186 protein-coding genes, 5 tRNA genes, 3 rRNA genes, 1 other RNA gene and 8 pseudogenes (2 of these 203 cut by a window edge) are annotated in these 230,686 nt (G+C 59.4%); 87 read left to right on the top strand and 116 right to left on the bottom strand.

Annotation, left to right across the window (positions count from 1 at the left end; genetic code table 11):
* From ACEN8E_RS03505 to ACEN8E_RS03475, 7 genes are all read right to left on the bottom strand, one after another.
* Nucleotides 1-366, bottom strand: partial view of an MFS transporter gene (locus ACEN8E_RS03505; protein ID WP_495591447.1) — the start only. The gene continues 1,008 nt to the left of window position 1, outside the view; the window shows 366 of its 1,374 coding nt (coding positions 1-366); it begins with the start codon at nt 364-366; its stop codon lies beyond the left edge, outside the window.
* 195 nt (nt 367-561) lie between these two features.
* Nucleotides 562-2,001, bottom strand: a complete 1,440-nt coding sequence (locus ACEN8E_RS03500; RefSeq protein ID WP_495591446.1) for an aldehyde dehydrogenase family protein — start codon at nt 1,999-2,001, stop codon at nt 562-564.
* Nucleotides 2,002-2,060: 59 nt separating this feature from the next.
* Nucleotides 2,061-2,972 carry a 5-dehydro-4-deoxyglucarate dehydratase gene (kdgD, locus tag ACEN8E_RS03495; RefSeq protein WP_115986718.1) on the bottom strand — a complete coding sequence of 304 codons (912 nt, stop codon included), beginning with the start codon at nt 2,970-2,972 and terminating at the stop codon, nt 2,061-2,063.
* A 442-nt stretch (nt 2,973-3,414) separates the two neighbouring features.
* Nucleotides 3,415-4,164, bottom strand: a complete 750-nt coding sequence (locus ACEN8E_RS03490) for a FadR/GntR family transcriptional regulator (protein ID WP_008018739.1) — start codon at nt 4,162-4,164, stop codon at nt 3,415-3,417.
* A 179-nt stretch (nt 4,165-4,343) separates the two neighbouring features.
* On the bottom strand, nt 4,344-6,071 hold the full coding sequence (locus ACEN8E_RS03485) for an ABC transporter ATP-binding protein/permease (protein ID WP_495591445.1): 1,728 nt from the start codon (nt 6,069-6,071) through the stop codon (nt 4,344-4,346).
* Nucleotides 6,072-6,168: 97 nt separating this feature from the next.
* Nucleotides 6,169-6,729: a response regulator transcription factor gene (locus ACEN8E_RS03480; protein WP_495591444.1), complete on the bottom strand. Its 561-nt coding sequence runs from the start codon at nt 6,727-6,729 to the stop codon at nt 6,169-6,171.
* Nucleotides 6,722-7,984 carry an ATP-binding protein gene (locus ACEN8E_RS03475; protein WP_495591443.1) on the bottom strand — a complete coding sequence of 421 codons (1,263 nt, stop codon included), beginning with the start codon at nt 7,982-7,984 and terminating at the stop codon, nt 6,722-6,724. The genes ACEN8E_RS03480 and ACEN8E_RS03475 overlap by 8 nt, the downstream gene beginning before the upstream one ends.
* A 318-nt stretch (nt 7,985-8,302) precedes the next feature.
* Between ACEN8E_RS03475 and ACEN8E_RS03470 the strand changes: the two genes are divergently transcribed.
* The 9 genes from ACEN8E_RS03470 to ACEN8E_RS03430 all read left to right on the top strand — a co-directional run bounded on the left by ACEN8E_RS03470 (nt 8,303) and on the right by ACEN8E_RS03430 (nt 20,269).
* On the top strand, nt 8,303-9,019 hold the full coding sequence (locus ACEN8E_RS03470; protein WP_495591442.1) for an SIMPL domain-containing protein: 717 nt from the start codon (nt 8,303-8,305) through the stop codon (nt 9,017-9,019).
* A gap of 473 nt (nt 9,020-9,492) precedes the next feature.
* The gene (locus tag ACEN8E_RS03465) at nt 9,493-11,118 is read left to right on the top strand and encodes an ABC transporter substrate-binding protein (RefSeq protein ID WP_495591441.1); all 1,626 of its coding nucleotides are present in this window, start codon (nt 9,493-9,495) and stop codon (nt 11,116-11,118) included.
* A gap of 303 nt (nt 11,119-11,421) precedes the next feature.
* On the top strand, nt 11,422-13,023 hold the full coding sequence (locus ACEN8E_RS03460; RefSeq protein WP_495591440.1) for an ABC transporter substrate-binding protein: 1,602 nt from the start codon (nt 11,422-11,424) through the stop codon (nt 13,021-13,023).
* Between the two features lie 173 nt (nt 13,024-13,196).
* Nucleotides 13,197-14,630, top strand: coding sequence for an OprD family porin (locus ACEN8E_RS03455; RefSeq protein WP_495591439.1), 1,434 nt, complete (start codon nt 13,197-13,199; stop codon nt 14,628-14,630).
* A 78-nt stretch (nt 14,631-14,708) separates the two neighbouring features.
* Nucleotides 14,709-16,304: an ABC transporter substrate-binding protein gene (locus tag ACEN8E_RS03450; protein ID WP_495591438.1), complete on the top strand. Its 1,596-nt coding sequence runs from the start codon at nt 14,709-14,711 to the stop codon at nt 16,302-16,304.
* A gap of 73 nt (nt 16,305-16,377) precedes the next feature.
* Complete coding sequence (locus ACEN8E_RS03445; protein WP_495591437.1) at nt 16,378-17,388, top strand: ABC transporter permease subunit; 1,011 nt, start codon at nt 16,378-16,380, stop codon at nt 17,386-17,388.
* A gap of 10 nt (nt 17,389-17,398) precedes the next feature.
* Nucleotides 17,399-18,310, top strand: a complete 912-nt coding sequence (locus ACEN8E_RS03440; RefSeq protein WP_495591436.1) for an ABC transporter permease subunit — start codon at nt 17,399-17,401, stop codon at nt 18,308-18,310.
* A 10-nt stretch (nt 18,311-18,320) separates the two neighbouring features.
* Nucleotides 18,321-19,289, top strand: a complete 969-nt coding sequence (locus tag ACEN8E_RS03435) for an ABC transporter ATP-binding protein (protein WP_495591435.1) — start codon at nt 18,321-18,323, stop codon at nt 19,287-19,289.
* A complete protein-coding gene (locus ACEN8E_RS03430) occupies nt 19,289-20,269 on the top strand; it encodes a peptide ABC transporter ATP-binding protein (RefSeq protein WP_495591434.1) in 981 nt (326 codons plus the stop codon). Before ACEN8E_RS03435 ends, ACEN8E_RS03430 begins: the two co-directional genes overlap by 1 nt.
* A gap of 120 nt (nt 20,270-20,389) precedes the next feature.
* On the opposite strand, the gene ACEN8E_RS03425 is transcribed toward ACEN8E_RS03430, so the two are convergent.
* The 3 genes from ACEN8E_RS03425 to ACEN8E_RS03415 all read right to left on the bottom strand — a co-directional run bounded on the left by ACEN8E_RS03425 (nt 20,390) and on the right by ACEN8E_RS03415 (nt 23,842).
* Nucleotides 20,390-20,650: a hypothetical protein gene (locus tag ACEN8E_RS03425; RefSeq protein ID WP_413426915.1), complete on the bottom strand. Its 261-nt coding sequence runs from the start codon at nt 20,648-20,650 to the stop codon at nt 20,390-20,392.
* 155 nt (nt 20,651-20,805) lie between these two features.
* On the bottom strand, nt 20,806-22,041 hold the full coding sequence (locus tag ACEN8E_RS03420) for an MFS transporter (protein WP_495591433.1): 1,236 nt from the start codon (nt 22,039-22,041) through the stop codon (nt 20,806-20,808).
* Nucleotides 22,042-22,258: 217 nt separating this feature from the next.
* Complete coding sequence (locus ACEN8E_RS03415; protein WP_008018754.1) at nt 22,259-23,842, bottom strand: peptide chain release factor 3; 1,584 nt, start codon at nt 23,840-23,842, stop codon at nt 22,259-22,261.
* Between the two features lie 467 nt (nt 23,843-24,309).
* Between ACEN8E_RS03415 and ACEN8E_RS03410 the strand changes: the two genes are divergently transcribed.
* The 5 genes from ACEN8E_RS03410 to ACEN8E_RS03390 all read left to right on the top strand — a co-directional run bounded on the left by ACEN8E_RS03410 (nt 24,310) and on the right by ACEN8E_RS03390 (nt 29,532).
* Nucleotides 24,310-24,999: an ABC transporter permease gene (locus ACEN8E_RS03410; RefSeq protein WP_495593270.1), complete on the top strand. Its 690-nt coding sequence runs from the start codon at nt 24,310-24,312 to the stop codon at nt 24,997-24,999.
* Between the two features lie 21 nt (nt 25,000-25,020).
* A complete protein-coding gene (locus tag ACEN8E_RS03405) occupies nt 25,021-25,914 on the top strand; it encodes a glycine betaine ABC transporter substrate-binding protein (protein WP_495591432.1) in 894 nt (297 codons plus the stop codon).
* A gap of 12 nt (nt 25,915-25,926) precedes the next feature.
* Nucleotides 25,927-26,580 (top strand): ABC transporter permease, encoded by a 654-nt coding sequence (locus ACEN8E_RS03400; protein ID WP_495591431.1) that lies wholly within the window; start codon nt 25,927-25,929, stop codon nt 26,578-26,580.
* Nucleotides 26,577-27,734 (top strand): osmoprotectant ABC transporter ATP-binding protein OsmV, encoded by a 1,158-nt coding sequence (locus ACEN8E_RS03395; RefSeq protein WP_495591430.1) that lies wholly within the window; start codon nt 26,577-26,579, stop codon nt 27,732-27,734. Before ACEN8E_RS03400 ends, ACEN8E_RS03395 begins: the two co-directional genes overlap by 4 nt.
* A 634-nt stretch (nt 27,735-28,368) precedes the next feature.
* Nucleotides 28,369-29,532 (top strand): type III PLP-dependent enzyme, encoded by a 1,164-nt coding sequence (locus ACEN8E_RS03390; protein WP_495591429.1) that lies wholly within the window; start codon nt 28,369-28,371, stop codon nt 29,530-29,532.
* A gap of 158 nt (nt 29,533-29,690) precedes the next feature.
* Here the strand turns inward: ACEN8E_RS03390 and ACEN8E_RS03385 are convergent, their stop codons facing one another.
* Nucleotides 29,691-30,452 carry a tetratricopeptide repeat protein gene (locus tag ACEN8E_RS03385; RefSeq protein ID WP_495591428.1) on the bottom strand — a complete coding sequence of 254 codons (762 nt, stop codon included), beginning with the start codon at nt 30,450-30,452 and terminating at the stop codon, nt 29,691-29,693.
* Complete coding sequence (locus tag ACEN8E_RS03380; RefSeq protein WP_495591427.1) at nt 30,453-31,133, bottom strand: Fe2+-dependent dioxygenase; 681 nt, start codon at nt 31,131-31,133, stop codon at nt 30,453-30,455.
* A 207-nt stretch (nt 31,134-31,340) separates the two neighbouring features.
* Between ACEN8E_RS03380 and ACEN8E_RS03375 the strand changes: the two genes are divergently transcribed.
* Both ACEN8E_RS03375 and ACEN8E_RS03370 read left to right on the top strand, forming a co-directional pair.
* The gene (locus ACEN8E_RS03375) at nt 31,341-33,665 is read left to right on the top strand and encodes a TonB-dependent receptor (protein ID WP_495591426.1); all 2,325 of its coding nucleotides are present in this window, start codon (nt 31,341-31,343) and stop codon (nt 33,663-33,665) included.
* A gap of 255 nt (nt 33,666-33,920) precedes the next feature.
* Nucleotides 33,921-36,449 (top strand): PepSY domain-containing protein, encoded by a 2,529-nt coding sequence (locus ACEN8E_RS03370; protein WP_495591425.1) that lies wholly within the window; start codon nt 33,921-33,923, stop codon nt 36,447-36,449.
* A 120-nt stretch (nt 36,450-36,569) separates the two neighbouring features.
* On the opposite strand, the gene ACEN8E_RS03365 is transcribed toward ACEN8E_RS03370, so the two are convergent.
* The 4 genes from ACEN8E_RS03365 to ptsP all read right to left on the bottom strand — a co-directional run bounded on the left by ACEN8E_RS03365 (nt 36,570) and on the right by ptsP (nt 43,838).
* Nucleotides 36,570-38,111 (bottom strand): alkaline phosphatase D family protein, encoded by a 1,542-nt coding sequence (locus tag ACEN8E_RS03365; protein WP_495591424.1) that lies wholly within the window; start codon nt 38,109-38,111, stop codon nt 36,570-36,572.
* Between the two features lie 173 nt (nt 38,112-38,284).
* Complete coding sequence (locus ACEN8E_RS03360) at nt 38,285-40,024, bottom strand: PTS fructose-like transporter subunit IIB (protein ID WP_495591423.1); 1,740 nt, start codon at nt 40,022-40,024, stop codon at nt 38,285-38,287.
* 11 nt (nt 40,025-40,035) lie between these two features.
* Nucleotides 40,036-40,977, bottom strand: a complete 942-nt coding sequence (pfkB, locus tag ACEN8E_RS03355; RefSeq protein WP_495591422.1) for a 1-phosphofructokinase — start codon at nt 40,975-40,977, stop codon at nt 40,036-40,038.
* A complete protein-coding gene (gene ptsP, locus ACEN8E_RS03350) occupies nt 40,977-43,838 on the bottom strand; it encodes a phosphoenolpyruvate--protein phosphotransferase (RefSeq protein ID WP_495591421.1) in 2,862 nt (953 codons plus the stop codon). Before ptsP ends, pfkB begins: the two co-directional genes overlap by 1 nt.
* Nucleotides 43,839-44,126: 288 nt before the next feature.
* Here ptsP and cra point away from each other — a divergent pair, with 288 nt between their 5' ends.
* Nucleotides 44,127-45,122: a catabolite repressor/activator gene (gene cra, locus ACEN8E_RS03345; RefSeq protein ID WP_495591420.1), complete on the top strand. Its 996-nt coding sequence runs from the start codon at nt 44,127-44,129 to the stop codon at nt 45,120-45,122.
* Nucleotides 45,123-45,125: 3 nt separating this feature from the next.
* Entirely contained in the window at nt 45,126-45,902 is a 777-nt protein-coding gene (locus ACEN8E_RS03340) for a TatD family hydrolase (RefSeq protein ID WP_495591419.1), read from the top strand.
* On the opposite strand, the gene ACEN8E_RS03335 is transcribed toward ACEN8E_RS03340, so the two are convergent.
* The 4 genes from ACEN8E_RS03335 to ampD form a co-directional block, all read right to left on the bottom strand.
* Nucleotides 45,903-46,292, bottom strand: a complete 390-nt coding sequence (locus ACEN8E_RS03335; protein ID WP_495591418.1) for a hypothetical protein — start codon at nt 46,290-46,292, stop codon at nt 45,903-45,905.
* A 176-nt stretch (nt 46,293-46,468) separates the two neighbouring features.
* Nucleotides 46,469-47,173: a methyl-accepting chemotaxis protein gene (locus tag ACEN8E_RS03330; protein WP_495593268.1), complete on the bottom strand. Its 705-nt coding sequence runs from the start codon at nt 47,171-47,173 to the stop codon at nt 46,469-46,471.
* 1,516 nt (nt 47,174-48,689) lie between these two features.
* Nucleotides 48,690-49,526, bottom strand: coding sequence for a regulatory signaling modulator protein AmpE (ampE, locus tag ACEN8E_RS03325; RefSeq protein ID WP_495591417.1), 837 nt, complete (start codon nt 49,524-49,526; stop codon nt 48,690-48,692).
* The gene (gene ampD / locus ACEN8E_RS03320) at nt 49,523-50,083 is read right to left on the bottom strand and encodes a 1,6-anhydro-N-acetylmuramyl-L-alanine amidase AmpD (protein WP_495591416.1); all 561 of its coding nucleotides are present in this window, start codon (nt 50,081-50,083) and stop codon (nt 49,523-49,525) included. The genes ampE and ampD overlap by 4 nt, the downstream gene beginning before the upstream one ends.
* 252 nt (nt 50,084-50,335) lie before the next feature.
* Here ampD and nadC point away from each other — a divergent pair, with 252 nt between their 5' ends.
* On the top strand, nt 50,336-51,184 hold the full coding sequence (nadC, locus tag ACEN8E_RS03315) for a carboxylating nicotinate-nucleotide diphosphorylase (RefSeq protein ID WP_495591415.1): 849 nt from the start codon (nt 50,336-50,338) through the stop codon (nt 51,182-51,184).
* A 130-nt stretch (nt 51,185-51,314) separates the two neighbouring features.
* Here nadC and ACEN8E_RS03310 read toward each other — a convergent pair whose 3' ends face one another.
* The 17 genes from ACEN8E_RS03310 to rlmE form a co-directional block, all read right to left on the bottom strand.
* On the bottom strand, nt 51,315-51,620 hold the full coding sequence (locus tag ACEN8E_RS03310) for a DUF6388 family protein (RefSeq protein WP_495591414.1): 306 nt from the start codon (nt 51,618-51,620) through the stop codon (nt 51,315-51,317).
* A gap of 434 nt (nt 51,621-52,054) precedes the next feature.
* Nucleotides 52,055-52,130 (bottom strand) — tRNA-Thr (locus tag ACEN8E_RS03305).
* Between the two features lie 139 nt (nt 52,131-52,269).
* Nucleotides 52,270-54,375 (bottom strand): polyribonucleotide nucleotidyltransferase, encoded by a 2,106-nt coding sequence (pnp, locus tag ACEN8E_RS03300; RefSeq protein ID WP_008018779.1) that lies wholly within the window; start codon nt 54,373-54,375, stop codon nt 52,270-52,272.
* A 206-nt stretch (nt 54,376-54,581) separates the two neighbouring features.
* On the bottom strand, nt 54,582-54,851 hold the full coding sequence (gene rpsO / locus ACEN8E_RS03295) for a 30S ribosomal protein S15 (protein ID WP_011332409.1): 270 nt from the start codon (nt 54,849-54,851) through the stop codon (nt 54,582-54,584).
* A 143-nt stretch (nt 54,852-54,994) separates the two neighbouring features.
* Entirely contained in the window at nt 54,995-55,912 is a 918-nt protein-coding gene (gene truB / locus ACEN8E_RS03290) for a tRNA pseudouridine(55) synthase TruB (protein ID WP_495591413.1), read from the bottom strand.
* A 3-nt stretch (nt 55,913-55,915) separates the two neighbouring features.
* A complete protein-coding gene (gene rbfA / locus ACEN8E_RS03285; protein WP_007973108.1) occupies nt 55,916-56,317 on the bottom strand; it encodes a 30S ribosome-binding factor RbfA in 402 nt (133 codons plus the stop codon).
* Nucleotides 56,318-56,476: 159 nt separating this feature from the next.
* Nucleotides 56,477-59,002 carry a translation initiation factor IF-2 gene (gene infB / locus ACEN8E_RS03280; protein ID WP_495591412.1) on the bottom strand — a complete coding sequence of 842 codons (2,526 nt, stop codon included), beginning with the start codon at nt 59,000-59,002 and terminating at the stop codon, nt 56,477-56,479.
* Nucleotides 59,003-59,029: 27 nt separating this feature from the next.
* Nucleotides 59,030-60,511, bottom strand: coding sequence for a transcription termination factor NusA (gene nusA / locus ACEN8E_RS03275; RefSeq protein ID WP_007988680.1), 1,482 nt, complete (start codon nt 60,509-60,511; stop codon nt 59,030-59,032).
* 59 nt (nt 60,512-60,570) lie between these two features.
* Nucleotides 60,571-61,029 (bottom strand): ribosome maturation factor RimP, encoded by a 459-nt coding sequence (gene rimP, locus ACEN8E_RS03270; protein ID WP_007973115.1) that lies wholly within the window; start codon nt 61,027-61,029, stop codon nt 60,571-60,573.
* Between the two features lie 138 nt (nt 61,030-61,167).
* Nucleotides 61,168-61,244: transfer RNA gene (locus tag ACEN8E_RS03265), tRNA-Met, on the bottom strand.
* A gap of 97 nt (nt 61,245-61,341) precedes the next feature.
* A tRNA-Leu gene (locus ACEN8E_RS03260) sits at nt 61,342-61,427 on the bottom strand.
* A 22-nt stretch (nt 61,428-61,449) separates the two neighbouring features.
* On the bottom strand, nt 61,450-61,833 hold the full coding sequence (secG, locus tag ACEN8E_RS03255) for a preprotein translocase subunit SecG (protein WP_057398830.1): 384 nt from the start codon (nt 61,831-61,833) through the stop codon (nt 61,450-61,452).
* A 4-nt stretch (nt 61,834-61,837) separates the two neighbouring features.
* Nucleotides 61,838-62,593, bottom strand: a complete 756-nt coding sequence (gene tpiA, locus ACEN8E_RS03250; RefSeq protein WP_008018782.1) for a triose-phosphate isomerase — start codon at nt 62,591-62,593, stop codon at nt 61,838-61,840.
* A 66-nt stretch (nt 62,594-62,659) separates the two neighbouring features.
* Nucleotides 62,660-63,997 carry a phosphoglucosamine mutase gene (gene glmM, locus ACEN8E_RS03245; protein ID WP_495591411.1) on the bottom strand — a complete coding sequence of 446 codons (1,338 nt, stop codon included), beginning with the start codon at nt 63,995-63,997 and terminating at the stop codon, nt 62,660-62,662.
* 16 nt (nt 63,998-64,013) lie between these two features.
* Nucleotides 64,014-64,865, bottom strand: coding sequence for a dihydropteroate synthase (gene folP, locus ACEN8E_RS03240; protein ID WP_495591410.1), 852 nt, complete (start codon nt 64,863-64,865; stop codon nt 64,014-64,016).
* A gap of 8 nt (nt 64,866-64,873) precedes the next feature.
* Entirely contained in the window at nt 64,874-66,784 is a 1,911-nt protein-coding gene (gene ftsH / locus ACEN8E_RS03235; protein ID WP_033047686.1) for an ATP-dependent zinc metalloprotease FtsH, read from the bottom strand.
* Nucleotides 66,785-66,983: 199 nt separating this feature from the next.
* The gene (gene rlmE / locus ACEN8E_RS03230) at nt 66,984-67,616 is read right to left on the bottom strand and encodes a 23S rRNA (uridine(2552)-2'-O)-methyltransferase RlmE (protein ID WP_495591409.1); all 633 of its coding nucleotides are present in this window, start codon (nt 67,614-67,616) and stop codon (nt 66,984-66,986) included.
* Nucleotides 67,617-67,721: 105 nt separating this feature from the next.
* Here rlmE and ACEN8E_RS03225 point away from each other — a divergent pair, with 105 nt between their 5' ends.
* Complete coding sequence (locus tag ACEN8E_RS03225) at nt 67,722-68,030, top strand: YhbY family RNA-binding protein (protein ID WP_007942889.1); 309 nt, start codon at nt 67,722-67,724, stop codon at nt 68,028-68,030.
* Nucleotides 68,031-68,039: 9 nt separating this feature from the next.
* On the opposite strand, the gene ACEN8E_RS03220 is transcribed toward ACEN8E_RS03225, so the two are convergent.
* From ACEN8E_RS03220 to grpE, 8 genes are all read right to left on the bottom strand, one after another.
* Entirely contained in the window at nt 68,040-68,444 is a 405-nt protein-coding gene (locus ACEN8E_RS03220) for an MFS transporter (RefSeq protein ID WP_495593267.1), read from the bottom strand.
* Nucleotides 68,445-68,472: 28 nt separating this feature from the next.
* Nucleotides 68,473-68,949 carry a transcription elongation factor GreA gene (greA, locus tag ACEN8E_RS03215; protein ID WP_495593266.1) on the bottom strand — a complete coding sequence of 159 codons (477 nt, stop codon included), beginning with the start codon at nt 68,947-68,949 and terminating at the stop codon, nt 68,473-68,475.
* Between the two features lie 2 nt (nt 68,950-68,951).
* Entirely contained in the window at nt 68,952-72,173 is a 3,222-nt protein-coding gene (carB, locus tag ACEN8E_RS03210) for a carbamoyl-phosphate synthase large subunit (RefSeq protein WP_495591408.1), read from the bottom strand.
* A gap of 116 nt (nt 72,174-72,289) precedes the next feature.
* On the bottom strand, nt 72,290-73,426 hold the full coding sequence (gene carA / locus ACEN8E_RS03205; RefSeq protein WP_495591407.1) for a glutamine-hydrolyzing carbamoyl-phosphate synthase small subunit: 1,137 nt from the start codon (nt 73,424-73,426) through the stop codon (nt 72,290-72,292).
* A 259-nt stretch (nt 73,427-73,685) separates the two neighbouring features.
* On the bottom strand, nt 73,686-74,492 hold the full coding sequence (gene dapB / locus ACEN8E_RS03200) for a 4-hydroxy-tetrahydrodipicolinate reductase (protein ID WP_495591406.1): 807 nt from the start codon (nt 74,490-74,492) through the stop codon (nt 73,686-73,688).
* A 9-nt stretch (nt 74,493-74,501) separates the two neighbouring features.
* A complete protein-coding gene (gene dnaJ / locus ACEN8E_RS03195; protein WP_495591405.1) occupies nt 74,502-75,626 on the bottom strand; it encodes a molecular chaperone DnaJ in 1,125 nt (374 codons plus the stop codon).
* Between the two features lie 296 nt (nt 75,627-75,922).
* Nucleotides 75,923-77,839, bottom strand: coding sequence for a molecular chaperone DnaK (dnaK, locus tag ACEN8E_RS03190; RefSeq protein ID WP_008018792.1), 1,917 nt, complete (start codon nt 77,837-77,839; stop codon nt 75,923-75,925).
* Between the two features lie 102 nt (nt 77,840-77,941).
* On the bottom strand, nt 77,942-78,508 hold the full coding sequence (gene grpE, locus ACEN8E_RS03185) for a nucleotide exchange factor GrpE (protein WP_007988694.1): 567 nt from the start codon (nt 78,506-78,508) through the stop codon (nt 77,942-77,944).
* Nucleotides 78,509-78,749: 241 nt separating this feature from the next.
* Here grpE and recN point away from each other — a divergent pair, with 241 nt between their 5' ends.
* Nucleotides 78,750-80,423: a DNA repair protein RecN gene (gene recN / locus ACEN8E_RS03180; protein WP_495591404.1), complete on the top strand. Its 1,674-nt coding sequence runs from the start codon at nt 78,750-78,752 to the stop codon at nt 80,421-80,423.
* A gap of 79 nt (nt 80,424-80,502) precedes the next feature.
* On the opposite strand, the gene fur is transcribed toward recN, so the two are convergent.
* A complete protein-coding gene (gene fur / locus ACEN8E_RS03175) occupies nt 80,503-80,907 on the bottom strand; it encodes a ferric iron uptake transcriptional regulator (RefSeq protein WP_003197684.1) in 405 nt (134 codons plus the stop codon).
* Nucleotides 80,908-81,004: 97 nt separating this feature from the next.
* Here fur and ACEN8E_RS03170 point away from each other — a divergent pair, with 97 nt between their 5' ends.
* Nucleotides 81,005-81,532, top strand: coding sequence for an outer membrane protein assembly factor BamE (locus tag ACEN8E_RS03170; RefSeq protein WP_007993578.1), 528 nt, complete (start codon nt 81,005-81,007; stop codon nt 81,530-81,532).
* 60 nt (nt 81,533-81,592) lie between these two features.
* Here the strand turns inward: ACEN8E_RS03170 and ACEN8E_RS03165 are convergent, their stop codons facing one another.
* From ACEN8E_RS03165 to ACEN8E_RS03155, 3 genes are read right to left on the bottom strand one after another with little or no spacing between them, the layout of a single operon-like run.
* The gene (locus tag ACEN8E_RS03165) at nt 81,593-81,907 is read right to left on the bottom strand and encodes an RnfH family protein (protein ID WP_495591403.1); all 315 of its coding nucleotides are present in this window, start codon (nt 81,905-81,907) and stop codon (nt 81,593-81,595) included.
* Nucleotides 81,900-82,334, bottom strand: a complete 435-nt coding sequence (locus ACEN8E_RS03160) for a type II toxin-antitoxin system RatA family toxin (RefSeq protein ID WP_413421623.1) — start codon at nt 82,332-82,334, stop codon at nt 81,900-81,902. Before ACEN8E_RS03160 ends, ACEN8E_RS03165 begins: the two co-directional genes overlap by 8 nt.
* A 7-nt stretch (nt 82,335-82,341) precedes the next feature.
* Complete coding sequence (locus ACEN8E_RS03155; RefSeq protein ID WP_495591402.1) at nt 82,342-83,745, bottom strand: sodium-dependent transporter; 1,404 nt, start codon at nt 83,743-83,745, stop codon at nt 82,342-82,344.
* Nucleotides 83,746-83,862: 117 nt separating this feature from the next.
* Here ACEN8E_RS03155 and smpB point away from each other — a divergent pair, with 117 nt between their 5' ends.
* Complete coding sequence (smpB, locus tag ACEN8E_RS03150; RefSeq protein WP_007988707.1) at nt 83,863-84,345, top strand: SsrA-binding protein SmpB; 483 nt, start codon at nt 83,863-83,865, stop codon at nt 84,343-84,345.
* Nucleotides 84,346-84,445: 100 nt separating this feature from the next.
* On the opposite strand, the gene ACEN8E_RS03145 is transcribed toward smpB, so the two are convergent.
* A complete protein-coding gene (locus ACEN8E_RS03145; RefSeq protein ID WP_495591401.1) occupies nt 84,446-85,213 on the bottom strand; it encodes a GntR family transcriptional regulator in 768 nt (255 codons plus the stop codon).
* Between the two features lie 261 nt (nt 85,214-85,474).
* On the opposite strand from ACEN8E_RS03145, the gene ACEN8E_RS03140 reads away from it, so the two are divergent.
* The 8 genes from ACEN8E_RS03140 to ssrA all read left to right on the top strand — a co-directional run bounded on the left by ACEN8E_RS03140 (nt 85,475) and on the right by ssrA (nt 94,636).
* On the top strand, nt 85,475-87,169 hold the full coding sequence (locus tag ACEN8E_RS03140) for a lactate permease LctP family transporter (RefSeq protein WP_495591400.1): 1,695 nt from the start codon (nt 85,475-85,477) through the stop codon (nt 87,167-87,169).
* Nucleotides 87,170-87,331: 162 nt separating this feature from the next.
* The gene (locus tag ACEN8E_RS03135; protein ID WP_495591399.1) at nt 87,332-88,156 is read left to right on the top strand and encodes a (Fe-S)-binding protein; all 825 of its coding nucleotides are present in this window, start codon (nt 87,332-87,334) and stop codon (nt 88,154-88,156) included.
* Nucleotides 88,153-89,607: a LutB/LldF family L-lactate oxidation iron-sulfur protein gene (locus ACEN8E_RS03130; RefSeq protein WP_495591398.1), complete on the top strand. Its 1,455-nt coding sequence runs from the start codon at nt 88,153-88,155 to the stop codon at nt 89,605-89,607. Before ACEN8E_RS03135 ends, ACEN8E_RS03130 begins: the two co-directional genes overlap by 4 nt.
* Nucleotides 89,607-90,278 carry a LutC/YkgG family protein gene (locus tag ACEN8E_RS03125; RefSeq protein WP_495591397.1) on the top strand — a complete coding sequence of 224 codons (672 nt, stop codon included), beginning with the start codon at nt 89,607-89,609 and terminating at the stop codon, nt 90,276-90,278. The genes ACEN8E_RS03130 and ACEN8E_RS03125 overlap by 1 nt, the downstream gene beginning before the upstream one ends.
* A complete protein-coding gene (locus ACEN8E_RS03120; protein ID WP_495591396.1) occupies nt 90,275-93,085 on the top strand; it encodes an FAD-binding and (Fe-S)-binding domain-containing protein in 2,811 nt (936 codons plus the stop codon). Before ACEN8E_RS03125 ends, ACEN8E_RS03120 begins: the two co-directional genes overlap by 4 nt.
* 199 nt (nt 93,086-93,284) lie before the next feature.
* Complete coding sequence (locus ACEN8E_RS03115) at nt 93,285-93,560, top strand: PA2433 domain-containing protein (RefSeq protein ID WP_495591395.1); 276 nt, start codon at nt 93,285-93,287, stop codon at nt 93,558-93,560.
* Between the two features lie 306 nt (nt 93,561-93,866).
* The gene (locus ACEN8E_RS03110) at nt 93,867-94,145 is read left to right on the top strand and encodes a PA2433 domain-containing protein (RefSeq protein ID WP_495591394.1); all 279 of its coding nucleotides are present in this window, start codon (nt 93,867-93,869) and stop codon (nt 94,143-94,145) included.
* Between the two features lie 94 nt (nt 94,146-94,239).
* Nucleotides 94,240-94,636: a transfer-messenger RNA gene (gene ssrA, locus ACEN8E_RS03105) on the top strand.
* A 96-nt stretch (nt 94,637-94,732) separates the two neighbouring features.
* Here the strand turns inward: ssrA and ACEN8E_RS03100 are convergent.
* Nucleotides 94,733-94,996, bottom strand: a complete 264-nt coding sequence (locus tag ACEN8E_RS03100) for a hypothetical protein (protein ID WP_495591393.1) — start codon at nt 94,994-94,996, stop codon at nt 94,733-94,735.
* A gap of 295 nt (nt 94,997-95,291) precedes the next feature.
* Between ACEN8E_RS03100 and ACEN8E_RS03095 the strand changes: the two genes are divergently transcribed.
* The 3 genes and pseudogenes from ACEN8E_RS03095 to ACEN8E_RS03085 all read left to right on the top strand — a co-directional run bounded on the left by ACEN8E_RS03095 (nt 95,292) and on the right by ACEN8E_RS03085 (nt 96,666).
* On the top strand, nt 95,292-95,753 hold the full coding sequence (locus ACEN8E_RS03095) for a cysteine hydrolase family protein (RefSeq protein ID WP_495591392.1): 462 nt from the start codon (nt 95,292-95,294) through the stop codon (nt 95,751-95,753).
* 329 nt (nt 95,754-96,082) lie between these two features.
* Nucleotides 96,083-96,433 (top strand): DUF6124 family protein, encoded by a 351-nt coding sequence (locus tag ACEN8E_RS03090; RefSeq protein WP_495591391.1) that lies wholly within the window; start codon nt 96,083-96,085, stop codon nt 96,431-96,433.
* Nucleotide 96,434: 1 nt separating this feature from the next.
* Nucleotides 96,435-96,666: pseudogene (locus ACEN8E_RS03085) on the top strand (hypothetical protein).
* A gap of 63 nt (nt 96,667-96,729) precedes the next feature.
* Here ACEN8E_RS03085 and ACEN8E_RS03080 read toward each other — a convergent pair.
* From ACEN8E_RS03080 to ACEN8E_RS03070, 3 genes are read right to left on the bottom strand one after another with little or no spacing between them, the layout of a single operon-like run.
* Nucleotides 96,730-97,929: a type II toxin-antitoxin system HipA family toxin gene (locus ACEN8E_RS03080; protein ID WP_495591390.1), complete on the bottom strand. Its 1,200-nt coding sequence runs from the start codon at nt 97,927-97,929 to the stop codon at nt 96,730-96,732.
* A complete protein-coding gene (locus tag ACEN8E_RS03075) occupies nt 97,926-98,177 on the bottom strand; it encodes a helix-turn-helix domain-containing protein (RefSeq protein WP_495591389.1) in 252 nt (83 codons plus the stop codon). Before ACEN8E_RS03075 ends, ACEN8E_RS03080 begins: the two co-directional genes overlap by 4 nt.
* 47 nt (nt 98,178-98,224) lie before the next feature.
* A complete protein-coding gene (locus tag ACEN8E_RS03070; protein ID WP_495591388.1) occupies nt 98,225-99,145 on the bottom strand; it encodes a YeeE/YedE thiosulfate transporter family protein in 921 nt (306 codons plus the stop codon).
* A 142-nt stretch (nt 99,146-99,287) separates the two neighbouring features.
* On the opposite strand from ACEN8E_RS03070, the gene ACEN8E_RS03065 reads away from it, so the two are divergent.
* A complete protein-coding gene (locus ACEN8E_RS03065; RefSeq protein WP_495591387.1) occupies nt 99,288-100,694 on the top strand; it encodes a DUF2252 domain-containing protein in 1,407 nt (468 codons plus the stop codon).
* Between the two features lie 189 nt (nt 100,695-100,883).
* Here the strand turns inward: ACEN8E_RS03065 and ACEN8E_RS03060 are convergent, their stop codons facing one another.
* Entirely contained in the window at nt 100,884-101,864 is a 981-nt protein-coding gene (locus ACEN8E_RS03060) for a metallophosphoesterase (protein WP_495591386.1), read from the bottom strand.
* 217 nt (nt 101,865-102,081) lie between these two features.
* Between ACEN8E_RS03060 and ACEN8E_RS03055 the strand changes: the two genes are divergently transcribed.
* Nucleotides 102,082-103,521 (top strand): ArnT family glycosyltransferase, encoded by a 1,440-nt coding sequence (locus ACEN8E_RS03055; protein ID WP_495591385.1) that lies wholly within the window; start codon nt 102,082-102,084, stop codon nt 103,519-103,521.
* Nucleotides 103,522-103,602: 81 nt separating this feature from the next.
* Here ACEN8E_RS03055 and ACEN8E_RS03050 read toward each other — a convergent pair whose 3' ends face one another.
* The gene (locus ACEN8E_RS03050; RefSeq protein ID WP_495591384.1) at nt 103,603-104,436 is read right to left on the bottom strand and encodes a phosphatase PAP2 family protein; all 834 of its coding nucleotides are present in this window, start codon (nt 104,434-104,436) and stop codon (nt 103,603-103,605) included.
* A gap of 34 nt (nt 104,437-104,470) precedes the next feature.
* Nucleotides 104,471-105,142 (bottom strand): lipopolysaccharide core heptose(II)-phosphate phosphatase PmrG, encoded by a 672-nt coding sequence (gene pmrG, locus ACEN8E_RS03045; RefSeq protein WP_495591383.1) that lies wholly within the window; start codon nt 105,140-105,142, stop codon nt 104,471-104,473.
* A 259-nt stretch (nt 105,143-105,401) separates the two neighbouring features.
* On the opposite strand from pmrG, the pseudogene ACEN8E_RS03040 reads away from it, so the two are divergent.
* Together ACEN8E_RS03040 and ACEN8E_RS03035 are read left to right on the top strand one after the other, a co-directional pair.
* A pseudogene (locus tag ACEN8E_RS03040) lies at nt 105,402-106,463 on the top strand (methyl-accepting chemotaxis protein); the annotation flags it as partial.
* On the top strand, nt 106,458-107,321 hold the full coding sequence (locus tag ACEN8E_RS03035) for a methyl-accepting chemotaxis protein (protein ID WP_429368183.1): 864 nt from the start codon (nt 106,458-106,460) through the stop codon (nt 107,319-107,321). The pseudogene ACEN8E_RS03040 and the gene ACEN8E_RS03035, both read left to right, overlap by 6 nt.
* Nucleotides 107,322-107,479: 158 nt before the next feature.
* Here the strand turns inward: ACEN8E_RS03035 and ACEN8E_RS03030 are convergent, their stop codons facing one another.
* The 6 genes from ACEN8E_RS03030 to ACEN8E_RS03005 all read right to left on the bottom strand — a co-directional run bounded on the left by ACEN8E_RS03030 (nt 107,480) and on the right by ACEN8E_RS03005 (nt 117,336).
* Entirely contained in the window at nt 107,480-108,853 is a 1,374-nt protein-coding gene (locus tag ACEN8E_RS03030; protein ID WP_495591382.1) for a DUF1329 domain-containing protein, read from the bottom strand.
* Between the two features lie 166 nt (nt 108,854-109,019).
* Nucleotides 109,020-110,975: a DUF1302 domain-containing protein gene (locus ACEN8E_RS03025; protein WP_495591381.1), complete on the bottom strand. Its 1,956-nt coding sequence runs from the start codon at nt 110,973-110,975 to the stop codon at nt 109,020-109,022.
* Between the two features lie 41 nt (nt 110,976-111,016).
* Nucleotides 111,017-112,318, bottom strand: coding sequence for a phospholipase (locus ACEN8E_RS03020; protein ID WP_495591380.1), 1,302 nt, complete (start codon nt 112,316-112,318; stop codon nt 111,017-111,019).
* Nucleotides 112,319-112,556: 238 nt separating this feature from the next.
* Nucleotides 112,557-114,125, bottom strand: a complete 1,569-nt coding sequence (locus tag ACEN8E_RS03015; RefSeq protein ID WP_495591379.1) for an FGGY-family carbohydrate kinase — start codon at nt 114,123-114,125, stop codon at nt 112,557-112,559.
* 20 nt (nt 114,126-114,145) lie between these two features.
* Nucleotides 114,146-115,735, bottom strand: a complete 1,590-nt coding sequence (locus ACEN8E_RS03010) for a glycerol-3-phosphate dehydrogenase/oxidase (protein ID WP_495591378.1) — start codon at nt 115,733-115,735, stop codon at nt 114,146-114,148.
* 5 nt (nt 115,736-115,740) lie between these two features.
* Nucleotides 115,741-117,336, bottom strand: coding sequence for an FAD-binding oxidoreductase (locus tag ACEN8E_RS03005; RefSeq protein ID WP_495591377.1), 1,596 nt, complete (start codon nt 117,334-117,336; stop codon nt 115,741-115,743).
* 209 nt (nt 117,337-117,545) lie between these two features.
* Here ACEN8E_RS03005 and gliR point away from each other — a divergent pair, with 209 nt between their 5' ends.
* Complete coding sequence (gliR, locus tag ACEN8E_RS03000) at nt 117,546-118,574, top strand: AraC family transcriptional regulator GliR (protein ID WP_495591376.1); 1,029 nt, start codon at nt 117,546-117,548, stop codon at nt 118,572-118,574.
* A gap of 4 nt (nt 118,575-118,578) precedes the next feature.
* Here gliR and ACEN8E_RS02995 read toward each other — a convergent pair whose 3' ends face one another.
* The 8 genes from ACEN8E_RS02995 to mdaB all read right to left on the bottom strand — a co-directional run bounded on the left by ACEN8E_RS02995 (nt 118,579) and on the right by mdaB (nt 127,309).
* On the bottom strand, nt 118,579-118,947 hold the full coding sequence (locus ACEN8E_RS02995) for a glyoxalase superfamily protein (RefSeq protein ID WP_495591375.1): 369 nt from the start codon (nt 118,945-118,947) through the stop codon (nt 118,579-118,581).
* 239 nt (nt 118,948-119,186) lie between these two features.
* Nucleotides 119,187-120,641 carry an N-acyl-D-amino-acid deacylase family protein gene (locus ACEN8E_RS02990; protein ID WP_495591374.1) on the bottom strand — a complete coding sequence of 485 codons (1,455 nt, stop codon included), beginning with the start codon at nt 120,639-120,641 and terminating at the stop codon, nt 119,187-119,189.
* A gap of 1 nt (nt 120,642) precedes the next feature.
* On the bottom strand, nt 120,643-121,503 hold the full coding sequence (locus tag ACEN8E_RS02985; protein WP_429368139.1) for a MurR/RpiR family transcriptional regulator: 861 nt from the start codon (nt 121,501-121,503) through the stop codon (nt 120,643-120,645).
* A gap of 14 nt (nt 121,504-121,517) precedes the next feature.
* Entirely contained in the window at nt 121,518-122,867 is a 1,350-nt protein-coding gene (locus ACEN8E_RS02980; protein ID WP_495591373.1) for a GntP family permease, read from the bottom strand.
* 221 nt (nt 122,868-123,088) lie between these two features.
* Entirely contained in the window at nt 123,089-124,534 is a 1,446-nt protein-coding gene (locus ACEN8E_RS02975) for a SulP family inorganic anion transporter (RefSeq protein ID WP_495591372.1), read from the bottom strand.
* 209 nt (nt 124,535-124,743) lie between these two features.
* Nucleotides 124,744-125,637 (bottom strand): NAD-dependent epimerase/dehydratase family protein, encoded by an 894-nt coding sequence (locus tag ACEN8E_RS02970; protein WP_495591371.1) that lies wholly within the window; start codon nt 125,635-125,637, stop codon nt 124,744-124,746.
* A gap of 103 nt (nt 125,638-125,740) precedes the next feature.
* Nucleotides 125,741-126,652: a LysR family transcriptional regulator gene (locus tag ACEN8E_RS02965; protein WP_495591370.1), complete on the bottom strand. Its 912-nt coding sequence runs from the start codon at nt 126,650-126,652 to the stop codon at nt 125,741-125,743.
* 66 nt (nt 126,653-126,718) lie between these two features.
* On the bottom strand, nt 126,719-127,309 hold the full coding sequence (mdaB, locus tag ACEN8E_RS02960) for an NADPH:quinone oxidoreductase MdaB (protein ID WP_495591369.1): 591 nt from the start codon (nt 127,307-127,309) through the stop codon (nt 126,719-126,721).
* 163 nt (nt 127,310-127,472) lie between these two features.
* On the opposite strand from mdaB, the gene ACEN8E_RS02955 reads away from it, so the two are divergent.
* A complete protein-coding gene (locus tag ACEN8E_RS02955) occupies nt 127,473-127,787 on the top strand; it encodes a putative quinol monooxygenase (RefSeq protein ID WP_495591368.1) in 315 nt (104 codons plus the stop codon).
* Here ACEN8E_RS02955 and ACEN8E_RS02950 read toward each other — a convergent pair.
* Complete coding sequence (locus ACEN8E_RS02950; RefSeq protein WP_495591367.1) at nt 127,777-128,541, bottom strand: sulfite exporter TauE/SafE family protein; 765 nt, start codon at nt 128,539-128,541, stop codon at nt 127,777-127,779. The two genes, ACEN8E_RS02955 and ACEN8E_RS02950, sit on opposite strands and share 11 nt — an antisense overlap.
* A 217-nt stretch (nt 128,542-128,758) precedes the next feature.
* Here ACEN8E_RS02950 and ACEN8E_RS02945 point away from each other — a divergent pair, with 217 nt between their 5' ends.
* The 4 genes from ACEN8E_RS02945 to gabP all read left to right on the top strand — a co-directional run bounded on the left by ACEN8E_RS02945 (nt 128,759) and on the right by gabP (nt 133,543).
* Nucleotides 128,759-129,652: a LysR family transcriptional regulator gene (locus ACEN8E_RS02945; protein WP_495591366.1), complete on the top strand. Its 894-nt coding sequence runs from the start codon at nt 128,759-128,761 to the stop codon at nt 129,650-129,652.
* A 114-nt stretch (nt 129,653-129,766) separates the two neighbouring features.
* A complete protein-coding gene (locus ACEN8E_RS02940; protein ID WP_495591365.1) occupies nt 129,767-131,170 on the top strand; it encodes an amino acid permease in 1,404 nt (467 codons plus the stop codon).
* 166 nt (nt 131,171-131,336) lie between these two features.
* Nucleotides 131,337-131,681, top strand: a complete 345-nt coding sequence (locus tag ACEN8E_RS02935) for a cupin domain-containing protein (RefSeq protein WP_007900627.1) — start codon at nt 131,337-131,339, stop codon at nt 131,679-131,681.
* 461 nt (nt 131,682-132,142) lie between these two features.
* Nucleotides 132,143-133,543, top strand: a complete 1,401-nt coding sequence (gene gabP / locus ACEN8E_RS02930; protein ID WP_495591364.1) for a GABA permease — start codon at nt 132,143-132,145, stop codon at nt 133,541-133,543.
* A gap of 246 nt (nt 133,544-133,789) precedes the next feature.
* Here gabP and mmsB read toward each other — a convergent pair whose 3' ends face one another.
* Both mmsB and ACEN8E_RS02920 read right to left on the bottom strand, forming a co-directional pair.
* Nucleotides 133,790-134,677, bottom strand: a complete 888-nt coding sequence (mmsB, locus tag ACEN8E_RS02925; protein ID WP_495591363.1) for a 3-hydroxyisobutyrate dehydrogenase — start codon at nt 134,675-134,677, stop codon at nt 133,790-133,792.
* Between the two features lie 10 nt (nt 134,678-134,687).
* A complete protein-coding gene (locus ACEN8E_RS02920; protein ID WP_495591362.1) occupies nt 134,688-136,214 on the bottom strand; it encodes a CoA-acylating methylmalonate-semialdehyde dehydrogenase in 1,527 nt (508 codons plus the stop codon).
* A 149-nt stretch (nt 136,215-136,363) separates the two neighbouring features.
* Between ACEN8E_RS02920 and ACEN8E_RS02915 the strand changes: the two genes are divergently transcribed.
* The 6 genes from ACEN8E_RS02915 (at nt 136,364) to ACEN8E_RS02890 (ending at nt 142,902) form a co-directional block, all read left to right on the top strand.
* Nucleotides 136,364-137,311 (top strand): LysR family transcriptional regulator, encoded by a 948-nt coding sequence (locus ACEN8E_RS02915; protein ID WP_495591361.1) that lies wholly within the window; start codon nt 136,364-136,366, stop codon nt 137,309-137,311.
* A 626-nt stretch (nt 137,312-137,937) separates the two neighbouring features.
* Nucleotides 137,938-139,200: a hypothetical protein gene (locus tag ACEN8E_RS02910; protein ID WP_495591360.1), complete on the top strand. Its 1,263-nt coding sequence runs from the start codon at nt 137,938-137,940 to the stop codon at nt 139,198-139,200.
* 219 nt (nt 139,201-139,419) lie between these two features.
* A complete protein-coding gene (locus ACEN8E_RS02905; RefSeq protein ID WP_495591359.1) occupies nt 139,420-140,073 on the top strand; it encodes a hypothetical protein in 654 nt (217 codons plus the stop codon).
* 216 nt (nt 140,074-140,289) lie between these two features.
* Entirely contained in the window at nt 140,290-141,066 is a 777-nt protein-coding gene (locus ACEN8E_RS02900) for a hypothetical protein (RefSeq protein ID WP_495591358.1), read from the top strand.
* Nucleotides 141,063-142,148 carry a sensor histidine kinase gene (locus tag ACEN8E_RS02895; protein ID WP_495591357.1) on the top strand — a complete coding sequence of 362 codons (1,086 nt, stop codon included), beginning with the start codon at nt 141,063-141,065 and terminating at the stop codon, nt 142,146-142,148. Before ACEN8E_RS02900 ends, ACEN8E_RS02895 begins: the two co-directional genes overlap by 4 nt.
* 217 nt (nt 142,149-142,365) lie before the next feature.
* Nucleotides 142,366-142,902: a hypothetical protein gene (locus tag ACEN8E_RS02890; protein WP_495591356.1), complete on the top strand. Its 537-nt coding sequence runs from the start codon at nt 142,366-142,368 to the stop codon at nt 142,900-142,902.
* Nucleotides 142,903-143,446: 544 nt separating this feature from the next.
* On the opposite strand, the pseudogene ACEN8E_RS02885 reads toward ACEN8E_RS02890, so the two are convergent.
* A pseudogene (locus ACEN8E_RS02885) lies at nt 143,447-144,052 on the bottom strand (recombinase family protein); the annotation flags it as partial.
* Between the two features lie 150 nt (nt 144,053-144,202).
* Nucleotides 144,203-144,583, bottom strand: a complete 381-nt coding sequence (locus ACEN8E_RS02880; RefSeq protein ID WP_495591355.1) for a hypothetical protein — start codon at nt 144,581-144,583, stop codon at nt 144,203-144,205.
* Nucleotides 144,584-144,900: 317 nt separating this feature from the next.
* On the opposite strand from ACEN8E_RS02880, the gene ACEN8E_RS02875 reads away from it, so the two are divergent.
* Nucleotides 144,901-145,272, top strand: coding sequence for a hypothetical protein (locus ACEN8E_RS02875; RefSeq protein ID WP_495591354.1), 372 nt, complete (start codon nt 144,901-144,903; stop codon nt 145,270-145,272).
* A gap of 907 nt (nt 145,273-146,179) precedes the next feature.
* Here ACEN8E_RS02875 and ACEN8E_RS02870 read toward each other — a convergent pair.
* From ACEN8E_RS02870 to ACEN8E_RS02845, 6 genes are all read right to left on the bottom strand, one after another.
* Nucleotides 146,180-146,770, bottom strand: a complete 591-nt coding sequence (locus ACEN8E_RS02870) for a hypothetical protein (protein WP_495591353.1) — start codon at nt 146,768-146,770, stop codon at nt 146,180-146,182.
* A gap of 431 nt (nt 146,771-147,201) precedes the next feature.
* On the bottom strand, nt 147,202-147,675 hold the full coding sequence (locus tag ACEN8E_RS02865; protein ID WP_495591352.1) for a hypothetical protein: 474 nt from the start codon (nt 147,673-147,675) through the stop codon (nt 147,202-147,204).
* A complete protein-coding gene (locus ACEN8E_RS02860) occupies nt 147,672-148,097 on the bottom strand; it encodes a hypothetical protein (RefSeq protein WP_495591351.1) in 426 nt (141 codons plus the stop codon). The genes ACEN8E_RS02865 and ACEN8E_RS02860 overlap by 4 nt, the downstream gene beginning before the upstream one ends.
* Nucleotides 148,094-148,267 carry a hypothetical protein gene (locus ACEN8E_RS02855; protein WP_495591350.1) on the bottom strand — a complete coding sequence of 58 codons (174 nt, stop codon included), beginning with the start codon at nt 148,265-148,267 and terminating at the stop codon, nt 148,094-148,096. Before ACEN8E_RS02855 ends, ACEN8E_RS02860 begins: the two co-directional genes overlap by 4 nt.
* 166 nt (nt 148,268-148,433) lie before the next feature.
* Nucleotides 148,434-148,700, bottom strand: a complete 267-nt coding sequence (locus ACEN8E_RS02850) for a hypothetical protein (protein ID WP_495591349.1) — start codon at nt 148,698-148,700, stop codon at nt 148,434-148,436.
* Nucleotides 148,701-149,531: 831 nt separating this feature from the next.
* Nucleotides 149,532-150,914: a tyrosine-type recombinase/integrase gene (locus ACEN8E_RS02845; protein WP_495591348.1), complete on the bottom strand. Its 1,383-nt coding sequence runs from the start codon at nt 150,912-150,914 to the stop codon at nt 149,532-149,534.
* Nucleotides 150,915-150,957: 43 nt separating this feature from the next.
* Between ACEN8E_RS02845 and ACEN8E_RS02840 the strand changes: the two are divergent.
* Nucleotides 150,958-151,095: pseudogene (locus ACEN8E_RS02840) on the top strand (LysR family transcriptional regulator); the annotation flags it as partial.
* Nucleotides 151,096-151,118: 23 nt separating this feature from the next.
* On the opposite strand, the gene recD reads toward ACEN8E_RS02840, so the two are convergent.
* The 10 genes from recD to aptA all read right to left on the bottom strand — a co-directional run bounded on the left by recD (nt 151,119) and on the right by aptA (nt 169,271).
* A complete protein-coding gene (recD, locus tag ACEN8E_RS02835; protein WP_495591347.1) occupies nt 151,119-153,215 on the bottom strand; it encodes an exodeoxyribonuclease V subunit alpha in 2,097 nt (698 codons plus the stop codon).
* On the bottom strand, nt 153,212-156,901 hold the full coding sequence (recB, locus tag ACEN8E_RS02830) for an exodeoxyribonuclease V subunit beta (protein ID WP_495591346.1): 3,690 nt from the start codon (nt 156,899-156,901) through the stop codon (nt 153,212-153,214). Before recB ends, recD begins: the two co-directional genes overlap by 4 nt.
* The gene (gene recC, locus ACEN8E_RS02825; protein WP_495591345.1) at nt 156,901-160,350 is read right to left on the bottom strand and encodes an exodeoxyribonuclease V subunit gamma; all 3,450 of its coding nucleotides are present in this window, start codon (nt 160,348-160,350) and stop codon (nt 156,901-156,903) included. The genes recB and recC overlap by 1 nt, the downstream gene beginning before the upstream one ends.
* A 221-nt stretch (nt 160,351-160,571) precedes the next feature.
* A 5S ribosomal RNA gene (gene rrf / locus ACEN8E_RS02820) occupies nt 160,572-160,687 on the bottom strand.
* Nucleotides 160,688-160,845: 158 nt separating this feature from the next.
* A 23S ribosomal RNA gene (locus ACEN8E_RS02815) occupies nt 160,846-163,737 on the bottom strand.
* A 245-nt stretch (nt 163,738-163,982) separates the two neighbouring features.
* Nucleotides 163,983-164,058 (bottom strand) — tRNA-Ala (locus ACEN8E_RS02810).
* A 30-nt stretch (nt 164,059-164,088) separates the two neighbouring features.
* Nucleotides 164,089-164,165: transfer RNA gene (locus ACEN8E_RS02805), tRNA-Ile, on the bottom strand.
* 81 nt (nt 164,166-164,246) lie between these two features.
* Nucleotides 164,247-165,783, bottom strand: a 16S ribosomal RNA gene (locus ACEN8E_RS02800).
* The 16S, 23S and 5S rRNA genes sit together here with 2 tRNA genes alongside, the layout of an rRNA operon.
* Before the next feature lie 570 nt (nt 165,784-166,353).
* Complete coding sequence (locus ACEN8E_RS02795; protein ID WP_008021905.1) at nt 166,354-167,847, bottom strand: CoA-acylating methylmalonate-semialdehyde dehydrogenase; 1,494 nt, start codon at nt 167,845-167,847, stop codon at nt 166,354-166,356.
* A gap of 74 nt (nt 167,848-167,921) precedes the next feature.
* Complete coding sequence (aptA, locus tag ACEN8E_RS02790; RefSeq protein ID WP_495591344.1) at nt 167,922-169,271, bottom strand: omega-aminotransferase AptA; 1,350 nt, start codon at nt 169,269-169,271, stop codon at nt 167,922-167,924.
* 139 nt (nt 169,272-169,410) lie between these two features.
* On the opposite strand from aptA, the gene ACEN8E_RS02785 reads away from it, so the two are divergent.
* From ACEN8E_RS02785 to ACEN8E_RS02775, 3 genes are all read left to right on the top strand, one after another.
* On the top strand, nt 169,411-170,331 hold the full coding sequence (locus ACEN8E_RS02785; RefSeq protein WP_007971880.1) for a LysR family transcriptional regulator: 921 nt from the start codon (nt 169,411-169,413) through the stop codon (nt 170,329-170,331).
* Nucleotides 170,332-170,421: 90 nt separating this feature from the next.
* Complete coding sequence (locus tag ACEN8E_RS02780; RefSeq protein WP_495591343.1) at nt 170,422-171,072, top strand: TetR/AcrR family transcriptional regulator; 651 nt, start codon at nt 170,422-170,424, stop codon at nt 171,070-171,072.
* A gap of 6 nt (nt 171,073-171,078) precedes the next feature.
* Nucleotides 171,079-171,660, top strand: coding sequence for an IMPACT family protein (locus ACEN8E_RS02775; RefSeq protein ID WP_495591342.1), 582 nt, complete (start codon nt 171,079-171,081; stop codon nt 171,658-171,660).
* 349 nt (nt 171,661-172,009) lie between these two features.
* On the opposite strand, the gene ACEN8E_RS02770 is transcribed toward ACEN8E_RS02775, so the two are convergent.
* Complete coding sequence (locus tag ACEN8E_RS02770; RefSeq protein WP_495591341.1) at nt 172,010-172,582, bottom strand: hypothetical protein; 573 nt, start codon at nt 172,580-172,582, stop codon at nt 172,010-172,012.
* A gap of 82 nt (nt 172,583-172,664) precedes the next feature.
* Here ACEN8E_RS02770 and ACEN8E_RS02765 point away from each other — a divergent pair, with 82 nt between their 5' ends.
* The 5 genes and pseudogenes from ACEN8E_RS02765 to ACEN8E_RS02745 all read left to right on the top strand — a co-directional run bounded on the left by ACEN8E_RS02765 (nt 172,665) and on the right by ACEN8E_RS02745 (nt 177,032).
* The gene (locus ACEN8E_RS02765) at nt 172,665-173,021 is read left to right on the top strand and encodes a MerR family transcriptional regulator (protein ID WP_429366459.1); all 357 of its coding nucleotides are present in this window, start codon (nt 172,665-172,667) and stop codon (nt 173,019-173,021) included.
* Between the two features lie 19 nt (nt 173,022-173,040).
* Nucleotides 173,041-173,730 carry an SDR family oxidoreductase gene (locus ACEN8E_RS02760; protein WP_495591340.1) on the top strand — a complete coding sequence of 230 codons (690 nt, stop codon included), beginning with the start codon at nt 173,041-173,043 and terminating at the stop codon, nt 173,728-173,730.
* A 259-nt stretch (nt 173,731-173,989) separates the two neighbouring features.
* Nucleotides 173,990-175,348: an 8-oxoguanine deaminase gene (locus ACEN8E_RS02755; protein ID WP_495591339.1), complete on the top strand. Its 1,359-nt coding sequence runs from the start codon at nt 173,990-173,992 to the stop codon at nt 175,346-175,348.
* Between the two features lie 423 nt (nt 175,349-175,771).
* Nucleotides 175,772-175,963 (top strand): annotated as a pseudogene (locus tag ACEN8E_RS02750) (BMP family ABC transporter substrate-binding protein); the annotation flags it as partial.
* 115 nt (nt 175,964-176,078) lie between these two features.
* Nucleotides 176,079-177,032 carry an adenosine deaminase gene (locus ACEN8E_RS02745; protein ID WP_015093335.1) on the top strand — a complete coding sequence of 318 codons (954 nt, stop codon included), beginning with the start codon at nt 176,079-176,081 and terminating at the stop codon, nt 177,030-177,032.
* A gap of 101 nt (nt 177,033-177,133) precedes the next feature.
* Here ACEN8E_RS02745 and ACEN8E_RS02740 read toward each other — a convergent pair whose 3' ends face one another.
* Nucleotides 177,134-177,868 (bottom strand): ArsR/SmtB family transcription factor, encoded by a 735-nt coding sequence (locus tag ACEN8E_RS02740; protein ID WP_495591338.1) that lies wholly within the window; start codon nt 177,866-177,868, stop codon nt 177,134-177,136.
* A 316-nt stretch (nt 177,869-178,184) separates the two neighbouring features.
* On the bottom strand, nt 178,185-179,114 hold the full coding sequence (vimR, locus tag ACEN8E_RS02735) for a transcription regulator VimR (protein WP_495591337.1): 930 nt from the start codon (nt 179,112-179,114) through the stop codon (nt 178,185-178,187).
* Nucleotides 179,115-179,239: 125 nt separating this feature from the next.
* Between vimR and ACEN8E_RS02730 the strand changes: the two genes are divergently transcribed.
* Entirely contained in the window at nt 179,240-180,253 is a 1,014-nt protein-coding gene (locus tag ACEN8E_RS02730; protein WP_495591336.1) for a zinc-binding alcohol dehydrogenase family protein, read from the top strand.
* A 250-nt stretch (nt 180,254-180,503) separates the two neighbouring features.
* Nucleotides 180,504-180,677, top strand: a complete 174-nt coding sequence (locus tag ACEN8E_RS02725) for a hypothetical protein (protein ID WP_495591335.1) — start codon at nt 180,504-180,506, stop codon at nt 180,675-180,677.
* Between the two features lie 8 nt (nt 180,678-180,685).
* Here the strand turns inward: ACEN8E_RS02725 and ACEN8E_RS02720 are convergent, their stop codons facing one another.
* Nucleotides 180,686-181,882, bottom strand: coding sequence for a multidrug effflux MFS transporter (locus ACEN8E_RS02720; RefSeq protein WP_495591334.1), 1,197 nt, complete (start codon nt 181,880-181,882; stop codon nt 180,686-180,688).
* 90 nt (nt 181,883-181,972) lie between these two features.
* The gene (locus ACEN8E_RS02715) at nt 181,973-182,170 is read right to left on the bottom strand and encodes a cation transporter (RefSeq protein ID WP_046043755.1); all 198 of its coding nucleotides are present in this window, start codon (nt 182,168-182,170) and stop codon (nt 181,973-181,975) included.
* A 147-nt stretch (nt 182,171-182,317) separates the two neighbouring features.
* On the opposite strand from ACEN8E_RS02715, the gene ACEN8E_RS02710 reads away from it, so the two are divergent.
* The 3 genes from ACEN8E_RS02710 (at nt 182,318) to cueR (ending at nt 185,590) form a co-directional block, all read left to right on the top strand.
* Nucleotides 182,318-182,701 (top strand): hypothetical protein, encoded by a 384-nt coding sequence (locus ACEN8E_RS02710; RefSeq protein ID WP_495591333.1) that lies wholly within the window; start codon nt 182,318-182,320, stop codon nt 182,699-182,701.
* Nucleotides 182,702-182,786: 85 nt separating this feature from the next.
* Entirely contained in the window at nt 182,787-185,180 is a 2,394-nt protein-coding gene (locus tag ACEN8E_RS02705) for a heavy metal translocating P-type ATPase (RefSeq protein ID WP_495591332.1), read from the top strand.
* The gene (cueR, locus tag ACEN8E_RS02700; protein ID WP_495591331.1) at nt 185,177-185,590 is read left to right on the top strand and encodes a Cu(I)-responsive transcriptional regulator; all 414 of its coding nucleotides are present in this window, start codon (nt 185,177-185,179) and stop codon (nt 185,588-185,590) included. Before ACEN8E_RS02705 ends, cueR begins: the two co-directional genes overlap by 4 nt.
* Before the next feature lie 71 nt (nt 185,591-185,661).
* On the opposite strand, the gene ACEN8E_RS02695 is transcribed toward cueR, so the two are convergent.
* Nucleotides 185,662-186,555: a PA4780 family RIO1-like protein kinase gene (locus ACEN8E_RS02695; protein ID WP_429366225.1), complete on the bottom strand. Its 894-nt coding sequence runs from the start codon at nt 186,553-186,555 to the stop codon at nt 185,662-185,664.
* Between the two features lie 263 nt (nt 186,556-186,818).
* On the opposite strand from ACEN8E_RS02695, the pseudogene ACEN8E_RS02690 reads away from it, so the two are divergent.
* Together ACEN8E_RS02690 and ACEN8E_RS02685 are read left to right on the top strand one after the other, a co-directional pair.
* A pseudogene (locus ACEN8E_RS02690) lies at nt 186,819-188,090 on the top strand (cache domain-containing protein); the annotation flags it as partial.
* Between the two features lie 90 nt (nt 188,091-188,180).
* A complete protein-coding gene (locus ACEN8E_RS02685) occupies nt 188,181-188,948 on the top strand; it encodes a methyl-accepting chemotaxis protein (RefSeq protein WP_371319548.1) in 768 nt (255 codons plus the stop codon).
* Between the two features lie 122 nt (nt 188,949-189,070).
* On the opposite strand, the gene ACEN8E_RS02680 is transcribed toward ACEN8E_RS02685, so the two are convergent.
* Nucleotides 189,071-190,348 carry an acetyl-CoA C-acetyltransferase gene (locus ACEN8E_RS02680; RefSeq protein WP_495591330.1) on the bottom strand — a complete coding sequence of 426 codons (1,278 nt, stop codon included), beginning with the start codon at nt 190,346-190,348 and terminating at the stop codon, nt 189,071-189,073.
* A 211-nt stretch (nt 190,349-190,559) separates the two neighbouring features.
* On the opposite strand from ACEN8E_RS02680, the gene ACEN8E_RS02675 reads away from it, so the two are divergent.
* Nucleotides 190,560-191,912, top strand: a complete 1,353-nt coding sequence (locus ACEN8E_RS02675) for a 3-oxoacyl-ACP reductase (RefSeq protein WP_495591329.1) — start codon at nt 190,560-190,562, stop codon at nt 191,910-191,912.
* A gap of 2 nt (nt 191,913-191,914) precedes the next feature.
* Nucleotides 191,915-192,769 carry a MaoC family dehydratase gene (locus ACEN8E_RS02670; protein ID WP_495591328.1) on the top strand — a complete coding sequence of 285 codons (855 nt, stop codon included), beginning with the start codon at nt 191,915-191,917 and terminating at the stop codon, nt 192,767-192,769.
* Between the two features lie 22 nt (nt 192,770-192,791).
* Here ACEN8E_RS02670 and ACEN8E_RS02665 read toward each other — a convergent pair.
* Nucleotides 192,792-192,962: pseudogene (locus ACEN8E_RS02665) on the bottom strand (DUF6124 family protein); the annotation flags it as partial.
* A gap of 956 nt (nt 192,963-193,918) precedes the next feature.
* Between ACEN8E_RS02665 and ACEN8E_RS02660 the strand changes: the two are divergent.
* Together ACEN8E_RS02660 and ACEN8E_RS02655 are read left to right on the top strand one after the other, a co-directional pair.
* Nucleotides 193,919-194,041, top strand: coding sequence for a hypothetical protein (locus ACEN8E_RS02660; RefSeq protein ID WP_495593414.1), 123 nt, complete (start codon nt 193,919-193,921; stop codon nt 194,039-194,041).
* A pseudogene (locus ACEN8E_RS02655) lies at nt 194,038-195,294 on the top strand (PAS domain-containing protein); the annotation flags it as partial. The gene ACEN8E_RS02660 and the pseudogene ACEN8E_RS02655, both read left to right, overlap by 4 nt.
* Before the next feature lie 110 nt (nt 195,295-195,404).
* Here ACEN8E_RS02655 and ACEN8E_RS02650 read toward each other — a convergent pair.
* The 4 genes from ACEN8E_RS02650 to ACEN8E_RS02635 are packed head-to-tail and all read right to left on the bottom strand — an operon-like array spanning nt 195,405 to nt 197,690.
* Nucleotides 195,405-195,968 carry a DUF4136 domain-containing protein gene (locus tag ACEN8E_RS02650; protein ID WP_495591327.1) on the bottom strand — a complete coding sequence of 188 codons (564 nt, stop codon included), beginning with the start codon at nt 195,966-195,968 and terminating at the stop codon, nt 195,405-195,407.
* A gap of 55 nt (nt 195,969-196,023) precedes the next feature.
* Nucleotides 196,024-196,626 (bottom strand): DUF4136 domain-containing protein, encoded by a 603-nt coding sequence (locus ACEN8E_RS02645; protein WP_495591326.1) that lies wholly within the window; start codon nt 196,624-196,626, stop codon nt 196,024-196,026.
* 12 nt (nt 196,627-196,638) lie between these two features.
* Nucleotides 196,639-197,388, bottom strand: a complete 750-nt coding sequence (locus ACEN8E_RS02640) for a methyltransferase domain-containing protein (protein ID WP_495591325.1) — start codon at nt 197,386-197,388, stop codon at nt 196,639-196,641.
* Nucleotides 197,388-197,690 carry a MazG-like family protein gene (locus ACEN8E_RS02635; protein WP_007971343.1) on the bottom strand — a complete coding sequence of 101 codons (303 nt, stop codon included), beginning with the start codon at nt 197,688-197,690 and terminating at the stop codon, nt 197,388-197,390. The genes ACEN8E_RS02640 and ACEN8E_RS02635 overlap by 1 nt, the downstream gene beginning before the upstream one ends.
* Nucleotides 197,691-197,847: 157 nt before the next feature.
* On the opposite strand from ACEN8E_RS02635, the gene ACEN8E_RS02630 reads away from it, so the two are divergent.
* Both ACEN8E_RS02630 and ACEN8E_RS02625 read left to right on the top strand, forming a co-directional pair.
* On the top strand, nt 197,848-198,141 hold the full coding sequence (locus ACEN8E_RS02630; RefSeq protein WP_495591324.1) for a hypothetical protein: 294 nt from the start codon (nt 197,848-197,850) through the stop codon (nt 198,139-198,141).
* A gap of 161 nt (nt 198,142-198,302) precedes the next feature.
* On the top strand, nt 198,303-199,652 hold the full coding sequence (locus ACEN8E_RS02625) for an MATE family efflux transporter (protein WP_495591323.1): 1,350 nt from the start codon (nt 198,303-198,305) through the stop codon (nt 199,650-199,652).
* Nucleotides 199,653-199,695: 43 nt separating this feature from the next.
* Here the strand turns inward: ACEN8E_RS02625 and ACEN8E_RS02620 are convergent, their stop codons facing one another.
* The 6 genes from ACEN8E_RS02620 to ACEN8E_RS02595 form a co-directional block, all read right to left on the bottom strand.
* Nucleotides 199,696-200,490 carry a DUF4123 domain-containing protein gene (locus ACEN8E_RS02620; protein WP_495591322.1) on the bottom strand — a complete coding sequence of 265 codons (795 nt, stop codon included), beginning with the start codon at nt 200,488-200,490 and terminating at the stop codon, nt 199,696-199,698.
* The gene (locus ACEN8E_RS02615) at nt 200,487-201,806 is read right to left on the bottom strand and encodes a type VI secretion system Vgr family protein (RefSeq protein WP_495591321.1); all 1,320 of its coding nucleotides are present in this window, start codon (nt 201,804-201,806) and stop codon (nt 200,487-200,489) included. The genes ACEN8E_RS02620 and ACEN8E_RS02615 overlap by 4 nt, the downstream gene beginning before the upstream one ends.
* 232 nt (nt 201,807-202,038) lie before the next feature.
* Nucleotides 202,039-203,952: an arginine decarboxylase gene (speA, locus tag ACEN8E_RS02610; RefSeq protein ID WP_495591320.1), complete on the bottom strand. Its 1,914-nt coding sequence runs from the start codon at nt 203,950-203,952 to the stop codon at nt 202,039-202,041.
* Between the two features lie 218 nt (nt 203,953-204,170).
* Nucleotides 204,171-204,542, bottom strand: a complete 372-nt coding sequence (locus ACEN8E_RS02605; protein ID WP_008016777.1) for a translation initiation factor Sui1 — start codon at nt 204,540-204,542, stop codon at nt 204,171-204,173.
* A gap of 281 nt (nt 204,543-204,823) precedes the next feature.
* Nucleotides 204,824-205,393 carry an NUDIX hydrolase gene (locus ACEN8E_RS02600; RefSeq protein ID WP_495591319.1) on the bottom strand — a complete coding sequence of 190 codons (570 nt, stop codon included), beginning with the start codon at nt 205,391-205,393 and terminating at the stop codon, nt 204,824-204,826.
* A gap of 3 nt (nt 205,394-205,396) precedes the next feature.
* Nucleotides 205,397-206,464, bottom strand: a complete 1,068-nt coding sequence (locus ACEN8E_RS02595; RefSeq protein ID WP_495591318.1) for a DUF2333 family protein — start codon at nt 206,462-206,464, stop codon at nt 205,397-205,399.
* A gap of 484 nt (nt 206,465-206,948) precedes the next feature.
* On the opposite strand from ACEN8E_RS02595, the gene gcbA reads away from it, so the two are divergent.
* The 14 genes from gcbA to ACEN8E_RS02525 all read left to right on the top strand — a co-directional run bounded on the left by gcbA (nt 206,949) and on the right by ACEN8E_RS02525 (nt 225,502).
* The gene (gene gcbA, locus ACEN8E_RS02590) at nt 206,949-208,619 is read left to right on the top strand and encodes a diguanylate cyclase GcbA (protein ID WP_495591317.1); all 1,671 of its coding nucleotides are present in this window, start codon (nt 206,949-206,951) and stop codon (nt 208,617-208,619) included.
* Nucleotides 208,620-208,671: 52 nt separating this feature from the next.
* A complete protein-coding gene (locus tag ACEN8E_RS02585; protein WP_495591316.1) occupies nt 208,672-210,618 on the top strand; it encodes a methyl-accepting chemotaxis protein in 1,947 nt (648 codons plus the stop codon).
* 188 nt (nt 210,619-210,806) lie between these two features.
* Nucleotides 210,807-212,552 (top strand): protein-disulfide reductase DsbD, encoded by a 1,746-nt coding sequence (locus ACEN8E_RS02580; protein WP_495591315.1) that lies wholly within the window; start codon nt 210,807-210,809, stop codon nt 212,550-212,552.
* Between the two features lie 132 nt (nt 212,553-212,684).
* Nucleotides 212,685-213,140, top strand: a complete 456-nt coding sequence (gene aroQ, locus ACEN8E_RS02575) for a type II 3-dehydroquinate dehydratase (RefSeq protein ID WP_007971361.1) — start codon at nt 212,685-212,687, stop codon at nt 213,138-213,140.
* Nucleotides 213,141-213,164: 24 nt separating this feature from the next.
* A complete protein-coding gene (gene accB / locus ACEN8E_RS02570) occupies nt 213,165-213,623 on the top strand; it encodes an acetyl-CoA carboxylase biotin carboxyl carrier protein (protein WP_495591314.1) in 459 nt (152 codons plus the stop codon).
* A gap of 17 nt (nt 213,624-213,640) precedes the next feature.
* A complete protein-coding gene (accC, locus tag ACEN8E_RS02565; RefSeq protein ID WP_429366255.1) occupies nt 213,641-214,999 on the top strand; it encodes an acetyl-CoA carboxylase biotin carboxylase subunit in 1,359 nt (452 codons plus the stop codon).
* Nucleotides 215,000-215,167: 168 nt separating this feature from the next.
* Complete coding sequence (gene prmA / locus ACEN8E_RS02560) at nt 215,168-216,046, top strand: 50S ribosomal protein L11 methyltransferase (RefSeq protein ID WP_495591313.1); 879 nt, start codon at nt 215,168-215,170, stop codon at nt 216,044-216,046.
* Between the two features lie 30 nt (nt 216,047-216,076).
* Nucleotides 216,077-217,315, top strand: coding sequence for a DUF3426 domain-containing protein (locus tag ACEN8E_RS02555; protein WP_495591312.1), 1,239 nt, complete (start codon nt 216,077-216,079; stop codon nt 217,313-217,315).
* Between the two features lie 184 nt (nt 217,316-217,499).
* Nucleotides 217,500-218,510, top strand: coding sequence for a tRNA dihydrouridine synthase DusB (gene dusB / locus ACEN8E_RS02550; RefSeq protein WP_495591311.1), 1,011 nt, complete (start codon nt 217,500-217,502; stop codon nt 218,508-218,510).
* Entirely contained in the window at nt 218,507-218,827 is a 321-nt protein-coding gene (fis, locus tag ACEN8E_RS02545) for a DNA-binding transcriptional regulator Fis (RefSeq protein WP_007907419.1), read from the top strand. Before dusB ends, fis begins: the two co-directional genes overlap by 4 nt.
* A gap of 82 nt (nt 218,828-218,909) precedes the next feature.
* Nucleotides 218,910-220,517: a bifunctional phosphoribosylaminoimidazolecarboxamide formyltransferase/IMP cyclohydrolase gene (purH, locus tag ACEN8E_RS02540; RefSeq protein ID WP_495591310.1), complete on the top strand. Its 1,608-nt coding sequence runs from the start codon at nt 218,910-218,912 to the stop codon at nt 220,515-220,517.
* Nucleotides 220,518-220,665: 148 nt separating this feature from the next.
* Nucleotides 220,666-221,961: a phosphoribosylamine--glycine ligase gene (gene purD / locus ACEN8E_RS02535; protein ID WP_495591309.1), complete on the top strand. Its 1,296-nt coding sequence runs from the start codon at nt 220,666-220,668 to the stop codon at nt 221,959-221,961.
* Nucleotides 221,962-222,061: 100 nt separating this feature from the next.
* Nucleotides 222,062-224,839, top strand: coding sequence for a hybrid sensor histidine kinase/response regulator (locus ACEN8E_RS02530; protein WP_495591308.1), 2,778 nt, complete (start codon nt 222,062-222,064; stop codon nt 224,837-224,839).
* A gap of 66 nt (nt 224,840-224,905) precedes the next feature.
* Entirely contained in the window at nt 224,906-225,502 is a 597-nt protein-coding gene (locus ACEN8E_RS02525; RefSeq protein ID WP_111284385.1) for a MarC family protein, read from the top strand.
* A gap of 14 nt (nt 225,503-225,516) precedes the next feature.
* Here ACEN8E_RS02525 and ACEN8E_RS02520 read toward each other — a convergent pair whose 3' ends face one another.
* The 6 genes from ACEN8E_RS02520 to cobG all read right to left on the bottom strand — a co-directional run.
* Complete coding sequence (locus tag ACEN8E_RS02520; protein WP_495591307.1) at nt 225,517-226,179, bottom strand: hypothetical protein; 663 nt, start codon at nt 226,177-226,179, stop codon at nt 225,517-225,519.
* A gap of 54 nt (nt 226,180-226,233) precedes the next feature.
* The gene (locus tag ACEN8E_RS02515; RefSeq protein ID WP_495591306.1) at nt 226,234-227,049 is read right to left on the bottom strand and encodes a hypothetical protein; all 816 of its coding nucleotides are present in this window, start codon (nt 227,047-227,049) and stop codon (nt 226,234-226,236) included.
* A 161-nt stretch (nt 227,050-227,210) separates the two neighbouring features.
* The gene (gene cobJ / locus ACEN8E_RS02510; RefSeq protein WP_495591305.1) at nt 227,211-228,914 is read right to left on the bottom strand and encodes a precorrin-3B C(17)-methyltransferase; all 1,704 of its coding nucleotides are present in this window, start codon (nt 228,912-228,914) and stop codon (nt 227,211-227,213) included.
* Nucleotides 228,914-229,645: a precorrin-2 C(20)-methyltransferase gene (locus tag ACEN8E_RS02505; RefSeq protein ID WP_495593265.1), complete on the bottom strand. Its 732-nt coding sequence runs from the start codon at nt 229,643-229,645 to the stop codon at nt 228,914-228,916. Before ACEN8E_RS02505 ends, cobJ begins: the two co-directional genes overlap by 1 nt.
* Nucleotides 229,645-230,271, bottom strand: a complete 627-nt coding sequence (locus tag ACEN8E_RS02500) for a precorrin-8X methylmutase (RefSeq protein ID WP_007979603.1) — start codon at nt 230,269-230,271, stop codon at nt 229,645-229,647. The genes ACEN8E_RS02505 and ACEN8E_RS02500 overlap by 1 nt, the downstream gene beginning before the upstream one ends.
* A protein-coding gene (cobG, locus tag ACEN8E_RS02495) for a precorrin-3B synthase (RefSeq protein WP_495591304.1) crosses the window boundary here: on the bottom strand, nt 230,264-230,686 show its 3' end. Its footprint extends 900 nt past the window's final position; 423 of the gene's 1,323 nt are visible here — the last part of the coding sequence; its start codon lies beyond the right edge, outside the window; the stop codon is at nt 230,264-230,266. The genes ACEN8E_RS02500 and cobG overlap by 8 nt, the downstream gene beginning before the upstream one ends.

Genomic DNA, 230,686 nt, shown 5'->3' with positions numbered 1-230,686 from the left:
TGGCGCTTCGGCAAGGCCCACCAGGAAGCGCAGCATGAACAGCGCAACGATGGCCGTGGACATGCCGAACTCGCCGACATAACCCTGCAGCACGGTAAATAGCGACCAGGTGAAGATGCTCAGTGCGTAGACTTTTTTCGAACCAAAGCGGTCGAGCAGCCAGCCGCCGGGGATTTGCCCGGCCACATAGGCCCAACCGAATGCGGAAAAGATGTAGCCGAGGGTAACGGCGTCAATGCCCAGGTCTTTCTGCAGGCTGGAGCCGGCGATTGCGATGGTAGCGCGGTCGGCGTAGTTGATCGTGGTCACCAGAAACAGCATGAGCAGGATCAGATAGCGGACGTGAGTCGGCTTGGTCGATTGCATGTAGATGTACTCCCACTGATTATTTTTATGCGCGGGTGAATCTTTGTTTCCCCTGTAGGAGCGAGCCCTGCTCGCGATGGTGGTCAACGATGACGCGGGGCATCAGGCTGAACTTCGCGACCTCGAGACCATCGCGAGCAGGGCTCGCTCCTACAGGGGGGCGCGGTATCGTTGCCAATACCGCGGTGTTTCTTGTTACGAGCCGATGTAGCTGGTCTTCACGACCGTGTAGAACTCTTGCGCATAGCGACCTTGCTCACGTGATCCATAGGATGAACCTTTACGCCCACCGAACGGAACGTGGTAATCCACACCGGCGGTCGGCAGGTTGACCATTACCATCCCGGCCTGGGAGTGGCGTTTGAAGTGGTTGGCGTACTTCAACGAGGTGGTGGCAATGCCCGCCGACAGGCCGAACTCGGTGTCGTTGGCCATGGCCAGCGCAGCCTCGTAATCGGCCACGCGCACCACGTTGGCCACCGGGCCGAAGATCTCCTCACGGCTGATGCGCATCGCAGCTGTGCTGTCGGCAAACAGGGTCGGCGCAAGGAAGTAGCCTTCGGTATCGCAGGTCACCAGGCCACCGCCACTGACCAGGCGTGCACCTTCGGACTGGCCGATATCGATGTACTTCATGTCCTGTTCAAGCTGAGCTTGCGAGACCACCGGACCGATGTCGGTGCCAGCCTTCAAGGCATGGCCGACCTTGATCGACTTCATACGCTCGGCCATGGCCTCGACGAATTTGTCGTGGATGCCGGCGGTGACGATGAAGCGGCTCGATGCGGTGCAGCGCTGGCCAGTGGAATAGAACGCACTCTGCACCGACAACTCGACCGCTTGCTTGAGGTCGGCGTCGTCGAGAATGATCTGCGGGTTCTTGCCGCCCATTTCCAGCTGGACCTTGGCCTGGCGCGATACGCAGTTGACCGCGATCTGGCGACCCACGCCCACGGAACCGGTGAAGCTGATGCCATCGACTTCCGGGCTGTTGACCAGTGCATCGCCGACTACGCGACCGCTGCCCATCACCAGATTGAACACACCGGCCGGGAAGCCGGCGCGGGAGATGATTTCGGCCAGGGCCCAGGCGCAACCCGGTACCAGGTCGGCAGGCTTGAGCACGACGCAGTTGCCGTAGGCCAGGGCCGGGGCGATTTTCCATGCCGGGATGGCAATCGGAAAGTTCCACGGGGTGATCAGACCGACCACGCCCAAGGCTTCGCGAGTGACTTCAACGTTGACGCCCGGACGCACCGACGGCAGATAGTCGCCGGACAGACGCAGGCACTCGCCGGCGAAGAATTTGAAGATGTTGCCGGCGCGGGTCACTTCACCGATGGCTTCCGGCAGGGTCTTGCCCTCTTCCCTGGCCAGCAGAGTGCCGAGCTCTTCGCGACGGGCGAGGATCTCGGTACCGACTTTATCCAGGGAATCGTGACGGGCCTGAATGCCCGAAACCGACCACGCCGGAAATGCGCCACGGGCGGCGCCGATGGCGGCGTGGACCTGCGCCAGGTCAGCCTTGGCGTAATCGCCGATGGCGTCGCTCAGTTCGGACGGGTTGATGTTGACCGAGTAATCGGTACCGGCGACCCATTCACCGTTGATGTAGTTGTCGTAGCGCTTTGTCACGAGTCGTTCTCCTCACGCAAAAAGCCGCTGATCGCTCAGCGGCCCCGGTTTGATCGTTGTTATTGCGCACCCTGCTTGTCGATCAGCGCGGCGAGCATTTCGTACTCTTCGCCGGTCAGATCGGTCAGCGGCGCACGCACGGGACCTGCGTCGTAGCCGGCAATTCTTGCCCCGGCCTTGACGATGCTCACGGCATAACCGGCCTTGCGGTTACGGATGTCCAGGTACGGCAGGAAGAAGTCGTCGATAATCTTGCCAACGGTGGCGTGATCTTCACGAGCGATGGCGTGGTAGAAGTCCATCGCGGTTTTCGGGATGAAGTTGAACACCGCCGAGGAGTAGACCGGTACGCCCAGGGCCTTGTAGGCCGCGGCGTAGACTTCGGCGGTCGGCAAGCCACCCAGGTAGCTGAAGCGATCACCGAGGCGGCGACGGATCGACACCATCAACTCGATATCACCCAGGCCATCCTTGTAGCCGATCAGGTTCGGGCAGCGCTCGGCCAGACGTTCCAGCAGCGGCGCAGTCAGGCGGCAGACGTTACGGTTGTAGACCACCACGCCGATGTTGACCGATTTGCACACCGCTTCAACGTGGGCGGCAACGCCGTCCTGGCTGGCTTCGGTCAGGTAGTGCGGCAGCAGCAGCAAGCCTTTGGCGCCGAGACGCTCGGCCTCCTGTGCGTATTCGATAGCCTGGCGGGTCGAGCCGCCCACGCCGGCCAGAATCGGCACGCTGGTTGCGCAAGTATCGACGGCAGTCTTGATGATTTCCGAATATTCGCTGGCCGCCAGAGAGAAGAATTCACCGGTGCCGCCCGCGGCGAACAGCGCCGAGGCGCCGTATGGGGCCAGCCATTCGAGACGCTTGATGTAACCCGCGCGATTGAAGTCGCCCTGAGCATTGAAATCGGTGACCGGGAAAGACAGCAGACCGGCAGAGAGGATGGACTTCAGTTCTTGTGGATTCATTATTCGAACACCCTGGATAGCGACGTTGTGTGAGAAAACCGTTCAGCCTGCGCTGAAGTTGTAGGTCATCGTACAACTTAAAATACAACCGTCAACTGCATTTCATCGCTGCGGGGGGAAATTGTTCGACAAGAATACGTTGAGCCTTTGTTTTAGAGGACTTGCGCGCAGGGAACAGGGGGAATAACACCTCGATAAACGGTGCTCAGGAGATACGTTGTCGGAAGATCACAGGAGTGGGGGCCGTTTTCAGGGCAGGAATAAGGTTTGTGATATGGCGGCGGCCCCTTCGTCGGAACGCCGCCCGGAGCAGGCTCGCTCCCACACGGGATCGGGAGCGAACCCTGGGCCCGGGAATATCCACAATCACACAATCAACGGTGGGAGCGAGCCTGCTCGCGAAGGCGGAAGATCAGACGATGAATCGCTTGAAGCAGAAAGCCTAACCGCGCTGCGCCTCAGCCTCTTCATGGGCATGACGCAACCGTTCGCGGCTATTGGTCAGGTGCAGGCGCATCGCCGCACGGGCCGCATCGGAATCCTGACGGGCAATGGCGTCGTAGATTTCCTCGTGCTCACGGCTCAGGCGACTCATGTAGTGCTGCTGGTCGTCATGGGCCAGGCGCGCGGAATTCAGCCGTGTGCGCGGAATGATGCTGGTACCCAGGTGGGTCATGATGTCGGTGAAGTAGCGATTGCCGGTGGACAGCGCGATTTCGAGGTGGAAGGCGAAGTCCGACGCCACGGCATCACTGGCGTGGGCGGCGCTTTCATTCAACGCATCGAGGGCGGCGCGCATGTTGGCCAGTTGTTCCGGACTGCGACGTTGCGCCGCCAGCCCGGCCGACTCCACTTCGAGACTGATGCGCAGTTCCAGGATCGCCAGCACGTCGCGCAAGGTCACCACGGTGGCCGGGTCGATACGAAAGCCGCTCGGGCTCGGCGTGTCGAGCACGAAGGTGCCGATACCGTGGCGGGTTTCCACCTGGCCGGCCGCCTGTAAACGGGATATTGCTTCGCGTACCACCGTGCGACTGACACCATGGGCATCCATGATGGCCGACTCGGTGGGCAGCTTGTCGCCACGCTTGAGATGACCATCGCGGATCTGCTCGGACAGCACCGTCACCAGTTCCTGAGCGAGGCTGCGGCGCTTGCGTGGGAGGCGTGGTGCGTCGTTCGGGTTTTCCATGGTGAACATCTGTCTCGAAAAGTTCGGCGGCTGTAACGCGCATCATAGCGCAACGCGGTTGTACGATCACCTCGCCCCTTGCTCGCGATGGAGTTTGAAGATAACGCGTGTTTGCTGGATCAACGCGGCGTTTTCAAGTCCATCGCGAGCGGGCTCGCTCCTACAAGGTGTGGTGGTGTTCAGGCGGTTACGGACTGGTCCACCAGATGGCCATTGTCGATACGAATGTGCCGCGGATGGAAGCGCTTCAGACTGCTGCGATGGCCGACGCTGACAATGCTCAGCCCCGGCAATTCATCGATCAGCGCCTGATACAGCGTGGCCTCGTCTTCTTCGTCCATCGCCGAGGTCGCTTCGTCCATATACAGCCATTGCGGTGCATAAAGCAGCGCACGGGCAAAGGCCAGGCGCTGCTGCTCACCCGGCGACAACATGCGTTGCCAGTGGTTGGCTTCGTCGAGACGGGCAATCAGGTGCGGCAGGCGACAGGTTTCCAGCACATGCACGTAGCGCTCCTTCGGATAGGTATCGCCAGGCTGTGGATAACTGAGGGCATCACGCAGGGTGCCAATCGGCAAATACGGTTTTTGCGGCAGGAACAGGTAACGCGCCGATGGCAGGCGAATACTGCCGTGGCCGGTCGGCCACAAATGCCCCATCGCCCGCAGCAAAGTCGACTTGCCGCTGCCGGAACGACCGCTGAGCATCACACGATCACCCTCTTCCACGGTCATGTCGGCGTTGCTCAGCAGGTGGCGACCTTCAGCCAGGTCGAGGCCGAGGTTGTGCACCTTCAGAACGGAGCCCGAATTCTGTACGTCGATGGCCGGCGCACGCTCTTCGTTGTCGCTCATGGCCTGGTGGAAGCTCAGCAGACGATCACAGGTCGCGCGCCAGGAGGCGAGGTTCTGATACGCACTGATAAACCAGCTGAAGCTTTCCTGCACATTGCCGAACGCCGAGCTGATCTGCATCAGTTCGCCGAGCTCGATCTTGCCGGCAAGGTAGCGCGGCGAGGCAACGATGAACGGGAAGATGATGGCAGCCTGGCTGTAACCGGCGGTGAAGAACGTCAGTCGTTTGGACACCTTCATGATGTCCCAGAAATTATGCCAGACCATCCCGAAGCGATTGCTCAACCGGCGATTTTCGTTGGGTTCGCCGTTGTACAACGCAATGCTTTCGGCATTCTCGCGAATTCGCACCATGGAAAAACGCAGGTCAGCTTCGAAGCGTTGTTGTTGGTTGTTCAGACCGATCAGGCGACGACCGATCAAATGGGTCAGCCAACTACCGACCACAGCGTAAACCAGCACGCACCAGAACATGTAGCCGGGAATGGTGATGCCAAATACTTCAATGCTGCCCGACACGCCCCACAGAATGATCGAGAACGACACCAGGCTGACGATATTGCGCAGCAAGCCGATACCCAGTTCAAGAGTGTTGGAGGTGAAGTTGTTGAGGTCTTCGGAAATCCGCTGGTCCGGGTTATCGGTGTAACCGCCCTGCTCCAGCTGGTAGTAGTTTTTCTCACCCAGCCAGCGGGTGAAATGCTTTTCGGTGAGCCATGCCCGCCAGCGGATCGTCAGCATCTGCGTCAGGTAGAGCCGATACACCGCGCCGACGATCGCCACCGCCGCAATCGCGCAGAAATACAGGATCAGTTGCCAGAACGCTGCCTCGTCCTTCTTTTGCAGGGCATTGTAGAAATCCTTGTACCAGGTGTTGAACCACACCGAGATGCCCACGCTGATCAACGACAGCGCAATCACCGCGATCAGCAGTGTCCAGGCCTTGACCTTCTCTTCACTGCGCCAGTAAGGCGTGATCATCGACCACACTTTGCGAAAAAACTGCCCGCGCACGGCGTCGTTGACCGCGGAATACTCAGCGTTCTGATTCATGGATAAGGCTCGATAAAGAAAAGAACACGCACGAACCGATCATAGATGATCGGTTCGGTTTGTCGCGAGAGACGGCCCGCATTCGTTCAGCACCGGTTCAGCGGCGAACGGGACGCTTCTGCAGTTTGCGCTGCAGGGTGCGGCGGTGCATGCCCAGGGCGCGGGCCGTGGCGGAGATATTGCCTTCGTGCTCGGTCAGCACGCGCTGGATGTGCTCCCACTGCAGGCGGTCCACCGACATCGGGTTTTCCGGCACCAGGCTGTCGAGGTCGGCGTGTTCGGACAACAGCGCCGCCAGCACGTCGTCGGCATCCGCCGGTTTGCACAGGTAGTTGCAGGCACCGCGCTTGATCGCCTCGACGGCAGTGGCAATGCTCGAATAGCCGGTGAGGATCACCACGCGCATTTCCGGGTCCATTTCCAGCAACCTGGGCAGCAGCACCAGGCCTGAATCGCCGTCCATCTTCAGGTCCAGGGCGGCGTAATCCGGCAGATCGGCCTTGGCCAGTTCCAGGCCTTCTTCGGCGGAACCGGCAGTGCTGACGCGAAAACCGCGGCGGGCCATGGCGCGAGCCATGACGCGGGTGAATGTGGCGTCGTCATCGACCAGCAACAAATGCGGCAGTTCTTCGCCTTCGACTTGGATCTCGTCACTCATGTTCGTCTCCTCGGGCGACACGGGGCAGGCGCAGCTCAGTGAGCGTACCGCCTTCCTCATGACTGTAGAGTTTCACTGAGCCGCCGGCGCGTGTCACGCTGGCCTTGCTCAAAAACAGGCCCAGGCCGAAGCCTTTGCCCTTGGTGGTAAAAAACGGTTTGCCGATTTGCTCGGCGATGGCCAGCGGCACGCCGGCACCATGGTCACGAATGCTGATGGTGAGGTTTTCCCAATCCCAGTCCAGCGTCACTTGCAGTCCTTCGGGACAGGCATCGGCAGCGTTGTTCAACAGATTCAGCAACGCCTGGGTCAAGTCCGGCGGCGGGGCCATGCGCGGTACTGCGCCCTGGCCGAGGCGCTGGAAGCGATAACTGGCTTCCGGGCGCATCAGGTGCCAGCGATTGAGGGCTTCATCCAGCCAATCGGTGACGTCCTGCATCTCCACCGCCAATCGGCGATTGGCCTCCGCGGCGCGCACCAGATGTTGCAAGGTTTCTTTGCACAGCTTGACCTGATCCTGCAATACGCTCAGGTCGTCCTGCAACATCGGATCATGGTGGTCCTGACGCATTTCCTTGAGCAGCACACTCATGGTCGCCAGCGGCGTGCCCAGCTCATGGGCCGCACCGGCGGCCTGGGTGGCGACGGCCAACAATTGCTGGTCGCGCAGGCCTTCTTCGCGACGAATGGCGCGCAGTTCTTCCTGACGACGCAGCTCTTCGGCCATGCGCGCAGCGAAGAACGTGATCACGGCGGCGGCGAGGGCGAAGCTCAACCACATCCCGTATACCTGCAGGTTTTCCCGAGCGATCGGGAAGGTTTGCAGCGGGTAGAACTGTGCCAGCAACAGCGTGTACATCGTCAGCGCGATACCCGACAGGATCACCGAATAACGCCACGGCAACGTCACTGCGGCAATGGTCAGCGGCACCAGGTAATAAGAAACGAAGGGGTTGGTCGAGCCACCGGAGAAATACAGCAACGCGCTGTGGATAAACAGGTCGCAGGCCAGTTGCACGGCGTATTCGAGCTCGGTCACCGGCCACGAGGTGCGCAGGCGGATTGCCGTGAACACACACAAAAGCATCGAGCAACCGAGGGTCGCGGCCAGTTGGAACCAGGGCAGCGGCAGCAATTCGAACCAGTAGGCCAGGCCCACTGAACCGGCCTGGGCGGCCAGCACCAACGTGCGGATGAACGTCAGGCGCCAGAGGTTCTGGCGAGTGGCGGAAGTAATTTGAACGGGGGCGAGCATGAGCTCTCCTGATGAGCGCTCCAGGCGGATCGCTGGGAGTATAACCAAGCGCGGGGGCCGACAGGCAAAACTGCGGCAAACGGCCACATGGCTGCGGGTTCTGCAGCGACTGTATCGCCGCCTTCGCGAGCAGGTTCGCTCCCACCTTTGGAATGCGCGCTCCTGTAGGAGCGAGCCTGCTCGCGATTGGCCGCGAAGCGGCCACCTCGTGCCATCTGTATAGAAGTTGTAACTGTGCGAACCAGAGCATAAAAGCTAGAGTCTGATGGTTTCACGCAGGCCCGGAACACACCCCTGCGCACCATTCAAGGAGCCTTCATGCACACATTCCGCCGCAGCGCCGCCCTCCTCGCCCTGAGCGTTGGCACCGTCGCCAGCCTCCCGGCCCTGGCCGCCGACGAGCTTCATTACAACCAGATTTCCCTGCGCGCCGAAGTCAGTCAGGAAGTAGCCCGCGACCTGATGATCGTGACGCTCTACACCGAAGAACAGAACAGCGACCCGGCCAAACTCGCCGCCGACGTCAGCACCACCATGAACAAGGCGCTGGCACAGGCCAAGCAAGTCAAGGACGTCACACTGCGCCAGGGCAGTCGCAACAGTTATCCGATCTACGACACCAAGGGCCAGAAAATCACTGGCTGGCGCGAGCGCGCCGAATTGCGCCTGGAAAGCCCGGACTTCGCCGCGCTGTCGAAGCTGACCGGCGAACTGCTCACCGACCTGAAAATGGGCGGCATGGACTTCGCCATCGCCACCCCGACCCGCAAGGCCAGCGAAGACGCCCTGCTCAAGGACGCCGTAAGTGCCTTCAAGGCTCGCGCCCAGCTCGCGACTGATGCTCTGGGCGGCAAGGGCTACAAGATCGTCAACCTGAACCTCAACAGCAACGGTTATCCACAGCCTTACCTGCGCGCGCCGATGATGATGAAAGCCGCCGCCATGGACGCCGCACCGGTGACGCCGGATGTCGAAGCCGGCACCAGCCAGGTCAGCATGACCGCCGATGGCTCGATTGAAGTGCTGATGCCTTGAATCGATAGCCCGTAATCAAAAAAAACGGCGATCACTCACATGATCGCCGTTTTTTTTGGGCAGTTTTCAGGCATGAGCTATAACTGGATAGTCCACTGAGAAAAGCTGGCAGTTGCACCAGGTGCAACTGAGATTAATTAGCCACTATCGGTGCAACAATAACCACTCTTATTCACGCCATACCCACCGCACAAAACGGGGTATAAATAAGTAACACCCCGCCCTGATCGGGAGCATCCAGCGTTTAAGACGCACCCTGAAAGTGCGTCGTTTGCACCGTAAAAAAGCTGCGCAAACGGTCAAATGCGTCAGGAGTTATACAAATGCGACATTAAGGTACGTTCGTGCCACCGTTTAAGGCTTGTAGTCACTCTGGATCTTGCATTGGGTATGGCCCCTGCATAAGTATCCGCAGGCACGACTCACGAGGTCGTCCTCTAATTCCAAAAATGACAACAAATCATGAGGCCACCATGCTTAAACACGCGGTCATTCCGTTTTTAGTTGGCGCAAGCTTGTTAGCCAGCGCACCGTTCGCCCAAGCAGCGACTAACCTGGTGTTCTGCTCCGAAGGGAGCCCGGCCGGTTTCGATCCAGGTCAATACACCACCGGAACCGACTTCGACGCCTCTGCAGAAACCATGTTCAACCGCCTCACCCAGTTCGAGCGCGGTGGCACTGCCGTTGTTCCTGGTCTGGCGACCAAGTGGGACATCTCCGATGACGGCCTGACCTACACCTTCCACCTGCGTGAAGGCGTCAAGTTCCACACTACTCCGTACTTCAAGCCGACTCGTGAGTTCAACGCCGACGACGTGCTGTTCACCTTCAATCGCATGATCAACAAGGATGACCCGTTCCGTAAGGCGTACCCGACCGAATTCCCGTACTTCACCGACATGGGGATGGACACCAACATCACCAAGATCGATAAAGTCGACGACCACACGGTCAAGTTCACCCTCAAGGAAGTTGACGCCGCGTTCATCCAGAACATGGCCATGAGTTTCGCTTCGGTACAGTCTGCCGAGTACGCTGCCCAGTTGCTCAAGGAAGGCAAAGCCTCCGACATCAACCAGAAGCCGGTCGGCACTGGTCCGTTCGTGTTCAAGAGCTATCAGAAAGACTCCAACATCCGCTACACCGGGAACAAGGACTACTGGAAGCCTGACGACGTGAAGATCGACAACCTGATCTTCGCCATCACCACCGACCCGTCGGTACGTATCCAGAAGCTGAAGAAGAACGAGTGCCAGATCACTCTGTTCCCGCGTCCGGCCGACCTGAAGGCGCTCAAGGAAGACAAAACCCTGAAAGTGCCTGATCAGGCTGGTTTCAACCTGGGTTACATCGCCTACAACGTGATGGACAAGATCAAGGGTGACGACAAGCCGAACCCGATGGCCCAGCTGAAAGTGCGTCAGGCACTGGACATGGCCGTCAACAAGCAACAGATCATCGACTCGGTTTACCAGGGCGCCGGCCAACTGGCCGTCAACGCCATGCCGCCGACCCAGTGGTCCTACGACACCACTATCAAGGATGCACCGTACAACCCTGAGAAAGCCAAAGAGCTGCTCAAGGAAGCTGGTGTGAAGGAAGGTACCGAAATCGTTCTGTGGGCGATGCCGGTACAGCGTCCGTACAACCCGAACGCCAAGCTGATGGCAGAAATGCTGCAGTCCGACTGGGCGAAGATCGGTATCAAGGCCAAAATCCAGAGCTACGAATGGGGCGAGTACATCAAGCGCTCCAAAGGCGGCGAGAACGGCGCGATGCTGATTGGCTGGAGCGGCGACAACGGTGACCCGGACAACTGGCTGAACGTGCTGTTCGGCTGCGACTCCCTGCAAGGCAACAACTTCTCCAAGTGGTGCGACAAGAAGTTCGACGGCATCGTGAAAGAAGCCAAGCGCACGACCGATCAGGCCAAGCGCACCGAACTGTACAAGCAGGCGCAACACGTCCTCAAAGATGCTGTTCCGATGACACCTATCGCTCACTCGACGGTGTTCCAACCCATGCGTGCCGAAGTGCAGGACTTCAAGATCAGCCCATTTGGCTTGAACTCCTTCTACGGCGTCAGCGTCAGCAAATAAGGTTTTGCAACGGCGACGTTTCTGACGTCGCCGTTGCTTTATCTACCGAGAAAGCAGGAATTCGCCTACATCCAAATCCGCAGCTGACTACAGCGTCGGGTGAGGACGCGTCGCCATTTCCTACGAGTCTTTAGGACTCTACGCATTTACTGCCGGACCCGTGGCTCATACCGTCGGGATCCGACCAGTGCATGCGTGGGTCATCGGTTACTGCTGCGTGCATGGCTTGAAATCAGTGATGCCTCCACGTCTGCGGACGGGACGGCGGCTCATTGACAACACTTTGAGAGAAAGGGGAGCGTTATGCGCCATACCTTGGTTTTATCCGCATTGCTGGGCACCGGCCTGTTGGCCGCCACTTCCATCAGCCAGGCTGCCAACAACAGCCTGGTATTCTGCTCCGAAGGCAGCCCCGCCGGTTTCGATACGGCGCAGTACACCACTGCGACCGACAACGATGCCGCCGAGCCGCTGTACAACCGGTTGGCAGAGTTTGAGAAAGGCGCGACCAACGTCGTACCGGGCCTGGCCACGAGCTGGGATATTTCCGAGGACGGCCTCAAGTACACCTTCCACCTGCGCGAAGGGGTGAAGTTTCATACCACCAAATACTTCACGCCGACCCGTGATTTCAATGCCGATGACGTGCTGTTCACGTTCAATCGCATGCTCGACCCGCAACAACCTTTCCGTAAGGCTTATCCGACAGAGTTTCCATACTTCAACGGCATGAGCCTGAACAAGAATATCGCCAAGGTCGAAAAGACCGGGCCGCTGACCGTGGTCATGACGCTCAACAGCGTGGACGCCGCGTTCATCCAGAACATCGCCATGAGTTTTGCCGCCATCCTTTCGGCCGAATACGCCGACAAGCTGCTGGCGCAAGGCAAACCGAGCGACATCAACCAGAAACCGATCGGCACCGGGCCGTTCGTGTTCAAGAGCTACCAGAAAGACTCGAACATCCGTTACACCGGCAACAAGCAGTACTGGGATCCGAGCCGGGTCAAGCTCGACAACCTGATTTTCGCCATCAACACCGACGCCTCGGTGCGTGTGCAGAAACTCAAGGCCAATGAATGCCAGATCACCCTGCACCCGCGCCCTGCCGATGTGACCGCGCTGAAGAACGACCCGGCCCTGCAACTGATCGAGAAGCCTGGTTTCAATCTCGGCTACATCGCCTACAACGTGCGCCACAAACCGTTCGACCAACTCGAAGTGCGTCAGGCGCTGGACATGGCGGTGAACAAGCAAGGCATTCTCAATGCCGTTTACCAAGGCGCGGGACAACTGGCGGTCAACGCCATGCCGCCGACCCAATGGTCCTACGACGACACCATCAAGGACGCCGCCTACAACCCGGAAAAAGCCAGGGAATTGCTCAAGGCTGCCGGCGTCAAGGAAGGCACTGAAATCACCCTCTGGGCCATGCCGGTCCAGCGTCCTTACAATCCCAACGCCAAGTTGATGGCCGAGATGCTCCAGGCTGACTGGGCGAAGATCGGCCTCAAGGTCAAGATCGTCAGCTATGAGTGGGGCGAGTACATCAAGCGCACCAAGAATGGCGAGCACGACATCAGCCTGATCGGCTGGACCGGTGACAATGGTGATCCGGACAACTGGCTGGGCACGCTCTACAGCTGCGACGCCATTGGCGGCAACAACTACTCGATGTGGTGTGATCCGGCTTACGACAAGCTGGTCAAGCAGGCCAAGGTCGTCACCGACCGTGACCTGCGCACCCTGCTCTACAAACAGGCGCAGCAGTTGCTCAAACAGCAAGTACCGATCACGCCAGTCGCCCACTCAACGGTCAACCAGCCGCTGAGCGCCAAAATCGAAGGGTTCAAGGTGAGCCCGTTCGGCCGCAATGTGTTCTCGGGTGTCAGCATAGAAAAATAACCGATTAGCCAGAAATGCCAGGGGGCGGATTTTCCGCCCTCACGCAGACGCTTTGCCGTTTTTCGCCAACCCGGCCGACAGCAAACGTTTGCGAAGCCGTGAATGAGTTCTAAACCAATAGCCGGATCACAAAAATAGACCGGCATAAAAAAAGAAAGTAAGGAGCTTTACCCATGAAACTGAGCAGCACCGCGTTATTGGCCCTGGCCATCAGCAGCGTAACCGCCACGGCTTACGCAGAAACCCAAAGCCAGGCTTTCACTCCGGTTACCGTGAACGAAAAAAGCGCCCAGAGCGAAGCCACCGGCTTTGTCGAAGGCCAGTCGATCACCGGCACCACGCGTAACTGGTACGCCAACGAGCAACTGCAACGCGGCGCCAAGTTCGCCTACAAGAAGGACGGCGTTTCGACCCCGACCGATCGCCGGATCAACTGGGTCCAGGGCACCATCCTCAAGTACAACTCGGGCTTCACCGAAGGCACTGTCGGTTTCAGCACTGAAGTGGCGGCCTATAACGCTGTCGCCCTGGATCGCGACCGCAAGGACCTGGCATCCAACAACGGTGGCGCACCGGGCACTCGCCCAGGCGCGGGTAACAACCGTACCCTGACCAAGGAAGGCGGCGACGCTCAAGGCCAGTGGAGCAAACTGGGCCTGGCCAACGTCAAGGCCCGTGTCTCCAACACCACCCTGACTGCCGGCCGCATGAACTTCAGCAGCCCGATGGTCGACGTGATCGGCAACCGTGCATTGCCTTCGAGCTTCGAAGGCGTGGCCATCCACAGCGAAGAGCTGAACAACCTGGCCTTCGACCTCGCCACCTTCGACCGCAACTCACCGCGTACCGAAGAAAGCCAGCGCAAATTCCGCACCGAATACGCCAACGGCATCGTTGAAACCGACCACGTCTACACCGGCGGTATCACCTACAACCCGCTCGCCAGCCTGACCACCAGCCTCTGGGCGACCCAGGCTGAAGACATCTGGAACCAGTACTACTTCGGCGCCTCCCACGTTCTGGGCGATAGCCAGGTACTGAGCCTGACCACCGGCCTGAACTACTACAAAACCAAGGAAACCGGTAAGGCCCTGATCGGCGCCATCGACAACGACACCTATTCCCTGTCGTTTGGCCTGACCCACCAGGCTCACAGCCTGACCTTCTCGTACCAGGAAGTGAACGGTAACGAGTACTTCGACTACCTGCACGAAACCAACGGCATCTACCTGGCCAACTCCCTGCTGTCGGACTTCAACGGCCCGAACGAAAAATCGTTCCAGGTTGCCTACGGTCTGAACATGGCTGAATACGGCGTACCGGGCCTGAAGTTCAACATCTACCAGGCTCGCGGCTGGGGCATCGACGGTACTCACTACACCGGCAACGGTGGCGTGGCAGGCAAGGGTTACGACGGCATCCAGGCCCAGGATGGCGAAACCCATTATGAATACGGCATCGGCGCGACCTACGCCGTGCAGAGCGGCCCGCTCAAGGCCACCACGATCCGCGGCACCTACACCGCTCACCGTGCCAGCGAAAACCAGGCTGACGGCAGCATCAACGAGTTCCGTCTCGTGACCACGGTTCCGTTCAACATCCTGTAATACCGCTGCCGAACGGTGGGTTCAGCGATGAATCGACCGTTCGGCTTTTGTCCTTTAACTGATTGCAGAGGGTTCTTGATGAAAATGCTTCCCCTACGTGCAGCCATCGCGGCTGCTTTGCTCAGTGTCGCTGTCGGCGTCTCGGCCAAACCCCTGGTGGTTTGCACCGAAAACAGCCCCGAAGGCTTCGACATGGTCCAGTACACGACTGCAGTCACCGCCGACGCCGTGGCCGAAACCATCTTCAATCGCCTGGCGGACTTCAAGCCCGGTACCACCGATGTGATTCCGGCACTGGCCGAATCCTGGGACATCAGCGAGGACGGTCTGACGTACACGTTCCACCTGCGTAAAGGCGTCAAGTTCCACACCACCGACTACTTCAAGCCGACCCGCGACATGAATGCCGACGACGTGGTCTGGAGCTTCCAGCGTCAGCTGGACCCGAATCACCCGTGGCACAAGCTGTCGAGCGTGGGCTTCCCGTACTTTGAAAGCATGGGCTTCAAGGAACTGCTGAAAAACGTCGAGAAAGTCGACGACAACACGGTCAAATTCACCCTGACCCGCCGCGAAGCGCCGTTCCTGGCCGACATCGCCATGGCATTTTCTTCGATCTATTCCGCCGAATACGCCGACCAGTTGCTCAAGGCTGGCAAGACCGGCGATCTGAACAACAAGCCGGTCGGCACTGGTCCGTTCGTCTTCCAGCGCTACAACAAGGATGCCCAGGTTCGTTTCAAGGCCAACCCGGACTACTTCCGTGGCAAGGCACCGGCTGACTCATTGATCTTCGCCATCGCCACCGACAACAACGTGCGCCTGCAGAAGCTCAAGGCCAACGAATGCCAGGTCGCGCTGTATCCGAAACCTGACGACATCCCGAGCATCAGGAAAGACACCAAGCTCAAAGTCGACGAGCTGAACGCGATGACCGTTGCGTACATCGCCATCAACACCACGCACAAGTACCTGAGCGACGTGCGTGTGCGTAAAGCCATCGACATCGCCTTCGACAAGGAAGCGGCCGTCAACGCGCTATTCGGCAAAGGCAATGCGACCGCGGCGATCAACCCGTTCCCGGACACTCTGCTGGGCTACAACCACGCCCTGAAGAACCCGACCCGCGACCTGGACAAGGCTCGCGCCCTGCTCAAGGAAGCCGGCGTACCGGAAGGCACGGTATTCACCCTGTTCACCCGTAACGGCGGTGGCGCCACCAACCCGAACCCGATGCTCGGCGCGCAGATGATGCAGGCCGACCTGGCCAAGATCGGGATCAAGATCGACATTCGCGTGATGGAATGGGGCGAAATGCTCAAACGCGCGAAAAACGGCGAGCACGACATGGTTTCCGCCGGATGGGCGGGCGATAACGGCGACCCGGATAACTTCCTTACGCCTATGCTCAGTTGCGAAGCGGCCAAGAACGGCGAAAACTACGCACGCTGGTGCAATGACAAATTCCAGGCCCTGATCGACCAGGCCCGGGAAAAAACCGACCCGGCCGAACGTGCAGCACTGTACGAACAGGCACAGGTTATTTTCAACCAGGACCAGCCATGGATCAGCCTGGCACACACTAGAATGTTTACTGCAATGCGCAACAACGTAGAGGGCTACCACATTAGCCCCCTCACCACGAATAACTTCGCCACCACCCAGGTGAAGTAGATAAGAAAACTCCCGGCATGCCTGACCCAGGCATGCCGGGCACGCCTAACCGGCTGATGAGGTACACCTTACGATGTTTAGTTTTATTGCCCGCCGACTGGGGTTACTGATCCCCACGTTTTTCGGCATCACCTTGCTGACATTCGCGCTGATTCGCATGATCCCTGGCGACCCCGTGGAAGTCATGATGGGCGAACGCAGAGTCGACCCGCAAATGCACGCTCAGGCAATGGAACGCCTAGGTCTGAACAAACCCCTGTATGCCCAGTACCTGGATTACATCGGTAAACTGGCCCACGGCGATCTCGGTGAATCCCTGCGAACCCGTGAAAGCGTCTGGAGCGAGTTCAGCTCTCTATTCCCCGCGACCCTGGAACTGGCCACGGCCGCCATGTTGTTCGCCGGCATCCTGGGCCTGCTGGCCGGGGTGATCGCGGCACTCAAGCGAGGGTCCCTGTTCGACCATGGGGTCATGGGGGTCTCCCTCGCGGGATACTCGATGCCGATCTTCTGGTGGGGCCTGATCCTGATCATGTTCTTCTCGGTGAGCCTGGGCTGGACCCCGGTGTCCGGGCGGATCGACCTGCTCTACGACATCGAGCCGCGCACCGGCTTCATGCTGATCGACACGCTGCTGGCCGATGACGTCAGCGCGTTCCTCGATGCCCTGCACCACCTGATCCTGCCGGCCATCGTGCTCGGCACCATCCCGCTGGCGGTGATCGCGCGGATGACCCGCTCGTCGATGCTCGAAGTGTTGCGCGAAGACTACATTCGCACCGCCAAAGCCAAGGGCCTGTCGCCGTCGCGCGTGGTGTTCGTGCACGGCCTGCGCAACGCGCTGATTCCGGTACTGACGGTGGTCGGCCTGCAAGTCGGCACCCTGCTCGCCGGTGCGGTCCTGACCGAAACCATCTTCTCCTGGCCCGGCATCGGCAAATGGCTGATCGAAGCCATTGGCGCCCGGGACTATCCCGTCGTGCAAAACGGCATCCTGTTAATCGCCTGCCTGGTGATTGTGGTCAACTTCGTCGTGGACATCCTCTACGGCTTTGCCAACCCACGCATCCGTCATCAGCGCTGAGATCATGACCATGACCACTCCAATTCCATCGGTAGCAGTCGATCAAAGCCTGCTGTACCCGTCGCCGTACAAAGAATTCTGGCAAGCGTTCTCCAAGAACAAAGGTGCCGTCGCCGGCCTGATGTTCATGCTGCTGGTGATTTTCTGCGCCATTTTCGCGCCGTGGGTTGTTCCTCACGACCCGAGCGAGCAATACCGTGACTTCCTGCTGACCCCGCCGGCCTGGCTGGAAGGCGGGCAGCTCCAGTTCCTGCTCGGCACCGACGAACTGGGTCGCGACCTGCTGTCGCGCCTGATCACCGGCTCGCGCCTGTCCTTGATGATCGGCTTGTCGTCGGTGGTCATGTCGCTGATCCCGGGGATCCTGCTGGGGCTGTTCGCCGGGTTCTTCCCGCGCGTGGTCGGCCCGACCATCATGCGTCTGATGGACATCATGCTGGCCCTGCCGTCCCTGCTGCTGGCCGTGGCGATCGTCGCCATCCTCGGCCCTGGCCTGATCAACACCGTGATCGCCATCGCCGTGGTGTCCCTGCCGTCCTACGTTCGCCTGACCCGTGCTGCGGTCATGGGTGAACTGAACCGCGACTACGTGACCGCCGCGCGCCTGGCCGGTGCCGGCCTGCCGCGCCTGATGTTCGTCACCGTGCTGCCCAACTGCATGGCACCGCTGATCGTGCAGGCGACCCTGAGCTTCTCTTCGGCGATCCTCGATGCCGCCGCCCTGGGCTTCCTCGGCCTTGGCGTACAACCGCCAACCCCTGAGTGGGGCACCATGCTGGCTTCGGCCCGCGACTACATCGAACGCGCCTGGTGGGTGGTGAGCCTGCCGGGTTTGACCATTTTGCTCAGCGTGCTGGCAATCAACCTGATGGGCGACGGCCTGCGCGATGCGCTGGACCCGAAACTCAAGAACGCCGCCTGAGGAGATTCCCATGTCACTGTTAGAAATCAAGAATCTCAACGTGCGCTTCGGCGACAAAAACGCCACGCCAGTCGTCGATGGCCTCGACCTGAAAGTGGACAAGGGCGAAGTGCTGGCCATCGTTGGCGAGTCCGGTTCCGGCAAATCCGTGACCATGATGGCGCTGATGGGGCTGATCGAGCATCCAGGCATCGTCACCGCCGACTCGCTCAGCTTTGACGGCAAGGACATGCTCAAGCTCAACAATCGCCAGCGTCGGCAAATCGTCGGCAAAGACCTGTCCATGGTCTTCCAGGACCCGATGACCGCGCTGAACCCGAGCTACACCGTCGGCTTCCAGATCGAAGAAGTCCTGCGCCTGCACCTGAAAATGTCCGGCAAGGCGGCGCGCAAGCGCGCCATCGAACTGCTGGAAAAGGTTGAAATCCCGGGTGCCGCCAGCCGTATGGACGCCTACCCGCATCAACTGTCCGGCGGTATGAGCCAGCGTGTCGCGATCGCCATGGCGATTGCCGGCGAGCCGAAACTGCTGATCGCCGACGAACCGACCACGGCCCTCGACGTGACCATTCAGGCGCAGATCATGGACCTGCTGCTGGCGTTGCAGAAAGAGCAGAACATGGGCCTGGTGCTGATCACCCACGACCTCGCCGTCGTCGCCGAAACCGCCCAGCGCGTGTGCGTGATGTACGCCGGCCAAGCGGTCGAAGTCGGTCAGGTGCCGCAACTGTTCGACATTCCGGCACACCCGTACAGCGAAGCGCTGCTCAAGGCGATTCCGGAACACAGCCTGGGCGCCTCGCGCCTGTCGACCCTGCCGGGCATCGTTCCCGGTCGCTACGACCGTCCGCAGGGTTGCCTGCTGTCGCCACGCTGCCCCTACGTGAAAGACAACTGCCGTCAACAACGTCCGGCACTTGACCCGAAAAGCAACAGCCTCGCGCGCTGCTTCTACCCGCTGAACCAGGAGGTGGCGTAATGGCCGTCGTTCTTACCGCCCGCGACCTGACCCGTCACTACGAGGTGTCCCGAGGCCTGTTCAAGGGACACGCCACCGTGCGCGCCCTCAACGGCGTATCGTTCGAACTGGAAGCTGGCAAGACCCTCGCCGTCGTGGGTGAATCGGGCTGCGGCAAATCCACCCTGGCGCGTGCCCTGACCCTGATCGAGGAGCCGTCCTCCGGCTCGCTGAAAATTGCCGGGCAGGAAGTCGCCGGTGCCGACAAGGCCCAGCGCAAGCAACTGCGCAAAGACGTGCAGATGGTGTTCCAGAGCCCTTACGCCTCGTTGAACCCACGGCAGAAAGTCGGTGATCAGCTTGCAGAGCCATTATTGATCAACACCAACCTGAGCGCCGCGGAACGCCGTGAGAAAGTCCAGGCGATGATGAAACAGGTGGGCTTGCGTCCCGAGCACTACCAGCGTTACCCGCACATGTTCTCCGGCGGTCAGCGCCAGCGGATCGCCCTGGCCCGCGCCATGATGCTGCAACCGAAAGTGCTGGTGGCGGACGAACCGACATCGGCACTGGACGTGTCGATCCAGGCACAGGTGCTCAACCTGTTCATGGATCTGCAGCAAGAGTTCAACACCGCCTACGTGTTCATTTCCCACAACCTGGCGGTGGTGCAGCACGTGGCCGATGACGTGATGGTGATGTACCTCGGGCGCCCGGTGGAAATGGGGCCGAAGAACGACATCTACGAACGTCCCCTGCACCCTTACACCCAGGCACTGCTGTCGGCCACGCCGACGATTCACCCGGACCCGAACAAGCCGAAGATCAAGATCGTCGGCGAGTTGCCCAACCCGCTGAACCCGCCGTCCGGCTGCGCCTTCCACAAGCGCTGCCCGTACGCCACCGAACGCTGCAGCACTGAAGAACCGGCCCTGCGCCCGCTCGACAGGCGCCAGGTGGCTTGCCACTACGCTGAGCAGTTCCTCGACGGCGCGGCATAAAAAACGGCAGGAGCGAGCTTGCTCGCTCCTGCCGGGATTCACGAATCAACCCAACCCCTTCCACTTCGATTGCGCATCAGTCGAGGCAGAAGGGGTTTTCTTTTGCCTGCCATTCATCGATCAGGTCTGGCTGTCGCCTTCTTCTTCATCATCGGAGTCCGGCTCGTCAGTGGTCGAGTCATCGCCATTGTCAGCCCCACCCTGCCCCTGATCGCCCGGCTCGGACTCGGACTTGGCGAGCATCAATCCGCTATGTCCCACCTGCCCGCTGAATGCCTGAGTATCGTGATTCTCACACTCGGCCCAAGCCGTCGCGGTGCCAAGGGACAGCATCACCATCACTTTCAACAGCAGTAAAACGCGTAGCAACCTGTTTTTCATGATCGATTCCATCCTCTTTCAGGTGAACCCAAGTGCCTGGCTGGCGCTCTGTGAAATCTAGTTCCGATCAGCCGGGTTCACCAGATAGGACGCTAACGAGCGGCCAGAAATGCCGTGGATGGAAAGACTGGTTTCGAATAAGTCCGATTACCAGATCAACTAAGCGAGTCTGCTTTGCGCGTTTGCTCGCAATGCGCACCCGGCGCACGCGAACGGGTAGCCTTATAAATCAGCGGTATGGACATCAGCGCCAGCGTCGCGCCAAGCAACCACACACTGTGCCCGCCAAAGTGGCCGTATAACTGACCGCCAAGCACTGGCGACAACAGTGCGCTCGCGCTCCAGCTCATAAAGAACAGGCCAAGGTACTGCCCGCTTTTTCCGCTTTGCGCGTGCTGCATGACCAACATATTCAACGGCGGCATGAACAGCGCCTCGCCCAGCGTCCAGATCACCGTCGACAGGCAGGCGTAAAACAGCCCGGTACCCAACGGCAACATGGCGAGCCCACAGGCCAGCAATAGGCTGCCCGCCACCAGCTGCCGACGCATCCCCCAGCGTTCGCCCCAGTGCGACAACGGAATCTGCAACGACACCACCAGCAGCGCATTGAGCCCGAACTGCCAGCCGATCGCCTCGGTGCTCAAGCGGTAGTAATCACGCAGATAGTTGCCCAGCGTGCTGTAGACCATGTCGAACGCCATACCGAGCAGAACCGTCGTCGCCAGTAGCCAGAGGAATGGTTTGTCGCGATACGGCTGGCCTGAGCTTGGGGCGCTATCGGGTCTCGCGTCAGGGATCAGCACTGGTCGACGCCACGTGGTGTGGACAAACCACAGCAAGGCCAGCAACGTCATCGCCGCGCTGGCGAAGAAAACCCAACGGAAATCCGTCTGCGCCAAAACGCCGCCCGCCACCCCGGCAGCGGCCATCCCGAGGTTGCGAGCCACCCGGCTCAAGGCCTGTGCCCGGGAACGCTGCGCAACGTCGCAATACTCCATGATCAGCCGTTGATGCAGCGTACGGATCGCCCCATCGACTGCCCCGCTGAGCAAGAGCAACCCGGCCAGCAGCGGCACCTGCGTGACCACCCCCAGCAAGATCAGCACCCACACCGAGACCAGGAACAGCGCCGCGGTCAGCCGCGCCGTGGGCACATGATCGCTGAGCAACCCGCCGAGCATCGAACCGATCAGCAGACCGGCACCGTAGGCCGACAGCAGCCAGCCGACAGTTTCAATCGCCAGCCCCAGCTCCTGACGCAGGTACAGCGCCATGAACAGCTTGACCATGCTGCTTAGCCGATTGATGAACAACAGCGCCGCGAGCACCCAGGCCATCACGCAGAAATAGCCATCCAGGCGCAGCAGATGGGTCAGCCGACGCGTCATTCCCTTGATCATCAAAAGGCCACTGTTTGCGAAATGTCCTTTGGACACTAAACGCCAACGACTGGCTTGTCGCGGGCCAAACTCCCCATAAATAAAAAGCAGAGGCAAGCTACAAGTGCGCAGGAAAATACCTACGCAAGCACCTCGATCACAAAATCAATCCACAAAAAAAGCCCACTGCTTTCACAGTGGGCTTTGCGGTGTTGCCATTCAGCGCTTAGTGATGCTCACGGGTCGCGCGGAATTTCACGTCCGGCCAACGCTCTTCCATCAACGCCAGGTTGACCCGCGTCGGCGCGAGGTAGGTCAGGTGACCGCCGCCGTCCAGTGCCAGGTTTTCCACCGCCTTGTTGGAGAATTCCTCAAGCTTCTTCTTGTCGCTGCATTCGATCCAGCGCGCGGAATAAACGGTGATCGGCTCATAGGAGCACTCGACCTTGTATTCCTCTTTCAAGCGGCTGGCGACCACATCGAACTGCAGCACACCGACGGCGCCGAGGATGATGTCGTTGCTGCGCTCCGGGAAGAACACCTGGGTCGCGCCTTCTTCGGCCAGTTGTTGCAGGCCCTGGCGCAGTTGCTTGGATTTCAGCGGATCGCGCAGGCGTACGCGACGGAACAGTTCCGGGGCGAAGTGCGGGATGCCGGTGAAGCCCAGGACTTCGCCTTCGCTGAAGGTATCGCCGATCTGGATGGTGCCGTGGTTGTGCAGGCCGATGATGTCGCCGGCGAAGGCTTCTTCCAGTTGCTCACGCTCGGAGGAGAAGAAGGTCAGGGCGTCGCCGATGCGCACGTCCTTGCCGGTGCGCACGTGGCGCATCTTCATGCCTTTTTCGTATTTGCCGGAGCAAATGCGCATGAAGGCGATCCGGTCGCGGTGTTTCGGGTCCATGTTCGCCTGGATCTTGAAGATGAAGCCCGAGAATTTCTCTTCCACCGGCTCCACGGTGCGTTCGTTGGCGACACGCGCCAGCGGGCGCGGCGCCCAATCGACGACAGCGTCAAGAACATGGTCGACACCAAAGTTGCCCAGTGCCGTACCGAAGAACACCGGGGTCAGTTGACCGTCGAGGAACTCCTGCTGGTTGAATTCGTGGCAAGCGCCTTGAACCAGTTCCAGCTGTTCGAGGAAACGCTCGTACTCATCGCCAAGGTGCGCGCGCGCCTCGTCGGAGTCGAGTTTCTCGATGATTTTGGTTTCGGTGCGTTCGTGACCGTGACCGGCGGTGTAGACGATGATGTAGTCGTCAGCCAGGTGGTACACGCCCTTGAAATCGCGGTAGCAACCGATCGGCCAGGTGATCGGCGCAGCCTTGATCTTCAGAACGGCTTCGATCTCGTCGAGCAGTTCGATCGGATCACGGATGTCACGGTCGAGTTTGTTGATGAAGCTGACGATCGGCGTGTCACGCAGACGGCAGACATCCATCAGCGCGATGGTACGCGGCTCGACACCTTTACCGCCGTCGAGGACCATCAAGGCCGAGTCCACCGCAGTCAATGTGCGGTAGGTGTCTTCGGAGAAGTCTTCGTGGCCCGGGGTGTCGAGCAGGTTGATCATGTGTTCGCGATACGGGAACTGCATGACCGACGTAGTAATGGAAATACCCCGTTGTTTCTCCATCTCCATCCAGTCGGACGTCGCATGGCGGTCGGATTTACGGGATTTCACCGTACCGGCTACCGCAATCGCCTTGCCCATCAGCAGGAGCTTCTCGGTGATGGTGGTTTTACCGGCATCGGGGTGGGAAATAATGGCGAAAGTGCGGCGTTTCGCGACTTCGGCGGCCTGGTTGGTCATGGGAAATCGCCTGGCAGGTGATTCAAAAAAGGGCGCAGATTATAGCCCAAGTTGATTGAAGAACCGAACCGTTGAGCACATTAAGGGTGGCCAAATGCTGCCCCGGATGGGAACCTTTTAAAGCACGGAGACGTCCACTCCCCCGTAACGACCACTCGTCGGGGGCCTGAAACACCTGCAATTCAGCCTGACGAGGCTGTGCTCATGGCTCGATAAGCCGTACGGATTCACCTCTGTAGGAGCGAGCTCGCTCGCGAGAAATGTCCAGACAACGTGTTCATCCAGACAGCACGCGTCATCGTTGACGTCCATCGCGAGCAAGCTCGCTCCTACAGAGAAATGCGTTCGGCCGAGCTGCTTCTCGCGATCACTTTTCGGCAGCCAGGAATGGCGTTGCCACACGAAAAAGCGTTCGCCGACTGAAAAAAAGGAGTCCGCCTGTGGCTATCCGCTATGGCAAAGGGCTGATGGGAGGTGCGCTGGTAATCGCTCTCCTGGCCCTGCTGATCCAATGGATCGGCATCAACACGATCGAACACTACCGCGACGATTTGTTGTTTTACCTGCAAGCTCATCTGATTCTCGTCCTCGCTTCAATGCTGGCCGCCCTTGTCGTGGGCCTCCCCGCCGGCATCTTCCTGAGCCGCCCGACCATGGTCGGCCGCGCCGAACGCTTCATGCAGATCTTCAACATCGGCAACACCGTGCCACCGCTGGCCGTACTCGCGATTGCCCTGGGTATCCTCGGCATCGGCAGTGGGCCGGCGATCTTCGCTTTATTCCTCGCTTCATTGCTGCCGATTGTGCGCAACACCTATGAAGGCCTGAAAAACGTCCAGGGTTCGTTGAAAGAAGCCGCCGTCGGCATCGGCATGACCCCGCGCCAGGTGCTGTGGAAAGTCGAGTTGCCCAATGCCGTGCCGATCATCGTCGGCGGCGTGCGCGTGGCACTGGCGATCAATGTCGGCACGGCGCCACTCGCGTTCCTGATTGGCGCCAACAGCCTCGGCAGCCTGATTTTCCCCGGCATCGCCCTGAACAATCAGCCGCAACTGTTGCTCGGTGCCGCGTGCACCGCGCTGCTGGCCCTGCTGCTCGATGGCGTGGTCACCCTCGCCAGCCGTCTCTGGCTGGAACGCGGTTTGCGCCCGTCTTAAGGCTTCAGCAAAGGAATATTCATGAATGCATCAAGCTTTTTACTAGGCTGCGTCCTGCTGTTCGCAGGATTTGCCCAAGCCGCAGAAAAACCCCTGCTGCGCATCGGCGCCCGGGTGTTCACCGAACAGACCCTGCTGGCGGAAATCACTTCCCAATACCTGCGCACCAAGGGCTACGACGTGCAAGTCACTGGCGGGCTGGGCAGCAACCTCGCCCGCAGCGCCCACGAAAGCGGGCAACTGGACATGCTCTGGGAATACACCGGCGTGTCGCTGGTGGCCTACAACCATGTCAGCGAAAAACTCGACAGCGAACAGTCCTACACCCGGGTCAAAGAACTCGACGCGAAAAAAGGCCTGGTCTGGCTGACTCCGTCGAAATTCAGCAACACCTACGCCCTCGCGTTGCCGAAAAACGTTGCCGAGAAATATCCGCAAATCACCAACATCAGTCAGTTGAACGAGGTGCTGCGCGCTGAAGCCAGGACCAATCATCTTGTAGCGCTGGACACCGAGTTCGCCAACCGCTCCGACGGTCTCGACGGCATGGTCAAGCAGTACGACATGAACCTGACCCGCACCAACATCCGGCAGATGGACGCAGGCCTCGTCTATACGGCGCTGCGCAACAGCCAGGTATTCGCCGGTCTGGTCTACACCACCGACGGTCGCCTCAGCGCGTTTGGCCTGAAGCTGCTGGAAGACGACAAGCACTACTTCCCCGACTACACCGCCGCGCCAGTGGTGCGTCAGGCGTACCTGGATGTCCATCCGAAACTCGCCGAACAACTCAAACCACTGGCCGAACTGTTCGACGACGAAACCATGCGCCAACTCAACGCCCGGGTCGATGTCGATCACCAAAGCCCTTCCGCCGTGGCCGCGGATTTCCTGCGCCAGCATCCACTCAACTAAGGAGGAAAAGTCATGGAATTACTGAACGCCTTTTCCCACCTCGACTGGCAGCAGGTACTGCACCTGACCTGGCAGCACATCACCCTGGTCGGCATTGCCGTCAGCCTGGCGATCCTCACCGGTGTGCCGCTGGGCATCCTGATGACACGCTTCCCGAGCCTCGCCGGTCCCTTGCAGGCCAGCGCCACGGTGCTGCTGACCGTGCCGTCGATTGCGCTGTTCGGCCTGCTGTTGCCGTTCTATTCGAAATTCGGCCAGGGCCTCGGACCAATGCCGGCGATCACCGCCGTGTTCCTTTATTCACTGTTGCCGATCATGCGCAACACCTATCTGGCCCTGACCGGCGTCGAGCCTGGCATCCGTGAAGCCGCGCGCGGCATTGGCATGACCTTCGGCCAACGCCTGCGCATGGTCGAACTGCCCATCGCCGTGCCGGTAATCCTCGCCGGGGTGCGCACCGCCGTGGTGATGAACATCGGCGTCATGACCATCGCCGCGACCATCGGCGCTGGCGGCCTCGGCGTACTCATCCTCGCGTCCATCAGTCGCAGCGACATGTCGATGCAGATCGTCGGCGCGCTGCTGGTCAGTCTTCTGGCGATCTTCGCCGACCTGTTTTTGCAATGGCTGCAACGCTCGTTGACTCCAAAAGGACTCCTGAAATGATCGAACTTCAAAACCTCGGCAAGACCTTCCAAAGCAACGGCAAAGACGTCAAGGCCGTGGACTCGGTAAGCCTGACCGTCAATGAAGGCGAAATCTGCGTGTTCCTCGGGCCGTCGGGTTGTGGCAAAAGCACCACGCTGAAGATGATCAACCGCCTGATCAAACCCACCTCGGGCAAGATCCTGATCAATGGCGAAGACACCACCGGCCTCGACGCAGTAACGCTGCGGCGCAACATCGGCTACGTGATCCAGCAGATCGGCCTGTTCCCGAACATGACCATCGAAGAAAACATAGTGGTGGTGCCGAAGCTGCTCGGCTGGGACAAGCAGAAATGCCACGACCGCGCCCGCGAGTTGATGAGCATGATCAAGCTCGAACCGAAGCAGTATCTGCATCGTTACCCACGGGAATTGTCCGGTGGTCAGCAACAGCGAATCGGCGTGATTCGCGCACTGGCGGCGGATGCGCCGCTGTTGCTGATGGACGAACCGTTCGGTGCGGTCGACCCGATCAACCGCGAGATGATCCAGAACGAGTTTTTCGAGATGCAACGAGCGCTGAACAAGACCGTGATCATGGTCAGCCATGACATCGACGAAGCGATCAAGCTTGGCGACAAGATCGCGATTTTCCGCGCCGGCAAGCTATTGCAGATCGATCACCCGGACACGCTGCTCGCGCATCCGGTGGACGAGTTTGTCAGCAACTTCGTCGGCCAGGACAGCACGCTCAAGCGTTTGCTGCTGGTAAAAGCCGAAGACGCGGCGGACAACGCACCCTCCGTCAGCCCGCAAACCCCGGTGGCCGAAGCGCTGGAATTGATGGACGAGCATGACCGGCGTTATGTGGTGGTCACCTGCGCCGAGAACAAAGCCCTGGGATACGTACGCCGCCGCGACCTGCACCGTCAGACCGGCACATGCGGCCAATACCTGCGCGAGTTCAACGCCACGGCGGCGTACGACGAGCATTTGCGCATCCTGCTGTCGCGCATGTATGAGTTCAATCGTGCGTGGTTGCCGGTGATGGATGCCGAGCGGGTGTTCCTCGGCGAAGTCACTCAGGAGTCGATTGCGGCTTACTTGAGCTCCGGTCGCTCGCGAGGGATGAAGACCAATATCGTCTCGCCTGCCGACGCTGTAGTGGCGTAAAAATGCAAAACCTGTGGGAGCAAGCCTGCTCGCGAATGCGCAATATCAGTCAACAATGATGTTGATTGTGAAAATGCCTTCGCGAGCAGGCTCGCTCCCACAGGATCTGAGTGTTTTTTTCATCTGTTACAAAGCGGAAAAGAATATCAACACCTGACTGCCTGAAACACCGTCAAAAATAGCCCGCATAACAAGCTAAACCTCTTTCAGACCACCTTCTCGCGGCCAACGTCGCCGATGTTGAAGCCATCGTACTTATCGACGACTTGGCACACAAAAGCGTCGAACGTGCAGGTATTTTTAACACCTTAAAATTATCAGGGAACATCTGCCCGTCATCTCGGTCGGCTACAAAGAGTGATGTCCGCAACGCACGTCAGAAGAGTGCAAAAACGCGACATTTTTAGTTGATCTCAGGCCCCTCACGCCCTAAAGTTCGCGCCGAACGTCCATGCTGGAAACGATCCATCCGGCTCAAGTACTGACGACGAGACAGCAAGGCCAAGGGCTGCGACCCATGGCCTTTTTGCTTTCGGCGACATGCCTTGGGAAGTAGGCGAACCAAAGTGGGGATACGGAGGACGTTCATTTGCACCCATTGATTACTAATGTTTGCCACTAGGAGCTCCCAAGTATGTCGATCCAGGTCGAAGACTATTTCGCGCGCGAAACCTTTCAGAAGATGAAGGCGTTCGCCGACAAGCAGGAAACCCCGTTCGTGGTGATCGACACCGCGATGATCAGCCAGGCCTATGACGACCTGCGCGCCGGTTTCGAATTCGCCAAGGTCTACTACGCGGTCAAGGCCAACCCGGCCGTCGAGATCATCGACCTGCTCAAGGAGAAAGGCTCGAGCTTCGACATCGCCTCCATCTATGAGCTGGACAAAGTGCTCGATCGCGGCGTCAGCCCGGACCGGATCAGCTACGGCAACACCATCAAGAAATCCAAGGACATCCGCTACTTCTACGAGAAGGGCGTGCGCCTGTTCGCCACCGACTCCGAAGCTGACCTGCGCAACATCGCCAAGGCTGCACCGGGTGCAAAAGTCTACGTACGCATCCTGACCGAAGGCTCGACCACTGCCGACTGGCCACTGTCGCGCAAATTCGGCTGCCAGACCGACATGGCCATGGACCTGCTGATCCTCGCCCGCGACCTGGGCCTGGTGCCTTACGGCATTTCGTTCCACGTTGGCTCGCAGCAGCGCGACATCAGCGTCTGGGACGCGGCCATCGCCAAGGTCAAGGTGATCTTCGAACGCCTGAAGGAAGAAGACGGCATTCACCTCAAGCTGATCAACATGGGCGGCGGCTTCCCGGCCAACTACATCACCCGCACCAACAGCCTGGAAACCTACGCCGAGGAAATCATCCGCTTCCTGAAAGAAGACTTCGGTGATGACTTGCCGGAAATCATCCTGGAACCGGGCCGTTCGTTGATCGCCAACGCCGGCATCCTGGTCAGTGAAGTAGTATTGGTCGCGCGTAAATCCCGTACCGCGGTAGAGCGTTGGGTGTACACGGATGTGGGCAAGTTCTCCGGCCTGATCGAAACCATGGACGAAGCCATCAAGTTCCCGATCTGGACCGAGAAAAAAGGCGAGATGGAAGAAGTGGTCATCGCCGGCCCGACCTGCGACAGCGCCGACATCATGTACGAAAACTACAAGTACGGCCTGCCGCTGAACCTGGCCATCGGTGATCGCCTGTACTGGCTGTCGACCGGTGCGTACACCACCAGCTACAGCGCCGTCGAGTTCAATGGCTTCCCGCCGCTGAAGTCGTTCTACGTGTAAATACATCACGCAGAAAGCAAAAAGCCCATGACGCGTCATGGGCTTTTTGCTTTACGCAATCTCTGTGGGAGCGAGCCTGCTCGCGAAGACGCCTGCAGACTCAACATCAATATTGACGGCTCCAACGCCATCGCGAGCAGGCTCGCTCCCACAAAGGCTCAGGGGGCTAGGCTTAATTCCGCAGCACGATGCCGGTATTCGTGGGCCAGTGCCTGTATCCGCGGATCCGTTGCACTTGCCAGCGTCTGGCTTGCCACCTGCAAAAACTTCAGATTCCCGTCAACCAGCGCCTTTCGCAGCCAACTCAATGCTTCGTCGATTTGACCGGTGTGGGCCAATACCGCGGCATGGCTGAACTGCCCGCGAAAATCCCCACCCTCGGCCGAACGCCGGTACCAGTCGCGCGCCGCGCGCAAATCCATGGGACACACCCGCCCTTCTTCCAGGTATCGCCCCAGCAGGTTCATCGACTTGGCATGGCCCAAGTGTGCCGCGCGTTGATAGTAGGTGAACGCCAGCGCCTGATCCTTACTGACTCCCCGACCGGTCGCGAGCAGGTTGGCATAGTTGTACATCGCCCAATCCAGCCCTGACTCTGCGGCGATTCGATAATGCCGTGCCGCGAGCGAAGCATCCGCACTGCAACCCCAGCCATGCTCATGACAGCGGCCAAGCATGTTGCGCGCCATCAGATGCCCTTGTCGGGCGGCGATCCCGAACCAGCGCAGCGCCAGAGGTTGGTCCCGGGCAATGCCCTGCCCATCCAGCAGGATCTGCCCGAGCAAGGCTTGCGCCTCGATTTCGCCTTCGCGGGCAGCCATCAGGATTGCCTGGGCCGCACGGGCCGGGCTTTCATCGAGCATGGATTTGAGACGTTCGCCGTCGAGGACTTCCTCACGGCGTAGACGAAAATCCGCCACTTACACCTCGACCCAGCGACGCAACAGGTTGTGATAAGTGCCAGTCAGGCGGATCAGCGATGGATGATCCGGCATGTCGCGGGTCAGTTGCTGGATGGCCCCGTCCATCTCGAACAACAGGGCGCGCTGGCTGTCTTCACGCACCAGGCTTTGGGTCCAGAAAAACGAGGCGAGTCGGGTTCCGCGTGTCACCGCATTGACCTTGTGCAGGCTGGTGCCGGGATACAGCACCATGTCGCCGGCAGGCAACTTCACTCGCTGAGTGCCGAAGGTGTCCTGGATTTCCAGCTCCCCGCCGTCGTAATCCTCGGGCTCGCTGAAGAACAGCGTGGCGGACAAATCCGTGCGCACCCGCTCGATACTGCCTTTGGGCTGGCGCACCGCGTTGTCGATATGGAAGTCGAAACTGCCGCCGGCGGTGTAACAGTTCACCAACGGGGGAAAGACTTTGTGCGGCAGTGCAGCCGACATGAACAGCGGGGTTTTCCACAGCCGCTCCAGCATCGCCGCGCCGATCTCCTTGGCCAGCGGATGCCCTTCGGGCAGCTGCAGGTTGTGCTTGGCCTTGGCCGACTGGTAGCCGGCGGTGATCTTGCCATCGGCCCAATCGGCTTGTTCCAGAGCCTCGCGAATGCGCTGCACCTCGTCTTTTTCGAACAGGCCGGGAATGTGCAGCAGCATGACAAAGGCACCTGAAAACAAAGGGGCGCCAATGGTATTGATTCTTATTGCCTGTGTAAAACACATCTGACGAATGAGTCAGCAAAAACCGTAAGGTCAAATTGTAAAGAATGTAAATTCAGTGCGAATAGCAATGTTTCGCAATTGTTACGAATACGTATTTACCCTATATTCCGCCGCCTCAAATCCTTGGGGAGGGGAATCCAAATGTCACGTCAACAACCACAAGTACCGGTCAGTTCACCACGTTTGCTCGCATCGGCCATCGGCATGGCGATTACTGCCGGCTCCGCGGGCCACATGGTTTTCGCGGCGGAAAAAGCCGACGCAAAAGCACCGGACAATGTGATTTCTCTGGGCGCCACCGCCATCACCGGCGAAGCCCATGACGAGACGACCTACAATGTCGAGAAAGCCTCCTCGCCCAAGTACACCGCGCCACTGATCGACACGCCGCGCTCGGTGACCGTTGTTCCGCAACAAGTCCTGAAAGACACCGGTTCGCTCAACCTGCAGGATGCGTTGCGCACCGTTCCGGGCATCACCTTCGGTGCCGGTGAAGGCGGCAACCCGCAGGGCGACCGTCCGTTCATCCGCGGCTTCGATGCCCAGGGCGACACCTACCTGGACGGTGTACGCGATACCGGTTCCCAGAGCCGCGAGATATTCGCCGTCGAATCGATCGAGGTCAGCAAAGGCCCGAACTCCGCCATCGGCGGCCGTGGCGCTGCCGGTGGCAGCATCAACCTGGTCAGCAAGAAAGCGCACTTGGGCGACTCGCTCGACGGTGGTTTCACCTGGGGCTCCGACCAGACCCAGCGCTACACCTTCGACGGCAACTACCAGTTCACCGATACCGCTGCCGGCCGTTTGAACCTGTTGAGCCACGAGAGCAACGTCGCCGGGCGCGACAGCGTCAACTACGACCGTTGGGGTGTTGCACCGTCCCTGGCCTTCGGCCTGGGCACCGACACCCGCGTCAACCTCGACTACTACCATCTCGAAAGCAACGACCTGCCGGACTCGGGTATTCCGTACAGCATCCCGACCGCAGGCTCGGCGGCACGTACCAAGGCCAACCCGGACAAGCCGAATGACGGCGGCGACAGCAGCAACTTCTATGGCCTGACCGACCGCGACTTCCGCAAGACCCGTACCGACACGGCGACCTTCGCCATCGAGCACGACCTGAGCGACTCGCTGACCCTCAAGAACACCCTGCGCCATGGCACCAGCATGCAGGATTACATCCTGACCCAGCCGGACGACAGTAAAGGCAACGTCAACAACGGCAGCGTCTGGCGCCGCGCGAACACCCGCGTGAGCAATACCGAGACCACCACCAACCAGACCGACCTGTTTGGTGATGTCTACATTGCCGGGTTCAAGAACAGCTTCTCCACCGGTGTCGAATACACCCACGAAGAAAGCGAAAAGTCCTCGTACAACGTCAACACGGACACCACTCCGGGAACGGCAGCAGTGACCACCAACTGCTCGCCGGCACTGATCGGCGCGCCAAGCGGCTACAACTGCACCTCGCTGTCCAACCCGAACCCGAATGATCCGTGGAGCGGCGCCATCTCGCGCAACTATGCCGGCACCGACACCAAGGCCAACACCTATGCGCTGTATGTGTTCGACACCCTGGAGTTGTCCGAGCAGTGGCTGGTGAACATGGGCCTGCGTTACGACCATTTCGATACCAAATACAAAACCTTCGACGGTTCCAGCGTGACCACGTCCAAGGGCGATGACACCAGCGAATTCGTCACCGGTCAGTTCGGTGTGGTGTACAAACCAGCGGAAAACGGCAGCATCTATGCCTCCTACGCGACGTCTGCCACTCCGCCGGGCAACACCCTGGGCGAAGGTTCGGAAGGCAACCCGTTGGGTGGCACGCCGGATCGCAACGGCAACCTGCTCAAAAGCGACATGGAGCCGGAAACCACCAAGAACTACGAAATCGGTACCAAGTGGGATCTGCTGAACGATCGTCTGTCCCTGACTGCCGATATCTTCCGCACCGAGAAAGACAACGCTCGTGTGCAAACCAACACCACCACCTTTGAAAACATCGGTAAAACCCGCGTTCAAGGTATCGAACTGTCGGCCAGCGGCAAGCTCACCGACAAATGGCAAGTGTTCGCCGGTTACGCCTACATGGACAGCGAGCAAATCGATGGTGGCGACCTGCCGGCAAACAAGATCAACAACGGCAACCAATTGCCTAACACGCCGAAAAACAGCGCCAGCCTGTGGACGACCTATCAGGTCACGCCGAAGCTGACCATCGGTGGCGGTGCGTTCTATGTCGATGACGTGTTCGGCAACGTCGCCAACACCACCATGGTTGATTCCTACGTTCGTTACGACGCGATGGCGGCCTACAAGCTGAGCAAGAACGTCGACCTGCAGCTGAACGTGCAGAACCTGACCGACGAAACCTACTACGACAAGGCGTTCTCGACTCACTTCGCCAACCAGGCGGCCGGTCGTACCGCTTTGCTGAGCACCAACTTCCACTTCTGATGGAAATTTGACCAACAACCTTCTGTAGGAGCGAGCTTGCTCGCGAGAAACTCGAGAACGGCGCGGTGAATCAGGTTTACCGCGTCATCGTTGACGACCATCGCCAGCAAGCTGGCTCCTACATTGTTGGCATTGGGCCCGGCCTCGTTCATCCACATGAACGGGGCCTTTGTGCGTAAAAAAGAATGCTTCTCGACAACCCCACGGCATAATGCGCGCCGTGATGAATCAACTTGAACGAACAAGGCGAGCGACGTGTTGAAGAAAACCCTGTTCCAGTTGCACTGGTTTTTCGGCATCAGCGCCGGGCTCGTCCTGGCTCTGATGGGTATCACCGGGGCGACGGTGTCGTTCCAGGATGAAATCCTGAACGCACTCAACCCGTCCGTGTTGCAGGTCGAAAAACAGCTCGCCGGTGTGCTGCCGCCTGCCGAACTGGTGGAGCGAATCGAAGCCGCGTCGGGCAAGAAAGTCTCGATGCTCACCGTGGAAACTGACAGTGGCAACGCCGCCAAAGTGTGGTTCACCCCACCGCCGGGTGAACGCCGTGGCGAGATGCGCTACTTCGATCCGTACACAGGAGAGTTCCTGGGCGATGCCACCGGCCAGGACTTCTTCGGCCTGATGCTGCAACTGCACCGCTTCCTCGCCATGGGCGACACGGGTCGGCAGATCACCGGTGCATGCACGCTGATCCTGGTGTTCTTCTGCCTGTCCGGCCTGTACCTGCGCTGGCCTCGCCAGTGGCAAAGCTGGCGTGCCTGGCTGACCCTGGACTGGAAGAAAAAGGGCCGCAGCTTCAACTGGGACCTGCATTCGGTGGCCGGTACCTGGTGCCTGGTGTTTTACCTCCTGGCGGCGCTGACCGGCTTGTCCTGGTCCTATGAGTGGTACAACAAGGGCCTGACCCGATTGCTCTCCGATGCACCGCAGAACGAACGCGTTCGTGGCGGACGTGGCCCGGCGCCGGCAGGCCCGGCACCGACAGCCGATTACGCGGCGATGTGGAGCAGCATCTACAGTGCGGCCGGCCCGCAACTCAGCTCCTACAACGTGCGCATGCCGCCAGTGGCCGGCCAACCAGCGACCGTTAACTTCCTGTTGAAAACCTCGCCCCACGACCGGGCGCTGAACCAGATCACCCTCGACCCGGCTACCGGCGTGGTCAAACGGGTTGACCGCTACAGCGACAAGAGCCTCAAGGCGCAACTGCTGACCAGCATTTATGCACTGCATGTCGGCAGTTACTTCGGCATCGTCGGGCGCATTATCCTGACCCTCACTGCGCTGAGCATGCCGCTGTTCTTCGTCACCGGCTGGTTGCTGTACCTGGATCGTCGACGCAAGAAACGCCAGATCAGGGACGCGCGCCAAGGCCTTGTACAGCCAGGCAAAGATGCGTCTGCCTGGCTGATCGGTTTCGCCAGCCAGAGCGGGTTCGCCGAGCAACTGGCCTGGCAGACCGCCGGGCAATTGCAGGCCGCAGGGCTACCGGTGAAGGTCCAGCCGCTGGCGGATGTCAGCGAGCAGGATTTGCAGGGCTCGAACAACGCATTGTTCGTTGTCAGCACCTTCGGCGACGGCGAAGCGCCGGACAGCGCCAGGGGTTTCGAACGCAAGGTACTGGCCCGCACGCCGAGCCTTGAGCGCCTGAACTACGCAGTCCTCGGCCTCGGTGACCGGCAGTATCAACACTTCTGCGGATTCGCCAAGCGCCTGCACACCTGGCTCGGCGAACACGGCGGCAAGACTTTGTTCGCCCCGGTGGAAGTCGACAGCGGCGATCCTTACGCCTTGCGCCACTGGCAACAGCAACTGGGCCTGCTGACCGGTCACGCGCCCGTCGACACCTGGCAAGCACCCAGCTACGACAGCTGGACCCTGGCCCGTCGTGAACTGCTGAATCCGGACAGCAGCGGGTCCCCTGTGTACTTGCTGGGCCTCAGTGCACCAGACACCAGCAGTTGGCTGGCCGGTGATCTGGTGGAAGTGTTGCCACGCAATTGCTCGTGGGTCATCGAGCATTTCCTCGATGGCCTGGGGATCCACGGTGCGACCAAGGTGCAGCTCAACGGCCTGGAGGAAACCCTCGAACAGGCCCTGGCCAGCCGCCAACTGCCGCAGAACCGCGCCCATCTGGTCGGCCTGCACGCGCAAGCGCTGGCAGAAGCCCTGGTGCCGCTGGCCATGCGCGAGTATTCCATTGCGTCGATCCCGGCCGATGGCATGCTCGAACTGATCGTGCGCCAGGAAGTGCATGCCGATGGCAACCTCGGCGTCGGTTCCGGCTGGTTGACCGAACACGCGCCTGTGGGCAGTTCCATCAGCCTGCGCGTGCGACGCAACAGTGGTTTCCATCTGCCGGCCCAACCTTTGCCGATGATCCTGTTGGGCAATGGCACGGGGCTGGCCGGGTTGCGCAGCCTGCTCAAGGCACGGATTGCCGAGGGTCAGCAACGTCACTGGCTGCTGTTTGGCGAGCGCAACCGCGAGCACGACTACCTGTGCAGACAGGAGCTGGAGGAGTGGCTGATCAATGGTGATCTGGCGCGCCTCGACCTGGCGTTTTCCCGCGACCAGGCCGAAAAGATCTACGTACAGGATCGCCTGCGCGAGTCGGCCGCCGAGCTCGAGAAGTGGCTGGCGGACGGTGCGGTGATCTACATCTGCGGCAGCCTTCAAGGCATGGCTTCGGGCGTGGATCAGGTGCTCCACGAGGTGCTGGGCGCCGCCGAAGTCGAGCGCCTGATCGAACAGGGCCGCTACCGCCGAGACGTTTACTGATTCACTGAGTTCCCTGTGGGAGCGAGCCTGCTCGCGATGACTGTTTTACATTCAACAAATCTGTTGGCTGTCCGACCGCTATCGCGAGCAGGCTCGCTCCCACAGTGGCTCGGGTGTGAATCAAACCGGCTGCAGCTTCTGCTCAAACACAGACACCCCATCCAGATCACGCAACACCACACTCAATTCCCCGCTCTGCCCATCGATATTCACCTCGCCAAAAAACTGAAACCCGGCAAACGGCGAGACGTTCTGCGCAGGCGGCGCCTTCTCGAACACCGCCTCAGGACCAAAGGTTCTGTCCAGCGGATTAGGCCCGAAGCTGCCGGCATTCAATGGCCCGGCGACGAACTCCCAGAACGGCTCGAAATCCTGGAACGCCGCTCGATCCGGGTGGTAGTGATGGGCTGCGCAGTAATGCACATCCGCGGTCAGGAACAGGAAATTGCGCACCTGCCGCGCCCGCAGAAAACCGAGCAATTCGGCGATTTCCAGTTCGCGCCCCCGGGCCGGGCCGGGGTCACCGTTGGCCACCGCCTCCCACCGCGTGACACCGGGGCTGACTTCACCGTCGGGTACGCCGAGGCCGATGGGCATGTCGGCGGCGATCACTTTCCATTGCGCGTTCGAGGCCTGCATTTCGCGCTTGAGCCAGTCCAGTTGCTCACGACCGAGGAACGGCTTGGCCTCACCCAGATTATCGTCATTGGCCCCACGATAACTGCGCATGTCCAGCACGAATACATCAAGCAGCGGCCCGTAGCCGAGCTTGCGATAGATCCGCCCACCGCCATCGGCGCTCTGCAAGCGCATCGGTGCGTATTCGAGCCAGGCCTGGCGTGCGCGGTCCACCAGGCTGTGGATATCCTTACTCTGGTAGCGCGCATCCAGCTGCTTGCCGGGCGACCAGTTGTTCACCACTTCGTGGTCGTCCCACTGCCAGATCTGCGGGACTTCGGCGTTGAAACGGCGGATGTTTTCGTCCATCAGGTTGTAACGGTAATTGCCACGGTACTCATCGAGGGTCTCGGCGACTTTGCTCTTGGCCTCGGTGGTGATGTTGCGCCACACCCGGCCACCTTCGGTGGTGAGCTGCGCCGGGATCGGGCTGTCGGCGTAAATGGTGTCGCCGCTGTGGATAAAGAAATCCGGCAGGCGTCGACGCATCGCCTCGTAGATGCGCATGCCGCCAATGTCCGGGTTGATGCCGAAGCCCTGGCCAGCGGTGTCGCCGCTCCAGACAAAACGCAGGTCGCGCCGGGTCTGCGGCACGCTGCGCAGGTGACCGAACCAGGGTTCGCTGGCAACGCCACTCTGGGCGTCTTCAAACTGCACTCGATAGAAAATCGCCTGGTCGGCGGGCAGCCCGGTGAGTTCGACCCTCGCGGTGAAATCTGTGCGCGCATCGGCCAGGGGCGAGACGAATCGCCGCGGGTTGGGAAACAGGCTGCGGGTATCCCACTCCACCACCATCCGTGCCGGGCGATCGCAGCGGCTCCAGACGATCGCCCGGTCGCCCAGCAGGTCGCCGGACTGCACGCCGTCGGTGAGTTGCGGCCGGTCCTTGACCGAAGCGATCACCGCCGGTGCCAGCCCTGGCAACAGCAAGCCGGCGCCGACCGCTTGCATGACACGACGGCGTCCGAGGTTGAAATCGCTCATGGTGTTCTCCCGGAAAAAGGAAAAACTTAAGCATGGCTGGATGAAGCCGGCATGACATCCCCCACCTTGCAGGAGCGAGCCCGCTCGCGAAAAACCAATAGGCGCCGCTGGGCATCTGGTTTGACGCGTTATCGTTCGCGACCATCGCGAGCTCGCTCCTACAGGAATCGGTGTCAGGCGGTGACGGGTTCTACCGCCAACTCCACCACCTCTGGCCGTTTTACCAGCGCATATGCCACAGCTGTCAACAGGCTTCCCGCCACAATCGCCAGCAAATAAAGCAGCGCATGGTTGATCGCATTCGGGATCGCCAGCACGAACAATCCTCCGTGGGGCGCCATCAGTTTGCAGCCAAAATACATCGACAGCGCACCGGTCAGCGCACCGCCGGCGATGCTCGCCGGAATCACCCGCAACGGATCTTTCGCGGCAAACGGAATCGCCCCTTCGGAGATAAAGCACAGCCCCAGCACCAGTGCTGCCTTGCCCGCTTCGCGCTCCGTCTGGGCAAACTTGCGCCGCGCAATGAACGTGGCGATACCCAGGCCAATCGGCGGCACCATGCCCGCAGCCATGGTCGCTGCCATCGGCGCGTAACTCTGCGACGCCAGCAAGCCGACCGAGAACGCATAGGCCGCCTTGTTGATCGGCCCGCCGAGGTCGACGCACATCATGCCGCCCAGCAGCACACCCAACAGGATCGCGTTGGTGGTGCCCATGCTGTCGAGAAAATGCGTGAGCCCGGAAAGCATCCCGGCCACCGGTTTGCCAACCACGTAGATCATCACCAGACCGGTGAACAGGCTCGCCAGCAACGGGATGATCAGGATCGGCTTCAGCGCCTCGAGACTTTGCGGCAAACGCGCATAACGGTTGATCGCCTTGGCCGCATAGCCGGCGAGGAAGCCGGCAATGATCCCGCCGATGAAACCGGCGCCCAGGGTACTTGCCAGCAGACCGCCGATCATCCCTGGAGCGAGGCCCGGACGGTCGGCGATGGAGTAGGCGATATAACCTGCCAGCAGCGGCACCATCAGTTTGAATGCTGTGTCGCCACCGATCTGCATCAACGCCGCCGCCAGTGTGCCCTGTTCCTTGAACGCGGTGATGCCGAACACGAACGACAAGGCGATCATCAGGCCGCCGGCCACCACCATCGGCAGCATGAACGACACGCCAGTCAGCAGGTGTTTGTAGACACCGGTCTTTTCCTGTTTGGCCGTTGTCTTGGCTGCGCCCGCAGCGCTTTCCTGCTGACCTTCGGCCAAGGCCTTGTTCAAGGTCGCTTCCGCTTGCTTGAGGGCAATACCAGTGCCACAGCGATAGATTTTCTTGCCGGCGAAACGCTCGGTGGCGACTTCGATATCGGCTGCCAGCAGCACCACATCGGCCTCGGCAATCGCTTGCGCGCTCAATGGATTGCGCGCACCGACCGAGCCCTGGGTCTCCACCTGCAGGTCATAGCCCAGGCGCTTGGCCGCTTGCTGCAAGGCTTCAGCGGCCATGAACGTGTGGGCTACGCCCGTCGGGCACGCGGTGACGGCCACCAGTCGCGGCGAGTCCTGGGCAACCGCCACAGGTTCGACGACCGCTTCTTCAGCGGCGTAAACCTGAGCGTCCTGCGCACCACGCCGCAGCACGGCTTCCACATCTTGCAGGGCCTGGGCCGGGGTGCTCTGGAACAGCCGCTTACCGACAAACCGCGACATATCCACGGGTGCGCTGGTCACCAGCAGCACCCACTCGGCCGCGTCGAGGGTGGCCGCCGACAGTTGTTTTTCGGGATGTGCGGCATCGCTGATTTCGACACTGGTGCTCCAGCCCTGACGCTGGGCCGCGGCGTCTAGCAACCGGGCACACAGCACACTGGTGACCATGCCGTTCGGGCAGGCCGTAACGATGGCTAACTTCATGACAAACCCTCTTATTGTTCTGTCAGGGGACGCACGCGCACACCCTGTTCAAGCTGCGCCAGTTGCGCTGCATCGCCAATGCCGAAACCGATCTGGGTCACTGCCATCGCAGCAATCGCCGTGGCAGTGCGCAAGGTTTGCTCCGGCGTATCGGCACTGAGCAAACCGTGGAGCATCCCCGCCAGCAACGAATCGCCCGCCCCCACCGTGCTGGCGACGCTGACCCTGGGTGGCGTGGCATGCAATGCCGAGCCGACACTGAACCAGTTCACGCCTTCGGCACCGTGGGAGATCACCACATGCTCGATGCCCTGGGCGTGCAAACGCTCTGCCGCTATGGCCTGGGCGCTGACCGACACGACCTCGCAGCCCAGCACCTCGGCCAGCTCCTCGGTGTTGGGTTTGATCAGCCACGGTCCCGCGTTCAGCGCTGCACGCAACGCTTCCCCGCTGGTATCGAGGGCGACGTTCAGCCCCAGGTTCTTCAAGCGCACGATCAACGCCTGCAACCACTGCGCGCTGACGCCCAACGGCAAACTGCCGGCGACCACCACCGCATCGTGTCCCGGCGCGATCTGCTCCAGCCGCTCCAGCAAGGCCTGCTGCGCCGCCTCACTGACCTGCGGCCCCGGCCCGTTGATGTCGGTGATGCGGCCGTCGCTTTCCGCCAGTTTGATGTTGCTGCGCGTCTCACCTGGAACACGGATGAAGGCATCGACAAAACCGCGCCTGGCGAACAGCGTTTCAAACGCTTGCAGATTGTCCTCGCCAAGAAAGCCACTGACGGTCAACTGATGCCCGAGGTCCGCCAGCACTTGCGCCACGTTGACGCCTTTACCGGCGGCGTGGGTGTGCATCGCATCGCTGCGGTTGACCTGGCCGGCTTCAAGGCGCGGTAACTGGACGGTCAGGTCCAGCGCAGGGTTGAGGGTCAGGGTGAGAATCCGGGCCATTACAGGGCCTCCACGAGTGCGCGCACTTCATTGGCGCTGCCCACGGCCAGGGCCTGTCGGGCAAGGGTTTGAGTCTGAGTGAAGCCCAGTTCGCGAACTCGCGCCTTGACCTCGGCAATGCTGCGCGCCCCGACGCTGAGTTCGTCCACGCCAAGGCCGACCAGTACCGGCACCGCCAGCGGGTCGGCCGCCAGTTCGCCGCACACACCGACCCATTTGCCGTGGGCATGGGCCGCGCGCACGGTGATGTCAATCAGTTGCAGCACCGCCGGATGCAAGCCGTCGGCCTGGGCCGAAAGCGTCGGATGGCCACGGTCGATGGCCAGGGTGTATTGCGTCAGGTCGTTGGTGCCGACGCTGAAAAAGTCGACCTCCCTGGCCAGCACCGGCGCCAGCAATGCCGCCGACGGCACTTCAATCATGATCCCCAGTTGCAGATCGGCAACCGGAATTTCCTGACGCAGACGTTCGGTCATGTCACGGGCCTGGCGCCACTCGTCAACGCTGCCCACCATCGGGAACATGATCCGCAGTGGCCGGTTGTCGGCCGCGCGCAGCAAGGCGCGCAACTGCGCTTCCATGATCTGCGGGCGCTGCAGGGTCAGGCGGATACCGCGCACGCCGAGGAACGGGTTTTCTTCCTTCGCGATCGGCCAATAAGGCAGCGGCTTGTCGCCACCGACATCAAGGGTGCGCACCACCAGCGGTCGCCCGGCCAGACCGTCGAGGACACGGCGGTACTCGGCTTCCTGGGTGGCCTCGTCGGGCGCTTGCGGGTGGGCCATGAAGATCAGTTCTGTGCGCAACAGGCCAATGCCTTCGGCGCCCTGCTCCACCGCGCCCGCCACGCCGGCGCTTTCACCGAGATTGGCGAACACTTCGACGGCGTGACCATCGGTGGTCAATGCCGGTTGGTGACGCTGTTCGGCGGCTGCCTTCAAGCGCTCCTCACGGGTATCACGTTCGGCCGTGGCACGCTGCAAGGTTGCCGCGTCAGCGTCCACATGCAGACGACCACGCTGGCCATCGAGCAGCAACGGCGTACCCGCTGCCAGCAGCAACACGCCGGGACCGGCGCCGACCAGTGCCGGGATGCCCAGCGCCCGGGCAACAATCGCACTGTGCGCCGTAGCGCCACCCCGGGCGGTGAGAATCCCCGCCACGCGAGCCGGATCAAGACGCGCGACATCGGACGGGCCGACCTCGTCCATCACCAGAATGTACGGTTGATCCGGCTCGCTCGGGGTTTCGATGCCGCTGAGCTGCATCAACACCCGACGCCCGATGTCGCGCAAGTCGGCTGCGCGCTCGGCGAGCAAGGCATCCTGCAACGCTTCCTGCTGTCGGGCCGCCGCTTCAATCACAGCCATCCACGCCGCCTCGGCGCTTTCGCCCTGCTTGAGGCGCGTATCGACCTCATCGGTCAGTTCGGGGTCGTCGAGCATCTCTTGGTGGGTGATGAAGATTTCGCGAATGGCTTTGCTTTTGCTGCGCTCGATCAAGCCCTGAATGTCGCCGCGTACCTGCGCCAGAGCGTGCTGCAGACGTTCACGCTCCATGGCGGCGGACTCACCGCGCAACGGGTAGTCGATGGATTGCAGCACCTGAATATGGGCCGGCCCGATGGCGATCCCCGGCGCAGCGGCAATCGCCTGAACCACGCTACCCGACACCGGAGCGAGGACCACTTCGGCCACATCGGCAATGACTTCGCGCACCTGGCTTACCGGTGGCAGCGGTTCGATTTCCTCACCGAGGCCTTCCTCGATGGCGGCCAACAAGGCCGGCAATGCATCGGCGGCAATGCCTGGCTCGGCGATGAACTCCAGGACCTGTCCCCGACGGGCGCCGAGGCTGAGCAACTTGCTCAAGCTCTTTACCGACACCGCGCTGTCGTGACCATCGACGATCCGCACGCGGATGTCTCCTTCAAAACTCTTTGCCAATTGCGCGAGGATTTTCGCCGGCCGCGCATGCAAACCATGGGCGTTGGCCAGTGCAATTCGCGCGCTGGGCCAGTCGGCGGGCACTTCACCACCGAGCACTTCGAGGACTTTGCGGCTGCTGGTGGCGCGCCCCAACTCATGGCCGCGCCCTTCGATCAACAACGCGCACAGGCGCTCGAGCAGGGCTTGGTGGGCCTCACCGAGGCTGGCCAGGCAAAACAGGCCATTGAGCGGCTGGCCGAGATAACGCAGCGGTTTGTCCGGAGTAACGAAGGCCAGGCCGGGGCGCTTCACCGTTTGTTCGCTGTGAAGCCACCACAGGCCATCGCCCAACGGCAACGCTTCAACCTGTTGCAGCACGGCGGAGAAACCATTGCTCACACAGTCGGCCTGGCGCAACAAACGTGCACCGCGCCAGACCAGCTCCTCGAAATCTTCGGCCGCTACACCGAGGCCGATCATCTGCGCATCCAGCGCCAGCTCCTGGGGCGCGCCTTGCAGCAACTTCAGCAATGCCTCGGCGGAACCGGCGCGACGCAGGGCCTGGCCCAGATCAGTCTCGCCGAGAGCGCGGGTCAGCAATTGCAACAGGCGCAGATGCTCATCGGATTTGGCGGCGATACCGATCGCCAGGTAAACGATATGACCGTCGCCCCAGTCCACACCGTCAGGGAACTGCATCAGGCGCACACCGGTGGTGAACACCAGGTCGCGGGTTTCGGGCGTACCGTGGGGGATGGCAATACCTTGACCGAGAAAGGTCGAGCCCTGGGCTTCCCGCGCCTGCAAGCCGGCGAGATACCCCTCGGCCACCAGGCCATCGGCAACCAGATGCCGGGCCAGCAATTGCAGGGCTGCGGATTTATCCACGGCCGACTGGCCCATGGAAATCTGCTCTACAGTGAGCTCGAGCATGCTTTCTCCTTTTGGCGCATTGAGGCGCCAGGTATTGTTTTGATTGAACCAGCTCAGGTGCTTGGTCGTCATTTTGGCGGTTTCACGGCAGAACCGGCCAAAGGCACCTATAACGTAGAAAATACGCCTGCTGAAACGTTTAATCTAGATTGAATGGCACGTTACTCGATAATGTCCCATCCTTGAAGCTCAACTTGTCGGATGCGTTGCAACAATGGTCGCCTGCCTTAATCGGTTAGGATTGACGAAAATGTCGAGGCAATCTCGAAAAAACAAGGAAACAGCGGGTTGAAACTCAGTGATATCGCCCAGTTGGCCGGTGTGTCTGTCACCACCGCCAGCTATGTCATCAATGGCAAGGCCGAACAACAGCGCATCAGCAGCGCCACCGTCGAACGCGTGCGCGCGGTCGTCGAACAACATGGCTTCACGCCCAATCCACAGGCCGCCGGTTTGCGCAGCCGACACACGCGCACATTGGGGTTCATTCTGCCGGATCTGGAAAACCCCAGTTACGCGCGAATCGCCAAGTTGCTGGAGCAAGGCGCGCGAGCCCGGGGTTATCAGTTGCTGATCGCCAGCTCCGACGATGCACCGGACAGCGAACGGCAATTGCTGCAACTGTTCCGCGCCCGGCGCTGCGACGCACTGATCGTTGCCAGCTGCCTGCCGGCCGGCGACGACAGCTATCGCCAATTGCAGGCCAAGGGCATCCCGATCATCGCCATCGACCGGGTCATGGAGCCCGAGCACTTCTGTTCGGTGATCAGCGACGACCGCGAGGCCAGCCTGCAACTGACCCGCAGCCTGCTGGAGCCGCTGCCCAGGCAGATCGCGCTGATCGGCGCCCGCCCGGAGCTGAGCATCAGCCGGGAACGTGCCGCTGGCTTCAAAGAGGCCCTCACCGGGTTCAACGGTGAGGTGCTGATCGAAGAAGGTGATTCCTTCAGCCGCGAGTGCGGTAAACAATTGATGGAAGAGTTGCTGCAGCGTCTTGGCCATTTGCCCGAAGCCCTGGTAACCACATCCTACGTGCTGCTTCAGGGCGTGTTCGATGCGCTGCACGACTTCCCGCTGAAAAACCGTCCACTACGCCTCGGCACGTTCGGCGACACCCAGTTACTGGACTTCCTGCCGCTACCGGTCAACGCCATGGCCCAGCAACACCAGCTGATCGCCGACAAGGCCCTGGCGCTGGCCCTGGCCGCCATCGAGCAGTCGGATTACCGGCCCGGCGTGCAGGCCATCGCACGGACGTTCAAGCAGCGTATTCGCCAGGATTGAACCGTGGAGCTGATCGACACCCACACCCATCTGGATTTTCCGGACTTCGACGCCGACCGCCAGGCACTGCTGGCCGACAGCCGCGCCCTCGGGGTGCGGCGGATCGTGGTGCTGGGGGTTTATCAGGCCAATTGGCAGCGAGTCTGGGAGCTGGTGCAAAGTGACCCCGACCTGCACGCCGCGTTCGGTTTGCATCCGGTGTACCTGGACGATCATCGCCCGCAACACCTGAGCGAACTCGGTGACTGGCTGACACGCCTGGCCGGCCATCGGCAACTGTGCGCGGTGGGCGAGATCGGCCTGGACTACTTCATCGAAACCCTGGACCGCGACCGTCAGCAGGCGTTGTTCGAAGCGCAATTGCAACTGGCGGCGGATTTCGTTCTGCCACCATTGATCCATGTGCGCCGCAGCCATGCCGCGGTGATTGCCACGCTCAAACGGTTTCGCCTGAAACGGGCCGGCATCATCCACGCCTTCGCCGGCAGCCAGGAAGAGGCCCGCGAATACATCAAGCTCGGTTTCAAGCTCGGCCTTGGCGGCGCCCCGACCTGGCCCCAGGCCCTGCGCATGCACCGCGTGCTGGCGCAGTTGCCGCTGGATTCGGTGGTGCTGGAAACCGATTCGCCGGACATGGCACCCGCCATGTTCCCCGGCCAGCGCAACAGCCCGGCACACTTGCCGGCGATCTGCGCGGCACTGGCGCAATGGATGGCAATCAGCCCGGAACAACTGGCGGCTGCCAGCACCGTCAACAGCTGCGAAGTGTTCGGCTGGTAATCAGTCGGCGTGAGCCCTGGCGGCTTCCAGGATCAGCGTCAGGTGCTGGCGCCTGCGGAAGTAACGGATCGCCGCGAAATACACGAATATGGCAATCAGCGAAGCATTCAGCTGTTCGATGACGCTGAGCATCCCCAGCCACTCCATCACCAGCGCCACCAGCAAGGCGGTGCAGACCATCATCCGCAGGCTGGCGCGCAACAGCGAAAAAGAGTCGAGCGACTTGAAGCGCTTGATCTGTTCCGGGCAACGTAACTGAACGTGTTTCTGGCAGTGGGCACAGGCAAACGCTTCATTGATCGCAATGGCATTGAGTTGCCAGGGTTGCAGCAGCAATGTGCGTTGACAATGCGCGCAACGCCCCTGGACTCCTGTTGTCGCAACAGACATAAGCGGGCTTCCTCCTTGCAGTTAGCCGGGTAAATCTTCCTTGATTGAAATGCAAATACCAGCGCACGGAGAGAATCAGGAAAATCCCCACCTGAAAAGGAAAAAAGTATTACGAAACTTTCCGACAGTACATCAACCCTGCAGGACTTGGTCCTACAGGGTTTGCGAGCAGTTTTTCAGACGCGAAATGCACCGATCAACTGTTTCAACTCCACGACCTGAGCCGACAATGCCCGGCTGGCATCTTCGGTCTGATGTGCGCCTTCAGCGGTGCGCTCGCCGGCGCGATTGATCTCGACAATGTTCTGGTCGATATCGTGGGCCACGGCCGTTTGCTGCTCCACTGCGGCGGCAATCTGCTGGTTCTGGTCGACGATCATGCCGACCGCTCCCAGAATGTTTTCCAGCGCCCGCTGGACCTTCTCCGACTGCCCCACCGTGCCATTGGCCATTTCATGGCTGGTACCCATGGCCTTGACCGCCGCACCGACACCGCCATGGAGCTTGGCGATCATCTGCTCGATTTCTTCGGTCGATTGCTGGGTTCGTTTGGCCAGGGTCCGGACTTCATCGGCCACTACGGCAAATCCACGGCCCTGCTCGCCGGCCCGCGCTGCCTCGATGGCGGCATTGAGCGCCAGCAGGTTGGTCTGCTCGGCGATGCTCTTGATCACTTCGAGCACGCGGCTGATGGACTGGCTGTCGCTGGCCAGTTGATTGATCACCAGCACCGATTGATCGATCTCGCTGGCCAGCGCGGCAATGCTGCCTTGCTGCGACTCCACCAGACCGCGACCACTGATGGTCTCATCGTTGACACTGTGGGCACTGCTCACCGCCGCCGCGGCACTGCGCGCCACTTCCTGGGAAGTGGCCGACATCTGGTTCATGGCCGTGGCCACCTGTTCGATCTGCGTGCGCTGCCCGGCAACGGCCTGGTTGCTTTGCGCGGAAACGTTTTGCACTTGCCCGGCCTGACGCTCGACTTCACTGACGGTCTGCCCCACCCGCTCGATCAGGTCATGGATTTTTTTCACCGTGCCATTGAACACCTCGCCCAACTCGCCCAGCTCATCGCGGCTGTGGGCGCTGAAGGTCACCGTCATGTCCCCCGCTGCGACCTTATCCATCACCGCCCCCAGGCGCTTGAGCGTGGTGCGGGTCGAGGCATAGAAAGCGCCGTAGAGATAAAAGATCAACACGAACACCACTGATAACGCCACCGCCTGCAAGACCATGTGTGTGCGGTTCTGTTCCAGGCGTTGCTGCAACTGCGGGCCCAGATACTTCAGGGTTGCTTCGTTAAGCTGGTAAGTCTGGTCCATCAGGGTGCTGACCTGGTCGTAAAAACCCTGCCACGGCGCATCGAGGGTGTCGGCCATGACCACTTGTTCTTCGAACAGCTCGCTGGCCTTCTTCAAGGATGCCCGACTGCTATCGGCCTGAACGGCCAAGGAATCGCGTGCGGCTTTGCTGGAACCCAGGGCATCCTGCAACTTCAGGCCATATTCGGCCTGGAGCTTTTCAATCTGCGCCAGCAATTCATCGAAACGGGTGCTCGACGCCGAGTTGATGAACCCCTGCCCCAATGAGTAAGAACCCATTGCCCGCCCCTCGCCCAGGAGTTGGGTGACTCGTGGCGTGACGAGGGTGACGAGTTCGCTCAACTGGCGCATGTCGCTCTGGTTGTCGCGACTGAGGCCGGCCTGGCTGGTGATGAGCTGGCTGAAAACCTGCGCGCTACCCACCAGCTTGCCGATCAAGGCGCTTTTGCTTTGCAGGGAGGTTTCCGATTGCTGGGCCTTGAAGGCGGCGACCATTTCATCGCGCTTGCCATCAAACACCGCGACCTGCTCCGGGTCGCTGGTCATCGCCGTCAGCCCTTGCAGACGAGTCAGAATACTTTGCTCAAGGGTGCTGATTTTCGATTCGACATTGCCGGCCTTGCCGGATTGACCGAGGCTGACATTGATCTGCACCAGATTGTTCAAGGTTTCCAGATCGCGCCGTAACGTCAGGCTGCTGCCCAACAGGTCGAGACTTTGCAGTTCGATTTGCGTGCCCTGGAATTCACGGTAGGAGTCACGCACCAGATAGAAGTTGGTCACCAGCATCGGCACCAGGAACAATACGCTGATCAGACTGAACTTCATGCCGAAGCTCAGGCGGTTCATCAGTGCGACAGCGGGATAGAGCAAGCTCTTCACTGGATGTCTCCCTTCGATTTCTTATTTTTTTTATTGGCAGGCGCAGACCGAGAGCAGATAGCCACTATTCGGCGCTATCTCTGTATAACTTAAATCGGCAGGAGGTTTTGTAACTTAAGGTTAACGACAGGGCGACGCACTTCGGAAAAGTGATCGCCCTGTGGTGAGGGGGCATGCTCTGACTACTGCGCTAAGACAGGACCGTCCACAGCGCAAACCCGGCATACCAGAGCACCGCGGCACGCAGCAGCAGCTCCCAGATGCGGTCCAGGTTGTTGATACCTTCTGCGCCGGCCACCGGTGCCGGGATTTCTCCGGCCACCAGCCCGACTTTCTCGATCAATTGCGCGGCGCTGATGTTCCAGTTCAGCAGCTCATGCAACATGACCCGACTGACCGCGACAAAATTGCCGACCAACGCCAGGCTCGCCGCCAGCAGACGCACCGGCACCCAGTCGAAAGCGTGACGCAGTTGCCCGGCGCGCTCGACCACCGCCGGGGTTTTCCCGTGCTCCTCGGCCAGCGCCAGCAGACGATAGCTCAGCGCCGCGACCGGCCCCAGCAGGAAGTACCAGAAAATCACCGCGAAGAAGCTCTGGTACGCCTCCCACAGCAAATGCCCTTCGACCCGCTCCAGCAGTTGTTCGCCACTGTCTGCGCAGATATCCAGGTCGCGCTTGGCGACATGGGCTGCGGCTTGCAGGTCCTCCCGACGCCAGGCATCGCGGAACGGTCCGAGATCGCCCAGCAGATCGCCGCGCCCCAGACTATAGATCACGACCAGCAAATGGATCGGCAATGCCAGCAACCCGTAGGCTACCGGCTCGATGACGACCAGCAGCAAACCCAGCAACGTCACCGGCAACAAGACCAGTACCGACAACACCAGCCATGGCCGGTCCGAAAGCCGCGGGCTGACCTCAAGCCTGTTCAGCTTGTGTGTCCATCCACTGTCGCGCTGAACGCGATGGCGCAGGGCCGAGAACTTCTCGATCCATACCGCCAACAGCAACACCAGAAAACTCATTTCCCTTCCTCTTGTGCCAGTGCGGCCCGATAGCGTGCCCAGTCGAACGCCGGCCCCGGATCGGTTTTGCGCCCGGGTGCAATGTCGCTATGCCCGCAGATGCGCTCTGTGGTGATCGCCGTGAACGCCTGCTGCAACTGGCGGGTCAGGGCCGTCAACGCGCCGTATTGCGCGTCGGTGAACGGCAGATCATCCGTGCCTTCGAGCTCGATGCCCACGGAAAAATCGTTACAGGTTTCCCGCCCCTCGAAACACGAGACGCCGGCGTGCCAGGCGCGCTCAAGACAAGAGACAAACTGAGTGACGGTACCGTCACGTTCTATCAGAAAGTGCGCAGACACCCGCAGGTCGGCGATCCCTTCAAAGTAGGGATGTTCCGTGACATCCAGACGATTCTGGAAAAACTCCTGCACCTTGCCGGTCAGAAATTGCGCGGGCGGCAGACTGATGTTGTGGATCACCAGCAGGGAAATCTCGCCCTCGGGGCGCGCATTGAAGTTGGGCGAAGGGCATAAACGCACACCCTGACACCAACCGCTCGCGGGGTCCAACTGCATACCGACTCCTTCAACGTCGACTGTGTTGACACAGTATGCCGCGATAATCCATCGGGGCGCGATCACTTGCCGCGATTGAGGCGCTGGAGGTTGCCGATCTCAAACTGGCGTTTGTGCGGAATCGACGGCCAACGCCGACAATGTCAGAGATTCGACCAAATGCAGACACCAGCGCCATCGTAACGCGCTGATGCCTTGGGTTGGTCGCTGACATGGTTCTATAATCGAGCCACTTTGTTTGTGGAGTCCGTTATGCCGAATCTACGTCTCGCCGATCTGACCGCCGAAATCGAAGCCAACGTGCGCCGTGCGTTGCGTGAAGACATCGGCAGCGGCGACATCACCGCGCAGTTGATCCCGGCCGAACGTCTGGCCAAAGCCACCATCATTACCCGCGACGCAGCCGTGATCAGCGGCACCGCCTGGGTAGATACCGTGTTTCGGCAACTGGACCCACGGGTGGCGGTGCACTGGCAAGTTGCCGACGGTGAACGGGTGACGCCCAATCAGGTGCTGTTCCACCTCGAAGGCCCTGCGCGCTCACTGCTGACCGGCGAACGCAGCGCCCTGAACTTCCTGCAATTGCTCTCCGGCGTGGCGACCCGCGCGCAATACCTGGCAGACTTCGTGGCCGAAACCCAGGTCAAGCTGCTCGACACCCGCAAAACGCTGCCGGGGCTGCGCCTGGCGCAAAAGTACGCAGTGACCTGCGGCGGTTGCCACAACCACCGCATCGGCCTGTATGACGCCTTCCTGATCAAGGAAAACCACATCGCCGCCAGCGGCGGCATCGCGCAGGCGATTGCCGCCGCACACAAGATCGCCCCGGGCAAACCGGTCGAGATTGAAGTGGAAAGCCTGGATGAACTGAAAGAAGCACTGGCAGCCGGTGCCGACATCATCATGCTCGACGAACTGAGCCTGGACGATATGCGCGAAGCCGTGCGCCTGAATGCCGGCAAGGCCAAACTGGAGGCCAGCGGCGGGATCAACGAAAGCACATTGCTGCCGATTGCACAGACCGGAGTGGATTACATTTCGATCGGAGCAATGACCAAGGATGTGAAGGCGGTCGATCTGTCGATGCGCCTGAATCTCTGATCACACGTATGTGAGTTGCCAAACTGTAGGAGCGAGCTTGCTCGCGATGGTCGTTAACGATGACGCGTGTTTCCTGGATGCACGCGTCGTTCTTTAGTCCATCGCGAGCAAGCTCACTCCTACATGAGTGTCAAACCACCAGATTGTTCATCTCGCAGTACTCTTCCCACTCGACGCCCAGCACTTCGGCTGCTTCTTTATGCAGCTTCAGGCGCTCAGTCTCGTACTCTTCCGGGGTGGAGGTGTACTTGAGTGTCAATTCCCACGGCTGCAAGCCCTGGGCTTCGGCTTCATCCTCGAACGCCCACTGGATCTGGTCCTTCTGATCATCGGGACTCAAGTCCTTGATCTCGTCCATCAGTTCGGGAGCATCCAGCACGTACTTCTTGAGGGCTTCTTCGTGCCGCGCTTCCTGGGTTATCTCTTTAGCGGTCATGTTGTTCTCGCTGATCTGGGGAATGGAAGATGGATCTGGATCATCAAGGATCTCTCTGACGCAGAAGAACCGCTTGTAGTCCGGTCTGTCTGGCCTTCAGAACCATTCGGGATCATCTGAAAACTGCTGGGCGAAGCTCATGCAGGCTCCGAATATAGGATGTTTGTCGGACGATTTACACGACTCTTTGCATCTCCCTGCAAAAAGTTGTGCACACGATGTGTTGATGGCGCCTGGAACATAAATTCATATCCCGAGTCATCATGAGCAACAGCGACTCGTCCTCCGGAGACAAACTCACCGTCATCCACAATGACTACGGCAGAGGCGTGCTGGTCAGAAGCGAGTTCAGCGTCGGTGAGCTGAAACGCAGCAGCGGTTCCGGCTCAAGCCGTCGAGGACTTGAGCAGAAAGGTGAAATAACCGAGGGGATCTGGTGCCCGAGACAGGAATCGAACCTGCGACCTTCGCGTTACGAGTGCGCTGCTCTACCGGCTGAGCTACACGGGCTGTGGGCTAAACCTAGCACTGAGTTTCGGCTCCGGCAATGTCGCCAATCAACTCTGTTATCCACAGACAAAAAAATGCCCCACCGTTTTCACGGCAGGGCATTTTTTACAACGTTGAAGCAGTCAGGCGTGGGGCGTGATTAAACGCCCGAAGCCTTGGCCGCTGCCACGTCCTTGATGGACAGCTTGATACGGCCGCGGTTGTCCACGTCCAGTACCAGTACTTCCACTTCCTGGCCTTCTTTCAGGATATCGGTCACTTTCTCAACGCGAGCATCGCTCAGCATCGAGATGTGAACCAGACCGTCCTTGCCTGGCAGGATGTTGACGAATGCGCCGAAGTCGACGATGCGCTCAACCTTGCCCACGTAGATCTTGCCGATTTCGGCTTCAGCGGTGATACCCAGAACGCGCTGGCGTGCTGCTTCAGCCGCTTCCTTGGTTTCGCCGAAGATCTTGATCGAACCGTCGTCTTCGATGTCGATCGAAGCCTTGGTCTCTTCGCAGATCGCACGAATGGTCGCGCCGCCTTTACCGATGACATCACGGATTTTGTCGGTGTCGATTTTCATCGCGATCATGGTCGGAGCGTTGGCCGACAGTTCGGTACGCGACTGGCCAATGATCTGGTTCATCTGGCCGAGGATGTTCAGGCGCGCTTCCAGGGCTTGGCCCAGAGCGATTTCCATGATCTCTTCGGTGATGCCCTTGATCTTGATGTCCATCTGCAGCGCGGTGACGCCTTTGGCGGTACCGGCTACCTTGAAGTCCATGTCGCCCAGGTGGTCTTCGTCACCCAGGATGTCGGTCAGGACGGCGAATTTCTCGCCTTCTTTAACCAGGCCCATGGCGATACCGGCAACGGGTGCCTTCATCGGTACACCAGCGTCCATCAGGGCCAGGGAAGCACCGCAAACGGAAGCCATCGAGCTCGAACCGTTGGATTCGGTGATTTCCGACACGACACGGATGGTGTACGGGAACACGTCAGCGGCAGGCAGCATGGCCTGAACCGAACGACGGGCCAGACGGCCGTGACCGATTTCGCGACGACCGGCGCCACCCATGCGACCACACTCGCCCACCGAGAACGGAGGGAAGTTGTAGTGCAGCATGAACGGGTCTTTTTTCTCGCCTTCCAGGGTGTCCAGCAGCTGTGCGTCACGGGCGGTGCCCAGCGTCGCGACTACCAGAGCCTGGGTTTCGCCACGGGTGAACAGGGCCGAACCGTGGGTTTTTGGCAGAACACCGACTTCGATGTTCAGCGGACGCACGGTGCGAGTGTCGCGACCGTCGATACGTGGCTTGCCGTTTACGATGTTTTCGCGAACGGTGCGGTATTCGATTTCGCCGAAGGCCGCTTTGACGTCAGCAGCGGAAGGCTGGCCTTCTTCACCGGACAGCTTGGCAACGACCTGATCCTTCAACTCACCCAGGCGAGCGTAACGGTCGGCCTTGACGGTGATGGTGTAAGCCTGGGAGATCGCTTCGCCGAACTCGGCACGGATGGCGCCCAGCAGTTCGGTGGCTTCGGCTTGTGGAGCCCAGGTCCAGGTTGGCTTGGCAGCTTCTGCAGCCAGCTCCTTGACGGCCTGGATCACGGCCTGGAACTCGTCGTGGGCGAACAGTACGGCGCCCAGCATCTGGTCTTCGGTCAGCTCTTTGGCTTCCGATTCAACCATCAGAACGGCTTCCGAAGTACCGGCAACGACCATGTCCAGGCTCGAAGCAGCCAGTTGCTCGTAAGTCGGGTTCAGCAGGTAGCCGGTGCTTTCGTGGAACGCAACACGGGCAGCGCCGATCGGGCCATCGAAAGGAATGCCGGAGATGGCCAGGGCAGCCGAGGTACCGATCATCGCAGCGATGTCCGGATCGGTCTTCTTGCTGGTGGACACGACGGTGCAGACAACCTGCACTTCGTTCATGAAGCCTTCAGGGAACAGCGGACGGATCGGACGGTCGATCAGTCGGGAAGTCAGGGTTTCTTTCTCGGAAGGACGGCCTTCGCGCTTGAAGAAACCGCCAGGGATCTTGCCGGCAGCGTAAGTCTTTTCCTGGTAGTGAACAGACAGAGGGAAGAAGCCCTTGCCTGGATCGGCTTGCTTGGCACCGACTACGGTCACCAATACGCTGACGTCGTCGTCAACGGTGACCAATACTGCGCCGGAGGCCTGACGGGCGATACGGCCAGTCTCGAGGGTAACGGTCGACTGACCGAACTGGAATTTTTTGATTACCGGGTTCACGGTGTCCTACCTTCTTTGTGGCTCTTGGGGGAACTGGTTTCTTGCGAAATTCTTGGGCAACGCCGGGAATCGGCCCGACCGGTTGTCCGGGGTGTACACACAGGTAAAGCAGGTATCCAGATAAAACTTGAGGCTGGAAGCCTGCCATGCGCTGGCGGAAACCCGCTGACGCACGACAGACAACCAACCTCTAGCGCAATCGCTTATTAGCGACGCAGACCCAGGCGAGCGATCAGAGCGCTGTAACGGCTCACGTCCTTGCCTTTCAGGTAGTCCAGCAGCTTACGACGCTGGTTAACCATGCGGATCAGACCACGACGGGAGTGGTGGTCTTTACCGTTGGCCTTGAAGTGACCTTGCAGTTTGTTGATGTTGGCGGTCAGCAGTGCAACTTGCACTTCTGGCGAACCAGTGTCACCAACGGCTTGCTGGTAGTCAGCAACGATTTGAGCTTTTTCTTGAACGTCGAGAGCCATGAGGCAATCCTTTTATCAGGAAACTGTTTCAGAAAAACAGTTTCAACAGGCCAGGGACAAATCCCTGTATCTAAAAATGAGTAGTGACCGTGCCTGCTAACAGCCACACTCGCCGATCTGCTGTTACACAGACCGGTGTCCGGTCATTCTGACCGAATCAGTCGACGTGGCGCGATACGCCCGTCTTCGCTCACTTCACCGATACCGATGAAGCGACCATTGTGATCCTGTACCCGCACCATGCCGAACTTTGGAGCGTCCGGGGCACGTACCGGCTGGCCGTTGAGCCAGTAGAACGCGCTCGCTTCCGAGAACTGCAACAGTGGCCAATCCAGCAGGCCGCTGTCCGATGGCATCAGGAAGCGATCGACCGCTTCGTTGCCGCCTTCGGCATGTACCGCTTCCAGCTCTTCCAGGGTAACCGTCTGCGCCAGGGTGAATGGCCCGGCCTGGGTACGTCGCAGTTCTGCAACGTAAGCGCCACAACCGAGTTGCTCACCGATATCCTCCACCAGGGTACGGATATAGGTGCCTTTGCTGCAATCCACCGCCAGCCGCACAGTATCGCCTTCGAAAGCCAGCAATTCCAAGCGCGTAATAGTAACAGAACGCGGTTCGCGCTCCACTACTTCGCCTGCACGAGCCAGCTTGTACAGCGGCTGTCCATCACGCTTGAGTGCCGAGTACATCGGCGGTATCTGACTGATTTGCCCGCGAAATTTCGGCAGAACAGCTTCGATGTCGGCGCGACCAACGGTCACCGGACGCTCCTGCAAAACTTCACCTTCGGCATCCGCCGTGGTGGTGGTCTTGCCCAGCTGCGCCAGGGTTTCATAACCCTTGTCGGAATCGAGCAGGTATTGCGAGAACTTGGTCGCCTCGCCGAAGCACAACGGCAAAACGCCGGTGGCCAGGGGGTCGAGACTGCCGGTATGACCTGCCTTTTCGGCGTTCAGCAACCAGCGAACCTTCTGCAAGGCCGCATTGGAGGTAAACCCCAGCGGCTTGTCGAGCAGGATAATGCCGCTGACGTTACGACGGATACGTTTGACCTGAGCCACCGATTACTCCTTGGTGTCTTCGGCTTCTGCCGCAACCGGATGCTGATTGTCTTCAGCCACTGCGCGCTCGATCAATGCCGACAGGTGCGCACCACGCACGACGCTTTCGTCGTAGTGGAAGTGCAGCTGCGGAACGCTGCGCAGCTTCATCTCGCGAGCCAGCTGCATGCGCAGGAAACCGGCGGCAGAGTTCAGCACCTTGATGCTTTGTGCGATTTCCTCGGCGCTGTCCTGCCCCATCACGGTGATGAAGATCTTGGCGTGACCGACGTCACGACTGACTTCCACTGCGGTAATGGTGACCAGGCCGACGCGCGGGTCTTTGACTTCACGACGGATCAGTTGTGCCAGCTCGCGCTGCATCTGATCGCCGATACGTTGGGTACGGCTGTATTCTTTTGCCATGTATTGTTACCTGTTACTGCCCCACGGTGAAACCCGTGAGGTCTGAAAGCGGCAAACGCCCGGCCTGACAAAAGCCAGACCGGGCGTTGCGTTTAGAGTCCTGGTGACGAGCTGCGCACTTGCATGCGGCTACCCGTCTCGGCTCTTGAAGTGCGCGAATTAGAGGCTGCGAGCAACCTGCACCTTCTCGAAGACTTCGATCTTGTCACCGACCTTGACGTCGTTGTAGCTCTTCACGCCGATACCGCATTCCATGCCGGCACGTACTTCGGAAGCGTCATCCTTGAAGCGGCGCAGGGATTCCAGCTCGCCTTCGAAGATAACGATGTCTTCACGCAGTACACGGATTGGACGGTTACGGTGAACGACACCTTCGATAACCATGCAACCGGCGATCGCGCCAAACTTCGGCGAACGGAACACGTCACGCACTTCGGCGATACCCAGGATGTTCTCGCGAACATCGCTGCCGAGCATACCGGTCAGGGCTTTCTTGACGTCTTCGATGATGTCGTAGATCACGTTGTAGTAACGCATATCCAGACCTTCCTGCTCGACGATCTTGCGCGCACCGGCATCGGCACGCACGTTGAAGCCGAACAGTACAGCGTTGGAGGCCAGTGCCAAGTTGGCATCGGATTCGGTGATACCACCGACGCCGCCACCGACCACACGCACTTGCACTTCGTCGTTACCCAGGCCATTCAAGGCACCGTTCAACGCTTCCAGCGAACCACGGACGTCGGATTTGAGGACGATGTTGAGCGTCTTCTTCTCTTCCTGACCCATGCTTTCGAAGATGTTTTCCAGCTTGCCGGCGTGAGCACGAGCCAGTTTGACTTCGCGGAACTTGCCTTGACGGAACAGAGCCACTTCACGGGCTTTCTTCTCGTCGGCAACCACGCTCATCTCGTCGCCAGCGTCTGGGGTACCGTCCAGACCGAGGATCTCGACAGGGATGGCCGGACCGGCTTCCTTGATTGGCTTGCCGTTCTCGTCGAGCATGGCACGAACGCGGCCATAGTTCGAACCGACCAGAACCATGTCGCCCTGACGCAGGGTACCGTCCTGAACCAGTACGGTAGCCACCGGGCCGCGGCCCTTGTCGAGACGGGATTCAACCACGACACCACGGCCAGGAGCCGACGGAGTTGCAGTCAGTTCCAGGACCTCGGCTTGCAGCAGTACTGCTTCGAGCAATTCGTCGACGCCAGTACCCATTTTCGCCGAAACCGGTACGAATGGAGTGTCACCACCCCACTCTTCCGACGTCACGCCGTGTACCGACAGTTCGCTACGGATGCGATCGAGGTCAGCACCTGGCTTGTCGATCTTGTTCACAGCGACAACCAGCGGAACGCCAGCAGCCTGAGCGTGCTGAACAGCTTCGATGGTTTGCGGCATTACGCCGTCGTCCGCTGCAACCACCAGGATCACGATGTCGGTCGCCTTGGCACCACGGGCACGCATCGCGGTAAACGCGGCGTGACCAGGGGTATCGAGGAACGTCACCATGCCACGGTCGGTTTCAACGTGGTACGCACCGATGTGCTGGGTGATACCACCGGCTTCGCCAGCAGCAACCTTGGCACGACGGATGTAGTCGAGCAGGGAAGTCTTACCGTGGTCAACGTGGCCCATTACGGTCACGACCGGCGCACGGGAAACCGCTTCACCTTCAAACTTCAGGGACTCGGCCAGGGAATCTTCCAAGGCGGTGTCGCTGACCAGGGTCACTTTGTGGCCCAGCTCTTCGGCAACCAACTGGGCAGTTTCCTGATCCAGTACCTGGTTGATGGTCGCTGGGGTACCCAGTTTGAACATGAACTTGATGATTTCAGCAGCCTTGACCGACATCTGCTGAGCGAGATCGCCAACAGTGATGGTCTCGCCGATCTTCACTTCGCGCACGACAGGGCCGGTCGGGCTCTGGAAACCGTGGGCGTTGCGCTTCTTCAGCTTGGCCTTGCCGCGACCACCACGGCGGAAGCCATCGCTTTCTTCGTCGGTAGTACGTGGGGCAACGCGTGGAGCTGGCGCCTTTTCCTTGACCGAAGCACGATGCGGAGCGTTTTTGCGCTCGCCATCGCCGCCACCGCGACGATTGTTGTCGTCGGCACGTGGTTTGTCCGGACGCCGTTGTTCGTCGCGCTTGCGAGTGTCCGCCGCAGGAGCCGGGGCCGCCGCAACAACCGGAGCGCTTTCGCGCACAGGCTCGGCAACTGCAACAGGTGCTGCAACAGCTTCGGCAGGAGCGGTCGGCGCAGCAGCAGGCTGGCGACGCGCTTCTTCTTCGGCGCGGCGCTTGGCTTCTTCTTCAGCCTTCTGACGTGCAGCATTTTCTACTGCGCGACGTTCATCCAGTTCACGCTTGCGCTCGGCTTCGATTTCTTCCGGGCTGCGCTGTACGAAGACTTTCTTCTTGCGTACTTCAACGCTGATGCTTTTGCTGCCAGCAACCCGCAGGGTGCTGGTGGTTTTACGCTGCAGCGTAATCTTGCGTGGTTCTTCCACTTTCGCCTTGTGGCTGCTTTTCAAGTGAGTCAGCAAAGATTGCTTCTCACTGTCAGTCACACTTTCTTCGGCGGCGGTGTGCGGCAGACCTGCCTCACGCATCTGCTGCAACAGGCGCTCTACCGGTGTTTTGACCTCATCGGCCAGTTGTTTCACCGTGACTTGCGTCATGCACTTCTCTCCTCAGGCCGCGCCTAATTACTCGAACCAGTGGGCTCGGGCGGCCATGATCAACTTGCCGGCACGATCATCGTCAATGCCGTCGATGTCGAGCAGGTCGTCAATAGACTGCTCGGCCAGGTCTTCGCGGGTAATTACGCCGCGCACCGCCAGTTCCATCGCCAAATCCTTGTCCATACCCTCAAGCGAGAGCAGGTCTTCGGCCGGATGGGCGTCTGCCAGCTTTTCCTCAGTAGCGATGGCTTTGGTCAACAAGCGATCCTTGGCACGAGCGCGAAGCTCGTTGACGATTTCCTCGTCAAAGCCGTCGATGTTGAGCATTTCTTCCAACGGTACGTAGGCAATCTCTTCCAGGCTGGTGAAGCCTTCATCAACCAGCACCTGAGCCAGTTCTTCGTCGACTTCCAGCTCGTCGATGAAGTTGCGCAGGATGTCGCCGGTTTCTGCTTGCTGCTTAGCCTGGATGTCCGATTCGGTCATCACGTTCAGGGTCCAGCCAGTCAACTGGCTCGCCAGACGCACGTTCTGACCACCGCGACCGATGGCCTGAGCCAGATTGTCTGCGCCAACGGCGATGTCCATTGCGTGGGCATCTTCGTCAACGATAATTGCCGCAACCTCGGCCGGGGACATGGCGTTGATCACGAACTGAGCCGGGTTGTCGTCCCACAGAACGATGTCAACACGCTCACCGCCCAACTCACCCGACACTGCCTGGACGCGCGAACCGCGCATACCGATGCAAGCGCCTTGCGGGTCGATGCGTTTGTCCTTGGAGCGAACGGCGATCTTGGCGCGCGAACCCGGATCACGGGACGCAGCCATCACTTCGATCAGGCCTTCGGCAATTTCCGGCACTTCGATGCGGAACAACTCGATCAGCATTTCCGGCGCGGTACGCGACAGGATCAGCTGCGGGCCGCGGTTCTCGGTGCGGATTTCCTTGAGCAGCGCACGCAGACGCACGCCAACCCGGAAAGTTTCGCGAGAAATGATGTCTTCACGGGCCAGCAACGCTTCAGCGTTGTTGCCCAGATCAACGATCACGTTGTCGCGGGTAACTTTTTTCACGGTGCCGGAGATGATTTCACCCAGGCGCTCGCGGTAAGCGTCAACAACCTGAGCGCGCTCGGCTTCGCGAACTTTCTGCACGATGACTTGCTTGGCAGTCTGTGCAGCAATGCGGCCGAACTCGATGGACTCGATTTTCTCTTCGACGACGTCACCGACTTTGGCGCCAGGGTGCGTTTCAGCAACCTTGCTCGGCCAGGTTTCGATGGCCGGATCGTCCAGGTCTGCTTCCTCGACGACCGTCCAGCGACGGAATGTCTCGTATGCACCCGTGTGGCGATTGATTTCCACACGCAGATCAACTTCGTCTTCGAAACGCTTTTTGGTAGCAGTGGCCAGGGCCAGCTCCAGCGCTTCAAAAATAACGTTTGCCGGTACACCTTTTTCGTTGGATACCGACTCAACAACCAGCAGTACTTCTTTGCTCATCGTACGCCTCGCCTTTCGCAAGCCATTGGATCCGCGGGATCCGCAGTATCTGGCACGCCTCAGTCAAAACTGGGAATAATGTTGGCCTTGTCGATCATATCGATCGGCAACAGGAACTCATGGTCTTCTACCTGCACCACGACATCCTGCTCTTCTACGCCGCGCAGAAGGCCCTGAAAGTTGCGTCGTCCTTCAAAAGGCGAGCGCAGCTTGATCTTCACTTGTTCACCGGCAAATTTTGCAAACTGCTCAAGAGTGAACAGAGGGCGTTCCATGCCAGGCGAGGAAACTTCAAGGGTGTATTCAACGGAGATTGGATCTTCAACATCCAGCACACCGCTGATCTGACGGCTGACGATGGCGCAATCGTCCACCAGCACGCCGCCTTCTTTATCGATATAAACGCGCAACATTGAGTGGCGACCCTGGGCCGAAAACTCAATACCCCAGCATTCATAGCCTAGGGCCACGACCACCGGGGCCAGCAAGGCCTGCAACTCTTCTAGCTTGCTCGACACCTGAACCCCCTAGTGCATGTATGTGCATGCTATGCAAAATAAAAAAATGGGCTAAACGCCCATCCTTGAAACGCCGTTGAACAGCGGCGTTGAAAGTGTCCAGCTAACAAAAAGCCCCTTAAAAGGGGCTCCTTAAACTGGTTGCGGGGGCCGGATTTGAACCGACGACCTTCGGGTTATGAGCCCGACGAGCTACCAGACTGCTCCACCCCGCGACAAAGCTGGGGCGGAAGTATACGACCGATCCCCTACAGGGTCAATGTAACCTTCCACCTGCAAGAAAGCCCGCAACAGCGGGCTCTCCTGACTAATTGGTACCGAGAAGGGGACTCGAACCCCTACACCCTATGGGCACAACCACCTCAAGGTTGCGTGTCTACCAATTCCACCACCTCGGCAATACTACGTTTGAAACCCTTCTTACTTCTGCTCTTGAGCTGGAGGTACGTCAGTCGCTGGAGTAGCCGACTTTTGCTCTTGAAGCACCGGGACATCATCAGAAGCCGGTTGTTGCTTTGGAACTTCCAGAACCGCTGGATTTGGGAGACCTGCTTGAGTCAGCTGGTGAGCCTTCTCTTTAGCAAAGTAACCTAACCCCAAGCTGGTCATGAAAAAACCTGCGGCAAGTATAGCAGTAAACTTACTAAGAAAGGTAGAGGAACCTTGGCTTCCGAACACAGTATTTGAAGCACCTGCTCCGAAAGACGCGCCAGCGTCCGCACCTTTACCCTGCTGCAGCAAAACCAGAGCTACTACGCCCAATGCACCCAGCAGATGAAAAACGACTACGACTGTTTCCAGCATTTTTTCAGTTTCCCGCGGCGCGACAGATCGCACCGAACTCATCTGCATTCAGGGAAGCCCCACCAATGAGACCCCCATCGATATCCGGCATGCCGAACAGTTCGACCGCATTGGCCGCCTTCACGCTGCCGCCGTATAGAAGCCGCACACCTTGCGCGACTTCAGAATTCTCTGCCGCCAACTGGGCGCGAATGGCTGCATGCACATCCTGCGCCTGTTGTGGCGTTGCAGTCAGCCCGGTGCCAATGGCCCAGACCGGCTCGTAAGCGATCACTGCCTTGGCAAAGGCACCGACACCCAGCTCCTCAATGATACTGCCAAGCTGACGCGAGACAACCTCAAGAGTCTTTCCGGCTTCACGCTGCTCAAGGGTTTCCCCTATGCACAACACCGGAATCAAGCCACATGCCTGTGCCGCTGCGAACTTGCGGATCAGCATTCCGTCCTGCTCGCCCATGATCTGGCGGCGTTCGGAGTGCCCGACAAGCACCAGGGAACAACCTGCATCCACCAACTGACTCGGTGCAACTTCACCGGTCAACGCACCTTGTCCGGATTCCACCGCAGAATTCTGCGCGCCGACCGAAATCGACTTTCCTTCCAGGCCATCAATCACTTGATTGATATGCAGGCAAGGCGGGAATACCGCGACATCAACACTGCCCGGCAAGGCCAGGTCACGAAGGCCGTTGATCAGCTCAGCGACGCTGGCGCGGGTACCGTGCATCTTCCAGTTACCAGCTACCATAGGGCGACGCATGCTGTACCTCGTCGGTCAAAGTGGGCGCAGATGTTACCCAACACAATCATGGCTGGCAAGCCGAATTCAGGCAGAAACTTCAGTAACCAGTTTTGCCAGCTCTTCGGCATAGCCACGAACCTGTGCTTCGTCTTCGCCCTCGACCATCACACGCACCAGCGGCTCGGTCCCGGACTTGCGCAACAGCACACGCCCACGACCGGCCATGGCCTTGGTCACACGCTCGCTGGCTTCCTTGACCGACGGATGTTCGAGAGGGTTTGCGCCGCCACCGAAACGCACATTGATCAGCACCTGAGGGCACTTGCGCAGCGCCTGCCGGGTCTGTGCCAGGCCTTCCTCACGCGTGCGCAATGCGATCAACACCTGCAGCGCGGCAATGATTGCATCACCCGTGGTGGTGTGGCTGAAGCACACGACATGCCCGGAGTTTTCACCTCCCACGATCCAGTTGCGCTCCAACAGCTCGGCAATGACATAGCGGTCACCGACATTGGCACGCACGAATGGAATACCCAGATCAGCCAGGGCCAGTTCCAGCCCCAGGTTACTCATCAGGGTTCCGACCACGCCGCCCTGCAGCTTGTCGCGCTCATGCAGATCCCGGGCAATGATGAACAGCAATTCGTCGCCATCCACCACCGCACCCGTGTGATCAACCATCTGAACGCGGTCACCATCGCCATCGAAGGCGATACCCAGGTCGGCCTGCTCAGCCACGACGGCAGCCTGCAGCGGGCCCATATGGGTCGAACCGCAATTGTCGTTGATGTTCAATCCATTCGGTTGCGCCGACAGTACAACGACTTCCGCGCCCAACTCACGGAACACACTTGGCGCCACCTTGTAAGTCGCACCGTGAGCGCAATCGATCACGATTTTCAGGCCGGTGAAACTGGTGCCGGTCGGCACGCTGCTCTTGCAGAATTCGATATAGCGCCCTGACGCGTCGTTGATTCGCGACACCTTGCCGATCTTGCTCGACTCCACCACGGTCATTGGCGTATCGAGCAACTCTTCAATCATCAGCTCGACTTCATCCGGTAGCTTGGTGCCCTTGCCGGAGAAGAACTTGATGCCATTGTCATCATGCGGATTATGCGACGCACTGATCACAATGCCAGCCTCGGCATGGAAGGTGCGAGTCAGATAGGCAATCGCCGGGGTCGGCATCGGACCCAGGAGCATTACATCAGCACCTGCGGAGGTAAGCCCCGCCTCAAGCGCAGACTCGAACATGTAGCCGGAGATCCGGGTGTCCTTGCCTACCAGGACCTTGCAGGCGCCCATCTTGCGGAACGCCATGCCTGCAGCCCAGCCGAGCTTGAGCATGAAATCAGGAGTAATCGGGTATTGCCCGACACGCCCGCGAATACCATCGGTGCCAAAATATTTTTTGCTCATAAGCGCTCCATCATTCTTATTCGGCTGATTCCACTGCGGCGATCATCCGCACTACATCCACTGTTTCGGCTACATCATGGACGCGCAATATACGCGCACCTTTCGCCGAAGCCAGCGCCGCGAGCGCCAAACCGCCATACAGTCGGTCTCCCACCTGGCGATTCAACGCCTGACCAATCATGCTCTTTCGCGAAACCCCGACCAACAGGGGTCGACCCAAGGCATGCAGGGCTTCCATATGTTTGAACAAACTCAGATTGTGCTGCAAGGTTTTGGCGAAGCCAAAGCCGGGGTCAAGAATGATCCGCTCGGCTGGGATACCCGCCAATGAACACTGGACCATGCGCTCGGCAAGAAACTCACCGACTTCCCTTGTAACGTCCTGATACTGTGGATTGTCCTGCATATCGCCCGGCTCTCCCAGCATATGCATCAGGCAAACCGGGAGCCCGGTGGCCGCTGCGGCATCCAGGGCACCATCGCGACGCAACGCACGCACGTCATTGATCAACCCGGCACCCAGGCGCGCAGTTTCGCGCATGACGGCTGGCGTGGAGGTGTCGACCGAGATGATGACGTCAAGCTCGCGATTGATGCGCTCGACTATGGGCGCTACGCGCTCCAACTCCTCCAGCGGCGACACCGCCCTGGCACCGGGACGGGTGGATTCGCCACCGACATCGATCAGCGTCGCGCCGGCCGCCACCATGGCTTCGGCATGGCGCATGGCCGCGTCGAGCTGGCTGTATTGGCCACCATCGGAGAAAGAATCAGGAGTGACATTGAGAATACCCATGACATGCGTCTGGGCCAAATCAAGAACCCGGTTGCCGCAAGGCAACCGGGTCGAGGACTGAACAGAAGTCATTTCAAACCTTATACGTCAGCAGCAGGACCGCCGATCGGTGTTTCCGGACGCTCATCCTGCACCACCGGAGGGGTGCCGGAAGTACCTGTGCCACCCGACCAGTCGCGTGGCTCGCGAGGTGTACGCCCCGCCATGATGTCGTCGATCTGCTCGGCATCGATCGTTTCGTACTTCATCAGGGCATCGGCCATCGCATCGAGCTTGTCACGGTTGTCCGTGAGAATCTGCTTCGCCGTGCCATAGCACTGATCGATGATGCTGCGCACTTCGGAGTCGATCAGCTTGGCTGTCTCACCAGAGAAGCTTGCATTCTGACCGCCACCGCCGCGACCGAGGAACACTTCACCCTCTTCTTCGGCGTACATCAACGGACCGAGTTTTTCCGAAAGCCCCCACTTGGTCACCATGTTACGCGCAATCTGGCTGGCACGCATGATGTCGTTGGAAGCACCGGTGGTCACGCCATCGAAGCCCAGGGTCATTTCTTCCGCAATACGACCGCCGTACAGCGAGCAGATCTGGCTGATCAATGCACGCTTGGACAGGCTGTAACGATCCTCTTCCGGCAGGAACATGGTTACACCCAGCGCACGACCGCGCGGGATGATCGACACCTTGTACACCGGATCATGCTCAGGCACGACACGCCCCACGATGGCGTGGCCCGCTTCGTGATAAGCCGTGTTCTGCTTTTCCTTCTCGGACATGACCATGGATTTGCGCTCGGCGCCCATCATGATCTTGTCTTTCGCCAGTTCGAATTCCTTCATCTCGACGATGCGCTTGCCGGCACGGGCAGCGAACAACGATGCCTCGTTGACCAGGTTGGCCAGGTCGGCACCAGAGAAGCCTGGAGTACCACGAGCGATCACGGCCGGAGCAACGTCGTCGCCCATCGGCACTTTGCGCATGTGAACCTTGAGAATCTGTTCGCGACCACGGATGTCCGGCAGACCGACCACAACCTGACGGTCGAAACGGCCTGGACGCAGCAACGCAGGGTCCAATACATCAGGACGGTTGGTCGCAGCAATCACGATGATGCCGTCATTCATTTCGAAGCCGTCCATCTCGACCAGCAACTGGTTGAGAGTCTGTTCGCGCTCGTCGTGACCACCACCCATGCCAGCGCCACGATGGCGACCGACCGCATCGATTTCGTCGATGAAGATGATGCATGGAGCGTGTTTCTTGGCCTGTTCGAACATGTCGCGAACACGGCTGGCACCCACACCGACGAACATTTCGACGAAGTCGGAGCCGGAAATGGTGAAGAACGGTACTTTGGCTTCGCCGGCGATGGCCTTGGCCAGCAGGGTTTTACCGGTACCCGGAGGACCAACCATCAGCACGCCGCGAGGAATGCGGCCACCCAGGCGCTGGAATTTGCCCGGATCGCGCAGGAACTCGACCAGCTCACCGACTTCTTCCTTGGCTTCGTCGCAACCGGCAACGTCAGCCAGGGTTGTTTTCACCTGATCCTCGGAGAGCAGGCGCGCCTTGCTTTTACCGAAGCTCATCGGCCCGCCCTTGCCACCCGCACCGCCCTGCATCTGCCGCATGAAGAACATGAACACGGCGATGATCACGAGGATCGGGAAGCTGGCGACCAGAAGCTGGGTCCAGATGCTTTGCTGCTCAGGCTGCTTGCCTTCGACCACGACGTGGTTATCCACCAGGTCGCCAATCAGGCCGTTGTCCTGGATCGCCGGACGAATGGTCTTGAAGCTGTCGCCATCGTTGCGTTTGCCGGTAATCACGTAGCCATCAACCGCCACGCGCTCGACCTTGCCATCCTTGACCTGCTGGATGAAGTCGGAATAGTTGAGGGTCTGCGGCTCGTTAGGGCTGGAGAAGTTGTTCATCACCGTCACCAGGACAGCCGCGATGATCAACCACAGGATCAGATTCTTTGCCATATCGTTCAATTAACTACCCTCTGAAGCAAGCTCCGCTACTGACGCGCGCTTCGCATGATATTCACCGGCCTAACTTACTACATTACCTACAACTTGGCAGGCGCCGTCTGTAACCCTTTGTGAAACACTTCCTACACAATATTCGCTATTTCTGACAAGGCGTAATACGAAAATCCTATCACCCCGATCAAAAATTAATTCATTCCTCACTGCGTCCGCGGAAACCGCGGCCCAGCAGGTACTGCTCGCGAGAACGGTCGCGCGACGACGTCGGCTTGCGCATCTGCACCTTCTCGAACTGCTGGCGAACGCTCTTGTGGAATTCGTCGAAGCCTTCGCCCTGGAAGATCTTGATCAAAAAATCACCACCGGGCTTGAGCACCCGGGTCGAAAGATCCAGTGCCAACTCGCACAGGAACATCGCTCGCGGCATGTCGACAGCTGGTAATCCACTCATATTGGGGGCCATGTCGGAAATCACAAGGTCTACTTCTTTATTTCCGACCGCATCGAGGATCCGGGCCAGCACGGCATCCTCGGTAAAGTCGCCCTGAATGAAGGTCACGTCCGGGATGCTGTCCATTTCCAGAATGTCAGAAGCGATCAGCGTCCCCTGCCCGCCAATCAGACGACTGGTCACCTGGGACCAGCCCCCCGGAGCCGCACCGAGGTCGATTACGCTCATGCCTGGACGAATCAGACGGTCCTTTTCCTGGATCTCCAGCAGTTTGTAGCTGGCGCGGGAACGGTACCCGTCTTTTTGTGCCATTTTGACGAATGGGTCGTTGAAATGCTCTTTCAGCCAGTTAAGGCTTGTCTTGGAACGGGCCACGGGATACCTCGGAAGTAAAACGGGTCGTGATTAACTGGGCGGTCCCGGACTCGCTCGGGTAAACTGGCCGCCGCTTTTTACAAGATCAGACGCAGGGGTCAGATTATGCCGCTCACTCAAGAGCAGAAGAAACAGTACAAATCCATTGGCCACCATCTGAAACCAGTTTTGATTGTGGCAGACAATGGTTTGACTGAAGGTGTGTTAGCCGAACTTGAACGCGCTTTGGCGGATCACGAGCTGATCAAGATCAAGCTCAACATCCTCGATCGCGAATCGCGCCTGGCGTCCATTGCAGAGCTCTGCAAGGTCGGCAAAGCGGATCTGGTTCAGGTCATCGGCAAGATGGCACTGATCTACCGCAAGAACTTCAGCGTCAACAAGCAGCTGTCGAACGTCCATCGCTTCAAGTGATGGCAAGGGTCAAGGGTGTGCTTCGCGCACCCTGCCACTCCATCCCGGCACCGGCTGCAACACCAGCACCACTCCGGTAAAGCCCAGAGCAAGATAGCTGAACGCCTGCCAACGCACGGCATCCGGCCAGCCAAAACGCACGGCGAAGTACATCGCGCACGCGCACAGCGCCATCAACAGCAGTTGCCCGCGAACATCCCGCCATAGACTGACAAGGCCCTCGGTCTTTATCAGCACCAAAGCCTGAAAAATCAAGCACGCCGTAGCAAATCCCACTACCAGCGCATTGAGCGTGCCTGCGATTTCGTCGATCAGTAGCGGCGCCAGGCCAATTCGCCCCAGCACCGGCAACAGACCAACTTGCAACAGCCACAAGCCGCCGACCCACAACATCTGGGTCAGCTGCCAAAGCATGGCGCCCGCACGAAGCGGGCGCCGGCCTTCAGATGTGGCGAACTTCGACAATCTCGTACTCGATAACGCCACTTGGCGTTTTCACCGCAACCACATCGCCCTCTTCCTTGCCGATCAAGGCACGAGCCAGGGGCGAGCCAACCGAAATCTTGCCAAGTTTGAAGTCAGCCTCATCCTCACCCACGATGTGGTAAGTGACGCTTTCATCCGTCTCGACGTTGGCGATTTCGACGGTGGTGCCGAAGATCACTTTGCCGGTGTGCGGAATGCTCGTGACGTCGATGATGACCTGGTTCTGAATCCGGCCTTCGATGTCACGAATCCGCGCCTCGACCATACCCTGCTGCTCACGGGCAGCGTGGTATTCGGCGTTTTCCTTCAAGTCACCCAACTCACGGGCCGTCCCGATGTCCTGGCTGAGCTTCGGACGAACGACCTTGGTCAGGTGAAGGTGCTCTTCTTCCAGGGCGCGCGCGCCCTGAACGGTCATTGGGTACTTCGTTATGCTCATGCCTTCAATCCTGCGTGTAGATCCTGCAAGCGGCGTACGGTTTTTTCAGGACCGAACTTCAGCGCCTCACAGATGGCTTCGCCAGCAGCAATGGTGGTGGTGCAATAAATCTTGTGCTGCAGGGCATTACGACGAATGGAGTACGAATCAGCGATCGACTGACGACCTTCGGTGGTGTTGATGATCAGCGTGACTTCGTCATTCTTGATCATGTCGACCACGTGCGGACGACCTTCGGTCACCTTGTTCACACGGCGCACTTTCAGGCCTGCAGCCTCGATCAGCTTGGCAGTACCGGCAGTGGCAACCACTTCGAAGCCCAAGTTGATCAGATCACGGGCCACGCCCGCAACCAGCGGCTTGTCGTCGTCACGTACGCTGATGAACGCAGTACCGCCGGTCGGCAACACTTCGCTGGCGCCCATCTGGGCCTTGGCGAACGCCTCACCGAAGGTATCGCCCACGCCCATCACTTCACCGGTGGACTTCATCTCAGGGCCGAGGATCGGGTCAACACCAGGGAATTTGGCGAACGGGAACACCGCCTCTTTCACGCTGTAGAAGTTCGGGATGATTTCCTTGGTGAAACCCAGCTCTTTCAGGGTTTTACCGGCCATCACGCGTGCTGCGATCATCGCCAGGGAAACGCCGATGCACTTGGACACGAACGGTACGGTACGGGAAGCACGCGGGTTGACTTCGATGACGTAGATGTCTTCGCCTTGCAGCGCCAACTGAACGTTCATCAGGCCGACCACGCCGAGTTCCAGGGCCATTTTCTTGACCTGCTCGCGCATCTCGTCCTGGATGTGCGCCGGCAGCGAGTATGGCGGCAGCGAGCACGCGGAGTCACCGGAGTGAACACCGGCCTGCTCGATGTGCTGCATGATCGCGCCGATCACCACGTCCTTGCCGTCGCAGACCGCATCCACGTCCATTTCGATGGCGCAGTTGAGGAAGTGGTCCAGCAGCACCGGGCTGTCGTTGGACACTTGAACCGCTTCACGCAGGTAGCGCTTGAGTTCTTCTTCTTCGTAAACGATTTCCATCGCACGACCGCCCAGTACGTAGGACGGACGCACCACCAGCGGGTAACCGATCTTGCTGGCGGCACGAATGGCTTCGTCTTCGCTGCGCACGGTGGCGTTCGGCGGCTGACGCAGGTTCAGGCGCTGGACCATCTGCTGGAAGCGCTCGCGGTCTTCGGCGCGGTCGATTGCATCAGGGCTGGTGCCGATGATCGGCACGCCAGCCGCTTCCAGGGCGCGAGCCAGTTTCAGCGGGGTCTGGCCGCCGTACTGGACGATCACGCCTTTCGGCTTCTCGACGCGAACGATTTCCAGCACGTCTTCCAGGGTCACTGGTTCGAAGTACAGGCGATCGGAGGTGTCGTAGTCGGTGGATACGGTTTCCGGGTTGCAGTTGACCATGATGGTCTCGTACCCGTCATCGCGCAGGGCCAGTGCCGCGTGCACGCAGCAGTAGTCGAACTCAATGCCCTGGCCGATACGGTTCGGACCGCCGCCCAGGATCATGATTTTGTCGCGACCCGATGGTGCGGCTTCGCACTCTTCCTCGTATGTCGAGTACAGGTAAGCGGTGTCGGTGGCGAACTCGGCTGCGCAAGTGTCGACGCGCTTGTAGACCGGGAAGATTTCCAGCTTGTGACGGTGAGCGCGCAGGCTCTTCTCGGTCACACCCAGCAGCTTGGCCAGGCGCATATCGGAGAAGCCCTTGCGCTTGAGGCGGAACATCAGGTCGCGGTCGATGCTGGTCAGACCCAGGGTCTTGACCTTCGCTTCTTCCTTGATCAGGTCCTCCATCTGTACCAGGAACCAAGGATCGATCATGGTCATGCCGAAGATGTCTTCGACGCTCATGCCGGCGCGCATTGCGTCCGCCACGTACCAGATACGCTCGGCGCCCGGCACGGTCAGCTCGCGCTTGAGCACGCTCATGCTTTCCGGGTTGCCCAGATCAACTTTCTCGTCCAGGCCGCAAACACCGACCTCCAGGCCGCGCAGGGCTTTCTGCAGGGATTCCTGGAAGGTACGGCCGATGGCCATGACTTCACCGACCGACTTCATCTGAGTGGTCAGGCGCGCATCAGCCTTGGAGAACTTCTCGAAGGCAAAGCGTGGCAGCTTGGTGACGACGTAGTCGATGGATGGCTCGAAGGACGCCGGGGTCTTGCCGCCGGTGATGTCGTTCGACAGCTCGTCGAGGGTGTAGCCCACAGCCAGCTTGGCCGCGACCTTGGCGATCGGGAAGCCGGTGGCTTTCGAGGCCAGTGCCGAGGAACGCGATACGCGCGGGTTCATCTCGATCACGACCATGCGGCCGGTGTTCGGGCAGATACCGAACTGAACGTTGGAACCACCGGTTTCCACGCCGATCTCGCGCAGTACCGCCAGGGAGGCGTTACGCAGGATCTGGTATTCCTTGTCGGTCAGGGTCTGTGCAGGAGCCACGGTGATCGAGTCGCCGGTGTGCACGCCCATCGGGTCGAAGTTTTCGATGGAGCAGACGATGATGCAGTTGTCCTTCTTATCGCGGACAACCTCCATCTCGTACTCTTTCCAGCCGATCAGCGATTCGTCGATCAGCAGTTCCTTGGTCGGCGACAGGTCCAGACCACGGGCGCAGATTTCTTCGAACTCTTCACGGTTGTAAGCGATACCGCCACCGGTGCCGCCCATGGTGAAGGACGGACGAATGATGCACGGGAAGCCGAGCTTCTCGAGGACCGCATTGGCCTCTTCCATGCTGTGGGCGATACCGGAACGCGGGCACGCCAGGCCGATGGATTTCATGGCCTTGTCGAAACGCGAGCGGTCTTCAGCCTTGTCGATGGTGTCGGCGTTGGCGCCGATCATCTCTACGCCGAACTTTTCCAGAACGCCTTCGCGCTCCAGGTCCAGGGCGCAGTTCAGAGCGGTCTGGCCACCCATGGTCGGCAGCAGCGCGTCCGGACGCTCTTTCTCGATGATCTTGGCAACGGTCTGCCACTTGATCGGCTCGATGTAGGTGGCGTCGGCCATGGCCGGGTCGGTCATGATGGTGGCCGGGTTGGAGTTCACCAGGATGACGCGGTAACCCTCTTCGCGCAGGGCCTTGCAGGCCTGGGCGCCGGAGTAGTCGAATTCGCAGGCCTGGCCGATCACGATCGGGCCAGCGCCAAGAATCAGGATGCTTTTAATGTCTGTACGTTTTGGCATGGGTTTGTCACTCAAATCCGCAGGTCAGTCGGCAAGCCGTCTTGTTCAATCTCTGACTTGAGGGGGCCACCGGTATCGGGGCCGCCCTCAAGCTGTGCTACATCAAGGACGAGCGATCAGCGTCGCTTGGCCATCTCGTTGATGAAGCGATCGAACAATGGCGCTACGTCGTTCGGGCCAGGGCTGGCTTCAGGGTGACCCTGGAAGCTGAAGGCGCTCTTGTCGGTACGCTCGATACCCTGCAGGGTGCCGTCGAACAGCGATTTATGGATCGCGCGAACGTTGGCTGGCAGGGTCGCTTCGTCTACGGCAAAACCGTGGTTCTGGCTGGTGATCATCACCACGCCGCTGTCCAGATCCTGGACGGGGTGGTTGGCACCGTGGTGGCCGTGACCCATTTTCAGGGTCTTGGCGCCGGAGGCCAGGGCCAGCAGCTGGTGACCGAGGCAGATACCGAAGACCGGAATTTCGGTTTCCAGCACGTCCTTGATCGCCTGGATCGCGTAGTCGCAAGGCTCCGGATCACCAGGGCCGTTGGACAGGAACACGCCATCCGGCTTCAGCGCCAGTGCATCGGCAGCAGGCGTTTGCGCAGGCACGACGGTCACGCGGCAACCGCGCTCGACCAGCATGCGCAGGATGTTCACCTTGACGCCGTAGTCGTAGGCCACGACGTGGTACGGCAGCTCGGAGGCCTCGATGGTCGCGTGGCTGTCGGTTTTCAGATCCCAGACAGTCGAGCGCCACTCGTAGCTTTCCTTGGTGCTGACGACTTTCGCCAGGTCCATGCCCTTGAGGCCAGGGAAGCCCTGGGCGGCGGCGATGGCGGCTTCTTCGGAAATGTTGTCACCGGCCATGATGCAGCCGTTCTGCGCGCCTTTTTCACGCAGGATGCGCGTCAGGCGGCGGGTGTCGATACCGGCGATGGCTACAACATTGTTGGCCTTCAGGTAGTCGGACAGGGACATCGTGTTACGCCAGTTGCTCGCCACCAATGGCAGGTCACGGATGACCAGGCCGGCAGACCAGACGCGGTTGGACTCGGCGTCTTCCGGCGTAGTGCCGGTATTGCCGATGTGCGGATAAGTCAGGGTAACGATCTGTTGGGCGTAGGAAGGATCGGTAAGGATTTCCTGATAGCCGGTCATTGCGGTGTTGAACACCACCTCACCAACGGTTTGACCGTCGGCTCCAATGGCTTCGCCGCGAAAAATGCTGCCATCAGCAAGGGCGAGTATGGCTGGCTTAGTCAAGAAGACCTCCCGTAAATAAAGCCTGAAAGGGCGATCGCAGGTTGTAAAAAAGCGGAGTGACGTATGGACACGTCACCCCGCTTCTTCACTGAATTATTCTGCGCGCTTTTAGTGGACACACTAAAGCTGTAGCTTACAGAAAAAGGCATTTTTGGTCTACCGCCAATGAGCCTTAAAGGCTGGAGAATGCGACAGGACGTCGCTTGGCGGAATAAAACCGGGCTCAAACGCTGTGCGCGAGCCCGATTTCGGGTGCATCTTAACGCAGGTCGAGCACATCTTGCATGTCATAAAGGCCAGGCTCGCGCCCGTCCAGCCACAACGCAGCACGTACCGCGCCCTTGGCGAAGGTCATGCGGCTGGATGCTTTATGGGTGATTTCCAGACGCTCGCCTTCGCAGGCAAACAGCACCGTGTGATCGCCAACCACATCACCACCGCGCACGGTGGCAAAGCCGATGGTTTCACGCTCACGCACACCGGTATGGCCTTCACGACCATAAACCGCGACCTTTTGCAGATCACGATCCAGCGCACCAGCGATCACTTCACCCATGCGCAGGGCCGTACCGGACGGCGCATCGATCTTGTGACGGTGATGCGCTTCGATGATTTCGATATCCGCCTCATCACCCAGCACTCGAGCAGCCATATCGAGCAGCTTCAGCGACAGGTTCACACCAACGCTGAAGTTGGCAGCGAAGACGACGGGAATATCCTTGCCCGCCTCCACCAGCAACTGCTTCTGCGCAGCGTCCAGCCCGGTGGTGCCGATCACCATGGCCTTGCCTGCCTCGCGGCAGAAGGCCAGGTTTTTCAGCATGACTTCCGGCAGCGTAAAGTCGATCAACACATCGAACTCTTCCGCCACGGACTCCAGGCTTCCGGTCAGCGGCACGCCAATGCGCCCCAGCGAAGCCAGCTCACCCGCATCCACGCCAATCAGCGTGCTGCCAGGGCGCACAACGGCTGCCGTCAGACCGGTCAGAGGCGCGCGCTGCTGCACGGCCTCGACCAGGATTTTACCCATGCGCCCGGCAGCGCCCATCACAGCAATACGTCGCATGCCGACTCCTTACAGATCGCCGAAGAAGCGCTTGACGCCTTCGAACCAGCCAGTGGTTTTCGGCGAGTGACTGTTGTCGTCCGCCAGCGAGCTGCGGAACTCTTCGAGCATTTCGCGCTGGCGACGGCTCAGGTTGACCGGAGTCTCGACCGCCACACGGCACATCAGGTCACCGGCACCGCCACCGCGCACGGGTGCAACACCCTTGCCACGAACGCGGAACTGCTTGCCGGTCTGAGTACCCTCAGGAATCTTCAGCTTGACGCGACCGTCAAGGGTCGGAATCTCCAGCTCGCCACCCAGCGCAGCGTCGACGAAGCTGATCGGCACTTCGCAGAACAGGTGCTTGCCGTCACGCTGGAAGATCGCGTGCTCACGTACATTGATCACCACGTACAGGTCGCCAGTCGGACCACCCTGAGCACCCGCCTCGCCTTCGCCGGACAAACGAATGCGGTCACCGGTATCGACACCGGCCGGCACTTTCACCGACAGGGTCTTGTACTCTTCGACACGACCTTCGCCGTGGCAGGAATCGCATGGATCGGAAATGATCTTGCCCTGACCATGGCAGCGCGGGCAGGTCTGCTGCACCGAGAAAAAACCTTGCTGCATGCGCACCTGGCCGATACCGCCGCAAGTCGGGCAGGTCACCGGTGAAGAGCCTCTCTTGGCACCGGAGCCGTCGCAAGGCTTGCAGTTGACCAGCGTCGGAACGCGGATGTTCACGGTCGTACCGCGCACCGCTTCCTCGAGGTCCAGTTCCAGGGTGTAGCGCAAGTCACTGCCGCGCTGAGCGCCACCACGGGAACCGCCGCGACCACCACCGAAGAAATCACTGAAGACATCGCCAAAGATATCGGAGAAGTTCTGACCGCCGAACCCGGCACCGCCGCCACCCATGCTCGGGTCGACACCGGCATGACCGTACTGGTCGTATGCCGCGCGCTTGCCGGAATCCGACAGCACTTCGTAGGCCTCGTTGGCCTCCTTGAATTTCTCTTCCGACGCCTTGTCATCCGGATTACGGTCCGGGTGGTGCTTCATCGCCAGGCGACGGTAGGCCTTTTTCAGGTCCGCTTCGCTTGAGCCACGCTCAACACCCAACACTTCGTAATAGTCACGCTTTGCCATAAGTCTTTGCACTCTTGAGGACGTCCGACAAAACCCTCCTGAGTCTGCCGAACTCGCTGAGCCCCAATACAGGCCCGGACCCAACTCACGTCAATTCAACGATCCTGGTCTTTGATTCAATGCGGTACTTGCGGCTCGAAAAGCAGGAGCATTCCCGGCCATACCACCACCACGCGAACGATGTCGCATGCTGTAAAAATTCGCGTATTCCAGACACGCCAACGCGGGAGCAAGCTCCCGCGCGGCGACATCCTACCAGTCACCGCCCAAAGGCAGTCAACCGGCCGACCAACAACTTACTTGTGGTCTTTCACTTCTTCGAACTCGGCGTCGACAACGTCGTCAGCCTTTTGCGCCTTGTCGTCGTGCGGTGCCGCGCCTTCAGCAGGCTGAGCCTGTTCGGCGTACATCTTTTGCGCCACTGGAGCGGAGACTTTCGACAGCTCTTCAACCTTGGCTTCGATAGCAGCCTTGTCGTCGCCTTTAACAGCGGCTTCCAGGGCAACCACTGCCGCTTCGATTGCAGTCTTCTCTTCAGCGGTCACTTTATCGCCGGCATCGGCAACCATTTTGCGCGTCGAGTGAACCAGTGCATCACCCTGGTTGCGGGCAGTGGCCAGCTCTTCGAACTTGCGGTCTTCCTCGGCGTTCGCCTCGGCATCACGCACCATACGCTCGATTTCTTCGTCGGACAGACCGGAGTTGGCCTTGATCACGATCGACTGAGTCTTGCCGGTAGCCTTGTCTTTCGCACCTACGTGCAGGATGCCGTTGGCGTCGATGTCGAAGGTCACTTCGATCTGCGGCACACCACGTGGAGCTGGTGGAATGTCAGCCAGGTCGAACTTGCCCAGGGACTTGTTCTGTGCGGCTTGCTTACGCTCGCCCTGCAGCACGTGAATGGTCACGGCGCCCTGGTTGTCGTCGGCAGTCGAGAACACTTGCGATTTCTTGGTAGGAATCGTGGTGTTTTTCTCGATCAGCGCGGTCATCACGCCACCCATGGTTTCGATACCCAGGGTCAGCGGGCTGACGTCGAGCAGCAGAACGTCCTTCACGTCACCGGCCAGTACCGCGCCCTGAATGGCAGCGCCCATGGCAACCGCTTCGTCCGGGTTCACGTCTTTACGAGCTTCTTTACCGAAGAACTCGGTTACCAGCTTCTGAACCAGTGGCATACGGGTCTGACCGCCCACCAGGATCACGTCGTTGATCGCGCCAACGTCGATACCGGCATCTTTCATCGCGATGCGGCAAGGTTCGATGGTGCGCTGAACCAGGTCTTCCACCAATGCTTCGAGCTTGGCGCGGGAGATCTTCACGTTCAGGTGCTTAGGACCGGTAGCGTCTGCAGTGATGTACGGCAGGTTCACGTCGGTCGACTGACTCGAGGACAGTTCGATCTTGGCTTTTTCAGCAGCTTCTTTAAGGCGCTGCATGGCCAGCGGGTCGCCCTTGAGGTTCATGCCGCTTTCTTTCTTGAATTCGTCGACGAGGTAGTCGATCAGACGAATGTCAAAGTCTTCACCGCCCAGGAACGTGTCACCGTTGGTGGCCAGTACTTCGAACTGATGCTCGCCATCGACTTCAGCGATCTCGATCACGGAAACGTCGAAAGTACCGCCGCCCAGGTCGTAAACGATCACGGTGTGATCGCCCTTCGCCTTGTCCATACCGTAAGCCAGAGCGGCTGCGGTCGGTTCGTTGATGATACGTTTTACGTCCAGACCGGCGATGCGGCCGGCGTCCTTGGTCGCTTGACGCTGGCTGTCGTTGAAGTAGGCCGGAACGGTGATCACCGCTTCAGTCACGGTCTCGCCGAGGTAGTCTTCGGCGGTCTTCTTCATCTTCTTCAGGATTTCAGCCGAGATTTGTGGCGGTGCCATTTTCTGGCCGTTCACTTCAACCCAGGCGTCGCTGTTGTCAGCCTTGACGATCTTGTAAGGGACCATCTGGATGTCTTTCTGCACGACTTCTTCGTCGAAACGACGACCGATCAGACGCTTCACCGCATACAGGGTGTTGTGCGGATTGGTCACGGCCTGACGCTTGGCCGACTGGCCAACCAGAATTTCGCCATCGTTGGCGTAAGCGATGATCGACGGCGTGGTACGCGCGCCTTCAGCGTTTTCAATAACTTTTGCCTTGCCGTTTTCCAGCACGGAGACGCAGGAGTTGGTAGTCCCCAGGTCGATACCGATAATTTTGCCCATGTTCACTCTCCCGAAACTTTGGATTTGGTTGCCGCAGCAGTGGTGGCTAACTGCGGTAGCACTTAAACGCTTGACTTATAAATGGGGGCCTTGCGGCGGATTTCAAGCCTGCTCGTCAATCGAGGGCGAAACCGGCGCAGGCGCCTTGCTGACCACGACCATCGCCGGGCGCAGCAGACGACCATTGAGCTGATAGCCCTTCTGGAACACCTTCAGAACGCTGTTCGGCTCGACATCGGCACTTTCCTGCATGGCCATTGCCTGATGCTGAACGGCATTGAACGGTTCGCCATGCGGATCGATCGCTTCAAGCTGATAACGCTTGAGGGTGTCGTGGAACATTTTCAGGGTCAGTTCGATGCCTTCGCGCATCGGACGGATGCTTTCGTCGTCCGGGCTGGACAGTTCCAGGCCGCGCTCCAGGCTGTCGACGATCGGCAGCAGGTCGCCGGCGAACTTTTCCAGCGCGAACTTGTGAGCTTTCTCTACATCCTGCTCGGCGCGACGGCGGACGTTCTGCAGATCGGCGGCTACACGCAAAGCCTGATCCTGAGCGCCTGCCAGTTGCTCTTCGAGCACTTGTACACGAGCCGCCAGGTCTTCACCCGAAGCCTCGGGCGCCTGGTTGGCGTCTGGGTTTTGCGTATCCACTGTCTGTTCGTCAGCCATAGATTTCTCCTTTCAATATCGTCCGCGAGCTCGACTCGCGCTTCTGCCCAGCTATATGGGGCCGCAAAATCCGGCTTCAAGGGGGGCCCGATCATTAACCCTACAAAAAATAACCGCATTGTCATTCCCGCCGGCGATAAGGGTTTCGTCGGACCAAGCCAATCGAGCTAACGAGGGGCATTGTCAGCCAGAAACAAAACACTGTATAAATAACCAGACTTAACACCTGGGAGCGGCCCATATGCTGGTGCACCTGTCCGTACACAACTACGCCATCGTTGAACATCTCGATCTCGAACTCGATCGCGGGATGAGCGTGATCACCGGGGAAACCGGCGCGGGCAAGTCGATCATGCTCGACGCGCTGGGCCTTACCCTGGGTGATCGCGCCGACAGCGGCGTGGTCCGCCCCGGCGCGGACAAGGCCGACATCCTGGCCACCTTTGATCTGGCCGACATTCCGGAAGCCAGCGCCTGGCTGGCCGAGCGCGACCTCGAAAACGACGGCCCGTGCATCCTGCGCCGGGTGATCACATCCGAAGGACGCTCGCGTGGCTACATCAACGGCACGCCCTGCCCGCTTGGCGACCTCAAGGCGCTGGGCGAGCTGCTGATCGACATTCACAGCCAGCACGAACACCAATCCCTGCTCAAGACCGATACCCACCGTCGCCTGCTCGATGAATATGCCGGCGCGACGGATCTTGCCCGCCAGGTTCAACTCGCCGCCCAACGCTGGCGCCAGACCCGCCAGGAGCTGGAGCGACTCTCCAACTCCGGCGACGAGCAACGCGCCCGTCATCAGCTGCTCAGCTATCAACTCGAGGAGCTGGAAAACCTCGGCCTTGGCGACAACGAGCTGGAGCAGCTGGAACAGGAACACAAGAACCTGACCAACGCCGAAACCCTGCTGGGAATCTGCCGACAAGTCGTCGAGCAATGCAGTGAAAGTGATTCGGGGAATGTCCTCAACGCTCTCACCGCCAGCCTCAACCGCCTGTCGAGCGTGAACAGCTCGATCGGTGCGCTGGGTGAAGCCAGCAGCTTGTTGACCAGTGCACAGATCCAGGTTGAAGAGGCCGTAGGTGAACTGAACCGCTTCCTCGACAATTTCGACGCCGACCCGTCGCGCCTTCAATACCTTGAAGAACGCCTCGACGCGATCTACACCCTGGCACGCAAACACCGCATCCAGCCAACCGAAGTTGCCGAGATGCAACAGAAGCTGCTGGATGAAATCGAAACCCTGAACGCCAACGACGAATCCATCGAGCGACTGAGCGATGAGCTGTCTTCCTATGCCCGGCACTATCAGGAAAGGGCCAGGGAACTGAGCGATCTAAGGCATCAGGCATCGAACAGCCTGGCCGGCGCCGTGGAGCAGGAAATCCAGCGTCTGGGTATGCCTGGCGGGCGCTTTACCATTGAATTGCGCCCCAACAGCAGCGATGAACTTCTGCCCAATGGCCTGGAACAGGTAGAACTGCTGGTCAGCGCCAACCCTGGCCAGCCGCTGAAGGCCCTGGCGAAAGTGGCATCCGGCGGCGAACTGTCGCGGATCAGCCTGGCGATCCAGGTAATCACCGCACAGACTTCCCGTGTCCCGACCCTGGTGTTCGACGAAGTCGACGTCGGCATTGGCGGTCCGACCGCAGAAATCGTCGGCCAGTTGCTACGCAGGCTCGGCGAGCGCGGGCAGGTACTGACCGTGACCCACTTGCCGCAAGTGGCAGCGCAAGGTCATCAGCATCTATTCGTGCACAAGGTGCGCGGTGAGGATGCCACCCGTACAGCCGTTTCCAGATTGAGCAAAAACGACCGCGTCGAAGAAGTCGCGCGGATGCTCGGCGGCATTGACCTCACCAAGGAATCCCTGGCTCACGCCAGGAAAATGGTGGTTGCCGCAAAAGCTTGAATAGATAGAGGCAGAAAGCACGAAGGCGACCCTGGGGTCGCCTTCGTTCGTTTCGCGAACCGATGTTCGCGCGACATGCTTACTTTTTCTTGCGCACGTACAGCACCAGATTGTGATCAACCATCTCGAAGCCATACTTGTCGACGATTGCTTTCTGAAGCCGCTCGATTTCCTCGTCGAAGAATTCGATCACTTCGCTGGTTTCGACGTTGACCATATGGTCGTGATGCTTTCCGTCGTCCAGCTCGAAGACCGCATGGCCTCCGTCGAAGTTGTGTCGCACCACAAGGCCAGCTGCCTCGAACTGGGTCAGAACACGGTAAACCGTGGCCAGACCGACGTCCTCACCAGCCTCCATAAGGGCCTTGTAGACATCCTCGGCACTCATGTGGCGCTGCTCGGCGGAATCGAGCATTTGCAGAATTTTGACCCGTGGCAGGGTCACTTTGAGGCCGGCTTTGCGTAGTTCGCTATTTTCAACCATGGTCAGCTTTCTCGCGATGCTGCTTCGCAGCTTCTCTTAATGCGGGTATGATCGGCGTTTACGTTGTCCCAGCCAAGATAGTGGAAGTCGCCCACCGATGCAAAACACCAAGCTCTTGCTAACCAGTTTCACCTTTGTGGGACTGCTCGCACTCGCCGGTTGTTCATTCCCCGGGGTTTACAAAATCGACATCCAGCAGGGCAATGTCGTCACGCAGGACATGATAGACCAGTTACGCCCGGGAATGACCCGCAAGCAAGTACGGTTTATCATGGGCAACCCTCTGCTGACTGACACGTTCCATGCCGATCGCTGGGATTATCTGTACAGCCTGCAACCAGGTGGCGGTGAACGCCAGCAAGAACGCATCAGCGTTATCTTCAACCCAAATGATCAGCTTGTCAGCCTCTCCGGTGATTTCATGCCAGGCGTGAGCCGCGACGAAGCCATTCTCGGCAAGGACAGCGGCACGACAGTGGCTGCCCCGGCGGAAAACGTCGAAAAGCCAAAACCGGAAAAGCCGGTCAAGCCAGGTTCGTTGCTGGACCAGATCCAGAAGGACGTCGACGGCGTAGAAACCGTTCCGGTCCCGACGCCGCGACCACTGGAAACCTCGCCGCAATAATTTGCGACGCAATAAAAAGCCCGGCATGTCCGGGCTTTTTATTGTCTGGCGTTCGGCGACTTACTGCTTCCGGGCCTTCGCCTCGGCAGCCTTGGCCGCACGCAGTCGGCGAACCTCTTTCGGATCAGCCAGCAACGGCCGATAAATCTCGATGCGATCCCCCGCTTGAACCAAACGGCTGTCGGGATCGACAACGACCTTACCGAAGATTCCCACAGGACACCCGGCCAGATCCAGCTCAGGAAATGCCTGACCTATACCGGATTTCAGCAAAGCGGCACGAACAGTCGTTCCTGCTGGCACTTTCACCGGCGCAAGCACCTGGCGATCAACGGCGGCATACACCACCTCAACCCCGATATCCGCCTCAACCATGTATTTGCTTGGCCCGCTGGCAGAATGCATCCACCAGTGTATTGGCCGCCTGATTGAACAAGGGTCCCAGGGTCGCGCGAACAATCGGCCCTGCGTAATCGAATGAAAGGTCCAGGCTGATCTTGCAAGCCTTGTCGGTCAACGCCTTGAACACCCAGATGCCATGCAACTGAGTGAACGGGCCTTCCTCAAGGTTCATTTCGATCGATTGGCCAGGAACCAGGGTATTACGCGTCACGAAATGCTGGCTGAGGCCACCCTTCGCCACGCCAACGCTCGCCCGCATATGCTCAGGCGAGCTCTCCAGGACTTCGGCCGCCGAGCACCACGGCAGAAACTCCGGATAGCGAGCCACGTCGTTGACCAGGTCATACAGCGCTTGTGCCGGATACGGCAGCAAGGCCGAACGTGAAATGTGTGTTGTCATGTCAGCGTTACTTCCACAGCTGGGCGGCAAACACTACGAGGATGCCGATGGGCGCAACATAGCGCATCAAGAACAAGGACAGACCAAACAGCGCAGGATTACGGATCGACAACTCGTCGCGTACCGCTTCACGCCCCATGATCCAGCCCGCAAACACCACGAAACACAAACCGCCAAGCGGCAGCATGAGTCGCGAGGTAAAGAAATCGATCACACCAAAGAAGTCGAGGCCACCGGTTGCTCCCCACTGGTAGAGGTGGAACATCCCGTCTTCGCTCACGAAGAACTTGGCCTCCTTCCAGATATTGAAGGAGAACACCGTGCCCAGGCCAACAACCCAGCAGCTGAAAGCCAACCAGAACGTGACCCATGCACGACTGACTTTAGTGCGCTCGACCAGGTAGGCCACCATCGGCTCAAGCAGGGAAATCGCCGAACTCCAGGCAGCGACCGCCACCAGCACGAAGAACACCACCCCCATCAGTTGCCCGAACGCAACGTTACCGAAAGCAAACGGCAGGCTGACGAACATCAACCCCGGCCCCTCGCTCGGATTCAGGCCCGCCGCGAAAACAATCGGAAACAATGCCAGGCCTGCCACCAGGGACACGAAGGTGTCGAGCAGCGCCACGCCAACGACAGTCCCCGATATCGACGAATCCTTTGGCATGTAGGCACCGTAGATCATGATCGAGCCTACACCCACGCTCAGGGAAAAGAACGCATGCCCCATCGCGGGCAACAAACCGTCCAGGACCTTTTCCGGATGGAAGTCGAACATGAAATGCACACCGTCCATGAAATGGCCGGTGGTCATGCTGTAACCCAGCAGCACGAGGACCATCACGAACAACAACGGCATCATGATGCGCAAACTGCGCTCAAGCCCGGCAACCACGCCCTTGGCGATCACCACCGCGGACAACAGCATGAAAATCGTGTGCCAGAGTGTCAGGCGCCAGGGATCGGCGATGACATTGCCGAAGTAAGCCCCCACCTGATCCGGCGTTGTACCCTGAAAGTCGCCACGTCCCATGTCGATGATGTAGTCCAGCGACCAGCCGCCAACCACACTGTAGAAAGACAGGATCAGCAATGCCGTGATCATTCCGGCAAATGCGCCCCAGGACCATTTGCCCGAGTGCCCCGCCTCAATCGCCAGCGCCTTCAAGGCATTGGCCGGGCTGTGCCGGGCACGCCGGCCGATCAGGGTTTCCGCCAGCATGACCGGCATGCCAATCAGCGCGATGCAAACCAGGAACATCAGCACGAAGGCGCCGCCGCCATAGACGCCGACCATGTACGGGAATTTCCAGATACTCCCCAGCCCCACGGCCGAACCGGTCGCGGCGAGTATGAAGACCCAGCGGCTAGCCCAACTGCCATGGACTGAAACCTTGTCTGTCGACATTGCTATCACGCCCGGCGTTCAAAAAAGAGGCCGCATTGTCCGGGATTCAATCAACCTGCTCAAGCACGTAGCAACACCGTAGCCGACTCGCGTGCAACTCCCTATAATGCCGCCCCTATGGCTAAACAGAAGAAACACCCAACAGGGACCATCGCGCAAAATAAAAAGGCGCGACACGATTACTTCATCGAGCATCGGTTCGAGGCTGGTCTGGTCCTGGCCGGCTGGGAAGTAAAAAGTCTGCGGGCAAGCAAGTTGCAGCTGGTCGACAGCTACGTACTGCTCAAGGATGGCGAAGCCTGGCTGCTCGGCAGTCACATCACGCCCCTGACGACCGCCAGCACCCACGTCATCGCTGACCCGGTGCGCACCCGTAAATTGCTGCTCAATCGCCGCGAGCTGGAAAAGCTCTCTGCCGCTGTGCAGCAAAAGGGTTACGCCTGCGTGTGCCTGTCCTGGTACTGGAGCAAGCACATGGTCAAGTGCGAGATCGCCCTGGGCAAGGGCAAGAAGGAATACGACAAGCGTGATACCGAGCGCGAACGCGACGCCGGTCGCGAGTTGCAGCGCGCAGTGCGCAACAAGGGCAAGGAAGAGTAACGCCCTTCGCGGGCAAGCCCACTCCCACAGGGTTTCGATGTACCCGTGGGAGCGGGTTTGCCCGCGAAAGCAATCCCACAAGCCATACAAAACCGACTGGCTACATCCCCTTGCGCCGCTCCGCCCGGGCCATGCGCTGCACTTCCTGACGCACTTCTTCCAGCACTTCCTGCACATACAAAATGTGTCGGCTGGAAACCTCCCGCGCCTGCTCCGCCCGCCCTTCGATAATCGCCTGATACAACTCCCGGTGCTGCGTGATCAACATGTCGCGGGTTTCGGTACGCTGCTTGTACATGCCACCGATGTTGGTCACCACGTTGCGCTTGAGCAGGTCGAACAGCCCGCGAATGGTGTGCAGCAACACGGCGTTGTGGCTGGCCTCGGCGATCGCCAGGTGAAAACTTGCGTCCGCCGCCCCCTCTTCGGCACGGCTGGCTTCTTCGTGACGCGAATAGCAGTCCTGTAATTCGTTGAATGCCGCGGTCAGTCGCTCGCGATCCACATCAGTGGCACGCAGCGCCGCGTAGTAGGCGCAGGACGCTTCCAGCGTATGGCGAAACTCCAGCAGATCGCGTTGTGCCTCGGGGTTGCTTTCCAGCAGATGCAACAAAGGATCACTGAAGGTGCTCCCCAATGATTCCACCACATAGTTGCCGCCGCCCTGGCGACTGACCAGCAAGCCCTTGGCTGTCAGTTTCTGAATGGCTTCGCGCAGCGAAGGGCGTGATACGCCAAATTGTTCGGCCAACGCACGCTCGGCCGGCAAGCGCTCACCCGCCTTCAACGTGCCCTCGAGGATCATGCCCTCAAGCTGCTCGACAATATCGTCAGACAAACGGCGCTGACGAATCTGATCAAACCCCATAACTCGATTTCTCCACGATCCGACGGCTCGCCGGGGCTCTATTCTGGCCTATCGGCGCCCCGCCGGCACCTGCCGCTGCGCATTTGGTCATACCAGACAGACAGCCTGCGCACTTTGCATTCGACAAAAGTTTTAGGGCGGCAAATTGACACACCGCCTACAAGGCTTTTACCCTAGCCAACAGCGATTGTAAATTGGTATTACCAATTAACCAAGAACGCTGATCAGTGCCTGACCAACAACAATTAGGGGCCACCCCATATGCAAACCTGGCAACAGCTCTATACCCCGCTCGGCAGCCTCGGCCTGTCCGCACTCGCAGCCGTTATCCCCATCGTGTTTTTCTTCCTGGCCTTGGCCGTGTTCCGCCTCAAAGGGCATGTCGCCGGCAGCATCACACTGGCCTTGTCGATTCTGGTGGCGATCTTTGCCTTCCACATGCCGGTCGATATGGCGTTCGCCGCTGCCGGGTATGGCTTCGCTTATGGCCTGTGGCCGATTGCCTGGATCATTGTGGCTGCGGTATTCCTCTACAAACTGACGGTCAAGAGTGGCCAGTTTGAAGTCATCCGCAGTTCGGTACTGTCGATCACCGATGACCAGCGCCTGCAGGTCCTGCTGATCGGTTTCTGCTTCGGTGCCTTCCTCGAAGGTGCGGCCGGTTTTGGCGCACCGGTGGCGATTACCGCGGCCCTGTTGGTAGGACTGGGTTTCAACCCGTTGTACGCCGCCGGCTTGTGCCTGATCGCCAACACCGCGCCAGTTGCCTTTGGCGCCCTGGGTATTCCGATCATTGTTGCCGGGCAAGTGACCGGCATCGACGCCTTCAAGATCGGCGCCATGACCGGTCGCCAACTGCCACTGCTGTCGATGTTCGTGCCGTTCTGGCTGGTGTTCATGATGGATGGCCTGCGCGGCGTGCGGGAAACCTGGCCGGCGGCCCTGGTGGCCGGCTTGAGTTTTGCCGTGACCCAGTACTTCACCTCGAACTTCATCGGCCCGGAACTGCCGGACATCACCTCGGCCCTGGCCAGCCTGATTGCCCTGACCCTGTTCCTGAAGGTCTGGCAACCGAAACGCGCCGCCGGCCAACACATCGTGGGCGCTGTATCGGCCTCAGTAGTCAGCGCCAGCGTCGGTGGTTTCGGCCAGAAGCGCACCACCGTGGCATCGCCCTACAGCCTTGGGGAAATTTTCAAGGCCTGGTCGCCGTTCCTGATTCTCACCGTACTGGTCACCATCTGGACCCTGAAGCCGTTCAAGGCCATGTTTGCCGCCGGCGGTTCGATGTACAGCTTCGTGTTCAACTTTGCCATTCCACATCTGGATCAACTGGTCATCAAGACCGCGCCGATCGTGGCGACGCCAACCGCCATTGCGGCCGTGTTCAAACTGGACCCGATTTCCGCCACCGGTACGGCGATCTTCTTCTCGGCGCTGATCTCGATGTTGGTGCTGAAGGTCAATTTCAAAACTGGTCTGACCACTTTAAAAGAGACCTTCTACGAACTGCGCTGGCCAATCCTGTCGATCGGCATGGTGCTGGCGTTTGCCTTCGTCACCAACTACTCGGGCATGTCCTCGACCATGGCCCTGGTACTGGCGGCGACGGGCGCGGCGTTCCCGTTCTTCTCGCCGTTCCTCGGCTGGCTGGGCGTGTTCCTCACCGGTTCGGATACGTCGTCCAACGCCCTGTTCAGTTCGCTGCAAGCGACCACCGCGCACCAGATCGGTGTCAACGACACCTTGCTGGTGGCGGCGAACACCAGCGGCGGCGTAACCGGCAAGATGATCTCGCCACAGTCGATCGCCGTAGCCTGCGCCGCGACCGGTCTGGTGGGCAAAGAATCGGATCTGTTCCGCTTCACCCTCAAGCACAGCCTATTCTTTGCAACGATTGTCGGCTTGATCACTTTGGCTCAGGCCTACTGGTTCACCGGCATGTTGGTGCACTGATACCTACAAGAAGACTACAAGCGACATGGAAATAACCGACGCCGGTCCGTGATTCCGGCGTCAGCAATTCACAACCCGGTCTGTAAGGCTGCTGAAAGCAACTCTCTCTATATTCAGCAGCCTCAGCGGACGGATAACCGGGACCACCCGGAGACACGCCTGATGAGCGAGCTTTTTTACAACGCTGTGCCGAATGCGACCCGTGTCGCTCCGCCACTGCCCGAGCCTCGGCAATACCCCAGCGAGAAACCGTCACGGGTCTACCTGTTCGGGACCTGCGTGGTCGACTTGTTCTACCCCGAAGCCGGGATGGATGCGATCCACCTGCTTGAGCGCGAAGGCATTCGTGTCGAGTACCCGCAAGGGCAAAGCTGCTGCGGCCAACCGGCCTACACCTCGGGTTACACCGAGCAGGCACGGACCGTGGCGCGCTCGCAACTGGCGTTGTTTGCCGGGGATTATCCGGTGGTGGTGCCATCTGGCTCTTGCGCCGGAATGTTGCGCGAACACTATGCCGACTTGTTCAAGGACGAGCCGGACACGTTGAAACAGGTTCAGGCGCTGGCTGCCAGAACCTATGAACTCGCCGAGTTCCTGTTGTTTGTCTGCAAGGTGCAGCTCAAGGACAAAGGCGAACCGGTAAAAGTGGCGCTGCACACCTCGTGCTCGGCACGCCGTGAAATGAACACCCACCTGCATGGCCGCGAATTGTTGTCGCAGTTGAGCAATGTGGAGCGGGTCAATCACGATCACGAAAGTGAGTGCTGTGGCTTTGGCGGGACATTCAGCGTCCGTATGCCAGACATTTCCGGCGCGATGGTGGCTGACAAGACCCGGGCGTTGAAGGAGTCCGGCGCACACAAGGTGTTGAGTGCCGATTGCGGTTGCTTGATGAACATCAACGGCTCGCTGGAAAAACAGCAGGAAGCGTTGCGCGGCCAGCACCTGGCCAGTTTCCTCTGGCAGCGTACCGGAGGTGCCCGATGAGCACTTCCACGATTATTCCTACGGTTGCCGTAGAAGAAGATTTCCGCACCCGCGCCCACCAGGCGTTGGGTGACGCGCAATTGCGAAGCAACTTCCGCAAGGCGATGGATTCACTGATGAGCAAACGGGCAGCGGCTTTCAGCGATGCCCATGAAAGAGAACATTTGCGCGCGCTGGGCAATGCAGTCCGTGCCCGTGCGTTATCCAAGTTGCCCGAGCTGCTCGAGCAACTGGAACAGAACCTGACTCGCAACGGTGTGACAGTGCACTGGGCGGAAACGGTGGACGAAGCCAATGGCATCGTCCTCTCGATCATCCGCGCTCACGAGGGGCGGCAAGTGATCAAGGGCAAATCGATGGTCAGCGAAGAGATGGAGATGAACCATTTCCTCGAGGCTCAAGGCATTGAATGCCTGGAGTCCGACATGGGGGAATACATCGTCCAGCTCGACCACGAGAAGCCTTCACACATAATCATGCCGGCGATCCACAAGAATGCCGGTCAGGTCGCGTCCTTGTTCCACGACAAACTTGGGGTGGAATACACCAAGGACGTTGACCAACTCATTCAGATCGGTCGCAAGGTCTTGCGGCAGAAATTCTTCGAAGCGGATATCGGCGTCTCCGGTGTCAACTTCGCCGTGGCCGAAACCGGCACCCTGTTGCTGGTGGAAAACGAAGGCAACGGCCGCATGACCACGACGGTGCCGCCGGTGCACATCGCCGTCACCGGTATCGAAAAAGTCGTGGAAAACCTGCGCGACGTGGTGCCGCTGCTGTCACTGCTGACCCGTTCGGCCCTGGGCATCCCGATCACCACTTACGTCAACATGATCTCCGGCCCGCGCAAGGCGCATGAACTCGACGGCCCGCAGGAAGTGCACCTCGTGCTGCTCGACAATGGTCGCAGCCAGGCCTTTGCCGACAGCGAATTGCGCCAGACCCTGAACTGCATCCGCTGTGGCGCCTGTATGAATCATTGCCCGGTGTATACCCGAATCGGCGGCCATGCCTATGGAGAGGTTTACCCCGGCCCTATCGGAAAAATAGTCACCCCGCACATGGTTGGCCTGGCGAAAGTCCCGGATCACCCGAGCGCGTCTTCGCTGTGCGGTGCCTGCGGAGAAGTCTGCCCGGTAAAAATCCCCATCCCTGCACTGCTGCGGCGCCTGCGGGAAGAAAACGTCAAGGCCCCGGACAGTCCTAACCAAGTGATGCGCGGCCAGGGCAGCAAGTATTCGCGCAAGGAACGGTTCATCTGGAACGCCTGGGCGAAGCTCAACAGCTCGCCGACGCTGTATCGCCTGTTCGGGTTCTTCGCCACCCGTTTGCGCGCCCTCACGCCGAGCAATGTCGGCCCCTGGACGCAAAACCATAGCGCACCAAAACCCGCCGCCCGCTCACTGCATGACATGGCCCGCGAGCACTTGGCCAAACAGGGAGACCGCTGATGAGCGCCAAGCAAAACATCCTCGCCAAACTGCGTAAAAGTCTGACAGGCACCACGCCGGTGGCCGACAACTTTGATGTCGATCTGGTGACCCAGCCTTACACCTACGCGCCTGAGCAACGCATTGCGCAATTGCGCAAGCTGATGGAAGCGGTGCACACGGAAATCCATCTGACGTCCGGCGAAGAGTGGCCGACGCTACTCGCGCAATTGCTGCGGGACCGCCAGTTGCCGAGCCTGCTGATCGCACCGACCACGCCCCACGGTCAACAGATCACCCAGCACTGGGCGAAAAATCCGGGCTTGCCAATGCTCAAGGCCTACGACCGCCCGGTTGAGGAATGGAAAGCCGAGCTGTTCAACGACACACCGGCGAGTCTGACCGGCACCCTCGGCGCCATCGCGGCAACCGGCAGTCTGATTATCTGGCCGACCCGGGAAGAACCGCGCTTGATGAGCCTCGCGCCACCGGTGCATTTCGCCCTGCTCAGGGCCAGCGAAATCCGCGACAACTTCTATCAGGTGCAGCAGGAGTTCGAATGGGCACAAGGCATGCCGACCAATGCGTTGCTGGTGTCCGGCCCGTCGAAAACCGCCGACATCGAGCAAGTGCTGGCATACGGCGCCCACGGTCCGAAAGACCTGGTGGTGTTGATCCTGGAGGACCAATGAGTCTACCGGCCGCTTTCCTGCGTGATGTACAGCAACTGATTCCTCCAGAGCGACGTTTCGACGACCCGCTGTCGACCCTGGCCTTCGGCACCGATGCCAGTTTCTATCGTTTGATTCCGCAACTGGTGATCCGCGTCGAGTCCGAAGACGAAGTGGTGGCACTGCTGCAACTGGCACAACGCGACCGGGTGCCGGTGACCTTCCGCGCCGCCGGCACCAGTTTGTCCGGTCAGGCAATCAGCGACTCGGTGCTGATCGTGCTGGGGGATAACTGGAACAGTCGCGAGATCCGTGGCCAGGGCGCGCAAATCCGCCTGCAACCCGGCGTGATCGGTGCCCAGGCCAACGCCTGGCTGGCGCCGTTCGGCCGCAAGATCGGCCCGGACCCGGCCTCGATCAACGCCTGCAAAATCGGCGGCATCGTCGCCAACAATGCCAGCGGCATGTGCTGCGGCACGGCGCAAAACACCTATCACACCCTGGCCGGCATTCGCCTGGTACTGGCCGATGGCAGTCGTCTCGACACTGAAGATACCGCCAGCGTCGCGGCGTTTCGCCAAAGCCATACTGCGCTGCTGGAGCGCCTGGCGACGCTGGGGCGCGAGACCCGCGCCAATTCCGAACTGGCTGCGAGAATCCGCCACAAATACCGTCTGAAAAATACCACCGGCCTGTCACTCAATGCCCTGGTGGATTTCGACGAGCCTGTGGATATCTTGAGCCACTTGCTGGTGGGCTCCGAGGGTACGCTCGGGTTCATCAGTGCGGTGACCTACGACACAGTGATCGACCACCCGAACAAGGCCTCGGCCCTGATTGTGTTCCCCGATGTCGAGACCTGCTGCAACGCCGTCACCGTATTGAAGAGCCAACCGGTATCGGCCGTGGAACTGCTGGACCGCCGCAGCCTGCGTTCAGTGCAGGACAAACCCGGCATGCCACCTTTCGTACAGCATCTGTCGAACAATGCCTGCGCCTTGCTGATAGAGTCCCGCGCCGCGTCGACCACCTTGCTGCACGAACAACTGGCGCAGATCATGGCGTCGCTGCAAGCGTTCCCGGTCGAAAAGCAGGTCGATTTCACTGAAGACCCGCAGGAAAACGCCCGCCTCTGGGCCATCCGCAAAGACACCTTCCCTGCCGTCGGCGCCGTGCGCAAGACCGGCACCACGGTGATCATCGAAGACGTCACCTTCCCGGTCGAACAACTGGCCATCGGCGTCAACCGCCTGATCGAGCTGTTCGACAAACATCACTACGACGAAGCGATCCTTTTCGGACACGCACTGGAAGGCAATCTGCACTTCGTCTTCACCCAAGGCTTCAACAACGCGCAAGAAGTCGCACGCTATCAGGCGTTCATGGACGACGTGGCGCAACTGGTGGCGGTGGAGTTCGGCGGTTCGCTGAAAGCCGAACACGGCACCGGGCGCAATATGGCGCCGTTCGTCGAACTGGAATGGGGCAGCGATGCCTACCAGTTGATGTGGCAACTCAAGCGTCTGCTCGACCCCAACGGCATTCTCAACCCGGACGTGGTGCTCAGCGAAGACCCGCAGATCCACCTCAAGCACCTCAAGCCATTGCCGGCTGCCGACGAGATTGTCGACAAGTGCATCGAATGCGGCTTCTGCGAACCGGTTTGCCCGTCGAAAGGCCTGACCTTGAGCCCGCGCCAACGCATTGTGATCTGGCGCGACATTCAGGCGAAACAACGCGCCGGCATCGATACCACCGAACTCGAAGCCGCGTACGAATACCAGGGCATCGACACCTGTGCCGCCACCGGCCTGTGCGCGCAACGCTGTCCGGTCGGCATCAATACCGGCGAGCTGGTGAAAAAGCTGCGTAGCCGCAAGGCAACGCATACGAAAACCGCCAACTGGCTTGAAGGACATTTCGCCACGGCACTGCAAGGGGCGCGTTTCACCCTGCACGTCGCCAATGGCGCACGCCTGTTGCTGGGAGCGCCGCGACTGGCAAAGTTTTCCGCAACCCTGAGCAAACTGTCCAAAGGGCAAATTCCGCAGTGGACCAACGCGATGCCTCAGCCTGAACGGCCGATTCGCTTCAGCCCGGCGATCAGCGATGAGCGCCCGCGGGTGGTGTACCTGGCCGCGTGCGTATCACGGGCCATGGGGCCGGCGGCGGGCGACAAGGAGCAAATGTCGCTGCACGACAAGACCCGCGGCCTGCTGGAAAAGGCCGGTTACCAGGTGGTTTTCCCGGACAACCTGGACAGCCTGTGCTGCGGTCAGCCGTTCGCGTCCAAAGGCTACGCCGAGCAAGCCGAACACAAACGCCAGGAACTGATTGGCGCCTTGCTGCACGCCAGCCGCGGCGGGCTCGACCCGATCTACTGCGACACCAGCCCCTGCACCTTGCGCCTGGTTCAGGACCTGGGTGAGGCCCGCCTGGACCTGTACGACCCGGTGCGCTTCATCCGCACGCACCTGATGGACCGCCTGGAATTCACGCCTCAGGAGGCACCGATCGCCGTGCACGTGACCTGCAGCACCCAACACCTGGGGGAAAGCCAGGCGCTGATCGACCTGGCGCGCAAGTGCAGCAAAAACGTGGTCATTCCCGAAGGTATTCACTGCTGCGGCTTCGCTGGCGACAAGGGCTTCACCACGCCGCAACTCAACGCCCATTCGCTGCGCACGCTCAAGGACGCGGTGCAGCAATGCAGCGAGGGGATTTCCACCAGTCGCACTTGTGAGATTGGCCTGACGCAACATGGCGGCATTGATTACCACGGGCTAGTCTATCTGGTGGACCGCGTTACCCTGGCTAGGGCGACCTGAGCAGAACCCCACAAAAGGCGCATTCATGCGCCTTTTTTAGTGCTTGCTGCCAGAACCGACAGCATTACCGCAAAAAACAGAACCCTGAGGTGCCACCGCAGTCCACAGATCAAGTCCCGCAAACGTGGGACCTTTCCTAAACTCGGCAGCCCGTCCTGGTGGTCAGCGATGCCTGGCCACTCAGTTCAAGGAGATACTCATGAAACGTTCTGTACTGTTTGGCCTGTTCGTAACTGCCTCAATGCTGGCCTCCCCCTCGTTTGCCGCCGAAAAAGACCTGTGCGCGGTCAATCTGAAAACCATCGAAAACGCAAAGGCACAGATTCCTCCCGAAATGGCTCAACAAGTAGCGGACTCTGTCGAGAAAGCCAAAGCCGACCATGCAAAAGGCAACAAACAAGGTATGGATGATTGCGTCGCCGAGACCAACCAGACCATCCAGGACCTCAAGAACGCGAGCAAAGGCGGGAAGTAACTCCCAGCTTCAGGGCCAGCCTTCGGGCTGGCCTTCTCGGTGTTGTTGACGTACATCAACAACGACTGTGTCCGATACGAAGCAAACCCAAACCCGCCAGTAGCGGGTTTTGTTGCATCCGGGGTCTGGAAATATGTGACCGTGCGCATCGCTGGAAAAAGCCCGGCACGTAGTCTGAAAAAACCGAATTATTGCGTTGCGTCGCAGTCTTTTAGATAGACCCCATCGATCGTGGCTGTTTTTCGGGCTCGGCCTGGCCGCCCGCTCATACGTCAGCACCGAGCCTGCCCACTCCAGGAGATACCCATGAAACGTACCGCTCTCGCTGGCCTGTTCATTACTGCTGCACTGCTGGCCTCTCCCGTATTTGCTGCAGACAACAACCTTTGCACGAGCAAGCTGCAAGAGCTCAAGGGCAAAGTGAATGCGCTGCCGGCGACCTCCGGAAACACCACAATGGAGATCAAAAGACTGATGTCCAGCGCCGAAGCCTCACAAGCTTCCGGCGACGACAGAAAATGCGTCACCGAGGCCACCCAGGCCTTGGCACTCGCTGACAAACAGAGCAACGAGCCCACCCCATGATGTGTGGTGACCAACCTTCGGGTTGGCCTTCCGGGGCGCGATGACGTACACTACATATGCCTGCTGCTCACTTGATTCACAGAGCATCAGGCTCGGGGCCGTTTAGGATTCGACGCCGGTTGCGAAACTTTAGGTGCATGCCGAGTTGGTAACAGAACTCGTAAATCCACTGTTGCAACTACTTATAGTTGCCAATGACGAAAACTACGGCCAGGAATTCGCTCTCGCTGCGTAAGCAGCCTTAGCCCTGAGCTTCTGGTACCTTCGGGTCCAGCAATCACCAGGGGATGTCTGTAAACCCAAAGTGATTGTCATATAGAACAGAATCGCCGTGCAGTACGTTGTGGACGAAGCGGCTAAAACTTACACAACTCGCCCAAAGCACCCTGCCCGTCGGGTCGCTAAGGGTTAACTTAATAGACACGGCTACGCATGTAGTACCGACAGCGGAGTACTGGCGGACGGGGGTTCAAATCCCCCCGGCTCCACCAATTGAGACACCGACGAAGCCCGCCCAGTGCGGGCTTTGTTGTTTCTGACTGTATCTCAAGCCCTGCAACAGTCTGAAACATGACTCACGCTAACAATCAGTACTTGATGTCCCGCGCTGTACGACGGGTATCCTGCTTGGTACTGCGCTTGTCCTGGCGGCATTCGACATTGCTCTTGTCATTGCCCTTTCTGCATTGATCCTTGGTTTGCCGGGCGGTGGAGCGTCCTTCCTGCCTGGTATCGCGGGCTTCACGTCGTTGCTGCCCCTGCTCGGTCGCGTACGCGGGTAGCGTCACCCACTGCACGCCAGCGGCGACAAGCAGCATTGCCAAGGCTTTCAAGTAGTGCTTGCAAATCATGATTTTTCTCCAGTTCCATACCGCTCAATCGCTTCGTTCACTCACCGAAGAACCCAGCGAAAACGTGCATTACATCGTACGCTCACGACTCACGAAAACCTGTTGTGGTACGTGAAATCTGACGATAGGGTCGCATCGGCTGTCTCGCAAGGGCTGTTATGTGCATGATTGCAATATGGGCATTGCTAACGACCAGGCTTTGCAACCGGCCTGCCCGCGAAGAAGCCAGTGAACCCCTCCAGACTATGCTGCACCCACAGTCGCCCATCTCACGGCCATCGCCCCCGGGAAGCTCATGCGCCAAGCACTTCTGATCATCGACGTTCAACCCAGCTTCGCCCCGCCGCAATGGCTGGTCGACGGTATCCAGGCACTCATCGGCACCCTGCCCAGTGCCGCCACGGTCGAGCGTCATGACGAGTCCATCACCCCTTTCGCAAAACAGCTCGGCTGGCACCCCGCGCCGGACGATGACAGCCTGATACCCGCCGACCGTATTTTCATCAAGCACGGCTACGCGCCCACAGCGCAAACCATCGACTACCTGAAAAGCCTGAACGTCGAGCGCGTGCTGGTGTGCGGCCTGCAGACCGAAACCTGCTGCCTGGCGGCGGGGTTTGCGTTGTTTGATGCGGGTTTGCAGCCGACGTTGATTACGGATTTGACGGTGGGTTCGTCACTGGACCGGACCGGTGGGTTGGGGGTCAGGCTTTGGGAGCATCACTTCAAGCACACAGTGAGATCGAGTGACTTGTGATCGGCGCAGTGACTTCACCGCGGCCTAGGACATTTCCTGCAAAACGCATCGCCTTTCATGAACTGGCGGACGCTTCTTCTCGACGATAGCCTTCAGGGGTCGCTGCACATCAGCGATCGGCTTTGACAGGCTGAAACCGGAACCTTCCACTCCTCCGAATAAAACGGCATGCTTTCGCGCGTGCAATTTTCATGGCGGCTGTGCGTGGGGCATCTTCGGATGCACCGGTTTCCTGTGTTTCCGGTCTGTCAACCTGCGTACAGCTGCCACCCTACCTTGTTTGACAGCAGGGGAGCGGCGGCTCCTTTGAACAAACCAGGAACTCCATCATGAAAAAGCACAGCCCGAATCCGCCAGATTCAACAACCGAAACACCCGACTTATCCAACCTCTCCAAAACCACCGAACCCACCATCAGCGCCCGCCTCCGCAACCCCACTCACCTCGACCCCGTCAGCCACGTCTTCACCCTGCGCCCCGACATCGACACGCCCTCCCTGCTCACCCACGCCAGCGAAACCCTCGCCTCGCTCAACGTCATGAGCACCGACCTTGCCTGTGATCTTGAAAGTTCGCGTCGCAACATCGCCCTGGCAATCCAGCAGTTGGCTGTGTTGGCGCAATTGCTGGTGAATCGGGCACTGGACAACATCGCACCGCTCGACGAAGTGGAGGCCTGAGATGGGTCGATACAAGCCGATGCCCCCATCGACGGCGCCATCGCATCACAGCTGATCGACACCGAAGCACCACTGGATGTACCTATCGCATCCGAACCGCGACGTAATTGCAGGAGAGTTTCGCGACGGACGAGGAGTTTTATAGCGAACTGCCGCAGGTGTTGGTCACTTCCATGCACGACGGTTGTGACTTGCTGGATGTGGTTGGACGGCGATTGCAGATGCAGGTTTGATTCTGGAAAAAGGACGATCTCATTGAGGCCGTCCTTTTTCATCACCTACCTATGGCATTGAAACTAACCAAACGTCAGAGCGAAAGGTGCTGCCGCGTGTTGTATTGCCCGCACCACATTAGGTGCCTGTTCCCGAAACGGTGAGTAGCGTTCAAGCACCTCCTCGACAGCTGTCAGTAAACGCTGAATTCGGTCCTTGGGACGCTCGATCTCACACGTCAGCGCAAACTCCAACAACCCCTGACGGGAAGCAAACAAAGACTTGTTACCCACCAGATCCAGAGCCAGTACATCCTCGGGGATGTAGGCTGTTGTATTGACGATGTCATAAGCCGGTGCGAGACGGGCGTCACGCTGGGTTGGTTCAGAATACAGCAAGCCAAAGTTCTTCAAGTGAGCATCGCCGTTCCCAACAATGCAGCTAAGCGCTACACAATCAAAAAGTTGATCAAGCGAAACCCGCTGGTTGCTTGCCGGACAAAACAATCGAATCGCTTTGGCAATGGCTGCATAGCTTTTGCTGTACTTCTGATCGGCCGAGAGCCCCATCAGTGCCGCCATGTCCTCGAAGCCGATAGGATTAAGCTGATCGTCCCGATCAAAGCGACGCATGACAAACAGCTTTGCATTGTTGGAGAGGTAAAACTGCGGGACCGAAATGCCCGCCTCCTTGGCAATGGACATGCAAAGGAACTCATTGATGGCCAGTCCTGGAAACTCATCCCTGCCACTCTTTATGATCAAGTCCGAGGTTTTCGAGGTGGCTCGTCGCAACTCGAAATCCTGCTGCTCCGGCACCAACACCTTTGGCTGAACGCCCGATATGCCTGCCCTCAAAATATAGCGATCAAGAAGGTCGGCGAAGATATCTTCCGCTCCATCCCATGTGAGAATTTCTTCGAGTTTTTCTCCCGGAAACTGCTGCTCACCCAGCAATGCATCAACGGTTTCGGAATGCACCTGAATTCTGCCAATAGGCGAACTGCTGCCAGATAGAGCAAGCAACAACATTGGGTCGACGTTTACGGTTTTCGCCAGGCGATTACGCAATTGCTCCAACATATAGCCTTCGGGAAGATTCATCTGGAATACAGGATGCAGATCCCGCCGACGAAACTCGTCAGCCCGCACTGGCATCGACAAACTGATGGCTGTGTTGGGCAATGCGTCTTCTTGATAGCGGAAAATATAATCATCGCCACTGGTGAGGATTCGACCGCTATGACCCTCTGGGGTACTGACTTTGAGGGAGGTCATTTTCATTCGAACAACTCCCCGAGCTCTTCAAGTGTCGGCATAGTCGCCGGTACAACGGTGAGTTCGCAGTCCAAAGCACTCAAGACTCTTGCATAAGCGTTCATGGCAACAGTATCGGCCCCCTTCTCGACAGCAATGACTTTCTGCCGCGTCAAACCGGCGAGCTCAGCGAGTCGAGCTTGCGTCAGACCGCGCCTGATACGCGTTTCACGTATTTGGCTACCGAGTCGAGATATCAGCAGGGCATATTCCATGTTCATTTACCGTGACATTTATTATTAAATGTATCGTATACGGAACATTATTGCGAATATGCCTTAGTCACTCGCCTTACCCCAACCCCCACCAATATCCCCAACACAATCGACGCCAACGGCACCACTCCCACCCAGGTCAGAGTCGGAAACACCAATAGAATCTGCGAGTCATTGCCACCCAGCATCATCGATGCGCCGGTCCCCATCAACACCCCCGCGAGCAGGTGCCTGCCCGCGGTCATCCCTGCGAACCGCTGATAGTTGAACGTGCGGCGATGCAATGTGTAACAGAGCATGCCAAACATCAGCATGGCGAACACCGCCACACGCTGGGTAGTCAATGAGGTATCGCCCGGGCCCCGGAACATTTGCGAGAGATCGTAGAAGAACACGCTGGGCGTCCACAGCGGTTCGAAGGTGTAGAGGGCACCGGTCAGGGCGCCCAGCAGCAGGCTCGACAGCACCAGTTGTTTGTCACCGTGAATCCGGATCAGGAACAGCAGAATCAGCAGCACGATGCCAATGACCAGCCAGTAATGACGACCAGTGATCATCGGCATTTGCAGTGCCCGCTGTTCGGTCAGCATGTTCAGGTGATGCCACAGCACGATCCCCAGCACCCAGCCGAGGATGGTGAAGGCCTTGTTTAGATTGCCGCTGGCGAGTTTGGTGAGAGTGCCGACGCTACATCCGTCGTTGAGCACCGAGGCAAGGCCGAACAGCACTCCGCCACCGACCAGTGACAGATAGCCAACCTCGGGGATGAACAGCGGCTGGCTGACACCAGACAAGGCATAGACCGGCGCGAGCAACAGACCGAACAAACCGCAACTGACCAGCGACACGAACAGGGTCGGTCGGCGTTTGAGCAGCAGCCCCATGGCATTGACCAGGCACATGCCCATGCGCTGAGACACCCAGCCGATGAGGAACGCCAGCAGCAGTGAAACTGGCAATGAAAACACGGGCCTCCTTGTTTCCGGGTGGCGGCATCGAGTTGATGCCTGACAGACAGATTAGTCGCTGGGCAAACACTTCGTATGAACCCCCAAAGCCCTTCTACACTCAATCCGCAAACGCCCTACAACACTTGTCGAATAGGCCCTCATGACCACCCTCACCGACCGCTTGAAGCAAGGCAAGGATGCGCGCAAGAAGTGCTCGCGCGGTTCGCAGGCATCCCTGGGCAATGTCGCCCGCGACCCGATACCGCTGATCAAGGCGTCGAGTGAAGGACGCGTCAGATCGCTGGTGGAGTTGCGTTATGGCCGAATGCTGGTGTCACCCTTCACCTTCTATCGCGGCAATGCGCTGTTGCAGGCCCACGACCTGGCAGGCACCTCGAACATGGGGCTGGTTTCGCCGATCTGCGGTGATAGCCACCTGATGAATTTCGGCGGGTTCGCAACGCCTGAGCGCAACCTGCTGTTCAGCGTCAACGACTTCGATGAAGCCCATCCCGGTCCGTGGGAGTGGGACTTGAAACGTCTGGTGGCGAGTTTCCTGGTGGCGGCACGCGATCTGCGTCATGGCGAAACGGTTGAAGACACGGTTTGCCATGAGGTCGTGGGCGCCTATCAGAAAACCATGCTCGAATGCGCCGAACAGAGTGCGCTGGAAACCTGGTACGAATCCATCAGCTATGACGACATGCTGGCGCAGGCCAACAAGAGCACCCTGGAACATGTGCAGCGCGCCATCGAAAAAGCCGAGCGCCGCACCCATGCCGAACTGTTGCCAAAAATCAGCGAACGCGATGCCCATGGTCGTCTGGTCATTCGCGATGACCTGCCGGAAATTTTCCACCTGCACAAGAACACTACGCTGCTGGACGCCGATGATGACTGGTTGCGCCTCTCGGACTGGCGTCCGCTCTACGACACCTTCATGCGCGACTATCGCGGCACCCTGCAAGCGGACCGCCGTGATCTGGTGTCGCGTTTTCACGTTCAGGACATGGCGTTCAAAGTGGTAGGTGTCGGCAGTGTCGGCACCCGGTGCCTGGTGGCGCTGCTGACCGACGATCAGGAGTTTCCGTTGTTCCTGCAATTCAAGGAAGCGCGGCGCTCGGTGCTCGCCGGTTACGTGAAGGCCAAGTCGCGGGTGCGGCATGAAGGGCAGCGGGTGGTCGACGGTCAACGGCTGATGCAATCGGCCAGCGACTTGTTCCTCGGCTGGACCACCGGTCCCAGCGGGCGGCATTTTTATGTGCGGCAATTGCGCGATATGAAAATCTCCGCCGAACTCGAAACCTTCGATGGCGAAGCATTCGCGGCCTACGGCCGGCTCTGCGGTCGGGCCCTGGCTCGTGCCCATGCCAAGTCTTCCGGGCACGCGGCGGTGATCAGCGGCTACATCGGCAAGAGCGAGGCACTGGCCGACGCGCTCTACAAATATGCCCGGGGTTATACCGAGCAGAACGAGCGCGATTTCGAGCAGTTCCAGCAGGCCTGCCGCAAGGGCCGTTTGCGTGCGCGGTCGGAAGCTGACTTTGCCGCCGATCACTTGCCGTAGCGGTGTCGCAAGCTCTGGTACGGGGCTTTGGTCGAGATGAATTTTTCTTCACCCCACCATTGCGTTCCTGCCTGTACAGTGCACTGGCTCATTCAAGAAACTACGGTTTGCCCGCCCTCCCGCGGGCTTTTTTTTGCCTGCGATTTTGTCTGACGGCCACCCCTGGTTTTATCTCGCCCCCACCGTCTATCACTGCGCCGCTTGCGATTGCTCGGGCAGCAAACAGCCTTTGGCCATCCACTGGCAGTCTCTGGCCCAGCGATAACCGGATTCCAGATCACCTCGGTCGTTGTAATACCCCAGCCTGAGCTGAGTGGCACTCAGGTCGAGTTTGGCAAAACCAGCCCGCGAGTCAGTAAAGGTGCTATTCGGCGTAGGCGATTGCAGGACATCCAGCTTCTGGCCACCCGCTCCGGATATCACCCATGCGGGTTCACCTGCACGCAACAGCAATTGCTGATTGTGATCATGACCCGACAAAAGCAGATCGACGTGGTTGCGTTGCAACACTGGCAACAGCCGGGTGATCAGGTCCGACTCCTCGCCATGCTCGCCTTGATTGCGCACCGGATGATGGGACGCGGCTATTCGCCATACCGGAGCCGGTCCGGGCGCCTGGAACGCCTGATCGATCAAGTCGATTTGCTGCTGCAGACTTTCACGTGGCGCCGAAGTGTCGAGGAACACCATCCGCACCAATGGCCGCCCGTCGACGTCACCGAAATCCTTGACGTAGAAATTCGCCGGCATCTGCCAGCGAGCCGACCCCCGGTGCTGTTGGCCGTACTCGATCTCGTATTTTTGCGACAGCGGATAGTCGTGGTTACCCAGCACGGCGTAGAACGGCACATGGCTGAGCCAGTGCCCCCAATAGACACGCTCGAATCGGGTTCCCCAACGATAATCGCCAGTACCGCTCAATGGCTTGCCGTAGAAGTTGTCGCCGAGGAAAACCACCATGTCCAGGCGCCCCTCCCGGGCCGCGACGCGTTCCATGGCTTGCCCCACTCGCCACTGTTGCAGGTCACCGCTGCCTTGATCGCCCACGGCGATCAAGGACACCGACGCGGGGTCCAGGCCGCTCAGCGGAACATAGGGTGATGGCGGCGTGAATAGCCAGTAACCACCGGCGATCAGCAGGAGAGCGAAGGCAATGCCTGAGCCAGGCACGACCTTTCGGAGCACCGAACGCTTGGCAAATATCGAGGAGGGATTTGTGCGATTCAATCAGGGACTCACCGGGCATCGAATGCCAGACTGGTTGGCGAAATAAAGGTCGACCATCCCCCTAATAGATCACAGCAGTTGTTCATGCTTTGTTAAGAAAGCGTTCCGTATACTTTTTTTCCAGCCTTTATCGGTCTTCCTTTTCCGGTAGCCAGACGTCATGTCACGCCCTGTCCCACTGCTGTTTGCACTGTGTTGCCTGCTGTTTTTCTTCGCCCTTGGCAACCACCAATTACAAGGCTCCACCGAAGCGCGGGTCGCCGGAATTGCGATGGAAATGCACCTGGATAATGACTGGGTGACGCCGCGACTTTTCAGCGAACCCTTTCTGGAAAAACCGCCCCTGAGCCTGTGGCTCGGTGCCGGGGCAATTCGCGCCTTTGGCGGTACTCCGTGGGCCGTTCGCCTGACGTCTGCTTTCGCCGGGCTGTTCAGTGTGATGCTGCTGTACGCCATGCTGCGCCGGCTCGGCCGGCCCGTCAGTGTCGCGTGGACGGCGGCGATTCTGCTGGCGACCATGGCCAGCTACTGGAGCAACGTGCGTGGTGTCGGTGAGGATGCGTTGCTCGCCCTCGGGGTGAGCGCAGCGCTGCTGGCATTCCTTGCAGGGCAACGACAAGCCAGTATCGGCAACGGATTGCTATTTGTGGCGGGGATCGCCATCGCGACCCTGAGCAAGGGCGTGCTGGGCCTGGCCATGCCGGGTGTGGTGATCTTCACGTATCTGCTGGCCACCAGCCTGATGGACAAGCGCCTGGATGTCGCGAGTTGGCTGCGGCCAGGCCTGCTGGCACTGCTGGGGCTGGTCCCGCTGATGATCTGGCTCGCGATGCTGTACCAGCGCGACGGAGTTCATGCCGTGACCGAGTTGCTGTTGACCAACAGCGTCGGTCGCTTCAGCGGTTCGTTCGTCGAAGCGGGGCATCACGAGCCGTACTATTACTACCTGGTCAAACTGCCCCAGGCCTTCCTGCCCTGGAACATTCTGGTGTACCTGGGCCTGTGGCATTTCCGTAAAAAACTGGTGGCCAATCGTTACTTGCTGCTCTTTACCCTGTGGTTACTGGCGCAATTCGTGATGCTGACGCTGGCGTCGAGCAAACGTACGGTGTACCTGATGTCGCTGACGCCCGCAGCAGCGGTGATCGCTGCCGAGTACGCGAGCGTGCTGCTCGAGCGGCTGAAGTCCCGTGAAGGTTCCCCGACCTGGATCGGTCGCGTGGCCGGGTATCGTAACGGTCTGGCGGTTGGCACCCTGGCCGTGGTCATTTGCGGTTACTTCGCCGCAGCACAATGGGCGATGCCCCATGCCGACCGGACGTTGTCCTTCCTGCCGCTGACCGAGCAGATCCAGTCGATGCAGGCCAATGGGCAACAAGTGGCCCTGTACCAGGCCAATGAGCGATTGGGCGGCGCCAGCGTGTTCTATACCCGCAGCCTGCTCAAAGGGCTCGATACCGAGGCGCAGTTGCATGAATTTCTGGGCGCATCGCCCGATCATGTCGCGGTGCTCTCCGGCGACACTGAGCCTGCCGCACCGTTGAAGGTGCTCAAGACCATGATGGTGGGGCGTCAGGCCTACTACTTCGTTGCGCAGTGAGGCATGACCCGCTGGCATTTCTTCAGGCAACAAAAAACCCGCAGCCCTTTCGGGTTGCGGGTTTTGTTGTTCAAAACGGACTCAATTCACTGGCTGAGTCTGGGCAGCCGATAGTGCTTGTTGCGCTTTGGAGAGCACCGGCCGTTCCAGCCTCGCTCGCCCGTAAAACGCCAGCGCCGTCAGCAGGCACGCCAGCCACACAAAGATCCCGGCCCAGAGGGTATGGGACATGTAGTGCCAGCCTTGCAGCACCCGCGTTGTGCCGTAGATGAAACCGAGGGTCAGCGAGCCGTACATGATCGCCTTGGAATAGCGCCAGCGATAACGGCGAGCCACGAAGTACAACGCCAGCATGGTGAAACCACCCGACGCATGTCCGCCCGGCCAGCAGCGACCGTCACCGGCGACTTTCAGCAGGTCGAAGTTTTCATACCACTCGACGTGCTCCTTTTTGCCGCCGTACTGGGTGGTCTCGATCGGGCAATACACGCTGGTGTGGCCCTTGAGGTAGTGAATGACCCCGGTGCTGATGGAGAACGCGAACACCACATAGAGAAAGTCCCGACGGTGGCGGGTGGCAAAGCGCAACACCGGTGCGACTTTGATTTTTTCCAGGAAAGCGATGATTTTCGAGTGCTTTTCCGCCTTCAGACGCGGCCAGAGAAACGACAGCAAGGCACCGATAATCGCAATTTCACCGGTCCAGTTCGGAATGATCCGTGCCCATTTATGGGTAATTTTTTCGAACAGATGGGATTGGTCCAATGGGTACGTCTGCGTCACCGGATCAAAAAAGTAATTGTTGAAGGCGATGTCGATTTTCGTCATGTCGAACATCAGAAACACCGCGACCGCGCAGGCCAGCGGAATACCGAAATTCACCCAGTAAAAGCGGTAGCGAGAAGCGGTCAGCATTGTGAATCCTGATTCAAAAAGAGGAGGGAACGACTCAATGAGTGCTCACCGTGCTCCAGTCAGAAGCATCGATGAAGCCAAGCATGCGCGGAGTTTGCGGGGTTTCGACGGAAATAAACAGCGAAGCGCCATAACCCAGCGTCGAAGGCGGCAAGTCGAGGTCTTTTTCCAGTTGCTCCATGCACTCGCTATGGGTCACCAGCACCAGGTTACGCCCGGCCACCTTATGCGCAAGCGTGTCTCGCAGCATGGTGCCTTTGCAACTGATCAGCCAGTCTTCCCCCGTGCCAACTTTGTTGAACATGAAGTTTGCAGTCTGTGCCGTGCGCAGGATCGGGCTGTTGTAGATATCGGCCTTGTCCAGGCCAAGATGCTTGTACTGTGCCCCGAGGCTCTCGGCAACACTACGAGCGCGCGCGGTAATGCCATCGTTGCCAATCAGGCAAGGCGCCGAGGAGTGATCGCAGCGCTCGACGTGGCGCACCAGTACGATCACGTCGCCCTTGGCCCAACCCGTCATCAAAGCCTGTGCACCGGCCACGTTGCCGTGCGCCAGGTCCGGCGCGGTGGCGGGACGCAGCAGAAACACGGTCAGCGGGATGACCAACAGCGCCGAGGCCAACACCACCGCAGCGTTGCGATAACGGGCGAAGCGATTCAGATCGATCGAGCGTTTTACCCCGAAAAGACTCAGTCTTAATTCCACATCAAGCCGCCTCGCCGGCACGGACTACCTCATTAGATCCGCAAAGGCTAAAGAAACGTGCGTTGCCGTCGGGTGAAAGACATGTGAAAAAAAGCTTAAAAAGCTGCAAAAACCTTGTTACAGAATTCTCCGTACAAAATCCTTTCAGCTCCCGGGATTGCTGCCGATACATCCTGCTTACACAGCTTGGCGGCTCCCAAAAAAAACAATCTTCCAGCCAACCGACGAAATAGAAACACTACGTTCCTGGAGGAATTTGATGAATAGCTGGTTCGGCAACATCAGCGTGAACCTGAAACTGGGCCTTGGATTCGGCCTGGTCCTGGCCCTGACCTGCGTCCTCGCCCTGACCGGCTGGACCAGCCTGGGCGGATTGATCGACCGCAGCAACTGGATGAGCGACATCACCCAGCTCAACGCCGGCCTGACCAAGCTGCGCGTGGTTCGCCTGCAATACATGCTGACCAACGGCGACGAAACCGCCGCACAGAGCGTGCAGACCACTCTCGATGCCTTCTCGGCCCAGCAACAGGCCCTGCTGGCGAAGTTCAAGAGCCCGGAAAACCTCAAGCTGCTCCGGGAACAGGGCGCCGTCATCGACGCCTACAGGACGTCCCTGGACAAAATGCGCAACGCCTACCGCGCCGGCAACAGCGCCCGCGACGCCATGAGTGCCAACGCCGAAACCGCCAACACGCTGATCAATGACATCAATACCCGCGTGCAGCAAATGCCGCCGAGCGACCAGCGCTTCGATCAATTCCAGGCCATTACGGCTGCCAGGGAAGCGTTTCTGCTGACCCGCTACGAAGTGCGCGGCTACACCGCCAGTACCAATGCCGAGACCGAGCAAAAAGCGGTCGGCCAACTGGATGCCGCCATCGCCAGCCTGAAACCGCTGAACGCGCATTTCGCCGACACCCGGCAAGACGCCCTGCGTCAGCTGGAAGCTGCGCTGGGCAACTACCGCAGCGCCTTGCAGGCCTACAAGGCCGCCAGCAATGACGCGGTGCAAGCGCGCAAGGAAATGACTGATCAGGGCGCCGCCATCGTGTCCCAGAGCGATCAGCTGTATCAGATCCAGCTCGACCGTCGTGACGCCGAAAGCGCCCGGGCGCGCACCTTGCAACTGGTCAGCACCTTGTTGGCCTTGCTGGTGGGCGTCATTGCCGCCGTGCTCATCACTCGCCAGATCACCCGCCCATTGCGCGAAACCCTGGCGGTGGTCGACCGCATCGCCAGCGGTGACCTGACCCAGAACGTGCTGGTCACCCGCCGCGACGAACTCGGCGTGTTGCAGCAAGGCATCGCACGCATGGGCGTGACCCTGCGCGACTTGATCAGCGGCATCCGCGACGGCGTGACCCAAATCGCCAGCGCCGCCGAAGAGTTGTCGGCCGTGACCGAGCAGACCAGCGCCGGGGTCAACAGTCAGAAAGTCGAGACCGATCAGGTCGCGACCGCCATGCACGAGATGACCGCCACCGTGCAGGAAGTCGCGCGCAACGCCGAAGAAGCCTCCCAAGCCGCTGCTGCGGCGGACGGCGAAGCCCGTGAGGGTGACAAGGTGGTCAACGAAGCCATCGCCCAGATCGAGCGCCTGGCCAGCGAAGTGGTGCGCTCCACCGAAGCCATGAGTGTGCTGCAACAGGAAAGCGACAAGATCGGCAGCGTCATGGATGTGATCAAGGCCGTGGCCGAACAGACCAACTTGCTCGCGCTCAACGCCGCCATCGAAGCGGCCCGCGCCGGGGAAGCCGGTCGAGGTTTTGCGGTGGTGGCCGACGAGGTCCGCGGCCTGGCCCAGCGCACCCAGAAATCCACCGAGGAAATCGAAGGCCTGGTGGCCGGCCTGCAGAACGGCACGCAACAAGTGTCGGCCGTGATGAACAACAGCCGCACCCTCACCGACAGCAGCGTGGCCCTGACCCGCAAGGCCGGCGAGTCACTGGAGAACATCACCCGCACGGTGTCCAATATCCAGTCGATGAACCAGCAGATCGCCGCTGCTGCCGAACAGCAAAGCGCCGTGGCCGAAGAGATCAGCCGCAGCATCATCAACGTGCGCGACGTGTCTGAACAGACCGCGGTCGCCAGCGATGAGACCGCCAGGTCCAGCGTTGAACTGGCGCGGCTGGGTGGTCAATTGCAGCAGCTGGTGAGCCACTTCCGCGTTTGACGCTCAGTCAGTGCTGAGTTAACGATCCCATCGCGAGCAGGCTCGCTCCTACAGGTAACGTGATTAACCTGTGGGAGCGAGCCTGCTCGCGAAGGCGATCTGACTGATTGCCTCTTTTCAAGTCATTGAAAAGCTTTGTGCTACCCCGCTTACAACACTCACCGCGTACCACGCTGGCGCAACGCCGACGGCATGAAGTACGCGTCTTCCGGCACCGGTTGGGCGAAGTCCACGGTGGCCGGCTCTTCGTTGTCCAGGTTTTGCACGTAGTAACGACGCGCCTGCAAGTCATGGAAGACGTCCAGCGCACTCCAGGTGGTGGGCAGGTCGTAGAAGTTTTTCAGGTAGGCCATCGACACCCGCCACAACTCCCCTCGCCCGTCATATTGATCCACCAGTGCGGCGCCCCAACTGTCCTCGTCCAGAAACAGCACGCGCTTGGAGTAGATATGCCGTGCGCCCGGCTTGAGCGTGCCTTCGACCACCCAGACCCGATGCAGCTCATAACGGGTGAACTGCGGGTTGAGGTGGCCCGGTGTGAGCAACTGCGCGTACTTCACCTCAGGGCTGCCGACCTTGTAGTTGTTATAGGGAATGTAGACCTCTTGCTTGCCCTTGAGCTTCCAGTCGTAGCGGTCTGGCGAGCCGTTGAACAGGTCGGTATCGTCCGCCGTGCGCAGGCCGTCGGATGAAGCGATCGGGGTGTCATACGCGAGGTTCGGCGCCCGGCGCACACGGCGTTGGCCCGCGTCGTAGACCCAGGCCTGACGCGGGTCCTTGAGCTGGTCCAGGGTCTCGTGCACCAACGCCGCGCCGCCAGCCAGCCGGGCCGGGCTCTTCACGAAGGCCAGGTAGTAAAACAGGATGTTTTTCAGGTCGGCGAACTGCCCGCCCGGGCGGTAATAGTTGAAGAGCCCCTCCTGCTGCGAGGTCACCAGCGCGAAGCTGCCGTTGCGTTGTACCGGCGCTTCGGAGGCACGCCGGACCACATAGATGCCGCGATAACGGGTGATGTGGTTCCACAGCACCTCGATCCCGTCCTTGGGCACCGGGAACGGCACACCGCCATAGGCATCGGCAAAACCGGTGCCGCCATCGAGCAGCTTGGCCGAGGTCGCATTTTTCAAGGTGTTGTCATACAGCCACTGCGGTGCCGAGCCTGAGCGACGGGAGGGATAGACCGGCATCTGGAAGGTGTCGGGGTAGCTGTTGAACAGTGCGATCTGACCCGGGCTGAGGTGGGCCTTGTACTGATCGAGGTTGGCCTTGGTGATGGTGAACAGCGGCTTGTCCGCCGCATAGGGGTCCAGGTGATGCTGGCCAGGCTTGTAGCCCGCCGGCGCCTGGGTGATGCCGCCGTTCCAGGCCGGAATGGTCCCGGCGGCGTTGCCGGCACGCTCGGCACCCAGCGGCGTCAGCGTGGTTTTCAATTGCTCGGCCAGTTGGGGCGTGACCGCGGCCAGCGCGCTGCCGGCGGCAAGGCTCAGGAACAGTGCCAGTGTGGTCTTGGTCAGTCTTGATGTGTGAAACATGATCGTTCTCCGAATTAAAGGCAGCAGGCCTGCAACACACAGCGGATCACCTGTGGGAGCGAGCCTGCTCGCGAAAGCGGTATGTCAGGCGGCATTTGTATTGGCTGTGCGGCCCCCTTCGCGAGCAGGCTCGCTCCCACAGGGGCTGCATCTGTGTTCCGGGTAATCAAAGGAAGTACTTGAGGTTGAAGCCGACGTTGTCGCGGTCGCGCAGGCCGTTGTCCTGCCCGCCGCCATAGAACTCGGTGTATTGCAGCTCGGCCTCCAGCTTGTTCTGGTAGTTGGCCTTGATCCCCAGGGTGTAGGCCTTGCGCCCCTCGATGATGTTGCCCGCCTGATAGCTGTTGCCCTCGAAGTCCTCCTTGTAGACGACATAAGGCGAGACGTTGACCCCGGCATACACGTCGTTCCAGGTGCCGTTGAGCATCGCGGTGTAGCTGTAGGAGTTGCGGTTGACCTGGTCGCTGCGCTCGCCGCCGGACACATAGGAAAAGTTACCGGTGCCAGCGAAGTAGCGGGTGCTGCCGTCAAAAGCGGTGTATTGCAAGCTGCTGCCGCGCAAGTGTTCGGACGCCAGCTCGAATACGCCGAACATCGAATCGAACGACAGGCTCGGACCGAAGTTGTAAATGGTGCCGACGGAGGTGTTGAACGCCTCCACCCGCTGGGCGTTATTGATCTGACTGGCGAGCGTGACCTGCTGCCCGCCAATGTTGATGGTCTGGCCGGCCGCCGCTGCGGCAGCGCCGTTGGCCAGGTCGCCGATCAGGTCGTTGGTGGCGGCGACCCCGATGGGCAGGTTCGGCCGATAAGCCACTTCACCGAACACCGACGCCTGGCCCAGGGTGGTGTTGAAACTGAAGCCGTACATGCGGATGTCTTCGGCGTAGCGCCGATGCGCCTGAATGTTGCCCAGCACGTCCACGGTCGCCAGGCCGTTGGCCAGTTGCCCCGCCTGACTGCCGGCGACACCGGCCAACAGGTTGGTCAGGGCATTCATGTCGATGCCCTTGTACCCTCCCAGATCAGCGGAAATGGTCGGTTCCTTGGCGTGGTAGTTGACCATGTACAAGCCGAATTCGGTGCTGTTGAGTGCTTCTGCGATGTAGCGAAAAGCGAAACCGAACTGGCCGTCATTGCGCGCGTTGAAATCCTTGCCGACCGAGGCCACCTTGACGGTGTTGCCAAAGGCGGGGGTGACCCCGCTGGCGTACAGGCCGGTGGTCCTCAAGGCCTGGTTGAGTAGCGGGTTGTTGCCCAGTGCACCGTACAGGTCGATCACGTTGCCGAACCCCGGCACCGGGGTGTCCAGCGCGGTACCGCTGAAGTTGTTGTAGGCGGTGTTGCCACCGTCGGCGAACAGGTCCGTCTGCGAGTAGAACGTGCCGACCGGGTCGATGCGGGTTTCCTTCCAGTTGGTCTGGTAAAAACTTTCCATGGTCAGGCTATCGGTCAGGCCGATGTTGAAGCTCAGCGCTTCCACCGGTACCAGTACTTCCTTGACTTCGGCCCCGGGCAGACGGTACTTGGCCGCATCCACCGGGTTGGTGGTGTTGATCCCGCCACGGTAGAAAATTCCCTCGCCCCAGTTGAACACCTGGCGCCCTATACGTGCCGTGAGTGGCATCTGCGCTACATCCCAGTTGCCGTAGAGGTAGGCGTCGAGCATCTCCACCCGGCTGCCGGCGATATCGCGGGTCTGGTCAGTGAAGTGGTCGTCCTGCGGAAAACTCTGACTGGGTTGCGACGGGCTGTTGTTGCGCAAGTAATCGTTGCGCTTGTCCATCAGCTGGGTGTCATAGAACGCAGTGCCGCGCACGAACATCCCGTAGTTCTGATAGTTGGCCTCGAGCTCTGAAGTGATCTTGTACACCTCGGAAACCAGCCCGGTGTCGAAGTTGCGATTGCCGTCGTTGGTGTTGACGTCGTCGTTGGTCTTGTCCCGGCCCTGGACCCGCCACAGGCGACCATAGGACAAGGTACTGTCGAATGAACCGGTGACCTGATTGTCCAGCGCACTGAACTCCCCGGCCTGCACGCCGTCGACCGCGCACAGTTGCAGCAGCCCTGCCAGGCCGACGCCGGGTAGCGCTGCGCCAGACAGGCGAAATCGAGTGCTCATGATGTGTTCCCCTTTCCCTGGTTTTATTGTTTTTGTGTGCATTACTGCGATGGTTCGGGCGCCAATCCCGCAGTGACATAAATCCGGCTGTGCGCACCGAAATGTCGCAGCAGTTCGAACAACTGCCGGTTGAGTGCCGGATGGTCGAAATCTTCGCGCTGCAGCTGATTGCCGCTGCTGAAATCGCTGGTGATCGGTGCTGTGTCCAGCCACTGGCCGATGGCTTCATCGAACGCTGCGGATTCGTCGACAGACTCGGCACTCACCACTTCGCGCAGGTAGTCCACCGAGTACGGCGGGTAATGGGCGTCCCGGGCGGAATCGGTATAAGCGTCGAGCATCGGATGGGGCTGACCGGCGCGCAGCAAACGACGCAGCCAGGTCGACTGATACTTCTCCACCTCCATGTGCCGGGTCGCAACGCGTTCGATGGACGCCTGTTTATCGGCAGCGAAACCGGCCAGTGCCTTGCCTTCCAGCAGAAGAAGACTGGCAAGGTCGACGCCGGGCAATGGCTTGGCGTGATAAGGCTGGGTCAGGTCCTGAATGTGGTGCAGGCCCCAGCCGAGAAAGCGATAGCCCCAGTAAGAATGACCCGTGGCAAAGGCCAGTCGCGCCAAGCCCATGTACTGGTAGGCGCGCCAGTCAGGCCAGCTGCGTTCGAGAAATCCGGCAGCGGCGTACACCACCGGACTCTCATGGAAGAAGCCCATATGGAACGGCGCCTGGGAGCTGTACTGAAACCGTGCGTCTCCAAAGGGCTGCGGGCCGAAGCCGTACAGCGCGCCAACTCCGCCGGGGTTGTCGCTGAACAGGTTGATGTCGTGGCCGTAATCAGGCTCATCGGCGGCGCTGGCCAACACGGCCAAGGGCGCGACTTGTTCGTGGTCGGTCACGCGGATGAAGCGTTGGCGATTCCACGGCGACAGGGCCTGCTCCACCATGACCTGCTCGGCCTTGAGGTGTTCACGCTCGGGCAGATCCTTGCCGGGCAGCGGCTGGATGACCATCGCCAGGTGAATCTGCGGATTGATCCGCAGCGCGGTGAGGAAGTCATGCCGCAAGTTGTCCCCGGGCACTGCGGGCAGCCGCAAATTGTCAGGGCGTGGCGGGTAGTGGGTGAAGTGCTCGCGGGCGAAGCGTTCCTGCTCGTCGAGCAACGCGCTCACGGCCGTGTATTGTTGCGAGAGAAACTGTTCCAGCGGTTCGACTTCGACCTGTGGTGCATCGCGCAAGGCCGGCAGATCCTGCAACGCCAGGTAGCTGCCCACCGTATGGTTGGACCAGCCCCAGGCTGTCGGGGCCGTTGCACAGAGCAGCAACAGGAGGAATGTCAGTTTCATTGCCTGGTTCTTATTGGATGTGCCATGGGGGTTGAGCCTAACAACCGACCCTGCCCCTGACACTGTCCGATCTCACCAGAAAAGTTCTCCGATAGCGCCACATGAGATGGCATGAAAACACCACTGGCCCCTGTGGGAGCGAGCCTGCTCGCGAAGACGGCGGCACAGTCAAAAATGATGTGACTGATACTCCGCATTCGCGAGCAGGCTCGCTCCCACAGGGTTCCCGGGTGTTTTTCTAAGCCGGGTAACCGGTAATTTTGCGGATGCTTTGGTACAACGGCTTGAGCTGTCGATACATGCGCAGGTAAACCTCTGTGTACAGTCGCTCATAGATCTGCTGCGCCTCGGGTTGCGGCATGAATACCGTTCCGACCCGAGTCATGGCAGCCGTCGCCGCGGGGAAATCCGCATGCAGCCCCAGCCCTACCGCGCAGCAAATGGCCGCACCGAGGCCAGACGCTTCGTAGACATGCGGACGCTCGGCCGGCAGGCCGAAAATGTTCGCCGTGAGTTGCATCGCGGCATCACTCTGGGAGCCACCACCGGCGACGCGCAAGCGCGTGATGGAGACCTTCGAACGTTTCTCGATCTTCTCCAGGCCCTGCCGCAAGGCATACGCCAGGCCTTCGAGGATCGCCCGGTAAATGTGCGCGCGGGTGTGCACGTCACCGAAGCCGATCATCGCGCCCTTGGCTTCCACCCCCGGCTCGCGAATGCCCGGCGACCAGTAGGGTTGCAGCATCAGGCCCATGGAGCCCGGCGGCACGGCGTCGACCAGCGCATCGAAGAGTTGCTCGGGTTCTACGCCCTGGGCTTTGGCCTGTTGCATCTCGCGCAGGCCGAACTCGTTCTTGAACCAGCTGACCATCCAGTAGCCGCGATAAATCATCACCTCGCAGTTGTATTGATCCGGCACCGCCGACGGGTAAGGCGGAATCAACGGGACGATTTCCAGGTAGCGCGACCGGGTACTGGTGATCGTCGCCGTGGTGCCGTAGGAAAGGCACACGGTGCCGGCGTCGACGACACCGGAACCCACGACTTCGCAGGCCTTGTCGGCACCTGCGGCGATCAGCGGCAACCCCTCGGGAATGCCCGTATGGCGACTGGCCTCGGCGCTGATGTAGCCGAGGGTTTCACCGGGCTTGTGCAGGCTCGGCAGTTGCTCGGGACGCACCGCCAGCGCCTGCCATTTCCAGTCGGCGGGTGCGGCCCATTTCAGGCGTTTGAAATCGAAGGGCAAGTAGCCGACGCAACACCCCACGGAATCGACAAAACGCCCGCACAGGCGGTGGGTGAGGAACCCCGAGAGCAGCAAAAACTTGTCGGTCGCCGCCCACACATCCGGCTGGTGACGGGCGATCCAGTTGGCCTCGGCCTGGGCGCGAAAGTAGTCCACCGTGGCTTGCGCGCCGACCAGTTTGAACAGCCAGCCCCACGGTCCCTTGATACCGCCTTCGACTTCGGCCTGGCGTTGATCGAGCCACAGGATCGCCGGGCGCAGCGGCTTGCCCTGGGCATCGACGTTGATCACCGTGCCGCGCTGGGTAGTCAGGGATACACCGGCAATCTGCGAACGATCGATGCCGGTTTGCTGCCACAACTGCTGGCAGGCTTCACCCAGTTTTGCCCAGTAATACTCCGGATCCTGTTCGGCCCAGCCGGGTTGCGTCGAGTAATAGGCCTGCAACTCGACCTTGCCTTTGCCCAGCAGATTGCCCTGCAGGTCGAAGAGCAGCGCGCGCACGCTCTGGGTGCCATTGTCGATGGCCAACAGGTAACGCTTGTTCGGGTGGTTATCCATGGAGCTCTCTTCAATGGGCATCAATGCGCGGCATCCGGCAAACCATGATGGCGTTGCCACAACGTCATGTAGCGCTGTTGCTCCTGCTGCCAATGCTCATCGTCCCAACCCAGCCGCGGCTGGCAGAGTCGGCGAATCGCCGGCCAATAATCTTCGGCGCCTCGAGGCAGCAACAGGCCCAGGCGGGTGCGGCGCAGCAGCAGGTCATCCAGGTGCAGGACCATTTCCGCATCGCAGGCAACGGCCAGTTCCGCCCACAAGGTGTCAGTGCTTCCTACAGTTTCGTGGCCAAATTCGGCAATCAGTTGCGCCAACCTCGGCAGATCACGGCCATGCCGCCCGGCCAGCCTCCGCCAGCGATTGGCGCTGAGTCCCGGTATCGACAACGGCGGTACGACGGCGAAAACCGGCGCGGCGTCATCATTGAAGGGCCGGCCGAGCATGCTCGCGCAGGCCTTGAGCACTTCGATCGCCTGAGGGCGAAAGGTGGTCAGCTTGCCGCCGGCCAGGGTCACGCAACCCGGTTCCTGCCACAGCACATGCTCACGGGTTTCATTCGATGGCTTGAGTTCACCTGCTGCGCTGCCCACCACCGGGCGCACGCCCGACCAGGTCGACAGCACATCGGCGGCGACCACTTCAGCCTGGGGGAACTGTTGGCTGCAGGCAGCCAGCAGATAGTCGAGCTCATCAACGCTGATGCTCGCGCTCTGATCCAGATCGCCGTGATGATCGAGGTCCGTGGTACCGATCACCGTGGCACCCTCCCAGGGGAAAACGAACACCGGCCGACGGTCGCGCGCGTGCAGAAAGGTGAAGGCTTGCGCCACTGGCAGGCGCCAGCCTGGCAACAGCAAATGACTGCCACGCAACGGGCGCAACTGGCGAGGCGCATCGGACGGGCGCAAGCGCTCGGCCCACGCGCCGGTGGCCACAGCCAACACACCACAACGCAATGTCAGTAATCCGCCACCCTCGCAGTCCTCGACCTGAACACCGCAAACGCGCCCCGCTTCACGCAGCAATTGCTCCACGCGCACACCGTTGAGCACCACGGCGCCGTCGGCCCGGGCCTCACCCAATACACGCATCACCAGGCGGGCATCATCGGTCAGCGCATCGACAAAACAGGTGCCGCCCAGCAGGTCATCTTCCTTCACCCCAGGCGCCAGATAACGCAGTTGTTGCGCGTCATGGAAGCAATGGCTGCGCCGCCCGGCCAATGCGTCATAGATGGACAGCAAACCACCCAGCACCCACGGCCCGGGAAAGCCGCCACGGTAATGCGGCATCATGAAGCTCATTGGCTCCACCAGCCCCGGCGCTTCGTCGAGCAGGCGCTGGCGCTCGCGCACCGAATCGCGGGTCAGGCGCCACTGGCCCTTGGCGATGTAACGCAAGCCGCCATGGACCATTTTCGAGGAACGGCTGGAGGTGCCCCAGGCGAAATCGCGCTGTTCCAGCAACAGGCAACGCCAGCCCCGGCGCGCGGCTTCGCGCAGGATGCCGGCGCCGCTGATGCCGCCGCCGATGACGATCAGGTCCCAGGTTTCATCCGCCAGCGTCGGCAGCACCTGCTGTCGCCACGCCGCGTTCCAGTCCAGGCTCATGGCCGTCACTCCTGCAACAGCGTGCCAGGGTTCAGGCGCCCGGCCGGATCAAAATGCCGACTCAGTGCCTGCAGGGTCTGCATTGCCAGCGCGCCCTTTTCCCGGCGCAGGTACGGCGCATGGTCCTTGCCCACGCCATGCTGGTGACTGATGGTGCCTTGGTTGTCGACGATGGTCTGGCTGGCCGCCTGCTTGAGTGCCTGCCATCGGGCCAGGGTGGCGGGATAGTCCGCCGCCGGGCGAAACACATAGGTGGTGTAGATGCTCGATCCTTCGCCGTAGACATGGGAAAGGTGAGTGAAGACATGCACCCGTTCGCCCTCGGCAGCCAAGGCATCGCGCAGGCTGTTTTCGACAAGCGTGAGCAGGTTATCGACGTTGCTCCAGTCAGTGGCCGTTTCCAGGGTGTCCACCACGTAACCCGCGTTCCACAGGTTTTCGCGCAGGTAGGGAAAACGAAAACGGTTCTGCGCCCACTTCTTGCCGAGCAAGGTGCCGGTAAATACCCCGCCGAACGCCTTGAGGTGCTGCCGGGCCTGACGCAGGGACAGCGCATTTTGCCGACGGTTGCCGGTCACGCCGAACGTCAGCAGGCATTTGCCCGCACCGGCGCCGCGCAGGGCCAGGTACTTTTCCAGCCAGGCGATCTGTTGCGGGTGACCGGCCAGCGCCAGTTGGGTTTCGGTTTCCACCGCGTTGGACAGGCGCAGCATCGACAGCGGCACGCGCGCCTGGGCCAACTGGCGGATGGCTTGCAGCGCCTTGGGCCAATCGGGCAGAAACACCCCATAGAAACGCTCGTCGGCGGGCAGTGCGCTGACCCGCACCTTGACCTCGGAAATGATCCCGAAACGGCCTTCACAGCCCAGCACCACTTCGCGCAAATCAGGACCGGCCGCCGAAGCCGGGAAAGATGGTATGTCCAATGGGCCGGCAAAGGTTTCCAGGGTCCCGCCGGCGAACAGTTGCTCGATCCGCCCATAACGCAATGACTGCTGGCCACTGGAGCGGCTGGCGACCCACCCCCCCAGGGTCGACAGCTCCCACGATTGCGGGAAATGCCCCAGGGTGTAACCACGGGCGCGCAACTGACTTTCCACCTGCGGTCCAGTGGTGCCGGGGCCGAAGGTGGCCAGCAGGCTCTCTTCGTCGAGATCCACCAGGCGACTCATTCGCGCCAGGGAAACCGTCACCACCGGCCGCGCGGAACTCGGCGGGTTGATGTGACCGGCCACCGAGGTGCCGCCGCCATAAGGAATCAGGCACAGGTCCTGTTCATGGGCGAGCAACAGTAACCGGCGAATCTGTTCAGCGTTCGTGGGATAGGCCACGGCGTCGGGATAATTCCCCAACGCGCCCTCACGCAACGCCAGCCAGTCCGGCAGGCTCTGGCCCCGCGCATGCAACAAACGTTCATGGGCATCCACGCTGTACAGGAAGTGTTGCTGCAACCGCGACGGGGGCACGCGGGTCAATGCCGTTTCAAGCGTCGCATCGGGCAGCGCTCGACCGTCACCCACCCGTTGGGCGAGAAAACCCGCGCCCTGGGCCGGCAGTTCGACCACCGTGGTTGCATCTCCCCAGCCGTTCCAGCGTCGCATGCGTGTGTCCTTTTGCGGTTCTGATCAGTGATATTTCAGGCCCCCATACTAGTGCGCCGCCCGAAAGTGTCACGGTCGCATCCGGCCAGTTCGAGTAGCCAATTGAGTCAAACGTCGCGCAAGCGTCAGGCATTTACTTTAGCCGTGGTTTCAAATTACCTTTCAGGGCATTCATCCGCGCACGCGGGCCTTGATCAAAGGAAACGATCATGCAATCGCTGGGCTTCACTTCAGTTCCGCCGCTGCTCAAATACCTGCGTCATGCCGAACAACTGGGCATGGCCATCGAGCCTGCGTTGGCGGCTGCCGGGTTGCAGGCACAGCAGTTGAGCGACAACAGCCTGCGGTTGCCAGGTGAAGCCCATGAACGGCTGCTCGATTATTTCTGCGAGCACTCGGGCGATGCGCTGTTCGGTCTCAACGCCGCCCGTTTTGTGTTGCCCAACTCCTGGAGCGTGCTGGGCTACATCACCATGAACTGCGCGACGCTGGGCGATGCCATGAGCCGCATCATGCCGTTCGAGAAGCTGGTGGGGGACATGGGCGTCAGCCGTGCCGAGGTGCAGGACAGCGGCGTGCACCTGATCTGGACATGCCGCCACCAACGCCCGCGAATTCGCCGACACCTGGTGGAAAACGTGCTCGGCTCCTGGCTGCAATACGCGCGCTGGATCGCCGACACGCAAATGTCGCCGGCCGCCGTCTGGCTGGAACATGCATGCCCCGCCGACACGACGCTGGCGCAGTACGAGGAGTTTTTCGATTGTCCGGTGCTGTTCGACCAGCCTTATTCGGCGCTGATTGTCCCGTTGCCGTATTTGCAATTGCCATTGCGCCAGGCCGATGCGCAACTGCTGCGCACGCTGGAAGAACATGCCCAGGGATTGATGGCCACGCTGGAGGACGCGTCGCTGGAACAACGGGTCAAAAGCATCCTGCGCCAGTTGCTCAAGGAAGGTCTGCCACGCAAGGAGCAGGTGGCCGAGCATCTCGCCGTGTCAGTGCGTACGCTGCAACGCCAGCTGCATCAGGCCGGTACGTCGTACCAGCAGATCCTCGATGACCTGCGCCAGGAGCTGGCCGAGCATTACCTGCTCAACAGCACCCTGCCGATTCAGGACATCGCCCAGTACCTGGGTTTCACCGAACCCCGCTCGTTTCACCGCACGTTCAAAAGCCGGCGCGGGATGCCGCCCGGCGAGTTTCGCCAAACCCATCGGGTGTCGAACGAAGGCTGAAGGCTCAGAGGCTGATCGCGTTGGTGAACACCAACCGATTGCCGAACGGGTCGGCGATGGTCATGTCCTGGCTGCCCCACGGCATGGCCTGAATCTGTGGATGGGAAAACCGGTATTGCTTGGCCAACAGTTGCTGTTGAAACGACTCCAGCTCATCGGTCTCGATCCGCAGCGCAGAACCCGGCGTGCTGTCGCCATGGTGTTCGGACAAGTGCAGCACACATTCACCACGGGAGATTTGCAGGTACAGCGGGAAATTCGCTTCGAATCGATGCTGCCAGTCGATCTTGAAACCGAGGAAGTCGACGTAGAACTCCACTGCCTTGGCTTCGTCGAAAATACGCAGGACCGGAGTGGTTTTGCCGAAGCTCATCGAATTGCTCCCAGACGGTGAAAGACCTGTAGGAGCGAGCTTGCTCGCGATGGTCGTTAACGATAACGCGTTTTGACTGGCTAAACGCGGCGCTCTTTTGTCCATCGCGAGCAAGCTCGCTCCTACACAATACGTACCGACCAGCAATGGTAGTCGGGTTTGATGTCAGTCCTTCGGCCCGGAAATGACATTCTTTAATCTCAAAGTGCCACCACTGTGACGCAGTCCTCGAAACTCACTCAAAACCCCGTCCGCAAATCCCCTTCACGAGCCAGGAACCGTCCTTCCCTGCGCCCGTTGGCCTGGCCATCACGGTAACTCAACACACCGTTGACCCATACGCCCTCGATGCCTTGCGCAGCCCGCTGCGGATCGTTGAAATCGGCGACATCACGGATGGTTGCCGGATCGAACAACACCAGGTCCGCCCAATGACCTTCGCGGATTTCACCGCGCTCCTTCAAGCCGAATCGCGCCGCCGACAGGCCAGTCATCTTGTGCACAGCGGTGTGCAGCGGGAACAGTCCTACGTCACGACTGAAATGTCCGAGCACCCGGGGAAATGCGCCCCACAAGCGTGGGTGTGGGAACGGGTCTTCCGGCAAGCCGTCGGAGCCGACCATCGACAACGGATGCGCGAGGATCCGGCGCACGTCGGCTTCGTCCATCCCGTAATACACCGCGCCGGCCGGTTGCAGTTGGCGGGCGGCATCCAGCAACGGCATATTCCATTCGGCAGCGATGTCCATCAGGTCGCGGCCGCCCATTTCCGGGTGCGGAGTCGACCAGGTGATGGTGATGCGGTGGGCATCGGTCACTTGCTTGAGGTCCAGGGTCGATGAACTCGCGGCGTAGGGATAACAGTCGCAACCGACCGGGTGGGTCTTCGCCGCCTGTTCGAGGGATGCCAGCAACTGCGGACTACGCCCCCAGTTTCCGGCACCGGCACATTTGAGGTGGGAAATGATTACCGGGCTTTGAGCATGACGACCAATCCGGAACGCCTCGTCCATGGCCTCCAGTACCGGTTCGAACTCGCTGCGCAAATGGGTGGTGTAGACCGCGCCGAATGCCGTCAATTCTTCGGTCAGTTGCATCACTTCGTCGGTCGATGCCGAGAAGGCGCTGGCATAGGCAAGGCCGGTGGACAAGCCCAGGGCGCCAGCTTCGAGGCTGTCACGCAGTTGCTCGCGCATCGCGCTGATTTCATCGGCCGTGGCGGTGCGAAACAGGTCGTCCAGATGATTGCTGCGCAACGCCGTATGGCCGACCAGCGCGGCAACGTTCAATGTGGTGTTGGCCGCTTCGACTGCCGTGCGGTAGTCGCGAAAGGTCGGATAAACGAACGCCGCGGCCGTGCCGAGCAGGTTCATCGGATCCGGCGGATCACCGCGCAAACTCACCGGCGACGCACTGATCCCGCAGTTGCCGACGATCACCGTAGTCACGCCCTGGCTGAGCTTGGGCAGCATCTGCGGCTGACGAATCACCACGGTGTCGTCATGGGTGTGCACGTCGATGAAACCCGGCGCCAGCACCTGCCCCGCTGCGTCGATTTCTTCGTTCGCGTGGGCATCGCGCAAGTCGCCAATACGCTCGATGCGCCCATTGAGAATGGCCACGTCGGCGGGGTAACCGGGGCTGTTGCTGCCGTCGATGATCAGGGCGTTGCGAATCAGCGTGTCGTACTGCATGTCAGTCTCCCAGCGGCAAGTGATCGTCGCCGCCGCGGTATTCGTCCAGGGCGAGTTTGATCCGCCGCAGACGTTCTTGATTGTCTTCAGGATTGGCCAGGGCCAGCTCGGTGGCAAGCACATCGATGGCCAGCAGCATGCCGTAGCGTGCTGCCGTGGGTTTGTAGATGAACGAGGTTTCGGCACTTTGCAGGGGCAATACGATGTCGGCCAGTTGCGCCAGCGGCGAACCCGCGAGCGTAATGGCCAGAATGCGGGCGCCATAGTTGCGCGCCAGCTCCACCGTTTCAATCAGCTCCGGGGTGATGCCAGTGAGCGAGCAGACAATCACCACCTGTTCAGCACTGAGACTGGCGGCGGTGACGCGCATCATCACCGCATCGTGGCACACCGCAATCGGGTAGCCGAGGCGCACCAGGCGCACTTGCAGTTCGTCGCTGCACAGGGTCGAGCAACCGCCCATGCCGAAAGCGTGAATCATCCGCGCCTTGCCCAGCAGTTTCACCGCGTCGGCAAAACGCGACTCGTCAAATGCCGCCAGGTGCTGGCGCAAGGTCGATTCGATGTCACTCACGATCTGCCCATAGAACGCCGACTGCTCGGGCGTGCCCGCCGGGTCGAGAAAGCGACTGCCGACGCCGCTGGCCTGGGCCAGTTGCAAACGCAAGTCGCGCAAATCCCGGCAACCAACGGTGCGGGCGAAACGCGACAGCGTGGCGGTGCTGACCTCTGCCCGCAGCGCCAGTTCATCGAGGCTGGCGGAGGCGGCAAATCCTACGTCATCGAGCATCAGGCGGGCGATGCGTCCTTCACCGGCGCTGAAGGAATCCTGACGGGCGCGGATCTGGTAGAGGATGTCCATGCGGGTGGCTCCGGCTAAATCAGATAAGAAAGGCCAACGGTCAGTCCGAAGGCGACGACCGAGATCAATGTCTCGAGCACGGTCCAGGTCTTGAAGGTTTGGGCAACGGTCATGTTGAAGTATTCCTTGATCAACCAGAAACCGCCGTCGTTAACGTGGGAAAAGATAACCGACCCTGCGCCAGTCGCCAGCACCAGCAGCTCCGGATGGGGATAACCCAGACCAATGGCCACGGGTGCAACCACGCCTGAAGCGGTCGTCATGGCCACAGTGGCAGAACCGGTGGCGATGCGCATCAGCGCGGCAAACAGCCAGCCCATCAACAGCGGCGACAGATGAAATTCGTGGGCCAGGCCAACGATCTGGTCGGTGACGCCGGCGTCCACCAGAATCCGGTTCAAGCCACCACCGGCGCCCACCAACAGCGTAATGCTCGCGGTTGGCGCCAGGCACTCGTTGGTGAACTTGAGGATCGATTCGCGGTTGAAGCCCTGCGCCAGGCCGAGGGTCCAGAAGCTCAGCAATGTCGCCAGCAATAGCGCGATCACCGAGTTACCGATGAACAGCAGGAACTGGTTGAAACCACTGCCCGGCGTGGAAATCAGATTGGCCCAGCCGCCGATCAGCATCAGCACCACCGGCAACAGGATGGTCGCCATGGTGATGCCGAAACTCGGCAGGCCCTTGCGGGGTTCACGCTCCAGGAACTGGCGCTCCAGCGGGTTTTCCGCCGGCAATTGAATACGCGGCACGATGAATTTGGCGTACAGGGGACCTGCAATGATCGCGGTCGGAATACCGATCAGGATCGCGTACATCAAGGTCTGCCCCACCGACGCCTGATACACCTGCACCGCCAGCATCGCCGCCGGGTGCGGTGGCACCAGCGCATGCACCACCGAGAGCCCGGCGACCATCGGCAAGCCGACCATCAGGATCGACACGCCCACGCGCCGCGCCACGGTAAAGGCAATCGGCACCAGCAAAACGAAACCGACTTCGAAGAACAGTGGCAGCCCGACCAGAAACGCGATGCACACCATCGCCCAATGCGCGTTCTTCTCGCCAAAACGGTCGATCAGCGTGCGCGCCATCTGCTCGGCGCCACCGGACTCGGCCATCATCTTGCCGAGCATGGTCCCCAGCGCCACCACCAGCGCGATGTGCCCCAGGGTTTTGCCGACACCCGCCTCGTACGCCCCCACCACACCGGAGGGTGGCATCCCGGCGACCAGCGCCAGGCCAAGGGAGATCAGGGTGATGACAATGAACGGATTGAGCCGGTAACGAGCGATCAGAACGATCAGCGCGATGATGGCAACGGCGGCATACACCAGCAGCCAATAGCCGAAGGACGGGGTCATGCGGTACTCCTCGAGAGGGTCACGTCGAAATATTTGTGAAACTCTTAAAACATTTCGACAGGTGATTTTCAAACGAGGTGAAAGTAATTTTCGTGCACGGGTAAGAAGTGTCGTACAGAGACATGGCGTGTCGCGAATTATGAAAGTCGGCCGTACGAATTTTCATCGCAAAAAGACAGATCTTTCCCACGCCCAGTGTGGGAAAGATCGAATGACCGGGTTCAGTCGTGCTGCATCCGGGCGCGCTTGAGCAATTTCTTGCAGCGCTCGGACAAATGCAGCACACGCAAGTGCTTGCCAGCCTTGGCGTAGCGCTCGCGCAAGGTGCCCAGTGCAGCGATGGCCGAGTAATCGACAAAACTCAGGTGACGACAATCCAGGGTCACTTGCACAGGGTCATTGGCCGGATCGAACTGATTGAGAAATGGAGTAGTCGAGGCGAAGAACAACGTGCCATGCAGCCGATACAGCTTGCTGCCGTCGTTCTCCAGATAACTGTCGGCATACAGCTGGCGGGCCTGCTGCCAGGCAAAGTTCAGCGCCGCAATGATGATGCCGCAGAGCACCGCAACGGCCAGGTCGGTGAACACGGTAATCACCGTCACCGCGATGATCGCCAGCACGTCGTTCAGCGGCACTTTGTTCAGCACCCGCAACGAGGCCCAGGCAAAGGTCTGCTGCGACACCACGAACATCACCCCGACCAGCGCAGCCAATGGAATGCGCTCGATCAATGGTGACAGAAACAGGATGAACAGCAGGATCGACACCCCGGCCACCACCCCGGACAAGCGCCCGCGACCGCCGGAACTGAGGTTGATCACGGTCTGGCCGATCATGGCGCACCCGCCCATGCCACCGAACACACCGGACACAACATTCGCCGCCCCTAGCGCCACGCACTCGCGATCCGGGTAACCACGGCTCTCGGTGATTTCGTCGGTGAGGTTCAGGGTCAACAGAGTTTCCAGCAACCCGACCAGTGCCATCAGGATCGCGTAGGGCACGATGATCCGCAGGGTGTCCAGATTCCACGCGATGTCCGGCAGTGCCAGCGTCGGCAAGCCACCGGCGATGTGCGCCATGTCGCCCAGGGTGCGGGTCGGCAGGCCAAGCAGATACACCGCCAGGCCCACACCGAGAATCGCCACCAAGGCCGGCGGCACCGTACGGGTCAGGCGCGGCATCACATAGACAACAGCCATGGTCACCGCGACCAGCCCGAGCATCATGTACAGCGGCGTACCGCTCAACCAGGCCTCACCGTTCTTGAAGTGCTCCAGTTGCGCCAGGGCAATGACGATCGCCAGGCCGTTGACGAAACCGAGCATCACCGGATACGGCACCATGCGCACCAGCTTGCCGAGTTTGAGCAGCCCGAACGCGATCATGATCAGTCCGCCCAGCAACACCGTGGCCAGCAAATACTGCACGCCGTGCTGCACCACCAGCGCGACGATCACTACGGCCATCGAGCCCGCCGCGCCGGACACCATGCCTGGTCGCCCGCCAAACAGCGCGGTCAGGGTGCAGATGATGAATGCGCCATAGAGCCCCATCAGCGGATTGAGATGCGCCACCAACGCGAAAGCGATGCACTCGGGCAACAGGGCGAAGGAGGTGGTGAGTCCGGCCAGGACATCGGCGCGTAGACGTTTTGCTTTCATGGGGAACGCACACTGGGAGAGACGAGAAATGAGTGTGCGGATGTTACGGAATCGGGGGCGGCCCGGCCAGTTAATGGGCTGCTGAAACAGCTTCGCGAGCAGGCTCGCTCCCACATTTGATCTGCGTCCAACTCAAAATCCGTGTACGACGCAAATTCCCTGTGGGAGCGAGCCTGCTCGCGATGGAAGCAACTCGGTCTACAGCGAACTCACACCATCTCGCCGCGAATCCACTCAACCACCGACGTCCGCTTCGGCGCCCAGCCCAGCAGCTCCCGCGCCTTACTGCCGCGCACCCGGCTATTGGAGCCCAGGCCATAGTTGGCCATTTCATAACCCCACTCGGCTTCGGCGTCCTTGAGCGGCCAGTCTTGCGGTTCGCCGAGGTTCAGCGCCCGGGCCATGGCGGTGGTCATGTCGATGAACGACGCTTCACCGCTTTCGACGAAGTAGAAGGTGCCGGGGACATTTTTGGTCAGCGCCAGCAGGTACAGCGCCACCACGTCCTCGATGTGCACGTTGGACCAGATGTTCCGGCCGATGCCGACATGGCGTACCACGCCGCTTTTGCGCGCCTGTTTGAGCAAGCGCGGCAGTTGCACGCTGTCACGATGGACACCCAGGCTGTGGCCGTAGATCAAGGTGTTGCAGATCACCGCCGAGTTCACCCCGTCCATGACCGCCGCCAGGATCAGGTTATCGATGGCCACTCGCGCCGCCTTGTCGACGGTCGGCTCCGGCAGGTTGTCTTCGAAGTAGATGACATCGCTGGATTTACCGCCCGAAGCATCACCGACAATGCTTGAACCGCTGGTATGCAGGAACACTTTGCCGGAACCGCGCAAGGCATCGAGCAAGGCTTGCACCGCACCACGATGATCGCTGCTGGCGGCGTTGATCACCGCGTCGGCAGCCAGCGCCTGATCGGTCAACAGGGCGGAGTCGTCAAGGGTACCGATCACCGGGGTGATGCCCAGCGCTTTCAGTTCATCGGCCTGTTCGGGGTTGCGTACCAGACCAGTGACGTTGTGACCGGCCTGGACCAGGCCCGTGGCGATGGAACCGCCGATAAAACCGGCAGCACCGGTAACGAATACGTTCATGGAGAAACTCCCTGCGTTGATAAGTGATGCAACGAGTATCCAGCAGCGATTCCTGGCGAAAAATCCCTGCCGGCCCAATTCACTCTTGCGCAGGAATCACGAATCAACCCTTGAAGTCTGCGCTCGCATAATCCGCCAATTTGCCCTGGATAAAATCCAGGAAGCATTGAATCCGCAGGGCCAGCTGCGAGTTGCGGTAGTACACCGCGTTGATCGGCTGGCGATAGCCGCTGTTGAACTCGGCCAGCAACACTTTCAAGCGTCCGGCACGAATGTCTTCGATGGTCATGAAATGCGACAGGCTGGCGATGCCCTGGCCGTCCAGGGCGAGATGGCGGATGGTCTCACCGCTGGAGGCGCTGATCGATGCCTGGATCGGCCAGCGATCGCCATGCACATAACGCAGCGGCCACTGGTTGAGGCCTTCGTTCTGGGTGAACCCCAGCAGCGTATGGTTGGCCAGGTCAGCCACGGCGGTCGGCGTGCCGTGCTTTTCCAGGTAGGCGGGGCTGGCGACGATGTGCAGCGGGCTGCAACCCAGGGAGCGGGCATGCAGGGTCGAGTCGGTCAGGGTACCGATGCGGATGGCGATGTCGGTGCTCTGCTCCAGCAGGTCGATGATCAGATCATTGCTGTTGAGTTCGAGCTGGATGTCGGGGTAGAGCCGGCGGAATTCATCGATGTAGGGCACGATGGCGTGCAGCATGAACGGTGATGCCGCGTTGATGCGCAAACGCCCGGAAGGCGTTTGCTGGCGTGAGGACAGACGCTCTTCGAGCTCGTCCATCTGATCGAGAATCCGCTTGGCGTGCTCGAAGAAGTACTTGCCCTCTTCGGTCAAGTCCATGCGCCGCGTGGTGCGATTGATCAGCGTGGTATCGAGCTTGGCCTCCAGCCGCGACAGCGTACGACTGACCGCCGAAGGCGTTTGCCCGACCTGCTCGGCCGCCGCAGAAATCGACCCGCATTCAATCACGCAGACGAAAATCTGCAATTCATCGGATCTGGCTTTCACGTATGTCCTCTTTTGCGAGTCGGCGCGGCGATCTTCCTGGCCGTTGCCTCGGATAGTAGCCGAGCGCTACGCCTTGAGGCCAAACACCTCAGCCAAATGCTGCTCATAACGTGCCACGTCGCCTTCGATGTTCGGGCGTTTCATCACGTCCACGCACAGGAAGGTCGGCAAACCGGTCATGCCGAGGAACTCGTTGGCCTTGTGGAACGGGAAGTACACCGCGTCCACACCTTTGGCTTCAAAGAAATCGGTCGGGTCGTCGAAGGCTTGCTGCGGGGCATTCCAGGTCAGCGACAACATGTACTGCTTGCCGTGAATCAGGCCACCGCTGCCGTACTTCTGCGAGGCATCCGAACGGGTGCGACCGTCGCTGGCATAGAGGCTGCCATGGCCTTCGGTGAAGACTTCGTCGATGTACTTCTTCACGGTCCACGGCGCCCCCATCCACCAGCCGGGCATCTGGTAAATGATCACGTCGGCCCAGAGAAACTTGGCCACTTCTTCGGCAACGTCGTAGCCCTCGTCGATGAAGGTGGTTTTGACATCCACGCCGCCACGATCCAGCACGCTCAACGCGGCTTCATGCAGGGTGGCGTTGTAGCGGCCATCGGAGTGGGCGAATTTTTTGCCGCCATTGAGCAACAGGACTTTTTTCATGAGTGATCTCGGGAAGGGTCAGGAATTTGATGGCGGCAGAATACCGACCGGCCTCGCGTGGAATAAGCACCCATCCCGCAAAATTCATTTGACCCACAAGCACGAATCAGCAGGCGATTGTTGCCTTAGACTGGCGCCAGTTCAGACTTGAGGAGAGATGTACATGAGTGAAATCCAGGGCTTCATCCTGCACGCCAAGACCCGCCCGGAAAAATCCGACGCCTTCGAAGCATTTTTCAGCCGCTACGTGGAAGCCAGCCGCGCCGAACCCGGTTGCATCGAATACCACATGCTGCGCGACAAACAGGATCCGACCCTGTTCATCTTCTACGAGATCTGGCAATCCCGGGCCCACCTCGACGTGCACTCGAACCTGCCGCACATGAAGCAGTTCCTCGACCAGCGCGATGAATACCTGGAACGAGACTTCGAGATCCGCGCCATCGAGATGATCAGCCCGTCGTCTGCTAGCCGCTGATCAGCAAATGGCCGCCGAGCACACCCAGGCCAACGTAGAACACGCGCTTGAACCACAGGGCGCTGATCCGCTGGCGCAGCGATTGCCCCAGCCACATGCCGAGCATGGCCGGGATCAGCGCCAGCAGCGATGCGCTCAACTCGCCCCCGCCGAGAGCGCCGCGCCATAGCAATCCACCGGCCAGGGCCAGGGTCGAGACGGTGAACGACAGGCCCAGCGCCTGCACCAGCTCGTCCTTGCTCAAACCCAGCGCTTGCAGATAAGGCACCGCCGGAATCACGAACACGCCGGTGGCCGAAGTGATGACACCGGTCAGCACGCCACACAACGGTCCGAGCCAGCGCTCTCTGCGCTGCCCCACGCGTAAAGTCGGCAGGAACAAACCGCTCAGCGCATACAGCAACAATGCCCCCCCCAGCCCCCGCACCACCCAATGCCCACCGGCCATGCCGATCCACAGCGTGCCCGCCCCGGTGCCGAAAAAAATCGCCAGCAACATTGGCCACAGCCGTTTGACCAGCCCCGACAGATGCCCGCCGAATGCCAGTTGCCAGACATTGGTGAGGGTCGCCGGAATGATCAACAGCGCCGCAGCCTGCGTCGGTGCCATAGCCAGACCGAGCAGGCCCATGGCAACGGTTGGCAGGCCGAGGCCGATCACGCCCTTGATCATGCCGGCCAGCACAAAGGTGCCGATAACCAGCAACGAAAGGGCCAGTCCGAGATTCTGATAAAACGCCGAGAGTGTGTTCATGGGGCTATGGTGAGCCCGCGAGGGTTGGTTGAAAATCTGCCATATACTGAGGTTGCCTCTTGTTTTGTAAGAGGCTGAATATTTCATTGCTGCGACTGACGCCTTCGCGAGCAGGCTCGCTCCCACATGGGTTATGCGCCGATCACAAATCCACTGTGGGAGCGAGCCTGCTCGCGAAGACGCCCGCCCAGACAACATCACATTCAAGGTTGCACCGATGCACTTCGACCTGACCGACCTGCGCCTCTACCTGAACATCCTCGACACCGGCAACATCACCGCCGGCGCGGCCCGCAGCCACCTGTCCCTGGCAGCGGCCAGCGCGCGCATTCGCGCCATGGAAGCCTCACTGGGGATCGAGTTTCTCGAAAGAGGCCGGCGTGGCGTAACGCCAACGCCTGCCGGCAAAGCCCTGGCTCAACATGCCCGTACCCTGATGCAACAGGCCGAACGCCTGCAGCAGGACCTGGCCGAATACGCCAAGGGCGTCAAAGGCCAGGTGCGATTGTTGTGCAACACCACGGCGATCACCGAGTACCTGCCGGAGTTGCTCGCCGATTTCCTGCGCGACCACCCCAACCTCGACATCGACCTGCAGGAGCTGCCCAGCTCCCGCATCACCCACGCCCTGCGCCAGGGTGCGGCGGACCTGGGGATCGTCTCGGATGCGGTGGACACCCACACCCTCGACACCCTGCCCTTTCGCGACGATCCGCTGGTACTGATCATGCCGCCAGGGCATCCCCTGGCCGACGGCGAACCACCGAATTTCAGCGACACGCTGCAGCACCATTATGTCGGTCTGACCGCCAATAGCGCGTTGGCGGTGTACCTGGAAGAACAGGCGTTGCACACCGGCCTGCGCATGCAAATCCGCATCCGTGCCGAAGGTTTCGATGGCGTGATGCGCATGGTCGCCCACGGTGCCGGGCTGGGCATCGTGCCGCTGGCAGCCCTGCGCCGCTGGACGGTGGATCAACCGCTGCAAAGCTTCGCGCTGAAGGAGCCATGGGCACAACGAAAACTGCTGTTGTGCGCACGCTCATTCAAGCACTTGCCCGGCTATGCCAGAGCTTTGCTGGAGGCGCTACGTAGCGCAAACCGTCGTTAAAACCCTTGAAAATCACCGTTCAACCCTACGCACGGCTGTATAACCAAGAGGTCACCCAGAGTAATATTCGTCCTTTGAAATCAGGCCTGGCCACAACAACCAGAAGGGAACCAGATGGCGGATGAACTATTGCAACAGGGGACGCTCAAGCGGGGGTTGAAGAATCGTCATATTCAACTGATCGCCTTGGGTGGGGCCATTGGTACGGGGCTGTTCCTGGGCTCCGCCGGCGTACTCAAGTCCGCCGGCCCCTCGATGATCCTCGGCTATGCGATTGCCGGGTTTATCGCGTTCCTGATCATGCGCCAGCTCGGCGAGATGATCGTCGAGGAGCCGGTGGCCGGCTCCTTCAGCCACTTTGCCCACAACTACTGGGGCGGCTTCGCCGGCTTCCTGTCCGGCTGGAACTACTGGGTGCTCTATGTGCTGGTAGGCATGGCCGAGCTGACGGCCGTCGGCAAGTATGTGCAGTTCTGGTGGCCGGAAGTGCCGACCTGGGTCAGCGCCGCGGTGTTCTTCGTGCTGGTCAACCTGATCAACACGCTGAACGTCAAAGTCTTCGGTGAAATGGAATTCTGGTTCGCGATCATCAAGGTCGTGGCCATCATCGGCATGATCGTCCTGGGCTGCTACATGCTGTTCAGCGGCACCGGCGGCCCACAAGCGTCGGTGAGCAACCTGTGGGACCACGGCGGGTTCTTCCCCAACGGCTACGACGGCCTGCTGATGGCGATGGCGTTCATCATGTTTTCCTTTGGCGGCCTTGAACTGGTCGGCATCACTGCCGCTGAAGCCAGCGAACCGCGCAAGGTCATTCCCAAGGCCATCAACCAGGTGGTTTACCGGGTACTGATCTTCTACGTCGGCGCGCTCACCGTGCTGCTGTCGTTGTATCCGTGGGACCAACTGCTGCAGACACTGGGCGCTTCGGGCGATGCCTATAGCGGCAGCCCGTTCGTGCAGATTTTCGCCTTGATCGGCAGCGACACCGCCGCGCAAATCCTCAACTTCGTAGTGCTCACCGCGGCGCTGTCGGTGTACAACAGCGGCGTCTACTGCAACAGCCGCATGCTCTATGGCCTGGCCGAGCAAGGCGACGCGCCCAAGGTGCTGATGAAACTGAACAAGCAGGGCGTTCCGTTGCTGGCGCTGGGCGTATCGGCGCTGATCACGATGCTGGTCGTACTGGTCAACTTTATCGCTCCGCACGAAGCGCTGGAGTTGCTGTTCGCCCTGGTGGTCGCGTCCTTGATGATCAACTGGGCGCTGATCAGCCTGACGCACCTGAAGTTCCGCAAGGCCATGGGCCAGCGCGGCATCGTGCCGGGCTTCAAGGCCTTCTGGTCGCCGTACACCAATTACCTGTGCCTGGCGTTCATGGCCGTGATCATCTGCGTCATCTGGATGATTCCGCCAGTTCGCGCCTCGGTGTACGCCATGCCGGTGTGGGTGTTGCTCATCTACGCTTGCTACCGGGTGCGCATGGCCAGGCATCGAAAGCTGCCAGTGGCTCAGTAACCCGCAAAATAAAACGCCCCGGCATTCGATGAATGCCGGGGCGTTTTTCATGGCGTGCGCAAATCAGGGAGCGCTTCTGGATACCTCAATGTCGAGCACAGACAACTGATGCCCGGCCAAGCCCTATACGGTGCGACTTCAGCTCTCCCTCATGCCCGGAGTCATCATGACCGCACCGATTACCGTTCTTCGCGACACCCACCCGCTGCCCGTACTCGACGCCTGCAAATGGGAAAAACTCGAAGGCGACCCGCACACCGTCAACCTCAATGCCTACACCAGTGAAGACGGCAGCAAGATCATGGGCACCTGGATCTGCACGCCGGGCAAGTGGTACGTGGAATACGTGAAGTGGGAATACTGCCACTTCCAGGAAGGCTACTGCATCATCACCCCGGAAGGCATGGCGCCGATCCACCTGCGCGCCGGTGACATCTTCGTCATCGAGCCGGGGATGAAAGGCACCTGGGAAGTGGTGGAAACCGTGCGCAAGTATTTTGTGTTTGCCTGATCCCTGCCCAAAACGACACCTGGTTACGAAAGCGACACCCGCAACGAGTAGTTACCCAAGTAACTACTCGTTGCGCAATACGCCCTCCATAGACGCACTCGCATCCCGCCCCTCCACGCTCAAAACACCCACGCTATACACTTCGCCGCTACATCGGCAGAACACTCGAAAAAACCAAGTGATTTCTTTTTGCCACTCAGTGACCCATTGGTTTTCATAACGAACGCAAAGCTTGACCGTGTCGATTTCAGATACGAAGGTGGCGCGATCAGGTAACGGGAGCGCCGGACAAGCCGGGTAAGGTGGCGCTGCTTTTTATCGAAATAACCACATCGCGATGATGGGTTTGACCAGAACGGCAGCGCCTGGAGGGCGCAGCGTTCAGAAAGGGTATCCGGCAACCGTGACAATCACTGCCCCCCATCAGCACGCTCAAATGTCGTTCACCAGAGAAAAAAATAATGATCAGCCCGAGCTCCAAGGATTCGAGTGGCCAACTGGCGCAGGGCTTCAAGCCTCGTCACGTCACCATGTTGTCTATCGCCGGAATTATCGGCGCCGGCTTGTTCGTGGGCTCAGGGCATGCCATTGCGGCGGCAGGCCCGGCCGTGCTGCTGGCCTATCTGTTCTCGGGCCTGCTGGTCGTTCTGGTCATGCGCATGCTCGGTGAAATGGCGGTGGCCAACCCGGACACCGGTTCGTTCTCCACCTATGCCGACCAGGCCATCGGCCGTTGGGCGGGCTTCACCATCGGCTGGCTCTACTGGTGGTTCTGGGTGCTGGTGATTCCTATCGAGGCGCTGGCCGCCGGCCATGTATTGAACCAGTGGTTTCCCCAGATCGATGCCTGGCTGTTTGCCCTGGTGTCGATCATTGCGTTGGTTGTGACCAACCTGTTCAGTGTCTCCAAGTACGGCGAATTCGAGTTCTGGTTCGCCATGGCCAAGGTCGTGGCGATCATTGGTTTCATCGGCGTGGGTTTTGCCGTGTTGATGGGCTGGGTTCCCGATCGGGAAGTCAGCGGGTTGAGCGGCCTGATGGCCGAGCACGGCGGGTTTGCACCCAACGGCCTGTCAGCGGTAGTCGGCGCCTTCATCACCATCATGTTCAGCTTCATCGGGACCGAGGCGGTGACCATCGCCGCCGCCGAATCCGACAACCCGTCGCAGAACATTGCCAAGGCCACCCGTTCGGTGATCTGGCGCATCGGGGTGTTTTACCTGCTGTCGATTTTCGTGGTCATCTCCGTGGTGCCCTGGAACGACCCGCTGCTGGCTTCGGTAGGCTCCTACCAGCGCGCACTGGAAATCATGAACATTCCCCACGCCAAGTTCATGGTGGACGTGGTGGTGCTGATTGCCGTGGCCAGCTGCATGAACTCCTCGATCTACATCGCCTCGCGCATGCTGTACTCGCTGGGGCGCCGTGGCGATGCGCCGAAAGCGCTGAAGGCAACCTCTTCCGAAGGCGTGCCACGGGCGGCGGTCATTGCCAGTACCGTGTTGGGGGCGGCGATTACCGTTTGGAGCTACTTCATGCCCGCCGGATTGTTTGAGTTCCTGCTGGCCAGCTCCGGCGCGATTGCCTTGCTGGTGTACCTGGCCATTGCAGTATCGCAGTTGCGCATGCGCCGGATGTTGCGTCGGCAGAACGTCGAACTGACCTTCCGCATGTGGCTGTTTCCATGGCTCACATGGCTGGTGATCGCGTTCATTTGCGCTGCGCTGGCAGTGATGATGGTTTCCCCGCAACACCGTACCGAAGTGAGCACGACCATTGGCCTGGCGCTGGCGATTTCCTTTATCGGCCTGGTCACATCGCGTCAACCTGCGCAGTCGGCAAGGGCGACGTCAGTGGGATAACGGGGGGCGTTGCACGTTACCGTGCCTCGTGGAACGATCCCAGGGTGACAGACACTGTGATCGTGTACGTGTGATCTTTTTCCGACTAAAAAAACCGGGAGCCCGCCCGACGCGGCCTCCCGGTAAATGTTGATGCGCACATGCCTTAATCTGTAGGAGCGAGCTTGCTCGCGAAAAACCCGAAGATAACGCGGGGTGTCAGACACCCCGCGTTATCGTTGACGACCATCGCGAGCGAGCTCGCTCCTACAAGGGTTTGCGATAGCTGTTGATGATTGCCGAGAAGTCGTTGCCGCCTTCGCCACGCAGGCTCATCGCCTGATACAACTGCTGGGCCACCGCGCCGAGTACCACCGGCTGGTGCGCCTGACGCGCCGCTTCAGTGGCCAGCCCCAGATCCTTGAGCATCAGTTCGGCGCCAAAGCCGCCGGTGTAGCCGCGCGACGCCGGTGCCGTTTCAACGATGCCCGGCCATGGGTTGTACATCTCCGAACTCCAGCAGCGCCCGGTGGAGCTGTTGATGATGCCCGCCAGCACCTTGGTGTCGATGCCCAGGGCGTCGCCCAGCGCCATGGCCTCGCTGACGCCGACCATGGAAATGCCCAGCAGCAGGTTGTTGCAGATTTTAGCGATTTGCCCGGTGCCGACCTCACCACAATGGACGATGTTGCGGCCCATTTGCGCCAGTACCGGTTGCAGGCTGGCGAACAGTTCAGGTGTGGCGCCAACCATGAAGGTCAGTGTCCCGGCGGCTGCACCGCCAGTGCCGCCAGAGACCGGCGCATCGGCCATGGCCACGCCTTGTTTCGCGGCGGCAGCGGCCACATCCCGCGCAGTCTGCGGATCGATGGTGCTGCAATCCACCGCCGGCACACCTTTACCGATACCGGCGAGCACGCCGTCTTCACCCAGCCACACACTGCGCACATGCACGGCGGCAGGCAGCATGGTGATCACAAGTTCCGCGCCCTCTGCCGCTTCACGGGCCGATGCGCAAATGCTGCCGCCCAGTTGTTCCAGCTCCGCCAGCACGGCCTTGTTCAGGTCGACCAGGCGCAATGCATGGCCAGCCTTGATCAGGTTGCGCGCCATCGGGGCGCCCATGTTGCCCAGACCGATAAAAGCGATTTTCATGTCCGGCTCCTTAACGCAGATTGATCGTGGTGTTCACACCGTCGTTGACGCTGTCGTCATCGAACCAGCGGCTGGTGACGGTCTTGGTCTGAGTGTAGAACTGCACCACTTGCTTGCCGTACGGGCCGAGGTCGCCAAGCTTGGAACCGCGCGAACCGGTGAAGCTGAAGAACGGCACCGGCACCGGGATCGGGATGTTGATACCGACCTGGCCGACATCGATTTCGTTCTGGAACTTGCGCGCCGCCGCACCGCTCTGGGTGAACAGGCCCGTGCCGTTGCCGAACGGGTTGGCGTTGACCAGGGCGATGGCCTCATCGAGCGTGGCGACTTCCAGCACCACCAGTACCGGGCCGAAGATTTCCTGGGTGTAGATCTTCATGTCGGTGGTCACGCCGGAGAACAGGGTCGGGCCGACAAAGTTGCCCTTCTCGTAACCGGGAACCGAGATCTCACGACCGTCCAGCTCCAGTTTCGCGCCTTCCTTGATGCCGCTTTCGATCAGATCGAGAATCCGTGCCTTGGCTTTTTTCGAGATCACCGGACCGACATCGGTACCCGGCTCGCTGCCGGCATTGACCTTGAGTTTTTGCGCCAGCGCCTTGAGATCCGGCAGCCATTGCTTGGCCGCGCCCACCAGCACCACCACCGAAGTGGCCATGCAACGTTGACCGGCGGCACCGAAACCGGCACCCACCAGCGCATTCAGCGCTTGTTCGCGATTGGCGTCCGGCAGCACCACGGCGTGGTTCTTTGCGCCCATCATCGATTGCACGCGCTTGCCGTGCTTGCCGGCCAGGTCATAGACGTGAGTGCCGACGGCGGTCGAACCGACGAAGGAAACCGCCTTGATGTCTTTGTGGGTGCAAAGCCCGTCCACCACATCCTTGCCACCATGCACGACGTTGAGCACGCCAGCCGGAATACCCGCCTCGATCGCCAGTTCCACCAGCAGCATGGTCGACATCGGATCCTGTTCCGACGGCTTGAGCACGAAGGTGTTGCCGCAGGCGATGGCCATCGGGAACATCCACAGCGGAATCATCGCCGGGAAGTTGAACGGGGTAATGCCCGCGCACACGCCGATCGGCTGGCGCAAGGTGTAGGTGTCGACGCCACCGGCGACGTTTTCAGCGAACTCGCCCATTTGCAGGCTGCCGATGGAGCAGGCGTGCTCGACCACTTCCAGGCCACGGAAAATATCGCCTTCGGCGTCGGCAATGGTCTTGCCCTGCTCGGCGCTCAGGACGGCGGCGATGCGCTTGGAGTGCTCGCGGATGAGCGCCTGGAGCTTGAGCATGATGCGCATACGGGCGCCGATGGGTGTCAGTTTCCAGGTCTGGAATGCACGATGAGCGGCGCTGATGGCTGCATCGACTTCTTCAGCGGTGGCAAACGGCACCTTGGCCAGCACTTGCTGGGTCGCCGGGTTGATGATGTCGTGCCATTCGGTGGACTTGGACTCGACCCACTGGCCGTCGATCAACAGTTTGACCTTTTGCACCGTGGTTTCGTCAGGTGTGAGCGATACGTTCATGGGGGTCTCCAGATCTTTGTTTTTATCTTGGGAGCCAAGGCGAAACAGTCACCTTGAGAAGAGGGTGCGCCGCGAATTGGTTAACGGGCTGTTTTTGGAGTATAGATGTGCAAACTTCTGATAAGAACGCACATAAAAACCGGTCCAACATGCAAAAAAACATCACCTCCCTCGGCTCGTTGAACTGGGACGACCTCAAGTTTTTCCTGGAAGTCTCCCGCACCCGCAAAGCCAGCACCGCGGCCAAGCGCCTGGCGGTGGACTACACCACGGTGTCGCGGCGCATCAGTTCCCTGGAAACGGCGTTGGGTACATTGCTGTTCGAGAAGTCCCGGACCAGCGGCTTCGTCCTGACCGCTGAAGGCCAGCGGTTGATGGGCTATGCCGAGTCGATCGAAAGCACCTTGCACATGGCGTGCGAGCAGGTTTCCGGATCCGGCGTGGCGCTGTCAGGTCATGTGCGCATGGGCTGCACCGAAGGTTTCGGCAGCTTTTTCATCACACCGCAGCTGAGCCACTTCGTCGACACCTATCCGGCGATCTCGGTGGACATCCTGCCGCTGCCGCATTTCATCAGCCTGTCCAAGCGCGAGGCCGACATCGTCATCGCCCTGGAACGTCCGGAGCATGGCCCGTACGTCTGCTGCAAACTGTGCGACTACCGATTGCAGCTGTACGCGACCCAGGACTATCTCGACAAACACCCGGCCATCCGCCGCCCGGCAGACCTGGCGAAACATTCGTTTATCAGTTACGTCGACGACCTGGCGTTCAGTTCGGAGCTGTTGTACCTGGCCAACGTACTGCCCGGCGCCAGCGCCAATCTGCGCAGCACCAGCGTGATCGCGCAGTTCGTGGCCGCGCAGCAGGGACGCTCACTGGCGATCCTGCCGTGCTTCCTCGCCACTCAGGACCCGCGCCTGCTGCCGGTGTTGCCGCAGGAAATCAACATCACCCGACAGTTCTGGATGTACTGCCGCGAAGACCTGCGCAAGCTCAAGCGGATCACCCTGTTGTGGGATTACATCCGCGAGGTGACCGAACGCAATCAGGGCCTGCTGATGGGTGACAGTCGGGAGATGCTGTTCGCCGACTGACAGTTTTTCAAGGAATCAGGTGGCGGAATCGTAACGAGGTCAGCAAGCCTTTTCCAATGGTTTGTAACAGGAATTGGTACTCAACTTGTAACACCTCGACGCCGACATTCAGAGACGCACAGGTACGTGACAAGGCCCACATGCGGCTACCCATGAAGAGATGTTGAAGCACCACTGTGGCCTGTTGTGTGCGGAGCTAGTAGCTACACGCAAAGACCTGAGGCGAGCACACAGGAGGATCGGCGGGCTAATTGGTATGTTCAGAGACTGTTCGCGAGAACTGGTGGGGCTCAATATCGACCACCGTAGGAGTGAGTACGCTTCTGAGTCAGTATCACGCTCACGACCGTAAGCAGGAGTTGGGCTGCAGATGTTCGTTGCATCGCTCGGCAACCTTTTCACCAATGACCAGGCGATTCGCATCCTAATTGGCTGCCTTGATGACCCACCGAACATCTTCATGTTGATCAGCCAACAGCGCCCCTAACTCCTTTCCCTTGCAGCACGTAGCTGTCTAAGCTCGCGCTCTCCATGTACGGATAAACTTACTTACTGGCAGACCTTGCAAGCGTCTGAGGACCACATTAACGTAAGTCTCAGGAATTACGGGCTTCTTGGGAACTATCATGCTAAAGGAAGAACAGGTAGCAGAATTGTTGACCCGCTGCGAAACAGTCACAGGGCAGCGACTTGAACAAATCCGTGGAAATTTGAGCTCAGCCGAAACTAGATCTGCCGCCATATGGGAACTTGTCGTCCTCGACGCCAGCACCCAAATAGGAGTCGTTGAATACGAGCCGCATTCAGATGGAAGCCCTGACATAAGGGTAACATTGCCTAGCGGTAACATGATCTGGATTGAAATAGCTTTCCTCTACCCCCGCTTTTGGAAAGAAGAACGGCAATCATTTGAGGTATCTCAGTGGTTGAGGCAGGAGGCAGATAGAAGGGGACTTGATGGGTTTAAGATATCATGTAGATTTAGTGGGCCAGCCTCGCGTTCTGGATTTATCAGGAAGCTGCCACAACTCCATCAACGAAATAATTTTCTGAAGTCTTCCATTGTAAAAGAATTTTTCAATCAGATAGCTGCCAATCAGGCTGAGCGAGCGTCCTTTACTCATCCCGAGTACACCCTTGAGGTGATATATGCACCCCAATCAATTGGTGGAGGCGGTGGTGGGTTAGTGCAAGAGGCGCCTAAGCACTACAAAGAACATGCCCTGTACAGGATTGTGAAAGACAAAGCCCGTCAGCATGACGTTCCAGGAGTCCGTTTGCTGTGTATAGGGACGGACCAGAGTAATGCATTGTCTGCTACGGTAGCCCCCGGTGGTGTCAACGCCTCAGAAGCCCTGTATCACGCATACAAGCAAACTACATCCATTAGTGGTGTTATCACTGTAAGCATCGAAAGCAGGGTGCGGGGGTTCACTGATATCACCCGAGACGCAAGAGCAAAAATATATTACAACGAGCGAGCCAAGGTGCTTCCGACTGTTGGCGACAAAGATATCCTTTCAAAGCTAAATTTCAATTTATGGAAGTATGACCACCCCCTAAATCAATATGATACTCCGCCGAGCGGACTGTATCGAAAGCTCGGAGGTAGATTAAGCGTGTCGACATCTAACAAAGGTGGAAAGCTGACTATTCCCACAACGGTACTACTAGAGGTTCTGGCAGGACGTACCTCGCTCTCTGAACTCTATGATCTATCGGCAGAGCCGCTACTGTCGGGTGACTACCGTATTAAGTCGTGTTCATTCCAAGAAGGCAACCCTGAAGGTGGGGACTCACCTACTGTCACCCTAGATTTCGATTTCGATTTCGATGCCGTCTTTAATCGGGTCAAACGTCCGAAACTAAAAGGCTCGGAAGAGACCTAAATTGCTGATCCCAATCTAGCCCGCTGCCGACACCACCCATGCTCCCGTTTTTTTTGGCCTCGATATACGAAGGTGGGAGGGATGGGAGGGGCAGTACGTCAACACCGGAAATAGAATAGGCACATCAGTCGGTGACCGCTAACGCTCGGTTTTCCCTGAGCGAGTGAGTCAGCTTCTATTGCTATAAAGTGTCGGCTGGCCTTGCTAGGAAGTGAAAATATGGACCGCCATGACTGCGGAACTGATGGACTAAAGCCCGGTGAATCTTGTGCGATTTACCTAACTCTCCACGCTGACGTTACAGCCCTTTATCCATATGAGAAGCAAGATGGCTCCAGCATCGTGCGTTATCCCGACCCCGTGTATCTGGCTCCTAGCGTCCGTAGAGGCCTAGTTCGAGCTGTGTTTGCTTTCATCGAGGGTTGTCTGTATTTCCAGCGTCAGATGTTGCTCGGAAGCTGGGGGGAGCGTTTGTCGGAATCTACTAGGCTGGCGTTGTCTGAGTTGCAGATTGAGGTCACAGGCCAAGGTACTGTTCAGACCCGCCTTATGCGAACCGGTGCTCTCAACTTGATTAAGCTGACAATCCAGAGTTTCGCGAAGGCTGTTCCAAATGCAGTCGAAATAAAGTGTGAAGGTGCTGGCTTTGAGGCGTTGACACGTGCCATCAAAGTCAGGGATAGGCTCATGCATCCAAAGGGGATCGCTTCGCTGACTGTGAGTGACCGTGAGATCCATGACGCGGTTGACGCATTCCTTTGGTTTGAACGTCTTCAAAGCACCATGACGTCGGCCTCTACCCAAGAAATGCGCAGGTTGCTTTTAGAGGAGCACGGGATTGAGCTTCACATCGAGTTTGCCCGGCCCTCTTAGGCTTTTTTGAAACCCGCCACCTAAGACGAACGCAGATTAACAGGCTTACAGGACTTCGCCGTTGCGTGAATATCGAGCTTCCTGTAGTCCCATAAAGCGCCCCGGCTGGATTGATGGCTAAGTGAAATCACTGTAAATTGGAGGGACACCCGCCAAGGACGTTGGGATTTTGACTCAATGAATCCAGGCTAGTGCGGGGTCACATTGAGAATGGTTATGGACATTATAAAAAACTTTTGGACCGATCTCGGTTGGCTCTCCAACGCTATCACAATTCTTCTTGGGTTGGTCACACTGTTCGGTATATACAAGGCCATATCCCATTGGCTGAAAGATAAAAAAGAAGAATTTACACCTTTTGGTGATATGCAATCCTTCATTGCGTCGAAAGTCAATGAGTCCGAAAATATAAAGTCTAAAAAAATTGTTGTAGTGGACGATCAGCCTGAAAATTACCCACTGCAATTTTTGCAAAAAACCGGCTTTAATGTAACTTCGATTACCAGCATATCTCTGACAAACTATAAGCATCTTCTTGACTATGACCTAATAATTCTTGATGTTACAAATATCGTAGAGGAAGATATGAAACGTGGCGGCCTCGAACTGATGAAAAGGATTAAAAAAGACAACCCACGAAAGCCCGTGATCGCTGCATCTTCGAAAACCTACGATCCAACCCTTACAGAGTTTTTCAAACTTTCCGACAAGCAAATTCAAACTCCAATCAAAGATCAAGCTTTGGAAAATGTAGTCACCGAAACCCTCAGTAAATTCTACTCACCTAAGGCAAAAGCAAAAGAAATCGATGAGTTTCTTTCGGGCAAAGGGCTCGATCAGAAGCAAAAGTCCAAAGCGCTCAGGTTTGGCTATAAATTCATAAACGACAAAATTAATGAGTCTGGACTTATTGAGTCGTGTGCAAAAATCACTCACAAGATTGATACTCATAAGTATAGCCTGCTACTTAATCACCTGAGAGACACCCTGTGAAAAATTCTCTTAGGACTGTTTTTGAAAGTGGTATCTATCTTCCCGAGATGACGGCATGGCTAAATGGAGATTCAGTTCCCTCCAAGATTAGTGAGCATCCCAAGTGTTTGAGTTGCATTCCCAAGGATTGCAAGAAAGCTACTATGCCCGGAGAGTATCGATGCCCTGAAGGACTCTCATATTATAACTACCATATCGGCGAAAGCACATTTACTCTTTATGGAGTTCTAGGGGTTAAATCCGATCACAGCAATAAACTTCTAAAGAAAATATCAAAAGGTCGAGGATACCCAAAAAGCATCGCAGATGATTGGGTTAAAACGCTATCGAATTACATCTGCTCGATAGAAGCTCAGATAGAAGAAGCCAAGTCAGAGGTTCTTCATTACTTCCATGACTCGGTAAAATGGGCTAATCAGATACATATTAGCGCAGAAAAGATAGTTGAAAAAAACAAAGGTCAGAATTTTGCAGAGAGGCTTGAGCAGTCAACTAGCGAAACCAAGTCGCTATTTCAGGCCTCTAACATGCTGGTTGATTCTTTCAGGCTAATTAGCATCTACTTCAATCCGGAAAGCGCGAAGTATGGCGAAATACAAAACTGTGAAGTCTACAAGCTGTTCGACAAGGTTCAAGCGATTATCTTTCACTCCGAAGGAAAAAAATACAATAAGCGCTTCAAGCTGAAGGGGAGTTCCTTTCACCGTGTTTCCGTTTATGATTCATTTCCAATTATTCCGCTCTGCCTAATTCAGAACGCCGTTAAGTATTCAAAGACTTCAGAGATAGAAATTAATATTGAAGAGACTGTGTCTGCGATAGAAATAAGTGTCACATCAGAAGGGCCGTACTTAGATGGTGATGAACTGATCGACATTTTTAAAAAAGGAGTTCGGGGGAAGTATGCTCGCAGTCTACATCATGATGGATTAGGTATTGGGCTATATGTAGCACAAAAAGTCGCAGAAGCTCACAATACAGGGATTACCGCCCGGAGCACTCCACAACATTATCAAAGGGATGGCATGCCAATGGCTATAAACGAGTTTAAGTTTTCCCTTGCTTTTGAAGGTGTGAAATAGGAGGTTCAGCTCGGGACAGAACTGTCAATGTCTGCCATAGGCCAACGGCAGCTTTGGGCTGTGCTGTCGGCGGAAAGGAGTCGATTCCCCCCCATAACGGATACCTCGGATACGCTACAATCTGCCAGCCGAGAGCGTCCAATAATGCTGGGGGACGAATCGTTGTTACGATGCAGTTTCCTGATAGAGCTGACAATGCAAAAAGCCTGAGGGATCTATGGCAAGAGAGCTATTCGCAGAGGACATTGAAGAGAAGGTTAGTCTATTCCATAGGGCCTTCGATCGCCCGGCTGATCTTTTGACGGCAGTACTTCGCGGTCACATGATGGTCGAAGAAAGGCTGCACGATGTCATTTCTGCCGGGGTGGCCAGCTATGTCCGCCCCTACGACGAAAACGATATATTCAGCTTCGGTACTGCAGCAAAGCTTGCCCAAGCACTTGTTGGGTCGGCCGCTGATTCTGATTTATGGAAGGCAGTTAAATCGTTGAACGCCTTCCGCAACGCGATCGGACACCGTTATGAACCAAAACGGCTTGATGGCCTCCTCGCAAAGTTCTTCAAAGACACGGAGTCTACGGCGTCCGGTGTATTCAAGAATCGCGATATCGCGTATCTGCACAGCGGAGAGTCCGAAGAAACTCACGCCATTGTTGTACGAGTGCGTTGTATGGCGCTGTGGTCCGTCCTGGGTATCCATGCTGATAGTCTCGCGAAAGACTTAAATGATGCACTGTTGTCTCGAAGGCAGTAATAAGTGCCCGCAACACTGTGAGAACAGCCCTAGTACGTCTGGCAGCTTTCCGGCCGTTCTCTGTCGGTCGTAAGCCACTTTCCAAATCCGCTGCTACCCAAACTTTTCAAAATCGACACTTGCCCTAGATCGAATATCGCCTGTGAATCCGTAGCGGAATATCAAGGGGTCATTTCTGGAAATGAGGCTATCCCAGGTCTGTGTGGGTCGGTCCTTAACGCCATTCCCGTGCCAACTCGCTGTCAGCGGCAAGAATCGGCGAATATCACAGCACGAAAAAGCCGCCCGTGGGCGGCCTAGAGTCACGCTAGCAGAGAATCACACGCCTCAAGCTGCGATGTCGTCAGTTGGCGATACCTGCTGTTTATTCTTCAAGCGCTTGCCCGGCTCTATGCAGTGCGTCTTTCGCGTCCGTCCAGGGTTTATAGTCAGCCTCCGTAGGCCAAGGCCCATTAGGGCGACGGGATTGCTCGATCTTGTGATTAAGCTGTTCCTCTTCCTTCTCAAACGCTTCATGGGCTTCGTCGAAAGCTTTCAGCTGTGCTGCCCTGACCTTCTGCACTGTCGTCGTGCTGCACTCCAGCAGGCTTGCTACTTTGCGGACACTCTTACCGTCAGCCAGCAGTTCACTGATACGGTCACGTAGTTTGGTATCCACTGGACGCCCCTTGTACGCACCATCGGCCTTGGCCTGCTGGATACCCTCAGCCTGACGACGGCGGCGGTCCTCGTAGTCCTTGCGTGCGACTACAGCCAGGATATCGAGCAGCATTCCGTTTACAGCCGCAATCATGCCCTTAGTGAAATCGTCCATTCCCTCCGTGGGCTTCAGGACTGCGTGGCTGGTGCTTAGGTCAATGGAAACTACCGTCACCTTCTTGGTCGCGATCTTGGACTTCAACACTGCCCAGTCGTCCTGGGCGAGCCTGGACAATCGATCTACACCCTCAATCAGCAAAACATCACCTTCGTGGCTGTCATCCAGCAGGCGAAACAGCTGGGGCCGTTCGAGTTGTGCGCCACTCACGTTCTCGACGTAGAAGGCTGCGATTTTATGCCCACTCTCGCTAGCAAAGTCGATCAACGCCTGTTTTGCACGGGTTGCATCTTGTTCAGTTGTGGAGGCTCGCAGGTACGCACGGACAAACATGAACACACCTCGTTGTGTTAGTTAGGGTGTGTCATATATTGCTGTGTCACGTAGGGTTTGTAAAGGCATTTTGTGACACAGGAAAAGATGCGATTCTGCTCACTTTTTGTACAGGCTCTTTGTGGTGTGTCAGGCATACCCAAAACGGTACTACCAGCCGAATGTCTTGAAGTAGGTCAGAACACACAGAACAAACGTGATGAGCACCCCAACACTTCCAATGAACGAATACCAGAAGCCCCAACGTTTCCAGAATGGGCGAACTACTGCTGTCTCTACTCCGTCACGACTCTCCCGCACTGCTTCGGGGGCACTGGCAAGGGCTTGCTGCCCTGTCATGGTTAACCGCATATCAAGAAGGCCAAACCCATCGTCAGCGGAGGCGTTCGCCCCATCAATCAACCCTGCCTCATACAGCAACCGGTAATCGCTAACATCAGTGGTCGGGGACTCTTGGCACCAGCCCACCTTACCGGCTGCGATGTCTTCGAGGGCTTGGAGTTGTGTCGTAGTGAGCGTGAGCGCGTTCATGGCAGCATCCAGCGAGGGTATTGATTACCGAAGGTTTACCGGGTACTTGTCCTGCTCAAATTTGAGTATTGCAGCTGCAATGTGAATATCTAGTGCAAAAAAGCCAATCTGAGAGCACTTGACGCGAAAAGCTTAACCCCCCGCTGACACAACCCCTTATGGAATGCAGGCTGTAGCCATGGGCACCCTCTTCGCCCCAGGTCAACACAGTGATGGCCTAGGGGTTTCCCTGAGTTAACCGAGGGTTTTCCGGATGTTTCCGTGAAGCACTGGCTAGACTCACACGGCACAGCCATTACACAAATGGGATAATGCGTATGAACGGATGGCAGCGGTTATGGGCAGTGGCTAGTCTGATTCTGGCGATCCTGATCGGCTGGTATACGTACCTGATCCTGCCCACCGAGGCGAGACTCACGTACAGCCATGAGTCAAGGATCGGACAGTTGACACGCTACCTGAATGACTCAATAGCCTCCGACTACCAGAGCGACTACATCACCACTCTTCGGGAAGACATTCGAAAAGAGAATGAAGACTTCCCGAAAGAACTTGCAGAAGCACCCAAGAAAAGAAAGGAGTATGTAACTACTACGTTTGGCATCTGGCTAGGGCTGAGTGTGGGGCTGTACATCGCTGGGTGGCTAGTTGGATGGATATACCGAGGCTTTCGCCCTAAGAAGGCTTAACCACTTTCCATCGCCAGTGTGGTGGGCATGGTGAATACCCTGTAGCTGTATTGCTACGGCTGATTGTGATGAACAACATCAGTACTGGGTACTTCCCAGTTTTCTTCTCAGATTTCAACCGTATTGCACTCAGCCGAAAGATATTACGGAGAAAGTGACGGGTGTGGTTAACAGAGTATCGACCAAGGTCAGGTATAATCAGTGTTTCAGCAGTGTTGGTGTATAGATTTGGGTGTTGTGACACCACGATCATTCCTGATTCATCACCTGATTCAATCCTGTTGGAAACGCTGACATCTATCACTGGTGATAACCATGCCATTCTGGTGAAGCATTCCACTGTCGCTTGATTTACAGCTACCATCAAATGACGATGGTGAACCATCAGAAGTGTGTTGATGAGATTATTGGATTCACCGTCAACGGTGGAGGTGAATGTCTGATGTTTGATCTACTTCGTTACTCTCTCCTGAATGCTCACCAAAATGTATTCTGTGTGTGTTCACACAGGAGCTTGCTGACATCTGATTTACAATCAGGAATGACTCTCTAGAGTTTAGCAACCCTCAATACAAAGACATGTTCGCAAGCTGAACGAAGTGAAGTGCTCTTAGAGAGGAACGGGTGATAAACCCCTCTCGCTTTTGCTTTGTCTTCTGTGAAACAGAATATGCACTCACTGTCGTATACGACAGAATAGTTATTCTCTCTGTATAACACAGAGAATAGTATTCTCTAAGATCATACTCTTTGTTTTGAGGGAGCTTGTCCCTCTTCTCTCTTTACTCTCTCTAAGAAAATACTTAAGGGGTATTCCCCTTAAAGAGAACATCTCTAACACCCTGTCCTTTGGATAATCTCCAAAGAAGAAAGAAGCATCGTTTCGCTTCGCTTACTCTTTCCGACGTTAATTCGACCGGCGAAAATCACGGAGGGCTTGTCCATAGCCGTAGTAGTCACCTCGTCGATAAAGCTCAAGTATCTCATCGGGTACTCGTTTGAGAGGGCGATATGTCTCGATCCTCGTGGTGTAGTAAGACTGACTAACCTCAAGCTCAGCATCAGCACTGAGGCGATCGAGAGTTTTGGGCTGGCTACGCTCGAGGTATTTGATAATTCCGTCCGCTACGAAGCGGGCTGCCTGAATAACTCTTTCCGATTGACGTTTTTCATACCCGAGTTTTTGTAGCGGCTCTGTTTCAAAAGTGGGCAGCCAGAGAGCAGCACGCACGTCCTTCATCGAAACATTAGAAACATTCCGAGACTGTCCTACTGCGGTGAGGGTGCTACCAAACAGAATATCATCAAGCCACGCTGGTCTTTTTTTCTCTGCCAACAGAGAAGGGAGAATCACAGACACTGGATTAACTGTCACGGTACGTGGACGGCCGCGCTTTCGCTTGAGATTTTGATCGTGGCTTATGCAGGCGTCGTTTGCTGCGACTAGGGGCGTATTGAGCGAGTTGGTCAATGAGTGGGCTATAGCTTGTTGCTGCATAGGTTTTCTCCTTAATTATGTTTTATTTCATAGGCAATTCCTCACGGTAGCTGCCGGATGGGGTGGATAAATCACAGGCGCACAAACTCCCGCATGATGCACTAAGCCGGGATCGACTAATGATCACATCGAGGTTTGAGCGTGTCTGTTTGAGCGGCGGATTATACAGGGCTTCATACCGATCGTCAACAAAAGCTTGACAAGCATGACTTTTCTAGAAACATTTTTTGACCGTTGCTATGGGAACCTCAATGAACGCTTGGAGGAAGCCGCAGTGGTAAATCTCAGCAAACAAAAGCCCCACACAGACTAGGTAATCTGTCGGGGCCATGGGTGGGGTGGGTTGCATGAGGAACGGCCTCAGAAACGATTGTGGGAGCTTCTGGCGTGTGTCGCTTGCTGCGTGTGTCGCTGGGTCAACCTGTACGGACTTACTCAGGCACTACCACGTGCTCACCGAAAACATCACTGACTTCTTTTTGCACCTCAGCGAGTAGTTTTGCTCTTTTATCTGCAATCTTTTTCTGTTCTGCCAGTTCTGCTTTTTCCAGCAACTGCTGGGTGAGTAGCTCACGGTACTCTGTAAGTTCTGCTTGTAGTTCAGCAATGTATTCCTGCTTTACACGTTCGCTAATTACTTCTAGCTCAACCAACTGAACCGACAACGGCTTAACCATGTGTGCATGGTATGACATAGGTGCACAGCTAATTGGATACTTGTTAGTCAGTTCATATCCTTCACCACTCATCTTGATTACCTTGGCGAGAAACTCAAATGCAATATCACCATGCACCATGGTGCAGCACTGATCCGTGTTTCTATACATGTTGTGAAAACCCTGCTGACGTTGTTCCAATTCAGCTTGGTCGAACTTGCGTGGTGTACCTTTGATGATAATGGTCATTTCATTTTCCTCTGTTTAATTAATGCGACCATCTTGGTCACTATCGTTGTTTTGTATTGTTCATCATTCAACAGCTTTGGCTTGCTGGTTTCATTCTCGGCAGTTACCTTGTCTACCTTGGTGATAGGTTTGCCGCCGGGAATACTGGCGAGTTGTTTATTAACCTCGGCAACTTGCTCAGCGATGCGCTTAGTCAATTGCTCTGATTGCAGCTTTTCTTGATTTACTTGCAACGGTGTTTGACGTTTCAGGTCAGGCTTGTTCAGCATTGCTTGTACATGTTCTCTCGCTTGTTCACGCACAAGTGCCTGTGCTTTTAGAGTCGCTGTCATTGCTTCTTTCTTTGCTGCCAATTTTGCGATCTCGTTAGCCTGCTTCAATTGTCGTGCAATCTCACGTTCAAGCTGGTCAACATTACTCATAGCAATTCCCCTTGTGCTTCATGGAGAGCTTGAATCCCGTATTCAGTTACCAGACGATCCAGTTGTACACTTGCACGACGACTTTCATCATGATCGCCCAGGGCGATAGTGGATAAGTAATGTTTCAATTGCAGCACAGCTAAGTGCCGCTCTAATAGTGGAGTGTTCATTGTTGTTGATCCTTTTGGTTTGTTTGTATTGAAACTAGGCTGACATACGCCTGATTTGGCATATTCAACCCTTGATTTACGTGACTTACAGAGGCTTAAAAGTGGCAACCTATAGGGTAGCCTAGGGTGGCAGATATTTAGGGCTGTAAACGCCTTATAGAGGCTCTCAGCGATAACGAGTGGTAACAAGCTCGACCTTACTTTGTTTACCCTTGCTGACTTGATCGTGAAAGCTTGGAGAGCTAGCCATAAGCTCACCGATTGACACTTGGACACCTTTCGCAATTGCTTTCTTATGAAGTTTATAGAAGTGATTTAGTACGATGATTGAGGCTTCATGAAAGCTGTGATCATTGTCCGGTGTTGGTGGTGTTGAACTGGTTATTACTTTCAGAATGAGTTGTGATGGCTTGTGTAAAACTATGTAATTCAAGATTCTATTCCTTTATTGTATGGTTGTACCCTCTGACTTGTGGTTAAAGTGTGTGGGACTAAATGGGTTGCTAGGTATTACGGAGCTTTCTTTGCAAGCTGAATCTTCTTATTAACTTGGCTTAACATTGTCTGAACGCAATGTACTGGGTTGGTATAACCAGCGTGATTCATGATCATGTTGAGTTGCCGTACAGCTTCCACGTTGAGCTTAATTACCATTGTGAAGCCTCCATAGTTTGTACCAGTTGATCGTGGGCATATTGGTTGATGGTTACACCAGCAGATTCGGAAGCCTTCTTAATCAATGCGTAGTTAGTAAGGTTGAACAGGATGGACACTGGTAACATTGTGATTCTTGATTGTCTCCAAGCTGACATCCTGCATTTGTTTGAACAGGTTGTTGCATGTGCCCGTTTGTTAACTAGTGGTGAATTGCAAGCGCGGCAGAATTTCATAGGATTACCTCTGATTGATAGATAGTTAGGATGTGTTCAAAGTGTTTACAGCGAATAAAACAAAGCTCGCAACCGTTTGATGTTACGAGCCATGCTCTTTAGAGGATTGGTGTGAAGGATAACAAACTTACAAGCTAAAGAAGGAAGGACAATAGATTGTAATGCTCCGTAGTGCGACAAGTCACAAGAGGTTTGTTATCAACTTCACATAAGAGCATTGTATCACGAATCGTTCTCAATTGCAATACCGTATCAGTTGTTTTGAACACTTACGTCAACTATTTTTAAAAGTCAAAGTGCAATAGCTGTATTGCTTTCACCTTCTGCTCAAATGAACAACCTTTTCTGTAGACGGCCAAAGGCAACGTGAGTTGTTAACAATGTGAGTGCATTGGACACAGTAGCGTGTTCAACATTCTCGCAATGACCTCAACAGGAACCCCGGCCCCATATGTATCAAAGGTAACAGTGCCCGAGGCATGCCCCATGACAGCCTGAGCGTGGGTTGTAGGAACACCCTTAACCTGCATAAGAGTGGCTAACGAGTGACGCAGTGAGTGGAACACTAAGCCGGGACCGTAGGAGTCACCAAGAGCATCAGGAATTGCTTGTCGGTTTGCCCAATCACCCGCTGTCTTGTAGCCAATCTGTGCAAGCTTCACAGAATGTGATGGCTCGCCTTGGTCGGCGTTGCTGGAAACTATTTCGACATACCGTAGAAATGCTGCAAGGTCGAATCCGTAGGCACCATCAGTCAAGGGGACCAGTCGCTCACTGCGCTTGTTCTTAATGGACTTCCCGTCTCCAACCTCATTGATGTGGATGACGGTGATACCTGATTCAAGGGTTTGGATGTCACTTGCCGTTAACTGTGAAATTTCATTCAGGCGTCCACCAGTGATCGCCCCGAGGCTCAGCAGCCATCGCTTCCATGAGGTCTCAGGCAGCGTGTTGGAGTAAGCCACAAGCTTACCTACCTGTTCCTGTGTGAACGCCTTACGGTTCGATTCAAGACCCTTTGTGAGCTTCAGTTTCTTGTCGTAAGACTTGGATATGTGCCCATTTTCAACTGACCATGCGAGGACTGCTGACAGCTTAATGAGCAGCTTGTTGACCGTTGAAGGCATACGACCACCTGAAAGACGATCACGCAAAGCCACGAGGTCGGCCCGTGAGTGCGTCCGCATGTCCAGCTCACCTAGAGCCGCAGATATTGTCCCGTGGCAAAGCTTCGTTTCCTTCAGGGTCGAAGGCTTTTGGTCTTGCCCACGGTCGGCCAAGTAGAGAGCTGAAAGGGCTTCAAAGGTCATTGCAGGTGACAATACGGAAAGAGACACCGGGACGTTCTCTACTGACTGCACGTGTCGCCTAGGATCGCCCACCAACACTGGGTGGCTATCATGCAATCCGCCCCACACTTGCGAAACATTTTCATCACTTCCAGCCCCGAACAGCTCCGCCGAGATAACACGGAAATGCTCCTTCAGTTCGCTCCACAACGCCTGTGGATGATCCAAATGGAATGCCTGAATAGATGATGATAGATGCTGTGAGGCGTCCATAGCCCGCCTGCGGTCAGTAGTCTTCAGGGAAACAGACACGGTGCGGGCCACGCTGCCAGTTTCGCGAAGACGCAGATAGTAGATGCCATTACGCCTGTAGTGGTAAGGCTTCGTTAGTCGAGTTTTCGGCCTCAAAGGTAGAGCCGGATTTGTGACAGCACTTGTGACAGGACAACGATCTGCAAGGATGCTCATGGCGGTTAGCCCCTGTATTCATTGGGTTAACCTGCATTCCTTGAAGTTCTGGATGTACTGCCGCGAAGACCTGCGCAAGCTCAAGCGGATCACCTTGTTGTGGGACTACATCCGCGAGGTGACCGAACGCAATCAGGGCCTGCTGATGGGTGACAGTCGGGAGATGTTGTTCGCCGACTGATGGGCTCGCGGTTGCAAGCGCTGTCAGTCGCGATCCTCCTTGAGCTCCAGCATCAGCCCGCTCAAGCGTTTGACCCTGCGTTTCACCGCCTCTTCAAACACGCCCGCACGCGACTCGATCAAGGTGAACCAGTCCTTGGCCCGGGTAATGCCGGTGTAGATCAGTTCCTTGGTGAGTACCGGATTCAAGGCGTCGGGCAGAATCAACGCGGTATGCGCGAACTCCGAGCCCTGGGATTTATGCACGGTCATGGCGTACACGGTTTCGACATCATTCAGACGGCTTGGCAGGACGAACCGCACGCCACCCTGGCCATCGTTTCGCGGGAACGCCACCCGCAGAACCTGCCTTCCAGTCTCATGGCCCTCCTGCTCCGGGAGCTTGAGGGCGATGCCGATATCGCCGTTCATCAAACCCAGCCCGTAATCGTTGCGCGTCATCAGTACGGGGCGACCTTCGTACCACTGCTGGTCACTGTCGATCAGCCGCGCCCTGAGCAAGGCCTCCGTCACTCGCAGGTTCAGGCCTTCCACACCCCACGGGCCCTTGCGCACGGCACATAACAACTGGAACGCATCGAAGGCCTGCAACACTTGTCGAGCCCAATCAATCCAGCGCGAATCCTCCAGCGGGCTGTCGAGTGGCGGCCGCTGATTGCGCAGCACGCTCAGGTAATGTCGATAACCCTGCGGGCCCTCACCATGGCCGTCGAGAAGCAAGCGCTCCAGGGCGCGGTCCTGCTCCCCCTTGAGGGACAAGCAATACACATCGTCATGGCTGCGCGCAGACAATAACCTGCGTGCTTCTTCGGGTTGCTGCTGGTTGACCCAACGAGCCAGTTGACCAATACCGCTGCCCTCGCCGAATCGCCGGGAATGGCGCAGCATCACCACCTGTTGGGCCAATGGATGAGCGCCCTGCGTGTCTTCCTGCAATCCGCTGGCCTGCAAGCTTTCGCCGCTGACGGCCTCCAGCCACTGGCGTGTCTGCGGGCTGTACCAGCCAGCCTCGGCGTCGCGACACAGATCCCCCAGCACCGCACCGGCTTCTACCGAAGCCAACTGATCCTTGTCACCCAACAGCACAAGGCGCGCATGGGCGGGCAAGGCGTCGAGCAGATTGGCCATCATTTCCAGGTCGATCATCGAGGCCTCGTCCACCACCAACACATCCAGCGGCAGGCGATTGCCCGCGTGGTGCCGAAAATGACGAGTCCCGGGTCGGCTGCCGAGCAGACGGTGAACGGTGGTGACGTCGGACGGAATCTTGTCTCGTATGTCTTGCGTGACCTTCAAGGTCCGCACTTGCTGGCTGATGGATTCTGTCAGACGCGCCGCGGCCTTGCCGGTAGGTGCGGCGAGGCGGATGCGCAGGGGCTTGCCGGCCTCGACCGCCGGCGCCTGGAGCAACGCCAGCAAACGCACGACGGTGGTGGTCTTGCCGGTTCCCGGTCCCCCCGTCACGATGCTGAAGGCGCTACGGGTAGCCAGTGCGCAGGCAAGCTTCTGCCAGTCGATCACCTCACCGGGCCGGGCCGGGCCAAACAATCCGCTGAGGCGCTGGAGCAAGTCGTTCGGCGTGGATTCGTGTTCCGTCAGGCGCTCGCGCAACGAGAGGTCGATCCGTCGTTCGTAGGCCCAATAGCGGCGCAGGTACAAGCGTTTGCCCGATAACACCAAAGGCCGTTCGCGCACGTGGTCACGACTGTCGACAGCCAGTGCGACCAGGTCGCTGGCGGCCAGCACCTTGCACCAATGGGCCCCGTCCAGCGACCCCAGCAATTGCGACGGCAACAGCATTGCGCCTTGCACGTCACCTTCGGGTGGCAGTGACAGGGCGAAGTCAGGTTCTTTCAGCGTCTCGAACAGGTCAAGGCAGACATGCCCGTGGCCCAACTGGTGGCTGGTCAGCGCGGCGGCCAGCAACACCAGTGGATCATCATTCGGGGCCAGCTCATGCAGAAACGCCACAAAGGCTTTGTCCAGTGCTCGCAACCAGCCTCGCTCGACCCAACGTGTGAGCAACAACAGCAAGTCGTCGGCACGACTCAGCGGCGCCATTTCGGCCAGGCTTTCGGCGGCCAGCGATGTGGGCAGCAAATCGGCGAATGTGCGGTTCATAGCAGTACTCCCTGTTCCCAGGCGGGCTCGGCCTTGGGTTCCGGCTTGCCCTGGAACAGTCTGTCCAGACGCTCGATCAGTTCTCTTGGCGGACGGGCAAAAAACACGCCCTGGCTGGCCGCTCGCGTACCACGCAAAAACAGGTACAACGCACCGCCGACATGCCGGTCGTAGTCGTAGTCGACGAGACGCGCCTTGAGCTGGCGATGCAGGGCCAGCAGGTACAACACGTATTGCAGGTCGTAACGGTTGTCGAGAATCGACTGTTCCATGGCCTGCTGCGTGTAGGCCGCATCATCGGCGCCAAGCCAGTTGGATTTGTAGTCGGCAACGTAGTAGCGGCCGTTGTGCTCGAACGTCAGGTCGATGAAGCCCTTGAACATGCCATTGAGCAACACCGGTTCGGCCGCCACCCGGGCCACACCGTTATGGGTGTATTGGCACACCAGCGCGTCGAGCTTGAGCACATCGACCTTATGGCTGGCGAACCAGAACTCCATCTCGACCTGGTACTGCGTCAATTGCCCGAATATCACCGGGGCCTGACCGGCGCCCAGTTCCAGAGGCAACTTGAGCAGATGCTGCAGCCAGTCACTGAGCGTGGTGATCCAGCCCTCCCAGCCTCGACGATTGCAGCGCCGGGCAATGGCGTCGTACACATCTTGCGGCGCCACAGCAAAACCCTCACCTCCCGCCCATTCGAGCAGACCATGGAGGAAGGTGCCGGGGTTCGGGCCGCGCGGGAAGCGATGGATATCGGCACCACCGGCCACCACTTCCCTGGGGGCCTGCGGGTCGAGGCGCTCGTCATCGAACAGTTTTTGCGCCTGCGGGCTCTCCGGCGCCTCGTCCGTGCCGACGCTCAGGGTGTCGCCAATGCGCAATGCGCTGTAGGAAGCGATCCACCAGTTTTCACTGGCCTTGCGTTTCGGGATCAGCGGAGCCAGCAGCGCCGCTTCGTTTTGTGGTGGCTGGTAATGCACGGTTGTCGCTTCAGGCATCTGGGCATAAGCCAGCGCCGGGCAGTCCTGTTGCAGGTCCCGCAACCAAAGCTGCAATGCCGGGGAATCCGCCAAAGGCGCACCGCCACCCAACAGGTAACCCAATGCCGACAGATGCAGCACCGAGCCATTGTTGTTGCCGCGCTTGAGGTCAGCCACCCCCAGCCAGCAGGCATGTTGCGCCCGGGTCAGGGCGACGTAGAGCAAGCGCAGATCCTCGGCCAGGCGCTCATCATCAGCCAGGGCAATCAATTCGGCGGTCGGCTTCAACGAGACATGGGCATTGCCGGATTCATCGTGGTAGTGCAACGGCAGGCGGCTGCCGTCCACCGGTTTCGCCGAACAAATGAACGGCAGGAACACCAACGGGTATTCCAGGCCTTTGGACTTGTGGATCGTCACGACCTTGACCAATTGTTCATCGCTTTCCAGACGCAGGATCTGCTCTTCGCCAGCCTGCCCGGACAGCGCCAGATGCTCGGACAAATGCCGGATCAATGCTTGCTCGCCATCGAGTTCGGCAGCCGCCTGTTGCAGCAATTCGGACAGGTGCAGCAGATTCGTCAGTACCCGCTCGCCGTCACTGCGTGCGATCAACGCCTGGGGCAGGCGGAAGTCGTGCAGCAAGCGCCGCAGCATCGGCAATACGCCCTGCTTGCGCCAGACTTCGCGATAGCCACGGAACTGCATGACCCGGGATTCCCAGGCCAACTCGTCCTGATTCAGCCGCTCCAGTTCAGTCAACGAAAGGTTCAAGGTGATGCTGGCCAACGCCGCCCGCAGCGGGCGCTCGACATCCGGCTCGGCGCAGGCCTTGAGCCAGGTCAGCACGTCATGTGCCTCCTGAGCGGCGAACACCGAGTCCTTGTCCGACAGGTAAACACTGCGCACGCCCCGTGCGGACAATTCGCCACGAACCGCCTGCGCTTCCTTGCCATCGCGCACCAGGATGGCGATGTCCGCCGGCAGCAGGCCCCTGAAGGCTTTGCCGTCCTGGGTGAACCCCGCTTGCCCCTGTTGCCCGCCATTGAGCAACGCCGTAATTTCACTGGCGCAGGCAGCCGCCAGATGTTGCCGGTACACCGCACCGGACAACGGTTGTTCTGCCGCCAGGTGCCAGATGTTCAAGGCAGGGACTGCCTGATCGTTTATGCGCAGGGCTTCTTTGCGGCCCTGTGAGGCAACCGGCGTGAACGGAACCGGGTTATCGCCATTCCTCTCCCGGAAGAGGAAAGCCCCGCGCCCTGACTCCCGGGCTTCGGCACGCTCGAACACATGGTTCACCGCGTTGACCATGCCATGGCTTGAGCGAAAGTTGGTGCCCAGGGTGTGCAGGCGGCCGGTGGTGGCCTGCCGGGCGCGCAGGTAGGTATGGATGTCGGCGCCGCGAAAAGCGTAGATCGCCTGTTTCGGGTCGCCAATCAGAAACAGACCGCACTCGGGGCTGTTCTCTTCAATCCGGTAGATGCTCTCGAAGATCCGGTATTGCACAGGGTCCGTATCCTGGAACTCATCGATCAGCGCGACCGGAAACTGCTCGCGAATCAGGGTTGCCAGTCGCTCGCCACCATCGGACTGCAAGGCCGCATCGAGGCGCAGCAACATGTCGTCGAAACCCATTTCCGCACGACGGCGTTTCTCTTCCTCGAATCGTGCCCCGACCCAGCGGGCGGCGTGTTGCAGTACGGCGGCATCGGGGGTTGGCAGCCCATCGAGACTGGCCTTGAGGCCGGCCATCGCATCGAGCCCCGGATGTCGAGGGGCTTCGCCTTTCCAGGCTTCGGCCATGCCATCAGGGGTCAGGCGCGTGAAGCCGGTGCCGATATCCAGTTGCTCAAGGGATTCATCTTCGGCCCAGGCCTTGATCTTTTCGAACCAGGGCTCGAAATAGCGGGCCTGCATCTTGCGACCGTCGACCGCCTTGCTGGCAACGCCCTGGTGACAGATGGCAAGCAACTCGTCCGCCCACTGGAGCCAGGGCTGCTTGAGTTCGATCAGGGCAACCCGGCGTTCTTGCAGGCATTGCGAAATCACCTCGGCAGGCTCTTTCCCTTGCAGCGTATCCCGTTCGCTGGCGAACAGCGCACGAATCCGCGGCAGCAACGCCGCCGGGCCGCCCCAATTGCTGCGCACCCAATTGAGCGCGTCACCTTGCATCGGGTAACAGAACAGCCGCCAGTAATCACGCAGGACTTCCCCCAGCAAGTCGCTGTGGTCGGTTTCCAGGGTCTGGGTAAACAGGCTGCCGCTGTCGAATGCGTGCTCGCGCAACATGCGCTGGCACCAACTGTGGATGGTCGAAACCGCCGCCTCGTCCATCCACTGGGCGGCGATATCCAGGCGGTTTGCGCAGCCTGGCCATTGCTCGGGCAAGTACTGGCCACGCAACTCGGCAATCAGGCTGTCGGGGGCAGGCGTTTCATCGCGGAAAAAGCGTGCGGCCTCGGCGAGCCGCGTGCGAATGCGTTCACGCAATTCTTTGGTCGCGGCGTCGGTGAAGGTCACGACGAGGATTTGCGGCGGCAGCAACTCTCGGCCGAACCCCGAATCTTCGTCACCATGGCCAAGGACCAGACGCAGGTACAGCGCGGAAATGGTGAACGTCTTGCCGGTGCCGGCGCTGGCTTCGATCAGTTGGCTTCCACGCAGCGGGAACGCCAGGGCCAGCGGTGTCTTCGTGCTCATCAGCGCGACTCCTCGCTGGACAGTGAACGCCAAGGGGCTTCAAGAAGCGGGCGATAGAGTGCATCACACCATTGGGGGAATGTCTCATCGGCGGTCAAGGCGGCGTAATCGGCGAATTGGCGGGCGAGCGCCGGGCTTTCGCGCCGCTCTCCGTCCGTTGTTTGCCCATCGCCTTCATAGGCTTTGCGCGCAGCGGCCTCGGCCTTGACCGGGTCGGTTTGCCCCAGCCACGCAAAGGCGGTCTTGACCGCGATCGGCAGAGGCTGGCGCATACCCGACTGCCAGGCCAGCAACAGGTCGCCGAGAGTTTTCTGCGCTGTGGCCCCGTCCAGCGGAGCGAGCAGCAGGCTGTCGTCGCTGGCCACCAGTGCGGTGGTCAGTGCCATGCCACTGGCACAAGCGATCAGATGATTGACCCACGGGCGTATCAGGCGATGCCATTTGCGCGACTTGATCGAGCCGATACTGTTGGGGATCGTAGTGATAGACAGCAAACCACCATCAGCACGCTGATGCAGACCGCTGAGCCAGCCCTCGATGTGCAGGCCTTGCAGCTCAAGACTGACGGGCAACGCGCTACCAAGCGGTGTTGGCCACAAAGCCAGGAGCTGCTGGTGGCGTTGCAGCAAGTCAGGTAATGGCTCGATCAATTCACGTTGCAGGCACTCACCGAATCCGGCCATGGGCAGCAACCCGCTGTTTTGCAGGCGCTTCGCTTGGTCTTCCAGTGCCTGCCCGGCATTTCCCGGATCTGCCAGCCCCGCTTCGAGCAACCGGTCGCTGAGGCTGTAACGCTGCAACGCGTCCAGGACAAAAGGCTCTTCATCGGCCAACGGCACTTCTGCCGCCTCGAAGAAGACCTTCAGTCGCTGGCTGAAAAAGTGCCGTACCGGATTGCGCAGGAAATCCTGCAGTTGACCGAGACTGAGTGGCTCGTCCTGAACGTGCGCCTCGAGCACTTCGGCACTTGCCTGATGCTCTGAGGCTTGATGAAGGACCTGCCATTCGGTGGCGTAGCTGAACGAGTCATCGCCTTCGTGAAAGTAGCGCGCACTGAAGGGCTGCAACGGGTGTTCCCGGGTCATGCCTTCAATCAGATCCTTGTCGCTTTGCGCCAATCGCCAACCGCTGGCCAAGTGGTCACGCAACTGGCCGATCAGCACCGAAGCGGGCCTCTCGCTGTTATCGCGGATGCTCCGTCCCACCCAGCTGATGTAGAGCTGGTCCCGTGCCGACAACAAGGCTTCCAGTAGCAGGTAGCGGTCATCTTCGCGCCGGGAACGATCGCCGGGACGGTAATCACTGCCCATCAGGTCGAAATCCAGCGGCGGTTGCGCACGGGGATAATCGCCGTCGTTCATACCCAACAGGCAGACCAGTCGGAACGGGATAGCGCGCATGGGCATCAAGGTGCAGAAATTGACCGCACCGGCCAGGAAGCGTTGAGACAATCGGCCCTGATCCAGACCTGCGAGCCAGGCTTCACGGACAACAGTCAGCGGCAACTCGTCGTGCAATCCGACGGACTCGCAGGTCTCGAGCCAGGTCTCGCGCAGCTCTTCGAGCTGAGCCAGCAAGTAGTCATCGTGTTCGTTGCTGGCAAGGAAGAACAACTGCACCAACGCCTGCAAGCGCAAGCCCCATTGCCGCGGCGCCGCCGGTTGAGAGAGTTCGTGGTGAGCCACTTCAAGCGCGTCCAGCAGCGCAACCAGCGGGCCTATGAGCACGGCGTCCAGGCCACCGATTTCGTCGTAGGGCTCGATACCCTCAAAAGCATCGGCGCTGCCAACGGCATAACCGAGCAACATCCGGCGCAAGCCGAAACGCCAGCTGTTTTGCTCCAGCTCATTCGGCAGCCCGAGCCCGGCACGTTGCTCGGCATTCATGCCCCAGCGAATGCCGGCACCTTCGATCCAGCGGTGCAGCGTCGGCAGGTCACGCTCCTCGACACCGAAGCGAGCGCGCAGTGCCGGGACGTCCAGCAGATCGAGAATCTCACTGACGGGGAATCGGCTGTCAGGCAGCTTGAGCAGGTGCTCGACAGCAATCAGCAGCGGGTCGCGACCACGCTGGCCCTGGTCTGCCAGGGTAAACGGAATGAAGCGCGGATCCTGGCGGTCAAGCTGACCAAACACCGCCCGAATGTGCGGGGCATAGCTGTCGATGTCCGGGACCATCACGATGATATCCCGGGGCCGCAATTGCGGGTCGGCGCTGAAGCGTGCGAGCAGTTGGTCGTGGAGGATCTCGACTTCTCGCTGGGCGCTATGGGCAATGTGAAAACGGATCGATTCGTCCTGCAGCAGATCGATAGCCGGCCAAAGCTCCCGGGTCTCGATGAGGGGACGCAACTCGAGGATGTCATCCTGCAACTGGTTAAGCATGTTCAGCGGCTGACCGTCACTGAACAGGTCGATGCGCCCGTCGCGGAATGCCGAGCGATAGCTGTTGGGATCGTCATGACTGTCGAGCAGGTTGATGTAGTCCCGTCCCTGCTTGCCCCAGGCAGCCAGCAGCGGGTGAGCATGCTGGTGCAGGGTTTGCGGATCGATCACTACCGGCATCCCGCTTTTGCGGGCCTGACGTTTGTATTGATGCCGCAACAGGTCTTTATCGGCGACGATGTCCGCCCAATGATGACGACACGGGTTGTGTACGCACAGCAGGACCTGGCTGAAGCGTGCCAATCCCGCCAACGCTTCCAGGGCTTGGGCTGGCAGCGAAGAAATCCCGAAAACGATCACACGCGAGGGTAATCCCTTGGGGGCGACTTCGAGATTGTTGATACGCTCGACAAAACGCTGATGGACACCGGCACGGCTTTGCGCCATGCCTTCTTCTCCCACATCCAGCAAGAGTGCGCGCCATAGCTCTGCCTGCCAGCAATTGGCCGGCGTCAGGGGTTTGGCTTCGCCCCTGGCGTTTCTTGTTTGATGTCGACCTTCTGCCCAGTCTTCGAGCCAGTCAGCCCGATAGACCTGGTACTGGTCGAACAGATCCGCCAGACGCTCGGCCAATTGATAGCGTTTGCGCAGATCGGTGTCATGGGTCAGGAAACGCTGCAGTGGCTCGAAGTGCGGTTGGTTGATCAACTGTGGCAGCAGGCGCATCAAGCGCCAGGTCAGCGGGGCTTTATCGAGCAGGGACTTGGCCGGAATCTCATCGCGGCCAAGGACCATGCGATAGAGCTGCCACATGAAACTACCGGGCAACTGCACGTCGATGGCGGCGGCGATGCCACAGCCGCCCATGTCGTCATCCTCGGAGTCTTCCGCCAGTGCCAGCTTCAGCCATTGGGCAATGCCGTTGCTTTGCACCAACGCGATTTCATTCTCCAGGGGAGCCAGCGGGTAGCGCCGCATCCAGCTGACCACCAGGCTGCGCAACTCGTCCAGGCGATTGCCGTGAACCACCATAAAACCAGCACTGAGGGACGTCGCGTCCGGCATAAAGGCTTCCTTGGAAAGCGCAAAATCGAGGGACGACTTTAGCATTGAAGACGATTGGCTTCATTGTAGGAGCGAGCTGGCTCGCGATGGACGTTAACGATGACGCGGGAAACCTGACGCCCCGCAGCGCTCTCGGGTTTTTCGCGAGCGGGCTCGCTCCTACAGGGGCGCCAAAAACAAAACCCCTACCTGCGTACGCAGATAGGGGTTTCAGAATTTAATCTTGACGATGACCTACTCTCACATGGGGAAACCCCACACTACCATCGGCGATGCATCGTTTCACTGCTGAGTTCGGGATGGGATCAGGTGGTTCCAACGCTCTATGGTCGTCAAGAAATTCGGGTACCGAGTCGTGGCCGGCTGGCCGCGCTTCAGCAAATTGGGTATGTGATGGAAATCGGTGTTTTGTGAGCGTCGAACTTTCGGTTCTTGCGTCTTCACACACCGCAATCTGATGCTTCTTTCGAAGTAGTCAAATTGCTTGGGTGTTATATGGTCAAGCCTCACGGGCAATTAGTATTGGTTAGCTCAACGCCTCACAGCGCTTACACACCCAACCTATCAACGTCGTAGTCTTCGACGGCCCTTCAGGGGACTCAAGGTCCCAGTGAGATCTCATCTTGAGGCAAGTTTCCCGCTTAGATGCTTTCAGCGGTTATCTTTTCCGAACATAGCTACCCGGCAATGCCACTGGCGTGACAACCGGAACACCAGAGGTTCGTCCACTCCGGTCCTCTCGTACTAGGAGCAGCCCCTCTCAAATCTCAAACGTCCACGGCAGATAGGGACCGAACTGTCTCACGACGTTCTAAACCCAGCTCGCGTACCACTTTAAATGGCGAACAGCCATACCCTTGGGACCGGCTTCAGCCCCAGGATGTGATGAGCCGACATCGAGGTGCCAAACACCGCCGTCGATATGAACTCTTGGGCGGTATCAGCCTGTTATCCCCGGAGTACCTTTTATCCGTTGAGCGATGGCCCTTCCATACAGAACCACCGGATCACTAAGACCTACTTTCGTACCTGCTCGACGTGTCTGTCTCGCAGTCAAGCGCGCTTTTGCCTTTATACTCTACGACCGATTTCCGACCGGTCTGAGCGCACCTTCGTACTCCTCCGTTACTCTTTAGGAGGAGACCGCCCCAGTCAAACTACCCACCATACACTGTCCTCGATCCGGATAACGGACCTGAGTTAGAACCTCAAAGTTGCCAGGGTGGTATTTCAAGGATGGCTCCACGCGAACTGGCGTCCACGCTTCAAAGCCTCCCACCTATCCTACACAAGCAAATTCAAAGTCCAGTGCAAAGCTATAGTAAAGGTTCACGGGGTCTTTCCGTCTAGCCGCGGATACACTGCATCTTCACAGCGATTTCAATTTCACTGAGTCTCGGGTGGAGACAGCGCCGCCATCGTTACGCCATTCGTGCAGGTCGGAACTTACCCGACAAGGAATTTCGCTACCTTAGGACCGTTATAGTTACGGCCGCCGTTTACCGGGGCTTCGATCAAGAGCTTCGCGTTAGCTAACCCCATCAATTAACCTTCCGGCACCGGGCAGGCGTCACACCCTATACGTCCACTTTCGTGTTTGCAGAGTGCTGTGTTTTTAATAAACAGTCGCAGCGGCCTGGTATCTTCGACCGGCGTGGGCTTACGCAGTAAATGCTTCACCCTCACCGGCGCACCTTCTCCCGAAGTTACGGTGCCATTTTGCCTAGTTCCTTCACCCGAGTTCTCTCAAGCGCCTTGGTATTCTCTACCCAACCACCTGTGTCGGTTTGGGGTACGGTTCCTGGTTACCTGAAGCTTAGAAGCTTTTCTTGGAAGCATGGCATCAACCACTTCGTCACCCAAAGGGTAACTCGTCATCAGCTCTCGGCCTTAAGATCCCGGATTTACCTAAGATCTCAGCCTACCACCTTAAACTTGGACAACCAACGCCAAGCTGGCCTAGCCTTCTCCGTCCCTCCATCGCAATAACCAGAAGTACAGGAATATTAACCTGTTTTCCATCGACTACGCTTTTCAGCCTCGCCTTAGGGACCGACTAACCCTGCGTCGATTAACGTTGCGCAGGAAACCTTGGTCTTTCGGCGTGGGTGTTTTTCACACCCATTGTCGTTACTCATGTCAGCATTCGCACTTCTGATACCTCCAGCAAGCTTCTCAACTCACCTTCACAGGCTTACAGAACGCTCCTCTACCGCATCACTTACGTGATACCCGTAGCTTCGGTGTATGGTTTGAGCCCCGTTACATCTTCCGCGCAGGCCGACTCGACTAGTGAGCTATTACGCTTTCTTTAAAGGGTGGCTGCTTCTAAGCCAACCTCCTAGCTGTCTAAGCCTTCCCACATCGTTTCCCACTTAACCATAACTTTGGGACCTTAGCTGACGGTCTGGGTTGTTTCCCTTTTCACGACGGACGTTAGCACCCGCCGTGTGTCTCCCATGCTCGGCACTTGTAGGTATTCGGAGTTTGCATCGGTTTGGTAAGTCGGGATGACCCCCTAGCCGAAACAGTGCTCTACCCCCTACAGTGATACATGAGGCGCTACCTAAATAGCTTTCGAGGAGAACCAGCTATCTCCGAGCTTGATTAGCCTTTCACTCCGATCCACAGGTCATCCGCTAACTTTTCAACGGTAGTCGGTTCGGTCCTCCAGTCAGTGTTACCTAACCTTCAACCTGCCCATGGATAGATCGCCCGGTTTCGGGTCTATTCCCAGCGACTAGACGCCCTATTAAGACTCGCTTTCGCTACGCCTCCCCTATTCGGTTAAGCTCGCCACTGAAAATAAGTCGCTGACCCATTATACAAAAGGTACGCAGTCACCCAACAAAGTGGGCTCCCACTGCTTGTACGCATACGGTTTCAGGATCTATTTCACTCCCCTCTCCGGGGTTCTTTTCGCCTTTCCCTCACGGTACTAGTTCACTATCGGTCAGTCAGTAGTATTTAGCCTTGGAGGATGGTCCCCCCATATTCAGACAAAGTTTCTCGTGCTCCGTCCTACTCGATTTCATGACTAAGAGATTTTCGCGTACAGGGCTATCACCCACTATGGCCGCACTTTCCAGAGCGTTCCGCTAATCTCAAAGCCACTTAAGGGCTAGTCCCCGTTCGCTCGCCACTACTAAGGGAATCTCGGTTGATTTCTTTTCCTCAGGGTACTTAGATGTTTCAGTTCCCCTGGTTCGCCTCTTGCACCTATGTATTCAGTACAAGATAACCATCTTATGATGGCTGGGTTCCCCCATTCAGACATCTCCGGATCAAAGTCTGTTTGCCGACTCCCCGAAGCTTTTCGCAGGCTACCACGTCTTTCATCGCCTCTGACTGCCAAGGCATCCACCGTATGCGCTTCTTCACTTGACCATATAACCCCAAGCAATCTGGTTATACTATGAAGACGACATTCGCCGAAAATTCGAATTTCTCAATTAAGAGAACTCACAAATTTTACCTTAGCCTGATCCGTTACCAGTGAAAGTAACGTTCAGTCTATCTTTCTATCACATACCCAAATTTTTAAAGAACGAACTAGTCAAAGACTAGAAATCAACATTCACCATCATCGATGGAATGCTCATTTCTAAGCTTTACACAATCAGAAGCAGTAGTGGTGGAGCCAAACGGGATCGAACCGTTGACCTCCTGCGTGCAAGGCAGGCGCTCTCCCAGCTGAGCTATGGCCCCGTATTTCTACAGGCGTTTCCCACACAAAATTGGTGGGTCTGGGCAGATTCGAACTGCCGACCTCACCCTTATCAGGGGTGCGCTCTAACCAACTGAGCTACAGACCCAATTTCGGGCTGCTTCTTATCGTCTTCTTCAATGAATCAAGCAATTCGTGTGGGAACTTATGGAGCCGCTGAGTCGTCGATTAAGGAGGTGATCCAGCCGCAGGTTCCCCTACGGCTACCTTGTTACGACTTCACCCCAGTCATGAATCACACCGTGGTAACCGTCCCCCCGAAGGTTAGACTAGCTACTTCTGGTGCAACCCACTCCCATGGTGTGACGGGCGGTGTGTACAAGGCCCGGGAACGTATTCACCGCGACATTCTGATTCGCGATTACTAGCGATTCCGACTTCACGCAGTCGAGTTGCAGACTGCGATCCGGACTACGATCGGTTTTGTGGGATTAGCTCCACCTCGCGGCTTGGCAACCCTCTGTACCGACCATTGTAGCACGTGTGTAGCCCAGGCCGTAAGGGCCATGATGACTTGACGTCATCCCCACCTTCCTCCGGTTTGTCACCGGCAGTCTCCTTAGAGTGCCCACCATGACGTGCTGGTAACTAAGGACAAGGGTTGCGCTCGTTACGGGACTTAACCCAACATCTCACGACACGAGCTGACGACAGCCATGCAGCACCTGTCTCAATGTTCCCGAAGGCACCGATCCATCTCTGGAAAGTTCATTGGATGTCAAGGCCTGGTAAGGTTCTTCGCGTTGCTTCGAATTAAACCACATGCTCCACCGCTTGTGCGGGCCCCCGTCAATTCATTTGAGTTTTAACCTTGCGGCCGTACTCCCCAGGCGGTCAACTTAATGCGTTAGCTGCGCCACTAAGAGCTCAAGGCTCCCAACGGCTAGTTGACATCGTTTACGGCGTGGACTACCAGGGTATCTAATCCTGTTTGCTCCCCACGCTTTCGCACCTCAGTGTCAGTATCAGTCCAGGTGGTCGCCTTCGCCACTGGTGTTCCTTCCTATATCTACGCATTTCACCGCTACACAGGAAATTCCACCACCCTCTACCATACTCTAGCTTGTCAGTTTTGAATGCAGTTCCCAGGTTGAGCCCGGGGCTTTCACATCCAACTTAACAAACCACCTACGCGCGCTTTACGCCCAGTAATTCCGATTAACGCTTGCACCCTCTGTATTACCGCGGCTGCTGGCACAGAGTTAGCCGGTGCTTATTCTGTCGGTAACGTCAAAACACTAACGTATTAGGTTAATGCCCTTCCTCCCAACTTAAAGTGCTTTACAATCCGAAGACCTTCTTCACACACGCGGCATGGCTGGATCAGGCTTTCGCCCATTGTCCAATATTCCCCACTGCTGCCTCCCGTAGGAGTCTGGACCGTGTCTCAGTTCCAGTGTGACTGATCATCCTCTCAGACCAGTTACGGATCGTCGCCTTGGTGAGCCTTTACCTCACCAACTAGCTAATCCGACCTAGGCTCATCTGATAGCGCAAGGCCCGAAGGTCCCCTGCTTTCTCCCGTAGGACGTATGCGGTATTAGCGTCCCTTTCGAGACGTTGTCCCCCACTACCAGGCAGATTCCTAGGCATTACTCACCCGTCCGCCGCTGAATCAGGGAGCAAGCTCCCGTCATCCGCTCGACTTGCATGTGTTAGGCCTGCCGCCAGCGTTCAATCTGAGCCATGATCAAACTCTTCAGTTCAAACATCTTTGGGTTTTGAGAAAACCCTAAACTTGGCTCAGCAATCGTTGGTTACATCTTTGATTTCTCGCGGAGTAACTTGTGATGCTGATAATCTGTTGACTAGCAGTCTGACTCCACAAGCACCCACACGAATTGCTTGATTCAGTTGTTAAAGAGCGGTTGGTTAAGAGCTTTCGTCTCAACCGAGGCGCGCATTCTACAGCAGCCTCATTTGCTGTCAAGTGATTATTTTCAGAAGTTTTCAAGGAATCCTTAACAACTTCAACCACTTGCGCTTCAGATCTCTCGTCAGCGGGAGGCGAATTCTACAGCGTTACACGCTGCTGTCAACACCTCTTTTTCAACTTCCTTTCGACTTCGATAACCTGAAGCAACCTGCTGTCGAAACCTGCATAACTCATTGTTTTACAAGGAGTTTTCCGTTTCGACTGCGCCGGAAGTGGGGCGAATTATAGGCTTCCAGAATCTGCCGTCAACACCTATTTTCACAAATCTGTCATACAGGTCAAAAAAGCCCCGAAAACAAAAAAAGCCGACCCAATGGGTCGGCCTTCTTCGCCCTTCTACTTACAAGCTAGGGAAGGCGAACTGCGAAGCTTCATGGCTCGCACGCTGCGGCCAGCGCTGGGTGATGGCTTTGCGGCGGGTGTAGAAACGCACGCCATCCGGGCCATAGGCGTGCAGGTCGCCGAACAGCGAACGCTTCCAGCCACCGAAGCTGTGATAGGCGACCGGCACCGGCAGCGGTACGTTGACGCCGACCATGCCGACTTCGATCTCGTCGCAGAACAACCGCGCCGCTTCCCCGTCGCGGGTGAAGATGCAGGTGCCGTTGCCATACTCGTGATCGTTGATCAGCTGCATGGCTTCTTCCAGGCTGTTGACCCGAACAACGCACAGCACCGGCCCGAAGATCTCTTCTTTATAGATACGCATCTCTGGCGTGACGTTGTCGAACAGGCAGCCACCCAGGAAGAAGCCTTCCTCGTGACCGGCCACGGTCAGACCACGGCCGTCCACGACCAGCGTCGCGCCGGCGGCTACGCCGTCTTCTACATAACCGCTGACTTTGTCGCGGGCCTGACCGGTAACCAGAGGCCCCATGTCCAGACCGCAGGAAGTACCGGCGCCGATTTTCAGCGCCTGGATTTGCGGTACCAGCTTGGCCACCAGCGCATCCGCCACCTGATCGCCCACGCACACGGCCACCGAGATCGCCATGCAACGCTCACCGCAAGAACCGTAAGCTGCGCCCATCAGTGCGCTGACGGCGTTGTCCAGGTCTGCATCCGGCATCAGCACCGCGTGGTTCTTCGCGCCGCCCAGAGCCTGAACGCGTTTGCCGCGCTTGGTGCCTTCGGAGTAAATGTACTCGGCAATCGGCGTCGAACCAACAAAGCTCAGCGCCTTGACTTCCGGCGCTTCGATCAATGCGTCCACCGCAGTCTTGTCACCGTGCACCACGCTCAGTACGCCTTTAGGCAGACCAGCTTCCAGCAGCAACTGGGCAATCAGCAGCGTCGAGCTTGGATCGCGCTCGGATGGTTTGAGGATGAAGCAGTTGCCGCAGACGATCGCCAGCGGGTACATCCACAGTGGCACCATTGCCGGGAAGTTGAACGGAGTGATACCGGCAACCACGCCCAGCGGCTGGAAGTCAGACCAGGCATCGATGTTCGGGCCGACGTTACGGCTGTATTCACCCTTGAGGATTTCCGGGGCTGCACAAGCGAACTCGACGTTTTCGATGCCGCGCTTCAGTTCACCGGCCGCATCTTCCAGGGTCTTGCCGTGCTCTTCGCTGATCAGTTGGGCGATACGCGCTTCGTTCTGTTCCAGCAGTTGCTTGAAGCGGAACATCACCTGGGCACGCTTGGCCGGTGGCGTGTTGCGCCAGGCCGGGAACGCCGCCTTGGCCGCGTCGATGGCACTCTGGATGGTTTCGCGGGTCGCCAGCGGCAACTTGTGAATGGCCTGGCCGGTGGACGGGTTGAACACATCAACCGCGCGACCGTTCTCGGTCACCAGTTCGCCATTGATCAAATGCGGAATAACGCTCATGGAAGCTCCTGAAAAGTTGTCCACAGGCGCCCGTTCCCGAGCACCCGTTGTTTGTAGGTATATAGAAGGAGAAATCAGTCGATCTTGCTCAGCACTTCGCCGACCGCGTCGAACAGGCGATCCAGGTCCTGCGGCTTGCTGTTGAAGGTTGGGCCGAACTGCAGGGTGTCGCCGCCGAAGCGCACGTAGAACCCGGCTTTCCACAGCGCCATGCCGGCTTCGAACGGACGCACGATGGCATCGCCGTCACGTGGAGCGATCTGGATCGCGCCGGCCAGGCCGAAGTTGCGAATATCGATGATGTTCTTGGTGCCTTTGAGGCCATGCAGCGCATTTTCGAAATGCGGTGCGACTTCGGCCACGCTCTGCACCAGGTTTTCCTTTTGCAGCAGGTCGAGCGCTGCCAGGCCCGCGGCGCAAGCCACCGGGTGCGCGGAATAGGTGTAGCCATGGGGGAATTCAACCGCATATTCAGGCGTCGGCTGATTCATGAAGGTCTGGTAGATCTCGGAGCTGGCAATCACCGCGCCCATCGGGATCGCGCCGTTGGTGACTTGCTTGGCGATGCACATCAGGTCCGGGGTCACGCCGAAGGTGGTGGCGCCGAACATGGTGCCGGTACGGCCGAAACCGGTGATCACTTCGTCGAACACCAGCAGGATGTTGTGCTGGTCACAGATTTCACGCAGACGCTTGAGGTAACCCTGTGGCGGAACCAGCACGCCTGCGGAACCGGCCAATGGCTCGACGAATACCGCCGCGATGTTCGACGCATCGTGCAGTTCGATCAGCTTCAGCAGTTCGTCAGCCAGGGCGATACCACCCTGCTCCGGCATGCCACGGGAGTAGGCGTTGCTTGCCAGCAAAGTGTGCGGCAGGTGGTCGACGTCCATCATCGCCTGGCCGAACAGTTTGCGGTTGCCGTTCACGCCACCGAGGCTGGTGCCGGCGATGTTCACACCATGGTAACCACGGGCACGGCCAATCATTTTGGTCTTGGTCGACTGGCCTTTCAGGCGCCAGTAAGCACGGACCATCTTCACGGCGGTATCAGCACACTCGGAACCCGAGTCGGTGAAGAACACGTGATTGAGATTGCCCGGCGTCAGGTCGGTGATTTTCTCAGCCAGCTGGAAGGACAGCGGATGGCCGTACTGGAAGCCTGGCGAATAATCGAGGGTACCCAGTTGCTTGGCCACGGCCTCCTGGATTTCCTTGCGAGTGTGCCCGGCGCCGCAGGTCCACAGACCGGACAGCGAGTCATACACCTTGCGACCCTTGTCGTCGATCAGCCAGCTGCCTTCAGCGCCAACGATCAGGCGCGGGTCGCGCTGGAAGTTACGGTTGGCGGTGTAAGGCATCCAGTGAGCATCGAGCTTGAGCTGGCTGGCCAGGGAAGACGGGGCGTTTTCAGGCAAGTTCATGGGCGAAACCTCGCAAGGCAATAAGCGGCGAAAGGATTGAAAACCGTTGTTGCAGCTAAATTGCCACGGGGATAAAGTCGGTGAAATGCAACTTTTCTAATGTTCAGTCAGCCCACTACTAAACTTTCGAGTAACAAGCATGAGCACTCGCCGTCCCGATCCGCTGGCCCAGGTCAGCGACTTTGACATTCGCCTGCTGAGGATCTTTCGCAGCGTGGTGGAATGCGGCGGCTTCTCCGCGGCGGAAACCGTACTGGGTATCGGTCGCTCGGCAATCAGCCAGCAGATGAGTGATCTGGAACAACGCCTCGGCCTGCGCCTGTGCCAACGTGGACGTGCCGGGTTTTCCCTGACGGAAGAAGGCCGCGAGGTCTATCAATCGGCGTTGCAACTGTTAAGTGCACTGGAAAGCTTCCGCACCGAGGTCAATGGCCTGCACCAGCACTTGCGCGGCGAATTGATCATTGGCCTGACAGACAACCTGGTCACCCTGCCCCACATGCGCATCACCCATGCCCTCGCGCAATTGAAAGAACGCGGCCCGGACGTGCAGATCCAGATCCGCATGATCGCGCCCAATGAAGTCGAACAAGGCGTACTCGACGGTCGTCTGCACGTCGGCGTGGTGCCGCAGGCCAGCGCGCTGTCGGGGCTGGAATATCAACCGCTGTATAGCGAACGATCGCTGTTGTACTGCGCGGTCGGCCACCCACTGTTTTATGTCGACGATAAACAACTGGACGACGAGCGCCTGAACAGCCAGGACGCCATCGCACCCACCTTCCGTTTGCCAGCGGAGATCCAGGCTCACTATCAGGCGCTCAATTGCACCGCCAGCGCCTCGGACCGCGAAGGCATGGCGTTCCTGATCCTGACCGGGCGCTATATCGGCTACCTGCCGGATCATTACGCGAGTCTTTGGGTGCAGCAAGGCCGGTTGCGAGCGTTGAAAGCAAAAACGCGCTTTTATGATCTAAGCCTCGCGTCGGTCACCCGCAAGGGGCGTCGACCTCATCTGGTGCTGGAGAGTTTTCTCGAGAGCCTGGCCGCGACGCGTTAATGAACATGGCGCCACATAAGGACTTGTCTGAAGCCGGTGGGTGCGATATCAACGCACTGGCCGTCCCACCCCACCCGTTCGGAAGTGCATATGACCTTTGAAGTCCCAGCCCACGGCGCAAAATCCGTCAGCCGCATTCGTCAGAAAAACGAAGAGACCATCATCAAGGCCGCCGAAGACGAGTTCGCCCGTCACGGGTACAAAGGCACGAGCATGAACACCATCGCCCAGAACGCCGGGCTGCCCAAGGCCAACCTGCATTACTACTTCACCAACAAGCTCGGTTTGTACGTGGCGGTGCTGAGCAACATCATCGAGCTGTGGGACAGCACCTTCAACACCCTCACCGCCGAGGACGATCCGGTCGAAGCCTTGACCCGCTACATCCGCGCGAAAATGGAGTTCTCCCGACGTCAGCCGCAAGCCTCACGGATCTTTGCCATGGAAGTCATCAGCGGCGGCGAATGCCTGACCGAGTATTTCAACCAGGACTATCGCACCTGGTTCCAAGGCCGTGCGGGCGTATTCCAGGCCTGGATCGACGCCGGTAAAATGGATCCCGTCGACCCGGTGCACCTGATTTTCCTGTTGTGGGGCAGCACCCAGCATTACGCCGATTTCGCCACGCAGATCTGCCGCGTCACCGGGCGCACCAGGTTGACCAGACAAGACATGGAAGACGCCGGGAACAACCTGATCCGCATCATTCTCAAGGGCTGCGGCCTGACACCGACGATTTAAGTTCTTATGCCTTTTACCCTCAGCGTTTTTTGCGAATACCGCGAAGAGATTCGCAAGAGCCGCTTCATCACCTTTGCCGCGCCCATCTCCAGCCCGGGCGAAGCCCAGGCATTCATTGAACAGCACAGTGACTTGAATGCCACGCACAACTGCTGGGCGTGGAAGCTCGGCGATCAATACCGCAGCACCGATGATGGCGAGCCCGGCGGTACGGCCGGTCGACCGATTCTGGCGGCGATAGAGGCACAGGATTGCGATCAGGTCGCAGTGCTGGTGATTCGCTGGTATGGCGGCATCCAGCTGGGTACCGGGGGGCTTGCCCGGGCCTACGGCGGTGGTGCGAACAAATGCCTGCAGGCGGCGCCAAAGATTGAGCTGATCAGCCGGGTGCCGCTGCATTGTGCTTGCGGATTTGCCGAGTTGGCCCTGGTCAAGCTGCGGGTGGCGGAGGCAGGTGGATTGGTTGTGGAGGAAACCTTCACTGCCAATGGTGTCGAGCTGCAGTTGGCCGTGGGTGATGCGCAAATCGACACCTTGCAGTCTCAACTGGCCGATTTGAGTCGCGGGCGCATTTTGCTGCAGCGCTAACAGCGCTCCGGCGCAGGCTGCGATCTTTTGGGGCACAGCGTTTTTTCGTTTATTCCATACTTGCCCACATCTGCTGTGCACCCGGCTGTGGATAACCTGAGCACATACCGCTGCAACCCTTCTGTCATGCGGCTTTGCGGGCTTTGCTCAATTTTCGTCCAATCTGCCATCAAGCACAGCAAATTCAAATAAAAACAAACAGTTACATCGGCATATCGCCTTTAGAAGAAAGCCACTCAGTGCTTATACCCATGCATTGAGCTTGCACACAAATACTGTGGAGCAATCTGTGGATAACCCGTTCATGGCCGTCGCCGCGCCGTGTGCGACACGGCTCGTGGTCGTTTGTTCATTTTTTGATCAAAGGCGCACGAACAAAATCAGGGCTTGATTCTCGGCATTGCCCCCATGTGGTGCCCGGTGCCGTCGCAGGCCGGGAGTTTGGGCCGGCCCCTTCGCGAGCAGGCTCGCTCCCACACTGGATGGGTGTGAACTGGGGCAAATGTGGGAGCGGGCTTGCTCGCGAAGGCGTCCGAACAGGCAGCGCCTGAACCACGCCCCACGCCAATTCAAAAACCAGGAAAATCACCAATAACGAACTTGCACCATGGGCAAGGGCATAAGCCTGCCAAGCCGAGAACAGGAATCTGGCCACGGCGTCATATCGCCCGAATATCTGCTGCGGATCGCGAATCCGCAATACCGCCCACACGCAAACAATCGACCCCAGCAGATTCGCCATCAGCATGTGCACCGGTTCGAACGGTGGCAGTTCACCGGGCAAATTCAACGCCTGACTCACGCCCGTCAAAACCCCATGCAGCGCCGCAAAACTCCACGGTGTGGCAAACGCGACCGTCACGATCAGGTCGTACCAGGCACTGCCTTGTACCAACCGGCGATATTGCGCTGTAGTCCACATCGACATTGCTCCATCAATTCAGGGAGCAACAAGGCTAAAGCCTGGAGTATGCTCCAGGGTCAAGCCCCTTCGAGAGGTCATGATGCGCATCGGTGAATTAGCCCAGGCCAGCGCCGTCAGCCGCGACACGTTGCGTTTCTACGAGCAGCGCGGTTTGATCGCGGCGCAACGCAGCGCCAACGGGTATCGCGACTATCCACCAGACATGGTGCAACTGGTGCAGTACATCAAGACCGCTCAACGGCTGGGTTTCACCCTCGGCGAGATCGGCAACAGCGTCGCTGCAATCTGGCAGTCGCCCGACCCCGACGGTGCCGTCACGCAACTGCTGCAAGACAAACTCAAACTGATCGAAGCCCGCATGACCGAACTCGGCGCATTGCGCGATGAGTTGCAACAACGGCTCGGGCAACAGTGTCCATTGAATCCACGACTCTGAACTTTCAAGGAAGCCACTCATGTCCAAGGCAAAAACCGCACTCATCATCGGCGCCTCCCGGGGGCTTGGCCTCGGGCTGGTAAAAACCCTGTTGGCCGATGGCTGGCAAGTCACCGCCACCGTGCGCAATCCGCAAAAAGCCGAAGCCTTGCAGGCCCTGGGCAAGGTGCGGATCGAAAAGCTCGACATGGACGATCAGCAAGCGGTGTCCGCCCTGAGCCAACAGCTCAAGGGCGATGTGTTTGACCTGTTGTTCGTCAATGCCGGAGTCAAGGGGCCGGATGTCCAGACACCGAACGGTGGCGCGACGATGGCTGAAGTCGGCCAACTGTTTTTCACCAATGCCGTGGCGCCGATCAACCTGGCCCAGCATTTTGTCGAACACATCCGCCCGGACACCGGCGTACTGGCATTCATGAGCTCGGTACTGGGAAGCGTGACCATGCCCGATGCGCCGGAACTGGCACTGTACAAGGCCAGCAAGGCGGCGCTGAATTCCATGACCAACAGCTTCGTCACCCAGTTGGGCGAAACCAGTCTCACCGTGCTGTCGCTGCACCCGGGCTGGGTGAAAACCGACATGGGCGGTGAAGGCGCGGACATCGACGTCGAAACCAGCACCCGTGGCCTGGTTGATCAGGTGAATGCGTATGTCGGCAAGGGCGGGCATCATTTCATCAATTACCGGGGCGAGACCATTCCCTGGTAATCACTGCTAACACACTCCCCTGTGGGAGCGGGTTTACCCGCGATGACGGCGGCACAACCAACAACGATGTGACTGATACACCGCTATCGCGGGCAAGCCCGCTCCCACAGGGTTACTCTTCGTCCGGTCGGGTTAGGCTTGCCCGCCAGAGCATTTTGATCGAAACTTCGCACCTCGCCTCCCCGGCGACCCTGGATCAGCAGACAGGGCAACACTGAGCTGGCAACCCTGAACCCAACTTTCAGAGGAGCCGGCCAACATGCCTGCGACCCGTACCTGGTTAAAAAATCCCCTCGCCATTTTCACGGCCAACGGTCTCGATGCCCGTGGCGGTCTGGTGCTGCAAGACGGTTTGATCGTCGAAGTGCTGGGCATTGGCCAGCAACCTTCCTCCCCCTGCAATGAAGTGTTCGATGCCCGCGAGCATGTGATCCTGCCGGGCCTGATCAACACCCATCATCACTTCTATCAAACCTTGACCCGCGCCTGGGCGCCTGTGGTCAATCAGCCGTTGTTCCCGTGGTTGAAAACCCTGTACCCGGTCTGGGCACGCCTGACCCCGGAAAAACTCGCCCTCGCCACCAAAGTCGCACTGGCTGAATTGCTGCTGTCCGGCTGCACCACCGCGGCCGACCACCATTACCTGTTCCCTGAAGGCCTGGAAAATGCCATCGACGTGCAGGTCGAGAGCGTTCGCGAACTGGGCATGCGCGCCATGCTCACCCGCGGTTCCATGAGCCTTGGCGAAAAGGACGGTGGCCTGCCACCGCAACAGACCGTGCAGGAGGGCGAAGTGATCCTCGCCGATAGCCAGCGGCTGATCGCCGAGTACCACGAACGCGGTGAAGGCGCGCAAATCCAGATCGCCCTGGCACCGTGCTCGCCGTTTTCGGTGACGCCGCAAATCATGTCGGCCAGCGCCGAACTGGCGAACAAACTCGACGTGCGCCTGCACACCCACCTGGCGGAAACCCTCGACGAAGAAGACTTCTGCCTGCAACGCTTCGGCCTGCGCACCGTGGACTATCTGGACAGTGTTGGCTGGCTCGGCCCGCGTACCTGGCTGGCCCATGGCATCCATTTCAACCCGGATGAAATCGCCCGCCTCGGCGCTGCCAAAACCGGTATCTGCCATTGCCCGAGTTCGAACATGCGCCTGGCCTCGGGCATCTGCCCGAGCATCGAGCTGACCGATGCCGGTGCCCTACTTGGCTTGGGTGTGGACGGTTCGGCATCCAATGATGCCTCGAACATGATGCTCGAAGCACGTCAGGCCCTGTACATCCAGCGTCTGCGCTACGGCGCCGAGAAGATCACCCCGGAACGCGTGCTCGGCTGGGCAACCAAAGGTTCGGCCAGTCTGTTGGGCCGTACCGATATCGGTGAACTGGCCGTGGGCAAGCAGGCCGACCTGGCCCTGTTCAAGCTCGATGAACTGCGTTTCTCCGGTAGCCACGATCCGGTCTCGGCACTGCTGCTGTGCGGCGCCGATCGCGCGGACCGGGTGATGATCGGCGGCAAGTGGCGAGTGATCGACGGGCAGGTCGAGGGACTGGACTTGAAGGGGCTGATCGCTGATCACAGCCAGGCGGCACGACAGCTGATCGCAGGCGTCTGACACCACACCGATTAAAACTGTGGGAGCGAGCCTGCTCGCGATGGCGGTATTTCAGTCACTGACAATGTCGACTGACACTCCGCTTTCGCGAGCAGGCTCGCTCCCACATTGGTTTTGTTGAGGGTCGAGGCCATCTGGATTGGCGCACCAGTGGATGGCAGCTGTGCAAGGACATGCACTGTTATCGGACTTCAAGGACCTGTCGCGAGCCTGCTCGCGATGGCATCACCGCGACTTCAAGCTTTTGTTGTCCTGTTGGTCGGCAGTTTGCATTGCCCTGAGCAAGCCAAAGAGCCCAGCCAACCTCACGACAAAATGGAGTCCGAATTCATGTACAACTGTCCGTTGAATAAGCTGCTCTGCGCCATTGCACTGACCATCGGCCTGAGCGCCAGCCTGACGGCCATTGCCAACGTCCTTCCGAAAGTCGGCTTCGTCGCCTCGTTCCTGATCCCGGAAGTGATACGCGACATCAACGCCATCCAACTGGCCTTGAACAAATACAGCACCGCGCCGACCCAGGCCGCCGAACGTCGCGGCGTGTATGCCGTGGGCTACGCTTCGGACATGGCGTACTTCGGACCGAAAGCGACGCTGACCTCCATCGTCAACGATTAGGCCACGCGACAGGAACTGGAAACGGTGTGATGAACCGCTGGGTCAGGTTTTACCAATTGTTGCGGCAACCCTCTGTAGAATGGCGACCATTGCACCTGATGAGAAAAGAATCATGTACGACTGGTTGAACGCCCTGCCCAAGGCAGAACTGCACCTGCACTTGGAAGGCTCGCTGGAACCCGAGCTGTTGTTCGCCCTGGCCGAGCGCAACAAGATTGCCTTGCCATGGAGCGACGTCGAAACCTTGCGCAAGGCCTATGCCTTCAACAACCTGCAGGAATTCCTCGACCTGTATTACCGGGGCGCCGATGTGCTGCGCACGTCTCAGGATTTCTATGACCTGACCTGGGCATATCTGCTGCGCTGCAAAGAGCAGAACGTGATTCACACCGAACCGTTCTTCGACCCGCAGACCCACACCGACCGAGGCATCCCGTTCGAAGTCGTACTCAACGGCATCGCCGCCGCACTGAAGGATGGCGAGCAGCAACTGGGAATCACCAGTGGTTTGATCCTGAGCTTCCTGCGCCATCTGAGCGAAGACGAAGCGCAGAAAACCCTCGACCAGGCGCTGCCGTTCCGTGATGCATTCGTCGCCGTGGGCCTGGACAGCTCCGAGATGGGCCACCCGCCGAGCAAGTTCCAGCGTGTGTTCGACCGTGCCCGTCACGAAGGCTTCCTGACCGTTGCCCACGCCGGTGAAGAAGGCCCGCCCGAGTACATCTGGGAAGCCATCGACCTGCTGAAAATCCAGCGCATCGACCATGGCGTGCGCGCCATCGAAGACGAGCGCCTGATGCAGCGGATCATCGACGAGCAGATCCCGCTGACCGTGTGCCCGTTGTCGAACACCAAGCTTTGCGTGTTCGATCACATGTCGCAGCACAACATTCTCGACATGCTGGAACGCGGCGTGAAAGTAACCGTGAACTCCGATGACCCGGCGTACTTCGGCGGTTATGTCACCGAGAACTTCCATGCGCTGCACACCCACCTGGGCATGACCCAGGATCAGGCCAGACGCCTGGCGCAGAACAGCCTCGATGCGCGGTTGGTAAAGCCCTGAAGGCAAACGCAAACCTTATAGGAGCTGGCCTGCCAGCGATAAGGTCATCACCTCCAGTATTAATGCTGGACGGGAGGCCGCCATCGCCGGCAAGCCGGCTCCTACAACGCCATTTCCAACTCGGTCTCCTGGGCAAAACGATGAATTTCCCGTTGTCCGGAGGCTGTCACCTGCAAGGTTCGGGAGTCGTTGGGCAGGCTCAGCCAGCCCGACTGCATGAACAGTTGCAACAATGCCGCGCCCAGCGAACCGCCCAGGTGCGGGCGTCTTTCGCTCCAGTCGGGACACGCACAGGCAACCCGGCCGTTGTGATGGGCCAGCGCCTGAATGAACACTCCCCGTGCCGCCAACTCCGTCGCGCCCTTGAGTGTGACCGTGACCCGCTGATCAGAATGTTCGATCCAGCCTGCCTCCAGCAGTCGCTGATACAGGTCGGCGGACAGGGTGCCCCCCAAGTGATCGTCACACAGTCGGGCACTCAGCAACGACGAACGCACCGCCCGGGGTTTGACGAGAGGCACATTGCGCTTGAATACCTCGGGAATATCCTGGGGGGCGCTGGCGAAGGTCGCGCTGGCCAGTGCTTCGATTGCCGCCCCGACCTCGGGAGCAGCCAGGCGGAAGAAACGTTTGCGGCCGCGGTTCTCAACCCGCAACAGACCTCCAGCGGACAAACGTCCCAGGTGTGCACTGGCCGAAGACGGTGACAGACCGGCCAGCAATGCCAACTCTTCGGTTGCTCGCGCCGAACCATCCATCAAGGCCCACATCATTGCGCTGCGCTTTGGGTCAGCCAGCAATGTGGCGATCTGGCTGATGCAAGGTGCATGTTCCATGTATTCACTCCCTGTTGAATCGTTTCGTCTACTGCCCAGAAACATCTTGACCAGTAATGTATCGTCGGCCAATTCGTGGAAACTGCCATGAACACGGCAACGCTGTGTTCACTCATTAGCGCTGCCTTGCGGATGCGGTGAAGGCCAGAAAAATGACCGTGCAGCCGGGCCGACCCAAACGTGGACCCGCCAATGGTGGATCGACGCTACTTATATGATGAGGGCGTTAGTATATGCGGGTTGATCGTTGGATCCTTTCCTCCGCCCGGCATAGGTGGTGATCGTACCTGAGAGAAATTTCTCTTTTTTTGGGCGACTAATCATCGATTTCCGAAAAGCCCGGAAATTGACTACTCAAAAAGGCGCATCGGCTGGCAAGCATCTCCCGCAGCAGGTTCACCGGCTTACTCAATTGCGCGCGATGGGCGCACAACAGATTCAGCGGTGCGCGCTCACAGAGCAGCTCCGGCATCAGCACCTTCAAGCGGCCGGCCAGTACATCGGCGGCGACATCGAGCCAGGATTTGTACGCGACCCCGGCACCTGCCACAGCCCAAAGGCGCACGACATCGGCATCGTCACTGAAGCGATCGCCGCTGACCGTCAGGCTGACTTCGCGTTTGCCGTCGTGAAAACTCCAGTGATCGTGGACCCGGCTACCAAGCATGTACAACAGGCAATTGTGCTGTGCCAGTTGCTCCAGCTGCCGCGGCTCGCCATGGCGAGCCAGATAGCCGGGAGCGGCGCACAGCACCCGGCGGTTCTGCGGGGCGATGGGCAGCGCCACCAGGCTGGAGTCCTCCGGTTCACCATAGCGCAGGGCAACGTCTACCGGCTGGCGAAACAGGTCGGCGATGCGGTCCCCCAGCAGCAAGCGCACGGTCAGTTTCGGATGCTCGCGTTGAAACTCGTCGAGCCAGGGCAGTAGCAGGTTGCGGCCAAAGTCCGAAGGCGCCGACAGTTGCAGAACCCCACTGACCTGGTCCTGACCACGGGCCAGCAATCGTCGTCCCTCGTCGAGGTTGCTCAGGGCCGCGCGGGCGTATTCGAGAAAGCCCTCGCCTTCGGCGGTCAGGCGCAGGCTGCGGGTCGAACGGGCCAATAAACGGGCGCCGAGTTGCTGTTCGATGCGCTTGAGCGCCGCACTGGCCACAGCCGCCGACATGTCCATGCCTCGCGCGGCGGCGGACAGGCTACCCAGGTCCGCCGCCCGGACAAACAACTGCAAGTCATCGAAACGCAGCATCAAGAGCACCGATTATCAAAAAAATATTGAAAGAGACTGCTCTTTTAGCCGGTTTTATCTTCAGGAGAAATAGCCAATCATCTCCCCCATCGGATCTCTTCTTTATTAGTGTTCAGGAGTCGCCCATGAAAGCCATTGCCTACTACGCCTCGTTGCCGATCAGTGACGACAAGGCTCTGCAAGACATCGAACTGCCGGAACCGGTTGCCGGCCCCCGCGACTTGCTGGTGGAAGTCAAAGCCATTTCGGTCAACCCGGTCGACACCAAGGTGCGCCAGAACGTCCAGCCCGAAGGCGGCGCGGCCAAGGTGCTGGGTTGGGACGTGGCCGGCGTGGTCAAGGCGGTGGGCAGTGAAGTGACGCTGTTCAAGGCCGGCGACAAGGTGTACTACGCCGGCTCCATCGCGCGGGCGGGCGGCAACAGCGAGTTGCATGTGGTGGACGAGCGCATCGTCGGCCACATGCCAAAAACCCTCGGTTTCGCCGAGGCCGCTGCCCTGCCGCTCACCGCGATCACGGCGTGGGAATTGTTGTTCGAACGCCTGCGAGTGCGCGAAGGCAAAACCGATGAAGGCCAGAGCCTATTGATCGTCGGCGCGGCGGGTGGCGTGGGCTCGATTCTTACGCAACTGGCCAGCCAACTGACGGCCCTTGAAGTCATCGGCACCGCTTCGCGTGCGCAGACCCAAAGCTGGGTGAAGGAACTGGGCGCCGATCTGGTGATCGACCATAGCCAGCCACTGAGCGAAGCACTCAAGCACGCCGGCGTGGATCAGGTCACCCACGTCGCCAGCCTGACCCAGACTGACCAGCACCTGGACCAACTGGTCGAGGCATTGGCACCCCAAGGTAAACTGGCGCTGATCGATGACCCCAAGTCGCTGGACGTGACCAAGCTCAAACGCAAGAGTCTGTCGCTGCACTGGGAGTTCATGTACACCCGTTCGCTGTTTGAAACCCCGGACATGATCGAGCAGCACAACCTGCTCAATCGCGTCGCCAGACTGATCGATGCCGGAACCCTGAAAACCACCATGGGCGAACACTTCGGCACGATCAATGCGACCAATTTGCGCCGTGCCCATGCCCTGCTGGAGAGCGGCAAAGCCAGGGGCAAGATTGTGCTGGAAGGGTTCTGAAGCGCTGAAAAAAACCATCACTGATTTCATCGCCTTCTGCGTTTTCTGTCTGCGACCGGGGCGTCCGGGTCGCAGACAGCCCCTGCGGACGCCATCGAAAAGTCGTGTTTTTTTTAGTTACAAACCGTCAGTCCGACAGTTGCCCCTTGTCACAATGGCGCTCGTATTCGGGACTACAATCGAATCTCCTGCGAGGCAGTCTTTTGCGTAACGTCTTTTACGAGACATCTTTTACGATAGGAGTTCAGCTATGAAGATCCTGATAAGAGAACTGGCAAAGTCCCAGTGGCAAGTTCGCCTGGACCAACATGCCGTGACGTTCCGCAGCGAAGCAGAAGCCCGCGATTTCACGCGTACCCTCGAAGCCCGCATCCAGGCCCCTCACCAGATTCCCGTCCTCCACCCGCAGCGTGCAGCCGGCTGACTCCGGCCTCAGGCCTGGGCTTGCGCCAGCGCCCGGGCATTTTGCAAACGCCGGGTGAGCATCGCCGCGCCCACCACCAGAATTCCACACAGGCTGATGACCATGGCCATCGGCACGGCGCTGCCGTCGTGCAGCACACCCACCAGCGCAGAGGCACCGGCAGCCACGCTGAATTGCAGGCAACCGAGCAGCGCCGACGCACTGCCGGCCCGCGCGCCCTGCCCGCTCATCGCGCAGGCTGCGGCGTTGGGGCTGATGCAACCAAGGCTAGCGATACAGATGAACAATGGAATCAACAGCGGCCACAGGTGGGCCGTGTGCAGAGTGCTGACAGCGAGCAGGGTCAGACCGGCCGCGAGATAAACCCACACCGCGCGCGCCAGCAAGAACGTCGGGCCTCGCTTGGCCAGCAACCGCGCATTGACCTGTGCCACCAGAATGAAGCCCGCGGCATTGGTACCGAACAGCCAGCCAAAGTGCTCGGCCGGAACGCCGTAGAGCTTGATAATGATGAAGGGAGAACCGGCAATGTAGGCAAACATCCCGGCGATGGCGATGCCCCCGGTCAAGGCATGGCCAAGAAATACGGGATCGGCCAGCAACCGGCCGTACTGACGCAGCGCACCCGACAGCGGTTGACGCGGTATGTGGGCCGGCAAGCTTTCCGGCAATCCCGTCGCAACCGCCAGCCCCGCCAGTGCACTGAAACCGGTCAAGGCCAGGAAGATCGACTGCCAGCCTGTCGTGTTGACTAACAAGCCACCCAGCAATGGCGCGAGGATGGGGGCAAGCCCCATCACCAGCATCAACTGCGAAAAGACTTTCGCCGAACCCACCGCATCACACTTGTCGCTGACCACCGCCCGGGAAATCACCATCCCGGCGCAGCCGCCCAAGGCCTGGACGAAACGCGCGCCGATCAGCCATTCCAGGTTCGGTGCATAGGCACATGCCACAGAGGCGGCGGTAAACAAGCCGACACCGGTGAGCAATGGAATGCGCCGCCCGAAGCGATCCGCCACCGGGCCATAGGCCAGTTGACCGATGGACAGGCCGAGAAAGTACGCCGCCAACGTCATCTGAACGTGATTTTCGTCTGTCCCGAAGGCCAGTGCCATGGCCGGAAATGCCGGCAGATAGAAATCGATCGCCAGCGGACCGAAAGCGCTCAAGGCGCCGAGAATCAGAATGGTACGCAAGTTCATCAGGCATCCAGTGGGGCAGTAGTCGGCAGCCCGACAGTCTAGCCGCGCATGGACGCCTTGAACATTCCGGTAGCTGGCTAACTATCAAAATCACGCCAGTTTGACGCCATAACCCTCTTCGCTGATCGCCTCGATCACCTGCTCGGCGGTCAGCGCACTTTCGACACCGACTTCCCTGGCCGCCAGGTCGACCCGCACACTGGCCGCAGGGTCTTTGGCCTGGACCGCCTGAGTGATGGCCTTGACACAGTGACCACAAGACATGCCTTCAACGTTGAACACTTGCATGGGATGACTCCTTTTTCGAGATTGAAACCAGTTTCGGGCTTGCCACCATGGCAAGGTCAAGTTCTGACGTTAGCTGCCGGGCTGGCAATCGGTGCCGGGCTCGGCCAAGCTGCGTCCATCAATGACTCGAACTCAGGAGATTCAGCCATGCGCTGGTCGGTTTTCAGCCTGTTTGGCTTTCTCAGCCTTTTCGCCGCCATGCCTTCGGTCAATGCTGCCGGTCAGGATTATGGCGTGCTGATCATTTCCCGCGAGCGCCTGGAAGTCGCGACCAGCTGTGAAATCGGTGTGTACATCCACGATCAACTGGCAGCGCGGCTGTTTCAGGAGCAGAGCACCTCGTTCAACTTGCCGCCGGGTATCGTCTCGTTGCGCCTCAAATTGCTGCCGGGCCAGGTGCCGGGTTGCAATCCGGGCATGCTCGCGCCGGGTTCGCAAGATATCCGGCTCAAGGCCGGGGATGTGCTCAAGTACCGGATCGCGATGACGCAGGAAGGGATGTACCTGAAACGCGCCGGCCTCGGCTACTGACACAACTCCCACATCAGATTGGTGCTTGACCTTGCCAGCATGGCAAGGTTGATCCTGTGGTCATCTACTACAGGGAGTGCGACCGATGTCCGAATCCACCACGTTCGACCTGCCGATTGCCGGCATGACCTGCGCCAGTTGCGCCGGACGGGTCGAGCGCGCCTTGAGCAAAGTCATTGGCGCCAGTGCCGTCAGCGTCAACCTCGCCACGGAACAGGCCCGGGTCCAGGCACCCAGCGACAGTTTGCCTGCCTTGATGGAGGCCGTAGCACGGGCCGGCTACAGCGTGCCACAGCAAAGTCTGGAACTGAGCATCGACGGCATGACCTGCGCGTCCTGCGTCGGTCGGGTCGAGCGCGCGCTGGGCAAGGTTGCGGGCGTAAAAAGCGTCAGCGTCAACCTGGCCAACGAACGTGCCCACCTTGAACTGCTCGGCCAGATCGATCCGCAAACCTTGATCGCGGCCGTTTCCAAGGCTGGCTATACCGCCAACGTATGGGAAGCCGAACACCCGTCAACCGACAATCAGCAACAGCACCTGCACCGCGAACGCAGGGCCTTGATCATCGCCATTGCCCTCGCCTTGCCGCTGGTATTGCCGATGCTGCTACAGCCGTTCGGCGTGCACTGGATGCTACCGGCCTGGGCACAATTCGCCCTGGCCACGCCCGTGCAGTTCATCTTCGGCGCACGGTTTTACGTTGCCGCGTGGAAAGCCGTGCGCGCCGGAGCCGGCAACATGGACCTGCTGGTCGCCCTGGGCACCAGTGCCGGATACGGCTTGAGCCTGTACGAATGGGCCACCGCCGACGGGCGCATGCCGCATCTGTATTTCGAAGCCTCGGCGGTGGTGATCGCTCTGGTGCTGCTGGGCAAGTACCTGGAAAGTCGCGCCAAGCGCCAGACCGCCAGTGCCATCCGCGCCCTCGAAGCCTTGCGTCCGGAGCGGGCGATTCAGGTGACCGATGGCCACGAGCAAGAGGTCGCCATCAGCGCCCTGCGCCTCAATGATCTGGTGCTGGTCAAACCCGGCGAACGCTTTCCGGTGGACGGCGAAGTGGTCGAAGGCCAAAGCCACGCCGACGAAGCCCTGATCAGCGGCGAGAGCCTGCCGGTGCCCAAGCGACCCGGTGACAAAGTCACCGGCGGTGCGATCAACGGCGAAGGTCGCTTGCTGGTGCGTACCCAGGCCCTCGGTGCGGAAACCGTACTGGCGCGGATCATTCGTCTGGTGGAAGACGCCCAGGCCGCAAAAGCACCGATCCAGAAACTCGTGGACAAAGTCAGCCAAGTGTTCGTACCCACCGTGCTGCTGATCGCCCTGGCAACCCTGATCGGCTGGTTACTGTATGGCGCACCGATGGAAGCCGCGTTGATCAACGCCGTGGCAGTGCTGGTGATCGCCTGCCCTTGCGCCCTCGGCCTGGCCACGCCTACGGCAATCATGGCTGGCACTGGCGTGGCGGCACGCTACGGGATTCTGATCAAGGACGCCGAAGCACTGGAGCGCGCCCATGAAGTCAGCGCGGTGGTATTCGACAAGACCGGCACCCTGACCTCCGGCGCCCCGCGCATTGCGCATCTGAGTGCCATCGACGGGAATGAGGCGAGCCTGCTGCAATTGGCCGGTGCCCTGCAACGCGGCAGTGAGCATCCGCTGGCCAAGGCCGTTCTGGATGCCTGTGTCGAACGCCACTTGAAAGTGGCCGATGTCAGCGACAGCCAGTCCCTGACTGGCCGTGGCATCGCCGGCACACTGGATGGCCGGCGTTTGGCCTTGGGTAACCGTCGCCTGCTGGAGGAGACAGGCCTGAGTGCCGGGCCGTTGACCGACTCAGCGATCGATTGGGAAAAAGAAGGCCGGACCTTGTCCTGGCTGATCGAACAATCCCCCGAACCCCAAGTGCTGGGCCTGTTCGCCTTCGGTGACACCCTCAAGCCCGGCGCGCTGCAAGCGGTGCAACAACTGAGTGCACGAAACATCAGCAGCCACTTGCTGACCGGCGACAATCGCGGCAGCGCCAACGTGGTGGCCCAGGCGCTGGGCATCCAGGATGTGCACGCCGAAGTGCTGCCGGCGGATAAAGCCGCCACGGTCGCCGCACTGAAAGAAACCGGCGTGGTGGCGATGGTCGGCGACGGAATCAACGACGCCCCGGCACTGGCCGCCGCCGACATCGGCATCGCCATGGGTGGCGGCACCGATGTCGCCATGCACGCGGCCGGCATCACCCTGATGCGCGGCGATCCGCGACTGGTGCCGGCCGCCTTGGAGATCAGCCGCAAGACCTACGCCAAGATTCGGCAGAACCTGTTCTGGGCCTTCGTCTATAACCTGATCGGCATCCCACTGGCGGCGCTCGGCTTCCTCAATCCGGTGCTGGCCGGTGCGGCCATGGCGTTATCAAGCGTCAGCGTGGTGAGCAATGCGTTACTGTTGAAAACCTGGAAACCCAAGGACCTGGAGGACAACCGATGAACATCGGCCAAGCGGCCCGCCACAGTGGCCTGAGCGCAAAGATGATCCGTTATTACGAATCCATCGGCCTGCTCAAGGCGGCCCATCGCACTGATAGCGGTTATCGGGTGTATGGCGATGACGACCTGCACACGCTGGCGTTCATCAAGCGCTCGCGGGACCTGGGTTTTTCCCTGGAAGAAGTCGCCAAGTTGCTGACCCTCTGGCAAGACCGCCAGCGCGCCAGTGCCGATGTGAAGGCTTTGGCCCGCCAGCACATCGATGAGTTGAACCGCAAGATCCGTGAGCTCGGCCAGTTACGCGACACCTTGCAGGACCTGGTTGAGCACTGTCAGGGCGATCATCGGCCGGATTGCCCGATTCTGAAGAATCTGGAGTCGGGCTGCTGTACCAGTCCGACTCTTGCCTGATCCCACAGGATTTTGGTGTTTCCTGATCCCCCACAAAAAACCCGGCCGAAGCCGGGTTTTTCTTTATCCGATCACTGCATCCACGGTGGAGGCGGTTCTTCGGTCTTGCCCGGTGGCGCATCGTCCGCCGCGCGGGCCGCCTGCTTGCGCTCTTCATCCAGGCGTGCGGCCTCGATTTCGCGGATGATGCCGCCCACATCGGCCAGTTCCTCCGTATCGGCGAACTCGCCGGTCAGGACACTGGCCGGGTGCAAGGTGCCGGCCTCGTACAAGGCCCACATTTCCTTGGCGTATCGGGTCTTCTTCAGCTCCGGCGCGAACCGCCCGAAGTAGGACGCCATGTTGCCCACATCCCGCTCCAGCATGCTGAATGCGTGGTTGTTGCCCGCCGCATCCACCGCTTGTGGCAGGTCGATGATCACCGGGCCGGTCGGCGTCAGCAGCACGTTGAACTCGGACAGGTCGCCGTGCACCAGACCGGTACACAGCATCAGCACGATCTGGGAAATCAGATACGCGTGATACTCGCGGGCCTGGTCCGGCTCCAGCACCACATCGTTCAGACGCGGCGCGGCATCGCCGTACTCGTCGGCCACCAGCTCCATGAGCAGTACGCCTTCGAGGAAGTCGAACGGCTTGGGCACCCGCACGCCGGCATTGGCCAGACGGAACAGCGCCGCCACTTCGGCGTTCTGCCAGGCATCTTCGGTTTCCTTGCGGCCAAACTTGGAGCCCTTGGCCATCGCCCGGGCCTGACGGCTATTGCGTACCTTGCGGCCTTCCTGGTACTCGGCCGCCTGACGGAAACTGCGCTTGTTCGCCTCCTTGTAGACCTTCGCGCAACGCAACTCGTTGCCGCAGCGCACCACATAAACAGCTGCTTCTTTACCACTCATGAGTGGGCGCAGCACCTCGTCGACCAGACCGTCCTCGATCAGGGGTTCAATGCGTTTTGGAGTCTTCATCAGCTTTTATTGTGGGTCCTTTATTACCAAACACGCGAAAGTCATTCGTTATACGGCAATCCACTCACCGGGGGGAGGGGTTGCCGACTGATGAGCATTGCAGAGGCACACAATGTGCCGAATTCATCGGGTAAAACACACGACCACCACGGGTCGTTCCGAATCATAGCCGAGCCTGCGTCACTTGTTGTGCAAGGGTATTGAGGTCAATTGCGACAGAAGCTGACACCACAGTTTCTACCTTCCGTAGGATTTTTCCCAACATGCCTCAATTTCCTCCGACAACAGCCGAAGTCCTTAGTGACGAAGTGATTTGTCCGACAATCGCTGCCACAACAAAAGCGATGCCGCACTCAAGGACCCGGGTTGACCAAGAACGTTTACGGCTGCCAATAAACCGCGAGTCATCTGCACTGCGTGGGCCTACAAGAAAATCTGGAGCGCGGATGAACATCAAACAGAAGTTGACCTGGGCGTTTGCAATCATCGCCTGCCTGCCCGTGGTACTGGTCGCCACCCTCGTTGTGCTGAACCTGCGCAGTGATGCCAGGGACGAATTCGTCGACGGCAGCGGTCGCGAAATCCGTCAGGTCAGCAATGCCATGCAACTGTTCTTCGACGGCATCAGCCAGAACGTCGAATACCTGGCTCACCAGCCGCTGATCAAAAACTCCGACGACAGTCTCAAGACCTACATGGCGGCCAACGCCGAGAGCGTCCCGCAAGGCGAGATGGACAAAAAAATCTTCGGATTCCTCCAGGACCTGGGCAACGCCCACCCCTCCTACGCCTACGCCATTCTGGGCACCGCTGCCGGCGGTTACGTGTCCTGGCCCGATGATGCCAAGCTGAGCAACTACGACCCGCGCCAACGTCCCTGGTACAAGGCAGCCCAGGCCAAACCGGGCAAGCCGTTCCGTACCGAGGCCTACTATTGGGCCGAAAACGATACGTCCTATGTCAGCACCGTGCGCACCATCGACAACAAGCTGGGCACCCACGGCGGCGTGGTCAGCATCGACGTGTCACTCAAACAGCTCACCGAGCTGGTCAAGCAGATCAAACTGGGCGAGTCCGGCTACCTGATGCTGCTGGAAAACACCGGCACCGTGCTGGTCGATCCGAAACAACCGGAGCACAACTTCAAGGCCCTGGGCAGCCTCGGCGAAGGTTATGCACAACTGGCCAAGGCCGGCAAAGGCATGGTCGAAGTCGAACTCAACGGTGAGCGCTACATGGCCAACGTCTGGCCGTCCGAGCAATTGGGCTGGACGTTCATCGGCCTGATCAAGCAAAGCGACGTGATGAGCACTGCGACCCAACTGACCTGGTTGATCGCGATCATCGCCGCCGTGCTGGCCGTGATCTTCGCCATTGTCGGCGCCAGCTTCGCCAGCCTCATCGTGCGCCCGATCCGCAGCGTGGCCAGCGGCCTGGAGGGCATCGCCCAAGGCGAAGGCGACCTGACCCAGAACCTGCAAATCCGTGGCAGCGACGAAACCGCGCAACTGGCCAACTGGTTCAACCAGTTCCTGGCGGCGATCCGCAACCTGATCCAGAACATCGGCGGTGCGGCAGGCAAGATCCTTGACACCTCCAAGAGCTCGACTCAGGTTTCCAGCGACATGGCTGAAGCCGCCGGACGCCAGCGTGAGGCGGTGGACATGGTGTCCACGGCATTCCACGAAATGGTCGCCACCGCCAACGAAGTCGCACGCTCTTGCAGTCAGGCGGCGGAATCCGCCGACAGTGGCCAGCGCCAGGCGCGTGAAGGTCAGCAGCAGATTGATGCGGCGGTGAACAGCGTTGATCGCCTGAGCCAGGAAATCGAACAGTCGGCCCAGTCGATGCAACAGCTGGAACGCGACAGCAACGACATTCAGTCGATCCTGGGGACCATCCGTTCGATCGCCGAGCAGACCAACCTGTTGGCGCTGAACGCTGCGATCGAAGCAGCCCGTGCCGGTGAGCAAGGTCGCGGCTTTGCCGTGGTGGCCGACGAAGTGCGGGCCCTGGCCAAGCGCACGGCCGACTCCACGGCGGAAATCGACGGACTGCTGGGCAACCTGGCCAAACGCACGAGCCAAGTGACCCAACAGATGCACGCCAGTCTGGAAGTTTCCCAGCAATCGGTGACGCGCATCGGCGAAGCGCGCAACAGCTTCGGGCAGATTCGCGAGTCGGTGGACGTGATCCGCGACATGAACACCCAGATCGCCACGGCGGCGGAACAACAACATCAAGTGGCCGAAGACATCAACCGGCACATCAGCCAGATCCATGGCGATGCGCAACTGGTGGCGGAACTGGCCAACTCGGCGCGCCTGGACTCCCAGAGCCTGGCCGGGTTGTCGAATGAGCTGGACGGGTTGGTGCGCAGGTTTCGTACCTGATCCGCCAAGTCACCACTAAACCCTGTGGGAGCGAGCCTGCTCGCGAAAGCGGTGTGTCAGTCACATTGATTTGACTGACACTCCCACTTCGCGAGCAGGCTCGCTCCCACAGTTCCGATTGCTCAGCGTTCAATAATGGCAGTCACACCCTGCCCGCCCGCCGCGCAAATCGATATCAGTCCCCGCCCCTTGCCCGCCGCATCCAGCAACTTCGCCAGGTTGGCGACGATGCGCCCGCCCGTGGCGGCAAACGGGTGCCCCGCTGCCAGTGAACTGCCCTTGACGTTGAGCTTGCTGCGGTCGATCGAGCCCAGCGCCGCATCGAGTCCAAGACGGGTTTGGCAATACTGCGGATCTTCCCAGGCCTTCAATGTGCACAGCACCTGCGCGGCGAAGGCTTCGTGGATTTCGTAGTAGTCGAAGTCCTGCAAGGTCAGGCCATTGCGCGCAAGCAAGCGCGGTACGGCATAGACCGGCGCCATCAATAACCCTTCCGCGCCATTGACGAAATCCACCGCCGCCGCCTCGCCGTCACGCCAGTAGGCAAGAATCGGTAACCCCCGTGCCTTGGCCCATTCCTCGCTGCCCAGCAGCACCAGTGACGCGCCATCGGTCAGCGGTGTGGAGTTGCCTGCGGTCAGGGTGCCTTTGGCGCTTTTCTCATAGGCCGGTTTGAGGGCGGCGAGCTTTTCCAGCGTGGAGTCCGGGCGCAGGTTGTTGTCGCGGGTGAGCCCCAGGAACGGTGTCATCAAGTCGTTGTGCCAGCCCTCAGCGTAGGACGCCGCCAGTTTCTGGTGGCTCTCAAGCGCCAGTTGATCCTGTGCCTGGCGAGGGATGTTCCAGGTCTGGGCCATCAGCTCGCAATGCTGACCCATGGACAACCCGGTGCGCGGCTCGCCGTTGCGCGGGAATTCGGGGATCAGATGTTTCGGACGCAATTGCAGGAAGGTTTTCAGTTTGTCGCCGGTGGTTTTCGCGCGATTGGCTTGCAGGAGGATTTTGCGCAGCCCCTCGCTGACACTGATCGGTGCATCCGAAGTGGTGTCCACGCCACCGGCAATGCCGCAATCGATCTGGCCCAGGGCAATCTTGTTCGCCACCAGCAACGCCGCCTCCAGCCCGGTACCGCACGCCTGCTGGATGTCATAGGCCGGGGTGGCAGGCGACAGTCGCGAACCCAGTACGCATTCGCGTGTGAGGTTCATGTCCCGCGACAACTTGAGCACCGCCCCGGCAACCACTTCACCGATGCGCTGGCCGTGCAGGTTGTAGCGCTCGATCAGGCCCTCGAGGGCGGCGGTGAGCATCACCTGGTTACTGGCCGTGGCGTAGGGGCCGTTGGAGCGGGCGAAGGGAATCCGGTTACCGCCGATGATCGCGACGCGGCGCAGTTGGGTCATGAAAAGCTCCTGCAAAAATTGAAATTAACGCAGTCCATGTGGGAGCGGGCTTGCCCGCGATAGCGACCTGTCAACTACATTGATGTCGACTGACTCACCGCCATCGCGAGCAGGCTCGCTCCTACACTAGCGTAGGCTTTATCTCGTGGATCGAACGACTGATCGCCATTCGTGGTCCACACTTTCAACCCCAGCCTCTGGAGCGCGTTCCATGTCTGACCGCTATATCGACTTCGCCAACTCGTCCATCGGCCATCGCCTGGTCGGCGCCCTGGGCTTGCCGGCGCCGACCAGACTGGAGCGCTGGCAAGCAGGCCGACTGCGACCTGTAGAAGGTGCGCTGCTGATCGGCGGCGGGCCGTTGGCGGAACACGTCAGCGCCTTCGCCAACCGCCTGACCGACGCGATCTACAGCTACGGCACCGAGCCTTCAATGGCCACGGCCTGGATTCCCGGCCATGGACCGAAACTCAAGGCTGTGGTGTTCGACGCCAGTGATCTGCTGCACACCGATCAGCTCAAGCAACTGCGCGAGTTTTTCCAGCCGCTGATGAAAAACCTTGATCACTGTGCACACCTGGTGATTCTCGGGCGCGATCCGCTATCCCTGAGCGACCCGTTCGCCGCCAGTGCACAGCGTGCCCTGGAAGGTTTCAGCCGTTCGCTGGCCAAGGAATTGCGCAGCGGCGGCACCCTGCAATTGATTCAGGTCGGCGAAGGTGCCGAGACACAGCTGGAGGGCCCGCTGCGGTTTTTCCTATCACCGAAAAGCGCCTTTGTATCCGGGCAGGTCATTCGCTTGAATCCGTGTTCGACGCCAGTCAGCGACTGGACACGCCCGCTCGCCGGGCGCAAGGCACTGGTCACCGGCGCTGCGCGGGGCATTGGTGCCGCCATCGCGGAAACCCTGGCCCGTGATGGTGCCGACGTTATCCTGCTCGACGTGCCACCGGTCAGGACCGATCTCGACGCCCTCGCCGCGCGCCTCGGCGGGCGCAGCATCACCCTCGATATCTGCGCCGAAGACGCTGCCGCGCAGTTGATCGAACAGTTGCCCGACGGCCTCGACATCGTGGTGCACAACGCCGGCATCACCCGGGATAAAACCCTGGCCAACATGACCCCGGAATACTGGGACGCCGTGCTGGCGGTCAACCTCAATGCGCCGCAAGTACTGACCAAGGCCCTGCTCGACAGCGGCACCCTGCACGACAACGGCCGGGTGGTTCTGCTGGCGTCCATCAGCGGCATCGCCGGCAATCGCGGACAAACCAATTACGCCGCGAGCAAGGCCGGGCTCATCGGCCTGGCGCAAGCCTGGGCACCGCTGCTCCAGGCGCGCGGCATCAGCATCAACGCTGTGGCACCGGGTTTCATCGAAACGCAAATGACCGCGCACATCCCCTTCGGCCTGCGCGAAGCCGGACGCCGCATGAGCTCCCTGGGCCAGGGCGGCCTGCCGCAAGACGTCGCCGAGGCCGTGGCCTGGCTGGCGCAACCGGGCACCGGCGCATTCACCGGGCAAGCGTTGCGCGTGTGTGGGCAAAGCGTTCTGGGGGCTTGAGGATGATCACCGACTGGCACACACTCGACCGCGAACCCAGCCTGCCGGGGTTGTACGCACGCGCCGCGACCCGGCGAAAAATCACCGGCACCACCTTGCCCGATTCCGGTTTGCGTTGCTGGGTCGATGTCGATCCCAAGCGCCTGGCGGCCTATCGCAAGGTCTGTGGTTTCGCCGACAACGGCCTGCTGCCGCCGACCTACCCGCATATCCTCGGGTTTGCCTTGCAGATGCAATTGCTCACGGCCAGGGACTTCCCGTTCCCGCTGCTGGGCCTGATTCACCTGAGCAATCGCATTCGTGTGCTGCGCCCCATGGGCGGGGTGAGCCGGGTGCGCGTCAGCGTACAGGTGCAGAACCTGCAACCCCACGCCAAAGGTGCGACGTTCGATTTGCTGACCACCCTCGACGATCAGTTGGGGCCGTTGTGGGAAGCACAAAGCCGGATGCTCTGTCGCGGCGTCAAGCTCGAGGGTGAACCGTTCGAAGAGCAAGTGGCAAACAGCCTGGCCCTGACCGAAGTCGAACACTGGAAAGCACCCTCTGACATCGGCCGGCAATACGCCAAAGTCTCCGGCGACTACAACCCGATCCACCTGAGTGCAGCCAGCGCCCGACTCTTCGGCTTCCCGACCGCCATCGCCCATGGCCTGTGGAACAAGGCGCGCACGCTGGCAGCACTGGCCACGCATCTGCCAGTGGCGAATGTCGAGATCGCGGTGCAGTTCAAGAAGCCAGTACGGCTGCCCAGCGAGGTGACATTGCTGGCCAGTGCACCGGGGGCGAGCGGGGACTTTCAACTGACGGGCGCCGGGAGCCTGGAGCACATGGTCGGACATTGGCAGCCGGTGGCCTGACAAGGTCGATGTCTGTGGCGAGGGCCAGCAGGGTTTCGGTGTCGATGTCCGGGGCGATGACGAATTTAGTGCCGGGCTTGTAAACGACAGGTGGCTTGGGCGGCTTGAGGTAGTGATCGAGGGCGCGGTCGGCGGCTTCGTGGAGTTTGTTTGAGTGAGGGGATTGGTAGGGGGAAACGTCTTCGGTTTCCAGGGAATTTGGGGGGGGGGTTGATCATGGTGAAGCTCCATTCCTGGATTTGGAGTTCGCCATCTCTACGACCAAGCAGAAGGGTGGCGAACCGTACGCAGGTTGGTCGACCAGGGAATGGAAACCCGGCAGGGCCTAAGCCCTCCCACGCACAGCTCGCCATTAAGCAAGCACAAAAATGCCGCTCGCGCGGCACTGTGCGCCATTCTAAACCCGGGCGACCAAACCCGATCACTGATTTTGCAGCGACCGACAAAGGCTAGAGATCGCGCTTCTGACGGACAACCTGAAAAACGTGTCGGAGGTTTCCTTGGGATCTGAGGAAAACTACACAGGAATGTGTTGGCTGAAAGGACGTCATCGCGGGCAAGCTCGCGAAAAAACGCCAGGACACCACGGGCATTCAGGCAGCGCGCGTCATCGTTGACGTCCATCGCGAGCAAGCTCGCTCCTACAGGGCCGAGCGTTAGCTCGCCTGCCGCTCTTGATCTTGATCCACCCGCCCCCTCGGCAGGCTGAGTGGAGGTGTTCATCCGGGGAATGGCGCGCAGCGCCGTTCGACGCAGTCGAACTCATTGCATGTAGGTCGCGCGCAGCCGACCGGAGGGCAATGCCCCCGGATGGACACCGGAGCGAAGGAACCCCGAGCCTAGGCGAGGGGCCGGACGTTCGGGGCGAGCGTTTTTTTGCTTACTTTTTTTAGGCGCTTGTAAAAAAAGTGAGTCGCCGTAAGGGCGAAACCATAAGTCGCCGTTACCCAAACAACGGATATTTACAAAAAATCAGTGCGCCGCAACCCAGGGCCAGGCCATAGGCGATGTGCCATTACCGCGCATCCTGTACGGGAACAGCGCCAGCCAGATCAGCAGGACAAAGCACTGCATTCGGTAAAAAACGTCCGTTCTGGCTGAATGATTCTATGCTGACATTACTCAGTGTTGGTCAGGGTAGACACACTCATGAAAGCCAGCCTCCCCCACAAACAAAAAAGCACCACCATCCCGCTCCTGAACCTGCCGGGCATCGGTCAGGTGCCGAACCTGCCGGCGACCCTCACGGCCAGTGCGAGCCTGCAATTTTGAGCGCCGGCGACAAACTCTTCGGGCGCCTGCTCAACCGCCATCCGCCCCCACCGCCGGAGCCGCAAGAGACACAGCGGGTGCCCAGTTTCGGCTTGCAGATACAGCTCGATGCCGAGGGGCGTGTCGTTCAACTGAGCGGTCCGCTACGGCACCTGCTGATTCAGCAAAGCCCCGGCACGCAGGCACCACACCTGCTCGACTTCCTGTTGCCCCACAGCGGCCTCGTCATCGAAGGTGTACCGGCGGACTGGCAAGGACAAACCCTGGACCTGGACTTCTACAGCCTCAACGGTCCGCCACTGCATTTGCGCGGCTGGGTGCAACCCTTGGCCGATGCCTGGTTGTTGCAGATGCTCGACATCAGCGACTTGCTGCTTGAGCGCCGGCAATCGCGCAACCGCGAACAGTGCCAGGTGCTGGCGATGCAAATCACCGAGCAATTGCACCTGTGCAGCTTGACGCGCCTGCCCGAAATGCTCGGCGAACAACTGCAAAGCCTGGCCCAGCGTTTTCAGATTCCCTGCATTGCCCTGGCATTGCTCGATGAGCAGGGCCAGGGTTGGCAGATTCACCAACACTACGTAGCCCTTGATGCGCCGCAACTGTGGCAAAACGGCCAACACCTGGGCACGGGGCTGGACAGTTTGAGCGGCTCGACGCCGCAGCACCTGACCCTGCGCGAACACCCGCGCCTGCAAGAGACTTTCGGCAATACCGATGGCTTCGCCGTGCCCTATCAGGATGCGCAAGGAGTGGTTGCCTGGTTGCTGTGCGGATTCTATATGGCGCACCAACGCGCCCCCGATGTCACTGAGCGCGACTGGCTGCAAATCACCGCGGCACTCGCCAGCCCCTTGCTCGAACGCCTGCGCGAGCACCGGCATCATCTACAACTGGAACGCCTGGAATCGCTGCAAGCATTGCTGGGCACAGGCTGGTGGGAAGTTTTCAGCGACAGCGACGAGTTGCAACTGGCACCTTCGCTGGCCGCGACCCTGAACCTTGGAGCGACACGTTTATCCGTGCAGGACTTGCTCGACAAGGTGTATCCCGTCGACCGCGAAAAGCTGCGCATCCGCCTGCAAGACTTGCAGGCATCGGGCATGCCGCTGCTGTTGTGCGCACGCTTGTATCACCCCGACGGTGCGCCCGAACCGATCTGGTATCGCCTGCAAGGCCAGGCCCTTGGCGTGGGGAAAAAACGCCGGCTGGTGGGTTTCATGCTCGACATCAGCGACATCAAGACCCCGCAATAGCGCGCCGCCGCTGCCCATGCCCCCCTGGACAATCTGATCGCCAGGCTCGCCGGTGTCGAGCATAAAAAACCCCTGTGGGTGCACAGGGGTCGAGGGGCTGGCTGATTCTAGGAGGCGCGTGGTGGATAATTGGCCAAAATCCGCGTGACCGTTTCCCGGATGGCATCGCGACGATCCGTCGGGTTCGGCGTGCGGCTGAGTATCTGTTCGTCACTGCCGCGCCACACCAGTTTGCCGTCCTTGCCATCGAGCATGTCGATCTGGATGGTCGCCACTTTGTAGCTGACATTGCGGGTTTCGTTATACATGGGGGCGCCGTAGTAGCCATACCATGGGTTACCCCAGCCACCGCCGTAATTGGTGGTCACCTGTTGTTGCCGCTCTTCGACAATCAGGTAGGTCTGCACGTTCAAGTCGCCCCTGCCGCCTGCGGTGGCCGGACGCAAACCGCGCTGATCCAGTTGATCGGCAACCGCCTGACGGATGCGCTGTTCGGTCAGGTCGCTCTTGATTCGTGGATCATCGGGACGGTATTGCAGGGCGGGCTCTTTCCACGTCCAGCTGCGATAGGCAGCAAAATCGCGGCTGGCGTCGAAGTCATGATTGACCTGGTTGGCGGCGCAGGCACTGAGCAGCGCGGCCACTGCCAGTAAAACAAAACGGCGGAACATGGTGATTCTCCGGTTGAAGGCATGATCCTGTGAAATGCTTCTTATCTACAAGAAGCTAACTAGGAGGATACGCCGACATTGCCTTTTCCACAGCCTCCCGTATTGCGTCGACCTGCTCGCTTTCGCTGCCCCGGTTGCCGGTTTCAGCGCTCGAGCTCCATACCGGCTGGCCGCTCCTGGCGTCAAACATATCCACCTGAACTACCACGACCTGTTCCGAATAGGTGCGCACAATCGGCACGCTACCGTACATGCCGTATCCCGGCCCGTAGCCGCCGTAACCGCCGTAGTAACCGTAATCGTCCCTGACCTGGCGCAAGCGGGTTTCCAGGCGCAGGTCGGCGCTGACAAACAGGTCGGCCGGACGATTGTCGTGCAACGGGCGCAAACCGCGTTGATCCAGCGCATTGCTGACCGCTTCGGCGACCTGCTCCGAGTCGGCCCAGGCGGTGCCCGGTGGCAGGTGCCCGTCGAGCCAGGCCCAGCTGCGGTAGCGTCCATAGTCACGCGGCGCTGCCGGGTAAGCGCTGCGGTCAAAGGTGTTGGCAGCCTGGGGTGGTGCGGGCGGCAAAGGGTTGGACGTGGCGACATAGGGGTTGCTGCCCTGACAGGCGGCCAGTCCCAGGCAGAACATCAGCACACCTGAATGACTTTTCATTTCGTGCTCCGATCAGACAGGCCGACAGATCCAGTGCATGTAACGCCCAAGCCCGGCAAAGCTCGGATGACGACGGTGGGCCAGTTCCATTTCCAGCAAGTCCACCAGCTCGGCGCGGGCCTGGAATTCCACCGGCATGTAATCGTGAAAAACCCGCACCCCACTCTCTGATTCGACCCGCCACAGGCCTTCAAGTTGCGCCGCCAGCTCGCGTGGATCAAGGGGTTGCTGCGGGGTCAGGCTCTGCTTTTCGCCGGCCATGTCGTTCTTGCGCATCTTGCGGAAATGACCCTTGAGCAAGTTGCGATAAATCAGCGCATCGCGGTTGTAAAACGCCAGGGACAGCCAGCCGTCCGCCTTGGTCAGTTGATGCAGCACCGGCAGGATGGCATGGGGTTCGGCCAGCCATTCCAGCACGGCGTGGCACAGCACCAGGTCGTAGGGTTCGGTGAGCTGCCCAAGCAACTCCTGCCAGGGTGCCTGAATGAACGTCGCGCTCTGCCCGGCTTCGGCAAAACGCTGGCGGGCGCCTTCGAGCATCGGTTCGGCAGGCTCGGCGAGGGTCACCTGATGGCCACGCTGGGCCAGCCACAACGACATGTGGCCAAGGCCGGCGCCGATGTCCAGAACACGCAGCGGCCGGTCGGGCAGGATTTCGGCCAGATCGGCCTGCAACACCGCCAGACGGATCGCGCCTTTGGCACCACCGTAGATTTTTTCGGCGAAACGGGTCGCCAGTTGATCGAAATGACGGTCGCTCATCAGCTGAACCTCCGTTCGCTGTCCGCCAGTTTGCTGCGCACCACGGCCTCCATGTCCAGGCCCAGCTCGCTGCACAACAGCAACAGATAAAGCACGATGTCACCGACTTCCTGCCCGGCGTGGGCGAGTTTGTCCGCCGGCAACTGGCGTGACTGGTCTTCGGTCAGCCACTGGAAAATTTCCACCAGTTCGGACATTTCCACACTCGCGGCCATGGCGAGGTTTTTCGGGCTGTGAAATTGCCGCCAGTCATTGCGGTCACGGATGGCGTGCAGGCGTTCGGTCAGTTCAACAAGGTTCATCGGGCTCTCCTGAAGGCGTATAGCTTCGGGTGGATGACCGAGTATGGCAAGTGACAACGGTTTTCGGGTGGGAGCGGGCTTGCTCTATGCTTGTGGGAACTCGGCAGCATGATCGGCAGCCAAAGGCTCAATTCTCTTTAATCAGGACGTCCACTCCATGCAGGTAGAAGGTTTTTCCGAATGGCTCGGCCAGGTACTCGGCTCGATCATCCGCTTCATCGTTGATGGCCTCAGTGGGCTGTTCAATCTGTTGAGCAACGCCAGCAGCAATTTTGTCGAAGGCCTGTCCATGGCGCTGGGCATGGATACCTCGGTCGTCAGCATCGTGACCTTGATCCTCGGGCTGATACTGATGTGGTCGGCGATCCGTGCATTTCTCAATGCGTCGTTCATCATGGGGATCATCTGGCTGATGCTGGGGCTTTGGTTATTTAGCTGGATCATTCACTGACCCCACCGAACACTGTGGGAGCGAGCCTGCTCGCGCAGGCGGCATCCCATCCACTATCAATGTGTCAGACAGAAAGCTTTCGCGAGCAGGCTCGCTCCCACAATGGATCGCGGAAGATTTCAAATGTGCCGCTACAATGCCCGCTCCCTCAAGGAGCCTGCATGCCCAACCTGACCGCCGACTGGCGCGACCGCCCTACCCATCGCCGGGTCTGGGCACTCGCCGCGCCGATGATTCTTTCGAACATATCCGTACCGCTGGTGGCACTGGTCGACAGCACCGTCATCGGTCACCTGCCCCACGCCCATCAACTCGGCGCCGTCGCGGTCGGGGCCAGTCTGTACACCTTCCTTGCCTGGGCCATGGGTTTTCTGCGCATGGGCTCCACCGGGTTCGCCGCCCAGGCAGCCGGGCGCGGGGATGGTGCGGCCTTGCGGCAGATTCTGCTGCAAGGCCTGTTGCTCGCCATCGGCCTGGCGGTGGTATTGGGTACGGTGGGGGTGCCGTTGAGCGGGGTCGCGTTGCACTTCATGCAACCGTCGGCGGAGCTGGATCAGCTGACCCGCGAGTTCTTCCACACTCGCCTGTTTGGCCTGCCGGCGGCGCTCGCCAGTTATGCCTTGGTCGGCTGGTTTCTCGGCACCCAGAATGCCCGGGCGCCACTGGCGATTTTGCTCAGTACCAACCTGGTCAACATTGCCCTGAACCTGTGGTTCGTCCTTGGTCTGGAATGGGGCGTGGTGGGTGCTGCCCGGGCCTCGGTGATTGCCGAATGGACCGGTGCACTGATCGGTTTGCTGATGACTCGCAAAGCCCTGCGCGCCTACCCCGGGCATATCGCTTGGGCGGCATTGGCGCTGTGGCAGAGTTGGCGGCCATTACTGGCGGTCAACCGCGACATCTTCATCCGCAGCCTGGCGCTGCAATCGGTGTTTTTCCTGATCACGGTGCAAGGCGCGCGGCTGGGCGACGCCACGGTCGCGGCCAATGCCTTGCTGCTCAACGGTTTGCTGCTCACCGCCCACGCCCTCGATGGCCTGGCCCACGCCGTCGAAGCCCTGTGCGGACATGCTCTCGGCGCCCGCGACCGCGATGCCCTGCGCCGCTCATTGGTGGTAGCTGGCGGCTGGTCCTTGCTGGCCAGCCTGGGCTTTGCCGCGCTGTTCCTGTTCGCCGGGCATTTGTTCATCGAGATGCAGACGGACATTCAAAGTGTGCGCGACACCGCGTTCATCTACCTGCCTTACCTCGCGGTACTGCCGCTGATTGCCGTGTGGAGTTACCTGCTCGATGGTCTGTTCATCGGCGCCACCCGCGCCAGGGAAATGCGTAATGGCATGCTGCTGACCGTGGCGCTGGTGCTGCCTTTCGGCTGGGCACTGCAAGGCGGGGGCAATCATGGCCTGTGGATAACCTTTTTGTTGTTCATGCTGCTGCGCAGTCTGACCCTCGGCGTGATCGCCTGGCGCCTGCGCCGTCACGATGGCTGGTTCGCCGGCAGCACTCACTGAACGGACGCAAGCCCACGCAGCGGACGGGACAACGTGGCCAGCTTCAAGGCAGGTCGTTCTGCCACAGGTGACGCAGGCTATCGAGGCGTTCCTGTTGAGTCCTGCCCGACAATGGCTGCACGGGCACGGCGTCTGGATACTGCAAGCGCAGCCAAATCCAGCCATCAAGCACCGGGCGCTCGCTGAAACCCAGCGTCAGCCCCTCCTGTACATGGGCAAACAGGCGGGAGAAATCAACACCGGTGGACTGGTTCCAGCGCCAGGCATGCTGCTCGAGCAGGCAGGTTTGCAGTGTTCCCAGTTGCCCGGCGCTGAGGCTCTCCTCGACTGCCAATGGGCTGACCGCCAGACCGGGGTTGGACAAGCGCTGCCAGCCCTCACATCCCATCGCGCGATCCGCCCAACTGCCGCCGAACCAGCGCAACTGATTGATGGGCCCTAGCCAGCGACTCAGTTCAACCGCATCGCAGGCATCAAAAAAATAGCTGGCCGTGATCGGGTTGTAGTAGCTCAAAAGGGCCCGGTGCAGGCCAAGCGTAACCGTGAGCATGCGCCGCAAATGGGCCAGCAATGACGAAACGCTGGCCTCGCTGACCATCAGTAATCCGGGCCAGCGCTGTCCGTCGACGATGCATAAATCGGCCAGTGGCGGGCAGGTGCGCAGATCGACCAGGACCGGCCCCTGCTCATGCAGCGCATGCCACTGCGTACCTTCGAACAACCCGGACCACCTGGCTTGTGCAAACATCTGCCGAAGTGCGACACCCGCCTGCGGCGCGCCCGGCACATCCAGCAACAACCACTGCGGTGGTGCCTCGGGCGTGCGTGTGACGATCATGCTCCAGAGCTCTGGCCAAGCTGCGTCGCCAGACGGCAGGTGCACAACGCCTGTGTACAGTGGTTGAAACTGCCTCCGCCGGGCAGCAGGCACAACACCAGCAATGGCTCTCCCGACCGCAACCATTGCTCCAGGCCCTCATCTGGGGTGCAGACGGCCTGGAGGGCGTCGGTGTCTGTCACCTCGATCGTTGCCGGTACATGCAGCACCCCGGTTATCTGCGGTTGATCGGGATCGCCCTCGACAAAACTCACGACCAGCTCAGTCCCTTCCCGCAATGGCGAGAACGCTTCGGCCTGCAACGTCCTGGCCAGGGGCAACCAGCAATGACTGGGCGCTGCCCCTTCGCCCTGATAAAGCCAGTCGAATTGCACCGGTACCGGTCTTGCAGGGTCGGGGCCTGGTTCATCGACCTCGACGACCCACGCCCGTTGCAGGCTATGCATCTGTGGTTTGACCGCCGCACAGGGCGGCTCGAAGTGGGCAGGCCAGTGCAGGACATGGGCCTGATTGTGGTAGGGCGTCGCCGTATCCTGACGACCCCGATGTTCAACATGGGTCAGCAGCCAGAGTCGATTGCAAACGGCATCCGGATGACCGGACAGCGGCATCAGCCGACCACTGCGCAAGGTCGCAAGGTCTGTCTGGCATTCGGCACGCAGAGCTGCTGTTCCACCGTAGCGCTGACGTTCGATCTGCCGCACCGCCGGCCGACCGCCCTCACTTCGGAACACCGCCGGTTCGCCCGTTGGAAAATGCTGCCGGTCATCCCCAAACACCACACAGTGTCCGCAGGCCCGGTGTTCGAAGTGGTAGTGAAGCCGTTCCTGAGCGCACAGTCGCTGGAGAAACTGCAGATCTGACTCTTGATATTGCGTACAAAAATCCCTGGGCAGGTATTCACCGCTCAGCTCCAGGCGCCGATCCTTGCCGGTAATGCCGTGCTCCTTGAGCACCTGGTCGAGGATTTGCGGCACTGAACGACCGCTGAAGATTCGTTGGCTGAAACGCTGAGCCAGGCAAGCCAGTTTTGGCCCCAGGCGCACCTGGCAGAGTCGGGATCCCGAGGCATGATTACGCTGGACGAGTTCATGCAATTGTCCATGCACGTGACTTCCGGCTGGCCCGAAATGCAAGGAGGCCGGGCGGTACAGCAAACTGGCAAGGTCCAGCACCGGGTCCTCGATCAGCAATTCCAGGTCGAACACGTACGGCTCGCTGATGGCTTCTCTACCGGTAAAGGCCAGGACTTCGAAGGAGTCGGGCAGACCTGCTACATCCAGACGAAATGACGGTTCGCTGGCTGGATTGAACATCGGCGTTTCTCTACAGGAGGGGCGGCCGGGGATTCTCGCTGAGAGACATGGCCGAGTAGAGTGCCGAAGTACAACTTAGGAAATGACCTACGCGAAAAGAAGACCAAATGGCATGGATTGCCAAGGACGCGGGTAGTTTCGCTTGAAAACACAGAATCGCCGCACCAGGTCATCTGAAATTTCCGCAGCAAACGGAAAAATTTCAGACAACCTGATCAGCGAGGTGCTTACCTCAGGAAGACAGGTAAGACGAACGGGTCAGCCCCAGACGCAAGGCATCGAGGAACTGCGTACGCTCGGAAGCGCTGATGCGGGCACTGGCGCACTTGTCGCGGTAGTGAGTCATCAGTTCCTCCGGCGACAAGTGCACGTAACGCAGCATGTCTTCGATGGTGTCGTGGGTTTCGATACCGGCGTGATACACGCTGCCATCGGCGTTCTGGTAGATGTTCACCGAGTCGGTGTCACCGAACAGGTTGTGCATGTCGCCAAGGATTTCCTGATAGGCGCCGACCAGGAATACACCCAGCAAATAGTCTTCACCTTCGTTCAGCGCATGCACTGGCAAACTGGTTTCGATGCTTTGCTCGTCGACGTACTGGTTGATCTTGCCGTCGGAGTCGCAGGTCAGGTCTTGCAGCACCGCACGGCGCAGCGGCTCTTCGTCGAGACGATGCAACGGAATGATCGGCAGTACCTGGTCGATGGCCCAGGTGTCCGGCAGGCTCTGGAACACCGAGAAGTTGCAGATGTACTTGTCCGCCAGCTTGTCGTTGAGTTCGTCCAGCACCTGACGGTGGGAACGCTGACGCGCCTTCAGCGAGTTGTGCAGGCGACGACACACCGCGAAGTAGCATTGCTCGGCCAGGGCTTTCTCGGCCAAGGTCAGCTTGCCGTCGGCATACTGGGCGGCGACATCGCTCATGTAGTGCGTGGCGCGCCAGTAGGTTTCGGTGACCATCTCGATGTCGGTCGGACCCAGCAGGTCCACCAGCCACTGCACGGTTTCCGGCAGTGCTTCCTTGTTCTCGATCTGCGGAACGTCGTCGTTGTGCTTCTCGACGTCGGTCACTTGCACCACCAGCATGGCGTGGTGGGCGGTCAGGGAACGGCCGCTTTCGGAGAAGATGTTCGGGTGCGGCAGGCTCTGCGCATCGCAGAATTCCTTGAGCATCCCGACCACGACGCCGGCGTAATCGTCCATGTCGTAGTTGATCGAACTGGCGTTACGCGAGTGCGTACCGTCGTAATCCACGCCCAGGCCACCACCGACATCGATGTGGTCCACCGGCAGGCCGAGGTTGCGCAACTCGCCGTAGTAACGGATCGCCTCCTTGAAGCCGTGCTGGTAGTCGGCCAGGTTGGCGATCTGCGAGCCCATGTGGAAGTGCAGCAGGCGGATGCCCTGATCCAGGCCGGCCGCACGGAAACGCTCGACCACCGACAGCAGTTGCGCCGCCGACAGACCGAACTTGGATTTCTCGCCACCGGTGTCCGCCCACTTGCTCGACGCCAGGGACGACAGACGAACCCGCAGGCCGACCTGTGGCTTGACCTTGAGCGAGGCCGCTTCTTCGATCACCAGACCGACTTCGGATTCTTTCTCGATCACGATGAACACGTTGTGGCCGAGCTTCTGGCCCATCAGCGCCAGGCGGATGAATTCGCGGTCCTTGTAACCGTTGCAAACGATAGTGCCACCCTTCGGCGCCAGTGCCAGCACTGCCAGCAGTTCAGGCTTGGACCCGGCTTCCAGGCCGATGGAAACGTTCTGGGTGGCGATGATGTTCTCGATCACCGCTTCCTGCTGGTTCACCTTGATCGGGTACAGTGCGGTGTACTTGCTCTGGTATTCCAGACGCTCGATGTTGGCGTCGAACGCACCGGTCAGCTGACGCACGCGGTCCTGCAGAATGTCCGGGAAGCGGACCAGCAACGGCAAGGACAGGCCGCTTTTGCGCAGCTGGTCGACTTGCTCGAACAGGTCGATAGGCGAGCTGCTCGGACCGTTCGGACGAACTTCGACGCGACCGGCGTCATTGATCGCGAAATACCCGGCCCCCCAATGGCGAATCCCGTAAACACTGCGGCTGTCCGCAACTGTCCATTGGCTGCCATCGTCTTTGCGTGTGCGTCGTACGGACATCGAAGTCCCCTATAAAGAGTCATAGTGCGTCGCCTGGGTTCAGGCCGGCGCAGTCTAAAGAATGAAAATGACGGTTCGTCAACGAGGCAATAGACCCCGCCGACCGCAGTGAGTTTAGAAACCGGTCATGAACAGGCTCTGTGAAAACCATGTAGCTGACGCCAGGCCTGAATGCCAACAGGACCGGATCAAGCCGAGGGTGGTTTTCACAGAGGCTGCTAGCCGCCGGATTTCTTCGCTTTGAAACCGAGCTTGATCAGTTCTGCCAAGAGTAGCTCGACATGATCGCCCTGGATTTCGATGACACCGTCTTTCAACGCCCCACCGGTACCGCAACGTTTCTTCAACGTCGTACCCAGCTCCTTGAGCGCATCTTCAGCCAATGGCACGCCGGTGATGGTGGTCACCGTCTTGCCGCCACGGCCCTTGCTTTCGCGACGCACGCGCGCAATGCCGTCGCCGGCCGGGATAACGGTCTGTTTGCAGATGCAGGCGTCCACCGGTTTACTGCATTCCGGGCAATGACGACCTGCGTCGGTGGAAAATACCAGGCCGCCCAGGGCGGCGAAGGATGCGGCTTTTTTGGCCACCGGCAATCCTCTTTGGAGGACAAAGACTGGTCGCGGCACCTGGGAAGTGCCATCGACCGCGAAGCCCCACTCAGGCAGGGGCAGCGCTACTGAAACGGTACGACCTTCATTTCACTGTAGGAGCGAGCTCTGCTCGCGATGAACTCAAGGACAACGCGTTATCGTTGACCTCCATCGCGAGCAAGCTCGCTCCTACAGGGACAGCCATACCGTTACAGCTTGAAAAGGTCGCGCAGTGTAACGGCAAAAACGCCGATTGCTAAGAGCCAATCAGCGCCAATTTATAGCCTTTTTGCGACGTCTTGCCCGCGAGACCTCAGATAGCGTTTCAATGCTGCCAAAGAGTCCGGGCAGTAAGGCTTTTCCTCGATTTCCCGCAGCACTTCCTCAACCGGCAAAAAACGTGCTTCGAGCACTTCTTCCGGTTGCAGGATCAACGGACCGTCCCACACCGCCGAGAACGCCGAACACCACAGGCGATTGCCGGTGTCCTCGAAGAAAAAATGGTCATGGGCGGTCAGCTCCACGCCACTCACCCCCAATTCTTCCTCCAGTTCCCGGGCCGCCGACTCGGCGTAGGTTTCACTGGCGAGCACCATGCCACCCGCCGCCACGTCCCAGTAACCGGGATAGATCGCCTTGCTCAGGGTGCGTCGGTGCACGCACAGCTCGCCAGCAGAGTTGAACAACATGATGTAGGTGCCGCGCCCGATCAGCCCGCGCTCGCGCAGGTCGGAACGGACCAGGGCGCCGAGCAGGTTGTCCTGCTCGTCGACCCAGGCGATCTGTTCGGCATCGGACGCCGCGCGGTGCGCGGCTTCTCGCATTCCATCGACAGAGTTATCAACCATGACTCAGCCCTGATTGAGCAATTGACGCAAATCGATCACCGCGGCATTGGCCCGGGAAATGTAGTTGGCCATGACCAGCGAGTGGTTGGCCAGCACGCCAAAGCCACTGCCGTTGAGGATCATCGGGCTCCACACCGGCTCCTGCGACGCCTCCAGTTCACGAATGATCTGGCGCACGCTGACCGTGGCGTTCTTCTTGGCCAGCACATCGGCGAAGTCGACTTCGATGGCGCGCAACAGGTGCGACAGAGCCCAGGCCTGGCCGCGGGCCTCGTAGAACACGTTGTCGATCTGCATCCACGGAGTCTCGACGATTTCCTCGTCGACCTGCGGCACCTCACCCGGCGCCACCACCTCGGTTTTCAACGCGGTATTGAGCTTGACCCGGCCCACACTGGCCGACAGCCGTTGCGACAACGAACCCAGACGGGTGCCGACATCACCCAGCCAGTTGTTCAGGTTATCGGCGCGGGCATAGAACAGGGCAGTCTTCTGGTTCGGATCGGACAGGCGCGCCTGATAGCGGCTCAGGGAATTGATGCCTTCCTGGTACTCGGACTCACTGGACGGCAGCACCCAGCTCTTGTTGTCGAAGTTGAAGCGCGGCTCGGCCTTGGCCAGGTCGGCGTCTTCAGCGGACTGCGACTGCGAGCGGGCGAAGTCTTTGCGCAATGCACGGCTCAGGTCACGGACCTGCACCAGCACGCCGTATTCCCAGCTCGGCATGTTGTCCATCCACAGGCCTGGCGGGAATCGGTCGTTGGAAATATAGCCGCCCGGCTTGGTCAGCAAGGTGCCGGCGACGGTCTTGAGGGTTTCTACCGTGGTGTAGCCGACGACCATCTGCCTGCCTTCTTTCTCGGCCGCCAGTTGAGCGGTTTGCTGAACCGGGAACAACGCCGGCTCCTGGCTCCAGTACCAGCCCAGGACACTCGCCACCAACAGGTAGATACCCAGCAGAGTGGCCAGCGCCCGGCTGAACAACAGGCCACCCAGATAACTGCGGGTCTCCGACTTCGGTTCAGCGGCACGTTCAGGCGCACTGCCTGTGCGGTTCTTCCAGTCCAGCATGGCGATATCCTTTCAATCTCTTGAGTTCGACGGTTCGACCACAACCATACAACAACGTGCCTTGGCCCGGCACCCGCCATTGCATCGATGGGGAAAATTACCGCGCTGGTGATGAAAAGTGTTCCTGCCTATCCGACGACGCCAAGGCCCTCGAAATCCACCTGATGGTTCGGATTGGCCCCATAAGGGAATCCCTTATCCCCTGAAACCCAAAAAACCAGGCCGGTCAGCACTCGCGAAAAATCATCAATGGCCGGATGTCAGTCACCCGCCAATGACCACGCCACACCCGTCAAGTGCCCTAATTAAAGTACTTCGCCCTCCGCACGCCACGACTTTCAAGGCCAGAACCAGACCGGTCGGTCACAAACTGAATGGTGTCACATTGCAGATTATTGACGTACAGCACTCATGTAATGGAAAAGTGGTGCTAGCATAGAGCCACCAGTCGACCTCAGCGTGCACCCTAACTAGTAGTCAGGATATGACCGAGCCAGAAGACCCCAGCCGCGAGCGCCTCAAGCATCACTTTGCCCAGCGGGTAATTCATCAGGCTCGTCAGATTCTTGAGATATGGCAGCGCCTGCAACGCAGTGAGTGGTCCACCGTCGACCTTTCGGAACTGAGCGAGGCCAATTTGCGCCTGCTGCGTTTCGCCGAGCGTTTCGAGCAACCGGAACACACACAACTGGCACACCATATCGGTCAGTCCCTGGAGGCTGTCGATGCCAACCGCGGACGCCTGAGCAGCGGCCTGATCACCGACCTCAATCGGTTGATGCAGCGCCTGTCACGCACCGGCCTGCGCCATGGCGACCAACTCGATCAAACCTTCCTGCCACCACTGCGCAAGCCAATCTATGTGATGCTGCAGGATCACGACCGTGCCGAGCGCCTGGCCAAACAACTGGAATTCTTCGGGCTCAGCGCCCAGTCCCTGGACAGCGTAGACGCGTTTCGCTCATCGATGGTTGAGCGCTCGCCGGCAGCGATTGTCATGGACGTGGATTTCAGTGGCCCCGGCGTCGGCCTGAAACTGGCCGCCGAAGCCCAGGAAGGCCTCGACCAGCGTTTGCCGCTGCTGTTCTTCAGCCTGCACGAAACCGACACCCCGACCCGCCTGGCCGCCGTGCGTGCCGGTGGCCAGGAGTTCCTCACCGGCACCCTCGAAGCGTCGAGCCTGCTGGAGAAAATCGAAGTCCTGACCTGCGTTGCCCAGTACGAGCCTTATAAAGTGCTGATCATCGACGACTCCCGCGCCCAGGCCCTGCACACCGAGCGCCTGCTCAACAGCGCAGGGATCGTCACCCGGACGTTGATCGAGCCGATCCAGGCCATGGCCGAACTGGCGGATTTCCAGCCGGACCTGATCATCCTCGACATGTACATGCCGGCCTGCACCGGTACGGAACTGGCCAAGGTGATCCGCCATAACGACCGTTACGTCAGTGTGCCAATCATTTACCTGTCGGCCGAAGACGACCTGGACAAACAGCTCGACGCCATGAGCGAGGGCGGCGATGACTTCCTGACCAAACCGATCAAGCCCCGGCACCTGATCACCACCGTACGCAATCGCGCGGCGCGAGCGCGTAACCTCAAGGCGCGTATGGTCCGCGACAGCCTCACCGGCCTGTACAACCACACGCACATCCTGCAATTGCTCGAAGACTGCTCGTTCCGCGCCCGTCGCGAGAACAAGCCACTGAGCTTTGCCATGCTCGACATCGACCATTTCAAGCGGGTCAACGACAGCCACGGCCACCCCATGGGCGATCGGGTGATCAAGAGCCTGGCGCTGTTTCTCAAACAACGCCTGCGCAAAACCGACTTCATCGGCCGCTACGGTGGCGAAGAGTTCGCCATTGTCATGCCGGATACGGATATCGAAGCGGCCTACAACGTGCTCGATGAAATCCGTCAGCGTTTTGCCGAGATCCACTACCCCGCTCAACCCCAGGATCTGTGGTGCACCTTCAGTGCCGGGGTGGTGGAATTATGCGAAAGCTCCGACAGCCTGATGATGGCCAGCCATGCCGATGAAGCGCTGTATCGCGCCAAAGGCGGAGGGCGCAATCGCGTACAGGCTGCACGCACGTCAAAGCAAAGTGCCACTTTTTTATCGGAATCGACCGATACGGTCATAACCCTGTAACAGAAACGCAATAACTTCAGGCGCTTACCATTTCTGCCGTTGGTAGTCCGTAATGCGCCTGAAGCTGCTGACCAATCTCAATACCCTCCTACTGGTGGCCGTGTGCGTGGCCCTCGGCGCTACGCTGTGGTGGTCGCAGAAAGCCCTTGAGCGTCCGTATCTATTAATGGAGCGCTACCTGGGCCTGTCGCAGCAGTTTCAGAATGAAGTCGCCCGCAGCGTCGAAGATTACCTTGGCAGCGGCGATGCACTGCGCCTGAGCAGTGCCGCCCAGGGCATCGACAGCTTGCAAAAACAACTCGACGAATTGCCACCGGCCCTGGCCGAGAGCTTGCGCCCCAGCCTGTCGACCCTTGAAGAATTCAGCAAGACCGACCTGTTGGCCGCTGGCAAACTGGCCGGCGATCCGCAGGCGCTACTGCTGCAGGCCGAGCGGGAACTGGGCGCCAGTCTGGATCAACTCAGCCAGTACGCCAGTGGCAATGCGGCCTACCTGACACCACTGCTCGCCGCCTCCCAGCACTTGGGCAAATTGTCCCTGGCGCGGGACAAACTGGTCAGCAGCGGCCGCAGTGAACTGGCCGCCGATGTCGAGCGCGAAGTGGCCAACATCCGCACCCAGGCAGAGAAGGTCGATGCCCTGCCGCTGCTGGGCGTAACCACCAGCAGCGAGTCGAACACCGATGATTTCGCTTCGATGATGGGCCTTGAGAACAAGGAAAAAACCGTCGCCGAAGATGCCGGCGTTGGCCTCAAGCGCGAGCTCAACAGCCTGCTCACCCGTTACCCGGCCGAGCTCTCGCGCACTCGCGATCAAATCCGCAAACGCGCCGACCTCAGCACCGCGACTCACTTGAAAATCGCCGACGTGCAACAGGCCATTGCCGGGCTCGAACCGGTGGTCCGCGCCCAGCACGGGCAAATCCAGGGTGAAGTGCGGCTGATGCAAGGCGTGATGATCGCTTTGATTCTGTTGATCGCCCTGCTGATCGACACCCTGCAACGCAAACTGGCCCGCACCCTGACCAACCTCGCCCCGGCCCTGTCGACCTGGGCCGAAGGCGACTTCAGCCGCGACATTCAACTGGGCAACACCAACCGCGAGTTGCATGACATTGAAGCGTCGCTCAATCGCTTGCGTGCGTACCTGGTGGACCTGGTGGGGACCATTCGCCGCAACGCCGAACAGGTGGCCGGCAGCAGCCGCACTCTGGCAGACCTGAGCAACGACTTGCACAGCGGCGCCGAACACCAGGCCGGCGACACGGCGCTGATCCGCGACTCCCTCAGCGAACTGGAAGCGACCATTCAACAAGTCGCCGGTGATGCCAGCCAGGCCGCCGACGCCAGCCGCCACGCGGGCCTGGCCGTGGAGCATGGACAGAAAGTCATTGGCCTGAGCCTGACCGGCCTGCATGCGCTGGTGGATGAAGTGCAAGGCAATGCGCAAATGATCGAACACCTGGCCGAAGAGTCGGCCACCATCGGTGGCGTGTTGACGGTGATCCGTTCGATTGCCGACCAGACCAACCTGCTGGCCTTGAACGCGGCCATTGAGGCGGCCCGGGCCGGTGAGATGGGACGAGGCTTTGCCGTGGTGGCCGAAGAGGTGCGCTCACTGGCGCAACGTACCGCCGGGGCCACGGCCGAGATCCAGACGCTGATCGCAGGCCTGCAAACCGCCGCGCGGCAATCGGTGGAGGGCATGCGCGCCCAAGTCGAACACGCCGAAGCCACCGCCAGCCAGGCCCAGGCCGCCGATGGTGCGCTGGATAAAATCGTCGGGGCAATCCAGACCATTTCCGACACAGCGGTACGCATCGCCGATGTCACCGCCCAGCAAAGCGGCGCTGTCAGCGAGATCCGCGACCACAGCGAGCGGATTCACCAGTTGGGCGGGGATAACCTGCTGCGTATCGGCAAAGGTCGTGAGCAGGGGGAAAATCTTCTGGTGCTGGGAGGTCGACTGCATACAGCCGTACAGGCCTTCCGCGTCTGAACTATCGCCATCGCTGGCAAGCCAGCTCCCACAAGGTCGAGGTGTTCACAAATTTTGTAAGCACCATCAATATTTGTGGGAGCTGGCTTGCCAGCGATGGCGTCGGAACATTCACCATCGAAATGCCCTCACTGCACACCCCATCAACGTCCGCTATCATCCCCCCAATTCCGATACGCGAGATCGTCATGCGCCGTTTGCTCTGCCTGTTGTTTTTAGTGTTTGCCCTGCCGGCCAGCGCCACTGGCTTGCTGGAGAATCGCCCCAGTTCGACCCTGGGTTCGATCAACAACAGCGCCGACTTCCTGCCGGTGCGTGAAGCCTTCCAGCTGAGCCTGGTAGAAAGCACGCCGCAATCGATCAAGCTGCGCTTCGTCGCCACCGAAGGTTATTACCTCTACCGCCACCGTTTTCAGTTTCGCGCCGATCCGGCCGAAGTCGTCTTTGGTGAAGCGAAACTGCCAGACGGCCAGAAAAAGCACGATGAATACTTCGGCGATGTCGAGGTCTACCACGGCATTCTCGACGTCGAGTTGCCGCGCACCGACCAACGCGCCTTCACCCTGGCCGTGACCTATCAGGGTTGCGCCGACAAAGGCCTGTGCTACCCACCGGAAACCGAGCGCTTGAGCATCGACGGCAGCGGCGCTCCGACGACGGTCTCCCAATGGAACTGGCGCGAACTGGCACTGTTTTTCCTCGCCGGCCTGGGCCTGACGTTCACGCCCTGCGTGCTGCCCATGCTGCCGATCCTGTCCGGCGTGGTGCTGCGCGGCCAGGTCGGCGGTTGGCGCGGCTTCAATCTGTCACTGGCCTATGTACTGCCGATGGCCGCCTGCTTTGCCTTGCTCGGTGCGCTGATGGGCCTGTTCGGGGCCCAGCTCAATCTGCAGGCCCGGCTGCAATCGGCGTGGGTGCTGGTGCCTTTCGCGATGTTTTTTGCGCTGTTCGCACTGGCGATGTTCGGCGTCTTCGAGCTGAAACTGCCGCACGCCATCAGCAGTCGCCTGGACCGCATCGCCGGTCGTACCGAAGGCGGGTCACTGTGGGGTGCCGCGGTGTTGGGCGTGGTCTCCAGCCTGCTGGTTTCACCCTGTGTTTCGGCGCCATTGGCCGGCGCGCTGCTGTACATCAGCGCCAGTGGCGATGCGCTGGGCGGCGGTTTGAAACTGTTCATGCTCGGCCTCGGCATGGGCGCACCGCTGTTGCTGGTGGCCACCGGCGGCGCAGCCTGGTTGCCAAAAAGCGGCCCGTGGCTGGTCTACGTGAAAAACGCCATTGGTGTGTTGTTGCTCGGGTTGGCCATCGGCCTGCTCAGCCGCGTCCTTGCGGGTCAGGTCACCTTGCTGCTGATCGGTTTGCTGGCGGGCGGCGTCGGCCTGTTCATGGGGGCGCTGGAGTTCGTCTATCAACCACCGCGCAAACGCCTGGGCCAACTGCTCGGCATGTTCCTGCTGTTTTACGCATTGGCCTGCTGGTATGGCGCCTTCAGCGGCCAGACCGACCCGTTCAACCCGATTGGCCAGCCCCGTATCGCTGACAACGGTGGAGCTGCGCAAAGCACCAGCAGCTGGCAAACCGTCAGCACGCCGGCCGACCTCGATCGCGCACTCGCCGACGCACGTTCGTCCGGCACACCGTTGCTGCTCGACTGGTACGCCGACTGGTGCATCAGCTGCAAAGTCATCGAACATGAGGTGCTGAACGACCCGATCGTCGTCGAACGCCTCAAGGGCTACCGGCTGGTCCGCTTCGACATCACCGCCAGCAACGCCGAACAACGTACCCTGCTCGACCGCTACCAGTTGTTCGGTCCTCCGGCCTTGATGTTTTTCGGCAAGGACGGCGTCGAACGCGCCGATGTGCGGGTGATCGGCGAGATCAACGCCAGGGCCTTCGCCGAACGCATTGCCAGGGCTAATGACCAAATTTAATCAAGCAGTCATATATTTCGCGCAAACATCGGCCATCGTGCCGGCTATTGCATAGAACTGGACAGTCACAAAGGCTTTGCGGCATAGTCGCCGGGTTCTGACAATTGCTCACGGATAACAAAGGAACCGCCGATGGCGACACTACTCGTATTGCACGGACCCAACCTGAACCTGCTCGGCACTCGCGAACCGGGTACCTACGGCGCCACGACGCTGGCGCAGATCAACCAGGACCTGGAACGCCGTGCCCGCGAAGCCGGTCACCATCTGCTGCACCTGCAAAGCAATGCCGAGTACGAATTGATCGACCGTATTCACGCTGCCCGCAGCGAAGGCGTGGACTTCATTTTGATCAACCCGGCAGCTTTTACACATACAAGTGTCGCATTACGTGACGCGCTGCTGGCGGTGAGCATCCCATTCATCGAAGTGCATTTGTCTAACGTGCACAAACGCGAACCTTTCCGCCATCACTCTTACTTCTCCGATGTAGCGGTGGGAGTGATCTGCGGCCTTGGCGCCAGCGGTTACCGACTGGCCCTGGAGGCCGCCCTGGAACAGCTTGAACAACAAGTTAACCGCCCCTGACCGACCCTTGGGAGTTGATGATTCATGGATATCCGTAAAGTTAAGAAACTGATCGAATTGCTGGAAGAGTCCGGCATCGACGAACTCGAGATCAAGGAAGGCGAAGAGTCCGTACGTATCAGCCGTCATAGCAAGACCCCGGCTCAGCAGTACTACGCGCCGGCGCCAATGCCTGCTCCGGTTGCCGCGCCTGCCGCTGCCGCCGCTCCGGCTGCCGCTGCTGCACCTGCCGCCGCTCCAGCACTGAACGGCACTGTTGCCCGTTCGCCGATGGTCGGTACTTTCTATCGCAAGTCTTCGCCAACCTCGCCGTCCTTCGTGGAAGTCGGCCAGACCGTGAAGAAAGGCGACACCCTGTGCATCGTTGAAGCCATGAAGATGATGAACCACATCGAAGCTGAAACCAGCGGTGTGATCGAATCCATCCTCGTCGAAGACGGCCAGCCGGTTGAGTACGACCAACCGCTGTTCACCATCGTTTGAACCGCGGAGAGCCTTTGATGACTGCGAAGTTGGAAAAAGTTCTGATCGCCAACCGCGGTGAGATCGCCCTGCGGATCCTGCGCGCCTGCAAAGAAATGGGCATCAAGACCGTCGCCGTTTACTCCAAGGCTGACAAGGAACTGATGCACCTGGGTCTGGCAGACGAATCCGTCTGCATCGGTCCGGCATCGGCCGCCCACTCCTACCTGCACATTCCGGCAATCATTGCCGCAGCCGAAGTGACTGGCGCCACCGCCATTCACCCGGGCTACGGTTTCCTTGCGGAAAACGCCGACTTCGCCGAGCAGGTCGAGAAATCCGGCTTCGCGTTCATTGGCCCGAAAGCCGAAACCATTCGCCTGATGGGCGACAAGGTATCGGCCAAGCACGCCATGATCGCCGCTGGCGTACCGACTGTTCCGGGCTCTGACGGCCCGCTGCCGGAAGACGAAGAAACCGCTCTGCGCATCGGTCGCGAAGTCGGTTACCCGGTGATCATCAAGGCCGCTGGCGGCGGTGGTGGTCGCGGCATGCGCGTTGTGCATAAAGAAGAAGACTTGATTTCCTCGGCCAAACTGACCCGCTCCGAAGCAGGCGCGGCGTTCGGCAACCCGATGGTCTATCTGGAAAAATTCCTGACCAACCCACGTCACGTGGAAGTCCAGGTCCTTTCCGATGGTCAGGGCCACGCCATCCATCTGGGTGACCGCGATTGCTCGCTGCAACGTCGCCACCAGAAAGTTCTCGAAGAAGCGCCGGCACCGGGCATCGACGAGAACGCGCGTGAGGAAGTCCTGGCCCGCTGCGTCAAGGCGTGCATCGACATTGGTTACCGTGGCGCAGGTACTTTCGAGTTCCTGTACGAAAACGGCCGTTTCTACTTCATCGAGATGAACACTCGTGTCCAGGTAGAGCACCCGGTATCGGAAATGGTCACCGGCATCGACATCGTCAAGGAGATGCTCAGCATCGCCGCCGGCAACAAGCTGTCGTTCACCCAGGATGACGTCGTCATCCGCGGGCACGCACTGGAATGCCGGATCAACGCCGAAGACCCGAAAACCTTCATGCCGAGCCCGGGCACGGTCAAGCATTTCCACGCTCCAGGCGGCAACGGCGTTCGTGTCGATTCGCACCTGTACAGTGGCTATGCCGTTCCGCCGAACTACGATTCGTTGATCGGCAAGCTGATCACCTACGGCGCAACCCGTGACGAAGCCATGGCGCGCATGCGCAATGCGCTGGACGAAATCGTGGTCGACGGGATCAAGACCAACATCCCGCTGCACCGCGACCTGACCCGCGATGAAGGCTTCTGCAAAGGGGGCGTGAACATTCACTACCTCGAGCACAAGCTGGCTGGCGAGAAGCACTAAGCTTCGAACCCATCGACAAAGCCGCCTTCGGGCGGCTTTGTTGTATCTGAAGGTTTCACACACCCCCACAGGTACAGTGGACTCCCACAAAAGCCCCGCGCTCGCGTAAACTTGCGCGCTTCTTACAGCCCGCTAGGCTGCAATCAACATTTTTCAAAGGTGCCCGCCATGCCTTGGCTGCAAGTACGTCTCGCCATCAGCCCAGAACAAGCCGAAACCTATGAAGACGCTTTCCTTGAAGTGGGCGCCGTGTCGGTGACCTTCATGGACGCCGAAGATCAGCCTATCTTCGAGCCGGAACTCAACACCACGCCGCTGTGGTCGCACACGCACCTGCTGGCTCTGTTCGAAGGCGGTACCGAGCCCGGCCCGGTACTGGCCCATCTGGAGCTGCTGACCGGCAGCCCGCTGCCTGAACACCACAGCGAAGTGATCGAAGACCAGGACTGGGAACGCAGCTGGATGGACAACTTCCAGCCAATGCGTTTCGGCCAGCGCCTGTGGATCGTGCCGAGCTGGCACGCCGCGCCGGAGCCTGATGCAGTTAATTTGCTGCTGGACCCGGGCCTGGCGTTCGGCACCGGCACTCACCCGACTACCGCATTGTGCCTGGAATGGCTCGATGGCCAGGACCTGAAGGACTGCAATGTGCTGGACTTCGGCTGCGGCTCGGGGATTCTGGCGATTGCCGCCCTGTTGCTGGGCGCCAAACAGGCCGTCGGCACCGATATCGATGTGCAGGCTCTCGAGGCTTCCCGCGACAACGCCGGACGCAACAACATTGCCGAAGAGCTATTCCCACTGTACCTGCCGCAAGACCTTCCGCAGGTGCAAGCCGACGTACTGGTGGCGAACATTCTCGCAGGCCCGCTGGTTTCCCTGGCTCCGCAGTTGTCCAGCCTGGTCAAATCGGGCGGTCGTCTGGCACTGTCGGGCATCCTTGCTGAACAAGGCGGCGAAGTCGCCGCTGCCTACGCCGTGGACTTCGATCTGGATCCGATCGCCAATCGCGATGGCTGGGTGCGCATCACTGGCCGTCGGCGCTAGAATGACCGCCTGCATAATCCGGATCGCCGCATGACCGATAGCTTCGTCACCCAGTGCCCGCATTGCCAAACCAGCTTCCGCGTCAGCCATGCCCAGTTGAGCGTGGCGCGTGGCGTGGTTCGTTGCGGCTCTTGCCTGCAAGTGTTCAATGCCGCCAAGCAGTTGCTGGAGCAGGCTGGCAAAGAAGCACCGGCAACACCGCCGAAGCCTGAAGAGACTGTCGAACCTGCGCAGCCTCGCACCATCAGCCAAAAGCAATGGAGCGCTGCCGAACTGGATCTGGACAGCCTCGATCTGGACGAAGAGCTCGCCCGGCTCGAACAACGGGAAATCCAGCCGATCACCGAATTCGGTCGTCATCGCGATGATTCACTGAGCGCCCGTCGCGACAGCGTCGAGCAGGACGAAGAGCCGTGGCCCGACAGCCTGTTCAGTGAGCCGGCCGCAGATCGCGCGCAAGCCGACGAATCGCTCGACAGCCTTGAAACGCCGGAGTCCACGGTCGAACCGGGTAAAGCCTCACGTACCGAACCTTCGCTGTCCCTGGAACCGGTTGATCTGGACGACGAGCTGCAGCCACCTCAGCTGCGACTGCACGACCCTCTCGATGCCCCGCTGAACCACGAACGCCTCTCGGCCACCGACGAAAAAGAAATCGACGACAACCTGCCCTCGGTCGAACCGCTGCGCAAACGACGCGAACGCAGTGAGCCGGGCGTGCGCGCCGAGGTGCTGCAAGACCTGACCGACGATCCGCTGCAACTGGATTGGCAAAAGCGTCGTTCGCCCTGGGGCCGACGGCTGTTGTGGGCGCTGCTGATCCTGATTGCCGCTGGCGCCCTCGCCGGCCAGTACATCGCCTACCATTTCGACGAACTGGCGCGACAGGATCAATATCGCCCGTGGTTCCAGCAGTTTTGCCCGCAAATCGGCTGCACCGTGCCTTCCAAGGTCGACATTGCAAAAATCAAAAGCAGCAACCTGGTGGTACGCAGCCATCCCGAGTTCAATGGCGCCCTGGTGGTCGATGCGATCATCTATAACCGCGCGCCCTTCTCCCAGCCCTTCCCGCTGCTGGAACTACGCTTCGCCGACCTCAATGGCCACCTGATCGCCAGTCGCCGCTTCAAACCCGGCGAATACCTCAATGGCGATCTCGAAGGCATGGCGGAAATGCCTCCGCAAACGCCAATTCACATCGCCCTGGACATTCTCGACCCCGGCGCCAAGGCCGTGAACTACAGTCTGAGCTTTCACTCTCCGGAGTGAAACGCTTCATCGCACCCTGATTGACGTCGGCATTCTGAGCCCACCCGGCATACCAAACCACGGGTAATAACAGAATAACTGTTCAGATTTTGTTCAATTCAGCCTTTATCCAGTCATCGAGAGCGGGTATCATGCCCACCCTTTTTCGAACTCTCATGATCCGGCCCCACAACAGGGAAGTCCTATGTCGGCGGTACGCATCGGTCCATACACGTTAAACAACAGCTTGATTCTCGCCCCCATGGCGGGCGTCACCGACCAGCCCTTTCGTCAGCTGTGCAAGCGCTTGGGCGCGGGGCTAGTAGTCTCGGAAATGGTCACCAGCGACATGAGCCTGTGGAACACCCGCAAGTCGCGCATGCGCATGATCCACGAAGGTGATCCCGAGCCACGCTCGGTACAGATCGCCGGTGGTGATGCGCAGATGCTGGCGGACGCCGCCCGGGCCAACGTTGAAATGGGCGCGCAGATTATTGATATCAACATGGGCTGTCCGGCAAAAAAGGTCTGCAACAAGGCTGCCGGGTCCGCACTGTTGAAGGATGAACCCCTGGTAACCGAGATCCTGCAGGCCGTCGTGGCCGCGGTCGATGTGCCGGTTACCCTGAAGATCCGGACCGGTTGGGACCGGGACAACAAGAACGGCCTGACGGTGGCGAAGATCGCCGAACAGGCAGGCATTACGGCGCTGGCAGTGCATGGCCGCACCCGTGCCGACCTGTACACCGGTGAAGCCGAGTACGACACCATTGCCGCGATCAAGCAGGCGGTGTCGATTCCGGTCTTCGCCAACGGCGATATCGATTCGCCGGAAAAAGCCCGGTACGTGCTCGACGCGACCGGTGCCGATGGCCTGCTGATTGGCCGGGCCGCCCAGGGGCGGCCGTGGATTTTTCGCGAGATCGACCATTTCCTGCGTACCGGCGAGAAACTCCCGGCGCTGGAACTGATCGAGGTGGAACGCATTCTGCTAGAGCATCTGGCCGCCCTGCACGCCTTCTATGGCGATGTCATGGGCGTGCGCATTGCTCGAAAGCATGTGGGCTGGTATCTCGCAACCCTGCCGGGCGCCAGGGAGTTTCGCGCCCACTTCAATCGTTTGGATGGTACGGATACACAATGCGCCAACGTTCAGGCGTTTTTCGCCGAACGTTACAAGAGCCTGACAGGGGACGGAGAGTGGGTGGCCGCATGACGATGATGACCGAGACTTTAGTGAGTGGAACAACACCCGTGAGCGACAACGTGAATTTGAAACAGCACCTCAATACTCCGAGCGAAGAGGGTCAGACCCTTCGCGGGAGTGTCGAGAAGGCGCTGCACAATTATTTCGCCCACCTTGAGGGCGCTGCCGTCACGGATGTGTACAACCTGGTGCTCTCCGAAGTCGAGGCTCCCCTGCTCGAGTGCGTGATGAACTACGTCAAGGGCAACCAGACCAAGGCCAGCGAACTGCTCGGGCTGAACCGGGGCACGCTGCGCAAGAAACTCAAGCAGTACGATTTGCTGTAAGCATTCAATCAAACCAGAAAGGCGCCCGCGTAAAACCGGTCGCCTTTTTTGCTGACTTCCTTTGCTTTTGATGGAAATTGAGATGACCGACCAGACTACCCGCCTGCCGATCCGCCGCGCCCTGATCAGCGTTTCCGACAAGACCGGGATCCTCGAATTCGCCAAGGAGCTTGAAGCCCTGGGCGTCGAGATCCTCTCCACCGGCGGAACGTTCAAGCTGCTGCAGGACAACGGTGTTGCCGCAGTGGAAGTCGCTGATTACACCGGTTTTGCAGAGATGATGGACGGCCGGGTGAAGACCCTGCACCCGAAAATCCACGGCGGGATCCTCGGTCGTCGCGGTATCGACGACGCCATCATGAACGAGCACGGCATCAAGCCGATCGACCTGGTAGCGGTCAACCTGTACCCGTTCGAAGCCACCATCAACAAGCCAGGTTGCGACCTGCCGACCGCCATCGAGAACATCGACATCGGCGGCCCGACCATGGTCCGCTCCGCGGCCAAGAACCACAAGGACGTGGCCATCGTGGTCAATGCCGGCGATTACGCCAGCGTCCTGGAAAACCTCAAGGCCGGCGGCCTGACCTACGCTCAGCGTTTCGACCTGATGCTCAAGGCCTTCGAGCACACTGCCGCCTACGACGGCATGATCGCCAACTACATGGGCACTGTTAACCAGGCTGCCGACACTCTCAGCACGGAAGGTCGCAGCGAGTTCCCGCGCACCTTCAACAGCCAGTTCATCAAGGCCCAGGAAATGCGCTACGGCGAGAACCCGCACCAGAGCGCGGCGTTCTACGTTGAAGCCAAGCCTGCCGAAGTCGGCATCGCTACCGCGACCCAACTGCAAGGCAAGGAACTGTCGTACAACAACGTGGCCGACACCGACGCCGCGCTGGAATGCGTGAAGAGCTTCGTCAAGCCGGCTTGCGTGATCGTCAAGCACGCCAACCCGTGCGGCGTGGCCGTGAGCCCGGACGCCGAAGGCGGCATCCGCAAGGCCTACGACCTGGCCTACGCCACCGACACCGAATCCGCCTTCGGCGGCATCATCGCCTTCAACCGCGAACTGGACGCCGAGACCGCCAAGGCGATCGTCGAGCGTCAGTTCGTTGAAGTGATCATCGCCCCTAGCGTCAGCGAAGAAGCCCGCGCCATCGTGGCGGCCAAGGCCAACGTGCGCCTGCTGGCCTGCGGCGAGTGGTCGGCCGACCGCGCGGCAGCCTGGGACTACAAGCGCGTCAACGGTGGCCTGCTGGTACAGAGCCGTGACATCGGCATGATCGGCGCCGATGACCTCAAGGTCGTGACCAAACGCGCACCGACCGAACAGGAAATCCACGACCTGATCTTCGCCTGGAAAGTCGCCAAGTACGTGAAGTCCAATGCCATTGTCTACGCCAAGAACCGCCAGACCATCGGTGTCGGCGCCGGCCAGATGAGCCGCGTGAACTCCGCGCGCATTGCTGCGATCAAGGCAGAACATGCCGGCTTGCAGGTTCAAGGTGCAGTCATGGCATCCGACGCATTCTTCCCGTTCCGCGACGGCATCGACAACGCGGCCAAGGCCGGTATCACTGCGGTGATCCAGCCAGGCGGCTCGATGCGTGACAATGAAGTGATTGCTGCTGCCGATGAAGCCGGCATCGCCATGGTATTTACCGGCATGCGCCACTTCCGTCACTGATAGAACGGCTTCCCCTGTAGGAGCGAGCTTGCTCGCGAAGATCGATTAGACGCCGCGCTGTTCCAGAGGCCCCGCGTTATCGTTATCCACCATCGCGAGCAAGCTCGCTCCTACAGTTCCCAGATTTGCGTCATCCGAGGTTTATGAAATGAATGTTTTGATCATTGGCAGCGGTGGCCGTGAACATGCCCTGGCCTGGAAAGTGGCTCAGGATCCACGCGTGCAGAAGGTGTTCGTGGCTCCGGGCAACGCCGGTACCGCCATCGAAGCCAAGTGCGAGAACGTCGCCATCGACGTACTGGCGCTTGAGCAACTGGCAGACTTCGCCGAGAAAAACGTTTCCCTGACCATCGTCGGCCCTGAAGTGCCGCTGGTTGCCGGTGTTGTGGATCTGTTCCGCAGCCGCGGCCTCGACTGCTTCGGCCCGACGGCTGGCGCTGCGCAGCTGGAAGGTTCGAAAGCCTTCACCAAGGATTTCCTGGCTCGCCACAAGATCCCGACTGCCGACTACCAGAACTTCACCGAAATCGAGCCGGCCCTCGCTTACCTGCGGGAAAAAGGCGCTCCGATCGTGATCAAGGCCGACGGCCTGGCCGCCGGTAAAGGCGTGATCGTCGCCATGACCCTGGCCGAAGCCGAAGACGCCGTGCGCGACATGCTGGCGGGCAATGCCTTTGGCGATGCAGGTTCGCGCGTGGTCATCGAAGAATTCCTGGACGGCGAGGAAGCCAGCTTCATCGTCATGGTCGACGGCAAGAACGTGCTGCCGATGGCCACCAGCCAGGACCACAAACGCGTCGGCGACGGCGACACCGGTCCAAACACCGGCGGCATGGGTGCCTACTCCCCGGCACCAGTGGTCACCGCCGACGTGCACAAGCGCGTCATGGATCTGGTGATCTGGCCGACCGTGCGCGGCATGGCCGAGGAAGGCAACGTCTACACTGGCTTCCTGTACGCCGGTCTGATGATCGACAAGGCTGGCAACCCGAAAGTCATCGAATTCAACTGCCGTTTCGGTGACCCGGAGACCCAACCGGTGATGCTGCGTCTGCAGTCGAGCCTGGTGTTGCTGGTCGAAGCCGCCCTGGCCCAGGCGCTGGATAAAGTTGAAGCGCAATGGGATCCACGCCCGAGCGTCGGCATCGTCCTGGCCGCTGGCGGCTATCCTGCTGACTACGCCAAAGGCGCAGCCATCAAGGGGCTGGATGCAGCCTCCGCACTGGAAGGCAAGGTTTTCCACGCCGGCACTGCGCTCAAGGATGGTCAGGTAGTGACGGCCGGTGGTCGTGTGTTGTGCGCCACTGCCATGGGTGCCAGCGTCGATGCTGCACAGCAGCAGGCCTACAAGCTGGCGGCAACGATTGACTGGGAAGGCTGTTTCTATCGCAAGGACATTGGCTACCGCGCCATTGCCCGCGAGCGTGGCGAAAATCAGGAATAAGGTAAACACCGCGCCAGGCAATGAACACGGTTTATTGCCTGGCTGTTCCGGCACCGCGCATCGTTATATTCTGGCATCAACCTAACGAAGGGATTTCGCCGTGCGCTGGCTCAGGATTGCCATAAGCTTAACCGTCACTTTGCTGACCTTGCTCTGCATGCTACCGGCCCAGGCCGCGCAAGGCAGTGGCTGGGCGGTATTGCTCGACGAACAGGGCGACCTGCAACTGGGCGACATCCGTTCCGCACGCTACACCAATCAATTCAGCCCTATCGAACCCGACCGCATTACCGCGGCCGAACCCGATGGCGCGTTATGGTTGCGATTCAGGCTGGCACCGGGCAAACACGAACAATTGCTGCGGGTGTTTGCGCCCGACCTGCGCCAATTCAACATGTACGTACTGGACGGCGACAAGCTGATCGATCAATCCAGCACGGGCAACGAACACCCCCAATCCGAGCGGCCATTGCCCAGCAGCGACTTCATGCTGGCCCTGCCGCAAAGCGACAACCCCCTCGATGTATACGTGCGACTGGCCTCTGACCACCAGTTACGGCCCTATATCACCCTGCAGTCGGCGATCACCGCAGCTGCCAACCAGAACCAGACGCTGATCTATGGCCTGCTGTTCGGTTGCATCGCCATGTTGATCCTGCACAATCTCATTCGCTACGCCTATACCCGCTCGCGTAGCGCCCTCTGGCTGGCGGCGTGTGAAGGGCTGTTGATGCTCAGCCTGCTGCTGTTGCTGAACCTCGCCGGACCCTGGCTACCGGACTGGCATGCACTGCAAACGCCGGGGGCTTACCTGGCACTGCTGCTGACTGCACCCTGCGGCCTGATGCTTGCCCATCGCTTTTTCTCCCCGCTGGGGCCGCACCCACTGAATCGGTTGCTGCTAGGCGAGGTCCTGCTCATCACCGCCTGCGGCCTGATGCTGCTGTTCGTCAATACCTTGCCACTGAACTTCATTACCTACGGCCTGGTAGCCCTGGCAGGCCTGAGCATGCTGTTCACCAGCGCCTATCACTGGCAAAAAGGTTATCGCCCGGCTCGCCTCTTCGTGGCGGCCATGGTGGTGTTCAACCTCGGGACACTGGTCATCCTGCCGGCGCTGTTGAGGCTGACTCTGATCGAACCCCACGGCTTGATCACTACGTTGCTGGTATTCATCTGTATCAGCGGCCTGCTGATGAGCATCGCGCTGAGCGAGCGCCAGCGCCGCATCACCGAAGACCGTTTCAGCATCAGTCGCGACCTGGCGGCCAGCAATGCGGAGATCAACGCCAAGGCCGAGTTCCTGGCGAAGATCAGCCATGAGATCCGCACCCCGATGAACGGCGTCCTCGGCATGACCGAGCTGCTGCTGGGCACACCGCTTTCAGTCAAGCAACGCGACTATGTGCAGACGATCCACAGCGCCGGCAACGAACTGCTGACACTGATCAACGAAATTCTCGACATATCCAAACTCGAATCAGGGCAGATCGAGCTGGACGATGTGCAGTTCGACCTCAACGCACTGATCGAAGACTGCCTGAGCATCTTCCGCGCCAAGGCCGAGCAGCAAAACGTCGAGTTGATCAGCTTCATCCAGCCGCAAGTGCCGCGGGTGATCAGCGGTGACCCGACGCGCCTGCGCCAGACCCTGTTGAGCCTGCTGGAAAACGCCCTGAAAAAAACCGACGAAGGCGAAATCCTGATCGTCGTGGCGCTCGACGAGCGCAGCCCCAAACCGCGCCTGCGTATTGCCGTGCAGGACAGCGGTGAGCCCATGGACGCCGAAGAGCGCGATGCCCTGATGCACGCCGAACTGCACAGCCGGCATTTCCTTTCGGCCACCCACCTGGGTGGCAACCTGGGCCTGGTGATTGCCCGGCAGCTGATTCGCTTGATGCAAGGGGAATTCGGGATCAAGAGTGGCAGCAACCAGGGCAGCACCCTGTGGCTGACCCTGCCGCTGGACCCGGATCGCCTCGAACACCCGACCTCAGACCTCGACGGCCCGCTGCAGGGTGCACGGGTATTGGTGGTGGACGACAACGACACCTGTCGCAAGGTGCTGGTGCAGCAATGCAGCGCCTGGGGCCTGAACGTCAGCGCCGCACCTTCCGGCAAGGAAGCACTGGCGCTGCTGCGCACCAAGGCTCATTTGCGCGATTACTTCGATGTGGTCCTGCTGGACCAGAACATGCCCGGCATGACCGGCATGCAACTGGCAGCCAAGATCAAGGAAGACCCGAGCCTGAACCATGACATCCTGCTGATCATGCTCACCGGCATCAGCAATGCGCCGAGCAAGATCATCGCGCGCAACTCCGGGATCAAACGCATCCTCGCCAAACCGGTGGCCGGTTACACCCTCAAGACCACCCTGGCCGACGAACTGACCCAACGCAACAAAGGTCAGGTCGTCACGCAAACACTGCCAAGCGGCCCGGCCCTGCCTATCAAGGTCCCCAGCGACTTCCGCATTCTGGTGGCCGAAGACAACAGCATCTCGACCAAAGTGATCCGCGGCATGCTGAGCAAGCTCAATCTGCAACCGGATACCGCCTGCAACGGCGAAGAAGCCTTGCAAGCGATGAAGGACCAGCGTTACGACCTGGTTCTGATGGACTGTGAAATGCCGATCCTCGACGGCTTCTCCGCCACCCAGCAATTGCGTGCCTGGGAAGTCGGCAATCAGCGGGCCCGTACCCCCGTGGTGGCATTGACCGCCCATATCCTGGCCGAACACAAAGAGCGTGCGCGCCAGGCCGGCATGGACGGCCACATGGCCAAACCGGTTGAACTGTCACAGCTGCGCGAACTGATCGAGCACTGGGTCGCCCAGCGTGACCAGCAGAATCGCGCAACGATCCAAACGTCCTGAGCCGACAGACTGCACAACCCCTGATAGACTCCCTCCTCGACTTCCCTCGCCAGTGAGCCCGGCACCATGCTCCATGTGTTGTTCAGCGTTTACTTGAAGATGCTGGTGCTCTACAGCCCATTCTTCGTGTTGTCCTGCTTCATCAGCCTGACCCGTGGTTATTCGCGCAAGGAGCAGCGTCGGCTGGCCTGGAAAGTGGCGGTCGCCACACTGGTCTCCAGCGTGTTGCTGTACTTGTTCGGGCGAGTGATTTTCAGTGTTTTCGGCATTACCGTGGATGCATTCCGCATCGGCGCAGGCAGTGTCCTGTTCATCTCGGCGCTCGGGATGGCACAAGGCAAATCCGCGGTACAGACCGACAACGTGCAGCAGGATGTGACCATCGTCCCGCTGACCATTCCACTGACCGTCGGCCCCGGTACCATCGGTGCCTTGCTGGTGATGGGCGTGAGCCAGCCGCACTGGGACGACAAGCTCACCGCCATTGTCAGTATTGCCCTGGCCAGCTTCACCGTGGGGGTGGTGCTTTATCTGTCGAGTCGCATCGAACGCATACTCGGTGACCAGGGATTGCAGATTGTCAGCCGCTTGATGGGGTTGTTCGTGTGCGCTCTGGCGGCGCAGATCATCTTCACGGGTGTGAAGGGGTATCTGGTGCCCTAGTGGCCACTCCTGCCTCAGATCAACTCAATGACCTGCTCCTGGCGCCGACTTCCCAGCAAGGAAATGACAGTCGCGCGGGACAGGTCGTAATCCTCCCGCTCCATAAGTGCTTCATACCCGCTGACATTCAGTTCTGCGTTTATTTTTTCAGGGTTGAAGCGCTGCGTTGCAAGACACCCCGAAACGGGTTCGCCATATTCGAAGGCCAGCGTGAAGACGCTCATACCGACGCCCTCAGACATCACCCCCACTTGCAGCCGTATCCACCTTTCTTGCTGCAGGGCGTGCCTGCCCAGCAACTCATTTGGCGCTGAAGCCGGATGCTGTCGTGACAGTCGCTCCAGGCTGGCGCCCAGCGACCTTAACGCGGCAGAAGGCACACTTTGTCCCACGACCGCCTGCAACAACTCACTCATAGTAAAACTGTCGGATAGCGGTACTGGAAAGCTTGCATGGGTATCGCTGAAAAGGGTTCCGCCCAGCGTCCTGACGGCCATCTTGTTTGCGTACACCCAGTCGTCAATCGCCCTGAAGTCGGGTGACTTGTGGGAAGCCACCGTGTGCGCGTATAGCAGTGCGTCCAGGCCATCCTGCCGGTCTGGCCCGGACAACGCTCCCGACACCAGAATCAAACTGCCTGCACACATGTAAGTTGAGTCATTAAAACCCGTGTCCATTGATCTTTTCCCGTCAAAAAAATCAGAGGCTTGTGCCTCTGACTCTCATGAGACTCAGGCTGCGCCGAATTCATAGGTGAGTGCTTTTTGACGTTGTTCGGCCAATGCCTTCAAGATCAGCGGCTCGACCATCAAATAGTCTTCTTCATCCATGTGCATGGTGGCCGCGCCGTTGTAGATCTCGACACTGGATGTGCTCCACTCCACGAACAGCACTTTTGTCGGCCGTGCTTTGGCGAAGTATTGGACAGCGGCAATGGTCATGGTGATATCGCCTTCAGCGCCTTCCAGTGCAGTCGACATGCAGAAGTTCCCGCCTTCGGCCTTCCTGGAATTGTTTTCGAAAAGCCTCAATGCCTCAGGCTCGTTCTTCAACGCATCCATGGTCTTATCGGCCACTTTGGATAGTACGGTGAGTGCCGCCGCGCCCTTGCTGACGGCAGCAGCTACCGCAGTGTGAAGAATATCCAGCGCAACATTATCCATCGTCAGCTTTTGGGAAGACGCCTGGTAACGGTTATAAGGCTCACTAAAAGCAAACCAGCCCGCCAGTTTCATCAACCTCATGAACTCGTTGTAACGTTGTTCTTTCTGACTCGCAGCCGGGTATTTAAGCAAGGCCACCAAGTCAGCGTACATATACGTATTTTTTACAATGCGCTTGCTTCGCTTTGACATGCTCGCATCGAAACCGGCAATACCGACTCCCATGATGGCAGCGTTCAACTCATCTTTGTCGATGGGCAATTGTGCAGCGGAAAACCCTGCAAATGATCGAGCCTTCGGTAACTGAGCGATAAACTTATTATTTTCTTCAATTAACGCAATGCGCTCAACAGCATCAAGCTTTTGATTGGCAACTTCGGTCACTTTATTGATTCCTTTCAAGTTAATTAAACGCCGTCGTGGCGCCACATCAAACTAGCGCCACAACCAGAACCAATCAACCAGCAAAGAATTCAATTAATTTCAGAAGCAATCAACCAATCCATTCGAATAGTTTAAACAAAACCAATTACAGAGTATCGATTTCATGACGAAGGCTTCGCGCCATACCAGCGTGGCGTATAGACCCAGTCCCCGCCTCCAGTGCGTGGAAAAACGCAGGTCAAGGATGAGCCGATCAACACCATGGTACGCATATCAACCTGATCCGGGGTTAACTGACCAAGAGTGGTAGCTCGAAGCGTCTGCCCCGGCCGCCCGATATCCCGGCCCAGCACCACAGGTGTCTCAGGCACGCGGTGCCGGGCGACGATGTCCAGGGCTTGCCCCAATTGCCAAGGGCGTGAACGCGAAATCGGGTTGTAGAACGCCAGGGCCAGATCTGCCTGGGCAGCCAGGTCCAGCCGTTTCTCGATGATCGACCAGGGCTTGAGGTTGTCCGACAGTGACAGCACACAAAAGTCATGACCCAACGGTGCGCCGGCCTGCGCAGCCGTTGCCAGCGAGGCGGATACACCTGGCAGGATCTCGAGATCGACGTTGTGCCAATGAACGTCCGTGGACTCATGAAGCGCCTCGAGCACCGCGGCAGCCATGGCGAAAACGCCCGGGTCACCCGACGAAACCACAACCACCGATCGCCCTTGGGCTGCCAGCTCGAAAGCGTGACGGGCGCGTTGCATCTCTTCGCGGTTGTCAGTGCAATGCAGCACTTGATCGGCGCGAAACGGCCCGGCCATGCGCACGTAAGTTTCATAACCCAGCACGTCGGTCGCTCGGGCCAGTTCCGCCTTCACCGCCGGCACCATCAATTCGGCCGCGCCCGGTCCCAGACCAATCACCGCCAGACGTCCGCGGGGACGACCGATCTGCTTCGGGTCCAGCGGCTGTTCGGCCAGGGCAATGGCAACGATGTCATTACCCAGAATGGAAACGGCTTGGCCAATGGTCGTGCGCAGACGTTCGCCAACCACACCCTCGGCGCTGGTAAAGCGCAATGGCACGCCGAGTTCCAGCGCTGATTCACGCAACGCCGTATTGGCCATTTCGGTGTCGGCGGCCAACAGGCAGGCCAGCGATTGAATGGCAATTTTTTCTTGATGCAGCACATCGCGAACCGTCGTCGTGATGTTGGTCACTCCGGCACTGACGGCCACCACCACGTTACGCGGATAGATCAGCAATTCATTGGCAGCAGGTTGGCGCTCGGCATGACTCACATGCACAGCCAATCGCGCCTGTGCATCCTCGGGCAACTGCGCCTGCGCCAGCCACGGGGCCTCGCCTTCGATGCGCACCGTTTCACCGGCCAGCAAATCGGAAACGAAACGCTTGCCCAATTCCAGATCGCCAAGGGAATAACCGCTAGGCGGGTTGAGCAGGCACGTGCCGAAACGCAACTCGCCGCTGGTGGTGATCGCTGCAGCGACTTCAAGCCCGGCGGCAATCTCCCGCGCCATCACATTCACCCCACCGAGACCACCCAGCAAAGGAACCACGGCGCTGCCGTCTTCGGCCACCGCCAACACCGGTGGCTCGGCGCCCTTTTCCAGCAACAAGGGCGCCAGCGTGCGGATTACGATCCCGGCCGCGCACAGGGCAATGATCGGCGTGCCCTGTTGGTAGAGCTCGCGCAGGGTCACGCCAAATTCGTGATAGGCCCGATCGGCGCCGTCGACCCGTTCGGCCAGGCCGTGGATCAGGGCTTCGGGGTACACCTGCTGAATGCTGCGTGCGGTAGTGAGGCTGCCATTGCCTAGAATGACAATCGCCGGAACTGGACGGGTCATCAGCCTTGCCACCTTTCACCTGGAACGATGATCAACGAGAAGTACGGCGAGGACATCGGCTCGACCTGATCCAGCGGCACGATCTTCTGGTTGGCCATGGTCGCGCGTTCGACGTACAACGCACGCTCGGCCAGGCCGAGTTCTTCCAGCACCTGGCGGACCTTGGGAAAGTTGCGCCCCAGTTTCATGATCACCGCCGCATCGGCATCGGCCAGGCGGCGCTTGAGTTCGTCGTGCGGCAACACACCGGACAACACCGACAGGCTCTGATTGCGATATACCAGTGGAGCACCGAGCACCGATGCGCCGCCAAGCATAGAGCACACGCCCGGTACGACTTCAGCCTGATAGCGCTCGGCGAGCCGGTCGTGCAAGTACATGTAGGAGCCATAGAAGAAGGGATCGCCTTCGCAGATCACCGCCACGTCACGACCGGCATTGAGATGCGCCGCCAGCTCTTCGGCGGCGTCATCGTAAAAGTCGCTGATCACTTGTTCGTAGGACAGCGGCGCAGGCAGGGCTTCTGTGGTCACCGGGTAAACCAGTGGCAACAGATTCTGCGCCTCTTGCAGATGCGCCTCGATGATGCCGAACGCATTGCCCTTTTTACCCTTGGCGACGAAGTACGCCACTACCGGCGATTCGCGCAGCAGGCGCAAGGCCTTGACGGTAATCAGCTCCGGATCACCGGGACCGACACCAAGGCCGATCAAACGTCCAGGTTGCTGCATCATTCGATCTCCGTGGCGAGCGCATTGACGGCGGCGGCGGCCATGGCGCTACCGCCCAGGCGACCCTGCATGATGACAAAAGGCACGCCACGGCTGTCGGCCGCCAGCGCTGCCTTGGATTCGGCGGCGCCGACGAAGCCCACTGGAAAACCGAGGATCAGCGCCGGTTTCGGCGCACCGGCGTCGAGCATTTCCAGCAAGTAAAACAGTGCCGTCGGGGCGTTGCCGATGACCACCACGCTGCCTTCCAGGTGCGGACGCCACAGTTCCAGCGCAGCGGCTGAGCGGGTGTTTCCCAATTCACGGGCCAGCTCAGGAACGCTCTCATCGCGCAAGGTGCAGATCACCGGATTGTTCGCCGGCAACCGCGCTCGGGTCACACCTTCGGAGACCATCCGTGCATCGCACAAAATCGGCGCGCCAGCCGCCAGTGCATCACGCCCGGCCTTGCCCGCCCCTTCGGAAAACTGCAAACCGTCGATGGCCTCGACCATGCCGCAGGCGTGAATCACACGGACCGCGAGTTTCTCCAGATCGGCCGGAATTCGGTCGAGATTGGCCTCGGCGCGAATGATCGCGAAGGAGTTGCGATAGATCTCCTGACCGTCGCGGATGTAATCAAGCATCAAGGGGGCTCCGTGAGCGGGCGTCGAGCAGGGCCGCGACCGCTTCAATAGTAAGGTTGCGTGCGTGCAGTGCGCCGAAACCCGGCTGCGCTGCATCGCGAAAATAGAGATCGTAATGACCGGAGGCGACGGCCAGCAAGGTGACGGGCGCCGTATGCGCGGCGGCACAGGAACGCGCGCACCCACTCAAATGCACGCTCGGTGTTTGCCCGTGACGCTGCAGCAAACTGGCCAGTTGCAGGGCATCGCCCTTGGTCTCGGCCAGGCCTTTGCCGCAGCCGTTTGCACCGGTGCAAGCGATCAACCGGGACAAGGGCTGATCGGCTTCGCACTGCAAGCCCAGACACTGCAACTGCCTAATGACCTCGGCGGCGTTTTCCGCGCGGATATTGGGCAGCAGCAGGCTTTGCCAGGG

The sequence above is a fragment of the Pseudomonas sp. Pseusp9 genome (genome assembly GCF_059491265.1).
The sequence above is the reverse complement of the archived record's forward strand: the minus strand, read 5'-3'. Positions and strand labels throughout refer to the sequence as shown.

What these genes read in the sequence shown, in the direction of transcription:
- mmsB (WP_495591363.1), bottom strand. Translation starts at nt 134,677, where the DNA reads ATGAAAATCGCTTTTATCGGTCTGGGCAACATGGGCGCCCCGATGGCG.
- ACEN8E_RS02910 (WP_495591360.1), top strand. Translation starts at nt 137,938, where the DNA reads ATGCTAAAGGAAGAACAGGTAGCAGAATTGTTGACCCGCTGCGAAACA.
- dnaJ (WP_495591405.1), bottom strand. Translation starts at nt 75,626, where the DNA reads ATGGCAAAGCGTGACTATTACGAAGTGTTGGGTGTTGAGCGTGGCTCA.
- ACEN8E_RS02730 (WP_495591336.1), top strand. Translation starts at nt 179,240, where the DNA reads ATGAAAGCCATTGCCTACTACGCCTCGTTGCCGATCAGTGACGACAAG.
- ACEN8E_RS02785 (WP_007971880.1), top strand. Translation starts at nt 169,411, where the DNA reads ATGAGCACTCGCCGTCCCGATCCGCTGGCCCAGGTCAGCGACTTTGAC.
- ACEN8E_RS02600 (WP_495591319.1), bottom strand. Translation starts at nt 205,393, where the DNA reads ATGGTTGATAACTCTGTCGATGGAATGCGAGAAGCCGCGCACCGCGCG.
- ACEN8E_RS02680 (WP_495591330.1), bottom strand. Translation starts at nt 190,348, where the DNA reads ATGACCCAACTGCGCCGCGTCGCGATCATCGGCGGTAACCGGATTCCC.
- cueR (WP_495591331.1), top strand. Translation starts at nt 185,177, where the DNA reads ATGAACATCGGCCAAGCGGCCCGCCACAGTGGCCTGAGCGCAAAGATG.
- gabP (WP_495591364.1), top strand. Translation starts at nt 132,143, where the DNA reads ATGATCAGCCCGAGCTCCAAGGATTCGAGTGGCCAACTGGCGCAGGGC.
- ACEN8E_RS02640 (WP_495591325.1), bottom strand. Translation starts at nt 197,388, where the DNA reads ATGAGCGACCGTCATTTCGATCAACTGGCGACCCGTTTCGCCGAAAAA.
- rbfA (WP_007973108.1), bottom strand. Translation starts at nt 56,317, where the DNA reads ATGGCAAAAGAATACAGCCGTACCCAACGTATCGGCGATCAGATGCAG.
- ACEN8E_RS03330 (WP_495593268.1), bottom strand. Translation starts at nt 47,173, where the DNA reads ATGTCGGCCACTTCCCAGGAAGTGGCGCGCAGTGCCGCGGCGGCGGTG.
- ACEN8E_RS02525 (WP_111284385.1), top strand. Translation starts at nt 224,906, where the DNA reads ATGCTCCATGTGTTGTTCAGCGTTTACTTGAAGATGCTGGTGCTCTAC.
- ACEN8E_RS02970 (WP_495591371.1), bottom strand. Translation starts at nt 125,637, where the DNA reads ATGAACGTATTCGTTACCGGTGCTGCCGGTTTTATCGGCGGTTCCATC.
- ACEN8E_RS02740 (WP_495591338.1), bottom strand. Translation starts at nt 177,868, where the DNA reads ATGGAACATGCACCTTGCATCAGCCAGATCGCCACATTGCTGGCTGAC.
- ACEN8E_RS03465 (WP_495591441.1), top strand. Translation starts at nt 9,493, where the DNA reads ATGCTTAAACACGCGGTCATTCCGTTTTTAGTTGGCGCAAGCTTGTTA.
- glmM (WP_495591411.1), bottom strand. Translation starts at nt 63,997, where the DNA reads ATGAGCAAAAAATATTTTGGCACCGATGGTATTCGCGGGCGTGTCGGG.
- ACEN8E_RS03115 (WP_495591395.1), top strand. Translation starts at nt 93,285, where the DNA reads ATGAAACGTTCTGTACTGTTTGGCCTGTTCGTAACTGCCTCAATGCTG.
- ACEN8E_RS03310 (WP_495591414.1), bottom strand. Translation starts at nt 51,620, where the DNA reads ATGACCGCTAAAGAGATAACCCAGGAAGCGCGGCACGAAGAAGCCCTC.
- ACEN8E_RS02780 (WP_495591343.1), top strand. Translation starts at nt 170,422, where the DNA reads ATGACCTTTGAAGTCCCAGCCCACGGCGCAAAATCCGTCAGCCGCATT.
- ACEN8E_RS03035 (WP_429368183.1), top strand. Translation starts at nt 106,458, where the DNA reads ATGGGCGTGACCCTGCGCGACTTGATCAGCGGCATCCGCGACGGCGTG.
- ACEN8E_RS02940 (WP_495591365.1), top strand. Translation starts at nt 129,767, where the DNA reads ATGGCGGATGAACTATTGCAACAGGGGACGCTCAAGCGGGGGTTGAAG.
- ACEN8E_RS02920 (WP_495591362.1), bottom strand. Translation starts at nt 136,214, where the DNA reads ATGAACGTATCGCTCACACCTGACGAAACCACGGTGCAAAAGGTCAAA.
- ACEN8E_RS02615 (WP_495591321.1), bottom strand. Translation starts at nt 201,806, where the DNA reads ATGTTCAATCCAGCCAGCGAACCGTCATTTCGTCTGGATGTAGCAGGT.
- ACEN8E_RS03480 (WP_495591444.1), bottom strand. Translation starts at nt 6,729, where the DNA reads ATGAGTGACGAGATCCAAGTCGAAGGCGAAGAACTGCCGCATTTGTTG.
- ACEN8E_RS03365 (WP_495591424.1), bottom strand. Translation starts at nt 38,111, where the DNA reads ATGAGCGATTTCAACCTCGGACGCCGTCGTGTCATGCAAGCGGTCGGC.
- recD (WP_495591347.1), bottom strand. Translation starts at nt 153,215, where the DNA reads ATGAACCGCACATTCGCCGATTTGCTGCCCACATCGCTGGCCGCCGAA.
- ACEN8E_RS03405 (WP_495591432.1), top strand. Translation starts at nt 25,021, where the DNA reads ATGAATGCATCAAGCTTTTTACTAGGCTGCGTCCTGCTGTTCGCAGGA.
- dnaK (WP_008018792.1), bottom strand. Translation starts at nt 77,839, where the DNA reads ATGGGCAAAATTATCGGTATCGACCTGGGGACTACCAACTCCTGCGTC.
- ACEN8E_RS02705 (WP_495591332.1), top strand. Translation starts at nt 182,787, where the DNA reads ATGTCCGAATCCACCACGTTCGACCTGCCGATTGCCGGCATGACCTGC.
- ACEN8E_RS02675 (WP_495591329.1), top strand. Translation starts at nt 190,560, where the DNA reads ATGTCTGACCGCTATATCGACTTCGCCAACTCGTCCATCGGCCATCGC.
- fis (WP_007907419.1), top strand. Translation starts at nt 218,507, where the DNA reads ATGACGATGATGACCGAGACTTTAGTGAGTGGAACAACACCCGTGAGC.
- ACEN8E_RS03380 (WP_495591427.1), bottom strand. Translation starts at nt 31,133, where the DNA reads ATGCTGCTGCACATTCCCGGCCTGTTCGAAAAAGACGAGGTGCAGCGC.
- ACEN8E_RS02710 (WP_495591333.1), top strand. Translation starts at nt 182,318, where the DNA reads ATGCGCTGGTCGGTTTTCAGCCTGTTTGGCTTTCTCAGCCTTTTCGCC.
- ACEN8E_RS03080 (WP_495591390.1), bottom strand. Translation starts at nt 97,929, where the DNA reads ATGAAAATGACCTCCCTCAAAGTCAGTACCCCAGAGGGTCATAGCGGT.
- ACEN8E_RS02865 (WP_495591352.1), bottom strand. Translation starts at nt 147,675, where the DNA reads ATGACCATTATCATCAAAGGTACACCACGCAAGTTCGACCAAGCTGAA.
- ACEN8E_RS02685 (WP_371319548.1), top strand. Translation starts at nt 188,181, where the DNA reads ATGGCTGAAGCCGCCGGACGCCAGCGTGAGGCGGTGGACATGGTGTCC.
- ACEN8E_RS03025 (WP_495591381.1), bottom strand. Translation starts at nt 110,975, where the DNA reads ATGAGCACTCGATTTCGCCTGTCTGGCGCAGCGCTACCCGGCGTCGGC.
- ACEN8E_RS03410 (WP_495593270.1), top strand. Translation starts at nt 24,310, where the DNA reads ATGGGAGGTGCGCTGGTAATCGCTCTCCTGGCCCTGCTGATCCAATGG.
- ACEN8E_RS03145 (WP_495591401.1), bottom strand. Translation starts at nt 85,213, where the DNA reads ATGGGGTTTGATCAGATTCGTCAGCGCCGTTTGTCTGACGATATTGTC.
- ACEN8E_RS03455 (WP_495591439.1), top strand. Translation starts at nt 13,197, where the DNA reads ATGAAACTGAGCAGCACCGCGTTATTGGCCCTGGCCATCAGCAGCGTA.
- speA (WP_495591320.1), bottom strand. Translation starts at nt 203,952, where the DNA reads ATGTCCGTACGACGCACACGCAAAGACGATGGCAGCCAATGGACAGTT.
- ACEN8E_RS03140 (WP_495591400.1), top strand. Translation starts at nt 85,475, where the DNA reads ATGCAAACCTGGCAACAGCTCTATACCCCGCTCGGCAGCCTCGGCCTG.
- ACEN8E_RS02985 (WP_429368139.1), bottom strand. Translation starts at nt 121,503, where the DNA reads ATGGACATCCTCTACCAGATCCGCGCCCGTCAGGATTCCTTCAGCGCC.
- ACEN8E_RS03055 (WP_495591385.1), top strand. Translation starts at nt 102,082, where the DNA reads ATGTCACGCCCTGTCCCACTGCTGTTTGCACTGTGTTGCCTGCTGTTT.
- ACEN8E_RS02980 (WP_495591373.1), bottom strand. Translation starts at nt 122,867, where the DNA reads ATGACCCCGTCCTTCGGCTATTGGCTGCTGGTGTATGCCGCCGTTGCC.
- ACEN8E_RS02935 (WP_007900627.1), top strand. Translation starts at nt 131,337, where the DNA reads ATGACCGCACCGATTACCGTTCTTCGCGACACCCACCCGCTGCCCGTA.
- dusB (WP_495591311.1), top strand. Translation starts at nt 217,500, where the DNA reads ATGTCGGCGGTACGCATCGGTCCATACACGTTAAACAACAGCTTGATT.
- tpiA (WP_008018782.1), bottom strand. Translation starts at nt 62,593, where the DNA reads ATGCGTCGCCCTATGGTAGCTGGTAACTGGAAGATGCACGGTACCCGC.
- ACEN8E_RS03395 (WP_495591430.1), top strand. Translation starts at nt 26,577, where the DNA reads ATGATCGAACTTCAAAACCTCGGCAAGACCTTCCAAAGCAACGGCAAA.
- ACEN8E_RS02660 (WP_495593414.1), top strand. Translation starts at nt 193,919, where the DNA reads ATGAAAGCCAGCCTCCCCCACAAACAAAAAAGCACCACCATCCCGCTC.
- prmA (WP_495591313.1), top strand. Translation starts at nt 215,168, where the DNA reads ATGCCTTGGCTGCAAGTACGTCTCGCCATCAGCCCAGAACAAGCCGAA.
- ACEN8E_RS02725 (WP_495591335.1), top strand. Translation starts at nt 180,504, where the DNA reads ATGAAGATCCTGATAAGAGAACTGGCAAAGTCCCAGTGGCAAGTTCGC.
- accC (WP_429366255.1), top strand. Translation starts at nt 213,641, where the DNA reads ATGACTGCGAAGTTGGAAAAAGTTCTGATCGCCAACCGCGGTGAGATC.
- ACEN8E_RS03010 (WP_495591378.1), bottom strand. Translation starts at nt 115,735, where the DNA reads ATGAGCCTGGACTGGAACGCGGCGTGGCGACAGCAGGTGCTGCCGACG.
- purH (WP_495591310.1), top strand. Translation starts at nt 218,910, where the DNA reads ATGACCGACCAGACTACCCGCCTGCCGATCCGCCGCGCCCTGATCAGC.
- ACEN8E_RS02975 (WP_495591372.1), bottom strand. Translation starts at nt 124,534, where the DNA reads ATGAAAGCAAAACGTCTACGCGCCGATGTCCTGGCCGGACTCACCACC.
- ACEN8E_RS03390 (WP_495591429.1), top strand. Translation starts at nt 28,369, where the DNA reads ATGTCGATCCAGGTCGAAGACTATTTCGCGCGCGAAACCTTTCAGAAG.
- ACEN8E_RS02915 (WP_495591361.1), top strand. Translation starts at nt 136,364, where the DNA reads ATGCAAAAAAACATCACCTCCCTCGGCTCGTTGAACTGGGACGACCTC.
- vimR (WP_495591337.1), bottom strand. Translation starts at nt 179,114, where the DNA reads ATGCTGCGTTTCGATGACTTGCAGTTGTTTGTCCGGGCGGCGGACCTG.
- kdgD (WP_115986718.1), bottom strand. Translation starts at nt 2,972, where the DNA reads ATGAATCCACAAGAACTGAAGTCCATCCTCTCTGCCGGTCTGCTGTCT.
- ACEN8E_RS02905 (WP_495591359.1), top strand. Translation starts at nt 139,420, where the DNA reads ATGGACCGCCATGACTGCGGAACTGATGGACTAAAGCCCGGTGAATCT.
- ACEN8E_RS02860 (WP_495591351.1), bottom strand. Translation starts at nt 148,097, where the DNA reads ATGAGTAATGTTGACCAGCTTGAACGTGAGATTGCACGACAATTGAAG.
- ACEN8E_RS02670 (WP_495591328.1), top strand. Translation starts at nt 191,915, where the DNA reads ATGATCACCGACTGGCACACACTCGACCGCGAACCCAGCCTGCCGGGG.
- ampE (WP_495591417.1), bottom strand. Translation starts at nt 49,526, where the DNA reads ATGAGTTTTCTGGTGTTGCTGTTGGCGGTATGGATCGAGAAGTTCTCG.
- dapB (WP_495591406.1), bottom strand. Translation starts at nt 74,492, where the DNA reads ATGCGACGTATTGCTGTGATGGGCGCTGCCGGGCGCATGGGTAAAATC.
- ACEN8E_RS03445 (WP_495591437.1), top strand. Translation starts at nt 16,378, where the DNA reads ATGTTTAGTTTTATTGCCCGCCGACTGGGGTTACTGATCCCCACGTTT.
- pfkB (WP_495591422.1), bottom strand. Translation starts at nt 40,977, where the DNA reads ATGGCCCGGATTCTCACCCTGACCCTCAACCCTGCGCTGGACCTGACC.
- ACEN8E_RS03485 (WP_495591445.1), bottom strand. Translation starts at nt 6,071, where the DNA reads ATGAATCAGAACGCTGAGTATTCCGCGGTCAACGACGCCGTGCGCGGG.
- ACEN8E_RS03100 (WP_495591393.1), bottom strand. Translation starts at nt 94,996, where the DNA reads ATGATTTGCAAGCACTACTTGAAAGCCTTGGCAATGCTGCTTGTCGCC.
- ACEN8E_RS02955 (WP_495591368.1), top strand. Translation starts at nt 127,473, where the DNA reads ATGAGTGAAATCCAGGGCTTCATCCTGCACGCCAAGACCCGCCCGGAA.
- ACEN8E_RS03220 (WP_495593267.1), bottom strand. Translation starts at nt 68,444, where the DNA reads ATGCTTTGGCAGCTGACCCAGATGTTGTGGGTCGGCGGCTTGTGGCTG.
- ACEN8E_RS02950 (WP_495591367.1), bottom strand. Translation starts at nt 128,541, where the DNA reads ATGAACACACTCTCGGCGTTTTATCAGAATCTCGGACTGGCCCTTTCG.
- ACEN8E_RS02720 (WP_495591334.1), bottom strand. Translation starts at nt 181,882, where the DNA reads ATGAACTTGCGTACCATTCTGATTCTCGGCGCCTTGAGCGCTTTCGGT.
- ACEN8E_RS02630 (WP_495591324.1), top strand. Translation starts at nt 197,848, where the DNA reads ATGCAGGTAGAAGGTTTTTCCGAATGGCTCGGCCAGGTACTCGGCTCG.
- aptA (WP_495591344.1), bottom strand. Translation starts at nt 169,271, where the DNA reads ATGAACTTGCCTGAAAACGCCCCGTCTTCCCTGGCCAGCCAGCTCAAG.
- ACEN8E_RS02900 (WP_495591358.1), top strand. Translation starts at nt 140,290, where the DNA reads ATGGACATTATAAAAAACTTTTGGACCGATCTCGGTTGGCTCTCCAAC.
- ampD (WP_495591416.1), bottom strand. Translation starts at nt 50,083, where the DNA reads ATGCAGTTGGACCCCGCGAGCGGTTGGTGTCAGGGTGTGCGTTTATGC.
- ACEN8E_RS03120 (WP_495591396.1), top strand. Translation starts at nt 90,275, where the DNA reads ATGAGTCTACCGGCCGCTTTCCTGCGTGATGTACAGCAACTGATTCCT.
- ACEN8E_RS03225 (WP_007942889.1), top strand. Translation starts at nt 67,722, where the DNA reads ATGCCGCTCACTCAAGAGCAGAAGAAACAGTACAAATCCATTGGCCAC.
- ACEN8E_RS02795 (WP_008021905.1), bottom strand. Translation starts at nt 167,847, where the DNA reads ATGAGCGTTATTCCGCATTTGATCAATGGCGAACTGGTGACCGAGAAC.
- ACEN8E_RS02620 (WP_495591322.1), bottom strand. Translation starts at nt 200,490, where the DNA reads ATGATCGTCACACGCACGCCCGAGGCACCACCGCAGTGGTTGTTGCTG.
- recC (WP_495591345.1), bottom strand. Translation starts at nt 160,350, where the DNA reads ATGCCGGACGCGACGTCCCTCAGTGCTGGTTTTATGGTGGTTCACGGC.
- ACEN8E_RS03050 (WP_495591384.1), bottom strand. Translation starts at nt 104,436, where the DNA reads ATGCTGACCGCTTCTCGCTACCGCTTTTACTGGGTGAATTTCGGTATT.
- ACEN8E_RS02500 (WP_007979603.1), bottom strand. Translation starts at nt 230,271, where the DNA reads ATGCTTGATTACATCCGCGACGGTCAGGAGATCTATCGCAACTCCTTC.
- accB (WP_495591314.1), top strand. Translation starts at nt 213,165, where the DNA reads ATGGATATCCGTAAAGTTAAGAAACTGATCGAATTGCTGGAAGAGTCC.
- ACEN8E_RS03490 (WP_008018739.1), bottom strand. Translation starts at nt 4,164, where the DNA reads ATGGAAAACCCGAACGACGCACCACGCCTCCCACGCAAGCGCCGCAGC.
- ACEN8E_RS03165 (WP_495591403.1), bottom strand. Translation starts at nt 81,907, where the DNA reads ATGGTTGAGGCGGATATCGGGGTTGAGGTGGTGTATGCCGCCGTTGAT.
- carB (WP_495591408.1), bottom strand. Translation starts at nt 72,173, where the DNA reads ATGCCAAAACGTACAGACATTAAAAGCATCCTGATTCTTGGCGCTGGC.
- ACEN8E_RS03335 (WP_495591418.1), bottom strand. Translation starts at nt 46,292, where the DNA reads ATGTCTGTTGCGACAACAGGAGTCCAGGGGCGTTGCGCGCATTGTCAA.
- ACEN8E_RS03015 (WP_495591379.1), bottom strand. Translation starts at nt 114,125, where the DNA reads ATGGATAACCACCCGAACAAGCGTTACCTGTTGGCCATCGACAATGGC.
- ACEN8E_RS03030 (WP_495591382.1), bottom strand. Translation starts at nt 108,853, where the DNA reads ATGTTTCACACATCAAGACTGACCAAGACCACACTGGCACTGTTCCTG.
- ACEN8E_RS02585 (WP_495591316.1), top strand. Translation starts at nt 208,672, where the DNA reads ATGCGCCTGAAGCTGCTGACCAATCTCAATACCCTCCTACTGGTGGCC.
- ACEN8E_RS02870 (WP_495591353.1), bottom strand. Translation starts at nt 146,770, where the DNA reads ATGCAGCAACAAGCTATAGCCCACTCATTGACCAACTCGCTCAATACG.
- folP (WP_495591410.1), bottom strand. Translation starts at nt 64,865, where the DNA reads ATGACTTCTGTTCAGTCCTCGACCCGGTTGCCTTGCGGCAACCGGGTT.
- ACEN8E_RS02875 (WP_495591354.1), top strand. Translation starts at nt 144,901, where the DNA reads ATGAACGGATGGCAGCGGTTATGGGCAGTGGCTAGTCTGATTCTGGCG.
- nadC (WP_495591415.1), top strand. Translation starts at nt 50,336, where the DNA reads ATGCCGAATCTACGTCTCGCCGATCTGACCGCCGAAATCGAAGCCAAC.
- ACEN8E_RS03360 (WP_495591423.1), bottom strand. Translation starts at nt 40,024, where the DNA reads ATGAAGTTAGCCATCGTTACGGCCTGCCCGAACGGCATGGTCACCAGT.
- ACEN8E_RS02695 (WP_429366225.1), bottom strand. Translation starts at nt 186,555, where the DNA reads ATGAAGACTCCAAAACGCATTGAACCCCTGATCGAGGACGGTCTGGTC.
- recB (WP_495591346.1), bottom strand. Translation starts at nt 156,901, where the DNA reads ATGAGCACGAAGACACCGCTGGCCCTGGCGTTCCCGCTGCGTGGAAGC.
- ACEN8E_RS02890 (WP_495591356.1), top strand. Translation starts at nt 142,366, where the DNA reads ATGGCAAGAGAGCTATTCGCAGAGGACATTGAAGAGAAGGTTAGTCTA.
- ACEN8E_RS02775 (WP_495591342.1), top strand. Translation starts at nt 171,079, where the DNA reads ATGCCTTTTACCCTCAGCGTTTTTTGCGAATACCGCGAAGAGATTCGC.
- ACEN8E_RS03400 (WP_495591431.1), top strand. Translation starts at nt 25,927, where the DNA reads ATGGAATTACTGAACGCCTTTTCCCACCTCGACTGGCAGCAGGTACTG.
- ACEN8E_RS02770 (WP_495591341.1), bottom strand. Translation starts at nt 172,582, where the DNA reads ATGTGGACTACAGCGCAATATCGCCGGTTGGTACAAGGCAGTGCCTGG.
- ACEN8E_RS03005 (WP_495591377.1), bottom strand. Translation starts at nt 117,336, where the DNA reads ATGCGACGCTGGAACGGCTGGGGAGATGCAACCACGGTGGTCGAACTG.
- ACEN8E_RS02880 (WP_495591355.1), bottom strand. Translation starts at nt 144,583, where the DNA reads ATGAACGCGCTCACGCTCACTACGACACAACTCCAAGCCCTCGAAGAC.
- ACEN8E_RS02945 (WP_495591366.1), top strand. Translation starts at nt 128,759, where the DNA reads ATGCACTTCGACCTGACCGACCTGCGCCTCTACCTGAACATCCTCGAC.
- mdaB (WP_495591369.1), bottom strand. Translation starts at nt 127,309, where the DNA reads ATGAAAAAAGTCCTGTTGCTCAATGGCGGCAAAAAATTCGCCCACTCC.
- ACEN8E_RS02855 (WP_495591350.1), bottom strand. Translation starts at nt 148,267, where the DNA reads ATGAACACTCCACTATTAGAGCGGCACTTAGCTGTGCTGCAATTGAAA.
- ACEN8E_RS03450 (WP_495591438.1), top strand. Translation starts at nt 14,709, where the DNA reads ATGAAAATGCTTCCCCTACGTGCAGCCATCGCGGCTGCTTTGCTCAGT.
- grpE (WP_007988694.1), bottom strand. Translation starts at nt 78,508, where the DNA reads ATGGCTGACGAACAGACAGTGGATACGCAAAACCCAGACGCCAACCAG.
- recN (WP_495591404.1), top strand. Translation starts at nt 78,750, where the DNA reads ATGCTGGTGCACCTGTCCGTACACAACTACGCCATCGTTGAACATCTC.
- ACEN8E_RS03125 (WP_495591397.1), top strand. Translation starts at nt 89,607, where the DNA reads ATGAGCGCCAAGCAAAACATCCTCGCCAAACTGCGTAAAAGTCTGACA.
- ftsH (WP_033047686.1), bottom strand. Translation starts at nt 66,784, where the DNA reads ATGGCAAAGAATCTGATCCTGTGGTTGATCATCGCGGCTGTCCTGGTG.
- ACEN8E_RS03430 (WP_495591434.1), top strand. Translation starts at nt 19,289, where the DNA reads ATGGCCGTCGTTCTTACCGCCCGCGACCTGACCCGTCACTACGAGGTG.
- rpsO (WP_011332409.1), bottom strand. Translation starts at nt 54,851, where the DNA reads ATGGCTCTCGACGTTCAAGAAAAAGCTCAAATCGTTGCTGACTACCAG.
- infB (WP_495591412.1), bottom strand. Translation starts at nt 59,002, where the DNA reads ATGACGCAAGTCACGGTGAAACAACTGGCCGATGAGGTCAAAACACCG.
- ptsP (WP_495591421.1), bottom strand. Translation starts at nt 43,838, where the DNA reads ATGCTCGAGCTCACTGTAGAGCAGATTTCCATGGGCCAGTCGGCCGTG.
- ACEN8E_RS02765 (WP_429366459.1), top strand. Translation starts at nt 172,665, where the DNA reads ATGCGCATCGGTGAATTAGCCCAGGCCAGCGCCGTCAGCCGCGACACG.
- ACEN8E_RS02845 (WP_495591348.1), bottom strand. Translation starts at nt 150,914, where the DNA reads ATGAGCATCCTTGCAGATCGTTGTCCTGTCACAAGTGCTGTCACAAAT.
- ACEN8E_RS03130 (WP_495591398.1), top strand. Translation starts at nt 88,153, where the DNA reads ATGAGCACTTCCACGATTATTCCTACGGTTGCCGTAGAAGAAGATTTC.
- smpB (WP_007988707.1), top strand. Translation starts at nt 83,863, where the DNA reads ATGGCTAAACAGAAGAAACACCCAACAGGGACCATCGCGCAAAATAAA.
- ACEN8E_RS03090 (WP_495591391.1), top strand. Translation starts at nt 96,083, where the DNA reads ATGAAAAAGCACAGCCCGAATCCGCCAGATTCAACAACCGAAACACCC.
- ACEN8E_RS03375 (WP_495591426.1), top strand. Translation starts at nt 31,341, where the DNA reads ATGTCACGTCAACAACCACAAGTACCGGTCAGTTCACCACGTTTGCTC.
- ACEN8E_RS02520 (WP_495591307.1), bottom strand. Translation starts at nt 226,179, where the DNA reads ATGGACACGGGTTTTAATGACTCAACTTACATGTGTGCAGGCAGTTTG.
- ACEN8E_RS03470 (WP_495591442.1), top strand. Translation starts at nt 8,303, where the DNA reads ATGCACACATTCCGCCGCAGCGCCGCCCTCCTCGCCCTGAGCGTTGGC.
- ACEN8E_RS03415 (WP_008018754.1), bottom strand. Translation starts at nt 23,842, where the DNA reads ATGACCAACCAGGCCGCCGAAGTCGCGAAACGCCGCACTTTCGCCATT.
- ACEN8E_RS02755 (WP_495591339.1), top strand. Translation starts at nt 173,990, where the DNA reads ATGCCTGCGACCCGTACCTGGTTAAAAAATCCCCTCGCCATTTTCACG.
- ACEN8E_RS03075 (WP_495591389.1), bottom strand. Translation starts at nt 98,177, where the DNA reads ATGGAATATGCCCTGCTGATATCTCGACTCGGTAGCCAAATACGTGAA.
- purD (WP_495591309.1), top strand. Translation starts at nt 220,666, where the DNA reads ATGAATGTTTTGATCATTGGCAGCGGTGGCCGTGAACATGCCCTGGCC.
- ACEN8E_RS03095 (WP_495591392.1), top strand. Translation starts at nt 95,292, where the DNA reads ATGCGCCAAGCACTTCTGATCATCGACGTTCAACCCAGCTTCGCCCCG.
- ACEN8E_RS02650 (WP_495591327.1), bottom strand. Translation starts at nt 195,968, where the DNA reads ATGTTCCGCCGTTTTGTTTTACTGGCAGTGGCCGCGCTGCTCAGTGCC.
- ACEN8E_RS02760 (WP_495591340.1), top strand. Translation starts at nt 173,041, where the DNA reads ATGTCCAAGGCAAAAACCGCACTCATCATCGGCGCCTCCCGGGGGCTT.
- ACEN8E_RS02595 (WP_495591318.1), bottom strand. Translation starts at nt 206,464, where the DNA reads ATGCTGGACTGGAAGAACCGCACAGGCAGTGCGCCTGAACGTGCCGCT.
- gcbA (WP_495591317.1), top strand. Translation starts at nt 206,949, where the DNA reads ATGACCGAGCCAGAAGACCCCAGCCGCGAGCGCCTCAAGCATCACTTT.
- ACEN8E_RS03170 (WP_007993578.1), top strand. Translation starts at nt 81,005, where the DNA reads ATGCAAAACACCAAGCTCTTGCTAACCAGTTTCACCTTTGTGGGACTG.
- ACEN8E_RS02635 (WP_007971343.1), bottom strand. Translation starts at nt 197,690, where the DNA reads ATGAACCTTGTTGAACTGACCGAACGCCTGCACGCCATCCGTGACCGC.
- ACEN8E_RS02580 (WP_495591315.1), top strand. Translation starts at nt 210,807, where the DNA reads ATGCGCCGTTTGCTCTGCCTGTTGTTTTTAGTGTTTGCCCTGCCGGCC.
- ACEN8E_RS02555 (WP_495591312.1), top strand. Translation starts at nt 216,077, where the DNA reads ATGACCGATAGCTTCGTCACCCAGTGCCCGCATTGCCAAACCAGCTTC.
- ACEN8E_RS03460 (WP_495591440.1), top strand. Translation starts at nt 11,422, where the DNA reads ATGCGCCATACCTTGGTTTTATCCGCATTGCTGGGCACCGGCCTGTTG.
- ACEN8E_RS02505 (WP_495593265.1), bottom strand. Translation starts at nt 229,645, where the DNA reads ATGCAGCAACCTGGACGTTTGATCGGCCTTGGTGTCGGTCCCGGTGAT.
- ACEN8E_RS02745 (WP_015093335.1), top strand. Translation starts at nt 176,079, where the DNA reads ATGTACGACTGGTTGAACGCCCTGCCCAAGGCAGAACTGCACCTGCAC.
- ACEN8E_RS03420 (WP_495591433.1), bottom strand. Translation starts at nt 22,041, where the DNA reads ATGACGCGTCGGCTGACCCATCTGCTGCGCCTGGATGGCTATTTCTGC.
- ACEN8E_RS02995 (WP_495591375.1), bottom strand. Translation starts at nt 118,947, where the DNA reads ATGAGCTTCGGCAAAACCACTCCGGTCCTGCGTATTTTCGACGAAGCC.
- ACEN8E_RS03020 (WP_495591380.1), bottom strand. Translation starts at nt 112,318, where the DNA reads ATGAAACTGACATTCCTCCTGTTGCTGCTCTGTGCAACGGCCCCGACA.
- cobJ (WP_495591305.1), bottom strand. Translation starts at nt 228,914, where the DNA reads ATGACCCGTCCAGTTCCGGCGATTGTCATTCTAGGCAATGGCAGCCTC.
- ACEN8E_RS03425 (WP_413426915.1), bottom strand. Translation starts at nt 20,650, where the DNA reads ATGAAAAACAGGTTGCTACGCGTTTTACTGCTGTTGAAAGTGATGGTG.
- ACEN8E_RS03440 (WP_495591436.1), top strand. Translation starts at nt 17,399, where the DNA reads ATGACCACTCCAATTCCATCGGTAGCAGTCGATCAAAGCCTGCTGTAC.
- aroQ (WP_007971361.1), top strand. Translation starts at nt 212,685, where the DNA reads ATGGCGACACTACTCGTATTGCACGGACCCAACCTGAACCTGCTCGGC.
- ACEN8E_RS03110 (WP_495591394.1), top strand. Translation starts at nt 93,867, where the DNA reads ATGAAACGTACCGCTCTCGCTGGCCTGTTCATTACTGCTGCACTGCTG.
- ACEN8E_RS02625 (WP_495591323.1), top strand. Translation starts at nt 198,303, where the DNA reads ATGCCCAACCTGACCGCCGACTGGCGCGACCGCCCTACCCATCGCCGG.
- gliR (WP_495591376.1), top strand. Translation starts at nt 117,546, where the DNA reads ATGCAATCGCTGGGCTTCACTTCAGTTCCGCCGCTGCTCAAATACCTG.
- ACEN8E_RS03160 (WP_413421623.1), bottom strand. Translation starts at nt 82,334, where the DNA reads ATGACAACACACATTTCACGTTCGGCCTTGCTGCCGTATCCGGCACAA.
- ACEN8E_RS03155 (WP_495591402.1), bottom strand. Translation starts at nt 83,745, where the DNA reads ATGTCGACAGACAAGGTTTCAGTCCATGGCAGTTGGGCTAGCCGCTGG.
- ACEN8E_RS03435 (WP_495591435.1), top strand. Translation starts at nt 18,321, where the DNA reads ATGTCACTGTTAGAAATCAAGAATCTCAACGTGCGCTTCGGCGACAAA.
- ACEN8E_RS03475 (WP_495591443.1), bottom strand. Translation starts at nt 7,984, where the DNA reads ATGCTCGCCCCCGTTCAAATTACTTCCGCCACTCGCCAGAACCTCTGG.
- fur (WP_003197684.1), bottom strand. Translation starts at nt 80,907, where the DNA reads ATGGTTGAAAATAGCGAACTACGCAAAGCCGGCCTCAAAGTGACCCTG.
- ACEN8E_RS03065 (WP_495591387.1), top strand. Translation starts at nt 99,288, where the DNA reads ATGACCACCCTCACCGACCGCTTGAAGCAAGGCAAGGATGCGCGCAAG.
- ACEN8E_RS02990 (WP_495591374.1), bottom strand. Translation starts at nt 120,641, where the DNA reads ATGCAGTACGACACGCTGATTCGCAACGCCCTGATCATCGACGGCAGC.
- ACEN8E_RS02645 (WP_495591326.1), bottom strand. Translation starts at nt 196,626, where the DNA reads ATGAAAAGTCATTCAGGTGTGCTGATGTTCTGCCTGGGACTGGCCGCC.
- ACEN8E_RS02715 (WP_046043755.1), bottom strand. Translation starts at nt 182,170, where the DNA reads ATGCAAGTGTTCAACGTTGAAGGCATGTCTTGTGGTCACTGTGTCAAG.
- secG (WP_057398830.1), bottom strand. Translation starts at nt 61,833, where the DNA reads ATGCTGGAAACAGTCGTAGTCGTTTTTCATCTGCTGGGTGCATTGGGC.
- nusA (WP_007988680.1), bottom strand. Translation starts at nt 60,511, where the DNA reads ATGAGCAAAGAAGTACTGCTGGTTGTTGAGTCGGTATCCAACGAAAAA.
- ACEN8E_RS03135 (WP_495591399.1), top strand. Translation starts at nt 87,332, where the DNA reads ATGAGCGAGCTTTTTTACAACGCTGTGCCGAATGCGACCCGTGTCGCT.